This window comes from Candidatus Omnitrophota bacterium (assembly GCA_003598025.1).
In the GTDB taxonomy this organism is placed as follows: Bacteria; Omnitrophota; Gorgyraeia; order Gygaellales; family Profunditerraquicolaceae; genus Profunditerraquicola.
Genome location: QZKH01000003.1, coordinates 226,588 through 457,273 on the forward strand (window position 1 = coordinate 226,588; position 230,686 = coordinate 457,273).

The following is a 230,686-nucleotide window of genomic DNA, read 5'->3' on the forward strand; positions in this document are numbered from 1 at the left end:
TGCATTTTCTTCTTTCAATTTACTTCCGGGCTCACCAGGCTCGGCCTGATAAGCCCGGAAGATTATGTGTAAATTAGGCGATTATTTCTGAAACAACTCCTGCGCCTACTGTGTGCCCACCTTCACGTATAGCAAACCTTGATTCTTTTTCCATAGCTATAGGCATAATCAATTCAACTTCAACGCTGACATTATCCCCGGGCATGATCATTTCCACCCCTTGAGGAAGCTTAACTGAACCGGTAACATCAGTTGTGCGGAAATAAAACTGCGGCCTGTATCCGCTGAAGAATGGTGTATGCCTTCCGCCTTCTTCTTTTGTCAAAACGTAAACCTGCGCCTTGAACTTGGTATGAGGAGTTATTGATTTTGGAGCTGAAAGAACCATTCCTCTTTCCAGTGATTCTTTAGAAACACCTCTTAAGAGCAACCCGAGGTTATCTCCGGCCTGGCCTTCATCAAGTATCTTTCTGAACATTTCAATGCCGGTAACAACAGTCTTGCCTACTTCGGGTTTTAAACCGACGATCTCGACTTCGTCGTTTAACTTTACCTTGCCTCTTTCAACCCTGCCTGTACCTACCGTACCTCTACCTTCAATCGTAAAAACGTCTTCCACTGCCATGAGGAACGGTTTATCTAAGTCTCTTTTTGGCAAGGGGATAAAATCATCTACTGCTTTCATAAGTTCTAAAATAGCTGCTGCATCCGGGCTGCTTGGGTCCCCGCCAGCTTCCATTGCCTTTAAAGCACTCCCCTTAACTATAGGGGTTTTATCTCCAGGGAAACCATATTTGGTCAAAAGTTCCCTTACTTCCATCTCAACAAGGTCAATTAATTCCTTGTCTGAAACCATATCGACCTTATTCAGGAAAACAACCATTGCCGGAACGTTAACCTGCCTGGCCAGCAAGATATGCTCTCTTGTCTGAGGCATAGGGCCGTCAGCCGCAGAAACAACCAGGATTGCACCATCCATCTGCGCTGCGCCGGTAATCATGTTCTTGATATAGTCAGCATGCCCAGGGCAGTCAATATGTGCATAGTGGCGCGTATCAGTCTGGTACTCGACGTGTGAAATATTAATAGTAACGCCGCGTTCCCTCTCTTCAGGAGCATTGTCAATTGAATCATATGTCCTTGCCTCTGCATAACCCTTCTTGTTAAGAACCATTGTTATTGCTGCTGTCAAAGTAGTCTTGCCATGGTCAACGTGACCAATGGTGCCGATATTTAAGTGGGGTTTTGACCTTACAAATTTTTCCTTAGCCATTAAAACACCTCCTGATTTTTTATTAAGTCTTAGATGCTGTTGTAAGCCCGGTTATAATTTTTTCCGCTATATGTGCAGGCACCTCTGAATAAAAAGAGGGCTCCATTGTATAGGAAGCACGCCCTTGTGTCAAGGACCTTGAAACAGTGGCATAATTAAACACTTCAGCCAAAGGGACATGTGCTCTTATATAACACAAATTGTTCTTTGTAACAAGAGAAACTATTTTTGCCCGTCGTGAACTTAAATCCCCGATAATCTGGCCCATGAATTCTTCGGGCGTTGTAATCTCCATATCCATAATCGGTTCCAGAAGGATTGAACCTGATTTCCTTAATCCGTCGCTGAAGGCAATCCCCGCGGCCATCTGGAAAGCAAGCTCTGAAGAATCAACATCATGGTATGAGCCATCGACCAGCGTGACATGAACATCAGTCACGGGATAGCCTGCAAGAACACCGGTCTTTGATGCGGCATTGACTCCTTTTTTTACAGCTGGAATAAATTCCCTGGGTATAGCGCCGCTCTTTATCTTATCCTCAAAAACAATTCCCTGGCCCGGAGTTTCAGTCGGCCCCATCTCAAAAACCACATGCCCGTATTGGCCGCGTCCGCCGCTCTGCTGAATGAATTTACCGACCGAGCTTATCTTTTTGGTCAACGTCTCCCTATATGCAACCTGCGGCTGGCCAACTTGAGCCTCGACATTAAATTCTCTTAAAATCCGGTCAATTATAATTTCAAGATGCAATTGGCCCATCCCGGCGATAATAGTCTCGCCTGTTTCCTGGTTATAAAACACCCGGAATGAAGGGTCTTCTTCTTCAAGTTTATGCAAAGCAAAACCGAGTTTTTCCTGCGCATCTTTGGACTTAGGTTCTACTGCCTGCTGGATTACCGGCTCCGGGAAACGCATTGCTTCAAGTAGTATATGATTATTTTCTGTGCAGAGGGTATCCCCGGTTTTTGTTTCTCTAAGGCCTACAGCGGCTGCGATATCACCGGCAACGATACTATCTACGATTTCCTGCCTGTTAGCGTGCATCTTGACAATCTTAGTCACTCTTTCTTTCTCGCGCTTAGTCGCATTATAAACGTAGGTGCCTGATTTCAGAGTGCCTGAATATACCCTGACGTAATTTATCTTACCTACATAAGGGTCTGTAGCTACTTTAAAACATAACGCGCAAAAGGGCGCTTTTTCAGACGGTATTATCTCTTCAAATTCTCCGGTTTCAGGATTAGTGCCTTTGACCGGAGGCAAATCAATCGGAGAAGGCAGATAATCACAGACAGCATCAAGGACCAGCTGTATGCCTTTATTCCTGAAAGCAGTGCCGCACAGCACAGGGACAAATTTATTTGCGATTACACTCCTTCTGATAGTCTCCTTAATCTGCGCGGACGAAATTTCTTTACCGTGCAGGAAATCCTCCATCATCGTATCGTCAACCTCAGCAAGCCTCTCAATAAGTATATTCCTGTATTTTTCAACTTCAGGCATCATTTCTTTCGGTATTTCTGCATCTTCATAATTCTTCCCAGCATCATCTTTATAAAGCCTGAATTTAAGGTCTACCAAATCAACTATTCCTGTAAAATCAGCTTCTTTGCCGTATGGCAATTGGATTGCCGCAGCATTAGCAGCCAGTTTCTTATGCATCTGGTCTATAGCATCATAGAAATTACTGCCTGTCCTGTCCATTTTATTTACGAAGGCTATCCTTGGGACACCGTATCTGTCCGCCTGGCGCCATACTGTCTCTGATTGTGGCTCCACGCCGCCAACACCGCAAAACACAACTACCGCTCCGTCAAGCACCTTAAGCGAACGCTCAACCTCAACCGTGAAATCAACGTGCCCGGGGGTATCAATAATATTTATTCTGTAATCTCCCCAGAAGCATGTGGTTGCTGCAGCCGTAATGGTGATGCCTCTTTCCTGTTCCTGCACCATCCAATCCATAGTCGCAGTCCCTTCATGGACTTCGCCGATCTTATGCGTCCTGCCGGTATAATAAAGTATGCGTTCAGTAGTAGTTGTTTTACCCGCATCTATATGCGCGATTATACCAATATTCCTTAATTTAGTTAAATCCAGGTTAGCTGCCATAATTTACCATCTAAAGTGGGCAAAAGCCTTGTTAGCTTCAGCCATCTTATGAGTGTCATCCCTTTTCTTGATACTTGAACCTTCGCCTTTATACGCAGATACGATTTCATCAGCAAGCTTAACATACATAGGCTTGCCTTTTTTGCCAGCTGCAAAATCCTTCATCCATCTCAACGCGATAGAAGTCCCGCGTTCCTGTTTGACCTCAACAGGCACTTGGTAAGTCGCTCCGCCCACACGCCTTGGCTTGACCTCAAGCCTTGGGCGGGCATTATCTATAGCTTTATAGAAAACTTTTATTACATCCTGTTCATTAGTCTGCTTTTTGATTATCTCAAAGGCATCATACACTATCTTTTCAGCAACTGCTTTTTTGCCTTTGATCATTATCATATTGATAAACTTGGCTACTATCTTGCTGTTAAATTTTGGATCTGGCAGTATTTCTCTTTCCTGTGCTTTTCTTCTTCTCATTTCGGCCTCTTAGCTCCGTACTTTGAACGTGATTTTTTTCTATTAGCTACACCAGCGGTATCAAGTGTGCCTCTTACAATATGATAACGCACACCCGGAAGATCTTTTACCCTGCCGCCTCTTACAAGTACTATCGAGTGCTCCTGGAGATTATGGCCTTCACCAGGTATGTATGAAGTGACTTCTATACCCGTAGTAAGCCTAACCCTGGCTATTTTTCTTAAAGCCGAATTAGGTTTTTTAGGCGTCATTGTCCTTACCTGTAAACAGACCCCTCTTCTCTGAGGGCATCTTTTAAGCGCAGGAGATTTTGTCTTTTTAATCTTCGATATTCTTCCGTATTTTATTAATTGCGAAATTGTCGGCATAAATTAATCCTTTTTTTCCTCTTTATCTTCTGTTTTATCCGCGAATTTAACAACCTCTATCTCCCTGTGCTGGCGGAACCCCGTGCCTGCAGGGATAAGATGGCCCACAATTACATTTTCTTTCAGGCCGAATAAATCATCTTTCTTTCCTGAAGCAGCAGCATCGGTAAGAACCCTGGTTGTCTCCTGGAAGCTTGCCGCTGAAATAAAGCTTTCTGTGGTTAAGGATGCTTTGGTTATACCAAGCAATAACGGAGTAGCGGATGCTGCTTTGCCGTCCTTTTTTGATACCCGGTTATTTTCTTTCTGGAAGTTCCATTTATCGACCTGTTGGCCGGGCAGGAATTCCGTATCCCCGGATTCTTCAATTTTTACTTTCTTCAGCATTTGTTTTATTATTAACTCAATATGCTTGTCATTTATGCGGACACCCTGCAGCCTGTAAACTTCCTGGACCTCATTAACAAGATACTCCTGTAAAACTTTATCGCCGCATACTCTTAAGATATCCTGCAGGACAACTGGCCCGTCGGTCAACTGCTGGCCCGCGATAACTTTATCGCCCTTATAAACATTGGGATGTTTACCATGAGGTATTACATATTCCCTGGCCATGCCGGTAGAGGATTTCACCACGATTATTCTCTGGCCTTTTTTAGTCTCACCGAATTCGACAAAGCCGTCGATTTCACTTATTACGGCAGGGTCTTTCGGCCTTCTTGCTTCAAAAAGCTCAGCCACTCTTGGCAAACCGCCGGTGATATCCCTTGTTTTAGCAAGTAATCTGGGGATCTTGGCTAACATATCGCCGCCATCAACCTTCTGGCCGTCTTTCACTATGATATGCGCGCCTATCGGTATAGGATAGATCCCGGCGACTTCCTTGCTCTGATCCAGGATCAATATCTGCGGATGATATTCAGCTTTATGCTCGACAACTACTCTTTCAGTCAATTTAGTTACAGGGTTTAATTCTTCCCTTACAGTAGTGTTTTCTTTCAGGTCCTCGAACATCACTGTCCCGCCCACTTCTGTCAGAATAGGCAAGGTATAAGGATCCCAACGCACAAAGGAAATATTTTCGTTTACCGTTTCCCCGTCCTTAATGTTGATAAAAGCGCCCTGGGGCACCGGATAACGCTCTAATTCCCTGCCGTCTTTATCATTTATACTTACATAACCATTTCTGTTTAAGACAATATATTCTTTATTCTTTGTAGCGCATCTTAAACTATGGTATTTAACAAAACCCTTGTTCTTAGATTTAATAAACGATTGGGCGACTATTCTTGAAGCCGTACCACCAATATGGAATGTCCTCATTGTCAACTGTGTACCCGGCTCACCTATGCTCTGGGCCGCAATAATACCTACGGATTCGCCTATCTCAACTATCCTGCCCGTAGCAAGGTTACGCCCATAGCATTTAGTACACACGCCTTTGCCCGATTCGCATGTAAGCACGCTTCTTATACGTATCTTTTCAATACCGAGCCGCTCTATCATATCTGCTTTTTCTTCCGTAATCTGGCTGCCCTGCTCGACAATAACTTCATCGGTTATAATATCGACGATATTATCCAACGCGACCCTGCCCACAATCCTATCCTTAAGAGAAACTACGACTTCGTCGCCCTCGATTATAGCTGAGACGGTTATACCGTTTAAGGTCCCGCAATCAGGCTCGGTAACTATTACGTCCTGGGCGACATCCACTAACCTTCTGGTTAGATATCCGGCGTCAGCTGTCTTTAAAGCAGTATCTGCCAAACCTTTTCTTGCGCCGTGAGTCGAAATAAAGTACTCCAAAACGGTAAGGCCTTCCCTGAAATTTGCAGTAATAGGGCTTTCGATGATTTCGCCTGATGGTTTAGCCATGAGGCCGCGCATACCGGCAAGCTGCCTGACCTGAAGCCTTGAACCTCTTGCTCCGGAATCAGCCATCATAAATATGGGGTTAAAAGGCTCCATCTCCTTAAATAACAAGTCGGAGACCTTGTCAGTGGCATGTGTCCAGATATCAATTACCTTATTATATCTTTCCCTGTCTGTGATTATACCTTTATGGTATTGATCTTCCACTTTTGCCACTTCCGCCTTTGCCTCTTTAAGCACCACGTCTTTTGCTTTCGGTATATATAAATCATTTATACCTATAGATATGCCCCCGACAGTAGCGAATTCAAAACCAAGTTCTTTTAAATCGTCAAGCAGCTGCACAGTCCTCTGATGGCCGAATCTCTTATAGCATTCAGCAACGATGTCGCCGACTGTGCCCTTTTTAAGCTCCTTATTCACAAAACCAAAACCTTCCGGCAGCGCCCTGTTAAATAAAACCCTGCCAACCGTAGTTGTAACCAGCTGCTTTTCATTGATCAATTTCTTTTCGCTAAGGTCAAACGAGCTGTCTATCCTGACTTTAATTTTTGCATGCAGGTCTATCGCTTTGTCGTTGAAGGCAACGACTACTTCATCGCAGTCAGAAAATATTTTATTTTCGCCCTTTGCTCCGCTCTTTTCTTTCGAGATATAAGAAGAACCCAGGATTATATCCTGAGTAGGAGTAAGGATCGGCCTTCCGTCTGCAGGTGAAAATATGTTATTAATAGACAGCATGAGTATTTTTGCCTCAAGCTGCGCCTCTAAAGACAACGGCACATGCACTGCCATCTGGTCGCCGTCAAAATCAGCGTTAAAGGCAGTACAAACCAGAGGGTGTATTTTAATGGATTTACCCTCAATCAAAACAGGCTGGAATGCCTGTATACTTAACCTATGCAAAGTAGGGGCTCTGTTAAGAAGCACCGGATGGTCACGGATTACCTCATCAAGCATGTCCCATACCTCAATCTTGCCGCGTTCAACCATTCTTCTTGCGCCTTTTATTGTGTGCACAAACCCTTTTTCCCGTAACTTCTTTATAATAAAAGGTTCGAATAATTCCAGCGCCATCTGTTTAGGAAGGCCGCACTGATGAAGTTTTAAATTAGGGCCGACAACGATAACTGACCTGCCTGAATAATCTACTCTTTTACCTAAAAGGTTCTGCCTGAATCTGCCCTGTTTGCCCTTAAGCATATCAGACAGCGATTTTAGCGGCCTGTTATTCGCTGCCATGACCGGACGGCCATGCCTGCCATTATCCAACAGCGCATCAACAGCCTCCTGAAGCATCCTTTTTTCGTTACGGATGATTATCTCGGGAGCATTAAGCTCCATCAATTTCTTTAAACGGTTGTTCCTATTGATGACCCTCCTGTAGAGATCATTAAGGTCAGATGTGGCAAATCTTCCTCCATCTAACGGCACCAATGGCCTTAAATCCGGAGGGATTACTGGTATTATATCCAGGATAAGGTACTCTGGTTTATTCCCGGACTTCTTGAAATCTTCGATTATTTTGAGTACCTTAATGGATTTACGGTTGGAAACGGTTTCTTTTGATTTTTCTAACTCACGGCGCAGTTTTCGGCAATAGTCATCAACATCAATCTCCTTCAATAATTCCTTTATTGCTTCGGCACCGATCTTCGCTTTGAAATCAGAATTATATTTAGCCAATGCTTCCTGGTATTTGTCTTCAGTAAGAAGCTCTCTTTTCTTTAACGGGCTTGAGCCAGGGTCAATAACAACATATTCTTCATAATATATGACCTTTTCAATATCTCTTAAGGTCATGTCCAGTAAAGCAGCAAGGCGGCTTGGAACGGCCTTAAAAAACCAAATATGGGTCACCGAAGCTGCAAGTTCGATATGCCCCATGCGCTCGCGCCTGACTGAGGACTTATCAACGGTAACACCGCATCTATCACAGGTTATGCCTTTGAATTTAATACCTTTATATTTACCGCAGTTACATTCCCAGTCTCTCACCGGGCCAAAAATCTTCTCGCAGAACAAACCATCTTTTTCGGGTTTTAAAGTCCTGTAGTTTACAGTTTCCGCTTTTTTAACTTCACCCTTAGACCACGCCTTTATTATCTGAGGCGAAGCTATCCTTATAGATATATTATCAAAAGCAACTGTTTCTTCCATTATTTCACCTTTTCCATTCTCATATCCAGGCAGAGCGCCTGCAATTCTTTAATCAAGACATTAAACGATTCAGGAGTACCGTGGCTTAATCTTTGTTCGCCTTTGACTATGGCTTCATAAATCCTGGTCCTTCCTGAAACATCGTCACTTTTTACCGTAAGCATCTCCTGTAATGTATATGCTGCCCCATAAGCCTCCAGCGCCCAGACTTCCATTTCACCCAGCCTCTGTCCACCAAACTGGGCCTTCCCGCCAAGCGGCTGTTGTGTAACCAATGAATAAGGCCCGATAGAACGGGCATGGATCTTTTCGTCAACAAGATGGATCAACTTCATCATGTAAATGTAGCCAACAGTAATCTTATGGTCAAAAGGTTCACCAGTGTAGCCGTCATACAGCGTGATCTTTCCTTCTTCGGGAAGCTCAGCTTCCTTAAGAAGCTCTTTTATTTCTGACTCGGTGATACTATCAAAAACCGGGCATCCGATTGATAAATTCAGGATTTTTGCCGCCCAGCCAAGATGCGTCTCCAAAATCTGGCCGACATTCATTCTTGAAGGCACACCTAAAGGATTTAAAACTATATCAACGGTCCTGCCATCAGGCATAAAAGGCATATCCTCGTCAGGAACGATTCTTGCAACAACACCCTTATTACCGTGCCTACCGGCAAGCTTATCGCCTTCGGCCAGTTTACGTTTTGTTGCTATATAGACAACCACCCTTTTTAAAACTCCAGCGGGCAATTCATCTCCCCTCTTGACCTTTTCAATCTCCTGTTCCTGTTCATTTAGCATATCCTGTATCTGCTCATCGAAAGAAACGGATAATATCTTAGCTTCCTCATTTTCATTCAGATCTATCTTTTCAATCTTTGATTTATCTACGCCTAATAACTGGCTAAGCCTGGATATTTTTTCAGTCTGCAGAAACTCTATTTCTTGTTTATAATAAGCTTTTATCTCCCTGATCTTCGCCAGTTCTTTACTTTTTTCTTCTTTACTCTTCCTGCCTCTGTCTTTACGCTGAAAGATGTTTACGTTTACGACCACACCTTCAACGCCGGGAGGGACGGTTAAAGAAGTATCCCTTACATCGGAAGCTTTTTCGCCGAAGATCGCCCGTAACAACCTCTCCTCCGGGGAAAGTTCGGATTCAGTCTTAGGGGTAACTTTCCCTACTAATATATCACCGGGAGTCACCTCAGCTCCAATGCGTATAATACCGTCCTCATCCAAGTCCTTAAGCGCTTCTTCACTTACATTAGGTATATCCCTGGTTATTTCTTCATTACCAAGCCTTGTTTCGGTGGCCTCTATTTCAAATTCTTCAACATGGACTGACGTGAGGACATCATCCTTGACAATTCTTTCACTTACCAGAATAGCGTCTTCAAAATTATATCCTCTCCAGGGCATAAAGGCTACCAGGACATTCTTGCCTAGCGCAAGCTCGCCATTCTTCGTCCCGGAACCATCTGCAATTATATCTCCGGACTCAACATACTGCCCGGGCTTGACTAAAGGCCTCTGATTTAAACATGTGTCGGCATTAGTCCTCAGGAATTTATTCAAATGGTATGTCCTCTTACCTATAGTAATAGAGCTTGCGTCCACCTGTATTACTTTACCGGAATTTTCAGCCAAAACAACGGTACCGCTGTCTCTGGCGACTTTTTCTTCCATGAAAGTACCTACAAGCGGGGATTCAGTAACCATTAAAGGCACTGCCTGCCTCTGCATATTTGACCCCATCAATGCTCGGTTAGCGTCATCATGCTCTAAGAAAGGTATCAATGAAGCGGCTACTGAAACAAGCTGCTTAGGCGATACATCCATATATTCTATATCCTTTGGGTCAACCTTGGGGAAATCGCCTTTAAAACGGCAGGAAATCTCTTTACCAATAAAGCTGCCTTCGGAATCAACAGGCGCGTTTGCCTGCGCTATAACTTTATCTTCTTCAATATCGGCAGTTAAATATTCTATCTTCTTAGTTACTCTTCCATTTTCGACTTTTCTATATGGAGTCTCAAGCAAACCTAATTCATTGACCCGCACATAAGTACTAAGAGAAGAGATAAGACCGATATTCGGTCCTTCAGGGGTCTCAATCGGACAGATTCTTCCATAATGCGAAGGATGAACGTCTCTTACCTCAAATCCTGCGCGCTCGCGGGACAACCCTCCCGGGCCTAATGCGCTTAAACGCCTTTTATGAGTCATCTCTGCAAGCGGGTTAACCTGATCCATGAATTGTGAAAGCTGGCTTCTTGCGAAGAAATCCCTTATCTGGTTAGAGAGTAATTTTGAATTTATAAGGTAATGCACGCTCAAATTGCTCAGGTCACCAAGGATGCTCAGCCTTTCCCTTACCGAACGCTCAACCCTGGACATTCCGATACGGACCTGGTTCTGCACCAGCTCGCCCACTGTTTTTACTCTTCTGTTACCCAAATGGTCTATATCGTCGATTTTACCCTGCCCGTCTTTAAGATTGATCAAATATTCAATTACTCTGATAACAGTCGCCGAATCAAGGATGCGTTTCTCAAGAGACACATCCATTGCCAGCTTTCTGTTCAGGATAAACCTCCCGGCTCTTTCTAAATCATACCTGGTTGGGTCAAAGAACAATCTGAAAAATAAAGCCTCAGCAGCCTCCTTAGTAACAGGCTCAGTAGGCCTCATTTTATGATAAAAATCCAGATAAGCTTCTTCTTTATTTTTGGTTATGTCTTTTTTAAGGGTGTTGGCGATCTCCGGATATTCTTTACCAAAAGCAGAAATTATATCGGAATCCTGAGAGAAACCTAAAATCCTCAATAGCTGGGTTGCGGGGAAATTTCTTCGCCTGTCAACATAGGCAATCACGGTCTCAGATAAATCATACTTGAATTCAAGCCAGGCGCCTCTATACGGGATAATACGGCCATAAAATATTTTCTTGCCCGTAGGGTGGGCCTCCTCTTCAAAGGAAACACCCGGGGAACGCTGTAACTGGCTGACCACAACACGCTCATCGCCGTTGATTATAAAAGTACCTGTATCAGTCATCAATGGGATCTCGCCAAAATATGCATCCTGCTCTTTTGTGTCTTGCGGTGTCATCAACCTGAATTTTGCTTTTAACGGGGCAGCGTATGTCAATGAGCGCCTTTTTGATTCCAATACATCGTATTTAGGCTTACCCAGTGTATAGCTGATAAATTCAAGCTTAACTGACCTGTCCTGACTCTCAATAGGAAATACTTCTTCAAATATCTCCTGAAGACCGCGGTTTCTGCGCTGATCAACGGGCTGATCCATTTGAAGAAATTCTTTGTAAGACTCCATCTGCACATCCAGCAGGTTAGGCAGATTATAGACTTCTTTCAGCTTACCGAAATTCTTTCTTTTGGCCATATTTAGCTACCTTCAGATTATTTTGTTTAACTTATTTTAATTCAACCGTTGCACCAGCAGCTTCCAACTTTTTCTTCATCTCCGCAGCTTCGTCCTTAGCAACACCTTCTTTTATCGGTTTTGGAGCACCATCGACTAAGTCCTTGGCTTCTTTTAAACCCAGGTTGGTCATCGCGCGGACTTCCTTAATCACTGCGATCTTGTTTGAACCAGCACTAGCCAAAACTACGGTAAAAGCACTCTTTTCCTCCTGTGCAGCCTGGCCAGCCTGTGCACCACCAGCCGCAGGCATTGCAGCCATCATAGGCATATTAGCCTGTACACCGAATTTTTCTTCGAGTGCCTTAACTAAATCAGCCAATTCCAAAACTGTCATGCCTTCAATTGATTTAATCAGTTCTTCTGCCTTTGCGCTCATTTCTTTTCCTCCTTTTAACCTTTCTTATTTTTAATTTGATCTAAACAAACTACTAGCTTGCGTAGTGTACCCGATAAAACCATAACTAAACCAGAAATCGGCGATTTCAAGCTGTAGACTACTTTTGCCCTCAGTACATCCGCACTTGGAAGTTTAGCCAGGGACTCAATATCCTTGGAAGTCAAAACCCTGTCCTTTAAAAACCCGCCTTCAAGCTTTAGGTCCTGATGATCCTTTAAAAACTCATAAAGAACTTTTGAAGCGCTGACAGGTTCTTCCTTAAGAAAGATAAACCCGCACGGCCCATCCACAAAACCTGTCAAAGATTCATATTCAGTTGACTTAAGCACTCTGCGAGCCACGGTGTTTTTTACAACAAACAAATCCGCCTTAGCATTCTTAAGCGACTGCCTCAATTGAGACATATCAGGGCTTTTAATCTTTGCATATTTAATGATTATAAAACTATTATTATCCTTGAGACTGTTTTTAATACGGCTCTCAGATGCTTCTTTAATTATTAAACCTATTTTTTTCATATTTCAATCCTTAAACCCGGGCTCATTGTTGATGAAAGATAAAGGCTGCTGATAAACTTGCCCTTAACTGAAGATGGTTTTGCCTCTGTAATAGCTTCTATGGTCTTTAATGCGTTTTCGTAAAGCTTTGGCTCATCAAAAGAAGCTCTTCCTACAGATACATGAATACCACCCTGTTTATCAACACGAAACTCAATCTTACCTTTTTTTACGTCACTTATTGCTTTTGCGATATCGTTGGTGACCGTACCGGTTTTAGGGCTTGGCATCAGGCCTCTGGGCCCAAGCACCTTGCCGAGCTTGCTTAGGTCTTTCATCATCTCAGGGGTCGAAATAGCACATTCAAAATCAAGAAAGCCTCCGGAAACCTTTTCAATCAAATCCAATCCACCAACATAATCAGCCTGCGCTTCTTTGGCAATTTTCTCATGCTCGCCTTTGCAAAAAACAGCAACTCGTATCTTCTTACCTGTGCCATGAGGTAGAGCAACTGTGCCCCTTACAAGCTGGTCTGTCTTCTTGGGGTCAATATTCAATTTAAAATGCAGGTCAACTGAACTGTCAAACTTAAGGTTAGATATCTTTTTAGCCAAAGAAACCGCTTCTTTCAATGAATAGGTTTTTGCACTCTCTACGTTTTTGCTGACCTCATTATATCTTTTGCTGTGGTTTTTCATAGTTAACCTTCTATTGATATGCCCATGCTTCTGGCAGTACCGGCAACGATCTTTATTGCTGCCTCTAAATCACCGGTATTTAAATCCTTGACTTTTTGTTTAGCGATCTCTTCTACCTGCTTTCGGGTAACCGTTCCGATTTTCTCTCTCCCTGCCTGGCCGGATGCTTTTGCCAGGTTTGCCGCGCGTTTCAATAACACCGAAGACGGGGGTGTCTTGATTATAAAAGTAAAACTTTTATCTTCATAGACGGATATTACAGCCGGAAGGATCAACCCTTCCCTGCCTTTTGTCTGCTCATTGAACTGCTTGCAGAATTGCATGATGTTTACACCGTGCTGGCCGAGTGCCGGCCCTACCGGTGGCGCCGGATTAGCTGCTCCTGCAGGAACATGTAATTTTATCTGTGCGACAATTTTTTTTGCCATAGTTATATCTTCTCCACCTGCCAATATTCTAATTCTACTGGCGTAGCCCTGCCAAAGATAGAGACGCTTACTTTCAGCTTTCCTTTCTCAGGATGCACCTCTTCTATGGTACCGTTAAAATTAACAAAAGGCCCCTCGGTTACTCTGACCTGTTCACCAGATTCAAAAACAACCTTGGGGCTTGGTTTTGCTTGTGTATCTTGAGTTCTTTTTAGAATATTATCTACTTCCTCTTTAGGCAGGGGCATGGGTTTTTTGCCTAAACCTATGAAGCCTGTTACTCCGGGAGTTCCTTTTATGAGAAGGTATGAATTTTCATTTAAATCCATTTCAACCAGTATATAGCCGGGGAAAAATTTTCTTTGGGATATTTTCTTTTTGCCTGAGCGGATCTCGGAAACCTGTTCGGTAGGGATTATTATTTTGCCAATTGCTCCCTGCAGGCCCATCACAGATATCCTGTGTTCCAAAGCAATCTTAACTTTATCCTCTAAACCAGTCTGTGTATGTACAACGTACCAATTCATCATTTGAATAATATGTTTAGCATATGAGAAAGAAACAAATCAATGAGGCCGATATATAAAGCCAGGATACCGGTAACTCCAATGACGACGAATGTCGAACCAACGAGTTCCTGCCTGGTCGGCCAGGAAACCTTCAATAGCTCTTGTTTAACTTCTCTTAAAAAATTTGCTGGTTTTGATATGATGCTCATTTTATCCTGGTTAAAGCTGGAGCGGCAGGAATCATCCCGCACTTTTTACTCTGGCACAAACAACAGGGGTGGAGGGAATCGAACCCCCAGTCCTGGTTTTGGAGACCAGTGGTTTGCCGTTAACCGACACCCCTATAAACTTTTTTTAAGTGCGGGATGCCATTAACCGACGCTCCTTTATTCACAAATAAATTTTCAAATGCTACTTAATTTCTTTATGTGCAACGTGCTTATGACAAAATCTGCAAAACTTCTTAGTTTCCAGCTTTTCCTGATGCAGCTTCTTGTTTTTTTTAACAGTGTAGTTTTTATTCTTACACACGGAACATTCTAAAGTAATTATCTCTCTCATATTCTTTTTCTTCTTTTCCCGCTTAAAAGCTGGAGACGGGAATTGAACCCGTGACCCCGTCCTTACCAAGGACGTGCTCTACCAACTGAGCTACTCCAGCGCGACTGCGCAAATCACAGGCTTCTCTATAATAATATATAATAATATATACAAAAACAAAAACCACCCCATTAAAGAATTGTAAAATTCTTTACTTTTCTTAATGTAAATCTTGGGATTTCCTACGAAATGTTAATGTTAGGATTTATGTAAAGAATGAAGTATATAGTATATTTGCTGATTTGTCAACTTTTTTTTTAACTTTTTTTGTATCTTGCAAGGTTCTTAAAATCTTCCACTGTAAGCGCTTCCGGCCGAAGTTCAAGGCTGACAGAATAATCCGTGCTAAACCTAAGAAGGTCTTCAGGAAAGATAATATTTTTTACGGTATTCTTAATTTTTTTTCTACGCTGCCCAAAAGCTGCTTCAATTAACTTTAAAAACGTCATTTCCTGTTCAGGCGCAAGGCCTGGTTCTCCCCTGAACTTAATACTTAAGAATGCGGAGTCTATTTTGGGAACAGGATAAAATGAACCCTTTGATATTTTAAAGAGTTCTTTGGCTTCAGCAAAATATTGCACAAAACAACTTAAACGCCCATATACCTTAGAGCCTGGTTTTGCAACGACGCGGTCACAGAATTCCTTCTGCGCAGTTATATATAAATAAGATATAAGCTTACGGCTTAAAATCAATTTCTCGATTATCGGGGTAGTGATGTAATAAGGTATATTTCCGAAGACTTTAACCCTCCGACCTAATTTACCTATAATAGTATCGAGGTCGGCTTTTAAAAAATCTTTGTTTATTATGTCAATGTTCTTTTTCCCCTTAAATTTGTCCTCTAGGACTTTTACCAGGTCTTGATCAATTTCGAAAGCAAACACCTTTTTTACCATATCGCTTATCAAGCCTGTCATCTGACCCTGCCCAGCGCCTATCTCGATTACGATATCATCAGGCGAAAAAGAGCATGCCTGGATAATTTTTTTGCGAATGCCTTGATTAACAAGAAAATTCTGGCCTAACTTTTTTTTAGGTTTATCGTGCATCGTATAGCAGTATTTATTGCCTCAAGGAAACTAAGGTGGCTGGCCCTATTGGTCCCGGCAATATCAAAAGCAGTCCCGTGCAGGGGCGACGTCCTGACGAAACCAAGCCCGAGGGTAAGATTAACACCGGAATTAAAATCATCTGTCAGCTTCAGGGCAATAAGAGATTGGTCGTGATATAAGGCTATTGCGCAATCATAATAGCCGCGATAATGCTTATAAATAGCTATATCAGCAGGAAGCAAATCTATACAATTATGCCTGAATTTCCTTTTCAATTTCATTACCGCTGGTTTGATTATATTATTTTCTTCGCTGCCGATTACGCCATTGTCTGAAGCATGAGGGTTTAAAGCGCATATAACGAGCCTGGGCCTGTTTATACCGAAAAGTGTCTTCAGAGAAATAACGGCATGGGAAACCAGTTTAAACAACATCCCGGCATTAAGCGCCTTAGAAACAGACGCCAGGGGTATATGCCTGGTTGCCAATATAAATTTCATTTTTCCGTTTAAAAGCATCATTGCAAAATCCTTACATTGAAATTTTTCGGCGATATATTCCGTATGCCCTCTCCATTTGATCCCGCAGCTATTGATCCACTCTTTTGAAACCGGTGCGGTTACCAAACAGTCAAGCTGGCCATTTTTTAACAAACCCAATGCAAAATCCAGGTACTCTACAGAACACCGGGCATTATCAAGAGATGGCTTGCCAAACTTAAAACTCCTTCTTTTAACATTAGCGAGGTCATAAAAATCCGTATTTGGATACTGACCTTGCGCCAACTTACCTATTTTAGCCAGCACCCATGCGTCGCCAACTATTCGAAACTTAGCTTTGCCGGAAAATGAATTAAGGGCCTTTAAAATTATTTCGGGCCCTACCCCTGAGGGGTCTCCCATGGTTATGCCAATTCTTAACATATTAGAATATTTTAATATAAGATTTTTTCTTAAGGTCGCTGATCCATTCCTCGATTTTCTCAGCCATCTTCTTCTCAAAAAGATAGGAATATATGCTGTCGCGAGAATCTTCAAGGCTTATCTTCTTTGGAGGGAAAAGATCATAAAATAAAAAGATGTAATACGATTCGGCTATCTTAACCGGCCTGGAAAGGCCTCCTTTATTCAGTCTGGAAATCGCAGTTTCGACTTCGGGTTTTAATTCACCTTCTTTAACCCATAAAAATTTGTTGATCCTTATGGAATATTCTTTTGAAAGATCCTCAAAACTCTTCCCATCTTTAGCCTCGCCGTAGATTTTATTAGCCAGCTCTTTGCCGCTTATAACTAGAGCCTTGAATTCTTTTTGAGCAGGCATATTAAAATCTTCCGGATTATTTTCATAAAACGAGGTTACCTCTGAAGGCCTTATAACTATTTTATCCTTTACCTTCCTTTCAATAATCGCCCTCATAAGCATCTGCTCCCTTATCCTTTTTTCTACATCTGCTAAGGTGAGCCCGCGCCGCATAAGGTCGCTATCTAAATCCCTGCTTGAACCATAGCGTCTTCTAATGTCGTCAATCCTGGACTTTACACGCATGTCATCGATAGTTATATTCTCGTTTTTGGCTTCCTGAAGTATAAGCCTGTCGTCAATCAGCTTATCCAAAAGATCGCCTTTTATAGATTCTATATGTTTCTCAGCCTCAAGTTCATTTTTATCCTGGAAGTATTGCGCCTTCATAAAATTAACAAATTCACCCATATCCTTTTGTGTTATTGCCTCGTTATTCACTATTGCAACGATCTTGTCCTGGGCAAATAGCAAGTTTGTATTCAACAAAAAAATAAAAGTTAAAATTCCGCACAAAAACTTAATTAGGTTTTTCATTCTCATATTTTCCCTGATCAAAAGACCTTTTTCCGTTTAATAGTATTTTTTTAAAATTGCCGATAGCTTCCCTTAAGAGCCTGCAGTAAAGGTCAAATCCTATTGTATCAATAAAACCGTGCTGCTGTGCCCCCAGAAGGTTGCCCGCGCCCCTAAGCTCAAGATCCTCCATAGCTATCTTGAACCCTGCGCCTATATAAGAGTGTTCTTCTAAAGCTGAAAGCCTTTTGGCTGCCTGGCTTTCAATTATTTCATTTTTAGGTATTAAAAAATACGCATATGCCGGCTTATCAAATCTCCCCACCCTTCCTCTTAACTGATGAAGGTCAGACAGCCCAAAGGTATGCGCGTTGTTTACGATAATCGTATTTACATTGGGGATATCGATCCCCGACTCGATTATCATGGTGCAGAGCAATACATCCACCTGGCCATTCAGGAATCTAAGCATAACGTCTTCAAGTATGGATGCTGGCATTTGGCCATGCGCTACAGCGATATTGACTGATGGAGGTAAAATTTTAGCCAAGCTTTCTTCAAGCTGGTCAATGTCATAAACCCGGTTATGCACAAAATAAACCTGGCCGCCCCTTGACAGTTCTTTCATGACCGCCTGCTTTATCAAATCGGTATCATATTCTACCACAGATGTCCTTATTGGCAACCTATTTTGGGGCGGGGTGTTAATAATAGAGAGATCCTTTGCACCCATCAGGCTCATATAAAGAGTCCTGGGTATCGGAGTGGCAGTCAAAGTCAAAACATCACATGATAACCTTAAAGATTTAAGCTTTTGCTTAGCCTTTACGCCAAATCTCTGCTCTTCATCAATTATCACCAACCCCAAATCTCTAAATTTTATATCATCTGATAGCAGCCTGTGCGTACCGATAACAATATCAACATTACCTTTGGCCAATTCCCTGATTATATCTTTCTGCCTGCTTTTTGTCCTGAACCTTGAAAGCATATCTACATTAACAGGCATATCTTTAAGCCTTGAGTAAATGTTCTGATACAACTGCTCTACAAGTATGGTTGTAGGAGCAAGATAGGCTACCTGCTTACCGCTTACAACAGCCTTAAAAGCAGCCCTTAAGGCAACTTCAGTCTTGCCATAGCCTACATCCCCGCATAATAACCGGTCCATGACACGAGAAGATTCCATGTCGGATTTCACTTCCTGCATTGCTTTTATCTGGCCGGGGGTCTCTTTATATGGAAACCCTGATTCAAACTCCCTCTGTAAATCAGAATCGGCAAGGAATTGAAATCCCTTCACACTTAGCCTCATTGCTTCTAAAGATAATAATTCCCAGGCAAGCTTTTGAATCCCTTTCTTTGCCCTGTTTTTTACCCTCTGCCATTCTTTGCTGCCTAACCTATACAACCTCGGCCTTTTTGAAGCAAAAGTAATATATTTCTGGACAAGGTGCATTTTTTCTATGGGGACAAAAAGCTTTTCCTGCCGGTCGTATTCAATGACTATATGGCTGCGCTTGTCTTTGTCGCCTTTAATTTTCTCAAGCCCCAGGAACCTGCCTATACCATACTCATTGTGTACCACGTAATCGCCTACATTAAGGTCCACAAAGCTGGATACAGGAAAATCCTCGTTAAATACCCTGGTTTTAAATTCGCTTACTCGCTTTACCGGAAGTATTATGATGATCTGGTGGTCCCAAAGCAACTCTCCGTTATCAGGGTTAAAAGCTTTGATAAATGAAATGCTATCCAATTCAATATTAATCCTTACCGGTAATTCAAAGCTAAATGGATATACATCGAGGATGCTGCCACGGCGGGAAAAATGGCCTTCGGTACTGCAGTTTTGCGCTTTGTGATATCCAAAATCCACCAGGACAGACTCAATCCTGGCAAAGTCTGCATACTCTCCAACGCATAACTTCAAAGATTTAAACATCAGATCTATTTTTTACTTTTACTTCTTTTACTCCAGGCAAGAACCAAAGGTGAAGCAATAAAAATCGTAGAATATACGCCGGAAATAAAACCGACTAACAACGTAAACGCAAAGTTACTTAAGATCTCTCCGCCGTAAAAATATATAGCTAAAACCATAAGAAGCGTTACCCCGCTGGTCAAAATAGTCCTGGAGAGAGTCTGGTTTACGCTGATATTTATTAATTCATACAGGCTCATTTTATTCAACAAGCGCCCATTCTCTCTTACCCTATCGTAAATAACTATGGTATCGTTTATTGAATAGCCGGCTATTGTCAGAAATGCGGTAATCGATAAAAGATCGATCTGCCTGCCGGTAAAAATCAGGAATACCAAGGCTACAGCCACGTCATGCAATAGTGCTATTACTCCAGCAGCTGCGAAATTAAAATGCCTAAAGCGGAATGCAACATAAACAAGTATGCCTAACAATGACCATACCAGTGCTGATATTGCTTTACCCCTTAACAATTTTCCGGCAGCAGGGCCGACTTTTTCGACACGCATGAGCTGCACATCAGAACCTGCAAAAACAGACTGAAGTTTTTCGGTCAGGATCTTGCTTTCATCTGCGCCTGTCCTGATCAAGACTAATCTCGGGTCGTCTTTAAATTGCTGTATCTGCGCATCTCCTAAATTCATATCCTTAAGCAATCCCCTTATTTTATCTATATCCGGCGAATCGCTAAATTTGTATTCCTGAAGCTGCCCCCCTGCAAAATCTATCCCATAAACAATCTGGCCCTTTTTAAAAAATAGGAATAAACCAACAATAATTATTATTAAGGATACAGCGTAAAATATCCTTCTTTTTGATATAAAATCAAATTTAGGCTGGCCTATAAGTTTAAGCATAGGCAGATTTTTCAAAATATTAAATTTCATCAGCCACTCCAATATCGTCCTGGTGACAACTATTGCCGTAAACATACTTGCAATAATACCTATTGTAAGAGTAACCGCAAAACCTCTGATCGGGCCTGTTCCAAACTGAAAGAGCAAAAATGCAGCTATTAATGTAGTAAGATTCGAATCCAGTATTGCGCTAAACGCCTTGTGATAACCGCTTGCCACAGCATTCCTGATATGTTTTCCTGCGCTTAATTCCTCCCTGATCCTTTCATTAATCAGGACATTGGCATCAATTGCCATACCCAGAGAGAGGGCGATACCAGCGATCCCGGGAAGAGTTAAAGTTGCAGAAACATTAAGAAGGACAGGCAGCATGGCCAAGCCACCCAAAATTATTATAAGGTTAAATATAAAAGCGATATTTGCTATTAAGCCGGCGAAAAGATAGTATACTGCCATGAAAACAAAAACAAAGCCACCTCCGATTATACTGGCTTTTATGCCCTTATTAATCGAATCCTGGCCCAGGAGCGGACCAACAGTCCTTTCTTCTTCTATATACATAGGTGCGGGAAGAGCGCCAACCTTAAGGACGATAGATAAATCCTTAGCCTGATCAGCAGTGAACCTGCCTGTAATCATCGCCTGGCCAGAAGGAATTGCTTCTTTGATCCTGGGAGCAGACTGCACTTTTCCATCCAGTACTATTGCCAGCATCCTTCCAATATTATTTGCGGTTATTTCTGCAAACTTCCTTGCCCCCTCATTACTGAAAGTAATTTCTACTACAGGCTGGTTAAATTCGCTTTGGTTAAAACGCACAGCAGCATTAACCAATGCATCTCCGGTCAAAACAGTTTTTTTCTCAACCAATACAGGTACGTTTTCATCTTCAATATACTTAAGCTCATATTCCTCAGGGATATTACCCTCTAATGCTGCTTTAAGCTTAACCTGGTCATCAGAGACCATTTTAAATTCCAATAAAGCAGTTTTGCCGATTAGATCTATAGCCCTGTCTCTATCGGTGACTCCTGGCAGTTGGACAACTATCTCATCCTCGCCCTGTTTCTGTATAGAAGGCTCGCGCACCCCAAACTGGTCTATCCTGTTTCTTATTACCTCTAAAGCCCTATCCCTGGCATCCTCTTTTGTTTCCTTGGATAAATGGCTGGTGTCAACTTTAAGGACTAAGTGCATACCGCCTTTTAAATCCAGGCCTAAGTTAATCCTTTTATCAAGAGGAAAAGCAAAAAATAAACAAATTACAAGGATAGCAGTAATAAATACCGACTTGACCAACAGTTTATTATCCATTTTAAGAAGCTTTCTTTTTAATGTAAGCTATACAATTCTTCTCTACTTCCATTTTGGCATTATCATCAATACGCAAGATTACAGATTTTTCCTTGACGTTAACTATCGTGCCGTGAACGCCGCCGGTAGTAACTACTTCGTCATTCTTATTCAGTGCCTCTAATAATTTCTGGTGTTCTTTCTCTTTAGCCTTTTGCGGCCGTATGATCAAAAAATAAAAAATAGCAAATATTAAGATTAACGGTATTAAATTTGTTATCGGACTTACTGCTTGTGCCTGAGGCATCATTTTCCTCCTTTTTTCAGCTTCTTAAATAAGCTTTTTAGGGTATCAGAAGGCTGAGCCCCGTTTTTGACCCAAGATTCGAATTTGTCTGCCTTTATGTCCAACTTACCGCTCGAAGGATCATAAAAACCTAGCTCTTCGATAAACCTGCCATCGCGGGCTGTCGTTTCTTCAAAAACACTGACCCTGAAATGGGGTTTTCCCTTTGGATTCTTTCCTATCCTTCTTAACCTGATACGAACTGCCATTTTTGTTTCTCCTTTCTAATTATTAATCGCTTCCACTAACGCCCTTGCTTTATTCAATGACTCATTGTACTCTTTCTGAGGTAAAGAATCGGCGACTATACCGGCTCCAGCCTGGATATAAGCGTATCCATCCTTTAAAACTATAGTCCTTATTGTTATGCAGGTGTCCATATTCCCGGAAAAAGAAAAATACCCGATACAACCAGCATACGGCCCGCGCCTTACATTTTCAAGCTCATCAATTATCTGCATTGCCCTGACCTTAGGGCTTCCCGAAACGGTACCAGCCGGAAAACATGCCTTGAGAGCATCAAAACTTGACTTGCCCCTCTTAAGGTATCCGCTTACTTCCGAAACAATATGCATCACGTGAGAGTATCTTTCAATAGTCATAAATTCTGAGACTTTTACCTTGCCAGCCTGGCAAACCCTGCCTAAATCATTCCTGCCTAAATCCACAAGCATTATATGCTCTGAACGCTCTTTAGCGTCATTTAAAAGTTCGGACTCCATTTTTTTATCCTGAGATTCATCCCTGCCCCGCGGCCTGGTACCGGCGATAGGCCTGGTCTGAGCAAAGCCATCCTCGCAACGAACCAGCATTTCCGGAGAAGAGCCTATCAGGCTGAACTTATCCATTTTTAGGTAAAACATATACGCGGATGGGTTAATACTACGCAGTTTCCTGTAAATGTCAAAAGAATTTTTGTTAATTTTTATCTTCAATCTTTGCGAGAGGACAACTTGAATAATATCGCCTTTATGTATATATTCTTTGGCTTTCTTGATAATATTCATGAACCCGTCTTTAGTAAAATTAGATCTTAATGTGATTTTATACGGCTTACGCTCCAGGGGACCAGAAACAGGCATGATTTTCTTAAATTTCATCTCTAAGTGATTGATCTCTTCAACAGCTTGAGAATACAGTTTTTTAACATAATTATTATTTTTGGCAGAACTTATTCGGGGTAAATAACAAATAGATATGATCTTGATTTTGTGCTTAAGATGGTCAAAGACCAGCAAGCTTTTGGTAAGCATAAACACCGAATCCGGCAGGTTAAGGTCATCTTTGTTTTTATCGGGAATGTCTTCAATAAATCTGACGGTATCATAGGAAAGGTATCCTATAAAACCTCCGTAAAACCTCGGCAGTCCGTTGACTTCAACCGGGTGGAAGTCACGCATAATACCTTCAAGCTCTTCAAGCGACCCCTTCGAGGTAACATAAGACTTGATCTTACCCATTGACGGCTTAATGATTTTTATTTCTTTATCCCTATTAGAAAAAATCATATGGGGTTTTGTCCCCAGGAATGAAAACCTGGCTATCTTCTCCTGGCCTTCTACCGATTCAAGGAGGAATGAATATTTATCCTCTTGTATCCTTAGAAATGCTGAAACAGGAGTATCTAAATCAGCGTTTATCTCCTTAAACACAGGAATAACATTGCCCTTCTTAGCATATTTTAGAAATTGTTTATAATCAGGATAGATCATCTTTTAAATTATTTTATTCGTTCGAGTCCATAAAACCGCACATTTCAGGGTGCGGATGAAGTTTGAGCGTTCAGTATTTCGCTCCAAAAAATTTCGGGTTAAAGCCCGAGCAGCTTAATTTTTCTAAAGAAACAGCTTCTTTTGCCGGTATGGCAGGCAACACCTACCTGTTTTACCTTGATCAATAAGGTATCCATATCGCAATCATAATAAATACTCTTAACAAACTGAAAATGGCCTGAAGTCATGCCTTTTACCCAATACTCTTTCCTGGAACGCGACCAAAAACAAGTCTTTTTAAGCTTCAGGGTGCGTTTAATAGACTCTTTATTCATATAAGCAAGCATAAGCACGGCATTATCCTTATAATCCTGGATAATGACAGGAATAAGGCCGTTACTATCAAATTTCAAATCTTTAATACTGACTTTTTTCTCTTTTTTCATAGCCTTACCGGTATATTCCTCTCCTTTAAGTATTCCTTGACTTGCTTTACCGTAAACTCCTGATAGTGGAAAATCGATGCCGCCAAAGCAGCATCTGCCTTTCCTTTATCAAAAACTTCGTAAAAATCCTCCAATTTCCCCGCTCCGCCGGAAGCGATAACGGGGATATTAACAGCCTCGCTTATCCTATTTGTAAGCTCGATATCGTAGCCATCTTTTGTACCATCATAATCCATACTTGTCAAAAGAATTTCTCCGGCACCAAGCCTATAAGCATTTTTAGCCCATTCTATGGCGTCAAGGCCAGCCGGTGTCCTGCCCCCGTTTATATAGACTTCCCATTTTTTGCCATCGGATGATCTCTTTGCGTCGATAGCCACTACTATACACTGGCTTCCGAACTTTGCAGATGATTCTTTAATCAACTCGGGATATTTTACTGCAGCCGTATTTATAGATACCTTATCAGCTCCTGCATTAAGCAGGTCCTTAATATCATCGGAGGTAGCTATGCCTCCACCAACAGTAAAAGGCATAAATACATTCTCGGCAATCTTTTCAACAAGCTCAATCATTGTTTTTCTTTTTTCAAAACTTGCCGTGATGTCCAGAAAAACTAATTCATCAGCCTGCTGCTTATCATAGACCTTAGCAACCTCTACCGGGTCACCCGCATCTTTAAGCCCGAGAAATTTTATTCCTTTAACTACCCTACCCTCTTTAATATCCAGGCAGGGTATTATTCTTTTTGTAAGCATCTTATTTTTTGTTAGCCTTATTTCATCTTTACGCTAAGGTATCTTCCTAACAGCTTCCAGGTAACTTTACCGACTCTGCCGTCAGCCGGAATATTATTATCGCGCTGAAAAGCCCTTATGGCATCTTTAGTCTGCCTTCCCAATCTTCCGTCAATTTTGCCAGGATTGTAACCGGCGTTCTTAAGGGCTAACTGTATTTGCCTTACATTCGGCCTGGATTTTACTTCAGATATTCTGCCGGGCTTAGCCGCCATCATTTCATTCCGGGCATTCAAAGCATTTAGTTCACTTTTAAGCGAGTCTACTTCTTCCTGTTTAATCTGAAGCTGCGAGTTTAAAGCAGAAAGTTCGTTTCTTAATGATTGGATTTCCAAATCTTTCTTTTTGGCTGCCGTGGCGCACCCCTGTAAAAGCAATACTGAAAACACAAGCACGATAACTATGGCCCTTTTTACCACATCACCCTCCTTTTATTAGCCTTGCTTTCACATGCAAAGGCAAATTCGTTTATACCTATGAATACTTAGCAGCTTCAGGCAAGGTAAATTTAGCTTCATAAAGTGCCTTACCAATAATTACGCCGCTTAAGCCATCCTTCTCCAGCATCTTGAGGCGCATTAAATCCTGTAAACAGGAAACCCCTCCGGAAGCGATAATCCTAATCCTGTGTGTTTTTAATAGCTGCTTCAATTTCTTAATATTAGGCCCTTTGAGAGTCCCATCCATATTCACATCAGTAAAAATTATTTCTTTTAATCCACTCTTTTTAAGGGATTTTAAAAGCTTATCAACGCTGACTCTTGCAGCGCCCTTTTTCCATCCTTTTATCAAAACAGAATCCTGCCTTGCATCAACGCTTACAATTACCCTGTCCTTATATTTTTTCAAAACTTTTTCAAGGAATTTTGCCTCGATGGCCCTTGTGCCTAAAACCACCCTGTAAATCCCGGCATCAAGAAGGCGTTTTATATCAGCCTGGGTCCTTATGCCACCGCCAAATTCAACAGGTATGCTTACTGCCCTGGCGATTTCTTGAACATATCTAAAATTTTGCATTTTCCCTTTTATCGCTCCGTCTAAATCAACGAGATGCAAAAGCTTTGCTCCCTGCCTCTGCCAATGCTTAGCAGTCATCACAGGGTCTGATGAGTAGACCGTTTTACCGGTCTTACCCTGCACCAGGCGCACAACCTTACCCTGCATTATATCTATAGCGGGTATAATTAACATATTATAAATCAATGAAGTTTCTTAATATCTTCATGCCGGTATCCTGGCTTTTTTCAGGATGGAATTGCACACCAAAGATATTATTCTTCCATATTATTGAACTAAAATTCACCCCGTATTCGGTTGAGGCAGCGATAATGCTTTTATCCGCAGGCTCAGGATAATAAGAGTGGCAGAAATAAACAAAAGATCCGGATTTAATATCTTTAAGCAACGGGCATGCCCCATTAATAATATTCAGCTGATTCCAGCCCATATGGGGGACTTTAACTTTGAGATCTTGGTCAAAAAGCTTGACGCTCCCGGTAAGCAAACCAAGCCCTTTTTCCTTTAGCGCCTCCTGGCTAGATTCAAATAAAACTTGCATACCAAGGCATATGCCAAGAAAGAACTTATTTCCAGAGACCTGTTTTAATATTGAATCAACAAGATTAACCCTTCTTAACTCGTCAATAGCGTCATCAAAGGCACCCACTCCGGGAAAAACAATTTTTTCGCACTTATCCAGATCTTTCGGACTATTTGTGACTATAGTTTTTTTACCCATAGACTCTATAGCTTTTTTGACGCTATGGATATTACCCATTCCATAATCAATAATACAGATCATAACAAACCCTTATTTAATCAATTATGCCTTTTGTCGAAGGAATACCTTTGCGGCGGGGATCAACTTGCGTGGCCTGATCCATTGCAATCCCTAACGCTTTAAATATAGGCTCTAAATTTGTATGTAAATCTGGGTTATTCCTTGTTTCCAGCTTTATTACTAGATTTGCCCCTAATTTATTGACAAACCCTTCGAAGAAATGGTTAGCATATTCAAGAGAGTAATTTTCCTGCGAATTTATAGCAGCGAAGGTATGCGAAGGCAAAGATATGCCCTTAAAATAAGCCCTGCCGCTTATATCCACGCTCACATCAGCCACAACTTCTTCCATAGGAACAGAAGCAGAACCAAACCGCTTTATCCCTTCTTTCTGGCCCAAGGCCTCCTTAAAGGCATCTCCTAAAACAATCCCTACATCTTCGTTAGTATGGTGTATATCTACTTTTAGATCGCCCTTTGCAGCGATCTCTAAATCAAACAGGCCATGAAAAGCAAAAAGTTCCAGCATATGATCCAATATACCTATACCGGTATCAATTTTTGATTCACCAGTACCATCGATGTTTAATTTAATGGTTATTTCAGTTTCCTTTGTCTTTCTGGTTTTTAGTGCTTCTCTTTTTGGCATTTTATCTCCTATTGAAATCGGATTTTTACTGACTCCATATGCTTAGATAAACCCTCTATTGAAGCGATCTTTTCAAGAGGCTCCCTGACTTTCTCAAGTGATTTCTTTGAATAGCTTATAATATGGTTGCATTTAAGAAAATCGCAAACAGATAATCCGGAGAAAAACCTGGCAGTCCCCGAAGTAGGCAATACATGGCTGGGCCCTGCAACATAATCCCCCACTGCGGTAGGAGAATACGGCCCGAGGAAAATCGCCCCTGCGTTTTTAATGCCCCTGACAAGCCTCCTGGGGTTATTAACAAGTATCTCCAGGTGTTCAGGCGCTATTCTGTTAGCTACATCAACAGCCTGTGATAAGTTCTTCGTAAGGACGATAAAGCCATTCATGCCTTCCAGACTTGATTTAATTAATTTAGCCATCTTCTTTGAATTCGTAATCAATACTGCCAAGCCCTGGGCGTGCTCAGCCTGCGCTTTTAAATCGGCTATTATAAATTTAGGGTCGCTGAATTGATTAGCGATGATGACTAATTCTGTGGGGCCTGCGATCATATCGATATCCGTATAACCAAAAACCTGGCGCTTAGCTTCACTCACATACATATTCCCCGGCCCGACTATCTTGTCAACTTTAGTTATGGTCTTTGTCCCGAAAGCAAGAGCGGCTATGCCCTGAGCGCCGCCTACTCGGTATATTTCATTTACTTTTAACAGATCAGCGACAACCAATATATGCGGGTTAATGGCGCCATTAGCATCGGGAGGACTGATTAAAACTATCTTTTTAACACCGGCGATTTTTGCCGGTAAGACTGTCATATAAACACAAGAGACCAGCGGCGCTGTCCCTGCCGGTATATAAACCCCGACCTTCTCAATAGGCTCGTATTTTTCACCGAGGATCACGCCATCTGAACCCCTGGTCCTCCATGACCTTTTAAGAGTTTTATTATAAAACTTAGTAACATTATCGATAACTATCTTTAAATTCGAGACAAAATCCGGGTTTATATTCTGATAAGCGCCGCTTATATCTGCTTCAGCAACTTTCAACTGCCTTAACTGCATTTTGACTTTATCAAATTTCTTTGTGTATTTCAAAACTGCATCATCACCGTTAAAACGGACATCTTCGATGATCTTTTTAACCTTTTCCTCAATCCGCCTATAGCGGATTTGACCGCGGTTATAAATCTTGTCCAGTTGTTTGCTTGCAGGCCGTATTATTTTCATAATCTCATCTCTTTTATATATTTCTTGAACTCATTTATTGTTAATTCCAGATTCTCAGGTTTATCTCCACCGGCTTGAGCAAAATCCATCCTGCCCCCGCCGCTGCCGCCGATACTCTTTGCGATTATCCGGATAATACCGGAAGCATCCATACCCCTCTGGCATAAATCATTGGTTAATCCGACCACCAGAAAAACCTTGCCATTGACAGAAGACCCTAAAATTATAGCAGAACTTGCGACTTTAGACTTGAGCAAATCAACAGTTTTTCTAAGTAATTCCATATCATAGCCATTAAGGATGTGCGCAATAATATTTATTCCGTTTATTGATTCCGAACCCTGGATCAACTCATCGATATTCTGCCTGGTTATATTGAGCCTCTGAGAGTAAAGTTCTTTTTCAAGCTGCTTGAGCTTATCCTGCTTTTTATTAATCTCATCAACAATTTTGTCCTCTTCGACATTTAATATCGAACTTATTTGGGAGAGGGTGCGGGATTCTCTCTTGAGCAAATCATAAGCAGCATCGCCGGTTAAAGCCTCTATCCTTCTTATCCCTGAAGCCACCGAGCTCTCCTGAATAATCTTAAAAATTCCGATTTGCGATGTAGAAACCAAATGCGTCCCGCCGCAAAGCTCTTTAGATACATCTCCTATCTCTACAATACGGACATCATCTTCATATTTATCCCCAAAAAAAGCAAGGGCCCCGGTTTTCTTTGCCAGATTTAGCGATGTTTTCTTTACCCTTAAATCTATATTCTTAAGAATATAACTGTTTACAAGGTCTTCGATGCGCTCCAATTCCTGCTGGCTTAAAGCTTTAAAATGCGAAAAATCAAACCTGAGCTTATCAAAATCAACCAGAGAACCCTGTTGTTTTACATGCGCGCCCAGTATAGTCCTTAACGCTGACTGAAGAAGGTGCGTTGCAGTATGGTTCCTGGCAATCGCAAGCCTTCTTTGAGCATCTATTGCAGAAACAACTTGGCTGCCCTTAATAAAACTGCCTTGCTCGACGTTTCCAAAATGCAAAATTACTTTGCCGATTTTCTTGGTATTTTTCACAGAAAAGACTGACTTACCTTTTACAATTTTTCCCGTGTCACCAACCTGCCCTCCGCTCTCTGCGTAAAAAGGCGATCTATCCAATATTAATACTGCGCTATCTCCCTTTATGATTTTCTTGATTTCATCGTTATCTTTCAGAATCTTGATGATCTTTGACTTGCTTTCATGTTCATTATATCCGGAAAACCTTGTATCTTTGGCAACAGCTTTAAAATCACGGCTTTCAAATACATCGCCTTTCATAGCGCTCTGTACCTTTGAACGGTTTTTCTGCTCCATGATGTTTGAATTAAGCTTACCCGTAGAAATATCTGCTTTATATTTTTCTTTTAGCCACTTAGCGGTAACCTCTATCGGCAAACCATAAGTATCATATAGCTGAAAGGCGATATCGGCATTCTCATCAGCATTGGAAGCAGACTCGGCATCCGCAAATTTCTCAGTAAGGTATTTATCGCTTGATTTCAATATATCGAGAAAACTTTTTTCTTCGGCCAGAATAATTTCTGCGATATCCTCTTTTCTGCTGTTTAATTCAGGATATGGCTCAGACATTAACTTGGCGACTATAGGAGTTAATTTGTACAGAAAAGGCCTTTTTACACCCATACTTACCATATGATAAACACTCTTACGTATTATTTTCCTGACGATGTATCCCCTTTTTTCATTCGAAGGCATAACGCCATCATAAATAGAAAAAACTATTGCCCTGATATGGTCGGCGACAGCATTAATAAGCTCTGCCTCAGGTAAAACAACACTATTTTTAATCTCTTTTATAAGAGGGATAAAAAGATCAGTTTCAAAATTAGAATAGACCCCCTGCATTACCGCAGCCAGCCTTTCTAAGCCCATACCGGTATCTATGTTTTTATTTGGCAAAGGCTCAAGCAAACCCCCTTCCTTACGGTTAAACTGGGTAAAAACCAAATTCCATATCTCGACAAACCTGCCGCATGAACATCCGGGGCTGCATGAATCCTTACCGCAGCCAACGCCCTCCCCGAAATCATAAAATATTTCAGAACAAGGCCCGCATGGCCCATTAGGCCCTTTTTCTTTTGCTTCAGACGGCCAAAAATTATCCTTGTCTCCAAGTTTAACTATTTTATGGCTAGGAAGCTTTATGATTTTTAGCCATTTTTCATAAGCTTCGCTGTCATCCTTATAAACTGACACCCAAAGCCTGGATTCAGGTATCTTGAGTTCTTTGGTCAAAAATTCCCATGCCCAGCAAATCGCATCTTCCTTAAAATAATCACCGAAAGAAAAATTACCCAGCATCTCAAACATCGTGTGATGGCAGGCTGTTTTACCCACCTTTTCCAGGTCATCAGTACGCAGGCATCGCTGGGCAGTAGCAGCACGCTTGAATCCGGAATTAAATCCCATAAATTCTTTCTTAAACTGGTTCATTCCGGCAGGGGTAAATAATACAGTATTATCATCATGCGGGATAAGGCTGTCGCTGGCGACAATCTTATGCCCTTTCTGCTTAAAATACTGGAGAAATTTATTTCTTATTAAATCAGCTTTCATAACTAGTAATTGAATCTATAATGAGGTTGGCAGGAAACCCGCGCCTGGCAAGATACGAATAGAGCCTGTTCCTTCTTTTGCTTGGCTCCAGCTCAGCAAGTTGTTTTGATTTCTTCATTATCAAACCTTTGATTACTTCAGCCTCAGAATATTTCCCCGTTAAATCTTTTATCGTTTGATCAATAATATTATTCGAGACTCCCTTAAGCTTGAGTTCGTATTTTATTTTAGTAATACCGACTCCGCGGCTAATCCTGGTTTCAGCCCAATTCTTAGCAAATATATTATCATCGATAAAGTTATGCTCTAACAACCAGTTAATGACATTATTTATTACCCCTGCATCGTATTTCTTGCTTTTCAACCTCCGGGTTAATTCGGCAACGCTTCGCTGCCTGAATTTGAGAAGAAGAAAGGCATAATTCCTTGCCTTAATTATCTGCGGGTTATCTATCTTGTCCACCTGGTATAATTATGAAGCTCCCCGAGCTAAAGCCCGAGGTTTCTTGGAGCGAAATACTGAGCGTACACACTCCCTCCGCACCTTTCAAGGTGCGGTTTTTGTGGCCGCGAACTTATAAAATGTCGCCGGCGAATTTAACCAATGCGGCTTGCGCGCATTAAACGCTTAAACTAAATCTTCTTCCTTAACTCTTTTTCGATTGTTTCCTGCAGTTTAGGATTTTCCTTAAGCAGTTTTATAGCTGCTTCTCTTCCCTGCCCGATTTTCTCTTCGCCATAAGACAACCAGGCGCCGCTTTTGTTTACTATTTCGGCGCTGATCGCAGCATCAAGTATGCTGGCAGTCTTTGATATGCCCTCATTATGCATTATCTCAAACTCTGCTTCCCTGAAAGGCGCAGCGACCTTGTTTTTTACTACTCTAGCCCTTACCCGGTTGCCTATTACCAGGTCATCTGATTTCAAAGTGGCGATTTTTCTTAAATCTATCCTCACAGATGAATAAAACTTAAGCGCCCTGCCTCCGGGTGTGGTTTCAGGAGAACCGAACATAACCCCGATCTTCTCCCTTATCTGGTTTATAAAAACCATACATGTTCGTGATTTACTGATAGCGCCAGTCAATTTTCTTAAGGCCTGGGACATCAATCTTGCCTGTAAGCCTACATGCGAATCACCCATTTCCCCCTCAATTTCAGCACGGGGAGTCAGCGCGGCGACAGAATCAATGATAACTAAATCAACGGCATTTGAACGCACAAGCGTCTCTGCAATTTCTAGAGCCTGCTCACCGGTATCCGGCTGAGAGATTAATAGATCATCCAGGTTAACACCAACGATTTTGGCGTAATTTGAATCAAAAGCATGCTCTGCATCAATAAATGCAGCTACTCCTCCTAACGATTGGATCTCTTTAATAAGCGACAACGTAAGAGTTGTCTTTCCGGAAGCTTCAGGGCCATATATCTCAATAACCCTTCCCCTAGGAAAACCGCCGACACCAAGGGCCAAATCAAGGGTTAATGCGCCTGTAGGGATAACTTCCACATTAACCTTTACATCTGAACCCAGTTTCATTATGGAACCTTTACCGAATTGTTTTTCGATCTGCGATAAAGCCAATTCAAGTGCTTTTTGGCGGTTAGATAGGTCTTTTGCGGGATCCTTTTGCAAAACTTTCTTATCTACAGTCATAATTCCTCCGATAGTTTATGGTTTGAGAGATAATTATATCTTACTTAATTTAGGCTGTCAATCAGTTAGTTCATAGTTCATGGTTCATAGTTGACAGATAACCTGGAATTCATCGGCCATAAAAACCATATAACTATGAACTGTGAACCATAAACCCTCCTTATCTATATGACGGATTAAAAACCTAAATCTAACACATTAGTTCATTGTTCATGGTTGATGGTTGATGGATAATATTATAAGCATATGGATTACATGGGTATCGCGTATATCGTGTTGAGTATTGAGTATTATTCCTTCTTGCAGGCGAGTTAATAATTCACTGTTTAAGGCTCAAAGTTACTATTCTAATTATGTAAAACTTTGAACTATGAACTGGGTACTTCTGTGTCCTTGTGACATTGTGTCTTTGTGGCTAGCTACTTTCTATGTTTCTATGAACTATGAACTAACTGACATTGACACTTATCTTAAAATATGCTACATTTTCTTTCATGGATGAATCAATACAAAAGGTTAAGCAGGATCTTGAAAAGACAAAAGCAGAGCTGGCCATTCTCTATGAAGTCTCAAATGCAATGCGCACAACTCTTAAGCTTGATGAGATCCTTTATATAATCCTTACCGGTGTTACAGCCCATACCGGGCTAGGCTTTAACAGGGCGATTCTTTTTCTTGTTAATGAAAATGAATCAATCCTTGAAGGAAAAATGGGCATAGGCCCTGAAACCGGAGAAGAGGCAAACCGTATATGGAACCAGATAGAACATGAAAACATGGGCCTGGATGAGCTTATAAGTGTCTATAAATCTTCGTCATTCAATGTCCTTGAATCCGGGTTCAACCAACAGGTCAGGCGTTTCAAGATACCGCTGGCAGAGAAGAATGATGACCTCTTTGCCCTGGGAGTGATGGAGGGGATGCCGCTCCTGCTTACCAAAGATGCAATAAAAGGTTACACAAATTACCCGGTGATACGCGAGTTAAAAAGCGAAGAACTCGCCATTGTCCCGCTAAAAGCTAAAGACAAGATAAACGGCCTCATCATAGCTGATAATTTTATTACAAAAAAAACCATAACTAAAGATGATATGCGTATGCTTGTCATGCTGGCTAACCAGGCAGGTCTTGCAATTGAAAACTCACAGCTTTTTGAGAAAACAATGCTCAGGGCCCACTCAGATTCACTGACCGAATTATGGAACCACGGTTATTTTCAATATCTGCTCCAGACAGAAATTGACAGAGCCAGAGCGACAAACAATAAACTAAGCCTGATAATGCTCGATATAGACGATTTTAAGATTTATAACGACCTTTCGGGACATCAGTCAGGGGACAGGATACTGAAAGAACTGGCTAGATTATTAAAGAACCAGTCAAGAAAAATGGACCATGTATGCCGTTATGGAGGAGAAGAATTCACCATTATACTACCCCACACCGAAGGCAACGAAGCTTATATGATAGCTGAACGCTTAAGAGAAGATGTAGAAAAATATCCTTTTTGGAAAGAAGAACTGCTTCCGAATAAAAAAGTTACGATAAGTATGGGGATTGCCACTTTCCCAATGGACGGGAAGAGCTCATCAGAGCTGATATCGGCATCCGATATAGCCCTATATCAAGCAAAAGCAAAAGGAAAAAACAACACCTTCCTCTACAAAACCCCAACCGGTATTTAAGCGGGGACAAGGTCAGCCTGTTTGTCTTTTATCCCTTTATTCTGGGAAAATTTAACTGAGACAATCTTGGAAACCCCAGATTCTTCCATTGTAATACCGTACATTACATCAGCATTCGCAATTGTCTTCTTGTTATGCGTAATTACGATAAACTGGGAGGTTTCTGTAAAGTCCTGCAGTATCCTGCCGAACCTGTCAACATTTGCTTCGTCAAGAGCAGCATCAATCTCATCTAATACACAAAATGGTGCAGGTTTAACCTTGAATATCGCAAACATAAGCGCTATTGCAGACATGGATTTCTCCCCGCCGGAAAGAAGCAGGACATTTTGCAATTTCTTTCCCGGAGGCCTGCATACAATTTCAATGCCAGACTCAAGCGGGTCCTGCTCATCAATAAGAAAGATCTGACCGTCACCCCCGTTAAATAAAAGCCTGAAGTAACTGCGGAACTCCTCCCTGACTTTTTCAAATGTCTCAAGAAACATCTTTTTTGTCGTGCGGTTTATCTTTAATATGGCTTCATGCAGCGATTCCTTAGAAGAAACCAGATCGTTCTGCTGCTGCACGAGAAAATCGTAACGCTTCTTAAGCTCATCGTATTCTTCTATTGCAACAAGGTTAACCGAACCGTAAGAATCAACCCTGTTCTTGAGTTTTTCTATCTCTTGAGTTAGTACGTTTTCATCAATAGTGTCTTCGCTATGAGTCTCCTGCTCTGCCCCTAAATCAAGTTTATATGCCTGTAAAATCCTATCTTTGATGCTTTGGCACTGAAAATCAAGGTCCTTCTCCTGCATTTGTATTTCATAGATCCTGGCTTTTACCGCTTCAGCTTCTTTTCTGTTTGATTCTATCATTTTTACCGTTTCGCTTGTGCCTTCAGAGAGTTCCCTGAACCTGGCCTCATTTTCTTTTAGCATTTCCTGTTTGACGACTATCTCCTTGGCAAGTGCCTCGGAGGAAATACGCAAACCGCTGATTTCAGAATTAAGCGCTTCCTGTTTCTTTGACGCATCCTGCAATTGGGTATCTATACTCATTACTACATCCCTGTCCTGCTCGTAAGTTTTTTTAAGCATCATGACCGTTTCTTCTTCAGAATCTTTCTTCTCAAGCAATGCCTGTAGCTGTGTTTTTGCTTCGGCGATAGATATAAGCACGCCCTCTTTCTGCTCATTAGTAAATGTGATATTATTTTGCTCTTTAATAATCAACGACTCCTGGGCTTTATTATTATCTTCGAGCTCTTTTTGCTGCTGGCTTATAGCCATGACTTTACCGGTAATAACCGAAAGTTCTTTGCCAAGGTCATTTAATTCAATTGTTATTACTTCCTCTTCTTCCTTTAATTTACTAAACTGTGCAGAAACCGTTTCATGATAAGCCTTTTTATTGGCTAAATTAATTTCTACAGTGCGCAGTTCTTCCTGCACCGCCGCCAGGCTTGCCTCAAGCTCTTTAATAATCAACTCCTTTTTCTCCTTGACCAGCCTTAATTCCTGTAATTTCTTATTAACCGAATCAATCAGCTGCTCAACCCTCTGCGCATCAAGATCAATCGGCTTTGCTTCTCCGGTAAGCCTTAAATTATCCTTATCATACGATTTGATCCTGACAACAAGGCCGTTCAAAATATCTGCTGGAAGCCTGTCTATCTTTATTTCGGCTTCCATAGATTCGCCGATATCTTCATATCTGTGTTTAAGGTTGATCAGGAATTCACGCTGTGATTCAAGGGAAAGAAGCTGTTTTTCAAAACTATCTATTTCACTCTCTAGGCCAGTGAGTTCGCCGGCCTGGGACTGCCGCTCGGATTTTAATTGCTGTATCTTTTCATTAATACTTGCAAAGTTTGACTCCATAGCTGATAATTCAGAAGTTACCAAATTAAGGCTCTCTTCAATAAGGCTCTTTTCCTCGGTTATCTTTGCGTTCTCAACCTGAAGCCTTTTCTTTCTGGCAAGAAAAACCTGCTCCTGCGAGATCAGATCCGTAATCTGGTTCTTGGCTGAAGATATTTTGGACATCAATTCAAGGATATGTTTCTTGGCATTTGCTATTGCGTCCACAGAAGACCTTACGGAAAGATTAAGCTGACTGAGTTCGTCTTCTTTGGACCGGATATAGGTGTTCTTTTGGCTTATATCACTGCTGAGAGAATCAAACTCATTCTTGACCTTCATGAATTTTTCTTCATCGAATGACAGTTTCTCTTTGACTTGAGTGAGCTGTTTAGACAAATAAATCTTTGTTAATTCAAGTTCCTGTATTTTTTCTTTATTAAAATTTACCTTTTCATTGGCCCTAAAATCCTGATTATTAAGGTCAAGAATTATATCTTTGATTTTTCTGAGACTGTCTTCAATCCCTGCCAGCTCAACCTGCCTTCCGCTTATATTCTCCTCATCCTGGCAAATTGCGGCGGACAGCTCGGCTTCTTTCGCCGTAAGTTGAGCAACATTATTCCTTATGTCATCCTTTTCAGTTAACAACCCTTTGATATGGCTGCTGGCGAGTTTAAATTCCTTAAGCTTTAATTCCTCAAATGCCTCCTTATACTTACGTGCCTTGTTAGCCTGTCTTTCCAAAGAGGAGATCTGTCTATTTACTTCAACGATTATATCATTTACCCGTAATAAGTTCTGCTGGGTTTCTTCCAGCTTCCTCAGCGCTTCTCTTTTCTGAGATTTATATTTAGTGATCCCCGAGGCTTCATCAAAAACAAGGCGCCTGTCTTCCGGTTTGGAACTTAAAAGAAGGTCGATCTTGCCCTGTTCAACAAGAGAATAACTCTCGGCACCGATACCTGTGCCCATCAATAACTCCAGGATGTCTTTGAGCCTTACCTGGGTTTTATTAAGAAGGTATTCGCACTCCCCTGACCTAAAAATCCTCCTGGTTATCAAGACTTCCTCACTGTCAACGGCAAAATACCTGCCCTTATTATCAAAAGCAAGGCTGACTTCGGCCATGCTTAAAGGCTCTTTGGCATCTGTGCCGTTAAAAATAACATCAACCATGTCAGACCCTCGCAATGATTTTACTGATTGTTCTCCCAGCACCCAGCGCATGCTGTCAAATATATTGGATTTACCGCAGCCATTCGGGCCGACTACTGCGGTAATACCGGGCTCAAATTGCAATACGGTTTTGTTAAGGAATGACTTGAATCCCAAGATCTCCAGCCTTTTTAAATACATGCTTCACTCCTTTTGGGTATAAATAGCGCTATTAATTTTATTTAATAATTCCTCATTAGAAATTGGCTTAGTAAGGATTTCCTTTGCGCCCATCTTAAGTGCTTTGTCTTCTAAAGCTTTATCAGATAATCCTGTAATCAGATAACAAACTGTTTTCAAAGAAAAATTTTTTGCCTCCAATAAAATATCAAACCCGGCTTCTTCATCTTCAAGCCTGAGATCGCAAAATATTATCTCTGGTTTGAAATCTTTAATTAAAGAAAGGGCATCAATTTTAGTCGAAGCAGTTGCAACATCGTGCTTTCTGCGAGTGAAAAAAGCCTTTTGAAACTCGAGCACATCCTTTTCATCATCAACAACTAATATTCTGGCCATAATCAATTTATACTTTTTGTATTCTCAACCATCCAGGAATCAATTTTCTCTTTCTGAAAACGCCACTGGCCGACAAGCTTAACCGCAGGTATCTTATGATGCTTAAGCCATTCATAAATAGTCCTACGGCTGACTTTTAAATATAAAGATAAATCATCAATTGTCATTAATGCTGCAATATCCATTTTATCTCCTAACTTATTGTTGTGTATATGATAATAAGAATTTTTGATTTTGTCAAGCATAATTTGCAGTTTCTTACATCCTTATGCATAACAGAATGAAAGGTTGCAATATTATCCATACTTTATCATTACATAACCTGTTGTAAATAAATAAGTTAGGGTGAAAATTGATTGGTAATCGATAACTTCTTTGTCTGCGCAGGGTTACGAATTTTTTTTCAAAATTTATCCGGTGCCGGATAATCATGAATTTGCAAATGATGCTAATAGGCTTTATTATCTCTGCCAAATAATCTGGTTCGTTGGACGGATCCATGACTGTTTTTATATTCAATAAAATTAAAGTAGTAATCTTAGCGAAGGCATAAATCTATGGGTAGGTGTATTAGAAGGACTTTCCTGTTAACCGATTAACTCAATTAAAAATTTTTGTATTGGTATTGCAGGGGATATCAGTTCATGGTTGATAGTTCATTGTTCATAGACGTGGCTAATTTCTATGTACTACCAACCATGAACTATGAATTATTTCTTTAATATCTCTTTGAATTTTCTCGTTAGGGCAGGTACTACCTGGAAGACATCTCCGACGATACCATATGTTGCTACTTTAAATATAGGCGCGTCCGGGTCCTTATTGATGGCTATAATAATCTTTGAAGATTGCATCCCGACGAGGTGCTGGATCTGGCCTGATATGCCGCAGGCAAAGTAAATCTTAGGCGAGACAGTGCGCCCGGTTTGCCCCACCTGGTGAGAATAAGGCATCCATCCCGCATCAACTGCCGCCCGGGAAGCACCGACAGCTGCGCCGATAACATGGGCAAATTCTTCAAGCATTTTAAAATTCTCGGGTGCACCCATACCTCTGCCTCCTGAAACAATAATATCAGCTTCGGCTAAATTGACCAACGATTCTACTTCATCGACAATATCCAGAAGTTTAGTCCTAGAACTAAACAGCGCTGGATCGACTTTCTCAATTATGATTTTGCCTTTCCTTGCTTTATTCGGAGCCATAGGTTGCATGACTTTATGCCTGACGGTAGCCATCTGCGGCCTGAAATTAGGAGAAATTATAGTTGCCATTATATTACCGCCAAATGCTGGTCTTGTTTGCAGCAGTATTTTTTTGTCTGGATCAATATCTAAACCTGTACAATCTGCAGTAAGCCCTGCCTTTATCCTTATCGCAACCCTGGATATAAGCGAACGGCCGATTGAAGTAGCGCCGCAGAGCACTATTTCTGGTTTATATTTTTGTATTAAATAGACTAAGATGTTGGTATAAGGCTCATCCTGGAAATTAGCTATTTCTGGCGCCTGTACCAGATAAATGTTATCCGCACCATGCCAAATTAATTCGTCCAATTGATCATCTAAGCCGTTGCCGATTAATACTGCGCTTACATCCGTCCCCAACTTTTTTGACAACTCATGTGCCTTACCTAAAAGTTCGTAAGATACCGACTGGATCTTTCCTTTCTTTTGTTCAATAAATACCCAAACTCCCTTGTAGTCCTTGATATCCGGCAGCTTGCAAACTGACTGGTCTTTATCAATCATTATCGCTTTGAATTTACAAGCTGATACACAGGCCCCGCACAAAGTACACTTATCCTCGTCAATTACAGCGATTTTTTTGCCTTTAGCATCTAATCTGTCCATCATGCGGATGGCATCAAAGGGGCATGTCTTAACGCATAATGTGCAACCGGTGCATTTTTCTACAATAATCTTTATAGGCATCAGTGGACCTCGTCCTTAATCAGCTTTACAAGTTCATCAACTATTTCCGGGATCTCGCCCTTCAAAATCTGCCCGCCAGTCCTGGGAGCAGGAGTAAATATCTTAACAACCTGTGTCGGGGAACCGCATAGACCGATTGACTGAGCATCAAGCGCCAGTTCCTTCTGACCCAGGGTAGCAATTTTAGCTTGCTTTGCCTTCATCATTCCCTTTAAAGAAGGCAGCCTTGGATTGTTTATTTCTTTTACTACTGTCAATAAAGCCGGTAAAGGAGTCTCAATGATCTCAAAGCCTTCCTCCATCATACGCTCTACTCTCATAGCTTTATCTTTGACCTCTTCTATTTTTTTAACATATGTTACCTGCGGAATATCTAAATGCGCCGATATACCCGGCCCTACCTGGGCAGTATCACCGTCAGAAGCCTGTTTACCGCAGATTATAAGGTCGTAATCGCCTATTTTCTTTATTGCTGCAGCTAAAGTATAACTGGTAGCCCATGTATCGCTTCCGGCAAAAGCCCTGTCACATATAAGTACACCGTCATCAGCACCCAAAGAAATAGACTCCCGCAAGACAGCTTCTGCCTGGGGCGGGCCCATCGTAATAACGGTTACTTTACCGCCAAACCTTTCTTTCAACCTGATCGCTTCTTCAATTGCATAAACATCAAAAGGGTTGATTATGGACTTTACTCCCTCCCTAATCAAGGTGTTTGTTTCAGGGTTAATCCTGACTTCGGTAGTCTCTGGTACCTGTTTTATGCAAACGATTATATTCATACTTATTTTCCCTATTACTGTGAACAATGAACTGTGAACTATTTAGCCATCTCTTTTATCAACTGCAATGCAATTATATTCCTCTGGATCTGGTTTGTGCCCTCATAAATCTGGGTAATTTTTGCATCACGTACATATTTTTCTATCGGGTATTCTTTCATATATCCGTAACCGCCAAAAACCTGCAATGCATCCACAGTCACTTTCATCGCGACATCTGAAGCATACATTTTAGCCATAGCTGATGCCTTAGCAACATCCTTTACCCCGGCATCAACCATCCTGGCAGTAGAATATACCAATGCCCTGGCAGCTTCGATCTCGGTTGCCATATCAGCAAGCATCCACTGTATACCCTGGAAGCTGGAAATTGATTTACCGAATTGGTGCCTCTCCTTAGCGTATCTTACCGCCAGTTCAAGCGCGCCCTGTCCGATTCCCAGAGCCTGGGCAGCAACACCCGGTCTTGACATATCAAATGTCCTCATTGTAACGATAAAACCCATTCCTTCTTTGGCTATAAGGTTTTCCTTTGGCACTTTACAATCAGTAAATATCAGCTCCCTGGTTGAGGAAGCGCGGATGCCGAATTTATCTTCTTTTTTGCCGAAGGTAAACCCCTTCATACCTTTTTCAAGAATAAAAGCTGAAGCGCCTCTTGCGCCTTTAGTCTTATCCGTCATTGCTATAACTACGTAAGTTTCTGCATCGCCACCGTTTGTTATAAAGTGCTTTAAGCCGTTTAAGATATAATGGTCGCCTTCTTTTTTCGCTGTCGTCTTTATTGCAGAGGCATCTGAGCCTGCTTCCGGTTCGGTTACGGCAAAAGCTGCCACTTTCTTACCGCTGGCAAGATCAGGCAGGTATTTCTTTTTTTGCTCTTCACTACCGAATAAAACTATAGGAAAGGTACCTAAGGCAGAGGCAGCATAGCAGACAGCAATACCGCCGCAGGCACGCGAAAACTCCTCGGTAGCGAGGCAGAGGTTCAAAACCCCTACTGACATACCGCCAAATTCTTCCGGGATGAATAACCCAAACAATCCTGCCTCCGCTATTACCTTTATGACCTCCCACGGATATTCTTCGCTTTCATCATATTTAGCAGCTACGGGCCTGATCTTCTCTTCAGCTATCTTATGCGCCAGGTCCTTGACCATTTTTTGTTCTTCAGTCAACAAATAATCCATAACTCCCTCCCTCAGTATTTTTAAAGATAATTATAATAACACAAAGAAAATCTATTACAAGTTTTTTATTAGTGCGACCTCTTGGCAATCAGGAAATTTCGGGCAATTAATACATTCAGCCCAAACTTTATGCGGAAGATCTGCATGTTTTATCCTGCGGAAGCCGAACTTTTTAAAAAAATCCGGCTTATAGGTAAGCACAAATAATTTCTTTGCACCGAGGTCTTTTGCCTCCTCGATACAACTTGCCACCAGCTGTGTACCAATCCCTTTTGATTGGCTCTTTTTTTCAACAGCCAATGACCTAAGTTCAGCCAGATCCTGCCAGCAGATATGCAGGGCAGAACAACCGATGACCCTACCCCTTTCTTCGATGACAATAAAATCGCGCAGCCTGTCAAAAAGCTCATTTAAGGAACGCGGAAGCATAAGGTCTTCTTCGGCAAATTTATTTATCAAATTTTGGATTTTCGGTATATCGCTGACTTTGGCTTTACGGATCATACTATATCTGTCCCTTTTGCAACCACGACTATCCCAGAATCAGTCACATGGAACCTTTTTCTGTCTTCAGCCTGGTCATATCCTATAACCATGCCCTGAGGTATGTTGACATCCTTATCAATGATCGCCCTCTTTATTTTGGCGTATCTGCCGACATTTACACCTTCCATAAGGATTGAATCGTATACCTGAGAATAACTGTTTATCCTGACATTCGGAGACAAAATAGATCTCTGCACCCTGCCGCCGCTTATGATACAACCGACAGAAACCAATGAATCCAGCACTAAGCCGATTCTCCCCGTAATCTCCTCTCCGGCAAAAACATTTTTGGCAGGCGGGAACTGTTCCTGGTAAGTCCTCACCGGCCAGTCTTTATCATAGAGGTTAAACACCGGGTCAACCTGCACTAGGTCAATATTGGCATCATAATATGCGTCTATTGTCCCTATATCCCTCCAATACAAAGCCTCTTTTTTATTTTCATCAGCAAAATTATATGCGCACACCTTAAGGCCCTTTTTAAGCATTTGGGGGATAATATCTTTGCCAAAATCATGGGAGCTGGACGAACGCTTGCTATCCTCGCCCAATTCTTTTATAAGCACCCCGCTATTAAAAACATAAATACCCATTGAGGCATAAATTTTGTTTGGCTTTGACGGGATAGTTACTGGATTCTTGGGCTTTTCATGAAAAGCAGTCACCCTGTCTGAAGAATCAACTTCCAGGACACCGAATTGAATAGCCTCATCCTTATCTACCTCAACCACGCCCACAGTTACATCGGCATTTTTCTCGCGGTGAAGGTCTATCAGGGTGTAATAATTCATCTTATAGATATGGTCCCCGGCTAAAATCAAAACTTCATCGGGTTTTTCATCTTCAAGCGTGTATAAGTTCTGGTATATAGCATCTGCGGTTCCCAAATACCATGACTCTCCCACCCTTTTCTGCGCCGGCAGAATTTCAATATACTGTCCGAGTTCTGAAGGCAAAATATTCCAGCCTAACCGTATATGCCTCTGCAAAGAAGCTGACTTATACTGAGTCAAAAGGTATATCTTCCTTAACCCTGAATTAATGCAATTACTTAATGTAAAGTCTATTATCCTGTAAATGCCGCCAAAAGGAACAGCAGGCTTTGCCCTGTCGCGGGTCAAAGGATAAAGCCTCTCGCCTTTTCCGCCAGCCATTATAAAAGTAATAACCTTGCGCATCATCACAAAAACACCCCCATAATTCCCCTTCTTATCATCATAACCCCGATAGCTGCTAACAGTATATACATAATTTTTGATACGGCTCTTACCCCGGTCTGGCCCATCACGTGCAATATATCCTCTGCGCGCGCCAAAACATACCAGACAATAAGCATATTTAAAATTATGGAAAGCAGGGTCAGCTTTACCCCATAGATATCAATCATCATCAGGGCGGTAGTCAATACAGCCGGCCCGGTGATCAATGGCGTGCCGAGAGGAAAAATACCCAGAAACTTATCATTCTTGTCGAAATTTAAACTCTTCTTGGCGCCGGGAAGAAGCAGCCTTACGGAAATTATAAATATCAGGGCGCCGCCAGCAATCTGAAAATCCGGTATAGTTATGCCTATTACCCCTAACAGGCCTTTGCCGATAAAAAGAAATAAAACAGCAATCAATGAAGCCGTGGTAACCGAATCAATGACTATCTTCCTTCTCTGCTTTTTAGCCTGGCCATCCACCAAAGCGATAAAAAGCGGAATAGTGCCAACGACATCGACTGCAACAAATATGGGAATAAAAACTGATATAAAATCTCTCAGCGTAATATTAAACATGATTAAATATTATAGCCCATTGAGGCTAAAAAACAAGAAAAAATGAATCATTATATCTTTTTAGCGCAACAAGCGTCACTTCCCGATTCTTTTCCTCAGCTCGAACCTGTAACTCCATCTGGATTTAGAAATAGGTACCCCAAAAATATTGTTTTGGATACCTATAAACGTGCTCTTAGAAACATTATAATTATACTTGAGATGGCTTTTATAATAAGTATATAACGACATGACGCCCACCATTGGCTCAGAAGGGCTTCCGCTGCCATTCCCGGAAAAAACTAAATAATCATATATATCAATCCTGTAAGGATGCAGTGAAAAAGTCAGATCATAAGTAGTGTAATCACCTGCCAGCATATACCATAACTCCGGGGCTACCATTACACTGGAGCCGGAAGGGATACTATTTCTTAATATCCGTCTGTTATAATCGTAAGTATCTGCCTTTGTCCAGGTGGCGGGGAGAAGTATGTTCATCCTTATAAAAGGCAGGCAACCGATAAAAATAAATAAAAGTATAACCCTGATGAATTCTTTTTTAGTGGCGATTTCTTTGTTTGTCAAAAATACGACGGTAGAAATAAAAAATATTAAGAACGCCTGCGTATACATATGCCTGAGGGTAAAGACAAAAATCAGGATTAGGATAGATATTATCAAGCCTAAGAAAATCGGCAGGTTAACTGTGTCTTTATGTTTATTCTTCCGGCTCGTTAAAGACCTGACAGCAATGTAGAAAAGAAATACACTCAACGGCAGGTAAAATAATGTGTCTGCATAACGGACATGGGTAATAACCGAATAAGATACTGCCCTGACAAAATCGTCGCTTATAAAAAATAATGCATAACTTAGAGCCTGGCTTAAAATAAGCTTATAATCAAACCCGGAAGCTGCAAGCCATGCGAAAAGAGTTAAGAATAATCCGATTAAAATGCTAGCAATTAGCTTGATGAAGCTTTTAATACTATTCCGGCAATAGCCTAAGAATATACTTGCCGCAAAAAAAATGATTAATAACCCAAGCCAAAAAGAAGTTGCAAGACATAAAAAGGACGACAGTAAAATAAAAATGCTATTCCTGAAAGAATTAATTTCTTTATATTTAATTGCAAAGTAAACCAATGCCAGCCCAAAAAATACAGCCAGGGTATCAGGTCGCGAAATTCCCTTGATCGCCAAGATCCATGAAAAAAATATCAATCCTAATATATATACCGGAGGTTCGTCATCAGCGAAGATTTTAAAAAGTTTATACTGCGCATAGGCAACAAAAAGGCATATCAAGAGCGATAATGCTAAACTGGAAGATATTGAAAAACCGAAAATCATAAACCATACTCCATAAATAAACGCATACACGGGAGGATACCACACCGAACAATTTTCGACTCCCGGCCTGTAGCCAAAAACCCCCGGAGACGCAAAAGTATGATTTAAGGCAAAATTCCTTGCCGGCTCTTTAAAGATCATTTCGTCTGTAGAAGGAAAAGGCAGCTTAAATATGTAAAGGTAGAAGCTGATTAAAAACAATAGCAGCCAAAAGATTATTACCCGGTTCTTATGCAACATATTTTTAAGTTCTGGCAATTGCATTCTATATTTTCTTGATTAATAAGAGGCAGCTAAAACTGGCTAATGAAGATATAACTATAAGCCATTTAAGCCCGATTAACGGAAGCAAGAAAGCCCCCGAAAGGTTGCTGGCGGTAAGGGCGACATTGCTAAAACTACACAATAATGCAAAGGATGTTGCTTCATAACCTTTTAAAGAGTTTCGCGCCATAAAATCCATTACCATTAGAAATATAAACATGCCGATAAATCCGTAAAAAATGTTATATATGACTGCTGTTACGGGTGTATAGTAAAGATAACTTAATGTTACGGCCCCTCCAAGAAAAACTGACCAATAAAGCCACTTCTTAACATTTATCCGCTGGCTGAACTTATAATATAATACCGCACCCATAATTTCAAAAATAGTGCTTATCGTGCTTAAGGCGCCAATCCAAACCTTGCCCCAGCCGAAGCTGTCTCTTTGGATAAAGAATAGCGGCGTACCAAAAGAAGGTGAAAATCTATACAAAAAAATAAACAATCCGACAACCAGTATTTTCTTATTAGTTAATACCGGCTTAAGGCTTGCAATTATTGGCAGCCTATTCCGGCCTGGATCTCTAACCAGGTCTTCTTTAAAATAGAAAGCAGCTAAACCTACCAATAAATAAAAAGGTATAAGCGATAAAAACCCTATTCTGAATCCCCATTTTTCGGCAATGATCCCACCCAATATCCCGGTGAGTAACCCGGATATAGAAATAGATATCCATTGGACGCTCTGTATCTTGCCGGTTATATTATAAGCCTTCCCCTCAACGCACATAACACCGTCGACACAAACGTCCCTGAAGGCGGCATTTGTAGAATTCAGCAAAAGGACGAAAACCAGCATAAAAACAGGTAAAGCTACAAGTCCTACAACCATAACAGTTGCCAGGCTCATAAGTAAAGCAAAAAATATCAGTGATCTTTTAGTGAAGAAATTATCTACGACATAGCCAATTAACGGTTTCAGCAACCATGCAGAACTGATTATGCTGCCTAAAACCATTATTTTGGAAGGTGAAAAATATAATGACTCTTTAAGGTAATAAAAAAGGCTCTGGGAAGGAAGGGATTCTATGCCCTGCACAAAATAAACAGAACTGCTTAATGCGTATATCCAGAATAATTTCTTATTCAAGTTATTTAACGCTGGTATCCTGTTCTTGTTCTTGGGCAACTTGGTTAAATGCGCCCTGCTTATCGGCATCTAGAGGCTGCTTTTGGGCCTCCTGCTTTTCCGTTGCGGGAACCGTATTACTCATTAAAGATTTATTCCGGTTAGCTGCAAAAAGCGCCAGGCTCAGGCAAGTAATAAAAAACAACACTGATAAAATAGTAGTGACCCGTGTGAGTACTGCCGGGGTCTTCGTCCCGAACATTGACTCAACATCAGAAAAGGTATCAACCAAACCTCCACCCCTGCCCCTCTGCACGAGTATTATTATTATTAAAAGTATGCACACGATTACATGTAATGCTATTATTAAACCGGTCATTTTAATACCTCACTTGCTTTTTTTATTATCGAGATAAAGGATTCTATAGAAAGGCTTGCGCCTCCGACTAAGGCACCGTCGACATCAGGTTTAAGTAGAATCTCGCTTATATTTTCCGGCTTGACGCTGCCTCCATATTGTATTCTAACCTCAGAAGCTACCTCTTCGCTATAAATATCTTTTATTAAGTCTCTTATATACTTATGGGCCTCCTGGGCCTGTTCAGCAGTAGCAGTTTTACCGGTACCGATAGCCCATACCGGTTCATAAGCTATAATAATACCTGCCATCTTATCTGCGCTGATCCCAGAAACCCCATTCGTGATATGGTCATTCAATACCTTAAAAGTCTGACCGCCATCGCGCTCTTTAAGGGTCTCGCCTACACAAACAATCGGGATTAAACCATGATTAAGCGCAGCTATTATCTTTTTATTTACCGTTAAATTGGTCTCCGCAAAAAACTGCCTTCTTTCAGAATGCCCTATTATAACATATTTGCAACCGGCATCTTTAAGCATAACAGGTGATATCTCTCCGGTAAAAGCACCCTGGTCTTCCCAATAAAGATTTTGCGCCCCTAATTCTATGGGAGAATCGACAATAATTTCTGCTACTTCCGCCAGACTGGTAAATACAGGGCAAATAACTACATCCGTATTCAGGTTTTTTACAGAGAATAACTCTCTCTTTAATCCGCTGGCAAGCTCAATTGACTGCCCGATAGTTTTGTTCATTTTCCAGTTTCCAGCAATAATAATTTTTCTCATCTTGATTTCCTTGTTTATTTATCTGCCAATGCAGCTATTCCGGGTAAAGTTTTTCCCTCCAGATACTCAAGACTTGCCCCGCCTCCTGTTGAAATATGGGACATTTTATCTTCCAGGTTAAATTTAGCTATGGCTGCAGCCGTGTCCCCTCCTCCGATTATGCTGACAGTATCAAGACCGGCAATAAATTCTGCGACATTTTTTGTTCCTTTACTGAAAGGCTCCATCTCAAATATACCTAAGGGGCCGTTCCAGACAATAGTTTTCGAAGATTTCAACTGGCTATTAAACAATTCCACTGTCTTTGGACCGATATCTACTGCGATCATTCCCTCAGGTATCGACTCACCGACTACCTCAGGCTTGCTAGTTTCATCAATTTTAGCGACTACAATATGGTCAACAGGCAATAGTATTTTTTTATTTGCTTCCTTTGCTTTTTCAAGTATAGCTTTAGCGATATCTATTTTGTCCTTCTCAAGCTTAGAATTACCGATCTGAATGCCTTTTGCCTTAAGAAAGGTATAGCTCATCCCGCCGCCTATGAGTATAATATCGCATTTCGGCAGCAGGTTGTCGATAACCCCTATCTTATCTGAAACTTTTGCTCCTCCTAAAATAACGGCAAAAGGTTTAGCCGGATTTGCGACTGCTGCGCCAAGGTATTTAATCTCCTTTTCTATTAAAAAACCGGCAACTGACTTTAAATAATGCGTAACTCCTTCAGTCGATGCGTGAGCGCGGTGTGCCGTGCCGAAAGCATCATTGACAAACAAATCAGCTGATGATGCCAGTTTCTTTGCAAACTCCGGGTCATTTCCTTCTTCTTCCTCGTGAAACCGGAGGTTTTCCAATAAGATGACCTTTTCATTTGAGGATTTTATTTTAGACTCTACTTCAGGACCGACGCAATCATCAAGCATTAATACATTCTGACCAAGCAATTCCTTCAAGCGTAAAGAAACAGGCTTGAGGCTGTATTTAGCGATAACTTTGCCATCCGGACGGCCTAAGTGGCTCATAAGGATGAGTTTCTTGGCTTTATTAGCTATTATATAATTAATAGTCTCAAGAGTGGCCTTGATCCTGGTATCATCAGTTATCTTAAGATCGCTATCTAGCGGGACATTAAAATCAGCCCGCATAAGCACAACCTTGCCATTCAAATCAATGTCTTTAATTGACATTTTATTCATGAATTTCCTCCTATTTAAATGCTTTAATATATATCAATTTAGTTGGTTTGTCAAAGGTTTTCCCTTTACTGTCAGGATGGTTGGTTTATAATTCGTATAGGTATAGAGTATTGCGTTATTGCAATATGTGACTTTGTGTCGTGTGTCTTTGCGACTGAATACTTTATCTATTTCTATGAACTATCAACTATGAACCATAAACTATGAACTATGAACTAAAATCCACTTTCTGTCCTATTGGTAAACTTGCGATGAGAAGGCTTGAAAGCTTAAAGAATAGCAAAAATACCAGGCTGTTTATAAGTCCGATTACAGGAAAAAAGAATATCCCGGCCAAAACCCCCGAAAGACAGCTTCCCAACAGATCTGCGGCATAAAGCAATCCGGCATTGGCAGCTTTGAAGCTGACATTATTATTAATCAGCGAATTGGCCAAAACAAATTGAAAACCGACACAAAAACCGGGCAAAGCAAATAAGAATACAAAAAGTATATAATTATTAACAAAGATGATATTTTTATCAAATAAAACTATCAAAGATGAGATTATTGAAATAATCAGCAATTCACCAGATATAAACAGTTTACTAAGCAGTTTTCTTTCCGTTTTAAATCTGCCGGCAACCAGGCTTCCCACAGCAGCTCCGGACATAAATATGCTGATAAGAAAACCTATTCTCTGGTAAAGGTAACCGAAATATACCTGAAAAGCAAACGAAAGCATAAGCATAACCATCATCCCGAAAAACCCAGTAACAGCAACTGGATAAAAAATCTGGATATCGTTTTTCAGGTAATTTTTTAAACGCAAAACCAATATAAAAACAGTGGCAATGATAACAAGAATCAACAACGCCGTTAAATTTATACTCTTTACCTTTTCAAAGATATATTTCATTCCGGATGAATATTTATTACTCCATAAACGCATGCTTTCATAAACTGCGACCGGCCTGAGGTCAGTGTTAACTTCTTTTGTTGCATTCTTCAACTGAGCACTAAACCATTCCTGCCGAGCGGCATCCAATCTGTAATTAAGATAACCTGCATTCAGAAAATCAGTAGTAATCCCCATTTGTTTCATTCTGTTCTCAATTACTTTCGGGTTGAAATTATATTTGATAAAGCGCGAATCTGTGCCTATGTATAAATTATAATCTCCGGGAATAACGGAAGTATACGCAAAAACATCTTTGAGGCCGTTAAATATGCAGGCATTCATATCTTTAAGCTCATTGCCCATATAAGTACTTGACCCTAAAAGGCTAAATACAATTAATCCGCCCCTATTTAATTTCGTTTTTACTAAAGCAAAAAACTCTTTAGTCAGAAGCCTGTTTGCCGACAAATCAACCGGGCCGCTGACACCAAGAAAAATAATATCAAATTTATCAACTGCCCGTAACAAAAAGAGCCTTCCATCAATATTACTCAGCCATAATCTTTTATCTGAGAGTTCAAGCAGGCTAAGTTCATCAGGATGCTTCTTGACCATTTCAATCAGTAAAGGATCAAGCTCGGCATAATCGACTCTATCTACAGGGTATTTAAATATTTCCGATATCACTCCCCCTATCCCGCCGCCGATCACAAGTATCCGCTTAGGGTTATCACTTAATAACAAGGGAAAATTTACAAAATCTTCAATTAAATTAGTATCGGGATGCGGCAATATTACTGCCGGAAGGCCATTATAATAAAATACCGTCTGCTTATTATCCTTGGTTACTGCGACATTGCCGTATACAGAATTTCTGTTTTCAACCGCCCCCTCCCTGCCAAATCTTATTTTAAGCGAAGACTTTTCCAAATCAGCCGGCCGGTTAAAAATTATTGTAAATATAAATACTGCGAATATGGAAATAAGTAGAAATTTAGCCCTGCCTGCAGAAAAACTTTTAAGAAAAACAAAGCCGACGATCGCGCTAGCTAAGGCAACCAAGTAAGCAATCTGAAATGATGAATAATGGGTTACCAGGGCATAAGTAAAAACAAAACCTCCGATTATAGTGCCCAGCGTTTCTAAGGCATAAATATTTGCGACCGGACTTGCCTTCTTGTCATTTTTTGAAGAGAATAGTGAACAGGCACAGCTGAATAAAGCGCCATGGCTGGAAGCTATAAGCAGATTCGCCATGAACGATAACAATAGCACTTGCCCTATTCCCAGCGCCTCATAGGGTTTAAGATCAAAAAGAAATTTAAATGTCCTGGAAAAATATAATGCTGCAGGCAGGCTGGCTGAAAAAATAAGGTTAAGCACAACAAAATATAACCTGGATTTATCCTTGTTACGCCTAAGCAACAGAGAAAAAATGTAGGCGCCTAAAGATTCAAGGAAAATCCAGCTGGATAATATGGCCCCGATAACAAGCTCATTACCATATGCGCTAAAAGATATCTCCCTCAATAGAAGGACCTGCGCGATTATGCCGCTTGCTCCCACTAGAACCAGAAAGAATATATTCATTTTATAAAAAATGGGGGGCTTACTCTGTTTCCGTAACGTAAGCCCCCGTTAAGAGATCTATACTATTATATACCTTTTCCGATTATATAATCGCATAGGTCTATTACCCTGTACGAATATGCCCATTCGTTATCGTACCAGCCCATGATCTTTACAAGCCGGTTATCAATGACTTTGGTCAATTCAGCGTCAAATATGCAAGAATAATTAGACCCATAGAAATCCTTTGAGACCAAAGGTTCAGTGCAATATTGCAAGATACCTTTAAGATTGGTTTCAGAGGCTTTTTTAAATGCTTCGTTAATAGACTCTGCCGTGGCATCTTTTTCAATCACGCAAGACAGGTCAGTCAAAGAAACATCCGGGGTAGGCACCCTTATCGCCAAGCCGTCCATCTTGCCTTTTAATTCCGGTATTACGGAACCTATGGCTTTTGCAGCGCCCGTTGAAGTAGGTATCATAGAGATAGCGGCTGAACGAGCCCTGCGCAGATCTTTGTGCGGAAGATCAAGGATCCTCTGGTCGTTAGTATATGAGTGTATCGTAGTCATCAAGCCGCTCTTAATCCCAAAATTATCAAGCAATACTTTGGCCATCGGAGCAAGGCAGTTTGTAGTACAAGATGCGTTTGATATAATATTATGCTTGGAGGCATCATATTTCTGTTCGTTGACGCCCAACACAATCGTTATATCTTCATTTTTAGCAGGGGCAGAAATAACTACCTTTTTTGCCCCGCCGTTAGAAATGTGGCCGATACACTTCTCCTTATCAGTAAATACCCCTGTAGACTCAATTACAAGTTCTACGCCATAATCTTTCCACGGTATCTCAGCCGGTGACTTATGGCTTAATATTTTGACGGTTTTGCCGTTTACAACCAAAGCGTCATCTTTGGTCTCTATTGATGCGTTGAGCTTGCCGAAGTTTGAATCATATTTCAATAAATGTGCCAAAGTTTTGGTCCCGACGGGCAGGTCATTGACCGCGACTATCTCTATGTTTTTCGAGTTTTTAGCCAAGGCAGCACGAAAAACCAGCCTTCCAATCCTCCCAAAACCGTTTATTCCTATTTTTGTAGCCACGAAACACCTCCTTGATTAATATTGTTAAATATTCCGACTTTACTTTTCCTTAGTTTTTGGACTATTTAAGTATGTTAATATATTTATCTGTCCCCCTTTCAAAAAAGACTGTAAAATAAATGGATCAAGTTATTTTCAAGCTGGATTAATTCTCTCTTAGGATTTTTGCAGCAAGTTCCGGCGGCGTTGGCACGACGTAAAAACCTGAGCCCCATTCAAAACCAGCTAACCTGGTTAATTTAGGCATAAACTCTATATGCCAATGATAGCTGTCATAAACAGTATCTCCGTTAATCGGAGAAGAATGCACTATATAATTATAAGAAATATTTGAAAAAACTTTTTTTAGCTTGGTAACTGTATCCTTCAGGATTGAAGCTAATTCAGGTATCTCTGCATCTGCCATATGGCAGAACCTGCTATTATGAGCTTTAGGCATAATCCAGATTTCAAAAGGGAACCGCGAAACGAACGGGCAAAAAGAAACAAAGTACTTATTCTCTATTATTACCCTTTCTTTTTCCTGAAGCTCCTGCCTGATTACATCACAGAAAATACAACGGTCTCTATAGTCATAATAGTTCTTTGAACCCTTCAGCTCTTCTACCGCACTCTTGGGGACCATAGGAAGAGCGATAATCTGGGAATGCGGGTGCTCAAGAGAGGCGCCTGCTGCAGGGCCAAAATTTTTGAATATCATTATATATTTGAACCTGTGGTCCCGGGCTAAATCCCTTGCACGGGAGCAAGACATCGAGATATAGCTTTCAATTTCGCTGTTAAGAAGACTGGGGATATCCTTATAATGGTAGGGGCTTTCAATCAATATTTCATGAGCGCCAACACCATTTGACATATCATAAATGCCTACGCCTCTGCGGTCTAAATCACCTTCAATCTGTAAAGCCGGAAATTTATTAGGAACTACCCTTACTTGCCAGCCGGGAGAATTAGGTGAAGACCCATCGATCCTGACGGCATCGATCTCAGGCGGAGTCAGCTTTTCGTTACCATAGCAAAAAGGACAAATCCCGCCCTTAAAAGCATGCTGCTCATATTCAAAATCCGCAGGCAAGGCCGGATGGTCAGTATCAACAATTACCCATCTGCCGCCAATAGGATCCCTTCGTAACTCTGACATATCTATACCTCAACCTCTCTTAAATATTTAGCTGAATCTTCAGGCGATAAAGGACATATATAAAAACCTGTACCCCATTCAAAACCTGCTACCTTTGTTAGGCGCGGGATTATTTCGATGTGCCAGTGATAATCATTATCAATGCTTTTCCAGTAACCAGACTTAGGCCTTCTAAACGGCGCAGTGTGTAAAACATAATTATAAGAAATATCATTAAGGCCTACCTTGATTTTTTGAAGTATCTTTTTCATAACTTTGGCAAGGTATAACCTATGTTCCGGCTCGATGTTGACAAAATCGCAGGAATGCTTCTTTGGCAAAATCCATACTTCAAAAGGAAACCTCGCCGCAAACGGCGTAATGGCAATAAACCCGTCTATATCAAGGATAACTCTTTCTTTAGATGACATCTCCTGGTTGATTAAATCACAAAAAATACACCTTTCATGGTATTCATAATAAAGCCTTGCGCCTTTAAGCTCTTCTTTGACTCTTTTTGGGTTAACAGGTGTTGCAATAAGCTGGGAACGCGAATGTTTTAGCTTGCTGCCCCCGGCAGACCAGCCGTAATTCTTAAAAACTAAAACGTATTTAAAACGCTCATCCTTTTCCAGATCCCTTATGCGGTCAACATAACAGGCCAGTACCTTGGATATTTGCTGTTCTTCTAGATCAGCCATGTTAGCTATATGCTTATTCGTCTCGACAACGATTTCGTGCGCACCGATGCCGCTCATAAGATCATACAAGCCCCTGCCATGCCGGTCAAGCTGACCTTCAATCCTTAAAAATGGGGCAATACTCGGGACAACCCTGAGTTCCCATCCGGGGCTGTTTTTCGCAGAACCGGTTGGCCTGACAGCATATATTTCAGGGGGAGTTTGGGATTCATGCCCCTGGCAGAAAGGGCACGAAGGAGCTTCCTCCTGTCCATTCGTGGGGGCAATACCGAATTGATCTGGCCTGCGCAACCGCTCAGTTGCTACAATAACCCACCTGCCTATAATCGGATCTTTTCGTAATTCTGGCATATTTTATAAATATGTTTCTTGATTAATCTTGTTGAAAGATTGGGATACACATATCGCTGCATAACTATCCCGGAGTTTCCAATTATACCATCATATTGGCCTAATGCAAACAATTTTTAAAAACATCGCCGAGAATAACCTTATGCCCTGCAATAAAATCACCGGCCTTCATTGCTTTTTTATTCTCTGCCTGCAGTTCTTTTATGGTCACTGCTCCGTCGCCTGTTTTAACGACTATCCCTGCCTTAGATACTTCCAGTATCTGACCGGGTTTATATCCGCTGCCAAAACTATCATTAACTAACTCTAATTCTAGTATCCTCAGTAATTTTCCATTCAAATAAGAATAGCTGCCGGGCCAACCCAAACAGCCCCTGACATGGTTAATAATGGCCCTGGAATGCTTACTCCATTCTATAAGCCCGTCTTCTTTCTTGAGTTTACGCGCATATGTAACTTTAGATTCTTCCTGAGGAATCAAGGTATATTTACCGCTTGGAATTGAGCTTAAAACTTTAATGACTAATTCTGCGGATAATTCTGAAAGTTTCTCTGCCAAAGTAACGGCCGTATCGCTTTCGTTGATCTGAATAGACTTTTGGCAAATAACAGGCCCGGCATCCATTTTAGTGTTAATTTTAATAGCCGAAACTCCAGTATATTTTTCGCCGTTAATCAACGCCCAATTAACCGGAGCAGCACCCCTGTATTTAGGGAGGAGAGAAGCGTGCATATTAAATGCCATAATTTTTGCGGTTTTTATCACAGCAGAAGAAAGAATCTGGCCATATGCAATAACTACAAGCAGGTCCGGATCTATTTTTTTTAATGTTACTAGACTGACAGAATCGTTTATATCCTGCGGTTGATAGGTCTTGATCCCTAAATCCTGGCATAGCTTCTTGACTGGAGTAGCGCAAATTTGCCTGCCTCTTCCCTTAGCTCTGTCGGGCTGAGTAAACACGCAAGCCACGTTATAACCGTTATCGAAAATAGCCTTTAACGGCTTTACGGCAAACTCAGAACTGCCTAAGAAAACAATATTCATCTTTCTCTTATCCATATTCTAAACCGGGTCCATGTCTATGGTTATTATTATACCTGAATGAGAAACTTTTTTTAAGCATCTTTTTATCAAGGCAGACATCGCCAATGGCCTGCTTCCTTTTGTAACTATATTCCAGTAGAAATTGCCCCTTATCTTAAATGGCTGCGCCTGCTTTAACGATAACACCTCTAAGCTTCTGCCATCAGTTTCTTTGGTAATAACCTCAAAAAACCGGTTAGCGCAATCAGAGACTTTATTTTCATCGGGGGAACGTAATTTTATTACAGCTAAATGCTTATAAGGCGGAAACCCCAGCTGTTTTCTGAAATCCATCTCAGGTAAGATAAACTCTTCGGGATTATTATTTTTTAAAGACTTAAAAACATAATGTCCCGGCATAGAAGTTTGGATGATCATTTTAGCCGTGCACAAATTTAGCAGCCCCCGCAATAATAATAATGTTTTTTCTGCAGAGCGGAAATCTATCCTGCTTAACATGCTATCAATATTTAACACACATACCAAGTCAAATTTTTTGCTGTCTAAGCTTAAAATATTTTTATTTGCGATAACAATGTCTGCATAGCTTGAGCCTGCTTCTTGTGCATGCTCAAGCTTTACGATCCTGGCTCTGGGAAAAAGCCTGTATATCTGGCTTTCTACTTTTTCAATGCCTATGCCTTCATATCTTATGTAATCCGAGTTGCATTGAGGGCAAAGCCTAGGAGCGGCGATACTATAATTACAATAGCTGCAGCTTAAGATGTTTTTCTCGTAGTAATATACCAGGTTTACGCTGCACCTCGGGCACTCAAGCTCATAGCCGCACTTTAAACAACTTCCATAAGATGCAAAACCTTTCTTATCAAAATATACCAGCACGCTGCCTTTGTTGCTTAGAGTCGAATCAATTACTCCTTGTAAGTACCTGGAAATCTGCTCTGTTTTCTTCGTGTTACCCTTAAAATAAGTCCTATCGTCTAAGATGAAGATATCCCTGACAGCCTGCTCAACGGCAACTTCATTAAAATCAATATTCTTATCTCTACTTAACAAAACTGTTTCGAGTGGCCTTGCTACTGAGCCCAAAATCAAACTTGTGCCATTTAATTTTGCCCTCATAATTGCCACCTGGCGTCCGCTATAATGAGGCACCTGATCCTGCTTATACACATAGTCAGTTTCTTCATCAATTATAATCAATCCTTGATTTTGAAGTGGCGCAAATACCGCGGAACGCGTTCCTACGATAATATTTACTTCTCTATTCCTGATCTTCAGCCATTCCCGAAGCTCTGATGGGCTTTTTCTAAACAATGTTGAAATCACGGCATTAGGTATTTCCGCAGCCCTCTCTTTGAACCTGGCGACCTTTAAAATATCCGGCAGCAAAATCAATGCCTGCTTACCTAAATCAATACATTTTCTTAACTCATTTAAATAAAAATCCCAGCGCCCCTGTCGATCTGCGTTAATCAATGAAGTGATACTGGCCCTTGAGGTTTTAGGCAGATTTTCCTGAGCCTTTCCCAACTCAAGCCCTTTCTTGCAGCTTCTTGACTGCCAAGGCAAAGCTGTATCAATAACCTCACCCCACGAACAACAGTAATACTGCGATACCAATTTTGTAAGCCGTAATAATTCCTTGCTTAATATAGGGGCATCATCAAGCAAACTTATTATAGGTTTAACGTTCTTTATTGAACTTTGTTTTGATACCCCGACAATATAACCGACGCATTTCCTGGCTCCGAATGTAACTAACGCCCTCATGCCTGGGACAACACGGGGCACGAATGCAGCCGGAACCGAATAATCAAATGGACCGTCAACCGGAATAGGTATTACTATTTTAACGTATAACATTAGAAAGGCTGATTGCAGGATTCGGTTTTATTAAGTCTTTCATGTTATCCCTGGCTTCTTTAATCCGCGCAGGGTTATCTCTTAACAATATCACTAGTTTTTTTAGTTCCTCTGTGTTTTTGGCAGCAAAACCTGCATTTTGAGAAACTATCACTCTTGCGTTGACTGTCTCCTGGCCGGGGATAGGGCTGATAAACACCGGCACAAGCCTCATGGCGATCAATTCTGAAATAGTCAGCCCACCCGGCTTTGTAATCATCAGGTCAGAAACAGCCATAAGTTCATAAATATTATTTATAAAAGCAAATATTTTAACCTTAGGGTAATTTTTGGCAATCAAACGCTTGTATAACTTTTTATTATTAGCACAAACAACCAGTATTTGCATTTCTCCTTTCAGGGCAAAAACTATATCTTCAATCGGCCCCATTCCGAAAGAACCGGTTGATATCAATACTGTAAAAACATCGTTATCTAACCCTATCTTGGCCCTGAGGGAAGATTTATCATAATTATCGTAAAATTCGCCTTTTGCCGGTATACCAAATACATCAATCTTATTTTCAGCTATTCCCATCCCTGCCAATTCCCGGGATGTGACCTCAGACGCAACTATATAGTTATCGATACAATCATTTAGCCAGAAAGGGTGCACGCCGAAATCAGTTATAACCGTAATTACCTTTGCCGCTATTTTACGCTTCTTTTTAAGATGCTCAACTGCGCCTGGAGGAAGAAAATGTGTTGTAATAATATAATCTGGTTGCTCTGAAATCATAAATCTTTCAAAACGTATAAAAAATATCCTGTTTATAAACGACTGTATCCTGTTTGTCAGCCTGGCAATACGCTTATTACTGGTCAAGTAAAATAATAGCCCCCACAATAAAGGCATATGCGTAACTAAAATAGAGTAGCCGCCTGAATAAACAAATTTATAGAATGAATTTGAATATTCAAGTATATCAACAATGGTTATTTGATGAGAGGTAAATTCTTTTTTGAAATGATTGAATACTGCAGTAGCAGCGCTAGCGTGGCCTGCCCCTGCTGAAGCATAAACAATTATTATTTTCATTGACCCTAATTCCTTAAGATGAACCTTGAGGCTTCGTAGAGGTTTTTGAATACAAAATCGGGCTTGACCTGCCAATTCTCGCTGTTAATAAGATTTTCCTGCCCGGTAAGCACTAGTATGGATGTGCACCCTGAGGATCGAGCAGCCAGAATATCTTTCATGCTATCACCTATGAAATAACTCTTGCTTAGATTAATGTTGAATTCTTTCGCTGCTTTTTTTAGGCTGCCAATTTTGGGCTTCCGGCAAGAACAGTCTTCCTCAGGCAAATGGAAACAATAATAAACACGGTCGATATCGCCACCGTAAGACCTTATCTCCTCAATCATCTTAGAGGTTATTAAATCTAAATCGGCTTTATCCAGTAAACCTTTGCCAACGCAAGCCTGGTTTGAGATTATAAAAATCTTAAACCCTGATTTCTTAAGATCGGCGATTGCCTTTTTCACATTGGGAAGAAATTTAAATCCTTTTATGCTCGTTACGTATTTCCCGTACCCGGGGAACTTATTAATAACGCCGTCCCGGTCAAGAAAAATAGCTCTCATTATCTTTTACCCAATCTATAAGCTTGTTTATGCCGCTTTTGACTGAAACTTTTGTATCCCATTTAAGTTCTTTCTTCACTTTTGCGGTATCAGTTATATAAACCTTCTGGTCTGATGGCCTCCAATCGGAAAATTCTGTCTTTGGCCTTTTGCCGGTAGCACTTTCAAGCTGGTCTAAGAATTCCAGGAGCGATATTGTATTATCGGGACCGCCGCCTATGTTAAACAGCCCTCTTTCTAAATCACTGTTTATGAATTTATTGAACGCATCAACAAGATCATCTACATACAGCATATCCCGGACCTGTTTACCGTTACCATAAATAGTAATTGGCTTATTGAATAAAGCAGCGATTATAAACCAGGCAACCCATCCCTGGTCCTCAAAACCGAACTGCCTTGTGCCATATGTACAAGACATGCGGAAAACCGCTGTTTTCATCTTATAAATATGGCTATATTCCTGTACATAAAGGTCACCCACAAGCTTAGATACTCCGTAAGGTGTATGCCCCGTAAGGTCCGTAGACATGCTTTCATTGACTCCTACGACACCGTCATAAATGTATCTTTTCTCCTTTTCAATTAAGGCGATCTTATCAACGTTTTCGCCAAATGTTTTATTGGTTGAGCAATAGACAATAACCGTATCTTTGGATTTAGCCCTTGCTGCTTCAAGGACATTAAGGGTCCCAAAAGCATTGATGCTAAAATCTTCTTTAGGCATACGCACGCTAGAAGGAACTCCGGGCTGGCCTGCAGTATGTATTACCACATCAACTCCTTTACCTATTGCCTTTGCCACATCCTTCTCATCCCTGACATCCCCTTTTATAAGTTCAATATTCTTGAATTGCTGTAAATATTTCCAGTTAAATTCAACCGAATTCTTATCATAACCGAATATTTTAGAACGCATGAGATTATCAAGGACAATAACTTTATTTTTTGAATTTTGCTTTGAAAAAAACTCCGCACAGTGACTACCCACAAGCCCTGCCCCTCCGGTGACCAATACTCTCATTTCCTTAATCTCCTTTCAGTGATTATTTCACGATATTTCAAATAACTTAAGAATTGATATAATGCCGCATTGAAAGCGATCATAAAGCCGATAAAACCGTCTTTATAACCCCTTCTAGTAAAATAAGTGCGCATAAACCTGTCATAGCTCCTCCAGAGAAACCTGCCCAGGCGCATAGGCTTGTTTTGCGTAAGCCATTTTCGCGCTTCCCAGCTTGTTTGTTTATTCAGCTTAGTTATAAAATCTTCAAGGTTTCTATATGAATAATGAATAAGATCTGAATGAAGATGGCCGCAAGCGCCGTCCATAAAAGCCCGGGGATGCACTGCTGCTTCTTCATATCTGAATTTACTCTTCCTGAATAATTTAAGCTGCCCGCTAGGGTACCACCCCCCATACCTGACCCAGTAATTTCCTATATAATTCCTCCTAGGAACAGTAAAACCGTTCTCTTTAGGGTTATCGGACAATTTTTGGGCTATTTCATTTTTTAGCTCGGATGTGACTATTTCATCTGCATCAAGGCTTAAGACCCATTCATTAGCAGCTTTTGAATAAGCCCAATTCCTATGCGCGCCCTCAACTTCCATTTTCCTAATAAAGATTTTGTCCGTGTACTTGGCAGCGATTTCTCTGGTATGATCAGTACTCTGGTCATCAACAATGATTATCTCATCAGCCCAAAACACCGAATCAAGGCACCTGGACAATCGCTCTTGTTCATTTCTTGTTATCACAACCACAGAAAGCCTGACCTTATCAGTCATTAAACAATATCCTTGATTATTCCTGTTACGAATTTAATCTGCTCCTCAGTTATATACGGGAACATCGGCAGCGATAATATTTCGTCGCATACTTTCTCAGCAACGGCAAAATCACCTTTCTTATATTTCAAGTGAGCATAAGCCTTTTGTAAATGCAGCGGTATAGGATAATGAATGATGCTGGAGACGCCTGCATCAGAAAGCGCCCTGTGTATCTGATCTCTCTTTGCCGATCTGATAGCATAAACATGATAGATATGTTTTACAGAAGGCAGAGATACTGGGCAAACCACATTTTTGGCACTATTTAATTGGCTGTCATATATTTTAGCAGCTTCCTGCCGAAGGTTGTTCCATTTATCAATTCTTTTTAATTTTATCCTAAGCAGCGCTGCCTGGATAGTATCAAGCCTGGAATTGTATCCAATCATGGCATGCTCATATTTGGATATCCTGCCATAATCTCTTAACATGCATAACTTATCAAATACAGCCTTATTTTTCGTAACCACCATGCCTCCGTCACCCATTGCGCCGAGATTCTTAGAAGGATAAAAACTGAAACAACCGACATCGCCAATCTCTCCGGCAAACATGCGCCTGCCTTCCGGCATGGTTATACTGGCACCGTGTGCCTGAGCAGCATCCTCAATGACTTTTAAATTATGTTTATTGGCCAGTTGCATTATTTTAGGCATATTTGCCGGCTGCCCGTAAAGATGCACTACCATTATCGCCTTTGTTTTACGGGTTATCGCTTTTTCAATCTTGTTTACATCTATATTATATGTTGCCTCATCGATATCGACAAAAACAGGCTTTGCCCCCGTATAACTTACAGCTAAAGCCGAAGCAATAAATGTAAAAGCCGGAACAATAACTTCATCGAGCTGGCCGATATCCAAGCCTTTGAGAGCAAGAAATAAAGCAGCGGTACCTGAGCTCACGCCTAAAGCGTATGGGCAATTGCAAAAAGCAGCGAATTCCTTTTCGAACTCAACTAAATCCTGGCCCAGGATAAAATCACCCCTGTTGATAACCTTCTCTATCGCCAGAGATAATTCCCTTTTAATCTCTTCATGCTGTTTACTTAAATCGCAGAATGGTACATTCACATCAGCCTCCTTACGGCATCAAAAACCTGGTCCACCTGGATTGAATCAATGCACTCCTTGCTATGAACGCAATGAGCAAGCTTAAAATCCTTATAACATGGCCGGCAATCCAACTGGCGCTTCAATACTATATGTTCATCGTTTTTTGGATATGGTCCATAAACAACTTCACTTACCGGGCCAAAGATAGATACTGTCCTGATGTCTAAAGCAACCGCAATATGCAAAGGCCCGCCATCATTAGTAACTAAAACCCTGCACCTCTTCAACAATGCCGGAAGATCGGTTAAGCTTACTATGCCCGTAATATCCAAAGCTTTATTACGCATACATGAAAGCACCCCGGAAGTAATATCCTTCTCTTCCCGGCTTGCAACAATTATAACCTTAATATTAAATTGGTCAATAATTCTATCTGCCAGCTCTGCAAATTTCTCTGCAGGCCAGTGTTTTATATACGCATCCTTGCCCCAGCTCTGTCCGGCACCCGGGACTATGCCGATGACTGCTTCATCCGGCCCTATACCGTGGTTTAAAAGCAGAGAATCGATATTTTGCCGGCTTTCTTTGTTTATCTCCAGGCTCATCCTTTTATCCATAATTTCAATTCCGGATTCTCTGGCTAAATCTATATAATATTCCACCATATGCTTTTCATTGTAACCTTCAATATCCAAAGAGCGTGTAAAAAAACCCCTTTTCCTCTTAAAGTTATACCCTATTCTCTGCTTTATGTTCATCAATTTGGCGATTAGGCTGTATCTGTAGTCCAGAGAATAATCAATACAGGTATCGAATTTATATTTTTTTAACGCGCCGATCAAGCTGAATAATTTCTTTATGCCAGCCAAAGGGGATTCTTTAAAAATCCTCTTAAGATCGCCTCTATTTAAATCAATTACTGCATCCAAATAAGGATTGGTTTTCAACAGTGCGCCTACTCTCTGGTTGCACCAGTAGCCGATAAAACTCTCAGGATATTTCTCCTTTATCCCTTTTAAAACCGGCGTGGTAAATAAAACATCTCCGATACCGAAAGGATTTATTATAAGGAATCTCCTGGTATTACCTTTTGAAGTCGTCATCAAATCTCTCTATATCATCTTCCTCAAGGTAGCTGCCTGTCTGCACCTCGACGACCCTAAGGACTGAATTACCGGGATTCTCAAGCCTGTGTTTCTGGCCGATAGGCACATAAATACTGTTGTTTGCTTTTACCACTTTTGCCTTTCCGGAGGTCGTAACCTTGGCGCATCCGGAAACCACCACCCAATGTTCAGCCCTTTTTGTATGCCTCTGCAGGCTTAATCGTTTCTTAGGATAAATCTGAATAAGCTTTATTTTAAAACCAATTCCCTTCTGCAGTACGGTGAATTCTCCCCAGGGCCTTTTTTCCGTTATATGGGATATACATTCTTTACGCCTGCCCACTTTTAACAAATCAACTATCTTTTTTACGTCCTGAGCATTATTGTTGTTGCATACTAATATCGCATCCGGCGTATCTGCTATTATCAGGTCGCGCACCCCTACCGCAGATATAAACCTTGCCGAGCGGCTAAAAACACTCACCCCCCTGCAATTAAGGCCGAGAAAATCAGCTTTGGAGACATTCCCGCAGGCATCCTTGGGGAGTATTTTGGTTAAGGCATCCCAGCTGCCAAGATCAGTCCAATAGAAATCAGCCGGCACGAGCACGATCTTCTTTGAAAATGCCATTATACCGTAATCAACAGAGATCGGCTTAATACTGAACCATTTCTTCCCCACCTGCTCTATCTTCTTTACATCTTTAAATATTTGATACATGTCAGGAAGGAATTTTCTTAGTTCCTCCATAAAAACAGATGCCTTCCAAATAAAAATCCCGCTATTCCAGAAGAAACGTTTGTCTATCGCATATTTTTTAGCTAAGGCAAATGCCGGCTTTTCAATAAATTTGCTCACCTTAATACATTTGACCCCTAAGCCACTTAATGGCTTTGCTGTTTTTATATATCCGTAGCCGGTAGATGCGTCTTGGGGCTTGATCCCGATTGTCACCATGAAATCTTTCCTGGCGCATTTTATTGCACTTTTTATACAGCTGGAAAATTCCTTTTTGCCGCGGATATAATGATCAGAAGGCAGGACCAACATTACCGCTTCCTTATCCTTTGCCAATATCAGGCTGGCGGCAAGTGCGATAGCCGCAGCTGTATTTCTTGCATCCGGCTCAAGCACAATATTAGAATCAGGGACTTTCAGCGTCTTTATCTGGCTTTTTAATTCATACAAATAAAGCTTATTGCTTATTATAAATATATTCTCGGGTTCAATTATCCCGCTTAGCCGTATTATGGTATTCTGAAGCAAAGAATTGTTGCTTAAGACATGCATGAATTGTTTTGGTTCAAGCTCCCTGCTAAAAGGCCAGAACCGTGTTCCTGTGCCACCAGCTAAAATCACCGCATAATTCATAGCGCTAACACCTTTCTTACAGTATTAAAAACTTCTTCTACACTTATATCGGTTAAACTTCCGCCTTCAATTACTATTTTATTCTCTGTCCAGGGGCCCCATCTTCTTGGTGCCTTTGAAGGGATATCATTCCTGAATAATGCTATTACTTTTGTCCCGAGGCTTGCCGCTAAATGCATGGGCCCGCTATCCCCGGATATTAATAAGTCAGCGCCTTTAATTATTTTTGCCAACTCAGGCAAGCTGGTTTTTCCGGTCATATCTGTTATAAGGCTATGCGGCGACCTGAATAGCCCGCCATACTTATTCAGCTCATCCCTACCGCCGACAATTACAACCTTTTTCTTAATCTCATTTACTATCCTTAAAACAAGCTCCTTAAACCTCTCCAGAGGCCATTGCTTAATATTATCGCTGGTCCAGGGATGAATTACAATAGTATTGTTGCCGGGAACCGGGCCAATATCAATATGCGAATCAAAACTTCTGCTTGTGGCACCGATCAAGGAAACCAGCTCAAGATTATATTCGACTTCATGCCTATCTCCGGTATATTTACGGTCAGGGATTTTACGGTTAAGCAAAAAAGGCCACTTCCGGTCAAACCCTACCCTAACAGGTATCCCGGCAAGAAAGTTTATTAAATTGAGTTCCTGCGAAGGATTAAATACTATACTTATGTCAAATTTCTTAACTGCAAGTTTTCTGGAGAAATTTAATATTTCGAAAAAACTATGTTTATGGTTATTCCAGGTGATCACCTCCCCGGCTTCATTAATAAATCCGGCTAACTCTTTAACATAAGGGTTACAAACCAAAGTTATACCGGCATCGGGAAAAGCTTCCTTTATCGCCCTAATACAGGGAATAATCAGCAAAAATTCGCCAAATCGGTCATTACGGAACAATAATATATTTTTCTTAGCCATTTTCTTCTGAACAAAAACGTTTAAAAGATAAAAGTAAACCTATCATAAACCAGAAGATCATCGATACCCTAGAATAATAAAGACTGGTTTCTGTAAGCCCGTTTATCAAAAAAGCAGCTATTCCGGCAACCAAAGAAATTACGTAAGTCTTGAGATATCCGCTAGTAAGCTTAGAATATATTTTTTTTGCCTCAGAAAAAACGCTAATCAAGAGCCATATGAAAATACTCAATCCTATAATACCCGTCTCACCGGCCATCTGAAGGTAATGATTATGAGCATACATATGATCTGCCGTCCCTGCATAGTCCGGCTCAGGAAGTTTGTATTTTAGATAATTTTCCGGGAAAGTAGAAAATCCTACTCCGATAAAAGGATGATGCTTGATCATATTCATAGTATTGCGGTAAACGCTTATCCTGTCATCATTCAACATAAACCTTACAGGATTATAATTGACATCCTTAGCCCAGTTTTTTACATTTTTTGGCAGTAAAAACGGTGATATCAAGATAAATATGATAAGAAGTGTGGTTAAAAGCTTATTCCTCTTCAATATAGCTATCAAAAGAACGCTTAAATATAACGCAAGAGCTGTCCCGCGGGAAAGAGTAAGGAACACCCCGGTAATAGCAAGTAAGCTAAAAAATAGCATACAGGTTTTTTTAGCTCCCTTAAAAGCAAACAACGCCATGCCGGTAATAACGGGTGCTATAGCGCTGACATAAACACCGAAAACATTGGCATTAGGGAAAGCTGCTGTGGCGCGCTTTAGCCCGATATTTATTATCGGTGCATGGCCGCGTATAAAATCTTTTCCTGAATATAACTGCCAGAGCCCGTCAATAGAAGACATAACAGCACCGCAGATAATCCCCCCCAGAATCCTGCCCAGATGTTTTTTATCGCGCACCTCTTCAGCGCAAATGAGAAAGAGCATGGCATATTCAACAAATTTCCATATCCCCCTTATGCTGGACTTAAGATCAATGCTATTTTTAAAAGAGATTATTGAAATAATGACCAGTAATATAAACGGGATATTTATTGCGGTTCGGACAAAAAGTCTCTGGCGTTTAAGGATTTTCTTTAAGAGAAAACTGCAGAATAAAAAGCCCATAAATGAGTAGGTAAACGCCGGAGAAATAGAAATTGAAAACGGGATTAATATTATTGACCAATAAATAATAAAATCACAGATGCTTATAACTTTTGACACTTAGCCTCCGAATCTGTATTTTATCATATAGAAAATAGCCCAAAAAGCATCATTGAGCCTTATTTTCTTGCCTTCTTTGTATGAACGCGGGATATATGAAACAGGGACCTCGATTATCCTGAGCTTACGTTTAATTGCATTGCATACAATCTCAACGTCAATATCAAATCCATTTGCCTTTAAATCAAGGTTCAAAAAAGTCTTGCGCGAAGCCAGCTTATAACAGGTCGCATAATCATTGAGCCTGCTTGAATAAAGCAAATTCAAGAACCCGGTAAGGGCTTTATTGCCAAGCCTGTGGAAGAATAACCCTTGATACCCCCCCAGGAACCTCACACCAAGAACCAGGCTTTCATCAGCGCAATCTTTGATGGCGCTGATTAATTTACGGTAATCTTCGGGATTATATTCCAGGTCTGCATCTTGTATCAATACATAATCTCCTGTTGCATTGCTAAGCCCGCTCTTAAAAGCAGCGCCCTTGCCCCTGTTGCTGGAATGATAAATAACTTTCAGGTTCAAAAGCTTTAATTCGGAAATAATACCCATTGTACCGTCTGTAGAGCCATCATCCACTACGATGATCTCTTTGTCGATATCAATACGCTGTATCTTCTCTATAACCTGCCTTATTGTCTTTGACTCGTTGAAAACAGGCACTATCACTGATAATAACGGCATTTTACTTCATCCTCTCTTTTAATGCCCAAAGATATATCCGGATATAATTAGGCAACAGCCTGAAAACCTTAAAACTGGATTTACCCTTTTCTCTTTCTTTCCATTTTGTGGGGACTTCTGTCACCTTGAAACCATTAAAATAAGCCCTTAAAGCCAGCTCCATCGATACCTCAAAGCCTTTAGAATAGATAGTTATGCCTTTAATAGCTTCCTTACGGTACATTTTAAAGGCATTTGCTATATCATGGGTAGGTACACCGATAAGTAAATGCACAGTAAAACCTCCTAACCGTGACAGCATAGCCTTGAATTTCGGCCCTCCCTGCCTCAAACCCCCTTTAATATATCTTGAGCCGCAAACAACATCATAACCCTGTATTATTTTATCATACATTTTATTGACAGTTTGAAGTTCGTCACACAAATCCGCCATTACCGGCAACAAAACATCTCCCTTGGCGTTTCCGATACCGCACATTATCGCATTAGCAAAGCCCCTCTCTTTTTCATTATTAACCAGCACTAAGTTAGGATAAGAAGTAGCTAATCTATTTACCAATGCATGCGTATTATCGGTCGAATGGTCATTCACGACTACCAGCTCATGCTCTGGTAGCATGGCCTGTTCAAGCTTACTAATAACATCAGCGATATTTGCTTCTTCGTTATATGCAGGGATGATAATAGAGAGTTTCATTTAATCAATTTGAATATTTTAATCGTATTATTAGAAAAAACCTCTTTAAATTCACCGGGATGTTCAATTGCCCAGTAATATTCTATAGGAAATTCAATCTTTTCAGTCTGATGAAGAGAATAGATAAAAATGAAATCGGTATTACGCCTTTTAAGATTGACCAGCCAAATATTATAATCGGCATTCCCGCGGTAATTATTTGGCTCATTTAAATTCTCATGTAATGAGGTAAAATTATAACCCCATTCGTATGAACTGTCACTAAAATAATGGGGCATAGCCGGGTCGGTTTTATTGACCGAAACATAATAAACATTATTTTTAAAACCTGTGCCATAAAGCGGGTATACCACCGGCCTGCCGGCGTAGGCGATATTGTTTGATTGGGTATTATTATTGAGCCATTCCCAGGCATAGGTTGCTTCAGGCCAAAATCCTGAATATTCAACCATTTTTACATATCTTTTATATTCGTTACGTATATAGAATTTCTGGGCAAGGGTAAGCCCTAAAAAACAGCATAATGCTATTAAGGTTAATGCCCGAACATCCGGTCTGAATCTTAAAATCGAAGCCTGTCTCTTAATTAAAAAATAAAACAGGGCAAATGTAAGTAATCCGGAATTGGCCAATTCCCAATATGAGGATAACTCCAGGGACGGAAAAACGATACATAAAAAAATAATAATGGTAACTGCTTTTTTATTTATTCTGAGCTTCTGTATTAAAAAGAATGCGAGCACCATTCCTATAGATAAAGCTGCAAATAAATACCTTAAATTAGCAAGGGGTATCACATACCTGTAGGTTAAATACATTAAAAAAGGCAGGATCGAAAAATAAAGCAAAAAATAGTCTTTTTTGGATTTATTCTTTACAAATATATAAACCGGGGCTATAAGCGAAGCCGGAAGGGTAAAAAATAACGTCTGCACGCCCAAGCCTTCATGGAAAAGGGCTTTTATCAGGCTATAATCTTCCGGTTTGAAATGAGCCCGGTAAATGACCGGCTCCATGACACCACGTAACAATCTAAAACCGAATAATTCTACATTAAGCGGATAAAGCGGGTTACCGGTATTTATATAATTCCTCAGATAAGAGTATCCTCCCAAAAACAGCACGGAAATAATAAAAAGAAAAATGGAGCTCATCGGGCTAAAGCCCGAGGTTTCTTGGAGCGAAACACTGAGCGGCCCAACTCCATCCGTACCTTTAAAGGTGCGGTTTTGTGGCCGCGAACGTATAAAACCCGCTTTCTTTATCTCTTTAAAAGAAATAAACACATATGGCATAAACAACAACAAACTGTAAGGCAGCCCTACAGTCTTAGTCCCCAGAAGAAGCCCGATACTTAAACCAAAAAGTATATTATTTTTTAGCGAAAATTCTTCATACAATAATAAAAGAAAATATAAAGCTGACAGGAAATAAAAACACACCATCAGGTCAACATAAGCGATCTCCAGCTGTTTAAAATAATTTGGCATCAGCGAGAATAAAGATGCCGCAAATAATGAATAGGGCGAAGATACCCCTATCTTTCTTGCCAATGCATAAGTTGCCGTAAAGCTAAGCGCAAAAAAGGGAAGCTGCCCCAGGTCAGCGACAAATACGCTCCTAAAAGGCATGATAAGCCATAAGTAGAACAGGCTGCCATTTATTGGATAATACGAAGGGCTGGGATCGTCAAAAACCGTGATCGGGATGTTTAAATTCCTGTTTTTAAGCCATTCCACAGCAAAGGTAAAATGATAATTTAAAGAATCCCAGCCAAAAGGCGGATTGAAAAGATTGATAGAAGATTTAATTACAACAAATCCCGTAATTGTAGAAATAGCTAAAAGTAATAATTTGCTTTTAAGTAGATCCCCAAGATTAGTTCTTACGTCCTTAATGGAAGGGTTAATTACCGGCCTATTAAAAACAAACATAGTTAAAAACATTATAATCAAATTTAAATATATGAGATTTTCAAGGGTCAATGCCCCGGCAATACCTAAGGCCTGTTCTGACAGAATAATCTGCGAAACGTAAATAATAAATGCGCAGATCAGTGATTCGGCCAGGCCTACAGGCTTAAATCCCCTAAAGGTGATTAGAAAAGCATTAAAAATTACGATAGCATTCATAAATATGCAAGCAAGCAGCATTCTCATAAAATCCTCGCTAAAATTATTATTTAACTTCGGTTAACCTGGCAGTTACCAGCATCCCACCGGCAAAAACCCTTATTAACAACGGTATATTTTCATCCTTTTTTAAAAATTTAATAGTCAGGCTGGTTTGGTGATAAGGATTCTTATCTACTCTCTTTATTTTTCCGTCAATCGTAAAAATATTATTTTGTTCATTCATTATTTTTGAGCCGCTATATATCAAACCCGCGACAAATACATAATTCTTTTGATTAGAATTAATATACATTTTGATTTCTTTAGTTGCGGCTAAATCTGTTTTTATGAGTTTATGCATCAAAGAAAGAGGATCATATGTACTTGGCAGGATTTTACGCTCAACGCCTTCTATTTTCATAACAAGTTTCTTTTGGTCGTAACTGACCTCTTTTACTGATTTTTTGCCTTTAGCAATCAGTTCCTCTCTGAAGAATAATGGGACAGAGCTTGCTTTATCGATATAAGAATCCAGCGTGGCATCAGCCTGATAAATCTTTGATAAATAATCAAAGGTACGGGCAAAGGCATGCAGGCGGAATACCTGTTTGCCCATAAAATCTGCTTCAACGGGCTTATTAAGCATAATCTCGCCTACCGGAAACAACCCAAGGATATAAATCCTATATTTAAGGACAGTATAATCTACGACACTGTTTAACCTTGCCCTCTTAATTATAAAACTCACATTATTATTGCGTAAAGACATCCCGGCAATCACCAGGACTAATATAACCGCTAAAAAAAATACTTTTTTCTTCATCCCCATTGCCTCCTGCAAACATTAAAATTAAAATAGTGTGTATATAAAAGGAGCGACTGCGGAACTTTGAGTCAAAAATATGACCGCGCTAAGCAGAAACAGGAAGAAAATAAGCGGCATAAGCCACCATTTTTTCCTGGTCTTTGCAAAATCCCACATTTCTCTTATAAATGATATTTTACTCATAGCACCTTAGAACTGTTTTCGGTAATCACCGAAAACACTCCCCTCCTTAGCTTCTCTCCAATATGTTTTCCGGCCCGTTACAATATTTTTTTCCAATACATCTATCGCACATATCTTCATGATTAATGCAACAGGGCTAACAACAAGATAAAATATGGCAAACAATATTAAATGCGTATTTATCCAGCCAAGCACAAAAGCCAGTCTCATCCAGGCATAATGTAGCGGGCTCAAAAATACAGGCATAATTAATGCAGCGGCCCCGAATAATGTGCCTAAAATTATATACGTATAATACAGCCTCCCTTTAAATATGAAAGCAGCAACAGCTATGGCGAAAAAAGCAATACACATCGTCAACCCGAATTTCTTATATTTATCGCTATTTTTATTACACATTTTCAGTCAGCCTCAAATCTTTGCCTGATATTAAATCTATTTACATAATCTTTTTTTTGTTTTGCCTTATCAAGAATATAATTGCCTATGGCCAGGTAATCCATCTCCGTATTCATAAAACAGCGGTAGGCATCAGCCGGCGAACAAACTAGGGGCTCGCCTCTTACATTAAATGAAGTATTAATCAACACCGGGCAGCCGGTTTTCCTGAAAAATTTATCAATCAAGTCATAATAAATATCATTATCCTGCCTCGCGACCGTCTGTATCCTGGCAGAATAATCAACATGTGTCACCGCAGGTATAACAGAGCGCAAATTCTTAAGCAACCCGATACCTTCTAACTCCTTGCCTGTATTATCCACAATCCGTTTATTATTATTTACCTTGGCTATAAAAAGCATATACGGGCTTTTACACTTAATCTCAAACCACTCGCCTGCTTTCTCCTCAATTACGCTTGGTGCAAATGGCCGGAATGACTCACGGTATTTTATTTTTTTGTTGAGCTTGGACTGCATATCCGCAGAACGCGGGTCTGCAATAATGCTTCGAGCGCCTAAAGCCCTGGGCCCAAATTCAAGACGGCCCTGGAACCACCCGACAACCTTCCCATTCATGACCAGATCTGAGACCATATCGGATATCTGGCCAGGTTCATATCTTTGATAATCGGCTCCCGCCTCATCCAAAGATCTCTTTATATCCTCCTGGTTATAGCCAGGGCCTAACAGAGAGGCCTTTTGCGCATCAATACCTGCGGTGGCTTGCCGGTTATTTTTCAAATATTTATACCATATAAAAAGCGCGGCACCCAAAGCTGCTCCGGCATCACCGCTTGCCGGTTGCACCCAAACCGCTTTAAACGGCCCGTCATTAAGTATCCTGGCATTTCCCACACAATTTAAAGCAACCCCGCCGGCAAGGCAAAGTTTATCCAGTCCGGTAACTTTATGGACATGCCCCGCCATTTTAAGCATAACCTCTTCAGTAACCGATTGTATAGAAGCAGCTATATCCATATCTCTCTGCGTTATTTCCGATTCGGGTTTCCGAGGGTTTTTCCCAAATAACCGGTCAAATCTGCGGTTAGTCATTTTCAAACCGTAGCAATACCCAAAATATTTTAAATTTAACCTAAAAGAGCCGTCATCTTTTAAATCTATAAGATTATCCAGTATTAATCTCTTATAAAGCGGTTTTCCGTATGGAGCTAACCCCATGACCTTGTATTCTCCGGAATTAACCTTAAAGCCTAAGTAATACGTAAAAGCAGAATATAAAAGCCCGAGAGAATGCGGAAAACGGATTGTGCTGATAATATCAAGGTTATTTCCCTTGGCTCTTCCAAAACTTACGGTATCCCATTCCCCCACCCCATCCATAGTTAAAAAAGCCGCCTCATCGTAAGGAGAAGGATAAAACGCACTTGCCGCATGGGATTCATGATGGTTTACGAAAAGTATCTGACCGTTAAACTCAAGCTGCTTTTTTATTATTTCGGGTATCCAAAGCTTTTGCTTGAGCCACAAAGGCATTGCCTGCATGAATTGCCTTATCCCTAATGGGGCATAAGAAAGCGCGGTTTCAAGTATCCTCTCAAATTTTATGAACGGCTTTTCATAAAAAACAATATAATCGATTTCATTAATGGATATACCGGCAAATTCCAGGCACCATTTAATTGAATTCAAGGGAAACGATGAGTCGTGTTTTTTACGCGTAAAACGCTCTTCCTGCACGGCGGCAATTATCTGACCGTCAATTACAAGGGCTGCTGCGCTATCATGATAAAAACAGGAAATCCCTAATATCCTCATCTCTCTACCTTGGGGTCATTGCCAATAGCAATAACTTCATAAACATCTATCTCTCCGACATCCTTAATACACTCTATACCATCTTGAGGGCATCCTTCAGCTGCAAAATGTTTGATAAACTTTAAGCCGGGATTCCCGGGTATTTTGTTAAAATCGTCGATGACTTCAGTTAATTCGGAATCCAAATATTTATTTCTATGGACAATTACATATCTTACTTTCAACCAACTAAGAATCCCTGCCGTCTCAAAATCTGACAGCCTGGATATCTTTTCAATTATTTTATGCGCATAAGTACCAGGAAGGGTTGCATTGATGATTTTTTTCTCATGCTTAGTCTGATATAATTTATACATTTCTGCCGGGCCGATAATATCCATCGGGTATTCTGCAATAATTGAACCTTCCGGTAAAGCTTTTATCCAGGTATAAACTTCCGGCACAGCAGAAACATCCATAATCTTATAAGGCGGCCAGCTCCAGAAATCAAAAAGGATTAAGATAATTGATATCAGAAAGATTAGCCACTTTGCGATTCTTGACTTAAACTTTTTAAATAAAAGCTTTGAGCCAAAGCCTGCCAAAACAGCAACAGCCAGCATTAAAACGCTGCCAAAACGGCAATACGCCCTGAACATCGGAAGGATTTTATACATAAAAAAGGATGGCATATATAATTTTAAGTGTCCAATATTCCACCAGGGCGGCTGTGAAAATAACCATACGAAAAGAGCCAAAAAAACAAAAAATTTAATATAACCTTTGTTCTCAGGTGAAGTATTGCGTTTATTAAAAGCATAGATTGCCAAAAGAAGAGCAAACCATCCCAAATAAAGCGTATGCTCAGTAAAACTTATACCGTAAAAGGAAGACCCTATGAATTGCGAAGTAAGCTTGCCAAAAACCGGATGCACTGAAGAAGGCAGTAAATAGCTTAAAGGCCTGGCTGATTGAGAAAAAAGATCCTCAAAAGGCCTATGAAACATATTTTGTGCTGAAGGAGCACTTTTTTCAGGAAAAAACATACGCTTGATTAAAGGCATAAACTGCGGTATTAGGATCAAAAGCGCAGTTGCTGTCAGCCAATACACCCTTAAAATATAACCTAATGCTTCCCTCCTTTTTGTTACAAAAGAATAAATAGACCAGCAGAGTAATATAACCATGCAGTAATAAATAACATCAAAATTAACCGTACTAAGGATAATTGTCAAAATAAACATGGCTTTTATCTTCAAAGAGGGTTTATCCTTAAGCTTCAGGATAAACAGGATAAATAGGGGAATAGGCCAAAGATAAGTCTCTCCAATATGCTGCCATGAACGCACAAATATGTAGGGAGAAAAACCAAAAATCATACCGGATATAAAAGCCGGTTTTACTTCCTTAAGAAGGTAAAGAGCCAGATAATACGTTGCGGTTGCCGTAGCTAATATATTAAATAAGACCTGGATATTATAAGTCAGCACCGGGGTTGTAAGCAGCGATAAAACATAATTTATGATAAAGAAAATATACCCCACCATTCCGGTGTAAGGATGTATCCCCCATGGATAAGCGATAAAATCTGTATACATTATTGAAGTATTATGGGTAAAAGAGTATTTTACAAACCAGCTGCTCCAGAGTATGCCGAAAGACTCATCCGTTGAGAAAAAAGCAGGGATATGAGTAAAGACCTTGAGTGTTAAAGGAAATGTTGTGACAAATACAAGAACACCAAAAAAAATAATAGCAAAAATTTTATTCTTCATAATTTATCAAGTGCCGAAATAATTATCCCAGTTAGGGCCCTTACCGAAATTCTTGACAAAATCAAGAAAAATCTCAAACTTATGCGATGTAAACCTCATTTTTCTTAAAATATCCCAGTCAGATACTTTTCTTAAGGATTGAATAACCCTTCTTTTCTTTAGGATAGCCCTGAAATTACGGCATATATAGCTTATTGCCCTCAGATAAGAAAGGACCATTGGGAATCTCCTTAACGCGGCAAAAAATATAATCTCCAGAATGAAACTTAATGCATATAAAGGCAGGATCAATAATAAAATAAATAAACTGTAATTCTTAATTAATGCCATTAAGGTATTTCTCTCTGAAAGATACCTCTTGTAGCTTCTGCCATATATGGTACCTAATGTAGCTGAAACACGGTGATAAAGGACGGACTTAGGTTCAGCAACGACTCTATACCCAAGTAAACGCACCCTCCAGGATAAATCTATATCGTCAGCTAAAGTAAAAAAAGCAGGGTCGTAACCTCCGAGCAGAACAAACAAATCTTTTTTTATAAGCAGCGCACCGCCGAAAGAAAAAAATACATCCCTGAAAGTATCAAACTGACCTTTATCCTCTTGATTGATCCCTATAGAGCACGGGAAACCGAATATATCCAGCTCTGAGCCCACGCTATCTATTATATTAAGCCTTACACCTTCATCTGTTAAACGCCTCATTTTACATGTGCAGATCCCCACGCTGTCATTATCAAGCATCCTTAATACCATGAAATCAAGCATATCTTTATCAAGTTCCATATCATTGCTTATAAAAAACAAAAATTCGCCTTCTGCCTCCGTTAAGCCGATATTGCTCCCTTCAGCTGTTCCATAATTTTTATCAGCATGGATAACCTTGATTTGCGGGTAATTTTTCTTTATAAAATCGTAGCTAGCGTCATTTGATGCATTATCAACAATAATAACCTCAAAATTAGGATAATTTAACGAAACGACTGAAGGAAGAAACCTTTCCAAAAGCTGCCTGCCGTTATAATTAGGTATGATTATGCTGACTAACGGGGATTTCTTTACACTCATTAAACTTTTATAGTCTCCTCTAACACACTATCAAATATAGTTTCAGTAATGTACCTGTGCGCAAACTTACCGGCATTAACCTTATACTCCCTCAACATCCCCTCATCAGCCAAAAGCTTTATAGCCGCATCCCTTAATTCACTTTCATTATAATTTATGCTTATGCCGGCCCTATACGTTTCTATTTCTTCAGCTACAGGAGTACCATTGGTCATGATAATAGGTATTCCGCAAAATGCATACAGCTTAGGTTTACCGGGGTCTGCATAAATAATATTGTCGTCGCTGGCGCATGTCCATGGAGCTATTCCAAGAGCACAGCTTGAAAGTATTTCCAATACTTCTGCTTCATCCTTTATAAAACCGTGGAAAATAAACCTCTCTTTAAGCCCTGCTTCGGCAACAATATTGTTTAGAACACCCGAGTATGGCCCCCTACCGATCACTCTTACCCTGACTTTAGGCACCCTGGCTATAATCTCCGGCAAGGCTTTAACCAGAAGCTGCAAGCCTTGATTCTCAGAGATGCTTCCGACAAAGCCGATCGTATAACGCTCAATTTCCTCAAGCGGTTTAAACCTTAATAAACTTTTAGAATAAGTTAACGGAGCATTGGTATGATAATATTTATCCGGAGAAACACCTGCGTACTTGAATCTTGCATCCTCAATACGTTTTGATATATGCCAGGTAATATCGGCATTACGCACAACAACCCTGTCCATTAGCCTGAACAAAATGACGCTGATTGTATTAAGGCTGAATTTCTTAGGAGTAGGATAGTAATCTATACAATAATAGGCAAGCTTCCTGGTTATCCCGAGCTTCTTAAGGAACAATCCGGTAAATGCAGAAAAACAAGCAACGCCGATAAAAATATCAAATTTTTTCTTTAGCCTTAGGGCAGAAAAAATAATATTCACGAAATATAGACCAAAAGATAAAACTAACAATGGCTGCTTGTACCATCTTGCATCTGAGACAAGGAATGAAGGAAAACTGAATTGCCGGATAATAGCCCTTCCATCATAAAGTGTACACCTTGAAACATTAATTTTGGCAAAAGGGCTCGTAATACCGATAACGCCCAAGATTCGAAATCTATTCTTTAAATAATCCTCAAGGGTCTCTGTCCTGCTTGTAATCAGCTGGCCGCAGAGTAAGATCTTTAAATCGCTGCTATTGATTTGCATCTGTATTCTTTCTCACTTGCGCCTCGATCCATTTATAAGTCTTTGCAAGGCCCGTACGCAGTGGCAAATCGGGCTTCCATTTAAGCTTGCTATATATCAACTTATTATCAGAATTCCTTCCCCTTACGCCCTGCGGCCCCTGGATATGTTTAATTGAAATATTTTTCCCGGATATATCTATAACCATAGAAGCAAGCTCGTCAATCGTGACCATTTCCTCGGAACCGATATTTACTGGCCCTATAAAATCTGACCGCATTAACCTGGTTACTCCCTCGAGGCATTCATCGATGTATAAAAAAGACCTTGTCTGCTTACCATCTCCCCATATCTCTATCTGGCCCCCATCACTTGCCTCAGCAACCTTTCGGCAAATTGCAGCAGGCGCTTTCTCTCTTCCGCCGCGCCAAGTGCCTTCTGGCCCGAAGATATTGTGGAACCTGGCAATCCTGACATTCATACGGTAATTCCTGTGAAAAGCTAGATAAATCCTCTCGCTAAATAACTTCTCCCAACCATACTCGCTGTCAGGATTTGCCGGATAGGCGCTTTCCTCAGAACAATTCGGCTTCTTGGGGTCAACCTGGTTATAATCAGGGTACATGCATGCCGAAGAAGAATAAAAAATGCGCTTAACACCGGATTTTCTTGAAACATCAAGCATATTAAGGTTTATAAGAGCAGAATTATGCATAATATCCGCGTCATTTTCTCCGGTAAAAACAAACCCTGCCCCACCCATGTCCGCAGCTAACTGATAAACCTCATCAAAATCCGTATCAATAATCTTCTTACAAACGGAATACTGCCTTAAATCACCAATTACAAAATCATCTGCTTTACTGGGGCTAAACTCGTTAGGCTTTAAATCTACACCCCTTACCCAAAATCCCTCTTGTTTTAGTCTGTTGACCAGGTGCCCGCCGATAAAACCTCCGGCTCCGGTTACTAACGCTTTCTTTGCCATTCCCTTATTCTTCCTCTCCTTTACCGAGTAATTTTATATTTTTAAATTTTTTCATATCCAGCAATCCCCAGCAATCCAGAATCAAACTATTCTTCTTAGTATCTCCCGGATTAAAATTATTGAACTCCCTCCAGGGGACTGCCAGTATAATAAGATCTGCGTTCTTTATGCAATCTTTTGTATTTTTTGAATATTTTACAAAATCACCTAATACCCCCTTAGCATTATCCTGAGCTTGAGGATCATATACCTTCAGGCTGTATCCTTCATGCACCAGTATTTTGGCGATAGATAAAGCCTGAGAGTCCTCAATTATCGGCGTATTTGGCTTATAGGAAAGCCCCAAGAAAGCGATAACCGGGTCCTTTAATCTACTTACCAGGCTTTTGATCTTACCTACCAACTGCATAACCTGCTCGTTATTGACCTGATCAACCATCTCAGCTAATTTAGCTTGCACCTCCACCAGATGTGCACATGCCGCAAACGCTTTATTATCCCTGGGAAAACACGGACCTCCGTATCCAAGGCCGGGATTAATATATTTTCTTCCTATCCTTGAATCCATACCTAGTGCATTAGCCACTACCCTAGCATCAGCCTCAGGGATTTTTTCGCATATAGCTGAGAGCGAATTTGCGAAAGTTATTTTAGTAGTGACATAACAATTAAGCGAAATCTTTGTGATCTCGGCATTTACCGGGCTCATTCTCGCAAAGTATGGCTTATTTTCACAAGTATTTTTGTAAATGCCCTCAAGAATATTGCCATCTTTGATGTTTGCCTCACCAATCAAAACTAAGTCCGGATTTAAAAAATCGTGCAATACGCTTCCCAATGCAATAAATTCAGGGTTATATGCAAGTCCGAAATCTTTGCCGCATTTTTTTCCAGAGACCTTTTCCAGGATAAATTTGCCGACCTTATCCGTCGTCTGAGGCATAACCGTTGAAGTTATAACCACCAGATGATAGCTTTTTTTGGTTCTTAGGGATTCAGCAATTTTGTGAAGAGCTTTTTCAAGGTATTCATTGGAAAAACTTCCATCAGCGAGGCTTGGAGTTGCCACTACGATAAACGATACATCTGAATTAGCTATTGCGTAATTATAATCGGCGGTTGCCTTTATTTTCCCTTTTGCCCGCATTAATAACTCAGCTAAGCCCGTCTCCTGTACAGGAGAGATACCCTTATTAACACTATCTATCTTATCAATATCCACATCTACACCTATCACGCTAAATCCTTTACTGGCAAAACAGGCTGCCGTACAAAGGCCAAGTTTACCCAAACCAATAACGGATATAGAAACTTTTTTTGGCATTAAGAGTACCTCCTTATTATCTCATCAAGTTTATCAATATATGTCTGCCAAGTATGGGTTTTTGCTGCCTCCCAGGCACGTCTTCCCATTTCACTGGATTTGACCTTATCATTAAAAATAAGATTTACATAATAAATAAGCTGTTCAATGTTTTCTTTCGGAGGAAAATACCCGTGCACGCCGTGCTCAAACAAATCAGTAACCCCGGAACCGGAAGGTATGATTATAGGACACCCGCAAGCAGCTGCCTCCAATGATTGCATTCCGAAAGCCTCTTCATTATGATGGACATGGACCATGGCCTGAGAACATAACATTTTTATTTTATCCTCATTGAGAGGGCCTAAAAGCTGGACGCGGTTTAAAAGCCCGCGTTTTTTCAGCTCAGTTAAAAAATCTTCCTTTAATCCTTCGGGATGCCAAAAACCTCCTATCATCAGCTTGACTTCTTTATCCTTTACCCCCTCCAACAGATCAAGATAAAGGTTAGGAATATTGCCAATATCCCAGCGGTCATAAGTTAAGATAAACTTCTGGCGTAAATTATAATCAGGGAGCTTATCTAAAGGGGCGCATCCCGGATAAAGTACTTCAAGGTTCTTGGCAGTAACCTTTTTAAGATACCCGTGATGAAGCTTGCCGCTGGTTATTATCGCCTTTGCCCCGCCGTATGCAAACTTATCCAATATTGTTGTGAGCGGATAAAGCAGCGGTGAAAATAATTTCATCTTCCTTTTTGAATAAATCTTTTTAAAAGTATAAGGCGCGGGATCCCAAATTAGCTGAAGATACGGTATTTTTCTAAAAACCGATAACGGGCGCGCGACAAATGATGTATACTGGCAATTTGCAATAATTAAATCCCATTCCTTTTGCCTAAAAACAAACGGTGAAAATAACCCGCTTGATATATGATGGAAAGAGAAAAACGAAAAACCCGGGAACTTAAAGTTGTATTTAGCAAAAAATCGCGGCAGGCGGTCCAGGATATATTCAATTGGCACATCCCCTCTCAGGTAATGGCTGAATATCTCGGGATAAAGCTCGGGGTAAGGTTTACGCACAATCAATAAACAGCGGGCATCATAGCCCAATTTTCTTAATCCCCTGATAGTATTACCAATTATCACCGGCGCACTTCCTGGAGCCAGCTCATCAGCAAGAAATGCGATTTTCATAGTTTTGCCTTCCTGAAATAAAGGTGCTCGATTAAAGACTTTCTGCCCTCTCTTAAAACAATAGTCCAGAATAAATAGGTGCATGTCTGTAAGAAACACATAAGCGGATGATACGCCCAGTAAATGTTTTTATCTCTTATTGACATATAGGCCGCATGCACTCCGGAAAAAACAGGCACAAGGCTGTAAAAAATCCAGGCAAGCATCTTTAATCTGAAATTACCGCAATAAAACCAATCAATGCGCCTTTCATTCCTTGTCTTCAGGAAAATCTGCGTGTAATTACGCTTCCATTTGCCTACCCATTGCTTCACAGAACCTACAGTATGATGATAAATATTCAGGTTCTTTGAATAAGCAACCATATTACTGCCGCTTTCCACCATATACTGGAATATTTCGTTATCACCGATGTATTTATCCCCCATGAAGAGATGCCTGACATCGCTTAATTTATATATAATCCCATTAGCTCCCCAGCATAATGGCCGTAAAGGGCTGACTTTAAAAATACTGTAATTTAATCCTGCCGAATTTACGATTTCCGCGCCCTTAAGATAGCCATCAAGGTTTTTATTAAGAAAATAAGCCAGCGGCTCACTTTGGATTAACTCATAATAACGCATAATCGCAGGGTCGTCTTCAGATGCAATCATTTTACCCCATACGCAGGATAATGACTGATTCTCAATAAAAACAGAGGCTACTTTTTTAAACCAGTCTGTCCCCGGCAAGCCATTATCAGCCGCAAATAATACCAATAAATCTCCGCTTGCATTTTCAACAGCTATTTTCATACCATATTCACCCAGCCGCAGCGGGTTATCAAGAATCTTGACCGGATATTCTTTAAGAATGCTTATGCTGTTATCGGTTGAACCGCCATCAACAGCTATGACTTCTATTAATTCTGCAGGATAATCCTGGCTATAAATACTATCAAGGCATCGTTTAAGATATTTGGCAGAATTATAAACCGGCAGCGAGATCGAGAATTTAACCTTATTTGCCATATATTGTCTTGCCTTTGATCCTTACCGGATAAACGTTCTGTGTACCGTTAACTACAAATTCAAGCAGCATACTCTGCCTGGAATTAACAAGCTCTCTCAAATATCGGCCTGCATCACCTGCCCTGTATATGCGCTTTGCTTTAATACCGTAAGCTTTGGCTATAGAAACAAAATCTGCATCGAAATTCATAACCGTAGATACATATCTTTTAGAAAAAGCAAATTCCTGTATTTGCCTTACCAGGCCGAGGGTCTTATTATTTAAAACTATGATTTTTACCGGCAGATTATATTCCCTGATTGTGGCTAATTCCTGGATATTCATCTGAAAACTTCCGTCGCTGGTTATATTAACGACCTGGAAATTTCTGCGGGCTATCTGAGCCCCTATTGCTGCCGGAAGGCCGAAACCCATTGCGCCAAGTCCCCCTGAAAACAATAACTTCTGTTTATCTGTAATATCAAAACACTGCGCAGTCCATAATTGATGCTGGCCGACATCCGTAGTTATAATAGCGTGCCTATTTTTCAACAACGCTGATAGTTCCTGGATCAAAAAACATGGGCCTTTTGCCCTCAGCCTTTTGTTCAGCAATTCTTTCTTCATCCGGACTACTGAATTTCTCCAGTCATAGCCGGCAACAAATGGCCTCTCTTTAAGCTGTAGATCAAACTCTTTGATAAATACCTTGAGGTCTGCTTCTATGGCCATATTTACCCTTACGCGGTGATTTAATTCGCTGCTATCGCAATCTACATGAGCAATAAAAGCATTTCGGGAGAATTCCTTGCTAGCTTTCGGAAAAGCCCTGTTATCAAACCTTAGGCCAAGTCCCAGAATGAAATCCGCCTGCCTTAAAGCATCTTCTGCCTGCCTGCTTCCCGCATATCCTGTAAGCCCCAGATTAAGCATGCAATCAGAATCAATTGCGCTTAAGCCCATAAGTGTTGTGACTACAGGAATCTTATGGCGCATAATAATTTTGCCTATCTGTTCCTTTACGCCCGAGATCATGATGCCACCGCCTAAAACTACCAGCGGCCTCTTCGATCCCAGCAATTTCGATACTAACGGCTTAATCTTATTTTTTAAAGAAACAACTCTTGGGCTTTTAAATTCAACCGAAGTTGATTTACCCTGTGTATATTGCACATTTATAGGAATATCCACCAGCACCGGCCCGGGGCGGCCGCTTGCGGCAATAAAAAAAGCCTTATCTAATACTTTTCCTAATTCGTTAACATCTTTTACAAGATAAGCATGCTTTGTTATAGAGCGGGCTACTGAAACTATATCCAGCTCCTGAAATCCTCTCTGCCTTATCTTTCTTCTTGATTTAAGGTCCCAGACAGCTACCTGGCCTGTGATCACCACTACCGGTATTGAATCCATATATGCGTTTGCAATGCCGGTGACCAGATTAGATGCTCCCGGGCCGGATGTTGCCATGCAAACGGAAGTTTTACCGGTTGCCATTGAATATCCTTGAGCAGCAAGCATTGCTGCCTGTTCATGCCTGAAACAAATTATCTTTATATCAGGCGACTTTGCGATCTCATCCAATATAGGGCAAATTGACCCGCCGGGAAATTCAAATACAAATTTTACTCCGTGCTGCGACAATTTCTTAGTTATAATTTCTGCGCCATTATTTTTCATATCGTCAGATCATACAATGCCCGCCATCGACACAAATAGTTTGTCCTGTAATATAACCGGAGGATTCAGAAGCAAGAAATAATACAGCTGAAGCAACATCTCTACTTTGCCCTATGCGTGATAAAGGGATAAGAGAAATAATCTTCTGGCGGCTTGCCTTAAGCATACTGCTTATCATATCGGTCTCAATAAATCCGGGTGCGATTGCATTAACATTTATATTATATTTTGCCGCAGCTTTTGCTAAGGATTTAGTAAGAGATCCCAACCCTGCTTTGCAAGCGGCATAATGAGCGGCCCTTGAAGACCCCATTATGCCTGCCCCTGAAACAATATTTATTATCTTGCCTGAATTTTGTTTCTTCATTTGAAGGAATACTTTCTGCAATAAGATGAACGGCGCCTTCAGATCCAAGGCAATAATATCATCAAATTCTTCTTCAGTTATGTTTTCAAACTTGCTTTGTAAAAAATATGCGGCATTATTTACAAAAACATCTATCCTGCCAAACTTATCTACTGTCCCTTCAATAAAAGCAGTCATATCACTCCTTTTACTTAAGTCGACTCTCATGCAAAATGCTGAATTAAATTCCTCAAGTTTATCAAGCCTGTTCTTCGCGCTCAACGATAACAGGGCACCCTGGGCCTGAAACGCATTTGCGATAGCATAGCCTATGCCCCTGCTTGCACCAGTGATAAGTACGACTTTGCCTTCAAAAGAGCTCATTATCGGATTTTGCCCATTGTTTGTTTAAGCTTTTTCTCAAAATTTTTGATCTTTTTCATATCTGTTAACACCGGTTCTACATCCATACCTCTAACCCAGACTAATCCCGGTTTTAACGGATTTATTTTTCTTTTAAGCTTCGGAAGCTTTTCTGAAAATGCCGTCTTTACAAAAATATAAGGCATATTTAATCCTGCCTCGGTAAAAAACTGATGTGTAGTAAAGAAGCGCCCGATATTAATCTCCGTAGGGTTAGCAATTCCATCCTTGTCATATGTGAAATCTACGCCGTAAATACCGTTTGGCTTATCGTCAACAGCAAAAATAGACTTTTGGGCCAGCTTATCTATATTCTTATCTCTTACTGTCAAGCCTGTTCCTGTAATCCCGGTTACCCCCGAAACACTCCTGTTGGCAAATTCCCAGTAAAGCCTTTTTCTGCTCTGAGCGACTATGAGCGAGCCGTCCTTCCAGATTGAAAGCCATGTTATACTGTCCGGGCTGAGATACTCCGCAACTGTAAATTGGCCCCAGCCTTTATAATAATCTATCCAATTAACGGCAAAGTTGAAATCCTCTGTCGGCAGCGACCACTTCCCGAAAGCCCCGGATATAGCCCTGACCCAGACCTTGCCTTTGATTTTAGTAAATGCCTCCTCCAGGTCTTTTCTGTCATTTATCAGGAACGTCTTTGGGACTTTCAAGCCTGCTTCCTGCCATTTTTGAGCCGAAAGAAATTTATCCTGGCAGATTTCAATTACATTATGGCGCGGCAAAAAAGTTTTTACTCCTAACTGGCTGCGGTGCTTAGAAACTTCAAATACTTCTTCGTCATTTTGCGCGTGCATAAAATCAGGGTTTGTTTCTTTTATAATCCTCTTAAGCACGCCTAAATAAGGTTTTTGTTTTGCCGCCGGCACTAAAAAAACTTTATCGCAATATTTTTCAGCTTTGCACAGGTCAAACTTGTTGCAAGTAAGCCCTATAATATGGAATTTTTCCCTAGCCGCCCTTAGAGACCGGATAAAATTAAGCGAAGGAGTTCCTCCTGAGCCTCCGACAATTATTTTTTTATTCTTCATCTCCAATAATACTCCTTGTTTCTTTTATAATACTCGATTGTCCTGGCTATCCCGTCTTCCAGGCTGACTTTAGGGCTCCAACCTATACATTTATTTATTTTAGTGATATCAGCGTAATAGTCCCCGGGCTCTATCTCCTTGCGTTCTGGGGTAAATTCGGTAAAACCGACCCTTCCGCTCCCTGCTACTTTGACAATTAACCGCGCCAGTTCTATAAAATTAGTGGGTTTACCGCTGCCTACGTTAAACACATTTGAATAAGCTTTTTCTTCCGAAGCTATACGTATCATCGCATCAACCAGGTCATCAATAAAGAGGAAATCCCTTAAAATCTTTCCGTCACCGAAAACCGGTATCTCCTCATTATCAATAGCCTTACGAATAAACCAATTCAAGACTCCATACTCATCATGAGCCATTTGGTGCCTGGGGCCGTATGTATTAGTTATCCTGAGAGCTATCGAGCGTATTTTATGGATCTGGTCATAAACCGTAACCAGGTTTTCAGCACAGAGATTTGTAATCGCATATACACCTCTGGGGTTCATAGGATGGCCTTCATCAACCGGTAAACGTACGCTGTTACCATACTGTCCGCGCGTGCCAGAGAATAATATCTTAGCATCTTTATTATATTTACGGCAGGCCTCCAGGATTACCAACGTACCTTCAACATTGATGCTTAAGTCCTGCAGCGGGTTTCTTATGCTATCAACGTGGCTTACCTGCCCGGCAAGATGAAAAATCAACTCTTTATCCTTTACAATATTATTTACAGAAAGCTCATCACGGATATCGGACTGGATTATTTCAACATCATTTTTTATTGATTCGACATTGAATAAATTGCCTCCTTGTCGTTTAAGCATATTATCAAGTATAGTAAGGCGTGCACCTTGTTTTACCAAAGCAATAGCAAGATTGCTTCCTATAAAACCGAGCCCTCCGGTAACAAGTATTTTCTTGTTCTTAAAATCTATGCTCATTTATTCTTTCCTCTAAAAAAGATAAAAAGCGCCAGCAATATCAAAAGGCTAAGAAGAGTTACGCTATTAGCTACTATGATTATATAATTTCTAAGGTGCAGCCCGTAAATCAGCCAGAGGGAAACACCAGCGGTAAATTGCACAAGCGTTACTACGCTTAAATCATTTACAGACTTGCTTCTGGATATTTTCAATATCTGCGGGACAAAAGAAAACATAGTTAAAGTTGCTGCCACTGAACCAATAACCTTCCACACTAACCCACTCTCCATATTATTAAATAGCGCCTTTCGCTGTCCTTTTTAAATCTTCGGCAACCATCATTTTTACCAGCTCATCGAATTTAACCTTTGGCTTCCACTTAAGGACCCTTCTGGCTTTGGCGTAATCTCCTTTTAGATGCCTTACTTCGGCAGGGCGATAAAATTTCTTGTCAATAACAACATATTTCTTCCAGTTAAGCCCGGCATATCTAAAAGCAAGATCCACAAATTCCTTTACAGAATGCGTCTGGTTAGTCGCTATAACGTAATCATCCGGCTTTCTTTGCTGGAGCATAAGCCACATCGCAGCGACATAGTCACCTGCAAATCCCCAATCCCTTTTTGCATCGAGGTTGCCGAGATAGAGCTTATCCTGAAGCCCAAATTTAATCCTGGCTACCCCATTGGTTATCTTCCTGGTTACGAACTCAAAACCTCGCCTCGGGGATTCATGGTTAAAAAGCATGCCGTTACATGCAAATATCCCATAGGCCTCCCTATAATTCCTGGTAAGCTCAAAACCAGCGACTTTAGAGATCCCATACGCTGACCTTGGATGAAATGGAGTACGCTCATTTTGAGGAGAATGCGGAGCCAGGCCGAACATTTCGCTTGAAGCGGCAAAATAAAACTTTGCCGATGGAGTTGCTTCCTTAATCGCTGAGAGCACAAAATGGGTGCCGTTTACATTTGTATTAATCGTAGAAAACTCGTCCTCAAATGAATAGCTTACAAAACTCTGGGCCGCTAAATGGTAACATTCATGTGGCCTGACCTCATGCACTACCTTATAAATACTGGGATAACTCTCAAGCGATGCTGAATACAAATGTATTCTGTTGAGTATATGCTTAATCCTCCAAAGATGGTGTTCAGGATCCTCTAACGCTACCCTTCGCACTATTCCGTAGACTTCATAATTCTTTTCCAGCAAGAATTCAGATAGATAAGAACCATCCTGGCCATCAATCCCTGTAATAAGCGCTCTTTTCATATAATCATGCACAACGGCTAAGCCTGATACACCCTTTTCCAGTAACTCCTCAAATTAACAACTCTTTTCTTAAGCCATGGATAATTATCTTTATACCACCTGATAACACTGAACAACCCCTTTTCAAAATCAACATCCGGCCTCCACCCAAGGCTATTCATAATCTTTCTACTGTCTAGGCTGTAGCGTAAATCATGTCCGGGCCTGTCTTTAACAAATTTAATCAGGGATTCCGGCTTAGATAGGGCCTTCAGAATTAATTTAGCGACATCGATATTCTTTTTTTCTTCTCCTGAGCCAATATTATAGACCTGTCCGATTTTCCCTCTTTCTGCTACCCGTATGATCCCATTTACACAATCATTGACATAAAGCCATTCGCGTACGTTAGAGCCGTCAGCATATACCGGGACAGCTTCATTTCTCAAAGCCTTATAAATAACGACAGGTATGAATTTCTCAGGGAATTGCCACGGTCCATAATTATTTGAAGGCCTGACAATAACTGCCGCAAGTCCGTACGTTCTAACATAAGACTGGATCAACAGGTCTGCTGCGGCCTTGCTTGCCGAATACGGCGAATTAGGCACTAACGGGTCGGTTTCCTTGAAGCTCCCCTTTTCTATTTCCCCGTAAACTTCATCAGTAGAGACGTGGATTAATTTTTCGACGCTAAATTTCCTGCAACATTCAAGAAGGACATGCACACCGATCAAATTAGCCCGCATGAATAGAGATGCGTCAATAATGCTTCTATCTACATGGCTCTCAGCTGCAAAATTAACGACAATTGAAGGTTTTAGCTTCATGAATATATTCTCAATCCTCAATTTGTCGGAAATATCGGCCTTGTAAAAATTATACCTTCCCTTAACCGGATCAAGCCTGGATAGATCAGCAGCATATGTCAGTTTATCAACGACGTTAATCCGCATATTGCTAAAACATGTTTTTTTACCTTCTTTATCTTGGCCTTTAATCGTTCTGAGAAATTCACTGCCAATAAAACCTGCTGCTCCCGTTATCAGGATATTCTTACTCATTTTCTCAAACTCTCCATATATCCTACTACACACTCTCTTATAACTTCCTTTATATTTCTCATTTTGAATCCGCTCTTCTCAAGCTTATCTGTAGAAAGCACCAGATTCGTCCTCTTAAGACCTAAACTCCTGTAATCAATGGTCTCATAACTGAAATCAGGATTGAACAACCTGTATTCTTCCATTAACTCGGCATAATCGAGGGCGCCCTTATTAACAACATTAAATATCCCGCTGGCATCAACGTTTATAAGATATTTTACAGCTTTTATAAAATCAGGGATATAAGTTACAGAATTGGGCAAGTTAATGACCTTCTTATACTTTATCAATTTGTCAATGAGGTTCTTTGAAGAAGCACGGTTATCAAGCGGAACCCTGGGCCTTAATATCAGCACCTTAAATTTGCCGGACAATAATTTCAAGGCTTGTTCCGAATAAATTTTTGAACGGCTGTAAAACAAATCAAAGTAATCCGGCTCCCTTGCCTCCGTAATCGGCCTGTCCTTAAGATAATCGTAATTATAAATACAGCCTGAACTTATATGCACTAATTTTACCCCGTTCCTTATTGCTGCTTCGGCCAGGATTATGGGGACAAATACATTGGCGATTAATGTTTTATCCGGATCGACTTCGCAATAATCCACATTTTTGCCGATATGTGCAATACAATTTACCAATACTTTTGGTTTATATTTCTTTATAAGGCGCTCTGCATCGGCAAGATTATGGATTTTAGCTGAAGAAATTTCACACTTCAATTCTTCGGCCAGTCTTCCCCCAATATAGCCATTACCTAATATCAATGTTTTTTTCATCTTTTATCAGTTTTTTAAGATATCCTCCATAGCTGGTCTTTATTTTATCAGCCAGAGATTTTAACTGCTCCTTATTAATGTAACCCATCCTATACGAAACCTCTTCTATACATCCGATCTTTAAACCCTGCCTCTCTTCGACAGTCTTGATAAACAGGGAAGCATCAATGAGGGAATCATAAGTCCCTGTATCCAGCCATGCATAGCCTCTGCCGAGGATCTTGAGCCTTAATTTGCCTTTTTTTATATAGGCCTTGTTTATATCACTTATTTCTAGTTCTCCTCTTTTGGAAGGTTTAAGGCGCCTGGCAATTTTAGGCGCTTCGTTGTCATAAAAATATATTCCGCATACAGCCCAGTTAGTCCGGGGTTTCTTCGGTTTCTCTTCTATGGAAATTACGCGGTGCTCCTTATCAAACTCTATCACCCCGTATCTTGAGGGGTCATTTACGTAGTAGCCGAAAATATAAGCACCGTCATCAAGTGAGGCTGCTTCTTGAACCAACTCAACCAGCTTATCCCCGTAAAAGATATTATCACCGAGTATGAGGCAGACGCTGTCATTGCCGATAAAATTTTCAGCAATAATCAGACTCTGGGCTATCCCTAGCGGTTTTTTCTGTATGGCATAAGTAATATTCAAGCCCAGGTCTTTGCCGTTACCAAGAAAATCCCTGAATCTGGGGGTATCTTTAGGAGTGGATATGATCAAAATATCCTTAATACCTGCCAGCATTAACACAGACAACGGATAATAAAACATGGGTTTATCGTATATAGGAAGCATCTGTTTGCATATGCCCTTGGTTATAGGATAAAGCCTGGTCCCGGAACCGCCTGCTAAAATTATCCCCTTCATTTGGTCCTCCTTGAAACTTCGCCTTTAGGCAATAAACTGGTTGCAATCCCCATTAACAGCCAGAAATAAGCAGAATTATTCACTCCCACGGTGATAATAGTTGTAGAAAGAGCAAATATAAGAATAGCGGCAATAACAGTTGTCAACCCAGCCAATATATTATCGTCAATCCCGGCTGGCTCAAAAGCAGAAGGCCTTCTTATATTTGCTATTGAAAGTCTAAAAAAAGTTATAAATATAAAAATAAAAGCCCCCAAACCAAGTGTTCCCATCTCTGCAGCCATCTCAAAATATGTGCTATGAGCATGCAGGCTCAATCCAGAAGAAACCGGATAGTCCGCTGGAAGCATATATTTACTGCTAGCAGGGACAATCTTCTCAAACATGCCTATACCGGCACCAAATAACGGATAATCCTTAAATATTGACATTGCTAAATTGTATAGCGGAAGCCTGAATGACCATTCGCTTGGGAAAGGTATGGTTATTATCCTTTGCCTTATGGGCTGCGAATACAGGCTGAATGAAAATATAAAAACCAGCAAAAGGACTATACCAACCAATAAATGAACGGATTTTTTATTCTTCCTGATTATATATACAAAAATAAAACTGGCTATTATTGATATCCAGGCAGCACGCGTAGCATTCCATGCCAAACACAGCAGTAAAAATATTAATATTAAAAATGAGAATGTTCTGATTTTTTTATTACGCGAATAACAAAAAAAAGTAAAAACAAAAGGCGCAAAATACGCCAGATAAAGCGGGAAACCGTAAAAAGGAATCCACCAACCCCAATAAACAGACCAGAGCCTCTCATACGGAGACTTAACCAGCACCAGGTACCTCAAGTAGTCAAATACGCCGCCGAAAGAAAATACTAAGCCCGAGATAAAAAAAGCTCCGGTTAAGATATACAGGTTTTTTCTTGACCTGCCTGCCAGCCCCAGGCCGAGCCAGAAATAAACCGCATACAAAAGGTAACGGTTAAAAAATATCTTCTGGCTGTGATACGGATCCATGCTCAACAAAATGGAAAAAATACAAGCAACAGAAAATAGCGATATCGGTTTATTTAACGGATTTAACGGAATTAATTTACGATAAAAATATTTTTTGTTCTCTAGTAAAATGATAAAAAACCAGAAAAAGGGAACAAACCAATAAGTTATTTTTCCGACCTCTTTATATCCGTAAGGCGAAAAAATCAAAAAAACGGAAAAAATCAGCAGCATCAATGTTTCTAAAACTGCACTGATTCTTTTTGAAAATGCCTCATTCATCAAGGATGCCCTTCACTCTTCTGTATAAAACCTGGCAATCTTCGCAGATTTTAATGATCTCTGATAAACTCTCAATATCAATCTTTGAAATCGCTATTATAACTTCATGAATATTGTTTGTCTTTATAATTTCTGCCATTTTCCTGCGCGTGCCCAGCACGGATACGCCATGAATTCTATTGCCGATCTTACTACTTGAATCATCAATAAATCCTATAGGCACAAAATTGAGAGATTTATTCCTTTTTATTTCCCTGATAACCATCTCCCCGATATCGCCGGCGCCAAAAATAAGTATCCTTTTGCCTTTATCCTGTATTCTGCTAAAAAACTCCCCTATAATCCTGAATAAAAAGCGCGAACCAGTAATCAAAAGCAGCAAAAGAAGCCAGTCAATAAAGAATACAGCCCTGGAATAGTCACGGAACCTGAAAACAAAGGTAACAAATAAAACGGAGACGACGGAAGACAAGCTCACAACTTTAAAAATAGTAAGAAAGTCTGCGATACTGATATATCTCCACACTCCGCGGTATAAACCAAAAATAAAGAAAACGAGTAATTTCAGGAGTATGATCCACGGGAGGGATTCCTTGATCAAATAAAGACTGGAAGATAATAGCTCTGTCCCCTCAAAACGCAGATAATAAGCAGAATAATATGCTACGCAAATAAGCAAGAAATCAAGACTTACTTCGGATATCCTCCGTTTATGCATCAGGAACGTATTGATGAATGTAAAATCCTGGGCAGATCCCTTTGTTACGGTATAGGCCTTATTTTGTCTGCCAAAGAATGTAGCATCAAAAAGGTAAACTCCCAGGTATATAAGTATAATAGCTCCGAGAAAAGCAAAAATTGCAGTGACTAAAGGATTTACTTTTGAATAAAGAAGCGAGATAAGGCCGAAAATAATGCTGACGAAGTAAAGAAGGACTACTGTCTTTTTTGGAGAGAGACCAAGCGCAACTAAATGATGCGAAGTATGGTCCTTGCCCCCTTCAAAAACTTTCTTACCCTGGATTTTTCTGACTATCATCACAAAAACAGTGTCAAATATCGGGACGCTTAATATAAGGACTGGCACGGAAAGCGTTATGAGTACTCCAGATATATGGTGCATTGTTCCGGCAACAGAAATCACTGCCAAAGAATACCCAAGAAACATACTCCCGGAATCGCCCATAAATATCTTTGCGGGATTAAAATTGTAAGGCAAGAAACCCAGGCAGGACCCGAAGATTATCAGCCCAATAATCCCAAGAGGGTTATTTTGATATATGTGCCCTGAAAAGAATAACATCAAGCCGACAATCGCAGCAATACCTGCTGCCAACCCGTCTATATTATCAAGAAGGTTGAAAGAATTCGTTACGGCAATAATCCAAAATATAGTCAGGGGTATGGCAAACACATCATTTACGGGTAAACCCAATATTATCCCGAATAAAACAGCGATACAGGAAGCTACAACCTGCATAAACAATTTTATATAGGGGGTCAGCCTCAAATGATCATCAATAATACCAACAATAAATAAGAAAAATCCACCTAAATATAATCCGAAAGTTCTGTTATTGACAAGCCCGAATAATAAAGAAACTATAAGGAAAGACAGGTAAATCCCTACCCCGCCAAGCAGCGCTGTAGGATTCTTGTGCCAGCGGTCTGAACGAGGCTGTGAAATTATCCCCTTCTTTAACGCTATGGCCCTGATGACAGGCGTCAAGACAAGTGAAAAAATAAAAGGAATACCGCTTAGAAGCAGATAACGCAGAATATCGCTATTCATTAGTTTTCAGGTAGTTATTAAGATATTTTGCCAATGAAACTCCTCGGAATAAAGCACGGGGTTTCTTGGAACGAAATACTGAGCGCACACTCCATCCGTACCTTGAAAGGTGCGTTTTTGTGGCCGCAAACGAATAAATTTAGAATATTATTTTAACATAAAAAGGCCAAAAAAAATACATTTTTTTGGGTGGAAGGATCTATGATTTAAGGCCTAAAATCCTCAAATACAGGGTCTCAACATCGCCTAACAGGCGCTCTTTATTAAATCGTTCAAAAACATATTTGCGGGCAGATGCAATAATAATCTGGCGTAAATTGTCTTGGCGCAGGATAAACTCTATGGCTGATGCCAGGACCTCGGGGCTTGATTCCGGCCTGATTAACAACCCCCTTTCCATGACTCTAAAACCATTGCAAGATAAACTCGCTTGGCCGGATAAAGGTCCTCCCAATAAATCACCCACCCCCCCAACATCTGTTGCGATAACTGCCCTGCCTGATGCCATCGCTTCAATCAAAGAAACAGGCGTACCCTCATTTATTGATGTCAAAACAACCAGGTCTAACTCTTTATAAATGATACTGAGATCTTCCTGCCAGCCAAGAAAATCAACAAATCTGGATATATCTAGCTGCTCTGCGAGCCTTAAAAGCTGCTCCTTAGACTGGCCGTCACCAACAATTTTAAACCTTAACTTGTCATTGGATTTAAGTAATACTGCTGCGGCATTAAGGAAAAGCGGATGGTTCTTTATAGGAACCAGCCTGCCAATTATCCCTATCCTGGGACTAACGCCAGCCTCTTTAGCCTGTATATCAAGAAATCTATCCAACTCGAACCCTAAAGGTATAATTTCTATTTTGCTTCTATTGCCTATGCCCAGCTCCAGCAGTTCTGCCTTTAAACTTGGGCTTAGGGTGATTATTTTATCCGAAACAGAAGCAAGGATTTTCTCAATCTGGACAAATACTTTTGTTACAAAATTACTGAAATACCCGTTAAAGACATGCCCGTGAAAAGTATGGACCATTAATGCCGGCTTTCTATAAAAACGGGCACAATTATAGATTACCCCTGCTAGCCTGCCTAATGTGCCAGCCTTAGCAGTATGAGTATGTATTATATCCGGCCTTTCCTTAAAAACGATCCTGATTATTTTTAAAAGAGCAAAAATATCCCTGATTACGCTGATCTGGCGGGATAACTCTGGCACAAAATACGAACCTTGCCCCTTATCCTCATAACCGGATATCTGAGCCTCACCGTTTTCAAGGCCGCCATAAACAAGCAAAGATGTAAATTGTTCTTTATTGAGGTATTTTGTCAATAATAAAACGTGTATTGCCGGCCCGCCTATATTCAACCTGGCAATGATCCTGAGCACTTTTACTTTTTTCATTTAAAGATAAGAAAGGAAGGTGTCTTTAAGAAGCTTCTTTTTCTTTAAGATAGACAACGATATCTTTTATTATCTGTTTCAGGTTATATGTGGACTTAAAACCGATTAATTTCTCAATCTTGCTGGTATCGGGAACCCTTCTCTGCATATCTTCAAAGCCTTCTTCATAAGCCTTCTCATAAGGTATATATGCAATCTTGGAGTTGCTTGCTGTGATATCTATAATCTGGTTAGCGAGGTTTTCTATGCTTACTTCCTCCTGGCTTCCTATATTAAAAACATCCCCAACGGCCTTTGGTTCATTCATGAGTTTAATTATAGCTCTGACAGCATCTTTAACATGCAGGAAACACCTGGTCTGTTTACCGTTTCCAAAAATGGTTATAGCCTCATTTTTTAGCGCCTGGGAAACAAAACGCGGCATAACCATGCCATATACTCCCGTCTGCCTCGGCCCTACAGTATTAAAAAGCCTGACTATCACAGAAGGCAAGCCTTTTTCTTTCCAATAAATATAAGCCAGCATCTCATCGACTGCCTTGGCGGTTGAATACCCCCACCTGCTTTTTAAAGGAGAGCCCAATATCCTGTCATCGTTTTCTTTTAGCGGGCCATTCTTATTTTTACCGTAAATCTCGGAAGTAGAAGTTATAAGTATTTTCTTCTGGTAACGGTAAGCCATATCAAGAACTATTTCGCTTCCCTTTATATTAGTCGTCAAAGATTCAAGCGGCCTTTTGACAATAAGCTCAACTCCTACAGCCGCAGCCAAATGAAAAATAACGTCACAGCGCTCGGCAAGCTTATCTATAAGCCGCTCATTAAGTATGCTGCCGACAACAAAATCAAAATCCGGGTTATTTTTAAAAGATGCCAAGTTCTCAACCCTGCCGGTTGAAAGGTCATCAAGCACAGTTACTTTACTACCGCCTTTTAAAAGTTCTTCACAAAGATGCGAACCTATAAATCCTGCTCCTCCGGTTATTAAAGCTTTCATTTATTCCTTTCTGGCTTAGTTTACGCTTATTTGATATTCCATTTTATAATGAATCTGTTAATTTTCAACAATTTTTACTAATTCTTTACAAATATATTTTACTTGGGACGTCCCCATCTCGGGGTATATAGGAAGGGAAAATACCTCTCTGGATATTTTCTCAGCTGCGGGGAAATCCCCTCTTTTATACCCAAGCCCCTTATATACTTTTTGCAAATGTATAGGAATAGGATAATGAATAAGTGTATCTACGCCTGCATCTTTTAGGCCCTGCATGATCTTGTGCCTATCCTTAGACCTTACAGCATAAATATGGTAAACATGTTCTGCCCCATCTATAACTCTGGGGACCACTAAACCTCTGACCCCATCAAGCCTTTCGTTGTAAATTTGTGCATATTCCTGCCTTTTTCTGTTCCATTGCTGGAGCCTGGTAAGTTTTACCCTTAATATGGCTGCCTGAATAGTATCTAAACGGGAATTGTACCCAAGGCTTACGTTTTCATAACGGTTTTTTCTTCCGTATGCCCTAAGCTTCAGCAGTTTGCTATAAATATCCGGCTTGTCGGTTATAATCATACCTGCATCTCCAAAAGCGCCAAGGTTCTTGGTAGGATAAAAACTAAAACAACCTATATCCCCGAATGTCCCGGTCATCCGGGTATTCAATCTGGCTCCGTGGGATTGCGCGCAGTCTTCTATAACATTCAAACCATACTTATCTGCTATTTTGGTTATATCCGGCATCTTAACAGGCTGGCCATAAAGATGCACCGGCAATATCGCCTTTGTCCTTTTACTAATGGCCGCTTTTATTTTATCAAGATTAATATTGTAACTATCGATGTCCGCATCAACTAATACCGGTTTTGCCTGGGTATACGTAACAGCAAGGGCTGAAGCAATATAGGTATTTGCCGGCACAATCACTTCATCCCCCTTGCCAACCCCCAGGCTCAATAATCCTAAGAACAAAGCATCAGTACCTGAGTTTACTCCCACCCCAAATTTAGAACCGCAAAATTCTGCAAACTCTTTTTCAAATAACCCTACATTATCACCCAGGATAAAAGAGTCATTCTCCAATACTCTGGATATAGCCGTATCTATCTCATTTTTTAAATCATGGTACTGCCTTCTAAAATCGGCAAAAGGAACTTTCATCTCTCAACCTTATCCTTTTCTTATAAAGTGGCCAAGCAACAGGCTTCTTGATTTTACTTTATCCCAATACGGCGAATCTGCAATTAATATCAAAAGAAGGGTTAAAAAATCGATTTTTAGAATCAAATTAAAAATATTTATCTGCCTTCCTGATAACAATGCTAATAAAAGATAGACGACCATAATTACAGAAAGAAAAATAAAAAGTTTTATCGGCGGAAAAGATAAGTCCGGCGTGAATATTTTTTTTACCAGCCTTGCCAATAGCGACGCATCAATCAAACTGATTAAATCTGAATTGCGATTCGTTGACTTGTCATTTAAGAAAATATTATTTATGTTATTTTTGGAAGTCAACCTGTTTAAAACCCCCATGTGCAATAATCCTGCCGGTAAACATAGCGTTTTGATTATGGCATTAATCACTAAGCTACTTTCGATTGTTTTACTCAAAAAACACCAATATTTTAAAAATATGCTGTTTTCTCTCCATAAAGAAACAGCAACGCCCAGTTTAGTCACCATCATCATTATGCATTTCTTTAAACAATTATAAGCTAAACTGTTAATAAAAAACGATAAAATCAGGCTATTTCTTAAACTGTTATTAAATAAATTCATATTCATTATTTCTGTATTTCCAGGATTTCTCCATTGATATCATACTTATCTGTTTTAAAAAGAAATTGCCCTCCTATCTTAAGCGGGACATTATTGTAATAAACCCTGTTGCCCTCCCTGGATACCCTTAAAGATATTTTTACTATTATACTTTTCAATTCAGGATGCTCGGATACCACGGAATTAGTTATTAAATATACAGGCCTGACAGAGATTATCTCCTTAATTTCAACACCAGGATCATCTTCTTTTTTATCGCCGACAGCGATAGCATTAGCCAGCCATTCCGAATATCCCGGGAACTTTATTATAAGCGAGATCTGTTCAAGATTAGACCTTACTTCCTTATTCTCGGCTTCCTGGGAAACGACTATCACTGAAGTAACGGCTTTATCGATATCGCTTCTCTGGGCAGAATGCTCCAATTTTTTTAAATAAGATTTTTTTATGAAAAAGGAAGAAGAAATATAAACTATCAGAATCAGGATAAGTAAATCAATAATGTTAATCTTGCCGAATAAATTTCCTTTATCGTCGATAAGCTTCATTTGGCTTGCCTCCTTTTGGCCGAAGTTTTAAATCCATCCTTTGAACCAATAATATACGATTGCCGAATACTCATGTATAAAAGCTTTTATTTGAGCCAAATTTACCTGCTGCAAGGTATTTTCTGCCGGGTTGTTTATCCTGCGCATATAAAAAATACTTGAAGGAACCGGACAATAAGTAAAATTAATATTGCCTGCCAGTTTCTTACTTACAAGATAAAGCCTGCGCATATGGTATGGCGAGCTGACTACTATAATATTCGACATTTTATTCTCACTCAAGAGCTTTTTAATATTAGTCACGTGTTCATATGTATTTTTGGAAGCGCTCTCAAGGATTATCGCTTCCTCAGGCACTCCTAAAGAAATAGCTAATGCTTTCATAACAAGCGGTTCATTAAAGATATAAACAAAACCGGATGAAAAAACTAAATGATCTGCATAGCCCTGTTTATATAGCTCAATTGCATATTTCACCCTCTCTTCATAACTGTATCCTGCCAGGCCGGTTTCCCCAACCCCGCCTGCTAAAACTACTATGGCGTCAGATTTAACCGGGGCTTCAGAGATCTTCAATGGATCAGCCAAGAACCACATCAAAGGTGTGTAAAAAATTAGGATATAAAGTGCTCCGGACAATAAAGCTGACTTTATAAAATTCCTTTTTGTGCGATTATATATCTTTAAGAAATTATCTTTCCAGTCATGCCTTTTCTTATCTGCCTCATCTATGGCAACGCTGATTAAAGCAGTCATCTGGTTTATTCTCTGCTTCCAGCTGTTTTTCTTAGCCACGGCGATCCTTTTATTGAAATCTGCCTGAGAATTTACCGCAATGGCAGATTTTATCTTATCACAAAAATCTTCCGGTTTATTTGCGACAAAAATAATATTATCATTTTCTTTATTAAAGTACCTTACTTCGGGGATGTCTGTAGAAATAACTGCCTTACCCATAGCCATATATTCATTTAATTTAGTGGGATACACGTTCTTAGTATACTCTGTCAATAGATAAGGTATTATACAAGCGTCAAAACAGTTTATATATGCGGGCAGGCTCTTGTGGTCCTTTTTCCCGAGAAAATAAATATTTCTGATATTACTCAACTCCTGAAGGTCAGTCTGCGCAGGCCCGATAAATACAAAGGAATATTCAGGCATTAAAAGAGCTGCCTGCTTTATTAACTTCAGGTCAAGCCAACGGTGCAGGCCGCCTACATAACCTACTATAGGATGTTTAATCTGCCTCAGATCATCCGGCACATTCAAAACCCCGGACCTGGCCTTTTCGAAATATTCGTAATCTACCGCAAAAGGAAAAAGATAAACTTTCTTATTAAATTGCAGCGAGTAGTTATAAAGTTCATGTGATGTAACAAAAACAAGATCTGCATTTTTTAACAGGTTAATCTCAGAATCAACGATTTTTTTTGCAAATTTGGAACTGACCCTGAAATTGTCAATACAGTAATAAACCACGATTTTGTAATTAAAATTATTAACGATCTTCATTGTAAGCGGCGTGGGCAAGAAAACCCAGATAATCGGGTCAGAAAAATCCATGGCCTTTACCCACTTATTTAATACTGACATAACTATGCGGCTATTGATGAAATTTGCGATTTTCAGGTATGGAAACGGCAATACTAAAGGAGAATATATGTATAGGTTATTATCCTGCTTACGTATACCGCCAATTCCGGAAAACCAGTTTTTTATCCTTTTTTTTATCCTTCCGAAATCCCTCACTCCGGGAGAGCGGGCTCCGGTATTTTCAATAAAAAGGACACGGTTATCATTCTTAGCAAGGTTAGACATTATCTCCTGGTGCCCCTGCCAGATAAAATCCCAATCAATGGAAGATATGCATATTATATTTCTATTCTTTAACATTTATATTCTTCTTCCCCAGGTTACCCATCCTGCTAACCCTTTGAGCTTAGTTATATTGATATCAGAAAACCCGCATCCTCTAAGAAGGTCTGTTAGCTGGCTTCTGCTGTACCTGTGTTCGATCGGAGCAGCAAAACGGTCATAAATATCTCCGGCAACAGAAAATAGATGCGTCCCAAAATTAAACGGCATATTGCCTGACAGCTTCCTGGTCAGACTGAACCTCCTCATTACCTTTGCAGGGTAAGAAAAGAATAAAACAACAAAAGGAGATGCGATGTATGATAAAATCAATAAAATCTTGGAAGGGACCTTAAGCGTAAACACCCTTATCAGGCTGACAAATTTAACAGCTGAATATTTTATCGGGTTATCCGAATGATCCTCGTATAAATACAAAAAAACATGGGCTTCTTTTTTTATAACCCGCGCGATCTCTCTAAGCGACTTTTCAGGGTCTATAGTATGGTGCAACACCCCGAAGGAATATGCAAAATCAAAGATCTCATCCTTAAACGGTAAATTGATTGCTGATGCCTTTACCAGCTTCACATTTGGCAGACCTTTGCATAGGTCTTTTGTCTCATAAATCCCATCGCTTAATTCCAGGCTGCAAATCATTACGGACTTATTGGCTTTAGCCATTGATAAGGTATCACAACCGCAGCCTGACCCAACCTCAAGCCCCCTGCAGCCCCTGATAATCTGCTCGGGTATTACCTCCTGCATCCTCTCATAGTGGGATTTTGCCAATAAACCATCTTTATCAGCCTTTCTCCACAAATATGAGTAAACCGAGCTTGTTTTCTTTTCCTTATCCGACTCCGCCATATTCACTTGACCTTACCGTTGTTTAAATATAAGTATTTTAGTACGGAAATATAATTAATGCACCTGATTTCTATCGGTTCCTCTTAAAAATATTGAGAACAGCCGTCTTTGACATATTAAGAAACTCCAAAACCAGCATCTTTGCCTCAAACACCGTCTTTAGTTTTGTTATCCTGTCAAATATGTATTCTGGCCTCAAATAGAACCTCCTGAAGGCAATATCCCTTAATTCTCTCAATCTCTGATAGGGTATACTGCCGGTCTCAATTACGGGGCTAAAAGAACCGTCGAAACTGCCGTCATCTGAGTTGAGCCAGTCATTCTCCAGACATTCTTTACGCAATTCTGTCCCAACTATGGGAATGGCAAAATTAAACGAAGCATAATCACATCTAAGCTTGATTGCAAAATCAATTGTATTTATAATATCTTCTTCGCTTTCACCGGGTATTCCTATAATAAAATATCCTATAGTCTTTATACCATGCTTATGAGCTAACCTGAAAGCCTGCTCTATGGTCTCAATCTTCATATTTTTTGAATAACGGTCCAATATCATCTGGTTTGCAGATTCTACTCCGATATGTATAGCATGGCAACCTGCGCGCTTCATGGAAACCATGCGTTCCTCATCTATTGAATCAGCCCTCATATCACATACCCATCCGAGCTTTATCTTATTTTCTATGATATTCTGGCAAAGCGCCAAAGCGTGTTTCTTTACGCTTCCAAATGAAACATCCCTGAAAAAAACTTCCCTTATCCCTAATTTCTCTACATACCTTAATTCATCGGTTATGTTATCCACATCTCTCATAATATACGGTATATTGGAAGAAACACAGAAAGCGCATTTACCTACACACCCATAGCTTGATATCACGCTGGTCAGCGGGATCCTCCTCCCATGGCTCAGCCTGTATTTGGAAAAGTCAAGCTGTTCATGCCTTGGGACAGGATAACTAAAATAACCTGTAGAATACTTTGTCTTCCCGCAAATTACCACGTCATTCTTCCTGACAGCTAAATTGTTTAATTCTGACGTATCATTTTTCAGAAATCCTAATATGTCATCGCTGGTAAAATTTAATAATACTGCGTCCAAAAAAACATTATCCTGCATCTCCTGAACAGGGTTATTCCGCAAAAATCCGCCTTCCCCGATTATAAGCATGTCTCTAAATGAATTCTTTACTTTATAGGCAAATCCCAAGTCGTTACACTTGCTTGACGACCCGGCCATAAATATTAAAGCATACGGAGCGGCCTTTTTAATAATCTCCATCGTTTGATCGTTAGTAAGCCTTAACGCATTGGCGTCAATTATACTAATGTCAAATTCTTTAGAAAGTATCCCGCTTAGGACAAGAAGGTCAACCTGAGGCCAGCAATATAGCCCTTTTGAAACTGTGCTACTATACATATCGCGCATGTTTAAAGTAGGTGCCGGAGGATTCAATAAGACTATTTTTTCTTTCATGTAATCAGGCCTTTTGATTTAATGCAGCTTATAAGGTCGGTTATAGTAGTATCGAGGCTTAAGTAATCCATTTTTAGCAAGCTTCTTGATTTAGAGTTATCACAGAAGTTATTTTCTCTGACCATATTAACCTTGGCTACTGTAACCGGCGGGTTAATTTTAGTGATCTTAGCTGATTTTTCGGCAAAAAAAGCCAATGCTAATGCTGCAGGATATGGCAATTCCAGCAGCATTTTCTTGTTTTTTGAAATATCGGCGACTTTAATTAAGAAATCGCGCAAAGTAATATTTACATTACCCAATATATACCTCTGCCGGGGAAGACCCAGATTAATGGCTTTCAGGATTCCCATGGCAACATCCCGCACATCTACAAGGTTAAAGTTACCGTTAATAAAAAGAAAAACCAGCCTGCTTTTTAAATAATCCGCGGTTACCTTGTTTATCCCCGCCTGTATAGAATGGAATGGCCCGATTACAGAAGTAGGGTTGACTATGGTTATAGGCAACCCACGGCCGCTATAATCAATAGCCAATTTCTCAGCTAATAATTTAGAGCGGACATACCCATCGCATGAATGAGAAGAAAAATACTGGCTGCTTTCGTCAATGAGCTGGCCTTTGCCTTGCCCTGACAAAGTCGCTCTCGTGCTTACATAAATAACTTTCTTAAAGCTTAAAGATAAAGCAGAATCCAACAAATTCTTTGTTCCTAAGAAATTTATTGTGTTATAGCTATCTTCATTTATGACCCAGGGAGCGCTTACGGCAGCAAGATGCACAAGCGTGTCACAGCCGGACATGCATTTTTCCAAAGAGCGTCTGTCTCTTATATCTCCACGGACAACTTCGAACGGACAACCAGACAAAACCGATCCCTCCCTAAGAAGGACCCTTGCGTCCAAATTATTATTCTTAAGCAATACAATAAAATGCCTGCCGATAAAACCAGTAGCCCCAGTGACAAAAATCTTCATGTTATCTGTTTTTAATGTTTAAATTGATATACAGGCGGACTAAATCCCTTAAGGTGCAACATGCCCTTTTAAAGAAACCATACCTGGTAGGCCTGATTTCAGCGACTTCAACAGGCAATTCCACTATCGAAAGTCCGGCTCTTTGCGCCCGGATCATAAGCTCGGTATCAAATAACTCTTTCTCTAAAACGCACTTATCGATAAACAAGTTTACCTTCTGGCTACTGATAACCTTGATACCATGGGTATCTGTCCCCTTATACCTGAATGTAACTTTAATCAGAATGTTTAAAAGCATGGTAATAAATTTACGGGTAAACGGCCTATTATCGCGGGAACCTGACAGGACTTTTGAACCGACGATAAAGTCATTATTCTTTAAAAGCTGCAACGATTCTTTTAAAAATTTTATATCCCAAAAATCGATATTAAAAATGGCTATATTCATGCCTGATGCATTTTTAATCCCGGCCTTTAAGGCCTTGCCGTAATTAGACTCAGGCAGGCTGATCAAGCGAAACTCCCGCGGATATGCTTTTTGAAGCGACCTGCAGATATTCAGGGTATTATCAGAGCTGCCGTTTTCGATTATTATCACCTCAAAATCTTCTATATTTCCTGCTTTGGCCTCTTGTATAATGGTTGACACTGAAGATTCAATATACTTCTCTTCGTTATATGCAGGGATGACAATGGAAAGTTTATTCATCTTTCTTGCTCGCCAGTGTTGGTTTGAGAATAATTATAAAAAACTAGGCCCAATGCAATAAAAAACCAAAAATGCCTCATAGTCAAGATGTCTATATAAAAAGCATTGATAAGAATGCCCGACATTCCGGCCATATAACATACAACCAAAGTCTTTATCTGAGCACCGGGATGCTCGGATAATGCCCACATCTTCCTTAAATATAGAATTATTAAAAACATCACTGCCAGCAACCCCAAGGCACCTGTCTCTGCAGCCCATCCAAGATAGGTAGAATGCGGATCGCTCTTTCCATGCCAGGTTTGCTGGTTTCTGTAAAAATGCGACAGAAGGACATCTTTTCTCTGCCAATCAACATAATCTATGACTTTTTCGTTAAACATACCTATTCCTACACCGGTAATAGGATGGTCCTTGAACATCCTTGCCGCAGCATCAAATAAATGCATATAAAGAGACGCGGGATAATGGACTTTTAGGCTGAATGACATTTCATTCTGGTTGATTGTATAGTTTACCGGCACAACAACCCATAACGTTATAGCGGCAGACCAGAGAATAACAAACACAAGAAGCACAAACACAGAATACCTAAGGACAGAATAAATAACTTTGCCTCTTAATTTTAACAATATCAGGAATATTGAGACAATTATACCCAAAAGCGGGCGGGAAGCCGTAAGTAACGAAACAATAAAAAACATTATTATTGCTATAGCAAGAAATACCCTCTTCTTGCCTTTTGGTTCTTCGATAAATCTTATAAAAGCGAAAATTATGCTAATATGTAAATACGATGCAAGCATACTTCCCATCCTAAACGTTGAATGTATTCTCGGAAAAGGCAATACTGAAGTCAAACCCGGTTGAGGAGCAAGAAGAAATACGGCTCTTTTAAAAAACAACCAATCCAAAATCGCAAGCATTCCGATTGAAGATACAAAAAAAGCAGTATAGACCCATATATCCATAATAAAATAGGCACTCTTCTTTCCGCTTATCATGATACTGACAAAATAAACCATTAATAACAAATACAAAATCCCCGATAACTCCAAGAGACTGGCTGTTTTCAATTCCGCATTAATAGAGGATATTGAAAAGGCTGCTGCAATGAGGATTATGGGCAATGTTAAAAAATTGTTTTTTAGCCGGTATTTCTTTTTGATCAACCCGATAAACCAGACAATTATCATCAACAAAAAAATTATTTCTGAGAACTGTACCTTTTGGGAAATAAACGGTAAATCAGGGACTCTCATGACTGGGATAAGCGCGACGTAAAAACAGATTAATTTCTCAATAAGGGTTAAGTCTTTGAATCTCTCTATTATCTTCATAGCCACCTCAGAATAGGTCTAAATCTGAATCAAAAAAACTGATAAACCAATTATTATTATCGCTTACAAGATGCAGTAAATCGCTTTCAAGGGAAAGATTAAATGCCATCAGCCGCGTGCTTGACTTTACATTAATGAATCCAAAGCGCTTAAGAAAATGGGCTGCGCCGTTATTAAGCATATTACATCTTATCAAATCTAATTTTTCAGAATATGAAAAATAGTCGATTGCATACTTAATGAGTGCCCCATATATGTTATTATCATCCGGATCTGCAAACATATCCATAATAATTCCCGTATTAAATCCCCTGCTTTTTCCTTTACGTAGCACCATATAACCCTTTGGCTTACTTTCCTTAGCTGGAGTAACTTTAAATACGGAATATTCCCAATACGGCTGCTTAAATATACGCCAATTAAGCATATCGGAGCTCCTTTTGGCGATAACTTTGAAATTTTTGCTTACCCTTAACCAAAAATCATCAAATTCACTATTAAATTCGTTTACGGGCGAGATTTTGTAATTTTGCTTATAGAACCTGTCTCTTCCTGAATAACTAAAAATTTTATAGAACAGGCTGATAAACAGATCCGGCAATATACATAATACTTTAGAAATCCGGTTAGCTCCTATTATTTTCTCTAGCAGAGGGTTAATCCGGTTTAATCTTGCATACAGCGGGATTAATCCCAAATCAATAAAACCGAGCTTTTGATAAACAGGGTAAACATAATCATTCAGTCCGGCTACGAGAAATAACTTATAATCTTGCTTCAGTTCATTAATTACACCCTGGAGTAAAAAAGGGCCTATTCCCAGCTTCCTGTATTGAGGCAAAACTACCAGGCCTCGGCCCCAGGCACACAATAAATCTTTTTCTCCTGTCTTAAGGTAAAACGGCATAATACCAATGTGGCCAACTATCTGGCCGGTATCAGCCTTTCGGCAGATCCAGACAGGATAACCTTTTCTATTAGCAGGATTATTAAGATTAGCCCAGTGCAGACGTTTTATTACCTGGCCGTGGTTACGATAATATTGTGCATTAAACTGATCAGAGTAAGCAGACTCTAAGAATGCTGCCAGCTCTTCATCAGGGACATTTGCAGCATTCTCAAGCTTAAAGTTTCTGCTTACTCTTTGAATCACTTTATCCAATTTCAAATCTGGTCCGCTCATTTGCCAATTTTAAATATCGCGCATAGATTATCATAAAATACATCTGCGAGCTTTTCTACACCGCTTTCAGAATAATGCACTAAATCAATGAAATACTCAGGGTTCTCGTTCAAAGCCGAAAAACTGTCTACATAAATACATCCTGTTTTACTGGCTACATCTTTAATGACTGCATTATATTCAATAAAATCATTTTTGTTTATATATGAAAAATTATTTTTACCGAAACACGCAGCCTGTGATGCCAGTATAGGTATTATGCCGTTTTGCCTGGCGACAGCAACGATATTCATTAAATTATTCCTGAAAATATCTTTGCCGTAAACGATGTCAACATCTTCGGCTTTACTTTGCATCTGCTTGTCAAATAAAGAGTAACTAATGCTGGCCAGAATATAAGAAATAAGCTTGGACTTAAATAACACCCTATAAAAACCTATTTTACACTCAGGAGCCAAAAATAAATTATTCATATATTTATTGGCATAATCAGAAGTTATTTTTTTGCCGAAATAATTAGCTGAAAGGTCGTTGATATTATGATAAACGATAATATACGCTGGATGGTAATAAATCAGCCTCAATTCAAAGTTGACTAAGCTGTGTGCGCTGGAAAAAGCATCTGCTGCGGCATTTAAAACTTCAAATTTTATACCCTTAGTATTACTATTTAACTTATTTTCCAGTAATTGTGGATAATCAATCTTTGTCGAAACGTTAGCAGTTGTTGAGCCCCCAAGGCAGATTATCCTTATTACACCGGGAGCAGGCGTTCTTGCTGCGGGTTTGCCTCTGCGGAAATACCCTATTCCGTCCTTCTCAAGCGGAAGAGGTGGATCATAGACAGTAAACCAAGGGCTGACGAACCTGCGCTCTCTAAAGAACCCCTTACCTTGGGAAAAAAGCAAAAAACGCACTGAAACCTCGCAAATCACAAAAAAACTGATTACTATAATAATGATAAAAATGTTCTTTTTATATTTCATCAACCCCTCCTAAAGAAAGTTCGTAGCCTTCTGCCCTGAATATGTCCTTGTTACGGTAACTGGCAATAAAACATACCAATGTTGCCGCTGACTCGGATATAAGCGTAGAGAAAATCGCGCCTTTGATTCCAAACAGCGGGATAAAATGGAAATTAAGCAGAATATTCGCCAATACAGCTATAAAATAAACTATGAGAACAAAATCCTGTCTACCGACGGCAAAAAGCGCTTTTTCAACGATTGGCTTGAGCATATAAGGCAGCAGGACTAACGATAAGATAAACATATATTGCGAGGCGTCTTTAAAATCTGGGCCGTAGATGATATTCAAAATATTGCTACCAAAGAAATAAAAAGTTAAAATCAGGCCTAAAGCTAAAGCTGATAGTATATAGACGGTTTTTAAAAGAATATTCTTTATGCCTTCTTTGGCTCCGGTGAGCCTTGAGAAAAGAGGCAAATAGACTGCCGCCAGGGTAACAGATATAAGCATGAATTGCTCAATAATCTTGCCATTGGCATTAAACAGCCCGGAAGAAACATCACCTTTAAGATAAGAGAGCATGATTATATCTATCCTAAAGGCAAGGAAACTGAATATGTATATCAAAGCAAAAGGAAACGCCGACCTTATCAGATATAAACACAGGCCTCTATCAAAAGAAAATTTAAGCCTTTTGTTAGTAACAAAGCATATAAAAGAGTTTATGGAAAAATTTAGCAAACTGACTAAGAGTAAAGCAAAAGATATAATAATTATACCTGTTGAAAAATCACCCAGCTTGATAAAAAGTATCAGCGAAATTAACTTCATCGCTGATTCAAGGACCATGAGTGCTGCCTCGATCTCCATTTTATCCCTTATGCGGAATATGGACCTGTAGAAATAAACGAAAGAATCCAGAACAACAGATACGCCAAGCACCATTATTACTGCTATTTTCTGGCGGGCAAAAGGCAGGCTTAATGCCAGAATGAATATCGCCAGTATATTCAGCAAACCGATACCTGTTTTTAATACAAGTATGTTTCCGACATACTTATTTATATCTTCCCTTTTTTTTGATATATCTCTTACAAAAAGGTCAACAAAACCAAAATCAGCCAGAAAAAGAAACCCCCAGACAAATGACAGTGCAAAAGATATCTGACCGAAACCCTCAACGCCCAGATACCTGGCAATGATTATCATGCTGATAAAAGTCATTGCTTTATAAGCAAATTGCGCCAGGATCAGGCTTGAAAAATTCTTAAAAATCGAATTAATGATATTTCTTTTCATATCAATCAATGAATTTGCGGTGCCACAGCTCCAGGACCAGGAGTGACCATAGTTGAAACGAATAATCTTTCCGTAATCCGATATGGTCTTCAACCAGCTTCTTTACGATACCCGCGTTAAAGTATCCCCTTCTCAGTGTTTTTGGTTCAAGAAGCGTATCGCGTATATATTCTTTTAACTCATTCCTGAACCATCTTCCAATCGGCACGCCGAACCCCATCTTCCTCCTATATACATTTCTATCAGGAACGATCCCCTTAATTGCTTTTTTTAGTATATATTTCCTTATCCCGTTCTTTATTTTGTATGATGACGGAAGCCTGGCAGCAAACTCCATAAATTTATGATCAAGAAAAGGAGACCTCGCTTCTAAAGAATTAGCCATACTGGCAATATCCACCTTTACCAAAAGGTCCTCAGGCAGATAAGTATGCACATCGGCATTAAGCAGCGAATCAAGTAAGCCGTCTGAAGCTTCATTAAAAAAGGATGATATATAAGAGCCGGCCTTATCTTCTTTTAACGCACTTTTAAATTCTGCAGAGTATAAAGCATTCTTAAGCTCCCCGTAAAATATGCTTATCCACCGGATATAACGTTTTTCTTTCTCAATAAATGCCGCATCAAAAAATCTCTTAATGTTCCTCAGCCTGTTTTTTGGCTCAATAGAATCAGGTATAAATCCTGAAGAAAATTTGATTGCCCGCTTTAAGAGAGGCGGAAGGTTATACATGGATTCAGCAATCAGCATCGCATGATAACGCTCATAGCCTGCGAATGACTCATCTCCTCCATCACCGTTTAAAGCAACAGTAACATGACTGCGCGTTTCTTTGGAAACATAATAAGTCGGCAAAGCGGAAGAATCTGCATACGGCTGCCCATACCTTGAGATTAAAAGCGGCAAAACGCCTAAAGCGTCAGGTTTTACCATAAACTCATGGTGTTCAGTCCCATATATGCGCGATATTTCCCTGGCAAAGGTCAGCTCGCTGTAATCGCTATCCTCAAAACCTATTGAAAAGGTCTTAACTTGCTGCCTTGAGACCTTGCTCATAATGGCGACAATCGTGCTAGAATCAATGCCTCCGCTCAAAAATGCACCCAATGGGACATCGCTATGCAGCCTAATTTTAACAGCTTCTTCAAGTAAATTTAATACTTTCTCAACTGCTTCCTGCTGGCTGATTTTTAGCTTTGGCAAATAATCAAGGTCCCAATATCTGTCAACCCTGAGTTCATTATTATGCAAAGACAGGGTATGCGCCGGCTTTAGCTGAAAGACATTTTTGTAAATCGTGTACGGCGAAGGTATATAACCAAAAGAAAGATAATAATCCAGACTATCTTTATTTATTTCCTTAGAAATAAACCCGCTTTCAAGTAAAGACTCCAATTCTGACGAAAATAAGAATCTGCTATCTTTGTGGCTGTAGAATAATGGTTTTTTCCCGAGCCTGTCGCGTGCAAGGAACAGTATTTTATTATTACTATCCCACAAAGCAAAAGCAAACATTCCACGTAGGCTCTTTACGCAATCCCTGCCTTTTTCTTCATATAAATGAATGACTACTTCAGTGTCGGTATTAGACCTGAATACGTGCCCCCTGGATTCTAATTCTGTGCGTAACTCAAGATAATTATAAATCTCTCCGTTTAAAATCAAGGAAATGCTGTTATCTTCATTTACCATCGGCTGATGCCCTGCGCTGGAAAGGTCAATAATGCTTAACCTGCGGTGCCCCAGGGTAATATTAGGGCTTCCGGTTTGGGAAAATATCCCCTCGTCATCCGGGCCTCTATGTATCAACTTAGAACACATGCCTTTTATAATACGTCGGCTATCTGTATTCTGGGAATTATAGTCTAATAAACCGCATATCCCGCACATAATCAGGCCTTTTCTACCTCCGCCGGAGAACAAACTTTTTCTACCAAATCACAAAATAACGGGGCATTAACATTAAGCGAGTACCTTAATATTACTTTTTCTCTGGCTTTTATACCGATCTTTCGGCGTAAATCGTGATCCTCAATCAGGCTTGATAATTTTTCAAACCATTCATTAAGGTTTTTTGCCAAAAGACCGTCAACCCCGTCATCAATAATCTCCTTATTTGCTCCCACAGAAGAACATACACAAGCGACACCTGTACTCATATACAGTAATGCCTTAAACCCACATTTGCCCCGGCACCATAAATCATCGTTTAAAGGCATAATGCCTATATCAAAATCACGCAGATCATCTGCTTCGCGTTCAATCTGCCAATCCCTGTATTCAAACATAGCATTACTATTCTTTTGGCCGCTTGCGCCTATAATCCTGAACACAAGTTTATCCTTAAACTTAAGAAACAGCTGCTTAAAAACCGGCTCTAAAGGATATAAATACTGCTCAGTAGTCGGGCTGCCCATCCATCCTACGATAACTTTTTCCCTCTGACGGGTATGCGGCGCCGGACAAAAATACTCGGTATCTACAGGAGTCGGGATCACAGTAACATTCGGATTAAAACGTTGAGCATATTCTTTTAAAAACATGTTACCGGCTATTACTTCTTTACTAAGCGAAATGATCTTTGAGGCATTGTTATTGTTGCGGAAAAGCTTTACCAGCTTGTTATTTGGGCTTGAGTTTGGCAAGAAAACAGCATCATCAAAATCGAATATTAGCGGTTTCCCCAGCAGATGCACCAGTTTTTCAAAGATAACCGGGCCTAAAGGCAGTGACTCACGGTATACGTAGACCGCATCATATCTGAAAATTGACATGATATCTGCCAGCCTTCTTAACAGGCCTAGCATAAAAAAGAAAATCTTTCTTATGCTGCCCTTATCCTTATAAACTATCTTAAAAAAATAGCTCGACATGAAGGGGCTTATGAAGCCGTCAATTTGCCGCTCTTTAAGATATGGTAAATACTGCCATATCCTGAACCTGCAGCCCGCTCCTTCATAAGGCACCGGACTTATAAATATGATTTTCTTCCTATGGCTTTTGGCCATAAGCCCTCCACCCGTAATTCCCGGTCGGTGAAATTTTAATGTTTTCCAGCCCTGCCCTTTCGAACCATTCTTTAAGTACCCTGCCATTGTAATAAAAGCGGATTGGCGGCGATAACCTGTCGAACCAATCGGCATAAGCCACCTGAAACGGGTAATTAGAATAAAGAACAATCCTCTTTAATATTATCTTATCTATCAGGCTGCCTAATACTGGCATTCTTTTAAGGAAACGGTATGGCTGGATAAACAAGCCATAATCAATAATCGCAATTAAAAAACAAAATAACTTCAATAAGCTTAAGGGAAGTTTTGTCGTAACCATTCTTACGCACTCAAGCATGAAATTAGTAAATTTACGGCTGTCACTGTAGACCCAGATAAAAATAGATCCGCCTGGCTTGACATATTCCGTAAGCAGCCTGAATGCCAGCTCCGGTTTCGGAAGATGGTGCAAAACACCGATTGAATATACAAAATCAAAAGTATTCTTTTCAAAAGGAAGGTTGTAGATATCTGCCTGCACCAGATAAACATTATCAAGTCCTTTTACATTCCTATAAGTTGATTCTATCGCCCGGCTATAATCCAGGCCGACCATCCTTGCCCCGAATTTACTGGCATTAAATATATGCCTGCCGAACCCGCATCCTGCGTCTAAGCCGAATTTTCCTTTAAAAAATCCTTTTCCCACCGGATAAATATAATTAAGGAAATTCTCTTCAAAATCACAGGCCATTTGGGAAAATGTACTCCACTGATATCCAAAGCTCTGCTGTGTCTTTTCTTTTAAAGAAGCTTCTTTATCGCTGAAAGCCGGGCCGCAAGGTTCTCCGGTTTTATTTATGCCTATGGGGTTAAGCTTGTATTTACGGCAAAAATCCGGGAACAAAGAAAAAGAATCCTTAAATATCCTGGGGATAGATCCGATAATCGGATAAACCTGTCCGCATTCGCAAGAAAGCATGCCCTCAGAAATATCTTTATCAGAGCCGGAAAACAGCTTCGGCTTTAACTTTTTGTTACACACCGGGCATATTAAAAAATTCAGAAGTTCTTTTTCCATTATACTCAGTTATTTAGTATTGTATTATAAATATGGCTGTAACTTTCTATCCCGTTAACCAGAGATAAATTCGTTACAGCAACATTACGGCATCTGTTCTTTAAGCCAGCATCATTGATTAAATACTGCAACTCTTCCGCTGCCCTTCTGTACTCTGCAGAAGAGAATTCTTTTAGCACACTACCGATTTTATTTTCTTCTATTAAGCCGGCTGTATCTCCTATGCCGGAATTAATCACCACAGGCAATCCGCAGGCAAGGTATTCTCCGAATTTTGTCGGGCAAGATGCCAGCTTTGAAAATACCGGTTTAATAAACATAATTGCAGCATCTGCCCATGATAAATATGCCGGCATCTCATAATGCTTCTTGGAAAGGACAGTAAAATCAGTGTCTTTAATAAATCCGTCATGCATAGAGTTTATAACTAAATCGCGCTCAAAAGGGGTAATTATCAAAAAATGGGCCTTAGGGTCAACAGACTTTAGTACTTTAAAGAACTCGATCATCTCTCTGAGCATATACCATGTTCCGATCGAGCCGCAATATACCATCACGGATTTACCTTCGGGAGGAAAATCCTCAGGCCTTCGATTACGGGTTTGCCTGTTAAAATTGTCTAAGTCAACGCAACAGGGAATTACCTTTATTTTTGGGGCATGTTTTTTGTTAACGAATATCCCTGACTTCAATATATCTGCCATTTTATTAGTTAAGACGACTGTATAGTCAGAGCCAAAAAGGAATTTTGCATCAAGATAGTTTACCGCCTTAAACATTATTTTTGTAATCAAACTTTCTTTGGGCCACATCCCTCCGTCCACATAATCATAGGCTAATACGCCTCTTCTGTCATAGATGAATTTACACCCGCACAGGCGCGCGCACAGCCAGCCTATCAGAGATGAAACCTCTGCCCTGGCGTGAACTACCCTGATCCTGTTCTTCTTTACAATAAACACTGCATAAATCAAACCGAAGATGCAATCAAGCAGAGTCGAAATCATCTGCGGCTTTTTATGATAAACTAGCCTCTTCCAAAATATCCCTGCGTTCCTTAACCGCTCTTCCATTAGCCGCAAATGATCCTTATCTCTTAATAAAGCTTTCTTTTCAAAAGAAAGCAGGAAAAAACGCAATTTATCCTTAGACAAGCCTTTTAGATAAGGGATGACCTGCGATTGAGCGATAGGCTCAAGCATGCCATCATAGCTGATATAGAGTATATTATTATCCGGCATAGATATGCTTCCTTATTTTCATTCTCAATATACCGATATTGCTTCTTAATTTAGGGTAAGAAAGCAGCCAGTTCTCGATTTTGCTGACAAACCGGTTCACATATATCGCAGCAATAATTCTGTTTATCCCCAGATAAGCCGGCAATCTTTTCTCGAGGAGTTTTCTCCTGACCAGCCTTTCTGCCCTTCTTGCCTCTTTTAAAGCACTTTTTCTTTCAAAGGCGCTAAATTCAGGGGTAGAAAAAACCGGTAAGTTGCTTAGCTGCGCCGGAGGGTCCATATTCAGGTATTTTTCCGGCGGCATAATAAAATAATCGTTCTTTCTTACCCACTCGAATAATTCTGTGCCTGGTATAGGAACTAGATTATTAAATTTAACGTCTCCGACAGGGTATTTTAATGAGAATCTTATCGAATCCCTTACGTCATCAATGGTCTCTCCGGGAGACCCGATCAGAAAAAATAAACTCACATAAAATCCAAGGTCACAAGCCATTTTTACCGCGTTTTCAATTGTTTCAAAACTTTGCCCCTTCTTTATATTTTGAAGGATGCGGTCATTTCCTGCTTCAACTCCAAAAGCCAACCGTTTAAATCCGGCTTTTTTCATTTTGGCTAATATCTCAAAATCGACCCTGTCTGCCCTGACGCCATTACCGCACATAAGCATTACCCCATCAAGATCTTCGGATTCGATGGCAGTGCATAATTCTGACATTCTCTGTTTATTGAATGTCGGATTATCCTCCTGGAGCCCAAACTCCCTTATCCCTCTCTTATGCCAGTATTTAAGCTCTTCTATGACATTTCCTGCAGAACGAAACCTGATTTTTTTACCGAGGATATGGCAAGAACAGTAAACACAAGAATATGGACAGCCTCTTGAAGTCACGATGCTTATCCCGTAGCTGTATTTCTTCAATTCGAACTTATCATATTTCGGGAATGGCAATCTGTCTAAGTCTTCGATAAAATCGCGCTGGCCGTTGTAAAGAAGATCGGCCCCGTTTCTATAAATCAGCCCTTTTATTTTGTCTAAAGGAGCACCTCTTACTAAATCCAGCAGTGTGAGTTCGCCTTCAAACGTAACGCCGTAATCGATCGAAGCACAATCATTTAAAGCGCGCTCTTTAAAATTCGTTATATGCGCCCCTCCGCATACTATCTTAATATTGCTAAAATCATTTTTCAACCTGCTAATCAAGCTGTAAATGTTGTTATAACGATATGTCATTAATCCAATACCGATCAAATCGGGGGAAAAAGAAATGATCTTTTCCTTTAAATCTTTATAATCATAACCCAGTGCCATATCAAATACATCATGCTCAATCCCATGCGACTCCAATACCTGAGAAATATATCCCAGGCCTGCCGGGAGCACAGGAATTGCGTATACTTTAGAAGAATAAAATGGATTGACTAACAGTACTTTTTTAAACCTCATCCGGGTTACCTCAAGTTATTTACCGTTTAAAAATGCATATCTTAGAATATGCGGGTATGCCCTGGGATTATATACCAAACTGGCTAATATCGCGCACTCAAAACTGCAGAAACAACGCTTCTCTTTGATATATTTGATTATATTCTTTGCCTTTTCAGAAGCTAAAAGCTTATTTATGTTGTAATCAAAATCTCTTATATTGCCCATATTGGCATCAATAGTCCCCTTTATTGAAGGTAGTATCTCACACGGCACAACCGAACCATCCTCATAAACCTCAATCATCTTTTTTCCGGCAAGACAAGGATATATATATTTTTTTTCATTGATTATACGTGACACAATACGGTTGGTGTATTTATATAATCCGTAAAAAATACCCGAAAATTGATATTTTCTTTTCTTGAGATTATTATATGCAATATCTTCAACTGTTTTAAGGGCCCTTGTGTATATCTGGGGGCTGACATCCAGAGCCATCGTATCCCTGGTATTTCCCCTGGCAAGCAGTAATTCATGCTCATCAACTTTTAAGTTATCCTTTACATAAATAAACACCTCTTCAATATTTTCGGCGTTTGACTTTGAAAGAACAGTGGTTATTTTTATATATAGATTATCGCGCCCTTCTTTAAGCCTGCTGATCCTGTTATAAGACTCCATGACTTTATCAAAGCAACCCGGTAAATTCCTGATTTTATCGTGTGCATCTCCGACAGCATCAATAGAAAGACAAACATTTACGAGGCAGGCCGGACAATTGATAAGTATTTTTCTTACTGCGCTCTCCAGCCTGTCAGGGAAAGTCCCGTTTGTCGGTAATGTTATAAACCTGGTACCGCTATTCTTATAAAAGGCCTGGACTATCTCAGCAACATCATCTCTTAAGAACGGCTCTCCCCCTGCTATAGTTAACTGAATAAGTTTATTGAAACTGCTTGAAATTTTTTCAATTTCTTTAAGAGACAACTCATTAGCTTTAACCGCCGAATCCTGCTTCTGCCAATTAAAACACATGCTGCATTTTGCATTACAACGAGAGGTAATAAATAATATAAGATAAGCAGGGTATTTGGAAAACAGTGAAAAGGCAAGAAAGAAAATCCTCTGGAACTTCTTCACTTTTTCCTCCTGATAAAAGAATTAATAAACCCTCTCATTGCGCCTGCAACGATTACATTACATAATAAGAATTGAGTAAAAACAGCTCTAAGCAAGAAATAAACTCCTTTCTCTTTAAAAACCAAACCAAAGAATTTCCAGGTAAGTATGACAAAAAATATAAAACTAAAAGCTGCTGAATAAACAGCATTGCCAAGGAAAAACGATGCAAATAAACTGATAACTGAAAAAAAAGCCAATAGGCACGAAACCCCAAGGCCTTTAGTTGTAGCGACGTTGTCAAATTTATGCCTCTTCATAAAAAGCCCCACCCAGGAACTTGTACGGAAAAAGAAATTATTGGCAAGCTTAGACAGTGTTACCGGAAAATGATGCCTGACCTGAATTGATTCATCGATGTAAATCTTGCCGCCGTTTTGAAGTAATCTGTAACCAAATTCATAGTCTTCGACATCAGCGCCTTTAATATTTTCATCAAAAAAACCGATTCTTTCAAATAAAACCTTATCAATGATGGCGCAGCGAGGCTCAAAAGAAGTAACCTCACTAAAGCCAAAACCTTGCCAGTGAGAATAATCAAGTAATGCTTTAAATTCAGGAATAAAACCAGCTTCAGCCGGTTCTTTCCCATAAATACCGATGAGGGCACACCCTGCCGGAATCTCTCTGTACCTGGAGACGAGCTTTGAAAGCGTATCTTTTTCCAGTATAACATCGGAATCAAAGAATATCAGAGTACCTGCCCTGCTTATTCTCGCGCCTTTATTTCTGGATGCAGCACTGCCGATATTCGTTTCGTTTCTTATCAGATTTACTGCGTAACGCTTCAACAGGCTCGATAAATCATCCGTGCTGCAATCATCAACTACAATAACTTCAAAATCATGATTATCTGCCTGCTTAAAAATTGAATCAAGCAACGCAATAAGCGTATTTAGCGAATTATATACCGGTATAATTATCGAAAAAGCTGGTTCCATTCTACCAATAGTGTCTTTTATATTTTTTATAAAATGCTAGCGTCCTGCGGATACCATCCTCAAGGCTGACCTGCGGAAACCAACCGAGCATGTCTTTTATCTTTCCGTAATCAGCTACATAATTACCTACTTCAATCTTTTTTATATCACTCGGATAAGGTACGATCCTGTATGAACCTTTTTTGTTTATTTTTATTATCAGCCTGGTTATTTCTTCCAGGCTGATAGGAGTGCCTCCCAGGTTAAACACCTGTCCATTGGCTTCATTACGGGCCATGGCGATAATAAAAGCATCAACCACATCATCAACATAGCTTACATCCCTGACCTGAGCGCCATCCCCGTATAATTTCACTTCATTGCCGTCAATAACCTGGCGGATAAGCCAGTTAATTATTCCCTGACGGTGATGGTGCATCTGGTGCCTGGGCCCAAAGGTGTTGGTAAGCCTTAAAGAGCACGCTTTTATACCATAGACCTCGTTATATAAAAGGTGGTAACTCTCCCCTGCAATATTGTTTATGCCGTTAACATCAGCAGGCTTCAGCGGGTGCTTTTCATCTACGGGTAGATACTCAGGCCTGCCATATTGGCTGCGGGTGCCTGCGAATATGATTTTTATCCCCGGATTATAATTTCTGCAAGCCTCTAATATGGCAAGTTGAGCGGCACAGTTAACTTCAAGGTCTGTAAACGGATCCGTCATGCTGTCTATATGGCTTAATGTCCCGGCAAGATTAAAAAGCAGGTCTTTATCTTTAATAAGGAAGTTCATTGAGTATTTGTCACGGACATCGGAAAAGTTTATTTTAACTTTGTTCTTTACCTGGTGAATATTAAACATATTACCGCCGTATTGCGGTATCAGGGAATCGACGATAGTCACGCTGGATTTAAGCTTAACCAATCTTTGCGCAAGAGTACTGCCTATAAACCCCAGGCCCCCGGTAATAAGCACGGATTTTCCTTTATAATATTTTTCAAGGTTCTTCATCATGCCTGCCTTTCTTTAAAATTTAACGTCCACCATAATTTCAGGATATCCCTTCCCACTTGATAAATCCTTACGATATTGAAAAACTGCGACTTACCATACACGCGGTGATAATGGCTGACACCGGTTTCAGCAAAAGAAAACCCGGCATTTTGTATTTTCTTTATCATCTCAACGCAAATAACACCGCTGTTATACCTAAGCTTGATCTTATCAAATATACTTCTCCTCATCAGCCTGAAATCGCAATCTACATCCCTGATCTTAAAGCCAAACATAAGCTTCATCGTGTATTGGTAAATCCCTCCTATCACTTTCCTGCTAAGGCTATCACTCCGGCTGAGTTTATAGCCGTTGACAATATCTACTCCGGGGCCAAGGCAGGAAATAAGATTATTAAGCTCAGTAACGTCATATTGAAAATCGCCATCCGTATAAAAAATGAATTCTTTTTTTGATGAATAAATCCCTGACCTTAAGGCGCCACCATAGCCCTCATTTCTTTCATGATAAATAAGCCTAAGAGCAGTATATTTTTTACACAGCTCTTCCAAAACAACCCGGCTGTTATCAGTGCTGCAATCATCCACTACTATTATTTCATAGTCATCGCTTACCTGCCGTGCCACCTTATCCATAATCACAACCATGCTGGCAATAGAGCCGGCATCATTAAAACACGGGAAAAAACAAGAAAGACTGATTTTTTTGTCCATGGTCATTCCTTTTTATGCGTTGGCGGCCACAAAATCGCACCTTCGAAGATGCTGATGGAGCTCGGCCTTTCAGTATTTAGCTCCAAGAAACCTCTGGCTAAAGCCCGAGAAGCTTCATTTAATTTTTCCGAAGGCATAACCGTCCTTCCAGAATAAAATCAGGCCGGCAAGTATAACCGGCATAGTATCAACGAACTGATAAACCAGTGAAAAGCTGAGTGCATCGGCCTTATTTATCCCAAAGGCGCCCAAGCCAACTATAAAACCCATCTGCATGGTCCCTAAGCTACCTAATGACGGTATCATTACAAAGAGGCCGATTACAACGAGAAGAAGACAAGCTGCCATTAGCCCTAATTCTATGGAGAAAACTTTAAACATGTAATAAATGGTCAAAGCTGCCATAAGCCAGATTATCAGGGATAATACGGCAATCATTGACACCTTCTTCCACCCCCGGAATATGACCAATCCCTCGGAAAGCTTAGTAAGCCGGACAGAACAAAAATCAGCAAAACTTAACGAAAACACTCCTGCAAACCGGCAAATCAATTTGATAAAATAACCTGAATTCCTGACCCATATCAACAGAAATAATAAAATTAAAAAGCATAGTATCCCGAAAATCAATGCCAGCTGCTTTACATGGATGTTGTACAGCGCTTTTTCTAAACCAGTTGTACTAAACAGCCCTACCCAGATAAAAATAACAACGCTAAATAAAACTAAAGTTAAAGCATCCCAGAGGCGTTCAAGAAGGACAGTCCCCAGGCAATAACTCTTGCTTACCGAGGATTTATGCCCCAATATATAAGCCTTATACACTTCCCCGGTCCTTGCCGGTAAGATATTATTAGCCATTAAACCGACAACTGTCGCAGAAAACAAAAGTTTATTATCCAGCTTTCTATCAAAAAATAAGCCCCAGCGTACTGATCGTATGTAACAATAAAGCCATAAACTTAATAATGCCGGTGCGACATAAATATACTTCCCTTGCAAGATATAGGAAAATATCCCGGAGATAGTCGTTCCTTTAAAAGCGATGTATAACGCAGACAAAGTAACGAAAAACGATAATAGCAATGGTAAAATCTTAGTTTTTTTCATTTTTAAAAGAATTCTTATAAGCTGTCCAAACAACAGAGATACCATAAGCCAGATAAATCAGTAAAAACTGCTCAATAGGCGCCCGATGCCTATATGACGCCTCGGTAATAAAATGTATTCCTGTCCTATAAGCGATAAAAATCAATATAAGTAAATGCGTCCCAAATAACCCATATCTCCTGAAAGCCGCAAATATGCCTATTAATGTAAGGATATACGCATAAAACCACAAGCTGTAATAATAGTTGCTCAATCTATATAGAAATATCGGGTCAATCCCGCCATACCCCTGGTTTAAATACATAGCTTTAAATTTCATCCAATAATTATTGCCAAGGACCCTTAAAACAAATGACGGCTTCTCGTATAATAACTTAAGAAATGACCCGGGGGCAGATAAATCAATTCCGGCTTTGACTAAGTCCGGGTTTTCTCCGCGGAGATAACTCTCTACTATTGGGTAATTTGTCCCTTCGGCGGATGAAACAGGATAATAGGTCCCCAGATTAACTTTGTTTCTCAATGCAAAAGGAGATAGTGAAATCAATACGAATACAACTATCAACAAACAGTCAACCACTGTTTTTTTAAAACCGGCTTTCCTGGATAAAAATAACATTAGCCCTAGAATAACCATAAATGGATAAAAAAAGTTTATCTCTCTGGTAGCAATAGCCAGCCCCCAGATAAGCCCGGTTAATGCAAGATGCAGATTTTTTGCTTTAAAATTGCCCTGATAATAGATATATACTGCAAAAAGCATAACACCCAAAGTTGAGTAGAATAAATCCAATGCCTGGTGGCCTATAGCCGAGGAAGAAAAAATTGCCGAAAAATTTAAAGCTGACATAGCTGCAGTAATCCTTGCAGTTTTAAGGTTAAATAAAATTTTAGAAATAAAATACACAAAAATACAGGCCAGCGAAGTAAATATGCCCTGGATAAAACATACCGCAAAATAACTCCTGCCAAATATCGCATATACCCCAGACACAAATAACCAGTAACCGGCGACTAAGGCCTCGGTTATGTTGTTTCCCTGCATATAAGCATACGCAAGAGAATCATAAAGCCTGCCATCAGAACCAGTATCGATATATTCTGGAACCGACATTATCCTGTATAAGTAAAATATCCGTAACGCAAGGGCAAAAATAAAGATTAATAACAAAAATACCTTCTCATTAAGCAACCAGCCTTTAATACTGCTTGCCCTTACAAAAATTGTATTTTGGGCCGGGTACTTTTTGAGAGACCTAAAAATTCCTAAACCAAAAACTAAAAGGATGAAACATGGCAGAAATATAAATCCGTTTAAAAAGAGTGCCGAAGCTATATACACCAGAAGCATTAAAAACAAAGAGGTATAAACATTGGATGAATAACTCTGCCCGCTGTTTTGATTTCTGTTCAGTTCAAATACCTTTGATGAGTATAGTGCTAATAAACTAAAAGCTGACAAAATAAACAAGTCACAATAAAAAACATAAGCCTGGCTTCCTAATAACCGGGCGGCTCCTTTTGAAAGTTGAAATTTTAACATTAATAAATCAATCAACAAATGCTGCAAAAAACCAAAAACCAGCATTTTCTTTATTATATTTACAAGTCTTATTTTAAGAAGATACGATATAAAAGCTGAATATAGGAAAACTACTAACCAAAAAAATACAGGAACAGGAAAACCTTTATGCACTGCAATAGGAAAATCAAGGCTGAATAAAGATGATATCTTTGGGCTCAAGGAAATAAGCTCAAGCAAAACAAATACGGCTGCCGCTAAAAAAATGATTGCCTGTTTTTTCATTAAGGTTGCTCCTTCAGTATCTTTTTACCGGATATTTTTGTGATACCGATTGCTGCCCAGATAGCTACTACAGGAGTAATCATATCCCTGAAGCGTAATACCGTCCCGATATTTGCCTGGGTCAAAGACAAAGCAGAAACCAATAAAAACGAATAAATCAAAAGAATCAGATACCTCTTCCAGGCATAACGAAGAGAAATAAATAAACCTAAAGGCGAAAGTAAAACCATAATATACCAAAGCAACATCTGAGGATAAGCCAAAAACATGGTTTTTTTGACAGGTCTGAATATATTAGGCTCAAAGATGAAATGAAACAAACCTCTCATATAAGCCATTATATATTGCCCATAGCTTAGCTTGTTAGCAGGATACACATAACACTCTTCATCAGGCTGCTTTCCAAATACAAAATATGGATTTAAGATATAGTACTTGTCTTCAAGTATCCTGTAGTTATTCCCGGGCGTCTTTGCTGAAGCCTGATGCAAAGATAACACCCTGAATATTTTTTGACGGAATATCTTATCGATCTTGGCCGGGCTAAGCCTGAATAGCACTATAGATGAAAAAATAATGATTAATACAATGAATATCTTCACTTTAAGACGCGGGTGTCCGGAAACAGCTAAAGCTGTTATAAATAAACTAAGCAACACTATTGGCATAATAAATTTTCTCAGGGTTGAGAGTATAAATAATGCAATAAATATCGCAAAAAATAATATTATCTTCTGCCGGACATAAGGATAAGAAGTCAATTTTATAAAAAGCCAGAATATGCATAAAATCACCAGGATTAAAGATGCGTCTTTAAGATTGGTTATGGACCACAACAGCAATGACGGAAAAAATGCCATTAACAAAGCGGATATTCTGCTTACATTTAAAGAAAAAACCTGCCGGCAGACATAATAACAAACAACCGGTATCAGTGAACCAAAAAGGCAATTCATTATGGCACTTGATACAGGGCTGAAACCAAACAAGTAATTAAACCCGGCTATAATAAAATTGTAGCCCTGCCATCCATAAACAGGGTTATAAGCCGAGCCAAGAACTTTCTGGGTAAGAAAAAAACCTCTCCAGTCTAAAGACATCCAATACCCTCTCAATGTATAGTAGGCGCTGTCACCGATGAACTTAACAGACCAGCCAGGATATCCGGGATAAAATAAAACTTCGTTTCTTGAAACCATAAACGCGCTGACTGAAAAAAGCAGAAGCAGCCTTAACAAAAATGCAGCCATAAAAAGATTCATTATAAACCTGGATTCGGCATCAGCTTTTATATTTTTTTTAAGAACTACCAGTAAAACAACTAACGAAACAGTAAAACCTCCGGGACTTAAGAAAAATAATAACCCTAAGAGTGCTGATATGATCACAACCTTTATATCGATCATCGCCGCTATCATCTCTCTATCGCTTTCCATTGAAAATAGGCAATACCAATCCAGGTTAAATTATGCGAAACAGCAAAAGCTATCAATACAAGATACAACGGGCTAAGGCCCCACTGATTATAAAATACCGGCAAAGTTACGGAAGCCAAAAATAATATGTTAATATCCCTGGTTGACACCCAAAGGAAAATCTTTGCCAGTTTTATAAAAATATTTGAGCTCGTCTCCTTTTTAAAATGAGCTGCCGAGGAGCTATCCATAAGGTTAAAAATCCAGTTTCCGGATTTGACTGGAGTATGGATTAACGCTTTTTTCATATGAAAACCAAATGCCAGGAAGAAAAGGATAATAAATATTCTTGCGTCTAAGGTTTTGAGGTATATACCTAAACATACAAAAAAACCTAAAAGAGTACCGCTTGTCCCCTGGAAGTTATTCTCCAGGTATTCAAGCCACTGCCCCTCAATAGTTACTTTATTCTTGAGCCTGGCTAAATCACCATCCACATAGTCAAATATATCCGATAGTTGAAGCAAAATTCCGGCTGTAAAAATAGCATATAAGCTGCATTTAAGATAAAGATACATTGCTGCTATCACTAAAAATGACCTAAAAAAAGTAATTGCATTAGGCGTAACAGGGGTCTTTAAAAGGGCCTTGGCAAGCGGAAGAGAAAAACCCCTGTTTATCCGGTCAACAATATCCCCGTATTTTGTCAATCTTTCTTCATTCATCTTTTTCTGAATACCTCCGTTATCATATATATTCCAGCCAACAAGAAACCGCGTATTTGCCTGGGGTTCTTCAGGAGATGGCAAAATAACATCCAAAAATAGCCAAAACGAAAATAAAATCTCTTATGTGCCGACTGGTATAACTCATAAATATCATCTCCGCTGAGATAGTCATTATGGAACTTTGTCCTCTGATGTAGCCCCATATCTGCCCAGTCTCTGACATTGTCCAGCCAGCCCTTTTCTTTTGCCTGCCTGTAAAGATCAGTCCCGGGAAAAGGTGTAGTTATGCAATATTGGGCTATGTGCGGGTTCAATTTTATGGAAAATTCAATGGTTTGACGCACTGTTTCTTTATCATCCTTTGGCAGGCCTATCATAAAGCTGCAAAGAACAAGAAACCCCTCTCTTTTGGCCGAAGCTACTATTTCTTCTGCTACGGGTAATTTGATATTTTTTTGTACGTCGTCAAGTACGCCCTGGTTGCCGCTTTCAACTCCGAAGTTAAGACCGTAGCATCCGGCGCGCCGCATTTTTCTGAAAAGCTGCCTGGGATAAATGAAATCAAGCCTTGCGTAGCACCACCAGTTAATTTTTAATTTTCTTTTTAAAAGCTCATCGCAGAATTCTTCTGCCCTGGTTTTATTCGCTAAAAATGTATCATCAAGTATCGCAATCTGCCTGGTCCCGTATTTGTTATAAAGCATCTCGATCTCTGAAATAATATTTCCTATGCTGCGGAAACGAACCTTCGGCCCCCAGAAATGCAAAGATGAACAATACCTGCATCTGCTGGGGCATCCGCGCGAAGAAATCAGCGTCATGCTTTTTTTCCCGGAAAATCCTATATTCCAAAGAGCACCCGGCCGGTATAGTTCAAGCCTAAACAATTCCCTTGCCGGAAACATAACTGTATCAAGGTCTTCTATCCTTTCACGGGAGTGGTTTACGATTATTTTTCCTTTATCCCTGAAGGCAATGCCCCTGATATTAAAAAGGTTACCGAACGAATTCCTGATCAGCTCTTTTACCGTCTCTTCCCCTTCACCCATTACAATGATATCTACTTCGGGCAAGCCGGTTAAAGTCTCTTCAGGAAAGAAAGTCACATGCGGCCCGCCGATAATAATCTTCTTATTTGACTGTCTCTTTACTTCCCTGGCCAATTTAGCAATTATAGGGATCATCAAAGTAGTCGAGGACAAACCGATGATATCGGAATCTGAAAGCAAGATTTTGCTGATTGTCTGTTCAATGCTGAGCTGTTCGGCATTGGCATCAAGTATCTCAACTTCGGCGCCTTCCTGTATTGCAGACGCGGCAATATAAGCTAATCCCAGGGGGATCTGGACCTGTACGGCATGCTTAAACCCGGAATAAACATCCTCTAAATAAGGGGGATTCACTAATAATAGCTTCATTATTTTCCTTTCTCTACCACAGCTTCAGCCAGATACAAACCTGCCTAAAGATTAATTTTGCCTGGCTGCTATAATGAAAAAGCGCAAAATTAAAGAGAAAATAAATGCTTATCCATATTGCTGCCTTCTTTTTGTTGAGAACCTTTGAAAAAACATTGTTTAGGCCGAATGCGGATACAATTATTAAAGACGGCTCAAAACCGATTCTGAACCTCGGCAATGCAAAATAAACCAAGTGTATGATTTGAAAATAAAGGACAGGCATTAACAGCGTCAGATAGCTGTAACTGAGTTTCCTGAATATCAGCATTATCCCATAAAAGAAAAATGGAGCAAGAAATGCAAACCCGAAATTATAAACAGCTATTCCATTGCCTAGTATTTCCCAATCCAAGGGAGACCACAAGTATAGAACCTTAAGAATCTCGAGTTTTAATGTCTTATAAGGATTATTCCTTACGAAATCCACGGTTTTACGGAAGAAGAAACTCCGCCTCTCTTTGAATGAGCTTATAGACCTGGCCTCTATCATTACCGGATCATTGTCAGGCCTGATACCAAATATTTTCCCCTGGTAAGGGCAGAATGAATTATAAAGCCCTCTATCCGGGGCTTCTGTAACCGGTATTACCTGGCCTCCGGAAACATAATAGTTTCTCATACTCCACGGTATTATTACGCAAGCAAAAAGAATAAAAAAAACTATCTGCCTGAAAAAATTTTTCGCTAGCCCCAGGTGTTTCCTTGCTGAGAGAAAAAACAACAAAGACAATGACGGAGCAAAAAGTATAACAACGGAACGGGTCAATACGCTCATCCCCAGAAATAAACTGCTTAAAGAAAGAAAGATCATTCTGTGGTTCTTAACATATTTAATTGCAAAATACAGCGTTAGTGTAAATAAGAATACAAAAATATTTTCTGAAAGCAGCAGGCTTGGCAGCCGGATAAATACCGGGTATAAGCATACGATTATAGCCGAAATTAATGATATTCGCTTATTAAAATACTCTAATGAGGTCTTATACACAACTAAACAAAGTAGAGCACCAAGCAAAGACTGAATTAAGATTATTGCCGGAATATTCTGTCCAAATAATGAATATATAGCCGCCAGAAATGCAGGATAAACCGGGTGGTCTTTTAACGGAAATTGGGCAAGCATTTCCGGCGTTAATATTCCCCATCGCACGATGTCTAATGCCAGATCATTATAAACCAAGGCATCCCCGCTAAGGTTAACCGGCAGCCACAAATATGGTATTAAACGTATAAAAAAAGCCGCAATAATTATTAAAATGATTGTCATTTCGCCAGATTATATCTTACCCGGGGGCCTAACAAACGCTGGACAAAAACAGGCTGCAGGCCCCAGATTTTTTTAATAAATTGTAAATTCCCGGAATCAGGTGTCAGTGGTTCAGGCAAAGCTTGTTTTTGCCTATTATCTTTAAATAAATAATAATAATTATATTGCCTTAACTTTACTGCCCATTTCAACTTATAGTTTAACTGGCCCTCATACCTTGCCGGGCCAAAATCAAAATATTGTATACTGTTATTTACTGCCCATTTGATAAATTCCCAATGGACGAGATCTACCGCCCTTTTGTGGTGCGCTTTCTCATCCGAAGCTATATATTGAATATAAACTCTATCACCGCAGGCAAACCCCAAAAGTGCCGCAATTACCTTTTTACCGTCCCTGACAAAGAATATCTTCATTTTGTCATTAAAATATTTCAGGCAGGTATAAAAATATTTAATACTTAGCGGCGGGGAAAGAAGCCTGTGATGAGACTTTAAATACAACGGATAAAAAAACTTCTTAACCGAGCCGTAGCTGGCTTCCTGAAAACATTCTAATTTCTCCCGCAGAGCCTTATTCACAGCCTTCTTTACCTGATAATCAAATGCCTCCCATAGCCCGGATTCGCCTGCGCTTAAATCAAGCTCAGCATAATTATAAAAATTAAGCTTTAAGAAATTATCCTGCATATAACCCTCTTCAATACCCAGGCCGCCATTTACCTGGAGGTAATCTAACTTATTATCAGCCATTAAAACTCTTACATATTCTATCAGCTTTGGGAATTCTATACTCTGCGGACGGTTAGAAATAATACCTCCATATTCAGCGAACGGGACTGATTCCAGCTTCCTATAAAATAGTGTCTTTACTACATAAAGGGGCAGGACGCCGAAGGCTTCGTTATTTTCGCTTAAAATAAGGTAATAAGGCTTATATCCAAAGACCTCCCTTATTACCTCCTGATACTCGGCCATCTGGTAAAACCTGGCCTGCCGGCTTGATAATACAAGATTATTCCATTCAGTCTTATTTATGGTACCCTGGCTTTTGATATCCATATTCGTCATTTAATACATTTTTTACAGAATCAAACTCAAAATCTCCAAGCAATTTAATCAGTTTTTGTGCAACAGAATCTTTATTAAAATTAAGTATAAAATCTTCTGCTAAAGGCAGGTCCATGTCAGACTTAGTATTTAATACCTCATGAGGATGAAAATAAGCCATGGCAGAAGATTTCTTTTTGTTTAACCTTTTAAATACATACCTGGTAACAAAATAAGGCAAAGCCCTAAGGTAAAAACCTCCTCCGACAATAATGTTTTTCCCGAATAATTTTATAGTAGTCGGCGGGATCTCCCATAACCCGGAATCATGCTTATATATCCTCCTCTGAGCCCCTTCTATTCCGTATAAGAAGTTTACAGCCGGTGAAATACTGGAATCGTATGAAAACCCGCATTCTTTTATTAAATCAATAGCCCAAAGTGATTTCTTTGTAATCGACCAGTACGGAGCGCGAAAACCAATAATCTGAGTACCGGTAATCCTTTCTAAAGCATTTTTTGATCTCATTAAATCATCCTTAAACTGTTCTGGCTTTAATGTAAAAATTGGCCTATGCTGATAACCATGGCTTGCAATTTCATGGCCGCTATTTACAATATTTTTTACTGCCTGCGGCAGGCGCTCAGCAATAACACCTAGAACAAAAAAAGTTGCCTTATGATTATATCTTTTCAAAAGACCGAGAAACATATCAATTGAACGCGATACTTCTTCAAGGCCCGCAGTTTCGTCAACCAGTTTATCCCTGCCATATCTGGAATGCAGGAAACTTTCAACATCTATAGTCAAAATATTCTTAATCATCAAAAACTAAGCCTGAATTTAATTATTGCCAAAAGCACCTTAAAACCTATACGCCAGTGCAGCTTCTTTCCTTCCCGGTGAGTCCTGGGAACATAATCTATCGGGATCTCATAAATATTTTGTCCGTTTTTAATAAGCCTTGTCGTGATTTCTGCTTCAATCTCGAAACCATTGGATTTTAAATGTAATTTCTTTGCGACCTCTTTTGTGAAGACTTTATGGCACGTAGCTATATCCGAAAGCCGGACCAGGAACAGAATGTTCACTGCCCAGGTTATAAGCTGGTTTCCGATGTAACTGCCAAACCGGGTCATTCCCCTGCCCCTTAGAAATCTGGAGCCAAATACGACTTTTTTATGGCCTGCAATTATCGGATTTAATAAGTACGGGTATTCTGCCGGCAGGACTTCCAGATCTGCATCCTGGATCAGGAAAATATCACCGCTTGCCTCTTTAAACCCCAGCCGTATTGCTGCGCCTTTACCCTTCCTTTTCTCTTCGTGTATTACTTTTATATCTTTTCTTCCGAGATTCTGCAAAATCTCTTTTGTCCCGTCAGTCGAACAGCCGTCAACTACGATTATCTCTTTTTCAAGCCCGATATCTACATCATCTATCCGTTTTATGATCTCACGGATAGTGCGCTTTTCATTATAAACTGGTATTATAATCGATACGCTCTTCATTCCCTGATCCACTTCTTTAGGTTATCGTTGATCTCTTCAATATGCTGAAGCTGCTCTATTGCCATCCAATCCTCTTTTATAAAATACGGCAATACGCGTTTTCCTTCTTTAATAACAATATCTATCAGCATCGGCATCGTAAAAAACTTATTCTTGGGTATATAATTCAAACAGGAAGACTTGATTATATATATACCTGAACTTATAGAATGGTGTTCAACCGGTTTCTCTATAATGCCCTTTATGCGGCCGTTTTTGATATCCATTACTCCAAAAGCAAGCCTTTGGGATATCTTTTTTGTCCCGACGCTCAAATCTGATTTCCTGCGGTTATGAAAATCAATCATTTTTTCAAAGTCAAGCCTGGTCAGGATATCTCCATTCATCAATAAAAATGATTCTTTATCCGTAAACGCAAATTTATCGGCAATCAATTTTAGAGAACCGGCGGTGCCTAACGGCTCTTCTTCATGTATGTAATCAATCTTGATACCGAATTTTCTGCCGTGTTGAAAGTATGTCCGTATAAGCTCAGCTTTATAGCCGACTGACAATATAAAATGCTTAAAACCGTGTTTCTTCAGACGGTTGATTATTACCTCCAGGATTGGTTTTTCACCAACAGGTATAAGCGGCTTCGGGATAGCAAAAGTAAGCGGCCGTAACCTGGTACCCTGTCCTCCGGCTAATATTATCGCTTTCATTTCAACCTCCGATCAATAGTTATATAGCATAACCTTTACGGTTATACTGATGCTGGTGCGAAGCAACATATTCAATTGTAAGCCTTAACCCTTCCTCGAGGCTGATTTGAGGCCGCCAGCCAAGAAGCTTCCTTGCTTTTTTATTATCTGCGCATAAGCACATAACCTCGCTTTTCTTTGGCCTTATGCGCATTTTTTCATGCCTGATATCTACATCTTTTCCTATTAAACCGGCTATGATTTTTGCAAGCTGGCCGATAGAAACGCTTCTAGATGTGCCAATATTGATAATCTCTCCTGTGCTTTTTGGCGACTCAGCCACCCTGATAAACCCGCTGACAGTATCAGCTACATATGTAAAATCTCTTTTCGGCGCGATATTCCCCAGGCAAATGACCCTATTCTTTAAAGCCTGTGCTATTATTGTAGGGATTACCGCCCTTAATGACTGCCTTGGGCCAAAACAATTAAATGGCCGTATAATAGATACGGGCAGGCCGTAGGAACAGTAAAAACTTAGAGCCAGGGCATCGGCTGCAATTTTACTCGCAGAATACGGCGATTGGGCCTGCAGGGGATGCTTTTCATCGATCGGCACATAAAGCGCAGTGCCATAAACCTCACTTGTAGAAGTCTGCACAATCTTACAGATTTTATTCTCTCTTGCTGCAATCAGTATATTAAGGGTACCCAACGTATTAGTATCGACTACTTCCTGGGGGTGCTCGTATGAATAAGGGATGCCCACCAGGGCTGCCAGGTTAAATATTACTTCATTATGATCTACAGCCTTCCTGACGGTTTCCATTTCCTTGATATCTCCATAGAAAATTTCAAGCCGCTTGCTTTTATTTACCAATAGATGATTAATGTGGCCTGCGTCGCCATGCGGGTTATATTCGACAAAAGCCCGGACAAACGCGCCTAAAGAAAGCAGCCTCTCTGTCAGATGGCTTCCTATAAAACCGCCTGCTCCGGTAACTAAAACCTTTTTATCTTTCCATTTAAACATTTTGCTTGCTCCTTTTCGATTTCAGTTTTGCTCCCAAAAGCTCTTTATATAATTCTGATAATTTCTGAGCATACCTATCTGCTGTAAAATTTTCTATCACTCGTTTTCTGGCAGCATCTGCATACAAGGATGCGCGTCCCGGATCAAGAAGCAGCTCTTTAATTGCATCTGCCAATGCTTTGGAATCAGCGGGATTAACTAATATGCCGCTCTCTCTATCCTGTATAACTTCCGGCACGCCGCCTACACGGGTCGCAACACAGGCAACACCCATATACATCGCCTCGATCAAGACAATACCAAATGCCTCATTCAACGCAGGAGAGACAAAAACAGAGAATAAAGGCAATAAATCAGCAATGTCCCTTCTTTTGCCGGTAAATAATACCCTATCGGTAATCCTTCTTTCTGAAACTGACTCTTCTAACTCATTTCTTAGCGGCCCATCACCTACCAGGACTAACTTTAGCCTCGGCTCCCAGTTTAACAAGTTAAAGACAGCATCAATTAAATAAATATGGCCCTTTCTCCTGGCTAGTGACGCAACATAGCCCACAATAATATCTTCCCGGCTCAAGCCCAATTCCTCCAACAATTGATATTTACTCTTAACGGGAGAAAATTCTGTTGTATCGATTACATTATGGATTACAAGAAACTTTTCAAAAGGAATCCGGTCCTGGCTGCTTATTGATAAAGCTGTCCTGCCAGAACAGGCTATAATCCTGTCTGTTGAACGTGCCAGCCACCTGTTAACAGGTTTTAACAACCATTCCAATCGCCTGTTATACCTTTCATATTCGCTTTGTTCTTCGGCGATTATAACCGGTACCCTGCAAAACCAAGCTGCCAGCCTTGTATGCAAATTAGTATTTGTCAGGCAAGAATGTACGATTGAGAAACTTCCGCGTTTTAAATAACGCAGCAAAGCAAACGTAGTAAATAAGTTTAAAGACCTGTCGCTTTTATTAAGACAATCTACCTTAAACCCGAGCTTAATAAACTCCTCTGCGAGGTCGCCCTTTTCTTTAATGCAACAAATTGAAATTTCCAATCCTGAGCTGTCAAACATTTTCAAAATATTCAGCCTGTTTTTTTCCGCCCCGCCTATCCCTAGTGTGGGATGCACAAAAAGTACTCTTGGCTTAATTTTCCTGCAAACGACAACAGCCCTGTCTCCGCACTTGAGCCATCTTAAAAGAGTACACCCTGAGATGAATGAAGAGATATTCTTTATTCCTATAGATAGCCTATTCTTAAAAGACAACTTTTTATAGACAAAATCTGGCTTGGCTCTATTTTCATATACTTCCTCATAAATAACCTCAAAACCGGTTGTTTTAAGAATAGCCCTTAAGGTTTCCGGTCTGAATTCCCATAAGTGCGTAGGAGGGCTATCAGAAAGCCTTTCTTTCTTAAATAACATATTGAATCTCAGAAAAATATTAAAAAGCGAACGGTTATAAGTCAATGGCTGTTCCAGGACCAGGATACCGCTATCCCTAAGCAAATTACCGGCAAGCTCTAAGCTTTCGGCCGGAGAGGGAACATGCTCCAATACATCTGCCATATTGATTACGTCAAACCGATTACCAGGATATATACCTTTACAAAACTCGCCATTCTTTATCTCTGCCTTGAGCCTGCTGCTTGCATGTTCAGACATCTTTTTATTTGGTTCCAACCCATAGACATTAAATCCTGCTCTTTGCGCCTGTAAGCAGAAAGCACCGGCTGCGCACCCGACATCAAGCAGGTCTCCGGAACTCACAAATTTTTTCATTGCAGAGATTGCCTTTAAATGGTGGGGGCTGGCTAAATCATCATCCTGCAAGCAGCCCAATTTATCTGCCCCAGGAATATAGTATTCATTAAAATAGGAATCGCCGGTATATATGCCTTCCAGGACATCTTTCGATGGCATAGGATCGAGATAAATAAAACCGCAATCAACGCAACGGACCAAAAAATACTCTTTTCCCTTGAAAAGATACCCTCCATAGATTGTTTTTTTGTATCTTACGGACCCGCAGATTATACAATTCATCAATTAAAACTCCCGTAGAATCTTAAAACCTGCCTCTTTGCCCAGGGAGGCATATCAATTTTTTCGATATAGACGATATCAGCCTTAGAGAATATTTTCAGCCTCTTTACTAACAAATACACAAGGCTAAAGACCAGGAACGAAGAAATTAGGTTTATTAACAATCCCCTATTAAATAAGCACAAAATAGATACGATTATTGCCGGCATACTGCAGAATAAAGCCCGAAAATTTACTATTCCAAACTGCTTGTTTATAATGAACATAACCGCTGCGCATGCTAAAAAGCTGCTTGCGGCTGTGGCAACTGCCGCCCCAGTTATCCCGAATGCCGAAATAAATACGAAATTAAGCAAAATACAAATAACCGCGGTGATTAAATTTATGCTTCCTGTGAGGCGGATAAAATTAAAGACCGTTGAAACAGGATTATAAAAATATTTAATGCCCATAAACAAACTGCCTAAGGCCAGTATAATGAATATATTAATTGATTCGGCGTATTTGCTTCCGTATAACATAGGCATGAAAACACTGGCAAATACTATCCCGAGGGTTACTAAGAATGAAAAAAATAAAGCACATTGAGGCACAAATTTATTGAGATAAAATTTTACGTGTTCATTCCTATCCTGTATCTTATATGAAGTTATAATCGGCATTATCAGGGTATACAAGAGTTGCGGGAGCATTACTAAATTTGATGTTAATGTCCAGGCTGCAGAATAAATCCCTACTGCGTAAGTAGAAATAAGTACTTTCAGCATATATTTATCCACCCAATCCAGCGAAAAATTCCCCACAACAAAAAATATTACCGGCCAGGAAAAACTTAAGATATCACGGATCATCTTTGTATCGATGCCAAAATGGCATATCCCTTTAATCCTCGGCCAAAATATAAGGATCGCGATAATATAAGATAAAGAAAGACAGCTGACCGCAAGGTTAAATCCGAAACTCTTAAAGGAAATTGCCAAAAACAGCAAAATGATAAAAACAAGGCTTCTTACCAGAGGCATTAATCCGAAAACTTTGAACTGAAGGCTACCCTGAAAACAAAAGTAAAAAAGATTAAATATTGCAAAAAATACGATGTAAATAAAAATTAAAATTGTTACGAAATGGCTATCTATGCTTAAAAAACTGCTGATCTTACTTCTTAATAAAAATAACACTAAACCGACTATTATGGTATTTACAAAGACTATCGTTAATTCAGAATAAAAAGTCTTCCCGATAGACTTAGTTTTAAGAAATTCTTCGCTTGCAAACTTTGCCGCAGCCGGATTCAAAACCCAAGTAGAAGCAAACATGCTTAATATCTGCGCAGAGAACAGAAAAAGATTATACCTACCGTAATCATACGGCCCCAGAATCCTGGCTAATATGCTTACGGAAATTATCCCGCCAGCAAAAAGAAACAGCTGAGCCATAGATAAAAAACCATAATTATAAAACAAACGCCTTGCCTGGGGCATATTTATCAGTTGATTTTTATCCTTCCGGATACAATTGACATTTTGTTCAAAAGCTCTTCTTCTACCTTCATCGATTTACCGCTTAAATTCCTGTTTTCCTGCGGGTCACTACCCAAATCATATAGTTCTCTTTTTGCCGTTGCTTCGTTATATATGAGTTTCCAGTCTTTTGTCCTATAAGCACAAATATTTGGCTTATTCGGAGAAGGGTGCGGACCGCTTAATGGCGCAGTCTCTATATAAGCCTCTCTGTCAATGACCCTATTCTCCTCTATGCCGTCATAAAAAGATTCTCCCTGCATTTTTTTAAAACCCTCTTTCTGTTCAATCCCGAGCATGGCCATTAAGGAAGGCATTATATCAATAGTCCTGACCAGCGCATTGACCTGCCTGGCCTTCGGAAGTAAGGAATTGTATATAAAATATGCGAATGTCATTACTGTATAATCATATACAAATACGCCATAGCATTTTTCACCCGGCTTCTCGCCCAAAGAACAGCCATGGTCAGTCAATACCACTATTAAAGTATCTCTGAGGGCATTATCATTAGAAATCAAATCAATTATTTCACGCAGATACCTTCCAGCCTGCGCGACAAAACCATCATAACGCTCCAGGTTCCTATCTGTTTGGTGAAAATATTCTTTATCATCATCAGTAAATTTATTTACGACCTGACTGATAATCCCTGTATGGATATTGCTGTATTGGAAGAACAGAAAAAATGGGGCTCTTGTGCCTGCCTCTTTTATCATATCCTTATGCCTTAACGCAAGGTTATCTTTATATTCATCATGCACTGTTATTTCCGAGAAACCCTGAGCAGGAAGTATAATTTTCGACAAGACATCTGCCTTTGTATAATACCCTTGGCCCAAAAGATACTGCTGCAGCGTCATGCAATTATCAGCATCAAAATCAAGATTGCCGTAATAGGAATCTACACCGTTGCGGCAGCCATACATCCCGGTTAAAATCGCATGTACAGAGGCAACTGTGTATGGTGCATATGTAACCATGTTTGGAAAAAAAACACCTTCCTGTTTTAAATCCTGAAAAATCTGGAAAGAATCCAGCCTGTCTGCTCTAAGCTGGTCAATCATCAGAAAGATTATATTGGGCTTATTTTTCATCAATGTATGTTCCTCAGGATATTCATTATGCCACCCGGCGAAATACGCCTGGGATTATTCGCTAATCTTTCTAAATTAGCGTTCCTGGAAATAACCATCAACTGCCTTTTTGTCTTTACGCCGAGTTTTGAAAGGCTTGTTTCAAGATTTATCTCTCTCATCAAATAGTATATTTTATCTCTGCAGCTATGGGCATCACGGCAACCCATTAAAGAATATAACTCTTGCAGGCTTTTCTTCACAAAGCTGCTTCCTCTTGTATCAGCCGAATCCGGATCTGTTATCCTGGAATTAAAAATAAGCGCCTCTCCGATAGTTAAGGCAACAGCATGGCCATGTGGTATGCCAAAATATGAAGTTAAGGGATAAGATAAGGCATGTGAAACGGTTGTTTTAGTGATATTGATGGCTTTCCCCGCCAAATGCGCCGCCAGAGACATAGCCTTGCGGCTTGAACGGGATGGTGATTTAACAGCCCTAACAATATTATTTAACACCAGGTTAATCGCGCGTTTGGCTAATTTTTTAGAAGCCCTGTTTGAAGCAACGCTCCAATAGGACTCTACTGCCTGGCAGAAAGCATCCATTCCCGTACAGGCAGTCAGATATTCATCCATAGATGTGCTCAGCTGCGGGTCAATAATAGCTGCTTCAGGCAATAAATATTTGTTAGAAACAGAATACTTTACTTTGTTACGGTAGAATACCGCAAAGTGCGTTGCCTCGCTGCCGGAACCGGAAGTCGTAGGTATGGCTATCAGGGGTTTCGGTTTACTGTATGTGTTTTCCTTTGATTTAACATAGTAGTCTATGCTTCTACTTTGGGGAGAGAAGAAATTGACTAATTTTGCCAGATCAATAACGCTGCCTCCACCAACAGCAATAGATAGGTCCGGCAAGAATTTTCTATGCGCCCTGATACCTTTCTTAATATCAGATAATTTGGGGTTATCGCTAAAATCAGAGAATCTGCTGACTCGGTAATGTTTAAGAGTTTTGGTTAAGACGAATTTTGCACCGCTTTTTCCGAACGAACTTTTTCCTGAAAATAAAAGTATTTTCTTAGGGTGATACTTATCCAAAAGTTTATCCAGTTTTTTCAAACTGCCAAAACCAAAAAATTCTTTATATTTCTTCATTTTATTTAATGGATTCCATAAACTTTTTCTTAATTTCATATAACGAGGTTGTTGGCCGCCCTAATCCGGGCCTTGAGCCCTTTTTTACGATAACTTCTATTAAACACGGCCCATGCTGTTTTGTATCATTCAAAGATTTTATCAGCTGGCTGACAGAATAAACCCTGCATGCTTTCCTATATCTGCAGGCAAGGGCAATAGAAACAATATCAATATTGAGCGCGGCTGTAGCTTGCCCTCCTACAGAGTCGTGACAGCCATTATTTAAAACGATATGCACAAAATTAGCAGGGGAAGTTGAGCCGATTATTGCCATGCCGCCCATGTGCATAATAAGAGCCCCGTCTCCATCAAGGCAGTAGATCGATTTCCTGCTCTCTAACGCAACTCCTAATGCAACCTGAGAAGCATGCCCCATGGAACCAACTGTCATAAAATCCAGGTTATGCGAAAGCTCAAGTGACTGGCGAACCTCAAACAACTCCCTGGAGATATAGCCTGTTGAAGAAACAACAATACTCCGGTCACTGATATTGCTGATTATGGTTTTTATTGCTTCTTCGCGGCTCATAAATGAAAGGTCGCTCTTTGGTGTTTTTGACGCTCTCTTTATATAGGGCTCAAAGGTTCCCTTTTTCACTATAATTGCTACAGGACAGCTGCGCTTAATCATAATCCCGTAGAGTTCTTTGACAATTTTATCAGCTCCGGCAAGATCCCCCGGCAGGATCCTGTAAGGAACACCCAGCGCCTTCAACATCCCTAAAGTGACTTTACCCTGTTTTAGATGCTGAGGCTCATCTTTAACCTGCGGCTCCCCGCGCCAGCCGATCAACAACAGCATCGGTATTCCATAAACTTCAGGATCAGCCAGAGATAAAAGTGGGTTAACGCTGTTACCCAACCCTGAATTCTGCATATATACGAGCCCCGGCCTGGCGGTAGCTAAGAAATTCCCTGCAGCTAAAGCTATCGCATTGCCCTCATTAGCTGCGATAATATGTTTTTTCCTGCCGACCGTATCCTCAATAAATGCACAAAAATCCTTTAAAAGAGAATCCGGAACTCCGGAAAAAAAGCTTATTTTTTTTCGCGTAACCAGTTTAAAGAAATCCCTTGGTTTCAGCATGTATTATCCTTCTCCCAATTTATTAAGCTGATTATTTCTTTTATCGGCATACACAAATTCTCACAATCATACGCCCTTTCGTTCTTGAGGATCTCTATGGCGACCTTTTCCATAGCAGGATAAGCGGCGCGCAGCAACTGGTTTGCATAAATAACCATATTCACGCCGTTTTTTATGAGCTCATTTTCATGGACTTGGCTGCAAGTAGAGGGTGCGACAACTAAAGGCACCTTTTTGTCAAATTCGGCATATTCCTTGCAAAAATTAAATATTTCCTCCGGGGTATTTTGCCTGGTGTGGATCATGACCCCATCTGCACCGGCACCGATATAAGCCTTTGCCCTGCTGACAGCGTCATCCATACCCTTATTTAAGATAAGGCTTTCTACCCTGGCTATAATCATAAAATCATCAGTAACCTGGGATTTCTTGCCCATACTGATCTTATGACAAAAATTTTCTATACTATCCTGTGTCTGATTTGCTTCCGCGCCAAAAAGAGAATTTTTCTTAAGCCCTATCTTATCTTCGATTATTACCGCTGAAACCCCCAGCCTCTCAAGTGTCTTGACTTCAAAAATAAAATGATCAGTTATACCGCCGGTATCCCCATCAAATATTATTGGCTTGGTGGTAACTTCTAATATCTCATTTAAGGATATCGACCGCGAGGTCAAATCAACACACTCTATATCTGGCTTGCCCTTTGCAGTAGAATCAGTAAGGCTGCTGAGCCAGATGGCATCAAACTCTTTGTTTACCTGCCCATTAGAAAACCGCGCATTCTCTACTATCAATCCGGTAATACCATTATGGGCTTCAAGCACCCTGACAAAGCCTTTTGCCTGGAACATCCTTCGAAGCTGCCTGATCCTTACCTGAGGAGTAGTGCCTATTGAACGCAACTTTTCATGCAGCAGGGTTGAGGATATGCCTGCAGTATATGGGATTTCAACCAGCCTGCCGCCCCATTTTTTTAACGTTTCAATCACCCTATCCCTGACCTTTGCCTGTACACCCTCCCTCCAGTCATCACCGTGCACGACATAATCGGGGCGCAACTCTTCAAGGTTCCGGACATAATCCAGCGTATCCTGAGGCACCACCATGGAGACACCTTTTATATTCTCTATGATTATTTTTCTCTGCTCAAAAGACAGAAAAGGGATCCTCTTGTAGCTTGCTATAGCGCTATCAGTAAGAAGCCCAACTGTCACCTCCCCGAGTTTTTTTGCTTCATTAATGATATTCAGGTGCCCGGGATGGACTAAGTCAGCGCTCATTGCCACATATACTTTTTTCGACATATTTTTGTCTCCTTGTATCTATTTTATGTAGCCAAGTTTTTTCAGTTCTTGGCTCACTGCTTCTATATCCTTCTTATTATTTTTACTTATATATTCCTGCCTTTTAACGCGGCAATGAGAATAATCCTTGAATCTTGGCTCTTGCAGACTTAAAAAACTATCATTAAAAATCTCTTTATTTACTTTTCCATCCAGGTCTTCTGGTATCGGCAGTGACCTTGAATATAATACATTGGCAAATATATCTACTATATCTAAACCAATGACCCTTGAATTTTTATTTGCCTTTGGGCCGCAAAATATAAACAATGCTTCGATACTATGGTCTAAAACCGGCTCTTTGAATTTTCTTACATGTTTTCCCGATATGATTTTCGTCCTGTCACTAAACCCGCTGAATCCTATATATTCATTTTTTAGCTTCGCGATTATATCGGGCATCTCATTTAGAAACCGGCCTGAAAACACCTCTTCTCTTAAATAAACCCTTTCAACAATTTTTTCACCTGTATCCGGATCGGTGATTTCACTCAGTAATTTTATTAACTCCTGCCTGAATAACTCATATTCCCTGCCTTGGTTAATAATACCAAACGGCCGCTGGCCTCTGGTATTAATCGTTACGGGCAAATAATTGCTTGTCGGAGGAAGCAGACTGTAAGCCTTGGTCTTAAGCCAGTCAAAAGGACAAGGATTAGTTAAATTGTCATCGATAATATCTTTAGAAAACCTGAAAAAAGGCACTGAAGGAAGGTTAAAAGAAACTTTAATCTTATATAATAAATTCATGATTTTATGCCATAAGCTAGCCTTCTTATCATGCTCTTTATCAGCAAAGTTTCTTACTTGCTCATTAATACTCACTAAGCCTAACAACTTATTTTCATAAAGCCACCTATGCAGTAAAAATTCCTTATTATAGTTAGCAGCTCCGTGGTCAGAAACGATAAAAAGGTCGGTTTTGGCCAGATCTACCGCTGCCATGATTTCGCTTAATATTGAATCAAGCTTAATATAAAGGCTGTCAATATACTCTCCGTTAAGGCCTAGCATGTGGTGGGCTTTATCGGGGCTCATGAAACCAAGCGTAAACATGTCCCAATCGTAATTCTCCATTATGCATAATGCCGTATCCTTGGTTTTATTCATCTTATACACATACGGTTCTGGCCTTGAAAGATCATAATCAAAAAATTTAGTTACTGCCAGTTCCGTAAAATACCCAACCTTTCTTAAGGGCTCACAAAGGAAAGCAGGATAACAGAAGTTTTCATCCTTTGGGCTTAAATAATCCGAAATCATTATGCCGTTTATCCTCTCAGGAGGAAATGAAAGCGGTATATTCATGACAACTGAATTCAAACCGAAATCACTAAAAATATCCCAGTACCTGGGCTCATCAATCATAGAAGCATTAACTACTACGGGGCTTAAAATATTCTTATCGTATCTATAATAACCGGTAACGCCGTGTTTAGCAGGATTTTTTCCGGTAATAAAGCTTGGCCATGCCGGCAGGCTGTCAGGAGGAATAGTGGAATTCATTTTTCCGCTTGCCCCGCTATTGATCAACATCTTAAAAGTAGGCAAAAGCCCCTTTGAAACCATATCTTCCACTTTATCAAGGCTTATGCCGTCAATAGCTATCACGAGAGTCCTACATTGAGAAACAGACGACCTGCCTGTAGGTATAAGCTTAAGCGCGTCTTTAAGCAGAGCCATCGGCTCAAATTGCCTTTCAAATTTCTGCGCATCAAAGCTTTTGCTCATACTCTTTAATCCTTGCCTTTGCCGTGTCCGGCATTACCATTAAAGGCCTCAATTTCTCTCTTTAATTTCTCGTACTGTTCCATCTTCCAGACAAAAAATTCCTGCGTAAGCCTGACCTTAGTCTTTATGCCATCAGGAGTCAACATGTACATATATCCAATTTTATTTTTTGAGTTTTTAAAATTCTTAATCTCAATAAAGCCTTTTTCAACAAAGGCATTGATAAGAAAATTGACTTTGCCTAGGCTGATCTTCAGCTTTTGTGAAAGGTAGCGCTGGGTGATCTGGGGATTAGCTTCGATTTCCGTTAGGACCCCTAAGGAATGCTCTAATTTGACTATATTATTACCATTATTATCCATATATGTTCAGACCTTGAACATATAATATATCAGATAAAATAAAAAACTCAAATAATATTTTGTAAAAGATTATACTGTAGGCGGTTACATTTGACTAAAAATTAATACTGGCGCCTGAAGTGACGACAAAATCTCTGGAATTTAACTGCTGCAGCTTAATAAATACTCTACTATCTTTGCCGAAAACCCCCCTTACGCCTAAATTTAACTTCATGCCCAAGGATTTGCCCTCTTTGGAAAGCAGCTCAATGACTATCTCATTGTTATCTCCTAGTCTAAAATTTGACCCGAATTGGATTAACTTAACCTGGCTATCACCGTATTTAACCTCAAACGATAACCCGGTTTTTCTAAAAAGCTTCCAAATCCCATAAATAGATATGATTTTATATTGATTATCCTTCTTAGATAACCCTGCACCTAAGCGATATTTAATACAACCATCTTTGGGATAAAGATTCGGGCTTTCTAACTGTACTTTGAATTCAAGACCGCTATCCCTTGAATCAGCAAGTATATATTTTAACCTGTTGGTTGCATCAATGCTCCAGAATCCGTCAAATGCAATTTCATGATATGACTTTTTCTTGGTCTTAAGCTCCCTTCGATTGTAACTATATGAAATATTCTGGTTATCATTCAACTGCCAGGAATTCTTTAAAACAATACTACTGTCCCTTTTTGTAGCCACTTCAAAAGTGAGCCGGTTCTTTTTGTCCGCACACCAGAGGCCGGTGATGGCCATTAAATAAAAATGGCCCAAATAAAACTTATGTACCGATGTTTTATCCGGGCCGAGATTATTAAAATAAACGCCCTTTTCCTCTACAGTCTTGATTTCAAATCTCAGACTGTTATCATTGACGGCGAGTATATCGCCTTTTAAAACAAGCCTCTGAAGCCTGCCGTTTTCTTTCGAGCCCGTAACGGTAAATACCAGGTTATGGTCTTTATCCAGGCTCCATCTGCCTTCAAATTCGATTTTCGAAGGGAGATTCTCCTTTATCCTCCAGCGGTTTGGTTCATTAAGCTCATATATAAGATTATTATTCTTATCGGCCTTGAATCTGCCGTTTACCGTTATGGCCCTTTTGGATCCGGGCTTTTTGATTATCAAACGGTTATTATTATCTACGGAATAAATCGGCATTAATTGCTCCGGCAGCTGCATTTGCCCCTTTTAAAATCAGCTATATGCCCTATTACCTTCTTTGCGGCCATAAAATAGTATTTTAAATCATCCAGATCCCTGATTGAGATTAGTTTCCTGAATATAAATTCCGGAGAAAGTGAAATCTTATACATGTATTCAACCATTTCTTTAAGTTTGTCGTCGCTGATCAAAGTTTTCATCACAGGCTTAGTCATATCATAGTCATCCCAATCCGAATACTTCAGCCAACCGTTAGATCTGCATTCATCAAAGAGCATGGAGCCCGGATAAGGGATCACAATAGTTGCCTGCATAGTATAAGCATAACCTTTTAGCAACAGCCATCTGCCTAATTTTAAAGTCTTAACGGCATCATCGTACGTCTCCCACGGATAGCCGAACATTATAGTGATGTGTGGATACAGGCCTGCACGCCTTGCATCTTTACAAGAAGTTATTATTTCCTCAACCTTCAAATTTTTATTAATCCGGTCAAGTGTGCTTTGGTTTGCTGATTCTATTCCAAATAGAAGCAGGCGGAAACCCGCGCTCTTCATGCTTTTATATTCCTCAAAATTTAAGGCGCCAAAACGCATATTGCAATCAAAATAAACATCTTTATTATAACCTCTCTGCCTGGCCCCATTACAAAAGTCGCTAAGCCAACTTCCCGTAGGAAGGCTTCCTGAATCATCCATTATTTCTTTCACGCCGTATTTATCTATCAGTATCCCGACCTCATCTAAGACGCTGTTAACGCTGCGGCTCCTAAACCTGGGATAAAGGGTAGGCCAACTACAAAATGTGCATTTGCCCCACCAGCAATCTCTGGCTGACATTATGTACGTCCCGGGTTTTAGCTTATAATTTCCGTTCTTAAACGCATAATTTCTCCATTTAGTTAAATCCCGGTCGATAAACGGGATGTTGTCTAATTCGTGGTCAAGCTTAAACTTGCCGGTATTGCTTATACGGTTATCATCTCTATACCAAATCCCCGCCTCAAGCTTTGTTATCGTGCCGGAGTTTAACGAAAAAGTGCTGCTCTTTGCGATTAAATTACACAAGTTAAGCAAAAGGAAATCATAATCTCCTCCCGTCAGAATAAAATCTACCTTACAATTCAGCATAGACTCTTCAGGAAGCGCTGTTACATGGTCGCCGAATAATACAGTTTTTACCTTTTTGCCGTCTATGCTTAACGAGCTCAGTTCGTCAATCATCTTCCAGTGCTGCTTTACTACCGGGGTCTTGGTTTCAAAAGCTATCAGGTCCGGTTTCTCTTTTTTTATAATCTCGATAAATTCTTGCCGTGAAATATTCTCAGCAATAGAATCCAGCCACAAAACATCATAGCCGTTTCTCTTTAGTAAAGTCGCGGCCTGGGCAGGGACCACAGGATAAATATAAGTAGGCTCAGTGAAATACTGGAATTGCCTGTTTTGACCCAGGGTAGGATATCCTTTCGCTGATATTAATGGCGGATAAGCTATTATTACTTTCAATTTTCTTCCTTAAGCTTTTTGGCTAACAGACCCTTTAAAAAAAAGGCTCCGTAGGTTAAATGGGTAGCAATAACCCCGAAAAAAACACAAGGGGACATCAGGACCTGTTTTTTAATGCTGAATGCAAGCACGATAAGGGCATAAAGAGCTGCGCCCGATAAAAATAAAAACCTGAAATGAATGCTAAAGATTGAAATAATAGCACCGATTGCTAACCCAAGAGTAAGAATTGATGGCAGGAAATATGCAGGTTTTAATGAATTCTCCGGGAACCTTTTTACAAAATAACCCCGGTGAAGCGCATAACTGGCTATCTGCCTTAAATGAGGTATGAATAACGGTCTGCGATGATGCCAAACAAGGACTTCCGGGTCATAAACGATCTTTCTGCCGCTTTTAATTATGTCCAGACAAAGCTTCGTATCTTCTCCCGGCCAAAAGGCGGTATTAAACCCTCCTAACTCCAATAATACTTGCTTGCGTACAAATAAATTACACGAAGGGAAATCATCTACTTCCTGCTTTTTTCCAGGCACATATCTGTATTTGTAACTGCCGCTGACAACTATTGAAGAATACACTAAACCGCTGGCCCTCTGCATAAAACTATCCTTATCGGGCGTAACAGCCGGTCCGCCGACCGCAGCAACATCAGGATTGTCAAAATTCCTTACAGCGTTCTTCAGCCAATCTCTGCACGGATATGTGTCATCGTCCAGGAACGCGATAATCTGGCCTTTGGCATGCTTTAAACCCATATCCCTTTTAAGTCCGGGGTTAACCGGACCAGTGGGTATTATGCTTACCGGGACAGCTATATCCAAAGGTATGCCACCCTGAAAGCTCTGATCGGGGAGGATCAAAATCTCAAAGTCAGCGTAATCCAGGCACTTGCAACTATCTACGCATTCTTTTAAATTCTTTTGCCATGTTTTTACGGCGATAATAATCGATACGGTCATAGTATTTTATAATATGCATCCTGTAAAATATTGCCAGGGTATCCCAAAAAGTAGTTATCATTGCCTTTAAACCGATCCTGCCGAAAGGGCGCTTAGAATCCAGGACAATGGGAGCCTCCGCTATTTTGTATCCCAAATGGTTTGCGTTTGCTAATACTTCAAGGTCAAATGCAAATTTTTTTACCAGTATCCTGGGGAATACCGCCTTTAAAACTTGTGTTTTAAAAAGCTTAAGCCCGGTCTGGGTATCATGACAGGGCAAATTGAACAAAAGCTTTATTATCAGATAGTAAATATAACTTATTATCCTGCGGTAAAATGGGTAATTTACCAGGGAATTTGGGTGCAATTTTGAACCAATAACGATATCTGCATTATCAAGTTTCATTATATCAAATAGTGTCTGGACCTGAAGCGGATGGAGGTCCATATCAGCATCGATAAATACTACATAGTCGCCGTTAACATAATGAAAAGCTTTCTTCAATGCCCTGCCTTTGCCCACGTTAAAAGGGTTTTTCCTGACAATGACCCTGCCGTTATGCTTTTCTTCTATCGATTTTAAAATATCATATGTATTATCGGTTGAGCCGTCATCAAGGATTACAAGTTCCCACTTGCAGCCGAAATTATCAAATGTTTTAATAGTTTCGTTAATGCTGGCAAAAATATTCTCTGCTTCGTTATAAGTCGGCATCACTATAGATACCAGACCGTCAATGTTTCTCATTTTTACGGAAAGCAATTAAAAACATTATTGTTAAAAGAATTACCGAATTTATACATACGATCCATTGTACCTGAAAAATGCTCTCATGGAACAAAATTATTAAAATATTCTGAGATAAAACTGCAATAATAAGATATTTAATGAAACGCAGGTCCTTGACCGATAAAAAGTACGAGATCATTAAATACACCATGCTATAAGCTGTCATCGAAAGGCTGAATATTCTTCCCAGAGCAATAGTCTGGCTGTAGGTTTTTCCCGTAAGCATCCTTAGGGTAAACTCAGGCATGATGTTATAGAATATTAGCCCGCAAAGGCATAACAAAAATACATATCGCAGGCTCTTGTTAAGAGTTGATTTAGTATCGAGGTTCATCGCCTTAAGGCCGCTTGTTTTAGGGAACATTACCAGGCTTATTGCCGCAGGCATAAATAGGAATATCTTGCCTACCATCTGCGCCAAAGAATATAATCCGGAATCGGCAGGATTAAAATAATGCTTAACTAGCACCATGTCGGAACTTATTAAATTCATGTAACAAAATTGGCTTGCTGCCACCGGTAGCAAAAAGATCAATAGGCCCTTATAATCCATGCTTGCAAAATGTCTGCCTTGGGATAAACGGATATAACTGCGCAGCGGAATATAATAAATGATTATTATAAATAAGCTTGATATAAAAAATGCACCCAGCGCTCCATTTATGCCAAAACCTAATGAAATAAGCATAAATCCCAGAAAAAGCTTGATAAGACTGCCTGAGATTGAACCGGCAGTAAGCCAATTAAAAAACTCCATACCCTGCACCCCGCCGTATACCACAGGAGCAAACCAGGCCAGAGAAATAATGGCTGCCAGAATATATCCCGGGGCTAAAGAATCTATTTTAAGAATATTGATTATAAATGGGCAGGCTAAAATAAAAATTATTAGCGTTACAAATGCTAATAAGTATGTTTTTCTTATCAGACCTGAGAATAAATCAATGATCTTATCCTTGGCATTTTGCGCTTTAAATTCAGAAGAAAATTTAGCTATCGCAAGCTGGAGGGTGCCTATGGGTGAAGATATTATCAGGAAAATCGACAGTAACGAATTAAAAGCGGCAAATTCAGCGGCGCTTAGTTTATGTGCGATAAGCAGCTGATAAAGCAGATTAAAGAAATTGACTAAAGAAGTCCCGGCAAATACAATTAGTATATTTTTGCTGAAAGTATCTGCCCTTTTTATCCTATTTATCATTACAGGGTTTTATTATAAGATTATCCGCAAAAACCTTCTGCTTCCAATCTTTAATATTCCTTCGCCCGAAATAACAAAATTATCGCTTTCTACCTTTTTGCCGTTAAAAAATATTGCACCTTGCTTAATTAGCCTGCGCGCTTCGTTTCCGCTTGCAACCAGGCCGCATTCTACCAATACTGCTAAAACATTCTTGGTTTGTGATATTTTGTATTCAGGCATATCAGCGGGCGTTTCCTTATTGCTGAAAACTTTATTAAATTCAATACATGCGGACTTCGCAGCCTTTTCGCCATGGAATTGCGATACGATTAACTGCGCTAAGTTCTCTTTTGCCTCTTTAGGATGCATATTTTTAGCTTGAGCTATATCAAAGTCAGTAAGAAGCTCGTAGTACTTGGACATCATCTCATCTGATAGTGACATTATCTTACCAAACATCTCAGAAGGACCCTCATTGATACCGATAAAGTTGGCAAACGACTTACTCATCTTTTGCACTCCATCAAGGCCCTCCAGAATGGGCATTGTCATTACTACCTGTTGCGGCATGCCATAATCCTTTTGCATATCCCTGCCAACCAATAGATTAAAGATCTGGTCAGTGCCTCCAATTTCTATATCTGCAGCAAGTTTTACCGAATCATACCCCTGTAAAAGCGGATACATAAACTCCAGCAAAGATATATCCTCATTTCTGGATAATCTTTTCTTGAAATCAGCCCTTGCCAACATCTGGGATACTGTAGCATGGGTAGTCAGGTTCAGCATGTCGGCAACCGACATCTTTCTGAACCAGCTGCTGTTAAAGGTTATCTCAACCTTGTTCATATCCAGAATCTTACCGATCTGGTTTTTATATGTCTTTGCATTCTCGGCTACTTCTTTGCTGCCAAGCTGTTTTCTCTTTTCAGACCTGCCCGTCGGGTCTCCTATCATTGCAGTAAAATCGCCTATCAAGAAAACCACCTTATGCCCAAGTTCCTGGAATTTACGCAATTTCCTTAGAAGTACGCAATGGCCCAGATGCATATCAGGCGCAGTAGGGTCAAAACCGGCTTTTATAATAAGCGGCTTCTTATCCTTGAGGCTATTGTTAAGTTTCAGCCTTAATTCCTGCTCAGAGATTATCTCGACAGCGCCACGCTTAATTATTTCTAGCTGCTCGTTTACGCTCTTAACCATCTTTATTCCTTTTTAAAGTTAAACTTTTGCGCTTAATCCGATCTTCGCCTGGTCAATATCAACCTTGATTACCTTTACTTTTATTTTATCGGAAGGTTTAAGTTTAGCAGATTCCTCTTTATCAATTTCGCTGGCGTAAATTAAGCCCTCAAGGTCCTCGTCAATTTTGACAAAGACACCAAAATCGGTAATGCTGACGACTTCGGCTTCAAGCACGGTATCCAAGGGGTACTTCTCGGCAATTTGCTGCCAAGGATTGTCCTGCAGCTGCTTAAGGCCCAGAGATATCCTCCTGTTTTGGCTGTCAACCGAAAGGATAACTACCTCAATTTTTTGCCCTTTCTTAAGTAATTCCTGAGGATGGTTTATTCTCTTTGTCCATGACATATCGGAGACATGAATCATACCCTCAAGATTGCTGTCTAGTTCCACAAAAGCTCCGTAGTCGGTAAAACTCCTGACTTTGCCGGTGACTTTGGAGTTAACAGGATATCTGTTTTCTGCGTCAAGCCATGGATTCTGCTCCAGTTGTTTAAGGCTCAACGATATTCTCCGGGATTCAATATCCACGCTCAGAATCTGGGCTTCCACCATATCCCCTATGGCAAATATTTCGTTGGGGTTGCTGATCCTTTTTGTCCATGAGATCTCTGAGATATGGATAAGGCCCTCTATCCCCTTTTCTAGCTCTACAAAAACCCCATAAGGCAATATATTAACAATTTTGCCTTTGACCTTAGAACCAACGCTATATTTATCCTCAATCCCCTGCCATGGATCGGGCAACCTTTGCTTCAACCCTAAAGAAACCTTTTCAGCGGCCTTATCCATATTAAGTATCATAACCTCGATCTTGTCTCCAAGAGCCACTATCTCGGAAGGATGGCTTATTTTCGACCATGACATATCGGTAATATGCAATAGCCCGTCAACGCCTCCCAAATCGATAAAAGCCCCGAAATCGGTTATTGCCTTAACAGTCCCGGAAAATACCTGGCCGATCTTTAGGTCGTTCCACACCTTCTCCTTGACCTCTTCTTTGAATTTCTGCACGGCTTCCTTCCGGGAAAGGATTATGCTGTGCCTTAGATTGTTTATCTTAACGATTTTAAACTTAAATTCTTTGCTTAAGATATCCCTGTCCTGTATACCTTTAAAGGAAGATAGCGATAGGGGCAGAAATCCTTCCACACCCATGACATCCACAAGGAACCCTCCTTTTACTTTTTTATTCGGCCTGCCGCTGACAAATTCCTGAGTATTATATGAACTGACTATCTTATCCCAACCCTTGATCCGGATTGCTTTTTCCCGTGATAAGCCGATCATGCCGGAGTCGTCTTCGATTGAGTCAACAAGAAAATCAAGCTCCTTATCGACCTGAAGGTCTTCCTTGCTGAATTCTGAGATAGGAACGATTCCTTCCGATTTAAATCCCACATCGACTAAAACCTCTTTAGGTTTGACAGAAACGATTCTACCCTTAATTATCTGGCCTTCGCTTATATCCTTGATACTTTCATTGTAAAGCTGCTCTAAACTCATGCTTGCGTCTTTCATTTATTGATTCCTCCTAATATTATTTTAGTTAGTTTTTTACGTTAGTATCCACAAAACCGCACCTTTTAAGGTACGGATGGAGTGTGTACGTTCAGTATTCCGCTCCAAGAAACCTCAGGCTAAAGCCTGAGGGCCTTCATTTTCTATTTATTTTAACTTGCTACAAAAAAACACCTCCCTTACGGATAATTTTTAGACCTTAAGGCATCGCCCCAGAATAATCATTATCAGGCATTTGAGACAGAGGCGATATCTTTTATTTCCCGCATTACACGCTGGGCATTTTCTTCATACGATAACGCAGGATCTGAAACCAGCTGTTTGCCAAAAATAACTTTTATCTTGGCAAATTTTATAAATTTAGCGCCCTTAGGAAGCACCAGGTTACTTCCGGTTATAAAAGCCGGGACTACGGGTGCCTGGGTTTTTGACATAAGAAAACCTACGCCTGCACGCGGGTCTTTGATTTGGCCGTCGGCACTGCGTGTCCCCTCCGGGAATAATATAATACCGAAATTAGCCTTGACTTCCCTTATGGCTATTTTTAATGCCGATATATCTGCGGAACCGCGTTTAAGCTTAATAGTCCTTAAAAGAGGAAGCAACCAGTTCATGACAGGGGCTTCAAAAAGATCGTGCCTGGCCATATAGCTTACTTTCCTGGGACATGCAACTCCCAAAACAACAGGATCAAAATAGCTTACATGGTTAGACACCAGTATAAAACCGCCGCTTCTCGGAATATTTTCCAGGCCGCTCACACCAAGCCTGAAGAAAATCTTAAGCACAACAAAACAAATAAATCTTGCGATATTATAAAACATCAGTAACCATCTTAGTGCCGTAAGATAAAAGCTGTTTTGAACGCAAAAGACTCCTGGCTTCCGAATAGATCCGCATTATCGGTTCTGTGCCCGAACCCCTGAACATCAGCCAGCCTTCATCCTCACAAATCAATTTTATGCCGTCAAAATCCTTTATCTGCACAACCTTCTTGCCCAATATTTCTTTTGGCAGGACCAGGTCTTTGATATCGACCATTGTTTTTAGGCGGAGGTCATTTCTCAAATAATAATATTTACCAAATTTTTTCTCTGTCTCTTCAAGGATCTTTCTTATGTCTTTGTTCCGGTAAACCATCATCTCAAGAAGCAATAAACCTGCAACAGTGCCATCGCGTTCAGGGATATATCCTTTTACCCCCATACCTCCTGCCTCTTCGCCTCCTGTTACGATATCCTCTTTCTCCATAAGATTTGATATGTACTTAAAACCAACCGGGGTTTCATATAATTTTACTTTCAGGGCATCAGCGATATTATCAATCATGGTCGAGCCGGCGATAGTTTTTACGATACCACCTGACCAGCCGCGGTCCTCATGCAGATGCAATGCAAGCAAGCCTAGTATTTTCTGCGGATGTATAAAAAGCCCTCCTGGAGCAACAGCTGCGATCCTGTCTGCATCACCGTCTAAGGCTATGCCCAGGTCAAATTTTCCATCTTTTACCCTTCTTTTTAACTCAGCAAGATTGTCTTCGATCGGTTCCGGCCCGCGGCCGCCGAAAGCCGGATTCACATCATTCCTGATAAACTCAATCTTTATATTTGTACCTTTAAGCACCTGGCTTATATAACTGTCCCCTGAACCATGCATTGAATCTACAAGCACCTTGAATTTCTTGCTTTTTATACGTTTGAAATCAATATAATTCCTGATAAAACTTATATAATCATTAACCATATTGTATTCTTTTATTTGAACAGAGTCAGTGCTGTCTTTAACAACAGGATTCTTACCGAGAAGCCCTTCAACTTCAGCAGTTACTTCAGGCCCGGCAGCCCCTCCGGCAGAATTTTTTATTTTAAAACCATTGTATTCGGGAGGGTTATGCGAGGCGGTTATCATTATTCCCAAATCAAGCTTCTTATTCTTCACCGCAAAGCTTAACGTAGGAGTAGGTATTGCCCTATCAGAAAGCAATACAGAATGCTTGTTATTGCTTAACACCTTGGATACGATTTTAGCGAATTTATCGGACATAAAACGCGTATCAAAACCCACCGCTACTTTTTTTGGCCCTGACAAATAATCTGAAACAGCCTGAGAAACTATTTTAAGATTCTCGAATGTATAGTTGTCTGCTATGACGCCGCGCCAGCCGTCAGTCCCGAATTTTATTTCATCCCTGTCCTTCATAATTTCATCCTTTCTATTGCTGTCTTTACATCGTTGGATTTAAATATATAAGAGGCGGCTACAAGTATGTTCGCACCTGCCTCTTTTGCTAACCTGCCAGTATGTTCATTTATGCCTCCATCAACGGCAATATCTCCGTCATAAATACTGCGTAGTTTTTTTATTTTAGGTAATACCCGCGGAATAAAACTCTGCCCCGAGAACCCGGGCCTTACCGACATAACCAAGATAAAATCAACACATCCAATAACATCTTTGATCCTGCTTAAAGGCGTGGATGGATTAAGAGATATACCGGGACGGGCCTTAAGCCTGCGTATCTTGACTGCCAACTTCTTAAAAGCTGCGGGAGTGATTGCTTCAATATGCAGAGTAACGATATCTGCTCCTGCCTTTATGAATTCTTCTATATAGTCCTGGGGCCTCTCTATCATCAAATGCGCTTCAATAGGGAGTTTCGTGACTTTGCGTATGTCTTTTACCACAACGGGACCGATGGTTATATTAGGGACAAAATTACCGTCCATAACGTCAACGTGGATCATATCCGCACCGGAAGACTCGACCATTTTTATCTGTTCGCCCAGGCAGGAAAAATCAGCAGACAAAATCGACGGAGAAACCTGTATCTTCATATGTATAGCCTCTTTCTTAAGATATACCTAAAGACCTTATCCGGGACAAGATACCTGAAAGATTTTCCTTCTCTGATACTCTTTCTTATCTCAAAGGCAGAAATATCCACTGCCCTGATATTAATTTTTGAAATATATGAGGGGATCTTTTCTAAGGGGTATCCCGGACGGGTCGCCACTATGAACTTGACCATCTTAATAATCTCATCCAGGTCCTTCCATTCATCCAGATAATTCAACAGGTCTGAGCCGGTAATAAAAAAAAGTTCAGCCTTAGGATATACCTTCCTTAATTCCCCTAAAGTATCTATTGTAAAAGATGGCCCTTTCCTTTTAATTTCTATGTCCGAGACCGAAAAATATTTGTTCCCTTCTATGGCCATTTTAACCATTTTATACCGGTCGCCTGCCGAAGCGATATCTGAGCTATCCTTATGCGGCGGCAGGAATGTAGGCACAAATATTACATGGTCAAAGGAAAGCTTCTCTCTAATTTCTTCGGCCATAATTAAGTGGCCTACATGTATCGGATTAAAGGTGCCCCCCAGAATCCCCAGTTTCATTGTCTTATTTGCCCGTTTCCAAAAACCATATATTTATAAGTGGTCAGTTCTTCGAGCGCCATTGGCCCCCGTGCATGCAACTTATCCGTGGATATACCGATTTCAGCCCCCATCCCAAACTGATAACCATCGGTAAAACGGGTAGAGGCATTAACATAAACACATGCCGAATCAACCTGTTTAAGGAATTCCATGGCGTTATCGTAATTTTCAGTAACTATGGAATCAGAATGATGAGAACCATAATTATTTATATGGTCTATCGCAGCTTTCACATCATTAACGACCTTGACTGAAAGCACAAGATCAAGGTATTCTGTCCGGTAATCTTTTTCAGTGGCCTTTCTTAAGCCTTTGACTATTTTTAAAGTGATCGGACAGCCGCGTATTTGGACTCCGGAAGCACGTAATTTTTTCAGCATTGAAGGCAGGAACCTTACGGCAGCGTCCTTATGTACAAGCATACTCTCCATAGCATTGCATACTCCCGGACGCTGGACTTTAGCGTTAAAACATATGCTCTCAGCCATATTTAAATCCGCCCATTCATCTACATAAACATGACATATACCCTTATAGTGTTTGATTACAGGAATTTTTGAGATCTCTGTAACCCTGTTTATAAGCCCTTGGCCGCCTCTAGGAATGACCAAATCAATATCATTATTAAGAGCCAGCAGGTAATCGACAGCCTTCCTGTGCTTAAATTCCAACAGGTTCGCTGCACCTTTAGGTATATGGTTTGCAAGCAATACTTTATTAAGCACCTTGAAAATAGCCAGGTTAGAATACAATGATTCGCTCCCCCCCTTTAATATGACACTGTTACCTGACTTGAAACATAAGCCTATACAGTCAGAGGTGACATTAGGGCGAGATTCATAAATAATGGCAATAACTCCTATCGGCACACGCACCTTATGGATCCAAAGCCCATTGGGTCTTCTCCAGGCTTTAATAACTTCTCCGATAGGATCGCTCAGCTTAGAAATCTCAAGCAAAGAATCAGACATATCAGCTATTCTTTTGTCGCTGAGTATAAGACGGTCAATAAAAGCTGCACCCAACTTCATTTTCCTTGCTGCGCTGATATCTTTTTTATTGCCATTGATAATCTCAGCTTTAAATCTTATTAATGCCAGTGCCATATCTTTAATAATCTTATTCTTCTTTTCAGAAGAAAGATTCACCAGGGCGCTAGCAGCAAGTCTGGCTTCTGAAGCCATTCTTTTTATTTCTTTTTTAGAATCCATAATCCACCCCTTTAAAGGAATAGTTAGATCAAAAGAACCAGGTTGTCACAATGTATTATCTCTTTAGGGAAACGCCTGCCTTTTATTTTATCGACTTCTTTCTCGGAAAAGTCAGCTCTGCCCCGGGCAAATTCATTATTTTCGGAATCAATGATACTTACCACATCTCCGCGCTCAAAAGAGCCTTTAGTGGCAATTACACCAACAGATAATAGGCTCTTCTTCCTTAACAGTGCTTCCTTTGCACCGTCATCAACTACGATCTTGCCTAAAGGGTTTGTTCCATGCGCTATCCAATGCTTCCTGGAACTAAGCTTATTTTGAGATAAAAATAGAGTTCCGCTGCCCTCAGGGTCAATTAATACGGAATTTATGATACCTGGCTTTCTTCCATTTGCTATAACGCATGGGATACCTGAATCAATAGCGATTTTGGCAGCTTCAAGCTTGGTAATCATGCCTCCGACGCAGGTCTTTTTACTGGTCGGACATGCTAATTCTTTAATCTGAGATGTAATCTGAGTAACCAGGCTGATTAACTTTCTCTTTTTATCCAGCAATCCATCAACATCAGAAAGTATTATAAGCAAATCAGCTGAAATTAATTTTGCCACAAGCGCTGATAACCTGTCATTATCCCCAAACTTAATCTCATTTGTGGATACAGTGTCATTTTCATTTACTATCGGAAGGCTCTTATATTTAAGCAGGGCAAGCAAGGTTTCTCTTGCTCTTAAATAACGCTTACGGTCATTAAAATCTTCCCAGGTAAGAAGCACCTGTGCTGTTCTTGTTTTACCATTAAAGAATCCCCGGTAAGCGCTCATTAATTCGTTCTGCCCAATAGCTGAAGAGGCCTGTAAAGCGCTCATTTGCCTTGGCCTTTCCTTTAACCCCAAGGCACGCACTCCGCATGCAATAGCCCCGGAAGACACCAGCACAACCTCTTTCTTGCCGTCAATAAGCGATTGCACCTGGGCGCATACTTCATAAAGCGCATCGAGCTCCAAAGATTCGCTACCGCCAAATATACTGCTACCGATTTTTATAACGATCCTCTTAAAGTTTTTCATTTATCGCCTCTATCAGTTCTTTAAGCCCGGTTTTTTCTAAGGCTGAGATCGGATATATTTTCTTTTTTATCTTCCTTCTGAATTTCTTAAGATTCTCATCCGAACCAGCTATGTCCATTTTATTAGCCGCAATCACCTGCGGCTTTTTATTAAGCAATGGGCTATGTTTTTTTAACTCAACAATAATTTTCTTATAATCCTCAACCGGATCCCTGCCTTCAACTGCGGCCATGTCAATTACATGGAGCAGGACCTTGGTCCTTTCAATATGCCTGAGGAATTTATCTCCCAGGCCTTTGCCGGAAGAAGAACCCTCGATTAGGCCGGGTATATCAGCGATTATAAATTTATTAGAACCTGTATTTACGCTTCCCAGGACCGGGAATTTGGTAGTGAAAGGGTATGATGCTATCTCTGGGCGCGCATTTGAAATAGCCGTAATAAGGGTAGATTTACCAGCATTAGGAAAGCCTATAATACCGACATCGGCAATAAGCTTTAAATCCAGTATTAAATCTCTTTCTTGCCCAGGCTGGCCATCGGTGACCTCTTTATTCCGGTAATTACCATTACCTCCCAGCCCGCCTTTTGCTACAACAAATTCTTCCTGGTCATTCTCCAGGTCACGCAAGATACAACCGCTGGCAAGGTCTTTAATAACAGTTCCGCAGGGTACGCGGATGATCAGGTTTTGGGCGTCCCTCCCTTTTTGATTTTTGCCTGATCCGTGCGAACCGTTTTGTCCATTAAAATGCCTGTTATACTGGAAATCCAGCAAAGTGCTTAAATTACGGTCAGCGCGGATTACAACGCTTGCTCCGTCACCGCCGCTACCGCCATCAGGTATTCCTTTTCTCTGGTATTTATCCCGATAGAAACTTTTGCAACCTTTGCCACCGTTGCCTGCCTTAACATTAATTTTGACGGTATCAATGAACATCCATTTATTTACCTACCTTTATATCTTTGATTTTGATCCTAGTAAGTTGCTGACGGTGGCCTTTCGTCCAATGAGAAGACTTCCTCCGGCGGTATTTAAAAGATATTTTTTTATCCGACTTTACCTGGTCAAGCACTGAGGCATGGACTATCGCATTCTTTAAATAAGGCTGCCCTATCAGGATATTCTCTGAATCCGCTGTCAGTAGTACTTTATCCAGCAAAAGCTCTTTGTTTTTCTGAGCGTCCTGCTTCTCAACATCAATAATATCGTCCTTTTTTACAACATATTGTTTTGCTCCAACTTCAATAACTGCATACATTTGTTATCCTCCTTAAATCAAATATTAGTTACGGGTGAGCATAAATTATACTACCTAAGCCTGGTCAGGTCAAGGATAAATTAAGCATTAATTCAATAGATGCTGACTTCCTCTATATGCATGGAAGGGTCAGGGATAAGATTGATCTTGGTCCTGAATTTATTTTCCAGATACCTAAGGCTGTTTTTGTTTCTTAGCACCTCTTCGGCAACCAGGGAATTCAGTTTAAGGTTCAATTGCCTGTCCTTTTGAGGTTTCATGACTTTAAGCGCTTTTTTCAGTTCTTTCATTGCCGAAATTGATATGGTAAGCACGCTCCTTATCTTGCCTTTTCCGTTGCAATAAGGGCAATTTTGGAAGGTCATAGTCTGGACTGTATTGTGTATCCTCTCCCTGGTCATTTCAACTAAACCGAATTTAGAAATACCGAGGATATCGTATTTAGCCCTATCATTACTAAGAGCGCGCTTAAGGGTATTTAAGACTTCCCTGCGATGGTTTTCTCTCTGCATATCAATAAAATCTATCACTATAATCCCGCCCAAATCCCTTAGCACTAATTGCCGCGCCACTTCTTCGGCCGCCTCGCAATTAACCTTAAAAGCCGCTTCTTCCTGTTGGATATTTCTCTTAAATCCGCCGCTGTTAACGTCAATGACCACCAGACCCTCTGTCGGCTCGATAACCAGGTAGGCCTTAGATTTTAAATAAACTTTTGCATCAAATATCCTGTTTATCTGTTTTTCGATATCTTTATCCAGGAATAAGTCTTCGCCCCTGTATAAATCTACCTTTGAGTTAAGATAATTCATAAAGGCCTTCATGAACCTTTTTATCCTTATGAATTCATTCTTGGAATCAACTATTAACTTATCGACATCATCGCTGAATGAATCCCTGATAACCCTGAAAACCAAATCGTATTCTTCATATATTAGCGCAGGGGACTTCCTGGCCTGGATTATCCTCTCGATCCTCTTCCATAGCTTTATAAGAAAATAAGCGTCTCTCTGCAACTCCTGCTTTGACTTCCCCCAGGCAGCAGTCCGGACGATAAAACCTACGCCCTTGGGCAGCTTGATCTCCGCAAGTATTGACCTGAGCCGTTTTCTTTCCTCATCATCTTCTATCCTTCGCGAAACCCCAATTTGCGAATCTTGAGGCATAAGCACAATATATCTTCCGGCTATGCCTATGTGGCAAGAAAGCCTCGGGCCTTTATTCCCAAAAGATTCTTTGACTACCTGCACCAGGACCTCCTGGCCCTTTTCTACTTTCTTTGCAGAAAAAACGGCATTATCAGATAATTCATAATTCGAATCAATCTCAGAAAGATAAAGGAACCCCTTTTTGTTTAAACCGATATCGACAAATGCCGCCCCAATAGAAGGCATAACTGCCTCTATCCTGCCTTTATAGATATTACCGACTATTGTTTTATCCTGGGGCCTCTCAATATAAAACTCCTGGAGCCGCCCGTCTTTTACTATCGCTACTCTCTTTTCCTGCTCTTCAATATTGATTAGAATTTCTTTATGCATTTTTGTCTTCCTTATAAATAAGAACCTCTTTAATCTTTATGTCTGAAGGCAGCTGCTCCTGCAGCCTTTCCTTGAAATCTGATGCGGAAACCATTTTTTCCAAAATTATTGTCGCTTCCTGGTCAATACCCTTTAATCCCAGCTTCAATGCCTGCTTTATGCTGAATTTAGGATGCGGGTTGAATCCTTTTGTAATTAAAAGAGGGAATTCAGAACGCCTGAATGCCCTCATAAATAATCTCATTAAGTCCAGATGAGATATATATACCATCTGGCCTATCTTATCAAATTTAAAGTTTACGCTATACATGCAAAATAAAGGGACACTCCTAATATTTAGAGTGCCCCCATTTTCCCGTATCAATAAGAACTCTCTAGGGCTATCTCTTCTTATTTTTCTTCTTGTTTTCCGGATCCGGATATCCTATGCCCTCAGGAGTAAGCCCAACCCGCTCCTCATATTTAGAAATATTCTCTACTGAGAAATCTATATCCCGTATAACTCTGACAGTAATAAAGATCAATAAATCTATTTTTTGAGTATCAATTGTTTCTCTTTTAAACAATAAACCCAAAAGCGGGATCTTATTCAAGAACGGAACACTCAAGATCTGTTTCTTCTTAACATCTTTAAGCAGGCCTCCGATTACAATCGTCTCTCCATCCCTCATTAAGATACGCGTCTCAGCTTCTCTGGTATCGATTATCGGATAGGCGTTTGTACCAAGCGTGCTCGTATAATCAGTAACAGCAGGATGTATAACCATATTGATATCATCATTAGCTCCTACTTGAGGCACCACGTTAAGCTGAATACCAATATCCTGATAATAATCCAAAGTAACCTGTGTAGTCGCTGTTTCGGTGCCGGATATTTCAGTCTTGAGTATAGGATACCTGGTTCCTACAAGAATACTGGCCTCCTGATTATTAAGCGTTACTATGCTCGGGGACGATAACACATTGCTTCCGCTAGTTTCTTCCACGGCATGTAAGATAGCCTCAAATTCATAACCGGTCAGTTTTTTAAAAATCAACTCCAGGCCGGCCTTGTAAGGATATGTACCGGGAAAAGTAGTTGTTCCTTCCGTCGGGCCAAAGACTGTAGGCGTAAATTCGGAAGCCAAATTTCTTCCGGCGACTGTCCGCGTATTACCTTTGTTGACGCCGATATCTTCAGGGGCCGTTGCATAACTTGAAGCTCCCGCGCTTCCTGTACCTAAATCAAGACCGATATCTTTAAGCTTATCCCGGTTTATCTCCACAACTTTTGTCTGGATTAAGACCTGCTTGGGTTTAATATCTATCTTATCAATTACCTCCTTTAACTTATCCATAATCGGAGGTATATCGCTGACTATAAGTATTTTGGAACGGCTAAGTTTATCTTCTGACGCCCTCTTTCTTTTTCCGAGTTCAGACCCTCCGAATTCCCAACCGGCCTGCCCTGTCATTTCCAAAACAGTGATCTTACCCCTTGATGATAATTGTGGGTCAAGAGCCTTTTTTGCATCCTGCGCGTCAATATACTTTAAATTAAATACTTCAGTAACCGTCGGCTGAACCTGTGCCAACTCAACCTCTTGCTTCTTAAGCACAGTCAATTTTTCAATTGGCGCTACGGTTATAATATTAGCTTGTTTCTCGTAACCAAAACCATAGGTCCTTAAGATAACATCCAAAGCCTTTTCCCACGGTACATCAACCAACCTGATTGTGACATTACCTATAACCTCAGGAGTGGTAACAATATTTACTCCGGATTTATAAGAAATTATCTTGAGTACATTACGGATATCAGCTTCTTTAAAATCTAATGTTACGTTCCTTGAAGCAGCTAAATCATCAATCACCGCTTCCTGTTTTTCTACAGGCTCAGTTTTTGCCTGTTCGGCAACCATGCCTTCATTTTCCATGGTTACTGCAGCAGGCGCTTCTTCAGTGCCGCTTATTGCAATCGGGGCTCTCGCATCCTGAACTAGCATCCCATGGGCTTCTTCCGGCAGCTGTTTTTTCTCTTGGTCCTGGCTAAATACACGGGTAGCGCCAAACGCTAATATTGAAGCAATTATCAGCGCTAAGATAAAATTGCGCTTATACATAGTAAAGACCCGGATAAATTTCATTCTTCCTCCTTCTTTAGTTTAACAACAAAGAGCTGACCCTCTCTTACGAACCTGACTTCATCTTTTTCTATTTTAAGCACCTGATAATCTCCGACATAATCTCCGACATTCACAACATCCTGGTTTACTATAGCATAAGAAACGCCGTTCTCATCAAAGATTATCCCCTCTAAAGCCAAGGCTTCATTTCCTTCCTCAACGTCGAGCTTAAGCAGCCTTCCGTCGGGAGTGACCAATGCAATAAAAGGATTGCGCTTACTATGGCTATCATAAACAAAATCGGCCTGCGCTGCCGACAACTTCAGGCCTATAAATAAAACTGAAATAATTAATGTAATAAAAAAAGTTTTATTTTTTAACATATGCTTCAATCAGAAAATAAGCCTTTTGCTGGAAATTATCCCCAGGGACATTATTCATCCTGAATTCTTTTACAGCAATAAGTTCTTTAGAATTCTCCAAATCATTGATAAATGCCCCTATTCTATGGTAATCACCCAATAAATCAAGAGAGATCAGCGTAAGCCCCTGTGCCTGTTTTGCCTTACCTTCTTTGATCGGCTTCATCTGCATGATCCTCACGTTACGTTCGTTTGCTTTGTTAAATATAGTCTGTAATAATGCCGGTACTTGCTCCTCTTTTATGATCAACCTGGATGCTAACGCATTATCTTTGACCAAAGAAGCGTTCTTTAATAATTCCAGATCTTTATTTATCTGTGATATCTCTTCTCTTAATTTTGAAACTTTAGTGTCCGCAGCTTTAAGAGAGCGCAATTGTGCCGGGAATAAAAGTGCTATATCCAGATACAATATAGTACAAGCAACTATCAAAATCAGCACAAGCTTTTTGCTATCCAGCTCAATCTTTTCGATAATGTCGATATTCATCTCTTATTTATGCTCCCCGCTTAAGGTAAACTCGACGATCTCATAACCTGCCAGCATCTTTCTTTGGGCTGAAACCAGCTCGATCTTGGTGAAATTCTTATAAAAATCATGGTCCTTCCTGAGTTTTTCTATGAATTCATTTATAAGGTTCATCTCTGCTTTCTCTAAAGAGACTACCGAACCTTTAATAGTAAAGTCCTTGTCTGCTGAACTTACCTCTGTAAACCATACCCCTGAAGGCAAATCCATGCTAAGCCTGTTTATCTTCTGAGACCAATTTATCCTCTTCCTTAATATATCTTCTATCTGTTTAGTATCCTGGCTAAACAGCTGCTTATCCTGCCTGAATTTCTCCAGAGTTGTCTTATTTGGCTCAAGCTTGGCTAATTCAGACCTGCGCCTGTTTAAATCAATTCCCTTAACCAAGCCTAATAATACTAAAAATAAATGGGCAATTATCAATACGGAAAAAACCAGAGGTATAATATAAAGTAGTTTCTTATTTTTAGCACTCTGCTCAGTCTTCTTTATTTTAGTCTTTAGCTCTTCTGGAAGAAGGTTTATCTCAATCATATTTTAAGTACGTAGAGCCAGCCCGATCGCTACAGCCAGCTGGCCGGAATATTGTTTCAGCTTATCTGAATCTACCGTATCAGCGATAGTTATATTCCTAAGCACATCCCAATGTTCTACCTGTATACCCATAAGATTTGTCAGGCTTTCCCTTAAGCCGGCAAACATACTGCTCCCCCCGGTTAAATAAATCCTGCTTACAGAGGAGGCATTCTGGCTTTCATAATAATCAAAAGATGTCCTTAAATCCCTGGCTAAATTAGACAATACGTTATCAATACAAGAAATAACGCTTGAGGTTTGCTTCTCAGGGCTTACTTTTATCTTCTCGGCCTCTTTAAATTCTAAACCCTGAATATCCGATATCTTTTTCGTAAAATGATTTCCTGCAATATGGATATCCCTGCTTAACCTAGGAAATCCGCTATCAAGTATGTTTAAATTACTTTCGGTTGCTCCGATATTAAGTAAAGCCACTGCTTTATCTTTAATAGACTCGTCATCGCTATAATTGTGGTTGAAAGTATTAATCAAAGCAATGGAATCTATATCAACGGCACCGAGCCTGACGCCCAGGTTATCGCAGAGCTTAATCCTTGACTCTATGGCATCTTTTTTTGCAGCGGCCAACAGAACCAGCATCTTGTTATCCGGTAAATCATCTTTTAAAATAAAACCATCGACATTCACTTCAGACAAAGGGAAGGGGATGTGTTTTTGTGCCTCGAATTTAAGAGCCTGCTTAAACTCATCGTTGCTCATCTTCGGGAAGTCTGTATACCTGGTAATAGTCTGTAACCCTGACAGGGAGAGATTCAATTTCTTGATGCCGAATGACTGGAAGTGCCTCTTAAGCAATCCCTCAAGATCAAGGCCTACGGGCTCAACCGCGAAACCTTCTATATTGACACTATCCTTTAAAACGCTGAGTTTAACCAGCTTGATAAAGTGGGAACCTAAATCTAGTCCAAATGATAGCCGCGGCTTGAAAGGGATCTTTGGTTTAACTTTCGGGAAAGGGACAATCTTCATAGTTATTATTATATCAAAAAAATAAATATTAAATATTAAATTTTATAATTCTTGCCAAGAAACGACTTCCGGGTGCAAGAACTGTAAACTTGATAAAGCATCCGTTATAGCCGCAATATCATAATTAAGTGTGACGTTTCCAGTCATAGTCGTATCTTCTACTATTTCTGTATCGCTCTCAGCAAGTACTGTCCCGTTTATAACCGGATTGCCGGAAAGGCGGAGTTCTCCTATTACATAAATTATTCCGCTGAACGTACCCCCTGTTATTTGCGCATCACCGGCTACGACCAATATACCGCTGCCTGACCAAGTATCGCTTGCTATGCGGAATTCATTCCCGGGGCTTACGTCTACCCAGGTTATCCCATCAACCGGTGTAATATCAACCGCCGGGTCTGAATAATAATTCGTAGCAAAAGACCTTATATCCTCTTTGCTATAACCAAATAAATCAGGAAAATCAAGCACGGAATATTCTTTTTTGCTATCGCTAGGGTTAATATCAACACTGCCTCTGATCACAAGATGCACAGTAGTCTCAATAGCATACTGGAATTTTGAAGGGTCAATAGCGTTTGTCTTTGCAACAGCCCTTAATCTCCTGCTGATTACTTCGTCTTGGCCTGCCAGCCTTGGGAGCGTTACAGTGCCGGTAGAATCAATCTGGTAATATAACCCGGTTAAGTTAGAGACATTAACATCATAACAATTATTCGTTTCTATGCATCCTGCTGTGCCTAAAGGCAAATGGTACAGGCCTTCAGCAATTCCTGCCTCAGCAAGCCAGAAAGCCTTCACGGAATTAACATATCTTCTTGAGAGGTTATTTTCATTCATGGTAGTCAAGAAAAACGAGCCGAGCATAACCATAAAAACAAAAATTATAAGTAAACCAAATACTAAAGCAGCTCCCTTTTTATCCATTTCTTAACCTTATCTCCGTAGTTAATGTTACCTGTGGATTGATATTACCTATTGCATTTTCTCTTACTGTTACCGTCACCGTCAATTTATTATTAATAAGCTCTGTAATATCAAAGGGCGGAACCATAATATTATCAAATTCCCAGCTCTTAACGCTCAACCCATCGATCTGGCGCCTTGTCAATGTATTATTGATAGGATTGTAAATATACTCTATAAACTCACTGCTCCATAAGAGGTTCGAACCGTCATGCCCGATACATTGCTTAAATTTTATATGCCCGTTCGTAGGCAGGTTATTAATGATCTGATAACTGCTGGTTTGCCGGACATCTTTTACAATCCAGCCCATAATGTTGCGCGCATTTTGCTCAACAGAAAGCTTAGCTATATTAACCCGGTCTGATAGATGCACGGCATTAAGCACGAAAATGAGCATACCTGCGATTACAATGAATATCGCGCTTGTTATTAAAACCTCAATTAAAGTAAAGGCTTTAATTTTACCTGGGTATACGGGTAACAATTTCAATATTTCTCTGCCTCTGCCTTTCAGTCCAGCTGACATTAACTCTTATTTGAGCTATCTTTGAGCCTATGCTTCTGTTTATTGTAACAGCCTCATCTTGCAAATTTGTTAAAGAAGGCGGCACATATGTAGCGATATTATTATAGGCCAGGGATTTCATCTGCTCTAAGACCATCTGGGCATCATTAGTGGCGGTGATTAAATTGGCATTTGATTCGTTAAGTAATATACAAACAACGTAAGAATACAATAACCCCGAGATAACGATAACCAGTATGACTATAGTTGTCATCAGCTCAAGAAGTGTAAATCCCTTGCCTTTCTTAAAACAGCTTTTAGCTAACTTAGGCATATGAATAGTTAAAAGTTATTTAACAATTTCATCATCAGGGCCTGCTGGTCCGCTGGAATTAGATCTGATTATCCCGCTCTCATCAAGATAAAAATATTTGCCTTTTAACAACCCCGTAGAAGTAGGGTTTGCATTGACGGTAAAATGGTCGTTATCCACCAAAGAATAATTAAATTGGTAACTCTGTTTTCTCCCTGAGGCAATCGTATTATCCAGGTACGGCGGATTAGCTGCAGGCTCTGCCATATCAGTCATACTGGAGGGATATGCTTCTTCGTTAACATGGTAGAGCTGACAGGCATTATTGATCGCCTTAAGGTTGCCTAATGCCGCGCTTTCGTTGGCTACTACCCTTGACCGCAATATATTCGGCACAGCCAAAGTTATCAATCCGGCAACCAAACCTACTACAATCATTATTTCAACCAACGTAAAGCCTCTTTTGCCCATATGAGGACTACTCCTTTTTATAGCAGTTCTCCGTTTTAATCACTCCGCCGGTAGAAACTGAATACACGGTGTTGCCGCTTACTCTGCAGATAATCGGGCGGGCGTTACAGCTGTAGCCTGACTCATCAAGGCGGTTGCAGTTAAAATTATAGCCTCTTAAAAATGATTGCCCGGTATAATCTTTATCAAGATAATACGGCTCAGCATCAACAAGCTTATTTATATTATCCGGGAATAAGCTTTTATGGTCTTTGGCATATTTTTCTATTGCCGCAGAAACAAGCTTAAGCGTGCTCAACGCGTTGGACTCATTCTGCTTTATGCTGAATTTTATCAGATGCTCCAGCCCAAACCTGAGGGAAACCGAAGCCACAGCAATTACTATCATTATTGTGATGAAACTTTTTGCGTTACAAGAGGTTAAATTCATATTTGTTTTGATTTTAGCATAAAATCAGGCTTACGCAAGCAAAATTATTTTACAAAAAAATAAGGGGCTTCTATCTTTCGATAAAAGCCCCCACACACTAAAAAACTAACAGCCAGTTACACGCAAGCAGCTGATGTTAATACACCGCCTGTTGTAATAGTGTAAGTTTGCGTACCGGTCGTACCGCAGGTTACTGGCGTAGCTGTGCAGCTATATCCGGCTACTCCCATGGTTCCGCATGCGAAATTATACCCCTGACGTGCTGCTGCGGTATAATTTTCATTTAAATAAGGAGGAGTTGCTGTTGTTAAATCGGTGAATGCTGCTGGATAATTACCATTATTTGCCGCTGCAAAGCTCTCACAAGCAGTAGAAATAGTCCTTAGGGTTGCCTGTGCATTTGTCTGGTTTGCATTGACTCTTGCACGTAATAAGTTGGGAATTGCTATGGCAGCCAGCAATGCTATGATAGCAACAACAATCATGATTTCGACTAATGTAAAACCTCTCTTCTTCATGGCCAATGACCTCCTCTCTAAGGTTAAATTAGCTCTGACTCTCTGTCCTCGCTCTTACGATCATCTTATAATTATAACTTTTTAACGCGAGGTGTTCAAAGAGCAAGCCGCCTTGGCTTATTTGTTCTTATATCACCTACCTTGCTTATTGTCAAGAATAAAAAAACCTATCCACCATTTATGGCGAATAGGTTTGTTAAGCTATTAAAATATAATAATTTATTATAAAAACGTCTTACTTCCCTATCCTTATAAATGGCTCTATCGTAAGTATAACATAATTACCCGCCAAATTCAATGCGCCCGGTTAGACCTGAACCAGGAGATAGTCTCGGTTAAGCCTTCGTCCAGCTTTATTTTAGGTTTCCAGCCCAATAATTTCTTAGCCTTACTTATATTTGGCTGGCGCTGGCGCGGATCATCCTGAGGAAGCGGTTTAAATATTATCTTTGATTTTGTTCCAGTAAAATCTATGACCTTTCTGGCAAGCTCAAGGATGGTAAACTCGTCAGGGTTCCCTAAATTTACAGGGTCATTATATTTTGAGAACATAAGTTTTATTATGCCGCTTACCAGGTCGCTTACATAACAGAAACTTCTGGTTTGGTTACCTGTGCCATAAACGGTAATTGGCTTACTATTTAATGCCTGATATATAAAATTAGGCACCACTCTTCCGTCATTCATCCTCATTCTCGGTCCATAGGTATTAAAAATCCTTACGATTTTGATATCAACCCTATGCACTCTGCGGTAAGCCATAGCAATAGCTTCCCCGAAACGTTTTGCTTCATCATAACATCCGCGCACCCCCACAGGATTGACATGCCCCCAGTAAGATTCAGGCTGAGGGTGGACATGCGGGTCGCCATAGACCTCAGATGTAGAAGCAAGGATAAATTTCGCTTTCTTGTCTTTTGCCAGGCCAAGGGCATTATGCGTGCCCAGAGAACCGACTTTCAATGTTTGTATAGGATATTTCAAATAGTCTTCGGGGGAAGCAGGCGAGGCAAAATGCATAACATAATCTAACTTACCGCTATAGTTAATGAATTTCGTAACATTATGCTCAATAAAGCTGAAATTCTTCTCTTTAAATAAGTGCCGGATATTTTCTTTTGACCCGGTTATAAAATTATCCATGCATATTACTTTATGCCCTTTTGCAATCAACGCATCACAGAGATGGGAACCGATAAAACCAGCTCCTCCAGTTATCAAGAATTTTTTCATAGCTTATGCACCTTATCGTTATTTATATTTTTATAAACATTGCGCGTATCAAAGATAATTTTGGAATTTTTCAGGATCAATTTATAATCCAGGCTGGAATGGTCAGTAGCAATAATCACGCAATCAAACTTAGCCAGCCCTTTGCCGGTGATAGCTGTCGACCTTAGATGTATATCCTTAAACTTCAAATAAGGGATCAACGGATCGCTATACGCTACCGATAAACTCTGCTCCTGAAGAATATGGATAACGTCAAGAGCAGGAGACTTCCTTAAATCTTTGACATCCTTCTTGTAGGTAGCACCGACAACCAGGATTCTGGAAGAGGAAAGCTTCTTGCCTTTTGCCGACAACAGATCTTTAACCCTGGCCACGACATAAGCAGGCATAGAATTGATCATATCCGAAGAAAGCTTTATAAAACGAGACCTGAATCCGCTTTTCTTTGCCTTCCAATAAAGATAAAGCGGGTCTTTAGGTATACAATGCCCCCCTACTCCCGGCCCGGGATAAAAAGGCATAAACCCAAAAGGCTTGGTCTTGGCAGCATCTATTATCTCCCAGATATCAACGCCCATCTTATGGGCCATCATCGCCATTTCATCTACCAGCCCGATATTGACTATCCTAAAAGTGTTCTCCAATAACTTGACCATTTCTGCTATCCGGCTGGAAGAAACCCTTATTACCTTTTTTATTATAACCGAATAAACCGCCTCTCCCATTAACGAGGCCTCGCTATTAATACCCCCTATCACCTTGGGTATTTTACTTAAGGGATACCGGACATTACCAGGGTCTATTCTCTCAGGAGAAAAACAAAGGAAGAAATCGCGTCCGTGTTGCAGGCTGCTGCCTTCAAGCATAGGCAAGATCACCTCTTCGGTTGTACCGGGATAAGTGGTACTTTCCAGGATTATCAAAGCCCGCTTCTTCAGGTTCTTAGAAATTGCTTTTATAGCATTACGTATATATGATATGTCCGGATGGTACTTCCGCTTTAACGGAGTAGGCACGCACACCAACACCACATCTGCGCCCTTAAGATTCCTGAAATCATTGGAAGCAAAGAATCTTTTAGTATCGATTATCTTTCTAAGTTCGGCTGTAGATATATCTGTTATATATGATTGCCTGCGGCCGATACTCTTGATTCTGTCCAAATCAAGGTCTATGCCATAGACAATAAAATTCTTTTTCACAAATTCAACTGCAAGGGGCAGACCTACATAACCCAAGCCAACCACTCCGATCTTTATATCTTTTTTCTTGAGCCTTGCTTTAAAACCGTCTAAAAAACTATCCATCTTAACTCCTTTATTATCTTTTTGAAAAACGCCCTCTGCCCATACATACATAGATAAAGCCTGTTTTCTTCATCATATGCGGATCATAGATATTGCGGCCATCAATGATCAAAGGCCTCTTGAGCAGTTTTTTAACTCTAAGAAAATTCAGCTCTTTGAATTCCGGCCATTCAGTAAGAACTAACAGGCAGTCGCTTCCCTGGCAGACCTGATATGGCCCGGAACAAAATCTTATGCCTTTTAATACTCCCTTGGCCTTGTCCATAGACTGAGGATCGTAGACACGTAAATGCGCGCCTTCCTGCTTAAGCGCCTTAATGATCTCAATCGAAGGCGCATTTCTTATATCATCGGTATTCGGTTTAAAAGACAAGCCGAGCACGCCGATAGTCTTATCCTTTATTATCCATAAATTATCTCTTATTTTCTTAAGATATGCGCTCCTTTGGGTCTGGTTCACTTCTCTTACTGCCTTAAGTAATTTAAAATCATACCCTAACTTTCCGGAAATATTAACAAAAGCATCCAAGTCTTTAGGAAAACATGATCCCCCGTAACCTATACCTGGTTTTAAGAAATCCGGGCTTATCCTTTTATCTAAACCCATGCCTTCTGCTACTTCTTCTACATCGGCACCGACTCTGTCGCATATATCAGATATGGCGTTTATAAAGGATATTTTTGTGGCTAAAAAAGAATTAGAGGCATGCTTTATAAGCTCTGCTGACTTTATATCCGTAACCACGATCCGTGCGTTAAGCGGCCTGTATAAATTCATAAGCATTTCTTTGGCCTGCCTCGATTCCACACCTATAACTATCCTGTCCGGATTCATAAAATCATTTATAGCCTGGCCCTCTCTTAAGAATTCGGGGTTAGAAGCAACATCAAAACTTATTTTTCGCTTTAAATTAAGCTCTATTGTCTCCTGCACCCATTTGCCCGTTTCAACTGGAACGGTAGATTTTTCCACAATCAGATGGTAATCATCTCTTTTCTTCAAAGAAGACAGGCTGGCAGCTATGCTTCTTGCTACATTCTCAATATAGGTTAAATCAGCTTCCCCGTTCTCCATCGAAGGAGTGCCTACAGCAATAAATGTTATAACGGTCTTAGAAACAGCTTCTCTTATATTGGTTGTAAACTTAAGCCTCTTCTTTTTTAAATTGTTTATAATCAGCTCTTTCAAGCCCGGCTCATATATAGGTATAATACTCTTTTTTAAGCTGGATATCTTTTTAGAGTCATTATCAACGCAGATTACGTGGTTGCCAAGCTCTGCAAGGCAGGCTCCGGTGACCAAGCCAACATACCCTGCTCCGATTATAGAAATATTCATTACTTCCTTCCTTTCATGAAACTAGTTTTTATTGAGATTGAGACCCTGTTTTAGGCCCGTGATAACTCTGATTAAACCCAAATTCTGTTTCAGGGAACGCTTTAAGCCTGAAAATAAGCCAGATTGTCTCGCCTTCGTCTCTTTTAACATTATAAGTGAGATCCCATGACCAGCAATGCAGGTCCCGGGATATTGTATACTCCTGTTCATTTAATCCTTTAGCTACAGAAGTATCGCTGCCTATGTTACTTCTCAAATAAGCAGAAAATTTCCATTTCGGATTTAACCTCCAGTTTAAGCTCTGGGTTATTTCATCAGAGCCCTTCCTCTCATAACGCTGCCCGATGCCGATAGCACGATCATTTCCGAAATTAAAATTGATATCGTAATTAATGCTAGAGAACTTACCGTAATTCGGGTCGCTGTTACGGTCTCCAGAGTGTTCCCAGGTGGCATCGGAATCAATGCTCAGCCACGAATAAGGATGGAGCTCCATTTCAAAAAGTATATCCGAAAGATAACTCCCTGTTTTGACTCCGGAATCAGGTTTGTTGTAATATATGGAGGAGACTCTAAAGTCCGCCAGATCAACGGAAATATTATCGCGCTTCGTTTGGAATTTGTTCGAAATCCCCAAAGTCACGGAATTGTTTTGAGCGATTGAATCTATAGAATCAATCTGTTTTAGCTGCGAACTCTTTACTGTAGGCTCATGATTATAGGCATATCCTATAGTAGGCGTGATAATATGCCTTAATTTATCTATATCTAGCTTCAGGAAATTTGTTTTTACATCAAATATACGGAAAAATTTTGTGCTCAAATCCGCTCCCGTATAAAAAATAGTCCTGGGATGCACACTTGAGTTGCCTATGTCGCTGCTATAAAAAGTTTCGCGGTTCATCACAAAAGGGGTAAATTTCACGAAACTCACCTTCATCGGCAAAGAAAATTTATTAGTCGTATCAAACCTGGACATCTGGATATCATTATTAGAGTCTGAAGGGACTGCGTACTTATAATTAAAATTTGCTGCCTGGGAAGTATGTTCGTAATAAACCGAAGAATTCCCTACCTGGATACTGGGCAAAGAGTAATTGACCTCCGGCAGCTTCTCCAATTGAGTGTACCAGCGGTTGACACGTTTCTGCAACAGCAGGTCCAGGCTGGAATTGGTGAAATTACGGTGCACCTGCACATAAGACAAAGGCTGGGAATCCTTTTCATATTCACGATAGAAATAATCCTTTAAGAAATTATTATCTGAACCAATTATTATCCTTTTGGAATCAGTTATTTTATAATACTCCGAAGTCAAATCTGTGTTTCTGTCAATATCCCATTTATGGCGCCAGCGGATCAGATATCTTTCAAATTCAGCAGGCGTGCCTTGCTCTAGCGTGTTATCCCTTTCCTGTGTATAATAATATTTAAAATCGCCTTTCCCGAATAAATCCTTTGTAACATAGTTTGCGCCGAATCCCTCGGCAACACCAAGCCTTGAACGGTAATCAGCATATATCCTGCCGCTGACTGTATCACTGAGGTTATAACGCCATGCCGTCAAAATATACGGGCCCCAATCTTTGCTTTTACCCGGAGTAACCTGCACATGCATTAAGGGGTCTTTCAAGCTGTGGTTAAACCTGGGCAGGTACATTATAGGGATCTTGCCGATTAAAAATACATCATTCTTAGTCTGGATTTTATCATCGGGAAACACATTTATCTTGCCTGATTTTATCCTGTAATGCGGATTATCAAAACTGCAGCTGCTGGCATAACCGTCTAAAGCAATGAATTCTTTCTCGCTAGGCTTATCAACTCTGGCAGCTTTGCCAAAATAGGGGTTTGACCTGAATTCCGCATCCATAATTACACCTGTCTTGGAATCCAGGTTGTATATTATCTTCTTACCTTCAACAGTACCCTGCTTATCATCTAACCTGACATTACCTTCAGCGACCGCATCTTTTGTAACAGTATCTACGGTGATCTTATCACAAGTAAGCTTTGAACCCTTGTAGGTTATTGAAACATTGCCCGAAGCTACGACTTCGTTTTTTTCCGTAGCATACTCTAGAACATCCGCATTAACTATAACCGGCTTATTATCTTTAGCCTCCTCGGCTGATGCTCCCGAAAAAACCAACAAGCAAAGTATCGTTAATAATACTTTGCTTATGGCCCTCATTTTAGAATAATCTATTGGCATTATCAATTTCTCTTCATTAAACTTTGCTTCACGAGGATACCTGCGCCTATTAAACCAGCGTCATTGCCCAGCATGGCCTTAATTACCTTAACATGGCGCGCCTGCACAACCATAGCCCTGTCCTTGACTGTTCTTCTGACTTCATCAAATAAAACTTTTCCGGCATTACTTACCCCTCCGCCAATAACAATACAATCAGGATTAAGAAGGTTTACTATCCCGCTTAAAACAATGCCCAGCTGCCGGCCGGAATCTCTCCAGATTTTTTTAGCAATACCGTTATCAGCCTTTGACATACGGCTTAATTCTTCAAGACTCACCTGGCGCCCGAAAGCATTCTTTGCTTTCCCCATAATCACCTTATTACCTATATAGGTCTCTAAACATGCGTAAGAGCCGCAATTACATTTAGCGCCTGCCTCATTAAGCGGCATATGACCTAACTCGCCTGCTGCGTTATTAAATCCTCTATGCAACCTGCCATCAATTATCAACCCTCCGCCAACGCCTGTACCTAAAGTGATACAGACAGCTGTATTAGCTCCTTTAGCTGCCCCGGCATGGAACTCTGCCATCGCCATCAGTTTAGCGTCGTTATCAACAAATACATCCAACCCGAGTTTTTTTCTTAAGAGTTTTTTCAGCGGCACATCCCTCCATCCCGGGATGTTTGTCAGAGAATAAACTACGCCATTCTTAAAATCAACCGGACCAGGCAAACCTACTCCTACCCCTAATATCCTTTGATTATTCAACTTATTCCTGGACTTGATACCGCTGGCTTGATTTACTATCGCATGGATAAGGCTGTCTTTACTTTTAAAATCAGAGGTACTGGTAGAACTGCTATCGATTATATTATTGGCACTATCCAATAAAGCTGATTTTAGGTTGGTCCCCCCCACATCGAAGGCAATAATAAAATTTTGTTTCATAGCGAATTATTTTATATTAAATGGCACCTAAAATCAATAAATATCTGAAGTTACACACATGAGTCGTCATAGACACACACTTTATCCCTGCCTGAATCCTTAGCCCTGTACAATGCCTTATCAGCCCTATCAATCATAGTCTTGGCATCTTTGGCGTCATTGCGAAAAGTAGAGATCCCCACGCTTATGCTTACATTGATGGCTTCATCATAAACATTGACCCGTTTATTTCTTACAGCTTCTCGTATGCGCTCGGCAGCAAATTTTGCTTTTGAGCTGTCGGTCTCAGTCAAAATTATAAGAAATTCTTCGCCTCCGTACCTGCCGACAAGGTCAATCTGCCGGGAATTGTCTCTTATGGCTTTTGAAATCTCCCTCAATATAGCATCACCCACCAAATGCCCGTAATGGTCATTTATATCCTTAAAATTATCTATATCAACCATAAGCAGGGAGAATTGATACTTCATCTTTCTCGAACGCTCAAGCTCTTCCTGCAGCCTTTCAAAGCAGTATTTTCTGCTGAAGGCCTGTGTTAAAGTATCGGTTATCGCCAACTCCTGTATTTTTTCATAAAAATACGCCCTCTTAAATCCCAGCAAAAACTGCTGGCCGAGAATATTAAATTTATCTTTATCTTCATCCGATACACCGCTAACGCCCAAGTGGCCGATATTCTTGTTCCCGAGCTTAAGGGGCATGATTGAATAACCTTCATATTTTGATAGATCATCTTCTGCCTGAATAAATTTACAGTCTTGCACTTTTATATAACTATTGATATGGCTGCTAAAGAGTTCAAATACGCGCTCTTTCTCGAGGCTTTTGCATATTTGTTTAGTAATATCATAAAGCGCTATGGTATCATGTAGTTCCTTCTCCAAAATAGAGCTTTCTTTTTTCTGCCTGATATCTTCCTGGATTAGGCCGTTATAATCGTTCTGGAAATTAGAATAATCTCTGGCAGATTTTTGATATATCACGGCAAACTCTTTTTTGATACGAAGATAGAGCGCCCATGTGAATATTAACAGAATAATTACTTTTATTATCATCATATTAAGAGAAAATTACCGTTTTATTCCTGCCGCTTTTTTTAGCGTCATATAGGGCTTTATCAGCTTTAAATAAAAGATCCTCTTCTTCCGTAGAATCTTTCGGGCAGGAAGCAACGCCTATAGAAACAGTCACATTGGTAGGCTGCCTGCGCAAAACAAGCTTGAGATGCCCGATTGCTTTTCTTAGATTTTCAGCGGCAGCAAATGCTTCCTCCTTGTCCCTGTGAGTAAGCGCGATACAAAACTCTTCGCCTCCAAAACGGCATAATATTGGTTCATACTCTGCAAGGTTCTCAGAAATACATTGTGTCAGCCTTTTTAAGACCAGGTCGCCAGCTGTATGGCCGTAGGTATCGTTATATTTCTTAAAGAAATCTATATCCAGCATAAGGATAGACAAGGGCTTCTTCTGGCGCAGACTTCTCTTTAATTCCTCTTTTAATCTGTCGATAAAATATTCTTTGCGGTAAAAAGAAGTAAGCCCGTCGCGTATTGCCAGCTCCTGCGTCCTCTGGAACAACTGTCCGTTCTCAATCGCAATTGCCCCGAAATCACTGATCGTTGCAAGAAATCGCAAGTCATCCTGGGCAAAGGTGCCCGGACCGGGATTATCGATCCTTAATAAAGCAATAAACCTGTTCTCGCTGATTAACGGCGCGCTGATAAGACTGGAAATATGCCTGGAATGTTCTGCTTCAAGCCGGTTCAAATCAAAACGGAAATCATTCTTTATATCCTCTATCAAAAGCGGATTAGCGTGTTTAAGAACCCAGGTATCAAACAAGTCCCCCTCTTTAGCCTTTATAACAAGTTTACTGTCTTCTTTCATTGACTTAAATAACCGTAGTTTTACGTTTTCATGCGGCTCAACCAGGTATAATATGCACGTACCCCTGCCCTTAGCTACTTCTTTAGAAGCAATGGAAACCAGCCTATCCGAGACATAATCCAAAGATAACTCAGAATTCAATTCTTCAAGTATATGTTTGAGGTTGCTGTAACGCTTTATTTTCTCAGAGATAGAATCGGAGAATTTAAAATTCCGTAGGATCTCATCTTTAAGGACATTGATTTTTTCCTGGGTATGCTGGCTCTTTATTTCAAATGCATTTCTCTTTTTAATAGCCCTGCTTAACAGGAAAAAAATAAGGATAGCATGAACGAGGTAGAAAACCAGCAGTAATATAAACGAAGGCTCTTTAGGTAAGTGGATTACAATAACCGGTAGGAAGACATAGAAGGCTAAATATATAAGTATATTCTTAAAAACTATTCGGGCTTTCGTATCTTAATTCCCAGTTTTAACAATTATTAGTAAATGCTTGATAAATACTAGACTATCGTCTCTTCAGTGACTTTATCGAAGAAGTGAGCTTTGCTCATATCAAAAACAAGATCCATATCCTGGTTAACCTGCGGTTTATCATGCGCGCCTACCCTGGCTATAAAAGTATGATTGCCGGTATTTAAGTACAGGAATACTTCCGAACCCATAGTCTCAAAAACCTCGCAATTCACCGTAACCACATTACCCGGAGGGGCGTCTGATACAAAAAGTTTGTCATATATATCTTCAGACCTTATGCCGAAAATTATATCTTTGCCTACGTAGGCAGTAAGCTTCTTATACATATCCTCGACTACTTTTACACAGATCTTGCCTTCGTCAAAATAGATCCTGCCTTCCTTCTTTATCAGTTTTCCTTCCATAAAATTCATCGGGGGAGAACCGATAAATCCGGCGACAAATTTATTCTTAGGATGGTCATAAACCTCTATCGGATCAGCTACCTGGTGGATTACGCCGCCCTTCATTACCGCTATCCTGTTGCCCATGGTCATAGCCTCAACCTGGTCATGGGTAACATAAATTATCGTTGTCTGTATCCTGATATGCAGTTTATGGATTTCGGTGCGCATCTGTACCCTTAACTTCGCATCCAGGTTGCTTAAAGGTTCATCAAACAAAAATGCAAGGGGTTTTCTTACTATTGCCCGGCCTACGGCTACGCGCTGCCTCTCTCCGCCGGATAACTCACGCGGCCTGCGGCCAAGTAAATGTTTGATCCCCAGGATATCTGCTGCTTCATTTACGCGGGAGATGACTTCGGATTTCGGATAACGACGCAGTTTCAGGCCAAAAGCCATATTTTCAAATACGGTCATATGCGGGTATAATGCGTAATTCTGAAAAACCATGGCAATGTCCCTGTCTTTTGCCGGGACATTATTGACCATCTTATCTCCTATAAATATATTACCCTGGCTTATCTCTTCGAGCCCGGCTATCATCCGCAGGGTGGTGGACTTACCGCAGCCTGAAGGGCCGACCAGCACCATGAATTCTTTGCTCTCAACGCCAAGGTTTAAATTATCTACAACTTTTGTCCCATTAGGGAAAATCTTTGAAACATTCTGAAGGCTTACCTGAGACATTTTTTATTCTTCCTCTTTAATTATTTATTGGTTTGTGAATTGAAGCCTATATTATAAACAATAAAATTTAGAAAATCAACTCAAATAGTCAATCAACTGGGCCAAAGTGGCCTTCATATCTTTGCGGTTTACAATCATGTCTATTAAACCGTGGTCAAGGAGAAATTCGGAACGCTGAAAACCCGGTGGAAGTTTTTGCCTTATCGTTTGCTCTATAACCCTGGGCCCGGTAAACCCGATCAGTGCTTTTGGTTCTGCTATTATTATATCTCCTAACCCTGCAAACGATGCCATTATCCCTGCCATTGTCGGGTTGGTCAGGACCGATATAAAAGGAAGCCCTGCCTTATGATGATATGCCAGAGCAGCTGAAGTTTTCGACATCTGCATGAGGCTGAAAACCCCCTCATACATCCTGGCTCCTCCGCCGGAACCGGAAATGATTATTACCGGCAGCTTCTTTTTAGTAGCTGTTTCAATTACGCGGGTTATCTTCTCTCCGACAACCGAACCCATTGAACCCATGATGAACCTTGAATCTGTAACGGCGATCAAGGTATCTCTGCCGTCTATTAAACCTTGCCCTGTTATCACCGCATCTTTAAGCCCGGTCGCCTGCTGGTCCTGGGCCAGCTTTTCTTTGTATGTCTTCGGGCCTTTAAAATCCAGCGGGTCAAGCGAAGACATATCTTTGTCGGACTCCTGGAATGTTTCTTTATCTACAAGCAGGTTGATCCTCTCCCAGGCAGTAAGCACAAAATGATAGCCGCATTTTGGGCAGACCTTCATGTTTTCATCAAGGGCCTTATTAAATAAAACCGCTGAACAGCTCTCGCACTTAGTCCAGAGCCCTTCAGGTATTTCCTTCTTTTTAAGCCTTACTATTGTATATTTTGGTTTTCCAAAAATAGCCATATTATAATTTGTTGATTAATAACCCGGATAAAAGCTTCGGATAAAAAAAAGTCGACTTAGCAGGCATCTTTTCTCCTTCCAGGGCGACTGACATTATTTGCTCTATTTTAACAGGATTTAAGAAAAAACCAATTGAAGTTTTATCTTTGGCAAGCTCATCCAGGAGTTCATCCTGATTATGATAATATGATATTCTCTCTGCTTCCTTAGAAGCAAAACCCAGGATCTTTTCAAAAACAAGGTGGTTCAACACAGAGACATCAAGAGTCCTGTAAACTTTAGGTTTGTCTGATATAAGTTTATCCAGTATTTTGACGTTCTTGAGCCTCATAAACCAGAAAGCCCCGTGAATGCAGGCTCCGATTGCATGTTCGTTTCTGGCGGCTTTCTCAAGAAGGTAAAAAAGCTGGGCTTTGTCTTTAATGGGTTCAACGGCGAAAAATTCCTTCAATTGTGTAATGAAATGCTCCGTATTGAAATTAGGCCCGACTATAACCCGCCTATGGATAGGGAGTATGGTCAAGCCAAGTGAATTTGCGCTGGTAAAATATGCCATCGTATAGTCAACCGGTTCATCATCGCTTAGTTTATCCGCATGCTTTTTTCTTACCATGTCCCTGTAAGCGCATGACACCTCATAACGATGATGACCATCTGCAATAAAAGTGTCTTCATGTGAAATAGCAGATTGTACAGAAGCAATAACGTCCGGTGAATCAATGCGCCAGACCTTATGTTCTGTCCCTTCCTCATCTTTTAAGTCTATGAATGGGGCCTGTGTTGATATTGCCTGGTTAAAGATACGGGTTACAATCCTGTTTTTGTCCGGGAATACTATAAATATCGGGCTTAGGTTAGCCTTAACTGCGCTCATAAGCTTAAACCTGTCCTCTATTGCCTGGTGGCGGGTATGTTCGTGCTTAAAAACCTTGGAGCTGCCTTCTTCCAGGCGCAAGAGGGCGATAAACCCTAGCCTGATTTTACTTTCTCCTCTTAGCTTATACCGCTGGCTGTAAAAATATATCGCCGGAGATACATCCTGGCAAAACACAGCTTCTTTCACCCAGCTCTGAAAATATTCCTGGGCCTTCTTATATTTGTCTTCTTGTGGGGTATCCTTACCCAGTAGTATATGGATAAGGTTATTTTTATGCTTTTGATGGAAATACTCCTGTTTCTCTTTTGATATGACATCGTAAGGCGGGCAGACAACTGATGCTATATCTTTGATCTTATCTTTATTATAAACTAATGCCTTAAAAGGTTTTATCCGGGTCATTTATAAAATAAATTTGTGAGAAAAACGCCTATGCTGTCATTAACAACATCAATCAACGCAGGCTCTCTTCCTAAGACAAAAGACTGATGCCATTCGTCAAGTATAGCATAAAACAGGCAAAAAATGAATATCCATAGGAACCTCTGCGTATAGCTTAAGTTAAAATAAGCTATAACCGCCCTGTTGACAAAAAACGCAAGCACCGCATATTCAATTATATGCAGAATAATATCCTGGTTCTCGAATAATTCCGGTACATCATCTCCCGGTATCGAAGAAAGGTAGGATATAAGGCCCGCGCATAAAATTACGGGAAGCCAATAAATAATAAACTTAAGCAGTTTATTATTTTCCATGGCCGCAACCATCACAGCCCTCTTTTGATTTAGGGCAAACTGGCGAGCCGGAAGAACTGCTTTTTTTATAATCGGTGGCATAAAAACCGGCCCCTTTAAAAATTATGCCAGAGCCTCCGCCGATCAACCTTTTTACTTTTTTACTGCACTTCGGACATCTATCCAACGGCTTATCATTTATTAACTGGAATAGCTCAAAATGGTGTCCGCAGTTTGTACATTCATATTCATATGTAGGCATGCTTTACCTCATTTCTTTTAGTTCATGGTTCACGGTTCATGGTTCATAAAAAATACCAAGGCTATGAACAATGAACTATCAACTATGAACTAATTTATCTAAACGTCTTCTTTATCTTTTCCGTAAAGCTTTCCTTGTTTATTTCTTCGCCGGAAAGCCTGGCAAATTCTTCTATCAGCCTTCTCTGCTCGCTGGTCAATTCAGATGGAATCAGCACATTTACCCTAACCAGCTCATCGCCTATACCCCTGCCATGCAAATCTGCAATCCCTTTAGCCCTCAACCTGAACACCTTGCCGGCTTGAGTACCTGCAGGTATCTTCATCTTAACTTTGCCTAATAAAGTTGGCACCTCTATTTCAGAACCTAAAATAGCTTTAGATAAGCTTATATCCTTTTCGGTTAATATATCATTGCCGTGCCTCTGGAATAACGGATGAGGTTCAACCTCAATTACAACATACAAGTCGCCCTTGGCAGACGTGCCGGCTTCGCCTTCTCCTCTTACCCTCAACTGAGAGCCTGTATCGACGCCGGGAGGTATTTTGACCTTTATTTTGCGGGTAACTTTGGTCTTACCCTGGCCGTTACAAACCGGGCAAGGACTCTGGATTATTGTGCCTTCTCCACCGCACTTTGAGCAAGTTTGTGTAAGTTGAAAAAAACCGTTGGAAACAACCATTCTCCCGGTACCCCGGCATTGGGAACAAGTTGTTTTCTTAGAACCGGGCTTAGCCCCTGTCCCGGAACAATTTGAACATATCTCATATCGCGGGACAGTTACTGTTTTTTCAGTACCCATTGCTGCCTCTTCAAGCCTTATACTTACGGCAATTTGCAGGTCGCGCCCGCGTCTGCCTCCGCGGCGGCCAGGCTTGCCCCCGAGATCAAAGCCAAGGTCGCCGAATATTTCATCGAACAATCCTCCGCCAAAACCAAAATCGGACAAATCGCTGAATACCGAGCTAAAATCTGCTCCTTTGAAAATATCTTCGTAAGCATACTTCTGGTCAATGCCTGAATGGCCATACTGGTCATAGAGCCCCCTCTTCTGGGGATCGGAAAGGACAGCGTAAGCCTCTGATATTTCTTTAAATTTCTCTTCTGCTTCCTTCTTCTGCTCATGCGGCACCCTGTCAGGATGAAATTGCAAAGCAAGCTGCCTATAGGCTTTCTTTATTTCATCTAAAGAAGCGCTTTTATTTACCCCTAATATTTCGTAATAGTCGCGTTTAGTGGACATATATTGGTTCATTGATCATGGTTCATGGATCATGGTCCATGGATATCTCTATGAACTATGAACCATGAACTATGAACTATTTATTTCTTATCATCTTCCTCTTTATATTCTGCGTCGATAACGTCGTCCTTCTTATCCTCGGGCTTTTCTTGTGTCCTTGTGTCCTTGTGTCCTTGTGACTCTTTGCTTTCTTTTTGCTGTTTTTCCGCTGCCTGCTTATAAATTTCTTCTGCAAGCTTATGGGACGACTTAGTCAGCTCCTCCATGCCCTTTTTGATCCTATCGACGTTTTTATCCTTAATAGCCTGTTTTAAATCATTGGTCTTAGCTTCTATATCAGCCCTTTCAGCCTGGCTTACTTTATCGCCGAACTCTTTCAGAGATTTTTCAGTTGAATAAACCAGCGTATCAGCCTGGTTTATAACCTCTATTTCTTCTTTTTTCTTTGAGTCTTCAGCCGCGAATTTTTCAGCATCCTTGACCATCTTTTCAATTTCTTCTTTAGATAACTTCTTAGGCGCGGTTATCCTTATGGATTGCTCTTTGCCCGTACCTAAATCTTTGGCTGAAACATGCACGATACCGTTGGCATCGATATCAAAAGCGACCTCTATCTGCGGTACGCCTCTGGGCGCAGCCGGTATGCCTACAAGGTCAAACCTGCCCAGCTCCACGTTGTCATTTGCCATAGAGCGCTCGCCCTGGAGAACGCGGATAGTTACTGCAGTCTGGTTATCGGCCGCGGTAGAAAAAACCTGGCTCTTTTTCGTAGGAATGGTCGTATTGCGCTCGATTAATTTTGTATTTACTCCGCCTAATGTTTCAATGCCAAGAGACAAAGGAGTAACATCAAGCAGAAGCACATCCTTCATGTCCCCTTTGATTATTGCTGCCTGAATTGCTGCGCCTAAAGCCACGCACTCCATAGGGTCAACTCCGCGCTCAATCTTCTTGCCTACGTAGTCCTCGACAAATTTTTGCACTATCGGCATCCTTGTCGGGCCGCCTACCATTATGATCTTGTCAATATCTGCGGATTTAAGCCTTGCATCTGCAAGCGCCTGTTCCATAGGGTGTTTGCATTTTTCAATTATGGGAGATACCAATTCCTCCAGCTTTGCGCGCGTAATCGACATAGTAAGGTGCTTAGGACCGGTTGCGTCGGCGGTAATAAAAGGCAGATTTATATCTGTGGTAAGAGTAGAGGACAACTCCACCTTTGCCTTTTCAGCTGCCTCACGCAGCCTTTGCGTTGCCATCTTATCGTTATGCAGGTCAATGCCTGTTTCTCTTTTGAACTGATTTACTATATAATCAATCAGGATATTATCCATATCGGTACCGCCAAGCTGGGTATCTCCGGAAGTTGATTTTACCTCAAATACACCCTGGGCCATCTCCATTATCGTAACGTCCAGTGTCCCGCCGCCAAGATCAAAGACCATTATCTTCTGTTCCTTATGCGACTTCTCCAGGCCATAAGCCAGGCATGCGGCAGTGGGCTCATTGATAATCCTCAAAACTTTCAAGCCGGCAATTTCACCTGCATCCTTGGTTGCGGTCCTCTGGTTATCATCAAAATATGCGGGGCACGTAATAACAACTTCTTCTACTTTATCTCCCAGGTAAGCCTCGGCATCCTGCTTTATTTTCTGGAGGATGAACGCAGATATTTGTTGTGGCGTATATTCCTTGCCATGGGCTTTAAACTTATAGTCCGTACCCATTTTACGCTTAGCAGCATGAATCGTGCCTTCAGGATTAATCGCAGCTTGCCTTCTTGCGGGTTCCCCGACCAACCGCTGGCTATCTTTCGTAAAAGCTACAAACGAAGGGAAGGCTTTACCGCTTGCGACACCTGCGCCTTCAGCAGAAGGTATAATCACAGGCCTGCCGCCCTCCATAACTGCTGCTGCAGAATTTGATGTACCTAAATCAATACCTATAACTTTTGCCATATCTCTACCTCCTCTATTATTTTAGTCAATGGTCGACAGTCCATAATCAACAATCATGCCTGTGAACCGTGGTCCGTGGACTGTGGACATTTTTTTGATACCTTAACCTTGCTCGTCCTTACGACCCTGTCATTAAGCAAATAACCTTTTTGTAATTCCTCTACAATAGTATGCTCCGGTAAATCATCACATTGTTCTTCCATCAAAGCTTCATGAAAACTGGGGTCAAATTTCTTGTTCTTTGCTTCAATAGGCTTTACCCCGTGCTCTTTAAGCATTTCGTAGAGATGGGCTAAAATCATCTCTACGCCTTTTAAAAACGCCGATAAATCCTGATGCTTGCTTTGAGCCAGTTCAACTGTACGCTCAAGGTCATCAAGCACATTCAATAATTCCATTACAATTCTTTCATTGGCAAACTTTATAAATTCCTGTTTGTCTCGTTCCAGGCGTTTCTTAGTATTTTCAAATTCAGCCTGCATCCTCAAAATCCTGTCCCAATGGTCTTCAGCTTTAGCTGCCGCCTCTTTAAGCTTAAGGTACTCAGCCTCGCTGATTGTGACTGTCTTATCCTGTGATACAAGTTCTTCTTTTTTTTCTTTGTTATTCTTTTCCATGTCTAAAATTTGTTTAAAACATCATCTAAAACTTCTGATATATACTCAAGAGCAGGTATAATATGTTCGTATTCCATGCGCGAGGGGCCTATTACCGCCACCCTGCCTTTATGTTTTTTCTTATTCCCGTAGGTAGAGACAACTATCGAGCAATGGCTCATCTCAGGGCATTGAAGCTCCTCGCCTATATAAACTTTTACCTTGTTGTCAAAATCCCGGTTGATTATCTCAAGTAGTTTTTGTTTTTCCTCGATCAATCTGATCAAAGCCTTAAGCTTGACTGCGTCCTGGAACTCGGGCTGTTCCAATATATGGCTTATGCCTTTATAGAATATCTTATCGTGCCAATCCAGGAAGGAAACTATCCCCGTATATTTGGTTATCTTGGATATTATCTCCGAAGTATTCTCAAGTACGTCTTCAAGCTGATTGATCTTACTGCTGCAGTCTTTTACAATACGCTCTTTTTCATCATCCAGCAATTCCATCTGCGATATAAGGAAATCAACATAATACCTGTATCCCTTATTTGTAGGAAGGCGGCCTCCTGAGGTATAAGGGTGAGTAAGATATCCTTCATTCTCAAGCTCACAGAGTATATTCCTTATTGTTGCCGAACTTAAGCTGAATTCTTCCGCCAGGTCATCTGAAGCAACTGGAGAAGCATCTTTAATATATTTGTTAATAGCCAGAGATAAGACTGCTTTTCTTCTGCTATTATAATCAACTGTTCTTACCATAAAAACCTCGCTTTTTCTAAATTAGCACTTTACCCCTTAGAATGCTAAATAGAAATTTTAACACAAAATCGATGTTTGTCAACAAGGCATTTAACCTTATATTACTAAAAAAGTTAACTTATTAGCCTATATCAAAAACAAGGGCTTCCTTGTCGGCATTTACCAACACTTTGCTGCCGGATTTCAAAGAACCATCCAGTATCTTCATTGAAAGCGGATCCTGTACGTATTTCTGAATCGCCCTTTTAAGGGGCCTGGCTCCGAAATTACTGTCAAAACCTTTTCCCGAAAGAAAGGCTTTTGCCTTTGCCGATACCTTTAATTCAATGCCAAGCTGGCTGAGCTTATTCTTAACGGGCAGCAATTCAATATCAACGATCTCTTCAACAGATTCTTTAGATAAAGGATTAAAGACTATTATATCGTCAATCCTGTTTATGAATTCCGGGCGGAAATACCCTTTTACCTGATCAAGGAGCTTTTCTTTCATATCGGCGAAGCTATCCTTCTGTAGCTTGTTAGGCTTAAATCCAAGGCTTGCCTGCTGCTGTATCAGCTCCTGGCCTATATTAGAAGTCATGATTATCACTGTGTTCTTAAAATTAACCGTCCTGCCCTGGCCGTCAGTAAGCCTGCCGTCATCAAGTATCTGCAATAACACATTGAATATTTCCGGATGCGCTTTTTCTATCTCATCAAGCAATATGACTGAATACGGCCTTCTTCTTACTTTCTCGGTAAGCTGCCCGCCTTCCTCATAGCCTACATACCCTGGAGGGGCGCCGATCAACCTGGAAACACTGAACTTCTCCATGTATTCAGACATGTCTATTCTCAAAATAGCATTTTCGTCATCAAATAAAAACCATGCAAGTGTTTTGGCTAATTTGGTCTTGCCTACTCCTGTCGGGCCCAAGAATATAAACGAACCCATCGGTCTTGCCTCATCGGAGAGTCCGGACCTGGAGCGCCGTATACAGCTTGAAATTATGCTGACAGCTTCATCCTGGCCGATTACCTTGCTCTTTAAGCGCTCTTCCATCTTAAGAAGCTTCTGGGTATCGGCTTCCATAAGCTTAGTTAAAGGCAGGCCTGTCCACTCCGCGACAATCTCAGCGATATCTTCATCATTGACTTCCTGGCGCAGCATCCCTAAACCACTCTCAAGCCTGGAAAACTCTTGGTTATATTTATTAAGCTCAATATCTAATTCTCTTAATTTTCCGTATTTGATCTCCGCAACCTTACCCAGGTCTCCCGACTGTTCAGCTGCCTGCGCCTGGTTTTTCAATTCTTCGATATTCTCCTTGATAGTTTTGATTTTTAATATTATGCTTTTTTCTTTCTCCCATTGCTTCTTCTTCGTTGACAATTCCTTATTCAGATTTTCAAGCTCCGCATCTATCTTCTTAAGCCTTTCTACGGCAGGCTGGTCTTTATCTTTTTTTAATGCCTGCTTCTCTACCTCAAGCTGGACGATCCTTCTTTGCACAAATTCAATCTCGGCAGGCATGCTGTCTATCTCAATGCGTAAACGTGAAGCCGCCTCATCGATCAAATCTATCGCTTTATCAGGAAGATGCCTTTCCGTAAGGTAGCGGTGCGATAGCATCGCAGCGGCGATAATCGCAGAATCTTTGATACGCACGCCATGGTGTATCTCATATTTTTCTTTCAGGCCGCGTAAAATAGCGATGGTATCCTCAATACCGGGTTCATTAACATAAACCTGCTGGAACCTTCGCTCTAAAGCCCTGTCTTTCTCTATATATTTCCTATATTCATCCAAAGTAGTAGCTCCGATACAGCGCAATTGCCCGCGTGCAAGCAAAGGCTTAAGCATATTAGAGGCATCAATAGCGCCCTCTGCGGCTCCGGCTCCGACTATAGTGTGAAGTTCATCGATGAATAAAATTATCTGCCCGTTTTTATTTTGTATCTCACGCAATACGGCTTTAAGCCTGTTCTCAAATTCCCCTCTGAATTTCGTCCCGGCGACCAAGCTACCCATGTCCAACGCTATTATCTTTTTATCTTTTAAGCCCTCAGGCACATCTTTAGAAATTATCCTTTGGGCAAGCCCTTCAACTATCGCAGTCTTACCGACACCTGCTTCGCCTATCAATACGGGGTTATTCTTGGTCCGCCGCGATAACACCTGGATTAAGCGCCTGATTTCTTTATCCCTGCCGATAACCGGATCAAGTTTCATACGCGCGGCTAATTCAGTAATGTCCTGGCCGTATTTTTTTAAAGCGTTGAATTTCTCTTCCGGGTTCTCGTCAGTTATCCTGTGGCTGCCGCGTAACTCTGCAAGCGATGCTAAAACCTTTTCTTTATCAATCCCGTTATTCTTCAGTTCCCTTAAAATCAATGATTCATTATCTGATAGCGAAGCCAGAAGCACATGCTCGGCTGAAATGAATTCATCCTTAAGCCCGGCCGCCTCTTTTGCCGCCTGAGCAAACAGTTTATTTGTGCGCCCTGAAAAGTAAACCTGCGAGCCCTGGCCGCTTACGGCAGGTTTATTATGCAAATATTCCTCCAGCTTTTTTATGAGGCCTGCAATAGAAACACCGAGTTTATCAAGGGTGTCAGCAAAGATAGATTCTTCCTGTTTAATAAGGATATACTCCAGATGTTCAGGGTCTATTTGTTGATGGCCTGATTCAGTAGCAAAACTTATTGCTTCTTGTAAAGCTTCCTGCATTTTCGCTGTAAGTTTATCCAATCTCATATTAATCTCCTTAAAATTTGTCTTAATTTTAATTTCTCAAATTAGCAATCCATCTTAAAGAGTGCTAATCATAAAACAAAAAAATTTAATTATTTGCCTTCAACCTCAAGGATTAACTTTATACCATGAATATTAACATGCTTTTCTTGCATCAGATAATGTATGTATTCCAGCTTTTTTATGTCTTTCAAAGAATATAGCCTGCTTTTTTTACCTATACGCTTAGGTTTAAGCACTCCGCTTTTATCCAGTTGCCGTAAAGTCCAGATAGGTATATCTACCAGCCTGCTTACCACGCTAATGACATAGACCGGCTCGTCAGGGCTAATGTAAATATCAAACATCGGCATTTCTGCCTCCTTTTTATCTTATAGAAGTATATCATAACATAATTATCTTGTCAAGATAATATTATTTTTTTTGTTAGATAATCTAACAGTTACATAACATATTTACTAACAATTAGTTATAGCGCAGATTACTGTTGGTTACTACTCTAACCACTTTATTTCTTTTATATTTAGCAGGTTTTGATATACATTTTTAGGAAGGCTGGCTTTGATTTTTATGCTGTCTTGCAGGTATTTAATCTCTTCTATCCTGGCTTGGCGATACAGAAGGTTTACCAGATCCATGCGCGTTAGAGGAAGCTTGAATTCTTTTGATATGTTATGGTTAACGAACATTGAAGTTATTTTTTCAAACAAAACATCAAAATTCTTCCCGTTCTTTGCCGAGATACAAACACTGTTGGCAAATGTTTTCTTCATCTTCTCCAGGTATTCATTGTCCTCTACCAGGTCTATCTTATTAAGCGCAGTAATCATCGGTTTATCTTTAGCGCCCAATTCATCCAGGACTTTAAACACAGCCTCGGCTCTCTTCTCTGCCATAGACTGGCTTATATCCAAGACATGGATCAATATGTCCGCATATACAACCTCTTCAAGCGTGGCTTTAAATGCTTCAATTAAATGATGCGGTAATTCGCTTAAAAAACCTACAGTATCCGAAATAACAATTTTCTCATTATTCGGCAAGGTAAAGGATTTTGTTAATGGGTCAAGGGTAGTAAACAGGCTATTGCTCACTATTTGCGAAGATTTAGTTATGGTATTAAGAAGAGTGGACTTGCCGGCATTCGTGTAGCCTACAAGAGCTATTTGAGGTATAGAATTGTCTTTCCTTTTTTTTCTTATTGTCTGGCGGTGCATTTCCAGGTGCTTAAGTTCATGCTTAAGGCGTATAATTCTTTCTCTAATACGCCTGCGGTCAATTTCAAGCTTCTGCTCTCCCGGCCCGCTGGTCCCCACCCCGCCTCCGAGCCTGGATAATACAAGCCCTTTGCCGATAAGCCGTGGCAAAAGATATTCGCTTTGGGCTAACTCCACCTGCATCTTTCCTTCGGGGCTCCTGGCGTGCTTTGCGAATATATCAAGAATAAGCTGAGTCCTGTCTATTGTCTTCTTGCCTATTATATCTTCGAGGTTACGCTGCTGTATCCCGGATAAATCATGGCTGAAGATAACGACATCGATTTTCTCTTCCTGGCATATCAGGGCGATCTCTTCAGTCTTTCCTTTTCCTATCAATAAATTCGGCGTGGGCTTATCGCACACACAGCTTATATTATCCACGATCTCTACCCCGCAGGAAGCAACCAGGTCTTCAAGTTCACAGGCAATCTCGTCAATAGACCAGGTATTTCTCTGAGATTTAAATCTTATAGTTACAAGTAATGCTCTTTCCATAATCAAGTGTCATTTCAATTCAAACTCATTGGTCCTGGCTTCAAGCCACCGCCAATCCTTTGAATCATCGCTTTCTCTTATCTGGTAATTTAATATAATACGGTACGTTCCGGGCTGCGCCAACCTGTTTTTGCCATTGTCCCCTTTGACATATACCTGCGGCTTCCATAAAATAATCGCGTTATTTTGCGGCTGCATTGCAACCGGCGCATCAAAATCTATATCACATTCGGGCATGCTGCAATTGACTTCATACGCTGCCCAGGAACCGTCAGGCTCCTTCTTCTCAAGCCTGTTGATGGCAAATTGAGGCGTAGAGCTGGCAGCGATACTGTAAATTACATCATCGCTCATATTTAAAAAAGTTATTTTTACATCTTGGCCTACATAGTAACTTTTTATATCTGTCTTTGCCTCTATTCCTTGGCCAAAAACGGCGCTGCCGGTAAAAAGCAGCGCTGCAAATGATGCCAAAACAATGCTAATTAGTATACACCTCATTTTGCCGCCCCCAAAAGCTTATTTATTCTTTCAGCAACAGACGAAGCCCTCTCCCCCGGCTTTAGCGTTACCCACTTTATCCTTTTATCCTTCCTAAACCAGGTTAACTGCCTTTTGGCATAAAGCCGGCTGTTATGTTTCATACATTCTTTTGCCTCTTCAATGGAAATATCGGAATCGAAATATTTCTTTAATTCATTTATCCCTATTGCATATCTGGCAGTTTTGCTTAATTTGTTTCTTAGCAACTTTTGCACCTCGTTTATAAGCCCAAGCCTGAACATTCTATCAACTCTTTTGTTTATCCGGTTGTAAAGAAATTTTCTGTCCATATTGATACAAAAAATCCTTACGTCATAATCGCTGTAAAGCCCGCTGCGCAGCTTTTGTAATTCTGATATAGGCTTTCCTGTAGAAATATACACTTCAATAGCTCTTACAATGCGTCTGGTATCATTAGGGTGGATCTTAGCTGCAGCCGCAGGATCAATAAGCCTAAGCCTTTCATGCAACGCCGGGCTCCCTGTTTTTAAAGCCTCCGCATAAAGTTTATTTCTGACTTTCATATCTGGCCTGCCCTGCTGAAAGAGCCCGTCTATTAATGCCGAAATATAGAGCCCGGTTCCGCCTACAAACAGCGGAACCTTGCCTTTTTTCAATATGCGCTCTATTATTTTTACTGCTTCGCTTCTAAATTTTGATACGCTATAATCCCTGGCCGCCGGCACCGTGCCGAACAGATGATGCCTGATACTTTTAAGTTGGAACGCCGTAGGTTTTGCTGTCAAAATATCCATCCCTTTATAAACCTGCATCGAATCACAAGAGATTATCTCTGCGTTTATCTTTTTAGCCAGCGCAATTGAAATATCGGTTTTTCCGGACGCAGTAGGGCCGGCAAGAAAAATGATCTTTTCCTTCCCGGTACGGCTTTTTGCGCTTGTATTATAGTCCTTTGATACCGAAATCATGCTTTTACGGACGGCCATCAGGGGCAGATTTTGGTAGGATAACCTTCAGCGGACAGTTGCTTTCCCAGGCTTTCCGCATCCTGTTTTTCTGAAAGCTTGCCCACTCTTACACGATAAGAAGAGGAAGAATCAAGGGTCGCTTCTTCTATGTATGCAGAGTACCCTTTTTTAAGCAATTCCTGCACCAGGTTTTTGGCATTATCCTGGCTGGAAAATGCGCCCACCTGCACCGAATAATAAGTAACATCTTTTTTATCAATCAGGCAAAAATCCCTGTCATTCTTTTCTTCCAGGCTTAATGGAAATTCCGTTTTTAATTTTTCCGAATATTCCTTGCCTTGAGCGGCATTGCCAAGCTTAAACCCGGTTTCGCTTAAACGGTAATAAATACGCGCGCGTAGCTCCTCATTACCCAATAGCTCTTTATAAATCAAATCTGCCTTATTGTAATCTCCTCTTAAAAGATAAACATCCCCAAGCCCGAGCTTCGCTTTGTCTTTATACTTTGCAGGTTTTAATTCATTTATAATTATTTCAAATATATCCGAGGCTCTTAAATAGTTTCCGTCTTGCAAATAGCTTAAACCAAGCAGATAATAAAGCTCATCAATACCGTAAGAAGAATGGTCTGAGGAAGATACCAATTTTTCTCCTTCTTTTATCGCTGCCTTATAATCCCCCTGGAGGTATTTGATCTTTATATTATCAAGGTTAAGGCCGTAAACGCCAGTTGAAACAAAGGCTAAAACCAGGAATAAAATTATAGTTATACGCATAACTTAACCCTTCGTGCTTTTGGAGATTTTCCTTTGTAAATCCAGGACCTTCTTATGCCTCATATTCTTTTCCTGCGCATCGATGTTATCGGCAAATTTTAAGGCTTCGGTATGAGGCCGCGGAGAATATTTGAATATGTAGGCTGAGTTAAATTCAACTTCTTTGACTAAATTGTAGGTATCCATAAAATCTTCTTCGGATTCACTGGGAAAGCCTACGATAACATCAGTAGTTAATACCCCATTTTTAACTATTTTACGATAATTAGACACTAAATCCAAATAGAATTTTCTGGTATAACCCCTATTCATCAAATTAAGTATCTTATCAGAACCTGACTGCACCGGCAAGTGCAGTGATTTCTTGAGCTTGTCAAAGCCTGCCACTGCCTTAAAAAGTTCATTTGTTGTATCCCTAGGATGCGAAGTAAGGAAACTAAATTCCTTTAGCCCTTTAACCCTATTAACCATTTCCAATAATTTAACAAAATCTATGAACTCTGAACCATGAACTATGAACTTATAGGCGTTTACGTTCTGCCCCAATAGTGTAATACTCGTTATTCCTTTATCAATTGCCTGCTCAATTTCCTTGATTATATCCTCTGGCTTTCGCGAACGCAAATTTCCCCTGACATAAGGGACAACACAATAAGAACAATAATTTTCGCAGCCTTCTGAAATTACCACAAAAGCATGATTCTTATCCGCATAAAATCCGGTATGATAAATCTCATCGGGCCTCACCAGACTATCCGTTTCCCAAATTTTCTTCTCAAACATGCTTTTACCATTAACCATGAACTGTGAACCATGAACAAGTATCTCTATTATCCCCGGTATCTTATGTATATCCGTTGGGCCAACAACAAAATCCACATTAGGCGCTATCTCAAAAACCTTATCTTTATAATTCTGCGCCATACACCCCACAAGGCCAATTATTGGTGACTTTGTGACTTTGTGACTTTGTGACTCATTTTTGTAGGCACCTATCTGGCTCCAGACCCTATCCTCCGCATGCTGCCTAACCGCGCAGGTATTCAGGATTATTACATCAGCAGCCTTAGGATCAGTTGATAGTTCATAGTTCATAGATCGTAACAAACCAGCGATAACCTCCGAATCCCGCGCATTCATTTGACATCCGAAGGTGCGCAAAAGCACTCGTAACTTCTTCTCGCTTTTGCCCCCGGAATTGCCTGATTTGTCGTCTTTTCGCTCATTTTCAACCATTTTGTCCCCTCTTCATAGCAAGTCTTCCACGGCTCATTCAGCTCGAACTTCACGATCTCCTGATTCTGGATGTGAATCGACTTGAAGATGATCCGCATAAAGGTTTTGACCAGATAATCCAACTGGTGGTCATCCGGCGTGTTCCGCAACCTCAAAAGGAAATCCTGCGTCGCCTTAACAAGGTTTGCGGAATTGCGCTTATCCAGAATCTTGAGCTGAATCGCCTTGATATCCTGCTTTAGTTTTTTCTCTTCATTACTTAAAAGCTCTGCTCTTTCCTTGTAGAGCGCAAGATTAATCTTATCCTCCGAGAAAAGCTCGTAAATCCCCCGTTGCTTCTCAATATTTTTCTTAAGATGCGCTTCCTTCTCCTCCAATTGTTCAATGTATAATTGCTCCGGCTCAGAAGCGCTTAATTTGATCATGTCACCCAACTCCTCGATGACATGGATATTCTTTCGGATGACTTCAATAATATCCCATATCGGCCTATTGAGCGCGTCAGCCGTAACCGATTTATTATTGCACTTAATATGCGGAATGCCCTTCGATGAGCAACGATACCACGGCCTGCGCATCTTGGTGCGATGATTAACGGTAGACATAATTCCGCGATAATTACCGCCGCATTCATTGCACTTTATGATTCCAGAAAGATGATAAACATTATTTCTAAACCTAACCACGCCATTGGTGCGGTTCCGTTTAAGAAGCTCTCTTGCCTCGTCAAAATCTTTTTGCGTGATGATCGCCTCGTGGGTATTGAATACTTCAATAATCTTCGAGGGATCGTTATTCACATACTTATACCCTTTACCTTCGCCGTTCTTAGTTTTCTCTTTTGTGTTGTAGCGGCGACGGTTCCACACCAGCATGCCCAGATAAACTTTGCTCTGCAGAATATTGGAGATGAATTTGTTATAAAACCGGCCTCCCTGCCGCGATGGAATCCCGAGAGCGTAATAATGCCCGGCAATCTGCGAAGTGCTTTTGCCGCTGATATACATCGCATAAATCTCTTTAACGATCTTTGCTTCCTCCGGATGGACTTCCAGTTTCTTGGCGTCTTTATTATATCTGTAGCCATACGGCGCATACCTCGCGCCCTGCCAGTGGCCACGCTTAACCCCTACGACCATGCCGGGAAATACGCGCTCAACCAGACGATTGCGTTCAAACTCTGCGCAACTACCAAGCATCTGAATCGCCATCTTTCCCGCGCTGGACGTAGTATCAAACGGTTCGGTGGCTGATTTATATCCGATACCAAGTGAATCAAACTCCTCAAGCAATCCCAGCAGATCCTTGAGCCGCCTGCTTAAACGATCTTGTTTGTAGACCAAAACAAGATCAAATTGTTTATTACGCGCGTCAAACAAAAGCCGCTGAAGCGCCGGTCTGTCCATATTCCCGCCGGAATAGCCATCATCCACATAAACATCCCTGCCTGACATGGTACAAATAACATCCCAGGTGAAATTTTTCGCGTATTGCAAAAGATATGCCCTCTGAACCTCCAGCGAAAAGCCTTCCCGCGCCTGATCCTCTGTGCTGACTCTTGTATATAACGCTACTCTCATTTTATACCCTTTGCGCCTTACGTAATTCTATGAACTCCTCATCGCTAATTTCCTTATTTTCATAAACAGTTTCATCCCGTAATAAATTTTGTCCTTTGACCGTTTCAACACGATGTCCGTAGCCAGTTAAAATACAATGTGGGATTATCATTTCCTTAACAAACGGATTTTCCTCAGCAGTCTTCTTTATATATATTTCACCAGGTGACCAGAAATAGATATCTTCTCTTGCGCCTACCGCAAAAAAATATGTCGTAATATCATAAATTATTTTTAAAGCGCTTAAAGTTTTGGCCTCAATGTCTTCCAGCTTATTAAAATGAATAACTTCGTGCCGAATATCTTTAAGCTCCATATACTTCACTTTTATCTCATCTGAGATAATTACCTTCCAATCACATAATATGTCTACCGATTTCGACCAATCATCGAATGAATCTTTTCTATATATATGCTTGTAGTGTTCACTAGATTTATAATGATCTCGAAGTCGCAGTAAAAGAATATTAAAAATCCTTTCGCCCAAACAACATGCGGAGGTTAATGCGGGATAATATAAACCATAAATGAAGCAATCCTCTATTTCTTGCAGTAAATCATGATATTCAGTAATTACCCGTAACGAAGGTGGCTTAAAAGACATATATCTCTCAAATTTTTCATCAAGATTCAAATCGCCGTAACGACTAGCAACATGCTGTTTTATTTCCTGCGGCACAGGAATATTTCTAATGCAATCAATAAAGAAATTTGTTGCCCTATATCGCTTCATCCCTAAATCACCCTTCTTTTAACGTCTCCCGCCACTCTTTAATCTTGGCGATACACTCATCCGTAAACACCGGCCAGTCTTTATAATCGCGTTTGGGTTTGACCCAGCCTTTGCGGATCCAATTGATCATGGTCTGGCGGTGCACACCCAACATCTTTGCAGTCTCTGTCATGGTGTAAGTTTTCATATTTGGCATCCTCAACTATTGGTGCCCAGTATACCGTAATATACAACCTTATACAAGTGGTTTTTTCTCCGCGGAATAAATCGTCATAAACATTTTTGCAAGCGTTTCAATCCCCTCAAAGAATGACTTTCGGGCTTCTTGGATTTCGGCACAAGACAAACCGCGGCTTTTAAGCTTTATCTCTAAAGCCTCCCAGCCCCGCAGGGTAACCGCCTGATCCTTATTTGTGCTTACATCCTTGTCCATTTTTCCCACTGCCCAATAGGACATTCGGACATCGCAAATGTCCGGTTGTGTCCGGTTTTACTGACATACTGACATCCAAAATGTCAGAGGATGTCAGTCAAAACGCCATCCAAAACCCATGAAATCCCCCAAATTTGACCTTTTTCCCTCAAAAAACGCCTATTTCAGCAACTTTTGACCCGATTTTAACGTTCTCCCGATAACCCCATATGACATGACATCGCTTTTTTAAAATTTTGTATCACTGACAAACTGCGCCTCGCCCGACCCGCGGCCGACACCTCCTTGGAAGGACCCGTGAACCGGCCTTAAGCTACCAGTGACAACAATGACATTTTTTCTCATGGTTATCTTTTTACTTCCCGCACTCAATCCTCCTGCTCCTTACTCCCAACCTACGAACACAATTAATGAAAATTTCTGTCATAATCGTCATAGCTGTCATTAGAATGGCCGCTCCGAATAATCAACCTCACCCTCCTTGCGGATGCGTATGCCGTCCCATCGACGCGATGCGCCACACCGCCCTCTATTGATAACGGTATATTGACGCAAGATCTCTCGGCCAAACATGATCTTGCTAAGCGGACGGTATTCGCTCTCAAGGCACCAGTCCCGGTAAGCCACATACAGGGCGTCATAGCTTACGTCTGCCTGAGCATCCAAAATGCACTGCTCCTCAACGAAAATAATGACGTTATTGTTCTCCTTGCGATAGGCGTCCTTCACGGTCTGCATCGATGCGCTCTCCTCGAAATACCCGCGTTTTCGTAAACGCGTAAGGCCGTTAAGAGACCACAAGAAAATACCGTCCAATTCACTGGCCACGATCTTGTGCTTTAACTTGGGATCACGTTCCTCTATGGAAAACTGCCGGTTAAAAGGAAGAATCAAAAGACGCCGGTAATACCCTTCGGTCTTATCCCCCACGCGCGGCATGTTATTAGTTGAGAAAAGAAGCTTGCAGTAAGGTTTGAACTGAAACGGCTGGCCGTATTTTTCGTCAGCGGAGATCGTATCGCCGGTCACGATCGCCTTGAACATGTTGTCATAGACATTTGTCTTGGCATTGGTTTCAAGGCTGATATTGACCAGTTTGTCCCGAAGCCGGGCGATGTAATGGGAATCGTTAAACTTCTCAAGCGGAATGGATGAGCAATTATCCTTGCCGATAAGCTCCTCGAGTACATACAAAACAACGCTCTTGCCGTTGGCCCCCTCGCCAAACAAAAAGAGCGCCTTTTCATAATCATTGTCTCGGGTGAGGCAATAGCCGAAATACTCCTGCAAAAGCATAATCCGGGCCGCGTCGCTTTCGAATATCTGATCAAGACTCTTCTGCCACAACAAACACTCGGCGTTCTCGCGATATGTCACATTAAGCTGGTTGATGGAATAGACGTCCGCCGAATGCGGCAAGAGCTTCATCTTGTCGATGTCATAAAGCCCGTTTTTGACATTAAAGAGCGTGATGCCATTAATGATGTCCGGCTTGATGAAAGTCTCGGTCTTAAGAGCAACCAGAACATTGCGAAGCTTGCTCGCCGAAAACCCGGCCCCGCACGCATCCTTGATCCACTTCTGAACCTCCTCGATAAAGAGCGGCCGGTAACATCCGCCTTTATATTCGTAATAGGTGTCAGCGAAGTTGATTAGCCGATGATGTTTGAGGATTTCGTCAGCGACCTCATTGGCATTAACCTTTCTGGCTATCAGCAGGCTTGGTCGCGATGGCGTATAAACCTCACGACAATCATTCACCGCCTTTTCGATAACCGACTGACCATAAGTCCGGCCATCTCCGAAATGCTTTTCATCCCACTTGGGCCGCATAAGGCCGGACTGCCGGAATAACGCATCCATCTGCCCGGAGTCTTTGCCTGTCCAAAACGCCAGCTTATTGCAGAGTGCCAGATCCGCTTCACTTTGAGAGGGATAATCATTCTGCCATTGGCCGGAATAAAGCCGCTGAAATCTCTCCGCGTCTTTGCTCTTGGCGATTAAGGAAAGGATCTCGTTCGCGGGAGCTTTATCTACAAACCGACCGAATATGTCTTTAAGCGCATCGGTACATTCTTTCAGTTCAGCCGGATAGTTTTCAAGGCGGTTGCCGGTAACGGTAAAGAATCGGCCCTTTGTATAAATCTCCAAGCCGATCTTTGAAATCTTGCAGGCCCGGGCAATCTTGCCCTTACAAAGAATATGAATACCGGTGCCGCTTGGCGAATACTCGGAATAGGAATTTAGCGCCTTGAGAATCTCAACCGCATAAGGCACGATGGCTCCATCTTTGACGCAATGATCGATATCCACGCCCACATATGGTGGCTGGAATACAAAGCCTACTCCCGCATACCCGCGCTGAAGCGCAAGATCGCTTGCGGTCGTATAATCCGTCCATGTGCTTGGATCGTTTGTTTTGGCAGGACGTCCGCTCAGGACGTTCATCGGGACCTTGTCGGTGCGGTCTTTATTGCGCCTAAGCTCGTACCCAACCCAACAAGACAATTTGAGCAGTTCCTGAGGAATAACCTCTTCCATCGTTCTCTTCTCTTTTCTTCTCTCGTCTTCCATCGTTACACTCCGTTTTGAAATAGATAATCTTTAACCCTTCGGTAACAATCAAACAGCTTGCGCGCCTCTGAATCGGCATAAAAGTCCTCGCAGGCCTTATGAACAGCCGGGATGTCGTCAAACAAGACCCGCTTAAGCCTCCCCGAACCTTCAATACCCCGCATGGCAAACCCGCAATAAAGTAAATACGTAGCCAAATAGAGATTCCCTGCCTCAAAATGCTTGTTTTTCATAGTTTCAATGCCTCCTACTAGCTACATACGCAAGGATTTGGAAAACTGACGGAAATATTTTCATTTTTTTCGACCCTCTACTAGCTACATACGACGTTTTTTGTAAAACTGACGGAAATATTTTCACTTTCTTCACCACTTTCACTCCCCTAAGCGTATATTCCCCTTTTTCCCGAAAAGTGTCGGAACTTTCTGCCCCCTCATAGGTGATTACGCAAAATTTCCAAAAGTGTCGGGGCTCTCACCTATGTACACGCAATATTTTTCAAAGTGTCGAACTGCCCTTCTACTAACCCATACAGGAACTTTCCCGAAACTGGCGTAACTATTTACGCCTAACAAGAAAAAGCCATCTCCGGCCAATTGACTGGAAATGGCTTTTCCCGCACAGGCGAAACAGTGATCAGCTGTCCCGTAAGTCTATTTTAATTTTATAACAGCGCGAATCTTTCTCAAGGGGGTCGTTACTACAAAATAGCAATAATTAGAAGAGGGCCTTTTTGCTAAAAAAGGCTTTTGGAAGGAGTAATTCTTTATATTGACTTAATCCACTCTTTGATTTTTACTTCTATCTGATCTCTGACCTCTTTTGTTTTCTTCAGCTTCTCTTCCGGCGATCCAGTAAAAGCGGATGGGTCCGGGAATCCCCAGTGAAGTTTTTGCGCAATGCCCGGGAATATCGGGCACCTCTCCGATTGCGATTCATCGCAGACGGTAACCACATAATTGTAGAGTTTGCCTTGCTTATAAAAATCAAACACACTCTTGGTTTTATTCTGCGAAATATCGATCCCGGCGTCTTTCATCGCCTCGACTACAACGGGATTGAGCTTGCCCGGCTCAAGGCCTGCGCTCTCCACCTCAAAACGATCGCCTGCATATTTCTTCAAGAATGCCTCTGCCATCTGCGAGCGCGCAGAGTTGTGAATACATACAAACAAAACCTTTTTCTTATCCATGGCTACCGCCCGATAATTTAAACCAATTTTGGGTTCTCAAACAAACCTTAACCAGCATCAGCATCACCGGCACTTCGATAAGGACTCCTACAACCGTTGCCAGTGACGCTCCGGATGAAAGTCCGAAAAGAATTGTCGAAGTGGCGATAGCCACCTCAAAGTGATTGCTCGCCCCTACCAACGCCGACGGTGCCGCATCCCGATACGACAGCTTCAACCATTTTGCCAAAGCATATGTTATGGCGAAAATAAGGCAGGTTTGAATGAAAAGCGGTATCGCTATAAGAAAAATTATTTGCGGCTGGTTAATGATCAACTCCCCCTTAAAAGAAAACAACAAAACCAGCGTCAATAGCAATGCGCATATCGAAACCGGCGTCAGATAATGCAGGAATTTCTCCTCAAACCACTTGAATCCTTTCTTGGCGATCAGCAATTTTCTTGAGTAATAGCCCAGGAGTAGCGGTAACCCGACATAGATCACCACTGACAATACGATTGTCTGCCACGGAATAGGCATTTTATTCACACCCAAGAGCCATCCACCAAGCGGCGCATACAGAAACAGCATTGTGAGGGAATTGATAGCTACCATAACAAGCGTGTGGCCGTCGTTTCCTCTAGCCAAATGCCCCCAGATCAGAACCATGGCCGTGCATGGCGCTATGCCTAACAAAATGCATCCTGCGATATACGACCGAAACAATTCGACCTGCGCCCCGCCTTTAACAATCTCCATCCCCGGAAGCCACCCTTTAAACAATACCCCAAGGAAAAGCCATGCGATCGCAAGCATCGTAAACGGTTTTATGCACCAGTTCACAACTAAAGTCAGAATAACCGGCTTAGGCGCCTTTCCTGCTTTAATGACCTCCGCAAAATCAATCTTGACCATGATCGGGTACATCATGAAGAATAGGCAGATTGCGATAGGAATAGACACTTGATAAATCGAGATCTGATCCAACGCCACCGCCACCTGCGGAAACAACTTGCCCAAAGCGATCCCAATTCCGATACAAAGCACTACCCATCCAGTGAGATACTTCTCGAAAAAGCTTAATTTTCGTTCCTCATGAATAACGTGTTCCATCCGCCCTCCTTAAAATAACCGCAGGATATAAATTCCTGTGTAATAAAGACCGACAAGAATAAAAATCACCCCGGTAATTCTACGGGTAAAAAATTCCAGCTTCGTGATCTTATTAAACCAATGGCTCATTGAAGTCACGCCCAATGCGATAGCGACAGCGAACACCAGCACCGGAAGTCCTGTCCCTATCCCATAAATAAACGGCAATAGCGTCCCTGCTTTGCTATTAAGCGCTAATGGTATCAAACTGCCGAAGAATAACGCCGCTGAAACCGGACAAAACGCTAAAGCGAATATCAATCCCAAAAGAAAAGCGCCGGGAGCTCCGGACTCAACAAGTTTATTGTGATGTTTTTGAGACAATGCCACACCGGGCAATTTTATCGTGATCACTTCAAGTAAAAATAATCCGGTGATTATCAAGAGAGGCCCTAAGGCCTTGACCATGTATTTCTGCAAAAACTGCGCCACCTGCGGAACACTTAAAAGCGAACTGATAATGATCCAGCCAAGCACTGCATACGCCGCCATCCTGCCGAGCGTATAAGCCAGTCCTGAAATGAATACCATAACCGGATGCGCAATTTTCTTCGAGAGAAAAGACACCGCCGCGATGTTTGTCGCCAAGGGACAAGGACTGATTGACGTTAATATCCCCAGCCACAGCGCAGACCCCAAAGCGATCAATAGCTCCATTATTGCGCGTCCTTCATAAATGCGTTTACCTCACCAGTCACGTAATCCATAAACTTTTGCTTATTGCGGGCAAGCTCCCAAATCTTGTCGAGATTTTTTGACTTTACTTCCTTGCCGTCCTTGACCAGAGAAAGAATGAGCGTTTTCGTATACAGCTTATAGTCATTTACGAAATGTTCGTTGCCCTTCTCCTCGACATTAACCGCCTTAAACTCAAGCCCGCCGGAAGCAAGGGCATCCTTAAAGTTTGCATCAATCGCTTCTCTTGAGTATTTCTCCATTGCGGTGCATGTAGGACACCGAAACGATCCATGAAAATAATACGCTATGACTTTCGCCTGCGGGCTTGATTGCGCTAAAGCGAAAGACCCGGCACTAAGTGCCGCAACAACCGCAAGAACCTGAATTATTCTTTTCACATCCGCCTCCTGAAAGGATTGTTTTGATCTCATTCTTACTTAAGACTTTCCCGGATGAAACCACCTTGCCGTCAATGGCCAGCCCGGGCGTCATCATGACACCGTATTCGGTGATCTTGTCGATATCCGTCACCTTACCGATCTCAGCTTGAATATTTAATTCTTTCACAGCCGCCTCAGCATTCGCCGTAAGCTGTTTGCATTTAGGACAACCGACACCTAATATCTCAATTTTCATTTTAAGCCTCCAATTATTTTTTAACTGCCGCAACCTTTACGCTAGCTATTGCATCTTGGGCGGCATCAAGATTATCAAACATAGCGTCTACTGGATAACTTGACTCGCTTATAACCTTGACGTCCTTAAATCCCGCTTGTTTAATAAAACCCAGATATTCCTCTTTTTTAATGGCTCCGGCAAGGCATCCCACATACGCCTCAACAGAATCTTTGATTTTTTTCGGCAGATCTTTCGCCAATACCAAGTCCGAAACCATCAGCCTACCGCCTGTTCTTAAAACCCTATAAGCCTCCTTGAAAACCGCTTCTTTATCAGGCGAAAGGTTAATGACACAGTTTGAAATAATAACGTCAATGGAATTGTCCTCAACGGGTAATTTCTCAATCTCACCTAAACGAAATTCAATATTGGAATACTTACCCTTCTTAGCATTCTCATTCGCTTTAGAGACCATCTCGGGTGTCATATCAACGCCAATAACCCTGCCGGTCTTGCCAACTCGTTGTGCTGATAAGAAAGCGTCGAATCCCGCACCGCTCCCCAGATCAAGCACCACATCCCCTTCTTTTAACGAGGCCAGAGCAACTGGATTCCCACACCCAAAGCCTAAATTCGCCCCTTCGGGTACAGCGTTCATTTCAGATTCGCTATAGCCTACCTTTTTGCTGATGTCTTCCGCCTGTGTTACGCCGCCACAGCATGAACTTGATGAACAGCATGATTTTTTCTGCGACAACGCTTTTGTATAGCCTTCTCTGACAATCTTTTTAATTTTATCCGCTTCGTTTCTCATTTTATATCCCTTCCCTCCTCATTTTCGAGGCGTTCTCTTTATCAACTTGCTTCTTGATCACTTCTTTGACAAAATCCAAGGCGCCATCTTTATCCCTGTCGATTACGATTCGCTCAACTCTAAGCAAATCATCCTCAGTAAGATTGATGGTCTTTTTAATTATCATTTAACCACCGCTCCAAAAATCATACCACTGATAGTTGCCATGACCACAACTAAAGCCACATACACTGCTGTTTTTTTGGTTCCCATGATGCTCCGAAGCACAAGCATGCTCGGCAAGCTCAAAGCAGGCCCGGCCAAGAGAAGCGCCAAAGCAGGCCCTTTACCCATTCCTGAGTTCATCAATCCCTGTAATATAGGCACTTCTGTAAGCGTGGCGAAATACATAAATGCCGCCACAATTGATGAGAAGAAATTCGCCCATAACGAATTGCCGCCAACAAGCATGGTCACATATCGTGAAGGGATAACTCCCTCATGTCCTACCCTACCAAGCAGAAAACCTGAAACTAAAACTCCTCCTAAAAGAAGCGGCAATATCTGAAGCGCAAAACCCCATGTCGCTCCAGTCCATTCTCTTAACTCATCCCTTTTGAACCACTTGAAGAGCATAATCGCTAAGCTCATAAAAGATAATCCAGCGATCCACCATTTATACTGATAAATTATTGACCAAATACCATGATCACCCTCAAGCGGCTTCCCCCAGTTAGCAAACACCAAAAAAGCTACCATTGAGGCGAAATATAAAACGGTTTTACCTAAGGAGCGGGTTTCTTTTAACTCTCCAACATTGAAGTCCCCATTGGCGTGACGAGCCCTTTCTTCTTTTAAAAAGATGAGATGCATTAATAGTCCGATGACAACACTAAATACCACCGCTCCAATAGCTCGTGCCAACCCTAGCTCCCACCCAAGGATACGTGCGGTTAGAATGATTGCTAAAACATTTATGGCAGGCCCGGAATATAGAAAAGCGATCGCGGGTCCAAGCCCTGCCCCTCTTTTGTATATGCCTGAAAATAGCGGTAAAACCGTACAAGAACAAACAGCGAGAATTGTTCCCGACACAGAAGCGACACTATAAGAAAGGAATTTATTCGCCTTAGCCCCGAAATACTTCATCACGGACGCTTGGCTGACAAAAACAGATATCGCTCCGGCTATAAAGAACGCCGGAACAAGACACAAAAGCACGTGCTCCCGGGCGTACCATTTAACAAGAGCCAGAGCCTCAAAGACAGCATTGGTAAAACGAAGATTTTCTACCGGCAGGTAAAAACAGCCTAAGAATATGGCGGCAATATAAAGAAACTTCTTCCACTCTTTCATTTCTTGACCGTCCTCCCTCCAATAGTACAGCAACCGCCTTCAATACGGATCGCCTTAACATTCACCAGCGCGTCTGTGACTTTTTTGCAGGCTGATGCAACAATCCGCGAAAATGTCGGCCGGGATATCTTCATAAGTTTTGCCGCATCCCTCTGCTTCATCGCTTCCAAGCAGGCCAGCCGCATCGCCTCAAATTCATCGATGCTTAAAACAACACCTTCGAGTTTATTCAAAGGCTTGCATTTTGGCCGGAAACATCTCTCCCCCGGCAAACATTTAACCCATCTTGTTTTCTTTGGACGCATAAATAGACCTTTCGGTTATGAACATTGGTTCATAACAATTTTAACACAAAGCGGATCAATGTCAATGACAAAACATTCATGCGGCTACAAAATTGGTAATAATTATTTGGAGGGTTTTGAAGCTGAGGAATTATTGGTATTGGATTTTTGTCTTCTTGACAATCGCTTCTGTCTTGTCTGTTCATACCATGTCCAATATGATTCAATACCCAGATGCATCTGTTGCGTCGCATCACACAAATTCTGAATTCCATCACGAATATGCCAATTATTGGCAAATGCTTCGTATGGCGTCCCCTTATCTTTCCAGCAAGAAGGTGGCTCAAAGTCATCAAATAGCTCAATGCCGGTTAGAATTAAAACGGGATTTACCCACTGCTCGGCTTTTAGATGTTTTCTGCCTCGCCTTGCCAAACTTGCAATCAACTTCTTTTCACGATCTTTTAAAGTCTTACGTAAAGTACAGAACGCAATAATAGCACCCGGGAATTTATCCGCTATCACCCTCATGCGGCCCACATCTGCTTGAGTAAACTCATTGAAAGATTTACATTCTCCGAAAATAATTAACGGAGTCTTGATTTCATCCATGCGGCCTTCCGATAAAAACATTCCAAAATCAGCTTCAAGCGGTTTCTCTTCTTTGGCTTTAAGAATAAATGACGGGATCCAAGTCATTTCGTTTGATAATCCATGGCCGCCAAAGAACTCTAAGCTAAGAGCGACACAATATCCGCCTTGTGCATAATTTTCGACTGAGAAAGGCCCGATTGTCCTCAAATGCCAATTGTTCTCGGATATTGGTCTAACAATAGGAAAATCAAACTTCTCAAGGCATCTTTCGCAGACTACCATGTCAGATAAATCATCCAAGGAGTACCATGTTCTCTGAGCACATTCAGGACACTGTAACGTTACTCCCCCTTTAAGAATTTTGTAGCCAAGCAAATTCTGAAGTCGTCTTTCAGCAATCTCGGGTGAATTAGCTAGGCTGATTCTTTGCAATAAATCCTGCCATTTTTTCACTGGTACCGTCTTTGCGCGCACCTTCGATTTAATCTCTCCCTCGGCAGAACCTTCAACTTCAGTTTCCACTGCGGCATGAGACATATCGTTTAGAAGCTTAACTATTTCTTCATCCTGAAATGCCCTTGCCCCATGTATGCCACCAACAGAGTCAATGATCTTTAGCGAAATTCGCCCCGAACCAGAGAGCTCGATATCATAGCCTTGCTCCTTGAACCATGCCTCAAACACTTTCAGACTGCTGGGAATCTCAAAAAAATGGCTCCATTCATAATGTTCACAAGGAATATTAATGCCTTCATTAGATACCCAAGCCTTATGAAAGCTATGAGCTCCAAACAGATGGTATGCGTCTTTTAAATTCCTAGGGAGCACGGTCGGGCAATCATATCTTTTATAAAAATCTTTAAGCTTGAGAGTGTTCATCCAGCGAGGTTTTCCACCCCCACCGTAGCGGTCTACAAAACTTGGAGAAATATCTTTAAATCGCGCATAATCATCGTCCAAAGATATCTCTTCCGACTCTTCTTTCGCTACAATTGAGCAAAGCTCAACATGGTCTTTGTCTTTCGCCCATTCATCCCACATGCGCGGATACCAGTGCTGTAATGAATAAGCGTGATCTCCCGGGGAAGTTAATTTCTTGGAAAAAGCCTGCATCTCATCCATAGAGGATGATCGTGAGCAAATAAAAGTCGTATGGTGCATCATGTCCTTATTATGTCGGTAAGGCACATAATTATGCTTGATGATTCCATTGACCAAATCAATATAATGATCCGCATATTGTTTTGGAAGCGGCAACACATCCCTGCCCACTGCTCTTAAATTCCAATAGTCAACGATATCAAGCCATGAGGTCGCGTCCATAAAGAATATCGACGCATCCGCCCTCCAGCCACGCGGAGACGCTTTAAGCTCGGCACGTGTTATCCTCATTGGAGAAACGCCTTCATTTAAGAAGCATTCGAGAAAATTATTCGGCTTAATGAGCAAATCCTTGGCGTTAAAGCAATGACAATAATTTTTCTTAACATATGCCATTTCTTTCTTATCAGGAAAATCGCCAAAACTACAGGCTGACAGCAAGGATATTTCCCTTGACGGCTTTGGACAAAATACTTTGATACGATGCCGCCGCTCAAACTTAAAATCCTTATCATACAAGTGCCAATATAAGTCGGTCACATCTACACCATACGATATTGGCTCTTCATCTTTACTATTCATAACGTCATCAAAGGACAGGAGTCGCTCTTTATCGAAAAGTGATCCGGCTATTTTCTGCTTATCTTTTACAACAAGATAATCCGGATCGAATGAATCCAAATACCCCTTAGTGATAGATGAGGCTGGAGGATGGCGGAATCGACGATCTTCCCAATTAGGTGGCGTTTTCTTGAAGTAAGGAATTATAGGATTATAAACCCCTCCCCACAGACAAGTATTAATCTTGAACACTTCTCGTAGGGTTCGGTTATCGTCCTTCTTAACCAAAAATGCAAGCCTGATCGGACGCAGTTTTTTATCAATCGTGATTTTCTTATCTTTTATCGCCATATTCTTTAAAAATCCTACCTTACCAACTCCCCGCGAAAGGCTTTAGCTAAAATGGACTGCTCCAGCTTGTCGGTATAACCCTTTGCCTTATTAAACTCATTCTCATTCTTTTCAATAAAAGCAAAGGATGATTTGAGCCTCTTTACAATTTCTTCTTGTTCATCGATAGGCGGCAAAGATATCTGTAAGTTTTTAACTTCTTCACTGTTAATGTTGTTTACGCCACTTGTTGAACGCGCCGGTAATTCAATCTGCAATCTCATCGCATACGACTGAAATTGATATTGTAAAAATTCCGGTAAAATCAGCTCTTTATTTACCCTAAGCCGGATCAAATAACCAGCATACGCCATGCTTTCTTCTTTATCGGTAACCAGTGCCGTTCGGCCAACAAGCGAAACGCTTCCGTTTGAGCGGATTAACAAGATATCACCAGGTTCAAGTTTTAGGCTTTCATACTCTTTCTTATCCAGATCGGCGTATTTCAAATCATCCAGGTCGATATACCCTTGCACAACGTTCGGAATTCTCAAGACCGGATGCTTCTTTTTCTCTTTGAAGCATTTTTTTGCTGTCCCATATTTCAGATCATTGAGCACTTCTCCAAGTCTAACTTCCCGCCATTCTTCTTCATCCTCCTTTTTCTTCCACGTCTTGGTCAGCTCGCCGGAGAAGGCCGCGGCAAGGACAGATTGACGGAAACGATTCAAGATGACAGGAATTGTGTCGAGGCGGGATTGGGCGTCTTTGACTTTAGGCAACAGTGCCTTTAACTTAGACAAAATTTTCTCTCGTTCTATCGGAGTAGGTAATGGCATAACTAGCTTATTGATATCACCTACAGTTAGCATCGGTATAGCTCCACCCTTCGTAAGCTCTCTCCAATTAATTGTTTTGAGCCACAGGCAACAATAATCTGTGAGTGCTTCATCACGTAGCTTTAAAGCGATAGTTGTTTGTGTAGATGCAAAACGATCGTTCTTTGGAATTTTTGGAAAACCAATAGATCCTCGAGCCGAAACAACAATAGTCCCTTTAGCATGAATTTTCTTTGGTTTTTCCAAAAATCCCCAGGGAGTGTTATCCATGCCTGCAGAATATACGGGAATCCCGCTCCCGGTGAGGTCTTTTGCTAAAATAGTTTCTCCCATTCGAGCGTCAGCAACTTCACTTAATGGTAATTCGTCCCATCCGTCTGGTAAATTATTCTCCATTACTCTCCAGCTCCGCTACGATTTCTTTAAGGCTGTCAACAACCGTTTCCAGCTCTGTAATAGCTTCGGATGCCAAAACCTGCGGCTCCGGCAAGTCCTCCGGATTATCCAATGACTCATCCTTAAGCCATGTTACATCGAGCTTATAGCCGCGATCCTTGATCTCCTTAATGTTGAACCGACGAAAACGTCCATCGACGCCAAGGTCTGTCCTCTTGCTCTGCCCATTAGGATCGGAGCCGTAACACTTCTCAAATTCTTTAAAGTGCTCCCCTGAAAGCGGCCGATCCTTTTTAGTTATTCCGGGCACGTTGGAGCGACCGTCGAATATCCAGACATTCTCCGTAGGCAATCCCTTCTGGAAGAAAATCACGTTCGCCTTCACTCCTTGGCTATAGGGCGTAAATGTCCCTCTGGGCAGGCGTAAGATCGTGTGCAGGTTGCAATCCTGTGTCAGAATCTCAATCACCTCTCCGGCCTTGTCTTCAAAAAGGCAGTTATCCGGTAAAACCATAGCCGCGCGGCCTCCGGGGCGTAGCACATTCACGACGTGCTGAATAAAGTTGAGCTGTTTATTGCTCGTTGAAATCGTAAAATCATCCCTCTCCGGAGCCTGATTCGCTCCCTTAGTACCGAACGGCGGATTCGTAAGAATACAATCGTATCGCGTACCTTTCATTGGCTCATAAATAGAATCACCAAGATAAATGTCCGCATGGATTCCGTGTAGGTATAGATTCATCAAAGCAAGTCGGCGCGGCCGGGCAACAAGCTCGGTGCCGGTGTAAACCTTATTTGCTATCCGTTTAGCATCATCACGCTCAAGACTGCCCTTGGTTTGCTCCATTAGCCACTCATAAGCACAGACCAAAAAGCCCCCAGTCCCAGCCGCAGGATCATGGATAATGAAGTCCTTTGACTTTCGCGGATCAGGCTTCATGCATTTGACGATTGACTGAATAAGAACACGCGGGGTGAAATATTGTCCGGCTCCCTTCTTGCCTTCCGAAGCAGATTTCTCAAGCAACCCTTCATAAGCGGCCGCTTTAACATCTACATTAAGACTTGTCCATTCGGTTTCATCAATCAGGTTAATAAGCTTCTTAAGATTGACCGGATTGGCAAATTTTGAGATCGCTCCAGCATAGATATCCCCAAGCGTTCCTTTTTGTTTGCCAAGGCCGCGTAAAGCATCCACATAAAAATCAGTTAAATCTGTTCCTGACTTCTCACGCAGGACTGGCCATGAATATTCCTTGGGAATATCCGCACCCTTCTCCTCTGCCATTTTCAAGAACAGCAAATACGTCAACTGTTCAATATAATCACCGTAATCCACGCCGTCATGGCGTAGCGTGTGACAAAATCCCCATAATTTTCCGACTACATCGCTCATGTAAGCACCGCCTCATTTATTTCTTTTAAGAGTTCATCCAATTTGCCGTCAAAAAGACGGTTGAGTTTTGAATAGCTCATCCCTTGCCTTGTAAAAATAGGCAAAGTATCGATATCATCCTTCTCGATGAGTAAGTTAGTCACTAAGTGATAGCGAATATGCTCAAGCCATGCGCTTTGCGCTTCTGAAAATTGATGCTTGGCCTTCACCTTCGTCAAGGCCCGATCAACGCGGCTCTCAACAGTCAGAAGCTCGTCATTTTTAGCCGCGTGCCTGATTATGGAAACGATATCGGCGAGCTCCTTGTTATATGCCCGGCGAAGATTGCGCTCGTTAAACTTATCAACCAGATTATCCGGTCTGGTAGCCAGCTTCTCGCGTAACGCTTTAAGCTCATCTGTATCAAATTCTTTTGGCTTATTGAGCAGAATATCTATGGCGTCGATGTGTTCGGGATTCTTCCGGACAAACTCCTCAAACATCGCCAGATAATCGGCGGGCTTAAGTTCTTTACCGTCAGCCGCCCTGAATATGACCTCTGAAGTAACAAGATCCTCCGCGGTTTCCGCGATGACAAATTCTCGCTTGGGCCTCTGATAATTTTCGCAGATATGAAGAAACGCTTCGCCCTGAAGAATCTTGATCGTCCCTGCCCAATTCTTGGAGAGTTTATCCTCAAGTGTCATGGCAAAATCAGCGATGTCTTCACCGAGGATATAGTTGAATTCGTTCCTGCTCTCTTGTGTAATATTCTTTGAAATACGCTGGAGCCGCTTGGATAAAACTTTGATGTTATATGCCCGGCTTTGATTGTCAGCAATCGCTTGCACAATTTCTCGGATGGTTTTTGAGGGCTTAACCGGAGCTTCAGCAGTGATGCTGGTCGTTTTCTTAAAATACTCAAGTAACGTACCGCCGAAACAATCAAAAACAGTAAAATGAGTTTTATTGATCTCCGGACAAAGCCTTGTGCCGCGCCCCATCATTTGCTCAAAGAGGATTCTTGATTTCACCGGACGCAGAAAAACGATATTCTCTATCTTCGGCACATCAACACCGGTCGAAAGCATATCAACGGTCACAACAATGCCGGGATTCTGCCTATTTCTAAACTCTCTGATGCGCTGAAGCGGCCTGTCAACTGTTGGACTGCCGGTTATCTTCTGGACAAATGAATCTCCGCGGTTAAATTCATCCCGCAAAATCTCAATCAATTGATCGCAATGTGACGTGTGCGGTAAATCGTTATCCGCAAAAATTAATGTTTTGGGAAAATGCCCGATAGATGCTTCTTGAGCCAGCAGGTATTTCTTGAGCTCCTGTACGATTTTTTTATTTCTGTCGGGTGCCGTCCACTCTGCCTCATTACTTTCAGGCGCAAGGACACGTTCATCCTCAAGCACATCAAAAACCATCTGGCCGGTTTTAGTGTCTTTTAACCCGACCTCTTCGCCTTCCTTTAAGAAGGCCCCGTTGAATGTAATATCGGATTTGATCGCAACCGCATCATAATCAACCAAGAAGCCTTCCTTTACAGCACGTTCGTATTCGTAGCGAAACACAACTTCTTTGAAGAAAGCGGTCGTATGCGCCGCTGGCGTGGCAGTTAACCCAATCCTGATACCATCAAAATGCTTTAAAGCTTCGCGCCACTTGCTCTCCTCCTGAGCGGTATAACCACGATGGCATTCATCAGCTATAACCACATCAAAGGCATGAATCGGGATGTCCAACTTTTCATCCGCGTCAGATTCGTCATCCAGATCGCCGGTTGATTGCCCAAACATACCGTCTTTGCCGAAAAGATTGATGCCCATTCTCTGAATGGTGCAGACATAAACAAAACTATCGCGGCTTTTTGGATCGGTCAGATACTCGGTAGGCAAAACTTTTGGATCGTATTTGATATCCTCATCCAAATCCTCGCGTCTGAAACGTTGGCTGTAAACCTCGTAACACTTGTCAAACTTAAGTCCCGGCTCTGCCTCAAAACTCGCGAGCGCAGTAACTGCCTGTGCCGCCAGAGCGCGTCTATCCACAAGAAACAATATGCGCTTGGCCAGTTTTGACTTCATCAGCCGGTATATCAGATTAATAATTGTGAATGTCTTGCCTGTGCCGGTGGCCATGGCAACAAGCATGTTGCGCTTTCTGTCAGCGATAGCCTGTTCGATCGCTGAAATTGCTTCGATTTGATATGGCCGCAAAAATCGGTTGTCTATTGAGTTGCTCTTAAGCCACGCTTTTGCGGCATCTTCATCTCTTGAAAGTAATTCTTCTAAAGCATTAGGCGTGTGAATCGCAGTAATCTCGCGAGAACGGTTCAACGGATGGCGCAGATCCTGAAACCAGATGATCTTGCCATTCGTGGAATAGATAAACGGGAGATGATACTCGCCAAATGTAAACGGGCTATTCTGGAATCCTCGGGCATATCGCTGTGCCTGTTGAAGCACGTTTTGAGGCCCGACTGAAATCTTTTTCCCTTCGACCGCCGCTAAAGAACGCTTGTCATGAAAAAGAGCATAGTCACAAGGACCTGTTTGCGTAGGATATTCTTCAACGGAACCATGCCCATAAGTCTTGCCTTCTTCAAAAGGAACGATCGGCCCCCACTTTGAATTAAGCAGGAGTTTGTCGATATATTGCTTTCTTGTCCTATGTTCGTTCCAATTTTGTTCAGGCATACTTTTCCTTATTTGTAAGCGACCAGCTCGCCGCTATCAGCGAAGCTGTAATACTGGTTATCCCCTATAATTAAGTGATCGAGCACTTTGACCTGCATCACATTGCCTGCCTGACAGAGCTCCCTTGTGAAATCCCTGTCCTCTTTGCTTGGTTTCGGATCCCCTGATGGATGATTGTGCAAACAGATGATCGATACCGCAAACTTTTGCAAAGCGCAGTGAATAATTTCTCTGACTATCGGCATCGCACGGTTAACTGTTCCGGAAGCCACATCTGTGATGTCTATAATCCGATTGTTTGAATCGAGACAGACGACCTTAAAGACCTCTGTTTTAAGGTCGAGGAGCTGGGGCATGACGATATCCACAACATCCTTGGCAGAGGCGATTTTCTGCTTCCCGGTGGACACATCGTCCTGTCGATAGCGCCTCCCGATTTCAAGCGCGGCCTGAATATGGGCGATCTTGGCCCCACCCAAACCCTTGAACTCTTTCCAGTCCCGGGCGTCTGTGTGGGCCATGTTCCGGAACGTGCCGAATTTCTTGAGTATCTTGCGGGCGAGGTCAATGGCGCTGGTGCCTTGTGTGCCGGTACGAAGAAGAATAGCCAGAAGCTCCGAATTACTCAAAGCCCCCGCACCCTTTTTGAGGAGTTTCTCTCTCGGCCTGTCATCCTCCGGCCAAGTCCTTATGCCTGATATTTTTCTTTCCTTCACCATTCTTCTCTTCTCTGTTCTTCACTTCTCTAGAATTAAACCGCGATCAAACTGTCCTACGGAAGTACAAAATCGTGGCACTTAATACGAATCTCTTTAAGCTCCTTCAGCACTGCCGCCAAGTCAAACGATTCGCCGCGAAACGTCAAAGTCTGCGTTAAGGGATCATATGCCCTGTGATGATTTGTAGGGAAACTTCTTCTCATTGCTTTTAATGGATCTATTGCCAGGTCGCTGTAGACCGCCGAAGATTTCCCCTTAAACCATTTTTCTATTCGATCGTCATAGTGTTCGAAATGATTACGTAAGCTACGATCAGAAAGTATATTGTTATCGTCGACTTTAAGTAACTCCCGTAATCTTTCGCCGCGTTCTGTATATTCCGTAGATGGCCAGAGAATTTTCGAGACATTTCCAGCGGCCACAAGAATCGATTGAATAGAACACCAGACTTCAACCTGATCAAAATTGTCCTTGATCGCCGATAAACGTTTAGCGGCCAATTCTGCAATCTTTGATTGCGTTACAATCTCGCCTATAAAAACCGTTTCAGCAAGTGCCTTCATCTTAATTCACTGCGCCCTTCTTTTCTTCCTTCAAGAATGTCGCAATCACGGAACTGATCTGCTTAAACGCGACTGGATAATAATCCCAAACCTCAACGCAAAGGTTCACGATTATTGAATTCTCGTTCAGACGTTTAACCTTGTATTTCTCGTGAACATGGCCGCAGAAATTCCACGGCACGTTCGGGTCCGCATCCTCAGCCCGGTGCGTCATGCAAATATCTTTTGAACCATAATGAATATAGACTTTCGAGATGATCGTATTGAGGCTGTTTTGCCGATCGTGATTGCCTTTTATAAAAATGAGCTTGCCGTTCAGCCTCTTTTCGAAATGTCTGTATTTCTCCTCACCGCCTTCTTTGCCACCTTTAAATATGAAGTCGCCAAGAAAAAAGACAGTATCTTCTGGCTTCACCCGCTCATTATGCTTGCGGATGATCGTCTCATTCATCTCCTCGACCGAATCAAACGGCCGATTGCAATACCGGATGATATTGGCGTGCGAAAAATGATAATCCGATGTCCACCAGTAGTTCATTGTTTGATCCTGTTAATCTCTTCTTCCGCCGTCTTTAATTTCTTCAAAACGCTCTCAAAGGGCGGAGGGTCCTCAAAAAACATTTCTTGCATCTGCCGATAATCATCATTTAACAAAGCAAGATGCTCATCTAGAGGCATTAATCGAAGACTGCCCGGCTTTGCCAAAGCATAATGCGCCTTACTGTCTTTAAAAAATAGGGCTTTATGCTCAGCGACCTTTATCAATAAATCGATATTCTGGATAGCTTTGGTGTAAATAGCAGTCCCGATCATCTCACCCACATCGTAGTAGTGACGTGACATTCTTGCGCGCAATTTTGAGCCATGGCTTATTGCATGTAATATTGTCGCTTTTTCCCAAAAGGTTCTTTCCGCGCCCAAAACACGCACCTGCGCGCCTTCAATGGTCACCTTACCGGCCGCGTTAGAAACATACGGTTTGACAGTCATAGCCTCAATAGGCCAATGATCTGATCGTGCGCCAAGTTCAATTTTTACGACCGGTTGAACATAACCACTCTTGCCATTCTCAATAGCGCTGGGATACGCAAATAAAACGGTTTGATTATCAGGATCATCAGGGTCCAGCCTTATCTCCCAATTTCCTATGCCAGATAAAGCAGACCCGATCTTTTGGTCCAGCTCAGGGATAATCACACCGGCAATCTTTTCTTGGCATGCCTGCTTTAAGCGATCCAGTCGTCTCTGATTTTCTTTAGTGCCCTGCTTTTTATCAGGCTCGATAGATTCTTGGCTTGTTAAAAATGTCCTCTCGATTGAAATATCAACATCCTCAGAAAAACGTTTGATAACGTTGTAACACTTTGAGAGCGAGGTGCCTCCTTTAAACGTCAAATGACTGCCTGCTGTGGGCAGTGAAAAAAGGATCTTAAGAATCCAGCACACCCAGAAATCTTTTTCGATAAGTTGCGGAGTTACGCCAAGATCGTGGGCGACAACATCAAAATAGACTTTTTTATCCGCATCTTTTAACAATAAAAAATTGTCCATAAATCTGTCACCCTTGTATTTTCCTGAAAATATCCCCTATCCATGCCGGAGCATAACGGATATCATTCATCAGTATATTTTTGTCAGCATCGGACAGTCGTCTTTTAAGTTTTGCCACAACAGTCGAATCAATATTGCCCTGCTTTAAATAACGCAAGGCCTGAATGACTAATCCGCTTATTCGCCCGGCTGTTGCCATGTTTCTTGGCGTTGTTCGTTTCAAAACGATCGTCTGCTTACCGATCTGAACTTTCCGATTAGGACCATCTGTAAAGAAAACGATCTTGGCCGGAACCTGCTCTGTTAAACCTAACAGATTAGCGGCATATGCGCCGGAAGGCTGAATTTTCAAATTATCTCGTCCCACTAATGCTTGAGCAACGCGATCATAATTAGGCGGAAGGTCACCGAAATCCGGATGTTTTACGGGATAATCATATAATCCCCTCGTCAGGCGGCGTATAATCCCTGCCTTGGTTAAACGTCCCAACGTTTGGTCTACGGCCATACGGCTCCCGAGGTCAAGAAAGTGCATTGGAGTGAACACCCAACCCCTATGCCTGCCGTATATCCTGCTAACTATCATATTATCAATGGTTTGTGCCATTTATACCACCTCTCTGTTGTCAGAAAAAATATACACTTTTTCTGACAGAAAGTCAATCTATTTTTATGCGCCCGAGCCGCTATCCTAAATGTCTACCATCCGGAAATGTCCACTTTTTAGCAGACATTTCGATTTAGTGGACACTTACGTGTCCATCCATGTCCATCAAAACGCCCTTTTTTGACCTTCCCGGACGCCTGCAGGACACCCCTAAAATCGCCTGTTTTCCGACGCTGGGCGCTTATTTTAGCCGGGTTGACCACTTATGCCCAAACCCAAAAGTGATGGACATGGACATCGATTTTTTTGACCACTATCACTGACTCCCCGCGCCTCGCCCGACCCTCACCCGACACCCTGTTCCAAGGACCCGTAGCGCCTGCCAGCATAAAAAACCCTATGACCACGCCTCACTGGCATAACCATAGGGACTTGAGTTGCCAAACGCTGTTGATCCTTACAACGCCCCGACTACCGCCTCCGCCAAGCTCTTCATCGCATTACTATAAATCTGCCACTGGCCAGCCAAAAGTTCGAAGATAAACAGTTTTTTTCATCAAGGCTTATTCCTTTCTTCGAATCTTTTGGTTGATCCCGAGCGAAGCCGACACCGAGAAAGCCCGAGGAAAAAACCATTGGTGTAAAGAAAACCTTTCTTCATCTTATACCTTCAGTAAAAAATATAACCGCTCCTATTATTCAGTCTCAGAATTTCTTAGCACCGACAAAGTGCGCTGTAAAATCCTTAGGTCTTCCTCATTAGCGAGCACTAAGAAAACATCGCCTCCCTCAATTACCGTAGAACCATTTGGCACGATGAACTTATCTTCGCGCGAAATAAGAACAATAAGGGCTTTAGGAGGAATATTAATTGCGGCAATCGTTTGACCTACCGTGCCTGAATTATATGGCACAATCAAATCGGTAAGCGATGCATCTATGCCCTCTGCATACTCAAAGTCAATAGGATATTTTTTCCTTACATCAAGCGGTACATTGACTCCAAGTATCTTTGACATAAGTGGAATAGATGTCCCCTGAATCAATACCGAAGTCAATACAACAAAAAATACGATATTAAATATTGCGTGAGCTTGAACTATTCCTGAAAGCAGCGGGAATGTCGCCAAAATAATCGGCACAGCACCTCTTAATCCTACCCATGATATCATCGTTTTCTCGGCAAGATTGAATTTAAATGGCATTAGGCATAAAAATACACTTATGGGGCGAGCGAGGAAAATAAGAATGGTTGCTATCAACAGGCCAACTCCCATAATGGGAATTATCCGGCTTGGGAAAACAAGCAAGCCAAGAGTCAAAAACATTGCAATCTGCATGAGCCAGGCAACTCCTTCATAAAACCGGACTATTGTTCTCTTGTTTGCGAAATCGCCTCTACTCATCATTAAACCCAAAGAATAAACTGCCAGAAAACCATTCCCTTTTACTAAAGTTGTACCTGCATACGTCAAGAGCACCAAAGCAATAGTCAAAACCGAATACAACCCTTCATATTCAAGCTTAATCTTATTAATAAGCGTGACACTTACTTTAGACATCAAATACCCGATTAACAATCCAACACCCATATTTAAGGTAAACGATGGGATTAGGCTGATAATGGAAGAGTCAGCAGTAGTTAAGAGGCCGATACAACCGATTGTAAGGAAAACAGCCATTGGGTCATTACTTCCCGATTCAAGCTCCAAAAGAGGCCTTAAATTACCTTTGAGGGATATCCTTCTTGATCTGAGGACATTAAAGACAGCGGCAGCATCGGTTGAGGACACAATAGAACCGAGCAATAATCCCTCAAGCAATGAAAATTTAAGAATTACCATAGCCAATACGCCGACAACAACAGCAGTAATGAGCACTCCTGCGGTTGACAAAACCAACCCCGGAACAAATAATGGCCTGACCGATTTCCATGATGTATCCAAACCCCCAGAAAAAATAATGAAAATAAGCGCGATGATACCGATAGATTTTGCAACAACGTAATCATCAAAATAAATTCCGCCGATGCCTTCTGAGCCTGCCAGCATGCCGATTATCAAAAAAAGCAATAATGCGGGTAACGCAAACCTGTCTGAAAGCTTGCTTGCCAGTACGCTGACAAGCGTCAAAGCTGCTGCCCATAATATGATTGTTTCGACTGTCATCAGGACCTATCTCGGTTTCTATGCCACATTATTACAGACTTAAATAAAACAGTTCCCTTTATTCCTTTACTAAAACCGCTTTCCATTCCTTATTAATCCATATTCCGTACACCTTTGCCTGCGCGCACCATTTCTTTACCTTCTTCATTGCTATCCTTAACTGCTTCAGGTGAACATTTTTCACGCTTGGATTACCAAGGCAACCATAATGGCTGATTATGAATATCAATTTGGAATCACGGTTATTATATGAAAACAGCAGCTTATCCTTAAGGCTCCCGATCTCATACATGTTCCTGCATGCGCTAAGAACCTTGTCTGGCCCGGGCACGGTGATCATATCAACGTATTCGACAGCATAATTCTTCTTAATAAATTCCGCTACCGGCAACTGTACCCTTCCATCAATGCAGTTTATCGCTGTGGCAAACTTGAAGTTTCTGGCTCTGTTTTTCATTATATTGGCTTGCTTTTTTAGGTTGAGCTCTTCGGCCCGCTTGATAAGAGATATAACCGCCCCTATTATTTTTTCACTTCTCCGCGACAACGAGCATTTCGAAATCGTCAGTGGTCAGTTTGTCGTTTCTCGAGTATGCCCCATGCCTTGAGCCAAAAATATCGATTTTCTTGAATCCAAGACTTTTGAGAAGCCAGGTGATCTCGCTTGGCACATAATAGCGCTCGTTACAGCTGAGTTCCCTTTTTTTGCCGGAATCATCCTCAAAAACAACGGTGTTATAATCACGGAAGGTCATCAGATCAAAGGAGCACTCCTTGCACTGGGACTGGCCTTCTTTCTGCGCCGACTTATAGAACTCATTTACCGAATGAAACAGCGGGAACAATCCGTTTAATGTGGTAAAAATGAGCTTACCTTTACTTTTAAGCGCTTTTGTTGCTTCTTTAAGGATTTCGAAGTTCATCTCATCCGTTTCCATAAGAGAGAACCCGCCTTCGCATAGCATAATTACCAGATCAAATTCGCCGTCAAACGGAAGATTACGGGCATCATGCTTCTGAAAATCAATATCCAAGCCCGCTTCTTGCGCCTTCTCTTTCGCCCTGGCCAGCTGTGATTCGGACAAATCTATGCCTCTGACATGGTATCCTCTTCTACTAAGCTCAATCGCATGCCTGCCCGTGCCGCAGCCAACATCCAGTATCTTTAAAGACTTATTATAATCCAATTCCTTTTCAATAAAGTCGCATTCGCCCACAGTCCCCTGGACAAAACTTTCTTTGTCGTATTTACTAGCGTAATTTTCAAATAATGATTCGTACCATTGTTTCATTCCTGGCTATTCTCCTTTCTGCTACAGGCGTTTAATGCCAATCCCTGAAAATACCAGCAAAATTTTTGCATCCAAGGTCAGAATATGGCCGTTTCCGTTTTTCTTTTTGCTAAAAAAACTACGGCTGCAATATAACAGCATAATGCGATCAAATAAAGAGCCTTAAGCCCGCCGATCATCGAATAGTATTCAAGGAATCCTCCTAAAACAGCTCCCAGCAGATTGGAACCCAGCGCGCTACTGGCATCCTTCGCATTCTTAATAATAATAGCGAATATAAAGGATGAAAAGAATATCGGTAAGGCTATTAATGCGCCTGCAAAAAATACTTTTGCCAAAATGCCAAATTTCAATATTCCCTCAAGCGGAAAGAAATACAGGAAGAGCAGGGATACAGCTAACGCCATAAAAAACCATTTCGGGTTCTTCGGGTTCTTTTTCATGATAACCAGATTAGCTATTAACGCAATTACCAGAATAGACGAAAACACTACAGCATTCACCAGCCATGTAGAACCAAAAAGAAGCGAAAATGTAGTGACACTCTTGGTTTCAAGAAGAAGGAAACCGGAGCCTAAGAAGAAAAATACAGGGTTTACTCTGCTCATTTTTAAAGGAGTAAAAATAAATACCGCCCCGACAGAAATAACAACAAGTATCGCCAGGACAGCCAAATATAGATAAGGTATACCGCGCTTGGTTAAATAAAGATACGGCCAATCATCTTTAGGGAGTTCTATATCGGATGCCGGCGGCAACGGTAATAAAACATTCTTCAGCCCAGGATTTTTCGAAATCGCTTTCCTGACCCCGGGCCCGGCCAATATCACAAGATTAAATAAACGGTCATCCGATTCAAAATAACGGGTATCTTCGCTGCCGAATACGGACCTGGTTGTCTCAATCAACCTTGCCGCCATCCATTCATTAGGCACGGAAAACAAAAGGACCACCACCCCGTCCGGCATAAGTAAATTCTGCGCCTGCCGTAAAGCCTCTTGAGTATAAACGTAATTATCCAAACGTATAGACGAGGTTACCGAAAGAGTGGCGTGTGAATCCAATGTGCCATAAACTATCATATCGTACTTCTCTCTATCTTTGGACATAAATGAACGCGCGTCGTCAACAAATACATGCACGTTTTTATTATCGTAAGGGCGCTGTGGATGGCCGAATCTTCCGATAGCCAGTATTGAAGAATCTATTTCAACGGCATTAATATGCTTAGCTCCTGATCTTTGCGCTGCCCAGACATCATTGCCTGTTCCGGCCCCTATTATGAGGACCTTATCAGGGCTAAACACCTTATAAGGAAACATATATTTTTCGTATATATCCTGCTTGATTTCGAAATTTACCGCAGTCTGGTGAAGCAGCTGGTTTACATAGATGCTGATATTTTTCCCAAGATCAACAGAAATATTAATAGCATAATAAGGAGACCAAATAGTGTGTTTTTCAACCGAAGAAATGAGGAAAACAACCAAAAACATTGCAAACGCATTAAAAACAAATCTTCTCTTATTATATTTATATATAACTGCCAGAATAATAATTCCTGCTATCATAAACCAGACATAAGCCGGGGCACGAAACAACGAAACGAAACCAAATGCTATAACTCCCAACAGGCTGCCCAGAATATTCAAAGTATAAGCATATAAAGGCTTCATCTCCCGCATAAGTTTTCCGATTTTCTGGCCCATGGGAAGGAAAACAATGATTGTCAAAGTAAATATAATCCCGATCAGCTGAGTGATGGAGAATTTAAACCAGAAGAAATCGTAGATCCTGTTACCGGTGTAATGAGACCATATCCAGGTTTGAGAGTGTGATGAAAGCTCAACTTGGACATTCCTGAATAGCAAAACCATGCAAACCGCTCCTGCCAGGATAAACGCAAAATATGCAAAGAGGTCCCGCTTGTAACCTGCCATGAGCATACCTATGCCTAACCCCAGAAAAGACGCTATCAGGATTATATTTGAAAAAAATGCTATTGAAAATATATGGGCAGGCAGCCAGCGGATAAAAGTTAATTCAATAAAAAGCGACAAAAAGCTTACCAGGATCAAAACAGTTTTATTTTTCATATTTAAGGTTGGGTTTAATGTTTATGGTGCGATTCTTTTTCCATACTATGTTCGGAAGCTCGCCCTAAGGCTTCATAAATCTTCTCAACATAATGCACATATTCAATATATGCTGCGACATACCTTCTTCCTGCCTCTACGCTTTCATTCATATGCTTTTTTGCTTCTATTAGTTTGTCAAAACGCTCTTTTATCCCTGAATTTAGCGTGCTTGTTAATTCAACAGCAAGCTCATCAACAGAATTGGCTTCAATCGCCTTATCTGCCCGGCTGACAGCAGGCTCAACCGCACCTATGGGTTTTAAACCGGAAAATTCAGCCCCTTCTCCTGCCCGGTGGATACGCACCAGTGTTTCAAAAAACTCCATATCAGCCTCTTTCTGATCTGCTTCTCTTTTAGATAAAGCTCTTTCAAATGCAATCCGTATTTCAGGTTCATCTTCTTCCTTTACCCATTTAAGCACAGGCGTAACGTCCTTTTTATCGATAGCTAGCCTTGCATCAAGGATTACCGGGCCGTCTAAAGTATCACAATGGGCATATAATTTAACCGACGCAACAAATGAAACAGACAGAGCGGCTAACCCAAATATAAATACAATAATACCCTTTCTATTTACCATGATAACCCTCTCTTCCTTATGATTTTTGCAGCCAATATCAACTAAGCATGATAACTCTAGTAGCTATATTTCTTGATTCTCTCCAATATCTTCGCCGATGCTGTTTTATCTCCTGTTACGCCGACCCTGACTTCAACTTTTGAAGCTGTTTGCGTAAGGGGCCGGATATCAATCCATACCTCACTGCCATCGATATATTCACTTCTTATCTGTGTGACTTCATCGGACTTGGATTCCTTGTCTACTTTCATATCAAGGGATTCTATAGCCCTTTTAGTGGCATTGACTGTCCTTTCATAAGGAGCGCTTACTTCATCGCTAAGTTTTCCTGATAACCATAAAGCTGTTCCTACGCCGCCTGCAGCGCCTGCGATTAATAAAGCGCATCCGCATACATTAACTGCCAAAGCCAGAATTACTGCTATTTTCAATGCACTTTTAAACATATGTACCTCCTTTCAATAACCAACCCGGATTAACCAGGCTGATTATTCAGACCCATACAAATATATTACTTCCCCTTCATCGGTAACTTTATAAACGACAGAATGATCGTTCTGCTCAGGGTGGACAAACTTTATCTTCCATGCCCACTCATGCCCTGCTTTATCCTTAAGGCGGTTTGTGTATTCCGCAGAGATAAGGATATAATCTGACTTTTTAAAATACTCTTGCCCCCTTATCCTGGTCTCTTTAGTATAAAAATATTCGCTCGCAAGAGACACTGCTTCCTCTATAGACAATTTAGGAACGGGTATCGGAGGCCCAGACTTGGCAAAAAGTCCTGCCGGCATTGTTAATAACAAGAATAATAGAAGTATCCTATTATATTGCATAAAACCGCCTCCGTTTATTGGCTATTTATTTTCTCCTTATATAATAGGGGACGTTCCCCCTAATACCATTCTATGGTATCCTAAATGCTTGATCTACAATACGTTCGTAAGGGCGCCATTCACGTACCCGCTCCGCATAACGGCAACGCCTCTCTTCAATCGTAAAGCCTAGGCTTTCATACATAGGATTGAGCAGATTAATTATAGCATCTGGTTTGCCATTTGCATAGAATTGAAAACTACTCCAACAATAATCAGCAATATCCTTCACTAGCCCAGCACGTAAAGGATTCCTTTCTATGTATCTTGCACATTCAATAAGGTAACCTTCGCTTTCAATTATTCGGCTATTATATCTATTTTGGAATAAATAGCCCACCGATCCGTATTTGCTGCGGAATCCAGCCCCATACTTTTGTAATAAACCCTGCATAAACTTGGGAACATGCTCAGCTTTAATTGTTTTTATCAATACATGGAAATGATTCGGCATTAAGCAATAATGCAAAATGCTTATTGGATGTTTTTGTCTGTACTCTCTAATTAGTGCTAAAAACCATTGATAATCCTGTTTAGCCCGGAACAGTTTTCTTTTATCATTGCCTCTGACAACAATATGATAATAACTTCCGTCAACTAGCCCCCTGTTTTTTCTCGGCATAAATTCCTCCTTTCACTTATAAAAGACGGTCCAAGAATCAGATATCTAACTATTTTTTTATTAGTTGAAACAAATAAAGTTATAGCATGGCTGGATGGCACCTTGGGGAACGTCCCCTTCTTTTAAGCCAGCTAACAAGACCGCTTTCGAGTTGGTTCTTATTTACCTTGATTTTATCAGGATATTATAGTATTCTTGTTCTCATATATGGATTATTTCCGCTTATCTGCACTAATTAACTGCTTTATATTAGTTTTTATCGGCGCCTATTCATATTTGAATAACCGCACAAATAAGCTAAATCAGATTTGGTGCTTATTTAATATGGTTAGCGCTATATGGTTTGCCTCCATTTATATAGTTAATACAATCGCAGATAAGCAAATTGCCCTTAATATCGTCCGCCTTGCCCACCCCCTAAGCATCCTTTGCGGGTTGATATTTTTTCTCTTTTGCCTTTATTATATAGATGTTGAACAGAATAAAAGAAGGTTAGCTATCGCTGCTTACGGCGTAGGCCTCACAGCCATATTCATTGAGAGCTTCTGGCCTTCACTGATAGTAGCTGATGTTGTGCCTAAATTTTACCAGCCCTATACCCCAAAAGGCACGAACCTCTACATTATACACTTCTCTCTTATCATTGCTTTTATTACCATGAGTTTTTATGAACTTATCCGCGCCTACAGGCATGCCTCCAGCTACAAGCGCAATCAATTGAAATATTTCTTCCTGGCAACTTTTGTTGCTGCCTTCTCAATGTCTACAGTGCTGCCAATGGCCCTGGATTTGCCGGTTTATCCTTTTGGCTTTTTTCTCTTCCCTCTTTACGGAATAATCATCACTTATTCCATCGTCAGATATAGGCTCATGGATATTATCGTTCTTATGAACCGTACCGTATTTTTTACTGCGGTTATAATGCCGGCAATAATCGTCCATATAATACTTGTCTGGCTGTTACAGCCAAAATTCCCGTATTTCGTGTCCAATGCTTTTTCCATAACCGCAATCAGTATAGTATTCCTGATTACCCCGCAATATAGAAAGAACCTTCAGTTAGCCTTAAATTCAATATTATATAAAGGTAAATATGATTATCAGGATGTGTTAAAAGAATCCGCAAAAGCCCTTGTAACAATGTTGGACTTAAACCAGCTTCTTGATTATCTCGTCAACACTATTGTAAAAAACATCCGCGTAAACAAGGTATCTCTTCTGCTGGAAGATGAGGAATCAAAAGAATACAAGGTCGCTGCCTCTTTCGGCATACCGAAAGAACAGGCAGAATCAATAAGGCTAAAACCTATAAACGGGATAATCGGATACCTGACTAATAAGCCTGCTACCCTGGTAAGGGAAGAGGCTGAAAGAGAATTGTCTACTCCGCAGCTTGAAAAAATAAAAAAAGATATGGATGAGATCGGCGCAGAAATAATGATGCCGTTAATATGTAAGAACAAACTGGTAGGTATCTTAAACCTTGACAATAAATCATCCGGCGGGTTTTATGACCCCAGCGATATTGATATCCTTGATACATTAGCAAACGAAGCTGCGATCGCAATCGAGAATGCCAGGCTCTACCGCCAGGCAATAACTGATGGCCTGACTAAGCTATATCATCATCAGCATTTCATGGCGCGGCTGAATGAAGAAACAGAGAGGTCAAAAAGATATGAAAGGCCGATGTCTCTTTTGATGATAGACCTGGATCACTTCAAAGATATAAATGATAAGTTCGGCCACCAAGCCGGTGATGTAGCATTGCAAAAAGTCGCGCTTATCCTGAAAAATAACCTGAGAAACGTAGATATTTGCGGAAGGTATGGCGGTGAAGAATTTGCGCTTATCCTCCCTGAAACTGCGGTTAAAGGTGCAAAAAATGCTGCAGAGCGGCTCAGAAACCATGTTGAAAATGCAAAAGACTTTGCTGAAAAAATCCGACAGACAATAGCCAAATCCTCCCTTAAACACGAAAACAGCACGCTCTCCCTGACTATAAGCGTGGGAATAACGTTTTACGACGGCCAGGATAAAACCAAAACCGCTTATGACTTAATAAAAGAAGCGGATTCCGCTCTTTACCTGGCAAAGAGAATGGGAAGAAACAGGGTCGTTGAATTCTCCAGGTAAAACCATTCAAGCGCCTTCCAGCCTTCAATAAAGATATTTTGAGAAAATACCGACTAATACCAGAATCGCCGGCAAGAAAAGTAGCGCCCAGCCTGCGATGCGCATAAAAAAGCCCGGGGTAGCTCTGATATATCCCCCTCTTGAAGGAGCTTCATATTGGCCAAGCTCATCGCCAAACCATATGCCTGCCAAAGCAAATGCAATCAACCCGAAAAGCTTAACAATACCCTCTTTAAAGAAAAACCAGCCCATGACAATATAAACACCTGCGATTATTAATGAAATTACTCTTGCTTTATTCCAATACAAATATTCTTTCATGGTTTGTTATAACTTTAAATTACGCAACCTAAGTGAATTGGCAATAACAGAAACTGAGCTAAAACTCATTGCTGCACCTGCTATCATCGGACTTAAAAGCAGGCCAAAAAATGGATACAATGCCCCCGCAGCAATCGGAATACCCAATGTATTATAAATAAATGCAAAAAATAAATTCTGACGGATACTTTTCATAACCTGCCGGCTTAAATTTATAGCCTTAAGAATACCCCTTAAATCACCCTTGACCAAAGTGATACCGGCAGTTTGTATCGCGACATCTGTCCCGGCACCCATTGCTACCCCGACCTCTGCTTCGGCAAGAGCAGGAGCATCGTTTATCCCGTCTCCTGCCACTAATACTTTTGCGCCTTTTTTCCTTAAATCCCTGACTACTGCCTGCTTACCTTCAGGGCTGAGGCCGGCGTATACTTTTTTTATCTTAAGTTCTTTGGCGATAGCATTTGCTGTGTTCTCATTATCACCAGTAAGCATTGCGATTTCTAACCCCATCTTATGCAATCCTTCTATAGCAGGCGGCGTTGTCTTTTTGATAGGATCTGATACTGCAACAATACCTGCAAAATCTTTTCCGGCAGCCACACAAATAACCGTGTGCGATTTATCTTGAAGCTCTGTTACCTTGCCGATTAAATCCCGGGGAAATACTATACTGTTTTCTTCAATAAAGCTTTTCTTTCCGATTACAACAAATACGCCGTCTACCTGGCCCATTACCCCCTTGCCGGTAACATAATGGAAATTTGCTGCATTAGATACTGAGTAACCTTTTTCCTTTGCATAATCTACTACCGCCCGGCCCAGTGGATGTTCACTACTGCTCTCAAGGGCGGCAGAAATTTCAATAAGCCTTTCTTCTTCATATCCTGAAGCAGTTATAACCGAAGTTACTTTCGGCCTGCCCTCAGTCAAAGTGCCTGTTTTATCAGTAAGGACAAGGGTTGACTTTTCGGCCTTCTCAATAGCCTCGGCATTCCTTATTAAAATTCCGGACTGAGCACCCTTACCTACTCCAACCATCACTGACATGGGCGTAGCCAATCCCAAAGCGCACGGGCAGGCAATTATTAAAACAGATATGGCGCTTACAAGAGCATGCGCTAATGCCGGTTCCGGGCCAAAAATATACCATAAAACAAACGATATTATTGCGCAGATAAACACCGCCGGGACAAAATAATACGAGATTTTATCTGCAAGATTCTGTATCGGCGCGCGGCTGCGTTGAGCCTCTGCAACCATATTTATGATTTGGGAGAGGATTGTCTCAGAACCCACCCTTTCAATGCGCATAATAAAAGTCCCTGCCTGGTTTATAGTTGCCCCGATAACGCTGTCTCCTTCTTTCTTAAGCACCGGCAAAGCTTCTCCGGAAAGCATGGATTCATCAACATAGCTTTGGCCTTCGATTATAACTCCATCAAGCGGGATCTTTTCACCGGGACGAACGCGTAATAAATCCCCCTTGATTACCTTATCTATATCTATATCCTCCTCCTTACCATCCTTGAGCTTATGAGCTACCTTTGCCGCCAAACTCACCAGGGCTTTAATCGCTTGCCCCGTTTTATTGCGCGCTTTTGATTCAAGTAGCTGCCCCAGAAGAACCAAAGTCGTGATAACTGCTGCTGATTCAAAATATAACCCTACCCTGCCTGCCTCTTTTATCGAATCAGGAAATACCCCTGGCACAAACAATCCAAGCGCGCTAAACCCATAAGCAGCTCCTACCCCAATTCCAATCAAGGTAAACATGTTTGGGCTTTTATTTAATACCGACTTCCACGCCTTAACAAAGAAAATCTTGCCTGCCCATAAGACAACCGGGGTGGCAAGAAAAAATTGCATCCAACGCCAAAAATCCGAATGCGTATCTACTAGCCCAAACATATGGCCCATAGAAAGGAAGAATACTGGTATGGTAAATATTACTGCGGCCCAGAATTTACGCGATAAAGACCTCTCTTGCCTATCTTGCGCGTTTTCTTCAGGAGCAAAACCTTTTATTTCCAGGTGCATCCCGCATTTAGGGCAATCGCCGGGGCGGTCCTGTTCTATCTCCGGATGCATAGGGCAGATATAAACATTTTTAAAGGCATTACCCACGGAAGGCATGTACGCTTGCTGATAATTTCCCTTCAGAAATTTATCTTTACAATGCTCACTGCAGAAATAATACGTATCTTGCCCTCTGACAAGCTTCAAGGAATCCTTTTCATTAACATCCATTCCGCAAATAGGGTCTTTAGCCATAATTATTGATCAGTTAAATAGGTTTTATAGATATACCTGCAAGAAATTGAAGATATATCCAGTAAAAATAATCGCCAATGCAGTAATCCCAAAAAATATTAATATCAACTGCAGTTTCATCGCCCTTCTTAATATAATCGCCTCCGGCAGGCTCAATCCAGAGACTGCCATGACAAAAGCTATGGCCGTACCGAGCGGAAATCCTTTCTGAAATAAAACAACAGCTATCGGTACTATCGCAGCACAACTTCCATACATCGGTACGCCTAACAATGTAGCTATAGGAACAGAAAAAATCCCTCCTCTTGAAACAATTGCATGCACCGTATTTTCAGGGATGTAATTGTGAATAAAAGCGCCAATACCTATGCCTGCTAAAACCCACAGCCATAATTTTCTCACTATATCTCCGGCTTCGTATAAGCCGAATAAAATCCGGCTCTTTATGCCCTTATAAACTGCTTTTTGGCTCAGCGGGTATTGCCCTGGCATCAGAATGTCCTTGACCAGGTATCTCTCCACTTTCATCTTAGATAACACAACTCCCGAAATAACGCCGATTGATATGCCGCTGATAATATAGGCGAGTGTTATCTTCCAACCAAATGAACCAAGCATTAATACAGCCAGGTATTCATTTACTAATGGCGAAGTAATTAAAAAAGAAAAAGCTACACCCAGAGGGATATCGGCTTCAATAAAGCTGATAAAAATGGGTACGGATGAACACGAACAAAACGGCGTAACCGCACCAAATAAAGCAGCAAAAAAGTTACCAATGACAGATTTCCTTTCAAGCCATTTCTTAATTTTATGCTCAGAAACAAAAGTTCTTAAGAAACCTATAACTGAGATCATGAAAAAAAGCAAGGCTAATATCTTTATAGAATCATAAATAAAGAAATTAATCACACCTGCTATTTTAGAGGTGCTGCTAAAACCCAGTATCTTAAATACAAAAAAATCAACGATTAACTGCAGCATTTATTCTGCCCTTTATCAGTCTTATTAGAGCAACACGATGCCGCCTTTGACTTTTCTTCAATCTTTTTGTCAAGCTTCTCGAGCATCCGCGAAAAAAAAGATTTGTTCTTTGGTTTTTCACTTTTACTGTTATCCATTGCCTCCTCCTGTTAGTGGTTTTTTATATTTTAATCGCGCAAAATATTTGCGTAAAAGAAAATCCTTATTATGGCCAAAAATAGGGTAAAAATAAATAAAAATTCGAATATTTCATTTATAAAATTAGGATAACCAAACAATTTTATATCTTCGAAAACTTCTATAGCTATTATTGTCGCCATGACCATTGCTAATGATATGGCTTCTTTCTTTACCCAGGAAAACTTTACTTTAAGATAATAATTTAGATTAAATAAGCTGCTGAAACTGGGAAAATATTTAGGGGTAGACCTGCAATAATTATAATAGTCATCTTTAAATTTATCTTTTAAGATTTTATCTTCTTTATTTATCTGCGGTATGTATATCATCAGATAAACAGCAAGAAAAATAAACAGCATCCACAAACGGAAAATCATAAGGACCACGCCTGAGCCAATCAACAATGTGCCCAGATACATAGGGTTTCTGACCATTTTATACGGCCCGCCGGTAACGAGTTTAAAGCCGTTAGACGACATCTCTTCCTTATACCCCCTTGAAGAAACCCTGAATAAGAAGCCAAATAATATCAACCCTATCCCGAGGGCATCAAACAATTCATCAGTAGGATGGTATTTCCAGCTGGGTAATATCAATTTATAAAGCACCAAAGTAAGTAAAACTGAGGCAAAAATCAGTATACCCTGTATCCTTATACGCATTTTCATGGTTTATTGTCCATTTTTTCTGCTCTTGTCAGTAACAAAGAACTCCATATATTTACCCAGCATAAGCCTTGTCTGCGCATCCAGAGCCGGTAATGCGCTCAATGCGAGTATTATAATTGGGATAAATACCCACTCAAGCGAGTGCCTTATCTTTGATAACGCCGCGTTGCTGTCTTTTCTTGCAGGCAAAAGCAGAAGGCTTATCACCATGCAAACCAGCAATCCAAAAGAAGATAAGCTGAAGATCACCCCTCTTATTCTTGGGGCTATATAATAAACTGTGCTTGTGGAAAATTCCCTTCCGGAAAAAATGGCCGGCAACCAGCTTATAAACGCAAGCAAAAAAGACCATGTTGCCCAGGAAACAAAAGATTCAAGCAATTTAATCCCGAAATTAATCCTTTTATATACCGGGATGCTCCGCTTGACTATAAAAGCCCTGATTACTATCGGAAAATTCTCTACGCCCCATGCCCAACGCCGCTTCTGCTTGTATATATTCATGAATGTTTCCCGGAAACTGTTACCGGTTGCTACATCCATTGATACGGTAGTATAAACAGGCACAACAC

216 protein-coding genes and 2 tRNA genes (2 of these 218 running past the window's edge) are annotated in these 230,686 nt (G+C 40.8%); 2 read left to right on the top strand and 216 right to left on the bottom strand.

Features of this window, described 5'->3' with window-relative positions; translation table 11 throughout:
* The 34 genes from C4533_03615 to recA form a co-directional block, all read right to left on the bottom strand.
* Positions 1-5, bottom strand: the beginning of a protein-coding gene (locus C4533_03615; GenBank protein ID RJP28892.1) for a 30S ribosomal protein S10. Its footprint begins 298 nt before the window's first position; 5 of the gene's 303 nt are visible here — the first part of the coding sequence; its start codon is at positions 3-5; its stop codon lies off the left edge, out of view.
* 68 nt (positions 6-73) lie between these two features.
* On the bottom strand, positions 74-1,273 hold the full coding sequence (tuf, locus tag C4533_03620) for an elongation factor Tu (protein ID RJP28893.1): 1,200 nt from the start codon (positions 1,271-1,273) through the stop codon (positions 74-76).
* Between the two features lie 22 nt (positions 1,274-1,295).
* Positions 1,296-3,386: an elongation factor G gene (gene fusA, locus C4533_03625; GenBank protein RJP28894.1), complete on the bottom strand. Its 2,091-nt coding sequence runs from the start codon at positions 3,384-3,386 to the stop codon at positions 1,296-1,298.
* 3 nt (positions 3,387-3,389) lie between these two features.
* Positions 3,390-3,860, bottom strand: a complete 471-nt coding sequence (locus C4533_03630; protein RJP28895.1) for a 30S ribosomal protein S7 — start codon at positions 3,858-3,860, stop codon at positions 3,390-3,392.
* Positions 3,857-4,228, bottom strand: coding sequence for a 30S ribosomal protein S12 (locus C4533_03635; protein RJP28896.1), 372 nt, complete (start codon positions 4,226-4,228; stop codon positions 3,857-3,859). Before C4533_03635 ends, C4533_03630 begins: the two co-directional genes overlap by 4 nt.
* Positions 4,229-4,231: 3 nt before the next feature.
* A complete protein-coding gene (gene rpoC, locus C4533_03640) occupies positions 4,232-8,263 on the bottom strand; it encodes a DNA-directed RNA polymerase subunit beta' (protein ID RJP28897.1) in 4,032 nt (1,343 codons plus the stop codon).
* Complete coding sequence (rpoB, locus tag C4533_03645; GenBank protein ID RJP28898.1) at positions 8,263-11,667, bottom strand: DNA-directed RNA polymerase subunit beta; 3,405 nt, start codon at positions 11,665-11,667, stop codon at positions 8,263-8,265. The genes rpoC and rpoB overlap by 1 nt, the downstream gene beginning before the upstream one ends.
* 31 nt (positions 11,668-11,698) lie before the next feature.
* Entirely contained in the window at positions 11,699-12,085 is a 387-nt protein-coding gene (locus C4533_03650) for a 50S ribosomal protein L7/L12 (GenBank protein RJP28899.1), read from the bottom strand.
* A 14-nt stretch (positions 12,086-12,099) separates the two neighbouring features.
* Positions 12,100-12,624, bottom strand: a complete 525-nt coding sequence (locus tag C4533_03655; GenBank protein RJP28900.1) for a 50S ribosomal protein L10 — start codon at positions 12,622-12,624, stop codon at positions 12,100-12,102.
* Positions 12,621-13,301: a 50S ribosomal protein L1 gene (locus C4533_03660; GenBank protein ID RJP28901.1), complete on the bottom strand. Its 681-nt coding sequence runs from the start codon at positions 13,299-13,301 to the stop codon at positions 12,621-12,623. Before C4533_03660 ends, C4533_03655 begins: the two co-directional genes overlap by 4 nt.
* A 2-nt stretch (positions 13,302-13,303) precedes the next feature.
* A complete protein-coding gene (rplK, locus tag C4533_03665) occupies positions 13,304-13,729 on the bottom strand; it encodes a 50S ribosomal protein L11 (GenBank protein RJP28902.1) in 426 nt (141 codons plus the stop codon).
* Positions 13,730-13,731: 2 nt separating this feature from the next.
* The gene (gene nusG, locus C4533_03670) at positions 13,732-14,259 is read right to left on the bottom strand and encodes a transcription termination/antitermination factor NusG (GenBank protein RJP28903.1); all 528 of its coding nucleotides are present in this window, start codon (positions 14,257-14,259) and stop codon (positions 13,732-13,734) included.
* Positions 14,256-14,447 (bottom strand): preprotein translocase subunit SecE, encoded by a 192-nt coding sequence (gene secE, locus C4533_03675; protein RJP28904.1) that lies wholly within the window; start codon positions 14,445-14,447, stop codon positions 14,256-14,258. The genes nusG and secE overlap by 4 nt, the downstream gene beginning before the upstream one ends.
* A 63-nt stretch (positions 14,448-14,510) precedes the next feature.
* Positions 14,511-14,581 (bottom strand) — tRNA-Trp (locus C4533_03680).
* Positions 14,582-14,649: 68 nt separating this feature from the next.
* Positions 14,650-14,799 (bottom strand): 50S ribosomal protein L33, encoded by a 150-nt coding sequence (gene rpmG / locus C4533_03685; protein RJP28905.1) that lies wholly within the window; start codon positions 14,797-14,799, stop codon positions 14,650-14,652.
* A 27-nt stretch (positions 14,800-14,826) separates the two neighbouring features.
* Positions 14,827-14,899: transfer RNA gene (locus C4533_03690), tRNA-Thr, on the bottom strand.
* Positions 14,900-15,095: 196 nt separating this feature from the next.
* Complete coding sequence (gene rsmA, locus C4533_03695) at positions 15,096-15,890, bottom strand: ribosomal RNA small subunit methyltransferase A (protein RJP28906.1); 795 nt, start codon at positions 15,888-15,890, stop codon at positions 15,096-15,098.
* Positions 15,863-16,816 carry a 4-hydroxythreonine-4-phosphate dehydrogenase PdxA gene (gene pdxA, locus C4533_03700; protein ID RJP28907.1) on the bottom strand — a complete coding sequence of 318 codons (954 nt, stop codon included), beginning with the start codon at positions 16,814-16,816 and terminating at the stop codon, positions 15,863-15,865. The genes rsmA and pdxA overlap by 28 nt, the downstream gene beginning before the upstream one ends.
* 1 nt (position 16,817) lies before the next feature.
* The gene (locus C4533_03705; GenBank protein RJP28908.1) at positions 16,818-17,735 is read right to left on the bottom strand and encodes a hypothetical protein; all 918 of its coding nucleotides are present in this window, start codon (positions 17,733-17,735) and stop codon (positions 16,818-16,820) included.
* Positions 17,713-19,653: a transcription-repair coupling factor gene (gene mfd / locus C4533_03710; GenBank protein RJP28909.1), complete on the bottom strand. Its 1,941-nt coding sequence runs from the start codon at positions 19,651-19,653 to the stop codon at positions 17,713-17,715. Before mfd ends, C4533_03705 begins: the two co-directional genes overlap by 23 nt.
* A gap of 5 nt (positions 19,654-19,658) precedes the next feature.
* A complete protein-coding gene (gene secD, locus C4533_03715; GenBank protein RJP28910.1) occupies positions 19,659-21,863 on the bottom strand; it encodes a protein translocase subunit SecD in 2,205 nt (734 codons plus the stop codon).
* A gap of 1 nt (position 21,864) precedes the next feature.
* Positions 21,865-22,152, bottom strand: a complete 288-nt coding sequence (gene yajC / locus C4533_03720) for a preprotein translocase subunit YajC (protein ID RJP28911.1) — start codon at positions 22,150-22,152, stop codon at positions 21,865-21,867.
* Positions 22,149-22,397 carry a 30S ribosomal protein S16 gene (locus C4533_03725; protein ID RJP28912.1) on the bottom strand — a complete coding sequence of 83 codons (249 nt, stop codon included), beginning with the start codon at positions 22,395-22,397 and terminating at the stop codon, positions 22,149-22,151. Before C4533_03725 ends, yajC begins: the two co-directional genes overlap by 4 nt.
* Positions 22,398-22,412: 15 nt before the next feature.
* Positions 22,413-23,900, bottom strand: coding sequence for an anthranilate synthase component I (trpE, locus tag C4533_03730; protein RJP28913.1), 1,488 nt, complete (start codon positions 23,898-23,900; stop codon positions 22,413-22,415).
* A 98-nt stretch (positions 23,901-23,998) separates the two neighbouring features.
* Positions 23,999-24,346: a phosphoribosyl-AMP cyclohydrolase gene (hisI, locus tag C4533_03735; GenBank protein ID RJP28914.1), complete on the bottom strand. Its 348-nt coding sequence runs from the start codon at positions 24,344-24,346 to the stop codon at positions 23,999-24,001.
* Positions 24,343-25,104: an imidazole glycerol phosphate synthase subunit HisF gene (gene hisF, locus C4533_03740; GenBank protein RJP28915.1), complete on the bottom strand. Its 762-nt coding sequence runs from the start codon at positions 25,102-25,104 to the stop codon at positions 24,343-24,345. Before hisF ends, hisI begins: the two co-directional genes overlap by 4 nt.
* Before the next feature lie 17 nt (positions 25,105-25,121).
* Positions 25,122-25,562 carry a hypothetical protein gene (locus C4533_03745; protein ID RJP28916.1) on the bottom strand — a complete coding sequence of 147 codons (441 nt, stop codon included), beginning with the start codon at positions 25,560-25,562 and terminating at the stop codon, positions 25,122-25,124.
* 55 nt (positions 25,563-25,617) lie between these two features.
* On the bottom strand, positions 25,618-26,334 hold the full coding sequence (hisA, locus tag C4533_03750) for a 1-(5-phosphoribosyl)-5-[(5-phosphoribosylamino)methylideneamino]imidazole-4-carboxamide isomerase (protein RJP28917.1): 717 nt from the start codon (positions 26,332-26,334) through the stop codon (positions 25,618-25,620).
* Position 26,335: 1 nt separating this feature from the next.
* Entirely contained in the window at positions 26,336-26,944 is a 609-nt protein-coding gene (gene hisH, locus C4533_03755) for an imidazole glycerol phosphate synthase subunit HisH (GenBank protein RJP28918.1), read from the bottom strand.
* Positions 26,945-26,957: 13 nt separating this feature from the next.
* Entirely contained in the window at positions 26,958-27,572 is a 615-nt protein-coding gene (hisB, locus tag C4533_03760) for an imidazoleglycerol-phosphate dehydratase HisB (GenBank protein ID RJP28919.1), read from the bottom strand.
* A gap of 8 nt (positions 27,573-27,580) precedes the next feature.
* Positions 27,581-28,807 carry a histidinol dehydrogenase gene (gene hisD / locus C4533_03765; protein RJP28920.1) on the bottom strand — a complete coding sequence of 409 codons (1,227 nt, stop codon included), beginning with the start codon at positions 28,805-28,807 and terminating at the stop codon, positions 27,581-27,583.
* Complete coding sequence (locus C4533_03770; protein RJP28921.1) at positions 28,804-31,422, bottom strand: alanine--tRNA ligase; 2,619 nt, start codon at positions 31,420-31,422, stop codon at positions 28,804-28,806. The genes hisD and C4533_03770 overlap by 4 nt, the downstream gene beginning before the upstream one ends.
* A complete protein-coding gene (locus tag C4533_03775; GenBank protein ID RJP28922.1) occupies positions 31,412-31,885 on the bottom strand; it encodes a regulatory protein RecX in 474 nt (157 codons plus the stop codon). The genes C4533_03770 and C4533_03775 overlap by 11 nt, the downstream gene beginning before the upstream one ends.
* A 170-nt stretch (positions 31,886-32,055) precedes the next feature.
* Positions 32,056-33,078, bottom strand: coding sequence for a recombinase RecA (gene recA / locus C4533_03780; protein ID RJP28923.1), 1,023 nt, complete (start codon positions 33,076-33,078; stop codon positions 32,056-32,058).
* A 494-nt stretch (positions 33,079-33,572) separates the two neighbouring features.
* On the opposite strand from recA, the gene C4533_03785 reads away from it, so the two are divergent.
* A complete protein-coding gene (locus C4533_03785; protein RJP28924.1) occupies positions 33,573-34,763 on the top strand; it encodes a sensor domain-containing diguanylate cyclase in 1,191 nt (396 codons plus the stop codon).
* Here the strand turns inward: C4533_03785 and C4533_03790 are convergent.
* The 177 genes from C4533_03790 to C4533_04670 all read right to left on the bottom strand — a co-directional run bounded on the left by C4533_03790 (position 34,760) and on the right by C4533_04670 (position 223,551).
* The gene (locus C4533_03790; protein ID RJP28925.1) at positions 34,760-37,966 is read right to left on the bottom strand and encodes a hypothetical protein; all 3,207 of its coding nucleotides are present in this window, start codon (positions 37,964-37,966) and stop codon (positions 34,760-34,762) included. The two genes, C4533_03785 and C4533_03790, sit on opposite strands and share 4 nt — an antisense overlap.
* Positions 37,967-37,969: 3 nt before the next feature.
* Positions 37,970-38,341: a response regulator gene (locus C4533_03795; protein ID RJP28926.1), complete on the bottom strand. Its 372-nt coding sequence runs from the start codon at positions 38,339-38,341 to the stop codon at positions 37,970-37,972.
* A gap of 2 nt (positions 38,342-38,343) precedes the next feature.
* Complete coding sequence (locus C4533_03800) at positions 38,344-38,526, bottom strand: DNA-binding protein (protein RJP29216.1); 183 nt, start codon at positions 38,524-38,526, stop codon at positions 38,344-38,346.
* A 525-nt stretch (positions 38,527-39,051) separates the two neighbouring features.
* Positions 39,052-40,275, bottom strand: coding sequence for a 4Fe-4S dicluster domain-containing protein (locus tag C4533_03805; protein ID RJP28927.1), 1,224 nt, complete (start codon positions 40,273-40,275; stop codon positions 39,052-39,054).
* Positions 40,275-41,057 (bottom strand): electron transfer flavoprotein subunit beta/FixA family protein, encoded by a 783-nt coding sequence (locus C4533_03810; GenBank protein ID RJP28928.1) that lies wholly within the window; start codon positions 41,055-41,057, stop codon positions 40,275-40,277. Before C4533_03810 ends, C4533_03805 begins: the two co-directional genes overlap by 1 nt.
* Positions 41,058-41,095: 38 nt before the next feature.
* A complete protein-coding gene (locus C4533_03815) occupies positions 41,096-42,247 on the bottom strand; it encodes an acyl-CoA dehydrogenase (GenBank protein ID RJP28929.1) in 1,152 nt (383 codons plus the stop codon).
* 54 nt (positions 42,248-42,301) lie between these two features.
* Positions 42,302-42,751 carry an N-acetyltransferase gene (locus C4533_03820; GenBank protein RJP28930.1) on the bottom strand — a complete coding sequence of 150 codons (450 nt, stop codon included), beginning with the start codon at positions 42,749-42,751 and terminating at the stop codon, positions 42,302-42,304.
* Positions 42,748-43,971 carry a glucose-1-phosphate adenylyltransferase gene (glgC, locus tag C4533_03825; protein ID RJP29217.1) on the bottom strand — a complete coding sequence of 408 codons (1,224 nt, stop codon included), beginning with the start codon at positions 43,969-43,971 and terminating at the stop codon, positions 42,748-42,750. The genes C4533_03820 and glgC overlap by 4 nt, the downstream gene beginning before the upstream one ends.
* A gap of 2 nt (positions 43,972-43,973) precedes the next feature.
* Positions 43,974-44,573 carry a MarC family protein gene (locus C4533_03830; GenBank protein RJP28931.1) on the bottom strand — a complete coding sequence of 200 codons (600 nt, stop codon included), beginning with the start codon at positions 44,571-44,573 and terminating at the stop codon, positions 43,974-43,976.
* Positions 44,574-44,648: 75 nt separating this feature from the next.
* Positions 44,649-46,172 (bottom strand): hypothetical protein, encoded by a 1,524-nt coding sequence (locus C4533_03835; protein ID RJP28932.1) that lies wholly within the window; start codon positions 46,170-46,172, stop codon positions 44,649-44,651.
* A 1-nt stretch (position 46,173) separates the two neighbouring features.
* Complete coding sequence (locus C4533_03840) at positions 46,174-47,391, bottom strand: MFS transporter (GenBank protein ID RJP28933.1); 1,218 nt, start codon at positions 47,389-47,391, stop codon at positions 46,174-46,176.
* Complete coding sequence (gene secG, locus C4533_03845) at positions 47,324-47,680, bottom strand: preprotein translocase subunit SecG (GenBank protein RJP28934.1); 357 nt, start codon at positions 47,678-47,680, stop codon at positions 47,324-47,326. The genes C4533_03840 and secG overlap by 68 nt, the downstream gene beginning before the upstream one ends.
* Entirely contained in the window at positions 47,677-48,450 is a 774-nt protein-coding gene (locus C4533_03850; GenBank protein RJP28935.1) for a triose-phosphate isomerase, read from the bottom strand. The genes secG and C4533_03850 overlap by 4 nt, the downstream gene beginning before the upstream one ends.
* A gap of 14 nt (positions 48,451-48,464) precedes the next feature.
* Positions 48,465-49,646 (bottom strand): phosphoglycerate kinase, encoded by a 1,182-nt coding sequence (locus tag C4533_03855; protein ID RJP28936.1) that lies wholly within the window; start codon positions 49,644-49,646, stop codon positions 48,465-48,467.
* A 208-nt stretch (positions 49,647-49,854) separates the two neighbouring features.
* Complete coding sequence (locus tag C4533_03860) at positions 49,855-52,116, bottom strand: hypothetical protein (protein RJP28937.1); 2,262 nt, start codon at positions 52,114-52,116, stop codon at positions 49,855-49,857.
* A gap of 65 nt (positions 52,117-52,181) precedes the next feature.
* Entirely contained in the window at positions 52,182-53,201 is a 1,020-nt protein-coding gene (gene gap, locus C4533_03865; protein RJP28938.1) for a type I glyceraldehyde-3-phosphate dehydrogenase, read from the bottom strand.
* Between the two features lie 145 nt (positions 53,202-53,346).
* Positions 53,347-54,342: a galactose-1-phosphate uridylyltransferase gene (galT, locus tag C4533_03870; GenBank protein ID RJP28939.1), complete on the bottom strand. Its 996-nt coding sequence runs from the start codon at positions 54,340-54,342 to the stop codon at positions 53,347-53,349.
* 2 nt (positions 54,343-54,344) lie between these two features.
* Positions 54,345-55,373 (bottom strand): DUF4931 domain-containing protein, encoded by a 1,029-nt coding sequence (locus tag C4533_03875; protein RJP28940.1) that lies wholly within the window; start codon positions 55,371-55,373, stop codon positions 54,345-54,347.
* 100 nt (positions 55,374-55,473) lie between these two features.
* Positions 55,474-56,436, bottom strand: coding sequence for a methionyl-tRNA formyltransferase (locus tag C4533_03880; GenBank protein ID RJP28941.1), 963 nt, complete (start codon positions 56,434-56,436; stop codon positions 55,474-55,476).
* 3 nt (positions 56,437-56,439) lie between these two features.
* On the bottom strand, positions 56,440-58,287 hold the full coding sequence (priA, locus tag C4533_03885) for a primosomal protein N' (protein RJP28942.1): 1,848 nt from the start codon (positions 58,285-58,287) through the stop codon (positions 56,440-56,442).
* Positions 58,274-59,365, bottom strand: a complete 1,092-nt coding sequence (locus C4533_03890; GenBank protein RJP28943.1) for a hypothetical protein — start codon at positions 59,363-59,365, stop codon at positions 58,274-58,276. The genes priA and C4533_03890 overlap by 14 nt, the downstream gene beginning before the upstream one ends.
* A gap of 5 nt (positions 59,366-59,370) precedes the next feature.
* Positions 59,371-59,913 carry an HAD family hydrolase gene (locus C4533_03895; GenBank protein ID RJP28944.1) on the bottom strand — a complete coding sequence of 181 codons (543 nt, stop codon included), beginning with the start codon at positions 59,911-59,913 and terminating at the stop codon, positions 59,371-59,373.
* Positions 59,894-60,937: an NAD-dependent epimerase/dehydratase family protein gene (locus tag C4533_03900; protein RJP28945.1), complete on the bottom strand. Its 1,044-nt coding sequence runs from the start codon at positions 60,935-60,937 to the stop codon at positions 59,894-59,896. Before C4533_03900 ends, C4533_03895 begins: the two co-directional genes overlap by 20 nt.
* On the bottom strand, positions 60,934-61,704 hold the full coding sequence (locus C4533_03905; protein RJP28946.1) for a glycosyltransferase family 2 protein: 771 nt from the start codon (positions 61,702-61,704) through the stop codon (positions 60,934-60,936). The genes C4533_03900 and C4533_03905 overlap by 4 nt, the downstream gene beginning before the upstream one ends.
* The gene (locus C4533_03910; protein ID RJP28947.1) at positions 61,704-62,819 is read right to left on the bottom strand and encodes a DegT/DnrJ/EryC1/StrS family aminotransferase; all 1,116 of its coding nucleotides are present in this window, start codon (positions 62,817-62,819) and stop codon (positions 61,704-61,706) included. The genes C4533_03905 and C4533_03910 overlap by 1 nt, the downstream gene beginning before the upstream one ends.
* Positions 62,816-63,904 (bottom strand): glycosyltransferase family 9 protein, encoded by a 1,089-nt coding sequence (locus C4533_03915; GenBank protein RJP28948.1) that lies wholly within the window; start codon positions 63,902-63,904, stop codon positions 62,816-62,818. Before C4533_03915 ends, C4533_03910 begins: the two co-directional genes overlap by 4 nt.
* Positions 63,885-65,279: a mannose-1-phosphate guanylyltransferase/mannose-6-phosphate isomerase gene (locus C4533_03920; GenBank protein RJP28949.1), complete on the bottom strand. Its 1,395-nt coding sequence runs from the start codon at positions 65,277-65,279 to the stop codon at positions 63,885-63,887. The genes C4533_03915 and C4533_03920 overlap by 20 nt, the downstream gene beginning before the upstream one ends.
* Entirely contained in the window at positions 65,276-66,208 is a 933-nt protein-coding gene (locus C4533_03925; GenBank protein ID RJP28950.1) for a glycosyltransferase family 9 protein, read from the bottom strand. The genes C4533_03920 and C4533_03925 overlap by 4 nt, the downstream gene beginning before the upstream one ends.
* Positions 66,201-67,427 (bottom strand): hypothetical protein, encoded by a 1,227-nt coding sequence (locus tag C4533_03930; protein RJP28951.1) that lies wholly within the window; start codon positions 67,425-67,427, stop codon positions 66,201-66,203. Before C4533_03930 ends, C4533_03925 begins: the two co-directional genes overlap by 8 nt.
* Positions 67,428-68,108 carry a glycosyltransferase family 2 protein gene (locus tag C4533_03935; GenBank protein ID RJP28952.1) on the bottom strand — a complete coding sequence of 227 codons (681 nt, stop codon included), beginning with the start codon at positions 68,106-68,108 and terminating at the stop codon, positions 67,428-67,430.
* A 1-nt stretch (position 68,109) separates the two neighbouring features.
* Positions 68,110-68,805 (bottom strand): glycosyltransferase family 2 protein, encoded by a 696-nt coding sequence (locus C4533_03940; protein RJP28953.1) that lies wholly within the window; start codon positions 68,803-68,805, stop codon positions 68,110-68,112.
* On the bottom strand, positions 68,802-70,964 hold the full coding sequence (locus C4533_03945; GenBank protein RJP28954.1) for a hypothetical protein: 2,163 nt from the start codon (positions 70,962-70,964) through the stop codon (positions 68,802-68,804). The genes C4533_03940 and C4533_03945 overlap by 4 nt, the downstream gene beginning before the upstream one ends.
* A 19-nt stretch (positions 70,965-70,983) precedes the next feature.
* Entirely contained in the window at positions 70,984-71,748 is a 765-nt protein-coding gene (locus C4533_03950; protein RJP28955.1) for a DUF3108 domain-containing protein, read from the bottom strand.
* Positions 71,749-71,934: 186 nt separating this feature from the next.
* Positions 71,935-72,327: a hypothetical protein gene (locus tag C4533_03955; protein RJP28956.1), complete on the bottom strand. Its 393-nt coding sequence runs from the start codon at positions 72,325-72,327 to the stop codon at positions 71,935-71,937.
* A 2-nt stretch (positions 72,328-72,329) separates the two neighbouring features.
* Positions 72,330-74,147, bottom strand: coding sequence for a hypothetical protein (locus C4533_03960; protein RJP28957.1), 1,818 nt, complete (start codon positions 74,145-74,147; stop codon positions 72,330-72,332).
* Entirely contained in the window at positions 74,144-75,901 is a 1,758-nt protein-coding gene (locus C4533_03965; GenBank protein ID RJP28958.1) for a hypothetical protein, read from the bottom strand. The genes C4533_03960 and C4533_03965 overlap by 4 nt, the downstream gene beginning before the upstream one ends.
* A 6-nt stretch (positions 75,902-75,907) precedes the next feature.
* A complete protein-coding gene (locus C4533_03970; GenBank protein RJP28959.1) occupies positions 75,908-76,969 on the bottom strand; it encodes a glycosyltransferase family 2 protein in 1,062 nt (353 codons plus the stop codon).
* Positions 76,969-78,162: a glycosyltransferase gene (locus C4533_03975; GenBank protein ID RJP28960.1), complete on the bottom strand. Its 1,194-nt coding sequence runs from the start codon at positions 78,160-78,162 to the stop codon at positions 76,969-76,971. Before C4533_03975 ends, C4533_03970 begins: the two co-directional genes overlap by 1 nt.
* Positions 78,149-79,129: an NAD-dependent epimerase/dehydratase family protein gene (locus tag C4533_03980; protein RJP28961.1), complete on the bottom strand. Its 981-nt coding sequence runs from the start codon at positions 79,127-79,129 to the stop codon at positions 78,149-78,151. Before C4533_03980 ends, C4533_03975 begins: the two co-directional genes overlap by 14 nt.
* Before the next feature lie 4 nt (positions 79,130-79,133).
* A complete protein-coding gene (locus C4533_03985) occupies positions 79,134-80,453 on the bottom strand; it encodes a nucleotide sugar dehydrogenase (protein ID RJP28962.1) in 1,320 nt (439 codons plus the stop codon).
* A complete protein-coding gene (locus tag C4533_03990) occupies positions 80,453-81,715 on the bottom strand; it encodes a glycosyltransferase (GenBank protein ID RJP28963.1) in 1,263 nt (420 codons plus the stop codon). The genes C4533_03985 and C4533_03990 overlap by 1 nt, the downstream gene beginning before the upstream one ends.
* Positions 81,628-82,644: a glycosyltransferase gene (locus C4533_03995; GenBank protein RJP28964.1), complete on the bottom strand. Its 1,017-nt coding sequence runs from the start codon at positions 82,642-82,644 to the stop codon at positions 81,628-81,630. The genes C4533_03990 and C4533_03995 overlap by 88 nt, the downstream gene beginning before the upstream one ends.
* Complete coding sequence (ilvB, locus tag C4533_04000) at positions 82,634-84,304, bottom strand: biosynthetic-type acetolactate synthase large subunit (GenBank protein ID RJP28965.1); 1,671 nt, start codon at positions 84,302-84,304, stop codon at positions 82,634-82,636. The genes C4533_03995 and ilvB overlap by 11 nt, the downstream gene beginning before the upstream one ends.
* A 4-nt stretch (positions 84,305-84,308) precedes the next feature.
* Positions 84,309-85,034 (bottom strand): glucose 1-dehydrogenase, encoded by a 726-nt coding sequence (locus C4533_04005; protein ID RJP28966.1) that lies wholly within the window; start codon positions 85,032-85,034, stop codon positions 84,309-84,311.
* Positions 85,034-86,116, bottom strand: coding sequence for a carboxylate--amine ligase (locus C4533_04010; protein ID RJP28967.1), 1,083 nt, complete (start codon positions 86,114-86,116; stop codon positions 85,034-85,036). The genes C4533_04005 and C4533_04010 overlap by 1 nt, the downstream gene beginning before the upstream one ends.
* Positions 86,113-87,096, bottom strand: coding sequence for an NAD-dependent epimerase/dehydratase family protein (locus C4533_04015; protein RJP29218.1), 984 nt, complete (start codon positions 87,094-87,096; stop codon positions 86,113-86,115). Before C4533_04015 ends, C4533_04010 begins: the two co-directional genes overlap by 4 nt.
* Positions 87,097-87,098: 2 nt before the next feature.
* The gene (locus tag C4533_04020; GenBank protein RJP28968.1) at positions 87,099-87,374 is read right to left on the bottom strand and encodes a hypothetical protein; all 276 of its coding nucleotides are present in this window, start codon (positions 87,372-87,374) and stop codon (positions 87,099-87,101) included.
* A 4-nt stretch (positions 87,375-87,378) separates the two neighbouring features.
* A complete protein-coding gene (locus C4533_04025; protein ID RJP28969.1) occupies positions 87,379-88,359 on the bottom strand; it encodes a GDP-mannose 4,6-dehydratase in 981 nt (326 codons plus the stop codon).
* Positions 88,360-88,376: 17 nt separating this feature from the next.
* A complete protein-coding gene (gene rfbB, locus C4533_04030; protein ID RJP28970.1) occupies positions 88,377-89,402 on the bottom strand; it encodes a dTDP-glucose 4,6-dehydratase in 1,026 nt (341 codons plus the stop codon).
* Positions 89,399-90,223, bottom strand: a complete 825-nt coding sequence (locus tag C4533_04035) for an NAD-dependent epimerase/dehydratase family protein (protein RJP28971.1) — start codon at positions 90,221-90,223, stop codon at positions 89,399-89,401. The genes rfbB and C4533_04035 overlap by 4 nt, the downstream gene beginning before the upstream one ends.
* Positions 90,198-91,082, bottom strand: coding sequence for a glucose-1-phosphate thymidylyltransferase (gene rfbA, locus C4533_04040; protein ID RJP28972.1), 885 nt, complete (start codon positions 91,080-91,082; stop codon positions 90,198-90,200). The genes C4533_04035 and rfbA overlap by 26 nt, the downstream gene beginning before the upstream one ends.
* Entirely contained in the window at positions 91,079-92,368 is a 1,290-nt protein-coding gene (locus C4533_04045; protein ID RJP28973.1) for a hypothetical protein, read from the bottom strand. Before C4533_04045 ends, rfbA begins: the two co-directional genes overlap by 4 nt.
* Complete coding sequence (locus tag C4533_04050) at positions 92,361-94,160, bottom strand: hypothetical protein (protein RJP28974.1); 1,800 nt, start codon at positions 94,158-94,160, stop codon at positions 92,361-92,363. The genes C4533_04045 and C4533_04050 overlap by 8 nt, the downstream gene beginning before the upstream one ends.
* A 199-nt stretch (positions 94,161-94,359) precedes the next feature.
* Entirely contained in the window at positions 94,360-95,562 is a 1,203-nt protein-coding gene (locus tag C4533_04055) for a glycosyltransferase family 1 protein (GenBank protein RJP28975.1), read from the bottom strand.
* Between the two features lie 25 nt (positions 95,563-95,587).
* Positions 95,588-96,559, bottom strand: coding sequence for an NAD-dependent epimerase/dehydratase family protein (locus tag C4533_04060; protein ID RJP28976.1), 972 nt, complete (start codon positions 96,557-96,559; stop codon positions 95,588-95,590).
* 57 nt (positions 96,560-96,616) lie between these two features.
* Entirely contained in the window at positions 96,617-97,723 is a 1,107-nt protein-coding gene (locus C4533_04065) for a DegT/DnrJ/EryC1/StrS family aminotransferase (GenBank protein RJP28977.1), read from the bottom strand.
* Positions 97,724-97,732: 9 nt separating this feature from the next.
* A complete protein-coding gene (locus C4533_04070) occupies positions 97,733-98,350 on the bottom strand; it encodes a hypothetical protein (GenBank protein ID RJP28978.1) in 618 nt (205 codons plus the stop codon).
* Positions 98,350-98,892 carry a DUF4330 family protein gene (locus tag C4533_04075; GenBank protein RJP28979.1) on the bottom strand — a complete coding sequence of 181 codons (543 nt, stop codon included), beginning with the start codon at positions 98,890-98,892 and terminating at the stop codon, positions 98,350-98,352. Before C4533_04075 ends, C4533_04070 begins: the two co-directional genes overlap by 1 nt.
* A 27-nt stretch (positions 98,893-98,919) precedes the next feature.
* On the bottom strand, positions 98,920-100,788 hold the full coding sequence (locus tag C4533_04080) for a glycosyltransferase (GenBank protein RJP28980.1): 1,869 nt from the start codon (positions 100,786-100,788) through the stop codon (positions 98,920-98,922).
* Positions 100,789-101,619, bottom strand: a complete 831-nt coding sequence (locus C4533_04085; protein RJP28981.1) for a class I SAM-dependent methyltransferase — start codon at positions 101,617-101,619, stop codon at positions 100,789-100,791.
* Positions 101,620-101,689: 70 nt separating this feature from the next.
* On the bottom strand, positions 101,690-103,099 hold the full coding sequence (locus C4533_04090) for a radical SAM protein (GenBank protein RJP28982.1): 1,410 nt from the start codon (positions 103,097-103,099) through the stop codon (positions 101,690-101,692).
* Complete coding sequence (locus C4533_04095; protein RJP28983.1) at positions 103,096-104,076, bottom strand: NAD-dependent epimerase/dehydratase family protein; 981 nt, start codon at positions 104,074-104,076, stop codon at positions 103,096-103,098. Before C4533_04095 ends, C4533_04090 begins: the two co-directional genes overlap by 4 nt.
* Position 104,077: 1 nt before the next feature.
* Positions 104,078-104,785 (bottom strand): glycosyltransferase, encoded by a 708-nt coding sequence (locus C4533_04100; GenBank protein RJP28984.1) that lies wholly within the window; start codon positions 104,783-104,785, stop codon positions 104,078-104,080.
* A complete protein-coding gene (locus C4533_04105; protein ID RJP28985.1) occupies positions 104,782-106,125 on the bottom strand; it encodes an O-antigen ligase family protein in 1,344 nt (447 codons plus the stop codon). Before C4533_04105 ends, C4533_04100 begins: the two co-directional genes overlap by 4 nt.
* 7 nt (positions 106,126-106,132) lie before the next feature.
* Entirely contained in the window at positions 106,133-107,308 is a 1,176-nt protein-coding gene (locus C4533_04110) for an N-acetyltransferase (GenBank protein ID RJP28986.1), read from the bottom strand.
* Positions 107,305-108,294: a hypothetical protein gene (locus C4533_04115; GenBank protein RJP28987.1), complete on the bottom strand. Its 990-nt coding sequence runs from the start codon at positions 108,292-108,294 to the stop codon at positions 107,305-107,307. The genes C4533_04110 and C4533_04115 overlap by 4 nt, the downstream gene beginning before the upstream one ends.
* Positions 108,284-109,576 carry a flippase gene (locus C4533_04120; GenBank protein ID RJP28988.1) on the bottom strand — a complete coding sequence of 431 codons (1,293 nt, stop codon included), beginning with the start codon at positions 109,574-109,576 and terminating at the stop codon, positions 108,284-108,286. The genes C4533_04115 and C4533_04120 overlap by 11 nt, the downstream gene beginning before the upstream one ends.
* 1 nt (position 109,577) lies before the next feature.
* Complete coding sequence (gene asnB, locus C4533_04125; GenBank protein ID RJP28989.1) at positions 109,578-111,467, bottom strand: asparagine synthase (glutamine-hydrolyzing); 1,890 nt, start codon at positions 111,465-111,467, stop codon at positions 109,578-109,580.
* Positions 111,468-111,469: 2 nt separating this feature from the next.
* A complete protein-coding gene (locus C4533_04130) occupies positions 111,470-112,720 on the bottom strand; it encodes a glycosyltransferase (protein RJP28990.1) in 1,251 nt (416 codons plus the stop codon).
* Positions 112,569-113,648 (bottom strand): methyltransferase domain-containing protein, encoded by a 1,080-nt coding sequence (locus tag C4533_04135; GenBank protein RJP28991.1) that lies wholly within the window; start codon positions 113,646-113,648, stop codon positions 112,569-112,571. The genes C4533_04130 and C4533_04135 overlap by 152 nt, the downstream gene beginning before the upstream one ends.
* A gap of 5 nt (positions 113,649-113,653) precedes the next feature.
* Positions 113,654-114,889: a glycosyltransferase gene (locus C4533_04140; protein ID RJP28992.1), complete on the bottom strand. Its 1,236-nt coding sequence runs from the start codon at positions 114,887-114,889 to the stop codon at positions 113,654-113,656.
* The gene (locus C4533_04145; GenBank protein RJP28993.1) at positions 114,879-116,336 is read right to left on the bottom strand and encodes a radical SAM protein; all 1,458 of its coding nucleotides are present in this window, start codon (positions 116,334-116,336) and stop codon (positions 114,879-114,881) included. Before C4533_04145 ends, C4533_04140 begins: the two co-directional genes overlap by 11 nt.
* Before the next feature lie 15 nt (positions 116,337-116,351).
* Positions 116,352-117,458, bottom strand: coding sequence for a radical SAM protein (locus C4533_04150; GenBank protein RJP28994.1), 1,107 nt, complete (start codon positions 117,456-117,458; stop codon positions 116,352-116,354).
* Complete coding sequence (locus tag C4533_04155) at positions 117,455-118,438, bottom strand: glycosyltransferase (protein ID RJP28995.1); 984 nt, start codon at positions 118,436-118,438, stop codon at positions 117,455-117,457. Before C4533_04155 ends, C4533_04150 begins: the two co-directional genes overlap by 4 nt.
* 1 nt (position 118,439) lies before the next feature.
* Entirely contained in the window at positions 118,440-119,432 is a 993-nt protein-coding gene (locus C4533_04160) for an NAD-dependent epimerase/dehydratase family protein (protein ID RJP28996.1), read from the bottom strand.
* A complete protein-coding gene (locus C4533_04165) occupies positions 119,432-120,154 on the bottom strand; it encodes a glycosyltransferase family 2 protein (GenBank protein RJP28997.1) in 723 nt (240 codons plus the stop codon). Before C4533_04165 ends, C4533_04160 begins: the two co-directional genes overlap by 1 nt.
* Before the next feature lie 108 nt (positions 120,155-120,262).
* Positions 120,263-121,303, bottom strand: coding sequence for a UPF0104 family protein (locus C4533_04170; protein ID RJP28998.1), 1,041 nt, complete (start codon positions 121,301-121,303; stop codon positions 120,263-120,265).
* Positions 121,245-123,065, bottom strand: coding sequence for a hypothetical protein (locus tag C4533_04175; protein ID RJP28999.1), 1,821 nt, complete (start codon positions 123,063-123,065; stop codon positions 121,245-121,247). Before C4533_04175 ends, C4533_04170 begins: the two co-directional genes overlap by 59 nt.
* Positions 123,065-124,501 (bottom strand): hypothetical protein, encoded by a 1,437-nt coding sequence (locus C4533_04180; GenBank protein RJP29000.1) that lies wholly within the window; start codon positions 124,499-124,501, stop codon positions 123,065-123,067. Before C4533_04180 ends, C4533_04175 begins: the two co-directional genes overlap by 1 nt.
* Positions 124,480-125,205, bottom strand: a complete 726-nt coding sequence (locus tag C4533_04185; GenBank protein RJP29001.1) for a CDP-alcohol phosphatidyltransferase family protein — start codon at positions 125,203-125,205, stop codon at positions 124,480-124,482. The genes C4533_04180 and C4533_04185 overlap by 22 nt, the downstream gene beginning before the upstream one ends.
* Positions 125,202-126,626: a radical SAM protein gene (locus C4533_04190; protein ID RJP29002.1), complete on the bottom strand. Its 1,425-nt coding sequence runs from the start codon at positions 126,624-126,626 to the stop codon at positions 125,202-125,204. The genes C4533_04185 and C4533_04190 overlap by 4 nt, the downstream gene beginning before the upstream one ends.
* Positions 126,627-126,639: 13 nt before the next feature.
* Positions 126,640-127,935 carry a hypothetical protein gene (locus C4533_04195; protein RJP29003.1) on the bottom strand — a complete coding sequence of 432 codons (1,296 nt, stop codon included), beginning with the start codon at positions 127,933-127,935 and terminating at the stop codon, positions 126,640-126,642.
* Complete coding sequence (locus C4533_04200; GenBank protein ID RJP29004.1) at positions 127,932-129,005, bottom strand: GNAT family N-acetyltransferase; 1,074 nt, start codon at positions 129,003-129,005, stop codon at positions 127,932-127,934. Before C4533_04200 ends, C4533_04195 begins: the two co-directional genes overlap by 4 nt.
* Complete coding sequence (locus C4533_04205) at positions 128,965-129,810, bottom strand: DUF3473 domain-containing protein (GenBank protein ID RJP29005.1); 846 nt, start codon at positions 129,808-129,810, stop codon at positions 128,965-128,967. The genes C4533_04200 and C4533_04205 overlap by 41 nt, the downstream gene beginning before the upstream one ends.
* A complete protein-coding gene (locus tag C4533_04210; protein RJP29006.1) occupies positions 129,810-130,496 on the bottom strand; it encodes a glycosyltransferase family 2 protein in 687 nt (228 codons plus the stop codon). Before C4533_04210 ends, C4533_04205 begins: the two co-directional genes overlap by 1 nt.
* Complete coding sequence (locus C4533_04215; protein RJP29007.1) at positions 130,493-131,200, bottom strand: hypothetical protein; 708 nt, start codon at positions 131,198-131,200, stop codon at positions 130,493-130,495. Before C4533_04215 ends, C4533_04210 begins: the two co-directional genes overlap by 4 nt.
* A 19-nt stretch (positions 131,201-131,219) precedes the next feature.
* Positions 131,220-132,212 carry an SDR family NAD(P)-dependent oxidoreductase gene (locus tag C4533_04220; protein ID RJP29008.1) on the bottom strand — a complete coding sequence of 331 codons (993 nt, stop codon included), beginning with the start codon at positions 132,210-132,212 and terminating at the stop codon, positions 131,220-131,222.
* On the bottom strand, positions 132,205-134,259 hold the full coding sequence (locus tag C4533_04225; GenBank protein RJP29009.1) for a glycosyltransferase: 2,055 nt from the start codon (positions 134,257-134,259) through the stop codon (positions 132,205-132,207). Before C4533_04225 ends, C4533_04220 begins: the two co-directional genes overlap by 8 nt.
* The gene (locus tag C4533_04230) at positions 134,259-135,740 is read right to left on the bottom strand and encodes a hypothetical protein (GenBank protein RJP29010.1); all 1,482 of its coding nucleotides are present in this window, start codon (positions 135,738-135,740) and stop codon (positions 134,259-134,261) included. The genes C4533_04225 and C4533_04230 overlap by 1 nt, the downstream gene beginning before the upstream one ends.
* A gap of 5 nt (positions 135,741-135,745) precedes the next feature.
* The gene (locus C4533_04235) at positions 135,746-136,876 is read right to left on the bottom strand and encodes a hypothetical protein (protein ID RJP29011.1); all 1,131 of its coding nucleotides are present in this window, start codon (positions 136,874-136,876) and stop codon (positions 135,746-135,748) included.
* The gene (locus tag C4533_04240) at positions 136,876-138,054 is read right to left on the bottom strand and encodes an iron-containing alcohol dehydrogenase family protein (protein RJP29012.1); all 1,179 of its coding nucleotides are present in this window, start codon (positions 138,052-138,054) and stop codon (positions 136,876-136,878) included. Before C4533_04240 ends, C4533_04235 begins: the two co-directional genes overlap by 1 nt.
* Positions 138,017-139,144: a phosphonopyruvate decarboxylase gene (gene aepY, locus C4533_04245; protein ID RJP29013.1), complete on the bottom strand. Its 1,128-nt coding sequence runs from the start codon at positions 139,142-139,144 to the stop codon at positions 138,017-138,019. The genes C4533_04240 and aepY overlap by 38 nt, the downstream gene beginning before the upstream one ends.
* Positions 139,138-140,451, bottom strand: a complete 1,314-nt coding sequence (gene aepX, locus C4533_04250; protein RJP29014.1) for a phosphoenolpyruvate mutase — start codon at positions 140,449-140,451, stop codon at positions 139,138-139,140. Before aepX ends, aepY begins: the two co-directional genes overlap by 7 nt.
* A gap of 18 nt (positions 140,452-140,469) precedes the next feature.
* Positions 140,470-142,221: a hypothetical protein gene (locus C4533_04255; protein RJP29015.1), complete on the bottom strand. Its 1,752-nt coding sequence runs from the start codon at positions 142,219-142,221 to the stop codon at positions 140,470-140,472.
* A 5-nt stretch (positions 142,222-142,226) separates the two neighbouring features.
* On the bottom strand, positions 142,227-142,583 hold the full coding sequence (locus tag C4533_04260; protein RJP29016.1) for a MarR family EPS-associated transcriptional regulator: 357 nt from the start codon (positions 142,581-142,583) through the stop codon (positions 142,227-142,229).
* Positions 142,584-142,677: 94 nt separating this feature from the next.
* The gene (locus C4533_04265) at positions 142,678-143,733 is read right to left on the bottom strand and encodes a hypothetical protein (protein ID RJP29017.1); all 1,056 of its coding nucleotides are present in this window, start codon (positions 143,731-143,733) and stop codon (positions 142,678-142,680) included.
* The gene (locus tag C4533_04270; GenBank protein RJP29018.1) at positions 143,733-145,241 is read right to left on the bottom strand and encodes a radical SAM protein; all 1,509 of its coding nucleotides are present in this window, start codon (positions 145,239-145,241) and stop codon (positions 143,733-143,735) included. Before C4533_04270 ends, C4533_04265 begins: the two co-directional genes overlap by 1 nt.
* Positions 145,238-146,203, bottom strand: a complete 966-nt coding sequence (locus C4533_04275) for a glycosyltransferase (GenBank protein ID RJP29019.1) — start codon at positions 146,201-146,203, stop codon at positions 145,238-145,240. Before C4533_04275 ends, C4533_04270 begins: the two co-directional genes overlap by 4 nt.
* On the bottom strand, positions 146,139-146,933 hold the full coding sequence (locus C4533_04280; GenBank protein ID RJP29020.1) for a glycosyltransferase: 795 nt from the start codon (positions 146,931-146,933) through the stop codon (positions 146,139-146,141). The genes C4533_04275 and C4533_04280 overlap by 65 nt, the downstream gene beginning before the upstream one ends.
* Positions 146,920-148,176 carry a hypothetical protein gene (locus C4533_04285; GenBank protein ID RJP29021.1) on the bottom strand — a complete coding sequence of 419 codons (1,257 nt, stop codon included), beginning with the start codon at positions 148,174-148,176 and terminating at the stop codon, positions 146,920-146,922. The genes C4533_04280 and C4533_04285 overlap by 14 nt, the downstream gene beginning before the upstream one ends.
* Positions 148,177-148,188: 12 nt before the next feature.
* A complete protein-coding gene (locus C4533_04290) occupies positions 148,189-149,361 on the bottom strand; it encodes a tyrosine--tRNA ligase (GenBank protein RJP29022.1) in 1,173 nt (390 codons plus the stop codon).
* 18 nt (positions 149,362-149,379) lie between these two features.
* Positions 149,380-150,921 carry a 30S ribosomal protein S1 gene (gene rpsA / locus C4533_04295; GenBank protein RJP29023.1) on the bottom strand — a complete coding sequence of 514 codons (1,542 nt, stop codon included), beginning with the start codon at positions 150,919-150,921 and terminating at the stop codon, positions 149,380-149,382.
* Positions 150,922-151,148: 227 nt separating this feature from the next.
* On the bottom strand, positions 151,149-151,745 hold the full coding sequence (locus C4533_04300) for a 1-acyl-sn-glycerol-3-phosphate acyltransferase (GenBank protein ID RJP29024.1): 597 nt from the start codon (positions 151,743-151,745) through the stop codon (positions 151,149-151,151).
* Positions 151,735-153,120, bottom strand: coding sequence for a phosphoglucomutase/phosphomannomutase family protein (locus tag C4533_04305; GenBank protein RJP29025.1), 1,386 nt, complete (start codon positions 153,118-153,120; stop codon positions 151,735-151,737). Before C4533_04305 ends, C4533_04300 begins: the two co-directional genes overlap by 11 nt.
* Entirely contained in the window at positions 153,117-153,755 is a 639-nt protein-coding gene (gene rpe, locus C4533_04310) for a ribulose-phosphate 3-epimerase (protein ID RJP29026.1), read from the bottom strand. Before rpe ends, C4533_04305 begins: the two co-directional genes overlap by 4 nt.
* Positions 153,752-154,318 carry a nicotinate-nucleotide adenylyltransferase gene (locus C4533_04315; protein RJP29027.1) on the bottom strand — a complete coding sequence of 189 codons (567 nt, stop codon included), beginning with the start codon at positions 154,316-154,318 and terminating at the stop codon, positions 153,752-153,754. The genes rpe and C4533_04315 overlap by 4 nt, the downstream gene beginning before the upstream one ends.
* Entirely contained in the window at positions 154,315-155,571 is a 1,257-nt protein-coding gene (locus C4533_04320; GenBank protein RJP29028.1) for a glutamate-5-semialdehyde dehydrogenase, read from the bottom strand. Before C4533_04320 ends, C4533_04315 begins: the two co-directional genes overlap by 4 nt.
* A gap of 23 nt (positions 155,572-155,594) precedes the next feature.
* A complete protein-coding gene (gene proB, locus C4533_04325) occupies positions 155,595-156,644 on the bottom strand; it encodes a glutamate 5-kinase (GenBank protein RJP29029.1) in 1,050 nt (349 codons plus the stop codon).
* Entirely contained in the window at positions 156,631-157,584 is a 954-nt protein-coding gene (gene obgE / locus C4533_04330; GenBank protein ID RJP29030.1) for a GTPase ObgE, read from the bottom strand. The genes proB and obgE overlap by 14 nt, the downstream gene beginning before the upstream one ends.
* Before the next feature lie 4 nt (positions 157,585-157,588).
* Entirely contained in the window at positions 157,589-157,906 is a 318-nt protein-coding gene (gene rplU, locus C4533_04335; protein ID RJP29031.1) for a 50S ribosomal protein L21, read from the bottom strand.
* Between the two features lie 92 nt (positions 157,907-157,998).
* The gene (locus tag C4533_04340) at positions 157,999-159,447 is read right to left on the bottom strand and encodes an Rne/Rng family ribonuclease (protein ID RJP29032.1); all 1,449 of its coding nucleotides are present in this window, start codon (positions 159,445-159,447) and stop codon (positions 157,999-158,001) included.
* Positions 159,440-159,757 (bottom strand): DUF2344 domain-containing protein, encoded by a 318-nt coding sequence (locus C4533_04345; protein RJP29033.1) that lies wholly within the window; start codon positions 159,755-159,757, stop codon positions 159,440-159,442. The genes C4533_04340 and C4533_04345 overlap by 8 nt, the downstream gene beginning before the upstream one ends.
* A gap of 70 nt (positions 159,758-159,827) precedes the next feature.
* Positions 159,828-161,573, bottom strand: coding sequence for a type IV pilus secretin PilQ (pilQ, locus tag C4533_04350; GenBank protein ID RJP29034.1), 1,746 nt, complete (start codon positions 161,571-161,573; stop codon positions 159,828-159,830).
* Positions 161,570-161,935 carry a hypothetical protein gene (locus C4533_04355; protein RJP29035.1) on the bottom strand — a complete coding sequence of 122 codons (366 nt, stop codon included), beginning with the start codon at positions 161,933-161,935 and terminating at the stop codon, positions 161,570-161,572. The genes pilQ and C4533_04355 overlap by 4 nt, the downstream gene beginning before the upstream one ends.
* Positions 161,922-162,464, bottom strand: a complete 543-nt coding sequence (locus tag C4533_04360; GenBank protein ID RJP29036.1) for a hypothetical protein — start codon at positions 162,462-162,464, stop codon at positions 161,922-161,924. The genes C4533_04355 and C4533_04360 overlap by 14 nt, the downstream gene beginning before the upstream one ends.
* 3 nt (positions 162,465-162,467) lie before the next feature.
* On the bottom strand, positions 162,468-163,037 hold the full coding sequence (locus C4533_04365) for a hypothetical protein (GenBank protein RJP29037.1): 570 nt from the start codon (positions 163,035-163,037) through the stop codon (positions 162,468-162,470).
* Between the two features lie 3 nt (positions 163,038-163,040).
* Positions 163,041-164,069 carry a type IV pilus assembly protein PilM gene (pilM, locus tag C4533_04370; protein ID RJP29038.1) on the bottom strand — a complete coding sequence of 343 codons (1,029 nt, stop codon included), beginning with the start codon at positions 164,067-164,069 and terminating at the stop codon, positions 163,041-163,043.
* Positions 164,070-164,111: 42 nt separating this feature from the next.
* Positions 164,112-164,996 (bottom strand): hypothetical protein, encoded by an 885-nt coding sequence (locus C4533_04375; protein RJP29039.1) that lies wholly within the window; start codon positions 164,994-164,996, stop codon positions 164,112-164,114.
* A complete protein-coding gene (locus C4533_04380) occupies positions 164,989-165,528 on the bottom strand; it encodes a hypothetical protein (GenBank protein RJP29040.1) in 540 nt (179 codons plus the stop codon). The genes C4533_04375 and C4533_04380 overlap by 8 nt, the downstream gene beginning before the upstream one ends.
* Positions 165,500-165,877: a type II secretion system protein gene (locus C4533_04385; protein ID RJP29041.1), complete on the bottom strand. Its 378-nt coding sequence runs from the start codon at positions 165,875-165,877 to the stop codon at positions 165,500-165,502. The genes C4533_04380 and C4533_04385 overlap by 29 nt, the downstream gene beginning before the upstream one ends.
* 15 nt (positions 165,878-165,892) lie before the next feature.
* Entirely contained in the window at positions 165,893-166,327 is a 435-nt protein-coding gene (locus C4533_04390; GenBank protein ID RJP29042.1) for a prepilin-type N-terminal cleavage/methylation domain-containing protein, read from the bottom strand.
* Between the two features lie 7 nt (positions 166,328-166,334).
* Positions 166,335-166,757, bottom strand: coding sequence for a type II secretion system protein (locus tag C4533_04395; GenBank protein ID RJP29043.1), 423 nt, complete (start codon positions 166,755-166,757; stop codon positions 166,335-166,337).
* 116 nt (positions 166,758-166,873) lie between these two features.
* Positions 166,874-167,275, bottom strand: a complete 402-nt coding sequence (locus C4533_04400) for a prepilin-type N-terminal cleavage/methylation domain-containing protein (GenBank protein RJP29044.1) — start codon at positions 167,273-167,275, stop codon at positions 166,874-166,876.
* A gap of 294 nt (positions 167,276-167,569) precedes the next feature.
* Positions 167,570-168,508, bottom strand: coding sequence for an SDR family oxidoreductase (locus C4533_04405; protein ID RJP29045.1), 939 nt, complete (start codon positions 168,506-168,508; stop codon positions 167,570-167,572).
* Positions 168,505-169,815 (bottom strand): nucleotide sugar dehydrogenase, encoded by a 1,311-nt coding sequence (locus tag C4533_04410; protein RJP29219.1) that lies wholly within the window; start codon positions 169,813-169,815, stop codon positions 168,505-168,507. Before C4533_04410 ends, C4533_04405 begins: the two co-directional genes overlap by 4 nt.
* 13 nt (positions 169,816-169,828) lie before the next feature.
* Positions 169,829-171,154 (bottom strand): UDP-glucose/GDP-mannose dehydrogenase family protein, encoded by a 1,326-nt coding sequence (locus tag C4533_04415; GenBank protein ID RJP29046.1) that lies wholly within the window; start codon positions 171,152-171,154, stop codon positions 169,829-169,831.
* Positions 171,155-171,182: 28 nt separating this feature from the next.
* Positions 171,183-173,369, bottom strand: coding sequence for an LPS-assembly protein LptD (locus C4533_04420; protein RJP29047.1), 2,187 nt, complete (start codon positions 173,367-173,369; stop codon positions 171,183-171,185).
* Between the two features lie 2 nt (positions 173,370-173,371).
* Positions 173,372-174,304: an ROK family protein gene (locus tag C4533_04425; GenBank protein RJP29048.1), complete on the bottom strand. Its 933-nt coding sequence runs from the start codon at positions 174,302-174,304 to the stop codon at positions 173,372-173,374.
* 50 nt (positions 174,305-174,354) lie between these two features.
* Positions 174,355-175,362, bottom strand: coding sequence for a GGDEF domain-containing protein (locus C4533_04430; protein RJP29049.1), 1,008 nt, complete (start codon positions 175,360-175,362; stop codon positions 174,355-174,357).
* A 1-nt stretch (position 175,363) separates the two neighbouring features.
* Positions 175,364-176,332 (bottom strand): sensor domain-containing diguanylate cyclase, encoded by a 969-nt coding sequence (locus tag C4533_04435; GenBank protein ID RJP29050.1) that lies wholly within the window; start codon positions 176,330-176,332, stop codon positions 175,364-175,366.
* A 362-nt stretch (positions 176,333-176,694) separates the two neighbouring features.
* Entirely contained in the window at positions 176,695-177,798 is a 1,104-nt protein-coding gene (gene ugpC / locus C4533_04440; protein RJP29051.1) for a sn-glycerol-3-phosphate ABC transporter ATP-binding protein UgpC, read from the bottom strand.
* Between the two features lie 75 nt (positions 177,799-177,873).
* A complete protein-coding gene (locus tag C4533_04445) occupies positions 177,874-178,713 on the bottom strand; it encodes an acetyl-CoA carboxylase carboxyltransferase subunit beta (protein ID RJP29052.1) in 840 nt (279 codons plus the stop codon).
* 1 nt (position 178,714) lies between these two features.
* Positions 178,715-179,992 (bottom strand): DUF1015 domain-containing protein, encoded by a 1,278-nt coding sequence (locus tag C4533_04450; GenBank protein RJP29053.1) that lies wholly within the window; start codon positions 179,990-179,992, stop codon positions 178,715-178,717.
* On the bottom strand, positions 179,989-180,429 hold the full coding sequence (locus C4533_04455) for a hypothetical protein (GenBank protein ID RJP29054.1): 441 nt from the start codon (positions 180,427-180,429) through the stop codon (positions 179,989-179,991). The genes C4533_04450 and C4533_04455 overlap by 4 nt, the downstream gene beginning before the upstream one ends.
* Complete coding sequence (locus C4533_04460) at positions 180,338-180,589, bottom strand: zinc ribbon domain-containing protein (GenBank protein RJP29055.1); 252 nt, start codon at positions 180,587-180,589, stop codon at positions 180,338-180,340. The genes C4533_04455 and C4533_04460 overlap by 92 nt, the downstream gene beginning before the upstream one ends.
* A 94-nt stretch (positions 180,590-180,683) precedes the next feature.
* Positions 180,684-181,832, bottom strand: a complete 1,149-nt coding sequence (dnaJ, locus tag C4533_04465) for a molecular chaperone DnaJ (protein ID RJP29056.1) — start codon at positions 181,830-181,832, stop codon at positions 180,684-180,686.
* Between the two features lie 80 nt (positions 181,833-181,912).
* Positions 181,913-183,790, bottom strand: a complete 1,878-nt coding sequence (gene dnaK, locus C4533_04470; protein ID RJP29057.1) for a molecular chaperone DnaK — start codon at positions 183,788-183,790, stop codon at positions 181,913-181,915.
* Positions 183,791-183,843: 53 nt separating this feature from the next.
* Complete coding sequence (gene grpE, locus C4533_04475) at positions 183,844-184,407, bottom strand: nucleotide exchange factor GrpE (protein RJP29058.1); 564 nt, start codon at positions 184,405-184,407, stop codon at positions 183,844-183,846.
* A 2-nt stretch (positions 184,408-184,409) separates the two neighbouring features.
* Entirely contained in the window at positions 184,410-185,147 is a 738-nt protein-coding gene (locus C4533_04480) for a DeoR family transcriptional regulator (protein RJP29059.1), read from the bottom strand.
* Between the two features lie 121 nt (positions 185,148-185,268).
* Positions 185,269-187,884 (bottom strand): ATP-dependent chaperone ClpB, encoded by a 2,616-nt coding sequence (clpB, locus tag C4533_04485; GenBank protein RJP29060.1) that lies wholly within the window; start codon positions 187,882-187,884, stop codon positions 185,269-185,271.
* A gap of 89 nt (positions 187,885-187,973) precedes the next feature.
* A complete protein-coding gene (locus C4533_04490; GenBank protein RJP29061.1) occupies positions 187,974-188,234 on the bottom strand; it encodes a MerR family transcriptional regulator in 261 nt (86 codons plus the stop codon).
* Positions 188,235-188,375: 141 nt separating this feature from the next.
* Positions 188,376-189,635, bottom strand: coding sequence for a GTPase HflX (gene hflX, locus C4533_04495; protein ID RJP29062.1), 1,260 nt, complete (start codon positions 189,633-189,635; stop codon positions 188,376-188,378).
* 9 nt (positions 189,636-189,644) lie between these two features.
* On the bottom strand, positions 189,645-190,136 hold the full coding sequence (locus tag C4533_04500) for a hypothetical protein (GenBank protein ID RJP29063.1): 492 nt from the start codon (positions 190,134-190,136) through the stop codon (positions 189,645-189,647).
* Positions 190,133-191,125 carry a tRNA (adenosine(37)-N6)-dimethylallyltransferase MiaA gene (gene miaA / locus C4533_04505; protein ID RJP29064.1) on the bottom strand — a complete coding sequence of 331 codons (993 nt, stop codon included), beginning with the start codon at positions 191,123-191,125 and terminating at the stop codon, positions 190,133-190,135. The genes C4533_04500 and miaA overlap by 4 nt, the downstream gene beginning before the upstream one ends.
* On the bottom strand, positions 191,125-191,883 hold the full coding sequence (locus tag C4533_04510; protein ID RJP29065.1) for an SPOR domain-containing protein: 759 nt from the start codon (positions 191,881-191,883) through the stop codon (positions 191,125-191,127). The genes miaA and C4533_04510 overlap by 1 nt, the downstream gene beginning before the upstream one ends.
* 3 nt (positions 191,884-191,886) lie before the next feature.
* The gene (gene miaB, locus C4533_04515) at positions 191,887-193,119 is read right to left on the bottom strand and encodes a tRNA (N6-isopentenyl adenosine(37)-C2)-methylthiotransferase MiaB (protein RJP29066.1); all 1,233 of its coding nucleotides are present in this window, start codon (positions 193,117-193,119) and stop codon (positions 191,887-191,889) included.
* Positions 193,020-194,699: a hypothetical protein gene (locus tag C4533_04520; GenBank protein ID RJP29067.1), complete on the bottom strand. Its 1,680-nt coding sequence runs from the start codon at positions 194,697-194,699 to the stop codon at positions 193,020-193,022. Before C4533_04520 ends, miaB begins: the two co-directional genes overlap by 100 nt.
* Position 194,700: 1 nt before the next feature.
* Positions 194,701-195,471, bottom strand: coding sequence for a hypothetical protein (locus tag C4533_04525; protein RJP29068.1), 771 nt, complete (start codon positions 195,469-195,471; stop codon positions 194,701-194,703).
* A 7-nt stretch (positions 195,472-195,478) separates the two neighbouring features.
* Positions 195,479-195,667 carry a MerR family transcriptional regulator gene (locus tag C4533_04530; GenBank protein ID RJP29069.1) on the bottom strand — a complete coding sequence of 63 codons (189 nt, stop codon included), beginning with the start codon at positions 195,665-195,667 and terminating at the stop codon, positions 195,479-195,481.
* Between the two features lie 39 nt (positions 195,668-195,706).
* Complete coding sequence (locus C4533_04535) at positions 195,707-195,928, bottom strand: hypothetical protein (GenBank protein RJP29070.1); 222 nt, start codon at positions 195,926-195,928, stop codon at positions 195,707-195,709.
* A gap of 420 nt (positions 195,929-196,348) precedes the next feature.
* Complete coding sequence (locus C4533_04540; GenBank protein RJP29071.1) at positions 196,349-198,478, bottom strand: hypothetical protein; 2,130 nt, start codon at positions 198,476-198,478, stop codon at positions 196,349-196,351.
* A gap of 2 nt (positions 198,479-198,480) precedes the next feature.
* Positions 198,481-198,711, bottom strand: coding sequence for a hypothetical protein (locus C4533_04545; protein ID RJP29072.1), 231 nt, complete (start codon positions 198,709-198,711; stop codon positions 198,481-198,483).
* A gap of 533 nt (positions 198,712-199,244) precedes the next feature.
* Positions 199,245-199,670: an arsenate reductase ArsC gene (locus C4533_04550; GenBank protein ID RJP29073.1), complete on the bottom strand. Its 426-nt coding sequence runs from the start codon at positions 199,668-199,670 to the stop codon at positions 199,245-199,247.
* Positions 199,663-200,763 (bottom strand): arsenical-resistance protein, encoded by a 1,101-nt coding sequence (gene arsB, locus C4533_04555; protein RJP29074.1) that lies wholly within the window; start codon positions 200,761-200,763, stop codon positions 199,663-199,665. The genes C4533_04550 and arsB overlap by 8 nt, the downstream gene beginning before the upstream one ends.
* Positions 200,764-200,772: 9 nt before the next feature.
* Positions 200,773-201,462, bottom strand: coding sequence for a sulfite exporter TauE/SafE family protein (locus tag C4533_04560; protein ID RJP29075.1), 690 nt, complete (start codon positions 201,460-201,462; stop codon positions 200,773-200,775).
* On the bottom strand, positions 201,459-201,878 hold the full coding sequence (locus C4533_04565; GenBank protein ID RJP29076.1) for a hypothetical protein: 420 nt from the start codon (positions 201,876-201,878) through the stop codon (positions 201,459-201,461). The genes C4533_04560 and C4533_04565 overlap by 4 nt, the downstream gene beginning before the upstream one ends.
* Entirely contained in the window at positions 201,835-202,116 is a 282-nt protein-coding gene (locus tag C4533_04570) for a thioredoxin family protein (GenBank protein ID RJP29077.1), read from the bottom strand. Before C4533_04570 ends, C4533_04565 begins: the two co-directional genes overlap by 44 nt.
* Positions 202,117-202,129: 13 nt before the next feature.
* Positions 202,130-202,912 (bottom strand): methyltransferase domain-containing protein, encoded by a 783-nt coding sequence (locus tag C4533_04575; GenBank protein ID RJP29078.1) that lies wholly within the window; start codon positions 202,910-202,912, stop codon positions 202,130-202,132.
* Positions 202,913-203,074: 162 nt separating this feature from the next.
* Complete coding sequence (locus C4533_04580; GenBank protein ID RJP29079.1) at positions 203,075-204,247, bottom strand: permease; 1,173 nt, start codon at positions 204,245-204,247, stop codon at positions 203,075-203,077.
* Positions 204,244-204,552: a DUF134 domain-containing protein gene (locus C4533_04585; protein RJP29080.1), complete on the bottom strand. Its 309-nt coding sequence runs from the start codon at positions 204,550-204,552 to the stop codon at positions 204,244-204,246. Before C4533_04585 ends, C4533_04580 begins: the two co-directional genes overlap by 4 nt.
* Positions 204,553-204,654: 102 nt before the next feature.
* Positions 204,655-207,138 carry a hypothetical protein gene (locus C4533_04590; protein ID RJP29081.1) on the bottom strand — a complete coding sequence of 828 codons (2,484 nt, stop codon included), beginning with the start codon at positions 207,136-207,138 and terminating at the stop codon, positions 204,655-204,657.
* 14 nt (positions 207,139-207,152) lie between these two features.
* Positions 207,153-208,352, bottom strand: a complete 1,200-nt coding sequence (locus C4533_04595; protein ID RJP29082.1) for a restriction endonuclease subunit S — start codon at positions 208,350-208,352, stop codon at positions 207,153-207,155.
* Positions 208,342-209,748, bottom strand: coding sequence for an SAM-dependent DNA methyltransferase (locus C4533_04600; protein ID RJP29083.1), 1,407 nt, complete (start codon positions 209,746-209,748; stop codon positions 208,342-208,344). The genes C4533_04595 and C4533_04600 overlap by 11 nt, the downstream gene beginning before the upstream one ends.
* Positions 209,745-212,435, bottom strand: coding sequence for a DEAD/DEAH box helicase (locus tag C4533_04605; protein ID RJP29084.1), 2,691 nt, complete (start codon positions 212,433-212,435; stop codon positions 209,745-209,747). Before C4533_04605 ends, C4533_04600 begins: the two co-directional genes overlap by 4 nt.
* Before the next feature lie 8 nt (positions 212,436-212,443).
* Positions 212,444-213,154, bottom strand: a complete 711-nt coding sequence (locus C4533_04610; GenBank protein ID RJP29085.1) for a JAB domain-containing protein — start codon at positions 213,152-213,154, stop codon at positions 212,444-212,446.
* 53 nt (positions 213,155-213,207) lie between these two features.
* The gene (locus C4533_04615; protein ID RJP29086.1) at positions 213,208-213,717 is read right to left on the bottom strand and encodes a hypothetical protein; all 510 of its coding nucleotides are present in this window, start codon (positions 213,715-213,717) and stop codon (positions 213,208-213,210) included.
* Between the two features lies 1 nt (position 213,718).
* Entirely contained in the window at positions 213,719-214,255 is a 537-nt protein-coding gene (locus C4533_04620) for a hypothetical protein (protein RJP29087.1), read from the bottom strand.
* Complete coding sequence (locus tag C4533_04625; protein ID RJP29088.1) at positions 214,252-215,268, bottom strand: nucleotidyl transferase AbiEii/AbiGii toxin family protein; 1,017 nt, start codon at positions 215,266-215,268, stop codon at positions 214,252-214,254. The genes C4533_04620 and C4533_04625 overlap by 4 nt, the downstream gene beginning before the upstream one ends.
* 7 nt (positions 215,269-215,275) lie before the next feature.
* Complete coding sequence (locus C4533_04630) at positions 215,276-215,875, bottom strand: hypothetical protein (GenBank protein RJP29089.1); 600 nt, start codon at positions 215,873-215,875, stop codon at positions 215,276-215,278.
* Positions 215,876-216,570: 695 nt separating this feature from the next.
* The gene (locus C4533_04635) at positions 216,571-218,043 is read right to left on the bottom strand and encodes a potassium/proton antiporter (GenBank protein ID RJP29090.1); all 1,473 of its coding nucleotides are present in this window, start codon (positions 218,041-218,043) and stop codon (positions 216,571-216,573) included.
* 58 nt (positions 218,044-218,101) lie between these two features.
* Positions 218,102-218,500: a hypothetical protein gene (locus C4533_04640; protein RJP29091.1), complete on the bottom strand. Its 399-nt coding sequence runs from the start codon at positions 218,498-218,500 to the stop codon at positions 218,102-218,104.
* 73 nt (positions 218,501-218,573) lie between these two features.
* The gene (locus C4533_04645; GenBank protein ID RJP29092.1) at positions 218,574-219,335 is read right to left on the bottom strand and encodes a class I SAM-dependent methyltransferase; all 762 of its coding nucleotides are present in this window, start codon (positions 219,333-219,335) and stop codon (positions 218,574-218,576) included.
* 77 nt (positions 219,336-219,412) lie between these two features.
* The gene (locus C4533_04650) at positions 219,413-221,431 is read right to left on the bottom strand and encodes a hypothetical protein (GenBank protein RJP29093.1); all 2,019 of its coding nucleotides are present in this window, start codon (positions 221,429-221,431) and stop codon (positions 219,413-219,415) included.
* A gap of 14 nt (positions 221,432-221,445) precedes the next feature.
* The gene (locus C4533_04655) at positions 221,446-222,054 is read right to left on the bottom strand and encodes a hypothetical protein (GenBank protein ID RJP29094.1); all 609 of its coding nucleotides are present in this window, start codon (positions 222,052-222,054) and stop codon (positions 221,446-221,448) included.
* 56 nt (positions 222,055-222,110) lie between these two features.
* Positions 222,111-222,500, bottom strand: coding sequence for a DUF3568 family protein (locus tag C4533_04660; GenBank protein ID RJP29095.1), 390 nt, complete (start codon positions 222,498-222,500; stop codon positions 222,111-222,113).
* 42 nt (positions 222,501-222,542) lie between these two features.
* Positions 222,543-222,890 carry a hypothetical protein gene (locus tag C4533_04665; GenBank protein ID RJP29096.1) on the bottom strand — a complete coding sequence of 116 codons (348 nt, stop codon included), beginning with the start codon at positions 222,888-222,890 and terminating at the stop codon, positions 222,543-222,545.
* A 70-nt stretch (positions 222,891-222,960) separates the two neighbouring features.
* Complete coding sequence (locus C4533_04670; protein RJP29097.1) at positions 222,961-223,551, bottom strand: transposase; 591 nt, start codon at positions 223,549-223,551, stop codon at positions 222,961-222,963.
* Positions 223,552-223,758: 207 nt separating this feature from the next.
* On the opposite strand from C4533_04670, the gene C4533_04675 reads away from it, so the two are divergent.
* Positions 223,759-225,687, top strand: a complete 1,929-nt coding sequence (locus tag C4533_04675; GenBank protein RJP29098.1) for a diguanylate cyclase — start codon at positions 223,759-223,761, stop codon at positions 225,685-225,687.
* 24 nt (positions 225,688-225,711) lie between these two features.
* On the opposite strand, the gene C4533_04680 is transcribed toward C4533_04675, so the two are convergent.
* From C4533_04680 to C4533_04700, 5 genes are all read right to left on the bottom strand, one after another.
* Positions 225,712-226,008: a hypothetical protein gene (locus C4533_04680; GenBank protein ID RJP29099.1), complete on the bottom strand. Its 297-nt coding sequence runs from the start codon at positions 226,006-226,008 to the stop codon at positions 225,712-225,714.
* A 6-nt stretch (positions 226,009-226,014) separates the two neighbouring features.
* Entirely contained in the window at positions 226,015-228,282 is a 2,268-nt protein-coding gene (locus tag C4533_04685) for a heavy metal translocating P-type ATPase (GenBank protein RJP29100.1), read from the bottom strand.
* A gap of 24 nt (positions 228,283-228,306) precedes the next feature.
* Complete coding sequence (locus C4533_04690) at positions 228,307-229,266, bottom strand: permease (protein ID RJP29101.1); 960 nt, start codon at positions 229,264-229,266, stop codon at positions 228,307-228,309.
* A 167-nt stretch (positions 229,267-229,433) separates the two neighbouring features.
* Positions 229,434-230,114: an isoprenylcysteine carboxylmethyltransferase family protein gene (locus C4533_04695; protein RJP29102.1), complete on the bottom strand. Its 681-nt coding sequence runs from the start codon at positions 230,112-230,114 to the stop codon at positions 229,434-229,436.
* A gap of 3 nt (positions 230,115-230,117) precedes the next feature.
* A protein-coding gene (locus C4533_04700; protein RJP29103.1) for a glycosyltransferase family 2 protein crosses the window boundary here: on the bottom strand, positions 230,118-230,686 show its 3' portion. Its footprint extends 1,078 nt past the window's final position; 569 of the gene's 1,647 nt are visible here — the last part of the coding sequence; the start codon falls outside the window, past its right edge; its stop codon occupies positions 230,118-230,120.

Excerpts from the sequence above, each read along its gene's own strand:
- C4533_04610 (RJP29085.1), bottom strand. The coding sequence starts at position 213,154 with ATGGTGAAGGAAAGAAAAATATCAGGCATAAGGACTTGGCCGGAGGAT.
- ilvB (RJP28965.1), bottom strand. The coding sequence starts at position 84,304 with ATGAAAAATAATGGCGCAGAAATTATAACTAAGAAATTGTCGCAGCAC.
- rsmA (RJP28906.1), bottom strand. The coding sequence starts at position 15,890 with ATGCACGATAAACCTAAAAAAAAGTTAGGCCAGAATTTTCTTGTTAAT.
- recA (RJP28923.1), bottom strand. The coding sequence starts at position 33,078 with ATGACTGTAGATAAGAAAGTTTTGCAAAAGGATCCCGCAAAAGACCTA.
- C4533_04275 (RJP29019.1), bottom strand. The coding sequence starts at position 146,203 with ATGACCGTATCGATTATTATCGCCGTAAAAACATGGCAAAAGAATTTA.
- C4533_04025 (RJP28969.1), bottom strand. The coding sequence starts at position 88,359 with ATGAAAAGAGCGCTTATTACAGGGATTGATGGCCAGGATGGTTCTTAT.
- C4533_04130 (RJP28990.1), bottom strand. The coding sequence starts at position 112,720 with ATGCCGATTGGTTCGACAGGTTATCGCCGCCAATCCGCTTTTATTACA.
- C4533_03805 (RJP28927.1), bottom strand. The coding sequence starts at position 40,275 with ATGCCTATAAAGATTATTGTAGAAAAATGCACCGGTTGCACATTATGC.
- C4533_04625 (RJP29088.1), bottom strand. The coding sequence starts at position 215,268 with ATGGACAATTTTTTATTGTTAAAAGATGCGGATAAAAAAGTCTATTTT.
- C4533_03860 (RJP28937.1), bottom strand. The coding sequence starts at position 52,116 with ATGAATATATTCTTTCTGGTTCTAGTGGGAGCAAGCGGCATAATCGCG.
- C4533_04685 (RJP29100.1), bottom strand. The coding sequence starts at position 228,282 with ATGGCTAAAGACCCTATTTGCGGAATGGATGTTAATGAAAAGGATTCC.
- C4533_04300 (RJP29024.1), bottom strand. The coding sequence starts at position 151,745 with ATGTTTTATAATATCGCAAGATTTATTTGTTTTGTTGTGCTTAAGATT.
- C4533_04450 (RJP29053.1), bottom strand. The coding sequence starts at position 179,992 with ATGACCCGGATAAAACCTTTTAAGGCATTAGTTTATAATAAAGATAAG.
- C4533_03705 (RJP28908.1), bottom strand. The coding sequence starts at position 17,735 with ATGAGAATGAAAAACCTAATTAAGTTTTTGTGCGGAATTTTAACTTTT.
- clpB (RJP29060.1), bottom strand. The coding sequence starts at position 187,884 with ATGAGATTGGATAAACTTACAGCGAAAATGCAGGAAGCTTTACAAGAA.
- C4533_04530 (RJP29069.1), bottom strand. The coding sequence starts at position 195,667 with ATGCCAAATATGAAAACTTACACCATGACAGAGACTGCAAAGATGTTG.
- C4533_03655 (RJP28900.1), bottom strand. The coding sequence starts at position 12,624 with ATGAAAAAAATAGGTTTAATAATTAAAGAAGCATCTGAGAGCCGTATT.
- C4533_03995 (RJP28964.1), bottom strand. The coding sequence starts at position 82,644 with ATGGCAAATAAGGTTAAATTCTCGATCTCGCTGCCGGTTTATAATTCT.
- pilM (RJP29038.1), bottom strand. The coding sequence starts at position 164,069 with ATGAAGATTGTCCCTTTCCCGAAAGTTAAACCAAAGATCCCTTTCAAG.
- C4533_04690 (RJP29101.1), bottom strand. The coding sequence starts at position 229,266 with ATGCTGCAGTTAATCGTTGATTTTTTTGTATTTAAGATACTGGGTTTT.
- C4533_04345 (RJP29033.1), bottom strand. The coding sequence starts at position 159,757 with ATGTATAGCGTAAACTTTAAATTTGATAAGATAGGCCAGATGGTATAT.
- C4533_04575 (RJP29078.1), bottom strand. The coding sequence starts at position 202,912 with ATGAGAAACGAAGCGGATAAAATTAAAAAGATTGTCAGAGAAGGCTAT.
- C4533_04165 (RJP28997.1), bottom strand. The coding sequence starts at position 120,154 with ATGACCATGGACAAAAAAATCAGTCTTTCTTGTTTTTTCCCGTGTTTT.
- rpoB (RJP28898.1), bottom strand. The coding sequence starts at position 11,667 with ATGGCCAAAAGAAAGAATTTCGGTAAGCTGAAAGAAGTCTATAATCTG.
- rpoC (RJP28897.1), bottom strand. The coding sequence starts at position 8,263 with ATGGAAGAAACAGTTGCTTTTGATAATATATCTATAAGGATAGCTTCG.
- C4533_04085 (RJP28981.1), bottom strand. The coding sequence starts at position 101,619 with ATGGCGGAGTCGGATAAGGAAAAGAAAACAAGCTCGGTTTACTCATAT.
- rfbA (RJP28972.1), bottom strand. The coding sequence starts at position 91,082 with ATGAAGGGGATAATTTTAGCAGGCGGTTCCGGGACCAGGCTTTATCCT.
- C4533_03855 (RJP28936.1), bottom strand. The coding sequence starts at position 49,646 with ATGAATAAAATGTCAATTAAAGACATTGATTTGAATGGCAAGGTTGTG.
- C4533_04265 (RJP29017.1), bottom strand. The coding sequence starts at position 143,733 with ATGCCGATTTATTCCGTAGATAATAATAACCGTTTGATAATCAAAAAG.
- asnB (RJP28989.1), bottom strand. The coding sequence starts at position 111,467 with ATGTGCGGGATATGCGGTTTATTAGACTATAATTCCCAGAATACAGAT.
- C4533_04570 (RJP29077.1), bottom strand. The coding sequence starts at position 202,116 with ATGAAAATTGAGATATTAGGTGTCGGTTGTCCTAAATGCAAACAGCTT.
- C4533_03875 (RJP28940.1), bottom strand. The coding sequence starts at position 55,373 with ATGCCAGAATTACGAAAAGATCCGATTATAGGCAGGTGGGTTATTGTA.
- C4533_04585 (RJP29080.1), bottom strand. The coding sequence starts at position 204,552 with ATGCGTCCAAAGAAAACAAGATGGGTTAAATGTTTGCCGGGGGAGAGA.
- rpmG (RJP28905.1), bottom strand. The coding sequence starts at position 14,799 with ATGAGAGAGATAATTACTTTAGAATGTTCCGTGTGTAAGAATAAAAAC.
- C4533_04695 (RJP29102.1), bottom strand. The coding sequence starts at position 230,114 with ATGAAAATGCGTATAAGGATACAGGGTATACTGATTTTTGCCTCAGTT.
- aepX (RJP29014.1), bottom strand. The coding sequence starts at position 140,451 with ATGTCGAAAAAAGTATATGTGGCAATGAGCGCTGACTTAGTCCATCCC.
- C4533_04645 (RJP29092.1), bottom strand. The coding sequence starts at position 219,335 with ATGAAACAATGGTACGAATCATTATTTGAAAATTACGCTAGTAAATAC.
- C4533_04445 (RJP29052.1), bottom strand. The coding sequence starts at position 178,713 with ATGGCTATTTTTGGAAAACCAAAATATACAATAGTAAGGCTTAAAAAG.
- C4533_04045 (RJP28973.1), bottom strand. The coding sequence starts at position 92,368 with ATGAATGAGGCATTTTCAAAAAGAATCAGTGCAGTTTTAGAAACATTG.
- C4533_04140 (RJP28992.1), bottom strand. The coding sequence starts at position 114,889 with ATGCCGGATAATAATATACTCTATATCAGCTATGATGGCATGCTTGAG.
- tuf (RJP28893.1), bottom strand. The coding sequence starts at position 1,273 with ATGGCTAAGGAAAAATTTGTAAGGTCAAAACCCCACTTAAATATCGGC.
- C4533_03895 (RJP28944.1), bottom strand. The coding sequence starts at position 59,913 with ATGAGAGCTATTTTTCTTGACCGGGACGGCGTTATTAATAAGTTCCCC.
- C4533_04520 (RJP29067.1), bottom strand. The coding sequence starts at position 194,699 with ATGAGAGTAGCGTTATATACAAGAGTCAGCACAGAGGATCAGGCGCGG.
- C4533_03960 (RJP28957.1), bottom strand. The coding sequence starts at position 74,147 with ATGAGGATATTAGGGATTTCCTGTTTTTATCATGATAGCGCAGCAGCC.
- C4533_04580 (RJP29079.1), bottom strand. The coding sequence starts at position 204,247 with ATGAAAGAGTGGAAGAAGTTTCTTTATATTGCCGCCATATTCTTAGGC.
- C4533_04430 (RJP29049.1), bottom strand. The coding sequence starts at position 175,362 with ATGATGATAATAAAAGTAATTATTCTGTTAATATTCACATGGGCGCTC.
- C4533_03810 (RJP28928.1), bottom strand. The coding sequence starts at position 41,057 with ATGAATATAATCGTTTGCATAAAACAGGTACCAGAGACTACCGAAGTC.
- C4533_04100 (RJP28984.1), bottom strand. The coding sequence starts at position 104,785 with ATGAATAAACTTTCCATTGTCATCCCTGCATATAACGAAGAGAAGTAT.
- C4533_04665 (RJP29096.1), bottom strand. The coding sequence starts at position 222,890 with ATGCAATATAATAGGATACTTCTATTATTCTTGTTATTAACAATGCCG.
- C4533_03770 (RJP28921.1), bottom strand. The coding sequence starts at position 31,422 with ATGAAAGCTGATTTAATAAGAAATAAATTTCTCCAGTATTTTAAGCAG.
- C4533_04185 (RJP29001.1), bottom strand. The coding sequence starts at position 125,205 with ATGAATGAAGAAAGATTGACAAAATACGGGGATATTGTTGACCGGATA.
- C4533_04670 (RJP29097.1), bottom strand. The coding sequence starts at position 223,551 with ATGCCGAGAAAAAACAGGGGGCTAGTTGACGGAAGTTATTATCATATT.
- C4533_04340 (RJP29032.1), bottom strand. The coding sequence starts at position 159,447 with ATGCATAAAGAAATTCTAATCAATATTGAAGAGCAGGAAAAGAGAGTA.
- C4533_04525 (RJP29068.1), bottom strand. The coding sequence starts at position 195,471 with ATGAAGCGATATAGGGCAACAAATTTCTTTATTGATTGCATTAGAAAT.
- C4533_04315 (RJP29027.1), bottom strand. The coding sequence starts at position 154,318 with ATGAAACTGGGGATTCTGGGGGGCACCTTTAATCCGATACATGTAGGC.
- C4533_03800 (RJP29216.1), bottom strand. The coding sequence starts at position 38,526 with ATGGATATTGCAGCATTAATGACAATTGATGATTTATCTTTATATTTA.
- C4533_03890 (RJP28943.1), bottom strand. The coding sequence starts at position 59,365 with ATGAAAATAATAATTGTTTATGCTTCAGCAGGGGCAGGCCACGCTAGC.
- C4533_04220 (RJP29008.1), bottom strand. The coding sequence starts at position 132,212 with ATGTTTAAATGGAAAGATAAAAAGGTTTTAGTTACCGGAGCAGGCGGT.
- C4533_03785 (RJP28924.1), top strand. The coding sequence starts at position 33,573 with ATGGATGAATCAATACAAAAGGTTAAGCAGGATCTTGAAAAGACAAAA.
- hflX (RJP29062.1), bottom strand. The coding sequence starts at position 189,635 with ATGGAAAGAGCATTACTTGTAACTATAAGATTTAAATCTCAGAGAAAT.
- C4533_04240 (RJP29012.1), bottom strand. The coding sequence starts at position 138,054 with ATGAAATTAAGAAAAAGTTTATGGAATCCATTAAATAAAATGAAGAAA.
- C4533_03650 (RJP28899.1), bottom strand. The coding sequence starts at position 12,085 with ATGAGCGCAAAGGCAGAAGAACTGATTAAATCAATTGAAGGCATGACA.
- C4533_04210 (RJP29006.1), bottom strand. The coding sequence starts at position 130,496 with ATGAAGAGCGTATCGATTATAATACCAGTTTATAATGAAAAGCGCACT.
- miaB (RJP29066.1), bottom strand. The coding sequence starts at position 193,119 with ATGGTTGAAAATGAGCGAAAAGACGACAAATCAGGCAATTCCGGGGGC.
- C4533_03950 (RJP28955.1), bottom strand. The coding sequence starts at position 71,748 with ATGGGGATGAAGAAAAAAGTATTTTTTTTAGCGGTTATATTAGTCCTG.
- C4533_03975 (RJP28960.1), bottom strand. The coding sequence starts at position 78,162 with ATGCAAATCAATAGCAGCGATTTAAAGATCTTACTCTGCGGCCAGCTG.
- pdxA (RJP28907.1), bottom strand. The coding sequence starts at position 16,816 with ATGTTAAGAATTGGCATAACCATGGGAGACCCCTCAGGGGTAGGGCCC.
- C4533_04360 (RJP29036.1), bottom strand. The coding sequence starts at position 162,464 with ATGAATATCGACATTATCGAAAAGATTGAGCTGGATAGCAAAAAGCTT.
- C4533_03940 (RJP28953.1), bottom strand. The coding sequence starts at position 68,805 with ATGAAACTCTCTATTATCATCCCTGCATATAACGAAGAAGCAAATATC.
- rpe (RJP29026.1), bottom strand. The coding sequence starts at position 153,755 with ATGAAGATACAGGTTTCTCCGTCGATTTTGTCTGCTGATTTTTCCTGC.
- secD (RJP28910.1), bottom strand. The coding sequence starts at position 21,863 with ATGGATAATAAACTGTTGGTCAAGTCGGTATTTATTACTGCTATCCTT.
- rpsA (RJP29023.1), bottom strand. The coding sequence starts at position 150,921 with ATGAAAGACGCAAGCATGAGTTTAGAGCAGCTTTACAATGAAAGTATC.
- C4533_04365 (RJP29037.1), bottom strand. The coding sequence starts at position 163,037 with ATGATTGAGATAAACCTTCTTCCAGAAGAGCTAAAGACTAAAATAAAG.
- C4533_04490 (RJP29061.1), bottom strand. The coding sequence starts at position 188,234 with ATGCCGATGTTTGATATTTACATTAGCCCTGACGAGCCGGTCTATGTC.
- C4533_04600 (RJP29083.1), bottom strand. The coding sequence starts at position 209,748 with ATGAGCGATGTAGTCGGAAAATTATGGGGATTTTGTCACACGCTACGC.
- yajC (RJP28911.1), bottom strand. The coding sequence starts at position 22,152 with ATGATGCCTCAGGCACAAGCAGTAAGTCCGATAACAAATTTAATACCG.
- C4533_04070 (RJP28978.1), bottom strand. The coding sequence starts at position 98,350 with ATGAATATGAATTTATTTAATAACAGTTTAAGAAATAGCCTGATTTTA.
- C4533_04680 (RJP29099.1), bottom strand. The coding sequence starts at position 226,008 with ATGAAAGAATATTTGTATTGGAATAAAGCAAGAGTAATTTCATTAATA.
- C4533_04155 (RJP28995.1), bottom strand. The coding sequence starts at position 118,438 with ATGGAACCAGCTTTTTCGATAATTATACCGGTATATAATTCGCTAAAT.
- fusA (RJP28894.1), bottom strand. The coding sequence starts at position 3,386 with ATGGCAGCTAACCTGGATTTAACTAAATTAAGGAATATTGGTATAATC.
- C4533_04225 (RJP29009.1), bottom strand. The coding sequence starts at position 134,259 with ATGAATTGTATAATCTGCGGGTCCGTAAGATACAAAAAAACAATCTAT.
- C4533_04190 (RJP29002.1), bottom strand. The coding sequence starts at position 126,626 with ATGAAGCTATTATTAGTGAATCCCCCTTATTTAGAGGATGTTTATTCC.
- C4533_04385 (RJP29041.1), bottom strand. The coding sequence starts at position 165,877 with ATGCCTAAGTTAGCTAAAAGCTGTTTTAAGAAAGGCAAGGGATTTACA.
- grpE (RJP29058.1), bottom strand. The coding sequence starts at position 184,407 with ATGGAAAAGAATAACAAAGAAAAAAAAGAAGAACTTGTATCACAGGAT.
- C4533_04090 (RJP28982.1), bottom strand. The coding sequence starts at position 103,099 with ATGAAAGAAAAAATAGTCTTATTGAATCCTCCGGCACCTACTTTAAAC.
- C4533_04405 (RJP29045.1), bottom strand. The coding sequence starts at position 168,508 with ATGAAAAAATTCTTGATAACTGGAGGAGCTGGTTTTATCGGTTCCCAT.
- hisH (RJP28918.1), bottom strand. The coding sequence starts at position 26,944 with ATGATCTGTATTATTGATTATGGAATGGGTAATATCCATAGCGTCAAA.
- C4533_04115 (RJP28987.1), bottom strand. The coding sequence starts at position 108,294 with ATGAAATATAAAAAGAACATTTTTATCATTATTATAGTAATCAGTTTT.
- secE (RJP28904.1), bottom strand. The coding sequence starts at position 14,447 with ATGAGCATCATATCAAAACCAGCAAATTTTTTAAGAGAAGTTAAACAA.
- proB (RJP29029.1), bottom strand. The coding sequence starts at position 156,644 with ATGAAAAACTTTAAGAGGATCGTTATAAAAATCGGTAGCAGTATATTT.
- C4533_04020 (RJP28968.1), bottom strand. The coding sequence starts at position 87,374 with ATGGAGAGTGGGTTAGTGTGGAAGGTTATTGGTTCAGTGGCAGCAACT.
- C4533_03925 (RJP28950.1), bottom strand. The coding sequence starts at position 66,208 with ATGGCTAAGAAAAATATATTATTGTTCCGTAATGACCGATTTGGCGAA.
- C4533_04545 (RJP29072.1), bottom strand. The coding sequence starts at position 198,711 with ATGAAAAACAAGCATTTTGAGGCAGGGAATCTCTATTTGGCTACGTAT.
- C4533_03990 (RJP28963.1), bottom strand. The coding sequence starts at position 81,715 with ATGCACCTATTTATTCTGGACTATTGTTTTAAGAGAGGGCAGAAAGTC.
- mfd (RJP28909.1), bottom strand. The coding sequence starts at position 19,653 with ATGTTTAAATCTTTGAAGTTATGCGTTGGAGAGTATGCAGACTTTGCC.
- C4533_04640 (RJP29091.1), bottom strand. The coding sequence starts at position 218,500 with ATGAAAAACAGAGCCAGAAACTTCAAGTTTGCCACAGCGATAAACTGC.
- C4533_04095 (RJP28983.1), bottom strand. The coding sequence starts at position 104,076 with ATGAAGATTTTTGTCACTGGGGCTACTGGTTTTATCGGCAGGCATTTT.
- nusG (RJP28903.1), bottom strand. The coding sequence starts at position 14,259 with ATGATGAATTGGTACGTTGTACATACACAGACTGGTTTAGAGGATAAA.
- C4533_03850 (RJP28935.1), bottom strand. The coding sequence starts at position 48,450 with ATGAGAAAAATTATTATTGCTGGAAACTGGAAAATGAACAAAACTATC.
- C4533_04320 (RJP29028.1), bottom strand. The coding sequence starts at position 155,571 with ATGGATTCTAAAAAAGAAATAAAAAGAATGGCTTCAGAAGCCAGACTT.
- ugpC (RJP29051.1), bottom strand. The coding sequence starts at position 177,798 with ATGTCTCAGGTAAGCCTTCAGAATGTTTCAAAGATTTTCCCTAATGGG.
- C4533_04410 (RJP29219.1), bottom strand. The coding sequence starts at position 169,815 with ATGGATAGTTTTTTAGACGGTTTTAAAGCAAGGCTCAAGAAAAAAGAT.
- C4533_04205 (RJP29005.1), bottom strand. The coding sequence starts at position 129,810 with ATGATTAAGAATATTTTGACTATAGATGTTGAAAGTTTCCTGCATTCC.
- C4533_04655 (RJP29094.1), bottom strand. The coding sequence starts at position 222,054 with ATGGTAAATAGAAAGGGTATTATTGTATTTATATTTGGGTTAGCCGCT.
- C4533_03965 (RJP28958.1), bottom strand. The coding sequence starts at position 75,901 with ATGAAGAATAAAATTTTTGCTATTATTTTTTTTGGTGTTCTTGTATTT.
- galT (RJP28939.1), bottom strand. The coding sequence starts at position 54,342 with ATGTCAGAGTTACGAAGGGATCCTATTGGCGGCAGATGGGTAATTGTT.
- C4533_04375 (RJP29039.1), bottom strand. The coding sequence starts at position 164,996 with ATGGATAAAAAGGGAGCTGCTTTAGTATTTGGTTTACTTATAATTTTT.
- hisB (RJP28919.1), bottom strand. The coding sequence starts at position 27,572 with ATGCCAAAAAGAGAAGCACTAAAAACCAGAAAGACAAAGGAAACTGAA.
- C4533_03790 (RJP28925.1), bottom strand. The coding sequence starts at position 37,966 with ATGTATTTAAAAAGGCTGGAGATCTTGGGATTCAAGTCATTCCTTAAC.
- hisD (RJP28920.1), bottom strand. The coding sequence starts at position 28,807 with ATGAAAATAATACGGCCTGCAAGCAAACAACTGGACAAGATTTATAAC.
- C4533_04035 (RJP28971.1), bottom strand. The coding sequence starts at position 90,223 with ATGAAAAAAACATTGATATTAGGTAATGGCTATATTGGGGGAAGACTG.
- C4533_04595 (RJP29082.1), bottom strand. The coding sequence starts at position 208,352 with ATGGAGAATAATTTACCAGACGGATGGGACGAATTACCATTAAGTGAA.
- C4533_04540 (RJP29071.1), bottom strand. The coding sequence starts at position 198,478 with ATGGAAGACGAGAGAAGAAAAGAGAAGAGAACGATGGAAGAGGTTATT.
- C4533_03725 (RJP28912.1), bottom strand. The coding sequence starts at position 22,397 with ATGGCAGTTCGTATCAGGTTAAGAAGGATAGGAAAGAATCCAAAGGGA.
- miaA (RJP29064.1), bottom strand. The coding sequence starts at position 191,125 with ATGGCCGTCCGTAAAAGCATGATTTCGGTATCAAAGGACTATAATACA.
- C4533_03935 (RJP28952.1), bottom strand. The coding sequence starts at position 68,108 with ATGCCGTTATTATCAGTGATAGTGCCTGTTTTCAACGAGTCAAAGACA.
- C4533_04010 (RJP28967.1), bottom strand. The coding sequence starts at position 86,116 with ATGAAGAATAAAAAAATAATTGTCGGAGGCTCAGGAGGAACTCCTTCG.
- hisA (RJP28917.1), bottom strand. The coding sequence starts at position 26,334 with ATGTTAATTATACCCGCTATAGATATAATGCAGGGTAAGGTTGTGCGC.
- C4533_04110 (RJP28986.1), bottom strand. The coding sequence starts at position 107,308 with ATGAGCGGACCAGATTTGAAATTGGATAAAGTGATTCAAAGAGTAAGC.
- C4533_03635 (RJP28896.1), bottom strand. The coding sequence starts at position 4,228 with ATGCCGACAATTTCGCAATTAATAAAATACGGAAGAATATCGAAGATT.
- C4533_04235 (RJP29011.1), bottom strand. The coding sequence starts at position 136,876 with ATGAAAAATAAGCCCAATATAATCTTTCTGATGATTGACCAGCTTAGA.
- C4533_04650 (RJP29093.1), bottom strand. The coding sequence starts at position 221,431 with ATGAAAAATAAAACTGTTTTGATCCTGGTAAGCTTTTTGTCGCTTTTT.
- C4533_04550 (RJP29073.1), bottom strand. The coding sequence starts at position 199,670 with ATGGATAAGAAAAAGGTTTTGTTTGTATGTATTCACAACTCTGCGCGC.
- C4533_04605 (RJP29084.1), bottom strand. The coding sequence starts at position 212,435 with ATGCCTGAACAAAATTGGAACGAACATAGGACAAGAAAGCAATATATC.
- C4533_03915 (RJP28948.1), bottom strand. The coding sequence starts at position 63,904 with ATGACGACTTCAAAAGGTAATACCAGGAGATTCCTTATAATAAATCCT.
- C4533_04290 (RJP29022.1), bottom strand. The coding sequence starts at position 149,361 with ATGGTTAAGAGCGTAAACGAGCAGCTAGAAATAATTAAGCGTGGCGCT.
- hisF (RJP28915.1), bottom strand. The coding sequence starts at position 25,104 with ATGCTTACAAAAAGAATAATACCCTGCCTGGATATTAAAGAGGGTAGG.
- priA (RJP28942.1), bottom strand. The coding sequence starts at position 58,287 with ATGTTATACGTTAAAATAGTAATACCTATTCCGGTTGACGGTCCATTT.
- C4533_03660 (RJP28901.1), bottom strand. The coding sequence starts at position 13,301 with ATGAAAAACCACAGCAAAAGATATAATGAGGTCAGCAAAAACGTAGAG.
- C4533_03830 (RJP28931.1), bottom strand. The coding sequence starts at position 44,573 with ATGTTTAATATTACGCTGAGAGATTTTATATCAGTTTTTATTCCCATA.
- C4533_04425 (RJP29048.1), bottom strand. The coding sequence starts at position 174,304 with ATGAAACAAAATTTTATTATTGCCTTCGATGTGGGGGGGACCAACCTA.
- C4533_04400 (RJP29044.1), bottom strand. The coding sequence starts at position 167,275 with ATGAAGAAGAGAGGTTTTACATTAGTCGAAATCATGATTGTTGTTGCT.
- glgC (RJP29217.1), bottom strand. The coding sequence starts at position 43,971 with ATGCGCAAGGTTATTACTTTTATAATGGCTGGCGGAAAAGGCGAGAGG.
- C4533_04620 (RJP29087.1), bottom strand. The coding sequence starts at position 214,255 with ATGAACTACTGGTGGACATCGGATTATCATTTTTCGCACGCCAATATC.
- dnaJ (RJP29056.1), bottom strand. The coding sequence starts at position 181,832 with ATGTCCACTAAACGCGACTATTACGAAATATTAGGGGTAAATAAAAGC.
- C4533_04480 (RJP29059.1), bottom strand. The coding sequence starts at position 185,147 with ATGGTAAGAACAGTTGATTATAATAGCAGAAGAAAAGCAGTCTTATCT.
- C4533_04500 (RJP29063.1), bottom strand. The coding sequence starts at position 190,136 with ATGAGGTGTATACTAATTAGCATTGTTTTGGCATCATTTGCAGCGCTG.
- C4533_04075 (RJP28979.1), bottom strand. The coding sequence starts at position 98,892 with ATGAAGCTTATCGACGATAAAGGAAATTTATTCGGCAAGATTAACATT.
- C4533_03945 (RJP28954.1), bottom strand. The coding sequence starts at position 70,964 with ATGAGAATGCTGCTTGCTTGCATATTTATGAATGCTATCGTAATTTTT.
- C4533_03795 (RJP28926.1), bottom strand. The coding sequence starts at position 38,341 with ATGGCCAGAATATTAGTTGTTGATGATGAAAAGGATGTGCTCGAGTTT.
- C4533_04455 (RJP29054.1), bottom strand. The coding sequence starts at position 180,429 with ATGCCACCGATTATAAAAAAAGCAGTTCTTCCGGCTCGCCAGTTTGCC.
- C4533_04395 (RJP29043.1), bottom strand. The coding sequence starts at position 166,757 with ATGAATTTAACCTCTTGTAACGCAAAAAGTTTCATCACAATAATGATA.
- C4533_04145 (RJP28993.1), bottom strand. The coding sequence starts at position 116,336 with ATGAGGTTTAAAAAAGTACTGTTAGTCAATCCATTTTATTCTTCTAAA.
- C4533_04420 (RJP29047.1), bottom strand. The coding sequence starts at position 173,369 with ATGCCAATAGATTATTCTAAAATGAGGGCCATAAGCAAAGTATTATTA.
- C4533_04355 (RJP29035.1), bottom strand. The coding sequence starts at position 161,935 with ATGTTAAAAAATAAAACTTTTTTTATTACATTAATTATTTCAGTTTTA.
- C4533_04675 (RJP29098.1), top strand. The coding sequence starts at position 223,759 with ATGGATTATTTCCGCTTATCTGCACTAATTAACTGCTTTATATTAGTT.
- C4533_03985 (RJP28962.1), bottom strand. The coding sequence starts at position 80,453 with ATGCCAAAAAAAGTTTCTATATCCGTTATTGGTTTGGGTAAACTTGGC.
- C4533_04180 (RJP29000.1), bottom strand. The coding sequence starts at position 124,501 with ATGGAAAGCGATAGAGAGATGATAGCGGCGATGATCGATATAAAGGTT.
- obgE (RJP29030.1), bottom strand. The coding sequence starts at position 157,584 with ATGTTCATTGATACCGTCAAAATTAATGTTAAGGCAGGCAACGGTGGC.
- C4533_04170 (RJP28998.1), bottom strand. The coding sequence starts at position 121,303 with ATGGTATCTCTGTTGTTTGGACAGCTTATAAGAATTCTTTTAAAAATG.
- C4533_03815 (RJP28929.1), bottom strand. The coding sequence starts at position 42,247 with ATGGATTATTTGTTGACTGAAGAACAAAAAATGGTCAAGGACCTGGCG.
- C4533_04055 (RJP28975.1), bottom strand. The coding sequence starts at position 95,562 with ATGAAAAAAGTAAAAGTGCTCAGGATCATTGCCAGGTTGAATATAGGC.
- C4533_03840 (RJP28933.1), bottom strand. The coding sequence starts at position 47,391 with ATGCCGATAAGCAGGGCGCATTTAACCAAGTTGCCCAAGAACAAGAAC.
- C4533_03980 (RJP28961.1), bottom strand. The coding sequence starts at position 79,129 with ATGGCAAAGAAAGCGTTAGTAACCGGAGCCGGAGGTTTTATCGGCGGG.
- C4533_04590 (RJP29081.1), bottom strand. The coding sequence starts at position 207,138 with ATGGCGATAAAAGATAAGAAAATCACGATTGATAAAAAACTGCGTCCG.
- trpE (RJP28913.1), bottom strand. The coding sequence starts at position 23,900 with ATGATCTATCCTGATTATAAACAATTTCTAAAATATGCTAAGAAGGGC.
- C4533_04660 (RJP29095.1), bottom strand. The coding sequence starts at position 222,500 with ATGTTTAAAAGTGCATTGAAAATAGCAGTAATTCTGGCTTTGGCAGTT.
- C4533_04390 (RJP29042.1), bottom strand. The coding sequence starts at position 166,327 with ATGGGCAAAAGAGGCTTTACGTTGGTTGAAATAATGATTGTAGTAGGT.
- secG (RJP28934.1), bottom strand. The coding sequence starts at position 47,680 with ATGACCGGTTTAATAATAGCATTACATGTAATCGTGTGCATACTTTTA.
- C4533_04195 (RJP29003.1), bottom strand. The coding sequence starts at position 127,935 with ATGACAATCATTTTAATAATTATTGCGGCTTTTTTTATACGTTTAATA.
- C4533_04105 (RJP28985.1), bottom strand. The coding sequence starts at position 106,125 with ATGAAGATAATAGAGAGATTCAAAGACTTAACCCTTATTGAGAAATTA.
- C4533_04260 (RJP29016.1), bottom strand. The coding sequence starts at position 142,583 with ATGGATAATAATGGTAATAATATAGTCAAATTAGAGCATTCCTTAGGG.
- rfbB (RJP28970.1), bottom strand. The coding sequence starts at position 89,402 with ATGAGTAAGAATATCCTGATAACGGGAGCAGCAGGTTTTATTGGCAGT.
- C4533_04230 (RJP29010.1), bottom strand. The coding sequence starts at position 135,740 with ATGCCCCAGGCAAGGCGTTTGTTTTATAATTATGGTTTTTTATCTATG.
- C4533_04535 (RJP29070.1), bottom strand. The coding sequence starts at position 195,928 with ATGTCCTATTGGGCAGTGGGAAAAATGGACAAGGATGTAAGCACAAAT.
- C4533_04135 (RJP28991.1), bottom strand. The coding sequence starts at position 113,648 with ATGGAAAAAGAACTTCTGAATTTTTTAATATGCCCGGTGTGTAACAAA.
- C4533_03970 (RJP28959.1), bottom strand. The coding sequence starts at position 76,969 with ATGAGTGTAAAGAAATCCCCGTTAGTCAGCATAATCATACCTAATTAT.
- C4533_03905 (RJP28946.1), bottom strand. The coding sequence starts at position 61,704 with ATGACTGATAAGGTCAGGCTTTCTGTGGTTGTGATAACAAGAAATGAA.
- C4533_04080 (RJP28980.1), bottom strand. The coding sequence starts at position 100,788 with ATGTTAAAGAATAGAAATATAATATGCATATCTTCCATTGATTGGGAT.
- C4533_04120 (RJP28988.1), bottom strand. The coding sequence starts at position 109,576 with ATGAAAAGAAATATCATTAATTCGATTTTTAAGAATTTTTCAAGCCTG.
- C4533_04305 (RJP29025.1), bottom strand. The coding sequence starts at position 153,120 with ATGAAGGACAGGGATGAAATAAAATTCGGGACTGACGGCTGGCGCGGC.
- C4533_03630 (RJP28895.1), bottom strand. The coding sequence starts at position 3,860 with ATGAGAAGAAGAAAAGCACAGGAAAGAGAAATACTGCCAGATCCAAAA.
- C4533_04160 (RJP28996.1), bottom strand. The coding sequence starts at position 119,432 with ATGAAGAACCTTGAAAAATATTATAAAGGAAAATCCGTGCTTATTACC.
- C4533_04615 (RJP29086.1), bottom strand. The coding sequence starts at position 213,717 with ATGAAGGCACTTGCTGAAACGGTTTTTATAGGCGAGATTGTAACGCAA.
- pilQ (RJP29034.1), bottom strand. The coding sequence starts at position 161,573 with ATGAAATTTATCCGGGTCTTTACTATGTATAAGCGCAATTTTATCTTA.
- C4533_03835 (RJP28932.1), bottom strand. The coding sequence starts at position 46,172 with ATGCAATTGCCAGAACTTAAAAATATGTTGCATAAGAACCGGGTAATA.
- C4533_03920 (RJP28949.1), bottom strand. The coding sequence starts at position 65,279 with ATGAATTATGCGGTGATTTTAGCTGGTGGCACAGGAACACGGTTCTGG.
- C4533_03820 (RJP28930.1), bottom strand. The coding sequence starts at position 42,751 with ATGATCCGTAAAGCCAAAGTCAGCGATATACCGAAAATCCAAAATTTG.
- C4533_04285 (RJP29021.1), bottom strand. The coding sequence starts at position 148,176 with ATGATAAATAGGATAAAAAGGGCAGATACTTTCAGCAAAAATATACTA.
- dnaK (RJP29057.1), bottom strand. The coding sequence starts at position 183,790 with ATGGCAAAAGTTATAGGTATTGATTTAGGTACATCAAATTCTGCAGCA.
- hisI (RJP28914.1), bottom strand. The coding sequence starts at position 24,346 with ATGAAAAAAGAGAAAAAAGTCAGTATTAAAGATTTGAAATTTGATAGT.
- C4533_04280 (RJP29020.1), bottom strand. The coding sequence starts at position 146,933 with ATGAGAAACATTGACGGTCTGGTATCTATAGTGATGCCGACTTATAAC.
- C4533_03880 (RJP28941.1), bottom strand. The coding sequence starts at position 56,436 with ATGGATAAGAGAAAGATGAATATTGTTTTCTTAGGCAGTTCTGAGTTT.
- C4533_03955 (RJP28956.1), bottom strand. The coding sequence starts at position 72,327 with ATGTGTAATAAAAATAGCGATAAATATAAGAAATTCGGGTTGACGATG.
- rplU (RJP29031.1), bottom strand. The coding sequence starts at position 157,906 with ATGTATGCAGTTATTGAAGTTGGAGCAAAACAATATGTTGTAAAAAAG.
- arsB (RJP29074.1), bottom strand. The coding sequence starts at position 200,763 with ATGGAACACGTTATTCATGAGGAACGAAAATTAAGCTTTTTCGAGAAG.
- C4533_04415 (RJP29046.1), bottom strand. The coding sequence starts at position 171,154 with ATGAATATTTCTATAATCGGAGCAGGGTATGTTGGCTTGGTCACCGGA.
- rplK (RJP28902.1), bottom strand. The coding sequence starts at position 13,729 with ATGGCAAAAAAAATTGTCGCACAGATAAAATTACATGTTCCTGCAGGA.
- C4533_04635 (RJP29090.1), bottom strand. The coding sequence starts at position 218,043 with ATGACAGTCGAAACAATCATATTATGGGCAGCAGCTTTGACGCTTGTC.
- C4533_04215 (RJP29007.1), bottom strand. The coding sequence starts at position 131,200 with ATGAAAGCGATAATATTAGCCGGAGGACAGGGTACCAGGTTACGGCCG.
- C4533_04050 (RJP28974.1), bottom strand. The coding sequence starts at position 94,160 with ATGAATAGCGATATTCTGCGTTATCTGCTTCTAAGCGGTATTCCTTTT.
- C4533_04005 (RJP28966.1), bottom strand. The coding sequence starts at position 85,034 with ATGAGCTCTTTTGAAGGCAAAGTCGTACTTATCACTGGTGCAAGCAGG.
- C4533_03900 (RJP28945.1), bottom strand. The coding sequence starts at position 60,937 with ATGAGAGTATTGGTCACCGGAGGGGCAGGGCTTGTGGGTAGTCACTGT.
- C4533_04200 (RJP29004.1), bottom strand. The coding sequence starts at position 129,005 with ATGACGAATATGGATATCAAAAGCCAGGGTACCATAAATAAGACTGAA.
- C4533_04630 (RJP29089.1), bottom strand. The coding sequence starts at position 215,875 with ATGGCACAAACCATTGATAATATGATAGTTAGCAGGATATACGGCAGG.
- C4533_04510 (RJP29065.1), bottom strand. The coding sequence starts at position 191,883 with ATGCGTATAACTATAATTTTATTCCTGGTTTTAGCCTTTGTTTCAACT.
- C4533_04460 (RJP29055.1), bottom strand. The coding sequence starts at position 180,589 with ATGCCTACATATGAATATGAATGTACAAACTGCGGACACCATTTTGAG.
- C4533_04255 (RJP29015.1), bottom strand. The coding sequence starts at position 142,221 with ATGAGCAAAAGCTTTGATGCGCAGAAATTTGAAAGGCAATTTGAGCCG.
- C4533_04065 (RJP28977.1), bottom strand. The coding sequence starts at position 97,723 with ATGAAAGTTCCTTTTGCCGATTTTAGAAGGCAGTACCATGATTTAAAA.
- C4533_04060 (RJP28976.1), bottom strand. The coding sequence starts at position 96,559 with ATGAAAGCTTTAATAACCGGAGGAGCAGGATTTATAGGTTCGCATCTT.
- aepY (RJP29013.1), bottom strand. The coding sequence starts at position 139,144 with ATGCTGAAACCAAGGGATTTCTTTAAACTGGTTACGCGAAAAAAAATA.
- C4533_04175 (RJP28999.1), bottom strand. The coding sequence starts at position 123,065 with ATGAAAAAACAGGCAATCATTTTTTTAGCGGCAGCCGTATTTGTTTTG.